The sequence below is a fragment of the Halobacteriovorax sp. GB3 genome (assembly GCF_028649655.1).
In the GTDB taxonomy this organism is placed as follows: domain Bacteria; phylum Bdellovibrionota; class Bacteriovoracia; order Bacteriovoracales; family Bacteriovoracaceae; genus BSW11-IV.
Genome location: NZ_JAQSLN010000004.1, coordinates 1 through 230,686, shown reverse-complemented (window position 1 = coordinate 230,686; position 230,686 = coordinate 1). Strand labels below are relative to the sequence as shown.

Sequence of the window (230,686 nt, the reverse complement as noted above, 5' to 3'; positions counted from 1 at the left end):
ATTTTTAATATTTATCACGATAGAGGATACCCACTTGTCCCATCGTCTATAACGAAGATTAACCATCATTATACAATGGATGCGCTTTACCACCTGCTCGAACAAACTGGAGATGGTGTAAAAATGGAATTAAATTCTCATAAGAGAGTTCCTGAGGCCTTTCATTGGATCAAGAGCTTTTGGGACTCAAAGCATATTGAAGAAGAAATTCTTCTTGGCTCTAAACCCGTTGCAGAGAGAATGCCAAAGCCTGAAAACTTTGGCAGATAATTTTAGAGATTATAACAAAATAAAAAGATCACAATTCCCCATAAGGCGAGAATCAGATAGTATTTTCGCCAATCAATTTCAAAGAGTTCTTTGCTTTCGGTCTTAAAAGAGCTGTAAGTAAGTCCAACGATTGATTGTTCAACAGGTCTGGTCGCATAAGAGAGTAACATTCCTGTGCAAAAACAAACCACACAACCAATCATATTCCACCATGGCCATGTTACATTTGGAATATAGATCCAAAAGATTGCATTGACGATAAATCCGAGTATCAGACCACTAATAGCTCCAACACCGTTGGCCCTTTTTGTGAGAATTCCTAAAAGAAAAACACCAAGAATAGGGCCGTTGGCAAGTGAGCCAATTTTATTCATGGATACAATAATTGAATCTGCTATGTCTCCAACGAAAAAAGCGAATACTGTGCATACCGTTCCCCAAAAAATCGTAAGAACTTTGGACAAATAAAGTTCCTGTTTTTCGCTGAAACTTTTGTCCAGAAAACTTTTAAAAATATCCTGCATAGATGTTGCCGATAGTGAGTTTATCGTTGAATCAAGAGAAGACATTGCGGCAGAGAAAAGACCGACCATGACAAGTCCTACAGCACCTATGGGGAAATATTTTAAAACAAAGACAGGTACGGAAAGGTTGTAATTAGGTTTTCCATTTTCAATAGGAAGAAAGTTGATGAAATCAGGATGCTTGGACACAAAAGCACCAATACAAACGCCTAGAAAACAGTAAGTAAGCACGAGTGGAAAGCGAAGTACACCATTTAGAAAGAGGGCCTTATTTGTATCGTCTATACTCTTTGTAGATAATTCTCTTTGTACTTGTGACTGATCACAGCCATAGTAAGAGACATAGAGAAAGAATCCACCAATAAACATTGCTAAGAAAGAAAAACTATTCCCATCAAAACCATGAGTCTTTAAGTTCAATGCTGTTAAACGCGTGTGATCAAATGCATTGATTGTCTCACTCCATCCTCCAGTAAGGTTTATAGCGATGATGATGGTCATAATAATCGCACCGTAGAGTACGACCATTTGAATCACGTCTGAAATGATAACGGCCTTCATTCCACCGATTGAATCATAAATAATGGTGATCACACCTAACATGACGACAGCGAGAGTGAAGCTAATACCAGTACAGTAGGCAATAACAATGGAAATACCATAAACAGTAACACCTGTAGCGAAGGCCCTAATGAATTGAAATAGGAGTGAGAGAACAAGTCTCGTTCTCTTATCAAATCTTTGTTCTAAATAGGCATAGACAGAGATGATTCCAAGTCGCCTATAGAGAGGGAGCAGAAAGATCATTAGAAAAATCATGGCAAAGGGGACGGCTAGCTCATATTGAAGCCAAAGCATTCCCCCTCCAATTGAGAAGGCGACAAATGCTGGGGCTCCTAGAATTGAATTTGTTGAACATTGAGTTGCCATTGTTGAAATGGCGATGGGCCAAGCTCCCGTGTCGTTACCACCTAAGTAGTAATCGTCTTTGTTTTTTTGCCCTCTTGAAAGATAAATACTTAGACCTATCATTCCTATTAGATATAAAATAATTATTGTCCAATCTAAAACATGTAGTTTCATATGATGATATCCAAAAAAGTCAGCGAAACGGTAAGAGAAGTCATTGAGTTACTTGATCCGTATTTTCATTTAAAAAAATTAATATCCTTTAATGATAAAGGGATTAATTTTAAAGACCAAGAAGTAGTATTTAACGGAAAAATTTACTTATTCGGTTTAGGAAAAGCGTCTAGCTTTGAGTTAGAAGCTTTCTATCAGTTGTTAAAAGAAAATGACCTTGAAAATAAAATAGAAAAAATCGTTTCTTATACTAAAGAAGGGGCAACAGTTGATTGCGAGAACTTTATTGAGCTCGAAGGTACACATCCCGTTGTTAGTGAAAGAAATATTGAAAATACGAAAAAATATATTCAACTTCTTGAAGAAATATCAAAAGAGGATACGCTAATTTTCTTTCTTTCAGGTGGAGCGAGCGCTCTATTAGAGCTTCCTGTTGAGGGTTTAAGCTTCGAACAATTGAAACTTAAACATGAACAGCTTTTGCTATCGGGAATTAATATCAATGAGATGAATAAAAAGCGAAAAGAAATATCTCTCGTAAAAAATGGTGGTCTTTTAAAATATATAAAGACTAAGAACATTATACAATTTGTTACCTGTGACATTCCGAATGAAAATTTAAGTGATGTTGGTTCTGGTCCTTTGTTGAATGATACAAGAATTGATGAAAACCCCTATACCATTAAATCGCAAAGTGCTTCGCTCTTACTTGAAAGATTGTGTGAGAGAGACTCTAAAAGAATACGTGATAAAATCTATGATTGTAGCTTTGAAGAGCTGATTGAATCAGTAGAGAGAAAACTTCCTCTAGGTGATGATATCCTTATATCTGGAGGTGAAGCTCCGGTAGAAGTGACAAAGTTTGAGGGAAGAGGTGGGAGAAATACTCACTTCGTTTTGTCCCTTGCTAATAGAATTTATTCGAAAGAAGAAAATAGAAATATTCACATATTGAGTTTTGGAACAGATGGTGGAGATGGAAATACTAATGTGGCCGGTGCCTATATAAATTTTGATCTCTTCTCAACTTTAGACCCAAAAGAATACTTAGAAGAATTTAATTCCTTTGAATATTTTGAAAAGATTAATGGCCTCGTTATTACAGGGGTAACAAAAACGAATGTTATGGATTTAAGGTGTATTTGGCGTGAGTAAAAAAATAAATGAATTATTAGGTGAGTTAAACTCGGATTTTTTATCACTTGTTCCTTTTATTAATGAGGAAATAGAGAAGATAAACCAAAAGAGTGTGAAGGATGAGAAAAATCTCTTTAGTAATGAAGATACCATTCTTATTACTTATGCCGATCAATTCAATGAACAGGGAAAATCTAATTTTGAATCATTGAATTCGTTTATGACAAATGAACTAAAAGGTGTTGTAAATACTGTTCATATCCTTCCTTTCTATCCTTGGACAAGTGACGATGGTTTCTCTCCCGTTGACTATAAAGAAGTTAAGAAAGAATACGGAACGTGGGAAGATGTTGAAAAAATAAGCTATAAGAAAATGTATGACTGTGTTTACAATCATATCTCTAGCGAATCTCCTTTTTTTAAAAAGGCCTTAGAGGGTGATGAAAAGGCGATATCCATGTTTCATATTTATTCTGAGAAAGAATATGGGACTGAAGATTTTCAAGAGAATATTAAAAAAGTTGTTCGCCCTCGAACTCATCCTCTCTTTTCTGAATATGAAATTAATGGAAAAAAGCATTATGTGTGGACAACGTTTAGCAAAGATCAAATCGATACAAATTTAAATAATGTGGATATGCTTAAGTATATCCTTGAAAGCTTCTTTCTCTATATTCAAACTGGCGCAAGGTTTTTTAGAGTCGATGCTGTCCCTTTTATCTGGAAGGAGCTCGGTACAAATTGTTCTCATCTCGAAAAAACTCATAAATTTGTTCAACTGATTAGAGCGATCATTGATTCACTGAATCTCAATTTGTACCTTGTTACTGAGAGTAATGTTCCTCATCAAGAGAATATTACTTACTGGGGCGATGGTGAAAATGAAGCCCATATCATCTATAACTTTTCACTTTCGCCACTCATTCTTCATGGGTTAACTTTTAAGACGAATCAATATCTTAATAAGTGGGCAAGCGAAGTCTTTAAGATTGGAAAGAAAACAACTTATCTTAATTTCACTGCTAGTCATGATGGTATTGGAATGCGTGGACTTGAGGGGATTGTTCCTGAAGGTGATATTGAAAAGCTTTGTCATATCGTTGAACAAAATGGTGGAAAAGTTGGAAAGAAAAGATCACGCGACGGTTCAGAAAAGCCCTATGAATTAAACATAACATGGGCAAGCTTTTTAAAAGACTCTCGTTTAAGTGATGAAGAGAATATAAGAAAAGTTGTTAACTCACATGCTATTGTTATGTTCTTTCCAGGAATTGGTGCTCACTATGTTCATAACTTCCTTGGAAGTGAAAACTGGCAAGAAGGGTTTGAAGAGAGTGGAATCCCAAGACGATTGAATCGAAAGAAATTTAACTATCCACTAGATTTGAATGAACGTGAAAATCAGATTAAGAACGATCTTGTCGATCTTATTGCTTATAAAAATAGTGAAGAATTATTTCGTGCAGATAAGAGTATTCGTATGATCAACATTCATGAGGAATGTCTTTGTTTTGAGCGCTATGATGATAATGATGTCATTAGAGTTTACATGAATCTCTCTGATAGAGAATTACAATTAGAGAGAATTCGATTGAAGGCCTATGATTTGCAGTTTGTAAAAAATGGTAAGCTTATAGCGTAGAAAAAGGCCGAATTGAAATTCGGCCATATGAGAATTATCTAGATTGACGAATTTCGTTAAGCTCTTCTAAAAAACGAGCTTTCTCTTCTTCTTTTGCTGATTCTTCTTCATCTTGATGTGAACCTGTATATACAGCAGCTCTAATTTCATCTTTAGTGATTCCAAATCTCTCTACATCTTCAAGGTATCTTTCAATACAAGTATTAAACCAACGAGTGTAGTGATACTTTAGTGTATCGTCTTTTGTTGTGTAAGTTCTAGCACAACGCTCTAGTTGAAAGAGAACGTGCTCTTTTTTTGATGGCATGTGATAGTACTTATAATCGGTAGCAATTGCTGATAGTGCAGTAAGTGAAAGAACTAGAATTAACATTTTTTTCATATTAATGACTCCTGGTTTATGTCTAATAGAGACTTTTTACTACAGGCCGAATCAAATGTTTCTAAACAATGAAAAGATTTATTCTCTGTCTAAGTACATGACGAAAACAGATATTTGTTATTTGTAGAGAGAATTTGTTTTTGATGTCTTAAGAAAATTGAAACATGTCAAAAAAACACTAAATGACACATGGTTGAACAATTGCTTGGGCAGGCTTGCCCACGAAAATTAACTTTTCTGCCCAAAATATATTTGATAGATCTATAACTCGTTTACTAAACTTTTTGTATGGACTTTGTTGTTATGGACGACTTATCAATTTTCAATTTCTCAGATTATAGAGTCTTTATTAGAAGTTATATTAATGGGAAGAAAAAAAATAAATCTAGCTTTAGTGTTAGTCAGTTCTCCAGTCAACTAGGTCTCAAAGACACATCTTCTCTAACTAAAATTTTAAATGGTCAGCGTAATCCAGGTGAATTAATCAATCAAAAGTTTATAGAGGCCTTTAAATTTAACTCAGAAGAGGAGAGCTATTACAGAGATCTAGTAAGATTAAAAAAAGAAAAAGATGTTTTCAAAAAAAATGAAATTCTAGAATCTCTGAAAAAGAAAGCTAATAAAGAAAGCTTTTATACCCTTGATATCGCTCAATTTGAATTGATTTCAAATTGGCATTCTTATGCATTGAGGGAAGCCGTTAGATTAAATGATTTTAAACTCTGCCCATCATGGATTAAGAATCGATTCTCTTTGAATATGGGAACTGAATACATTGAGAAAATTTATTCGAATCTTGAAAAACTAGAATTGATCGAAATAAATCAAGAAGATGGACAAAGAAAAGCTCGTGTACTTAGAAATCGATATACACCACCTCTAGATTTTCCTAGCGATGCCATTAAGTCGTTTCATGAAGGCGCGATTACTAGAGGTGTAAAGTCTCTCTACAAAACACCTGTTGAAAAAAGGCATATCTGTTCATCAACGATTGCTATAAAAAAAGAAAAAATAGCTGAAGCAAAGAAATTAATTGATGAGTTTCAAGATCGAATATCTGCTTTAATAGAGTCCGATGATGCAGATGAAGTTTATATGTTTAATATGCAATTCTTTCCACTCACGGAGTCTAAGCAATGAGATATCTAATTTTATTTTTTATCAGTTTTACTGTCTTTGCAGAGGGCAAAGTTGGTAATGGTGGTGATATATCAACGAGAACAGTTTATTTTGCAGCAAAAAATTTAGACAAATATTTAAGTTATTGTAGCAATGGAAGTAAGTGTTACCTCGATCAGAAACAGACTGATATTGTTAAGAAGATTCTCTCCAATGTTTTAGCGGAACATAGAGTACAGGATTTACTTGTTTTCAAAAAGAATCGTGACAAATTCTTTTCAGTAGATGGTATTGAAAAACTCGCTATTACTGAACTTACTCCTGGTGCAAAAATTTATATAAATTTAGATAAGTTGAAGTCATTTGGGCTTGCTGAGTCAATCGGTTTATTAGTGCACGAGTTAGGGCATCAGGTTGGAGAAGAGAACCATCAATTTTTAGATCTTCTCGGTGTTAATGTCGCTTCACAAATTCGATCAATGATTAAAAATACAGGTGAAGTCATTGATGAGAGTGTTAAAGGTGTCATCTATTATGAGCATGGAAAAAAGGGAAAGGCACACTTTGTCTTGGAAGATGAGATTATAAATATCAGCTCTCTTTTAGAGGGGGAAATTAGTTGTACGAAGCCTTCTTTAAACTTAGTCGAAAAGAATAAACATCTAGAGGTTCTTAATGTTTATCAGTCCAGTTTCTCTTTTAGAAAAGCTGATACTAAATACATTCCAATAACACTATGGTTAAGGGTTCACTGTCATTATCTAAATGGAACGAAGGCCAAACTTGCTCAATCAATTTTAGTCAAATTTGCTTTTGATTTAGAAAATAATAAATTTTTGAAAAGTAAAACATCGTTAATCTCTGGAAGGATTCCAACAACGATTTAAAAAATTAGAAAAAGACATGGAGGTCGAATATGTTACGTATCATGATAATACTCATAGCTTGTACTAACTTCTCAGTATTTGCTTCTACACTCTTATCAAATGTACAAATAGATCATAAACGAAATAAAACGGATTTTAATATCTCCTGGGATCGTGTGTCTGGGCATTCTTTTAAATTTGGTAAAATTTTTCTATGTAATGAAAATGATTGTATCGAATCAAGTAGTGGAGAGTTCAGAGTTGATCGATCTATTAGAAATGAAAAAGTATTCTTTGAAAAGTCTTTTTATGGAAATGGTCATTTGAATTTAGTTGTAAAGGGAATCGGAAATCGAGGAGAGTTAGTCGTTCTTTATGATAGAAGTACACTTTTAAAATGTGATGAGAAACTATTCGCAATGCCATATGACGGTCTTGTTGGACCAATAGATTTGAATTGTGACGGCTCAATTGATGTTTTAAGTGGTCATGTTAATAGTGATTCCTTAGCGAAGGTGTACCCGCTCGTTATTACTAAAGAGAATAATGAGGAGGTGTCATTTACTAGTGATCAACGAATTGTTATTGATAGAAATGCTGATGCTTCAAACTTTCTAGGTCAAAGCTGTAAAGTTAAGATCGTTACGAAGAAATATTTTAATGGAGAGCAAAAAATCACTATGAAATCTGGCTTTTCATCAAATGATCCCTCTCCCTATGAAATTCCCATGGATGTTTCGATTCGCGATGAAGATTGTTCAATTAAAAATGGTGTAAGCTTTTGCTCTAGAGTTGTTGATCTTTGTTTTGAAAGACCGTTTTACTATAACTCAAATGTTATGAAGAAGGGCTATGATAGTCGAGAGTATGCTGTCGAAATAGAAGGAAAACGTGTTGGAACTTACCGCAACAAATGTTCTGTAAATTATAAACAAGAGGGTCGTGAGTTTGATCCAAAAAAGAAAGACGGATTAGATAATGACTGTAATGGAGAATTAGACGATGTACAATCTTATAAGAACTATTGCTTAAAAGTTGATTCACGAGGACGTATGGGAATTTGTACTGATAAATGTTTGATTGCTTCAACAAAACATGATGTAAATGTCTTTAGATTCCCAAAGCTTTGCGAATCATATGGAAATCGTTTTCCTCTTTGGGCAAGTTCTACCAAAAGGGAGAGGAAATTTCTGTGCTTCTCAAGGTCTGAATCTGAGAACTCTTTTGCTGATGCCATAAAAAAATGTCACGTATGTTCACGACATTTTTCTAAGGAACCAAATTCTTCAAATAATACTATTGTAGATAAGTGCGGTAATTATTCGGGAGTGAAAGGTTATAAAAGTAGAGCCGTTTATACCAATTACACTGCTGATTATGAAAATTGTGAAGCACTTCTTCGTTGTGATAAATGGGCCGGTGGTACTATTGATGACCCCGTTTATTATTAGGTAAGGCAGAATCAGGTTACAATTGATTATACTGACATATTAGATAGAATTAATGAGTACTTCTGATATTTAAGGACTTTGATATGAAGAGATTTCTTTTCTCACTATGCTTTATTATACTTTCAATAGATGTGACGAGTGCCAATAGTGCTCTGGATGATGTTATTAAAAAAAGAACGATCATTGCAGATATTTATTGTGAAGCGTTTGGGGAAAGACCAGATATTTCTATGCAAGGAAAAACATGGAACGCACTTGGTGGACCATTTAAAGATCTCTATCAGGTGCACGTAAGACAATTCTTAGCTGGAGATATTGATTTATTCAAAGTCCTTAAAGATGTAAATACTTATAAGAAGACTTACAAAAGTCCTAGCAATCAACAAGGTACTAATTGTAGAAGTGTTAAGGGTGGGAAAACCATTTTAGAACATTACAATGATTTACATAAATCATACTGTTCAATTATTGGTATCAAAAGAGAGGACCAGGATCCATACTTTATAAATAACTTATTCGAATTGTATTATAGAGGAAAGAGTCTTTCATCTCTTCAAAAGTTTTTTAAAAAAGAAGCTTCAAATAAATCTAAAAAGAACGCTAAAAAATGTACTGGTTATCAGGAGAAATCTTTTGACTCTAAATCTAATAATCAATCTGTTACTTTAGAGTTTCGATATCCAACTCACGAAGAAATTATATCATCCCCAGTTAGTAAGTATGCTTCTTATAGGGATAAACCTTTTTGTGGAGAGGGGAAGGTTTATGACTATGCAAAGCTTGAACTCGCTTTTAATCAAAGTGTTCACTATAGAATTGATCAGTGTATAAACTCTCTTCGTGGCCATAAGGACTTTAAATGCTTTGAAATAGACCTAAAAACGAAAAATAGAGAGAGAGACTGTCAAACAGAGAGAGATTATGGAAAGAGAATTGCTTGTGCTGCTGAAGCTAGAGATAAGGGGAATTTAGAGTCTCTTGCCAGTGGGTGTAAAAGGGGACTTAATGGCTATGGGAATAATCATCTCCAAACAAGTTTAACAGGCGAAAAAATGTCTAGTTTTTGTCCTCTATCAGGTCCTCCTGAAACGCTTCACTTTTCTCAAAATGGAAACTCTAATTTTTACCATGAAGAAAGAGGTGATATTCATCAAAAATTTAACAGATGTATTCTTCAGGGTTGTTATGATGAGCAAAAAAGAGTTTCTAGGCCTTATGGTTCATTCCTTGAAAGAAAGGCGAGAGAGTGTGGTATTTCAAGTGACTTTTCTTTTGAATGTTATGTTTTTAAGCAAGCTGGGAGAGATGATTTAAATATTTGTACAACACGTATTACGTTAAGAAATTTAACAGATAATCATCCTATGGTAAAAAAGTTAATTACATCATCGGATCGAAAATCTGCCAAGAATGCCGCAGGACTTTACATTAATAATGCAGTATTTAATGCCGGAAAGGCCAAAGATGGGACTAGGTTTTCAGCATTTTTTACTGCTAATCTTGATACAAATGGAGAGCTTGTTTCAGGAAATATTTCTATAACTCAAAGAGGTCATCAAGCAAATTTTAAACCAAGATCAATAACAAAAAATGGTCTTGTGACCCCAGCGTTCAAGAATTTTAATAAGTTTGAGTTAGACTGGGAATCAAGTGTTTTCAATCCTAATGCTAAGGACTCTTATGCATGCCCTGCAACTGGTTTCAATGATTGGAAACAAAAGTATATTGCCTTAAATACAAAGATGTACTACACAGCAAGATCACTTGGCTGTACCGTAGGTAAAAGTACTAATGCCGATGTCTCTGGTTGTGATCAGATTAAACTTTCTAAGGCAGTTACTGAACATAGTATCAACCAAAGTCGACTTTTTTCTGAAGCTCAAACGTGGCTATCAGGTCATGAAAACCCGGCCCTTACTCCAAAAGAGGGGTCAATCCTAGCTTTATATCCAATATGTCAAAAGGATTATCCGTCATATAAAGAAATTTTCGATAATGTCGTAGACGATATTGAAACAGCAGAATCTAAAGACACTATGTCTGATGCTTTTAAGAAACAGGTTGCTATTGTCACTAATCATAAAAATGATAAAAATTTAGTTCAGCAATTCTTAAATAAAGAATTAGCGAGTCATTTTAAATTACCCTATGGAGCGATTCGAGTTCCGATGGGTAATGGCGAAATTGAAAATGGAATGGTTTATGAAGTAGAGAGCTTTAAAAATGGTACAACTCCCTATGTTGAAAATCCTTCATATGGAAGATTTTTAATGGGAATAGAAAGGCTCGATCAATTTAAATCCCAATTAGAAAATCTCTATTGTAAAATTCTCGGCGTAAAAGTAAGTTTAGAAGATAAATATTTTTTTAAACGTTTTCAAAAAGCATCTCAATTGGCCTTTCATTCTAACTTAAATATGAACTCCATCTTAAGTGAAGCGCAAATGCACTTTGAAAATGAACTGCGCGTGAACTCCAAATCGAAACCTTGGCTAAGAGGTAGAAAAAGATGCAAATGAGACTCATTTAAAGTTAACTAATTAGAATAATATATAAAAAGGCCTTCAAAATGAAGGCCTTTTTTGTCTAAATAATAGACATTCAATAGAAATCATTTCAATTCCACTTCGTGATTTCAAATTCATTGCTAAGATTTGAACGTATTTATCGTCATATTATTTGCGAGGAAATTATGAACATCTCTTTGATGGGGCTATCGGTTTTGGCCTTCGTGTCTTTAAATGCACACGCGGGTCTTAATAGTAAAAATATTGATATCTTAAATTCCATCCCTCTTATAAAAGCTTATGAAGCTCCTAGAGATGATGAAAAGACTATTCAAGAAGACCTTATTAAAATATTTAATAATTTCGCTATAAGAAATCGTAATGCTGATAGCAGTTTGAATCGAGGGACGCATGCAAAAGGGCAATGCTTTGACGGTGATTTCCAAGTGTTCTCAGCTAATGATTTACAATCTCAATTTGCTTATTCTGAAAAGTTAATTAATCGATTAAAGCAGGGGTTGTTTAAAAGTGACGGTCTTTATTCAACATCTGTGAGACTTGCCAATGCCGATGGTATGGGAAGAAAGCAAAGTGATAAAGTTGGAGATGTTAGAGGTCTCTCTTTTTCTGTCTATAATTTACCAATTGATGATTTCGTCGAAATTGGGCGACAAGATTTTATGATGAACTCTACGCCTGGATTCTCAAATGGTGGAATCAAAGGCTTTTATGAAGTTGTTAAAACGGCAAATCTTCTCGTTTATAAGGACATTACCTATCTTCCAAATCCACTTTTTCTTAATGAAATTGTATCCGGCCTAAGTGCGATTGGTGGAGCTAATAGTGAACAAGAGAATATTACTAGTCTTGCTGATTCTAGCTATTGGTCTAATATTCCTTATACACATGGAATGACATCAACTATGTCACCAATTGATATTGTAAAATTAAAAGCAGAACCTTGTTCTAGGGTTACAAGCTCAAAGGACATGTCAAATAATAGTAATTATTTGCAAGAAGATATCGTTAGAAGGGCCAATGAAGGGACTATATGCTTTGATGTTAAATTACAATTTTTCAATAGAACACAACTTAGAAAGAGTACAAAGTTTAAAGCTAGAAAATATAGACAGTGGTCCAATACCGATTGGATCGAAAATGGTGGACTAGAATGGCCTGAATCGGTTCTTCCTTTCTATACGGTAGCGAGAATTCAAGTGCCTAAGAATTCTCCGGTTAGAGATTGTTCTGATAGATATATCAATACGCGTGTTCATGCGAATTTAGAAAACCTTCCGATCGGATCAATATCGCGAGTTCGAACTTATGTTGAAGAAGCGAGTCGTGCTAATCGAATGAGAAATTAAAATAAGTGTTCCGAGGATGAATATGAGAAAAGTGTTAGTTTTAGGTGGTAATCACTACTTTGGAAAAAAATTAGTTCAAGTATTATTGAATGAAGGCAATCAAGTAACATTGCTTAATAGAGGAAATCTGGATGATGGGCTTGGTGATCAAGTTAGTAGGATCAAGTGTGATAGGCATGATAGATCATCTTTAGAAAAAGCAATTGTTGAAAGTTATGATGTTGTCTTTGATCAATCTTGTTTTGATTACGATCAAGCGAAGCTTGCTTGTGATGTCTTCAACGGAAAAGCTAAAAAATATATTTTTACTTCTAGTATGTCGGCCTATAACGTTTATGGTCGTTCAATCAAAGAAAGACTTTTTGATCCTTTAAACTTCTCGTTTCAGACAAAAGAAACGGTAGATAGTAATTATGGAGAAGCAAAAAGACAGGCCGAAGTATCCTTTTATCGATATGCAAAGTTTCCTGTAACAGCAGTTAGGTTTCCAATCGTCTTAGATGAAAAGGATGCAACAGGAAGGCTTCAGTTTCATGTGAATAGAATTAAAAAACAAGAACCGATCTATTTTACTAACCTTGAATCTAAGATCTCATTTATCTCTGCTGATGATGCAGCAAAAGCACTGAATGAATTAAGTAAGATTGAATTCTCTGGCCCAATCAATGTCGCAAGTTCAGATCCTATTAGTCTTAAAGATTTAAATGAGCGTATAAGTACAATTGTTGGTACGCCGTTTGTGTTGGCAAAAACACAAACAGAGGAAAATAGCTCTCCTTATAATATTGCTGAAGATTGGTATATGGATTGTTCAAATCTAGAAAGCCTCGGGATCAAACTAGAGGCCATAGATGACTATTTACCCAAAATGATTACATCAATAAATAATCAGTAAAAAAATATTTTTATTATAACTTAAAGAGGAACATTATGAAAAAGATTACAACTTTACTTTTAATGGCTCTTTTCTTACCAACAGCTTTTGCAGGAAGTCTCGATTGTACTGTTTATTTGCTTTCATGTACAAGGTAAGTTCAAAATGAATATTCAATCTTGGAGAAGTAATGAAAATAATTGAATCAGTAGAGGATGTTAATTTTAAGACATTTCCAGGCGGAGATATGTTTAGTGTTCTTGTCGGAAGGCATGATTCAACAGGAGCAAGTGAACACCATACGGTAGCTATAGTAAAACTACCTGCTGGTGGAAAATCTGATGAGCACTATCACAAAGAAAGAGAAGAGTCTTACTTCATTCTTCGTGGGTGTGGACGGGCCATTATCGATGGAATCGAGAAAAGTGTTAAGACTGGAAGTCTTGTCTATACAAAACCGAATGAAAAACATGCTTTCGTAAATGATAGTGAAGAAGAGTTCGTTTACTTGATAATCACGGCACCTTGTTGGATACCTGAAGATTCGCATTACTGATGCATGTTTTTTTTATTCAAGAACACTCGCGCAATTCTGAACTCTTGCGGATTCAGTCCTCAGCGATATTTACCTGTGTTGATAACTTTAGAACTCTCTCTACAAGGGACTTAACTGTATCAAAGAAATAAGTAAGTATAGAAGAAAAGATGCCGGACGATTGATAAACTTGTTATGGTGAAAAAATAAAGGCATGGGCCAATACAGCTTCTGCTACTACCGATAGTAATTATCCACACATTAGCTTGTCAGTGAACGCTTTAAATCAAGATTTTCGTCAATTAAGTCGAAACCTAGAAGATGAGGTCGGAGACACTATTTTTCATGAGTTTATACATTTGTTGGGATATCAGTATGGTGATAGAGCGCCTTCAAACGTAGCAAAAGATACTGCAAGTTATTGCTTTGAAAATTTAAATAATATTTTAGAAAAGGATAAATTTTTTTACAAAAATCGTTAAAGAACTTTAAAGGAAATGTTGAGCATCTAGATATAAACGATGAGTTTTATGACTAGCTTATGTTTATGAAGGAAATAGCTTTAGTTATAGTAGGTCATAATCTTGATTGTGACATCTCGTGACCAAACTTAAACAAGGTTCTTTAAAGAAATTAATACTCGTAGATATATAATAATTTAAAATCTTTGCTACATGACTAATAATTTAAACATAAAGCGCTCAGTTTTTGTTTAGAAATTACGATAAGTATTTCATGAAAATATTGTTAATGTTAATACTTTTATCTTCTATGTCTACAAGTGCAAATGAAACTGATTGGAACGAATCTGATATTCCGCGCCAGGAACTTTCTCCAGCTCCTTTTACAGGAATGATGAATACAGGGAACGCGAATCACAATTTTTTTAAACGTAAAGTAGATATGTATAATTCCAGATACGGAGCTTCAAATCCGCAAGGTGATTTAAAGTATATGCAATTAGGGAAATTATACAATATGAACCCACATGAAGTCTGCATGCAATTAGAAGTGTCTTGCCAGAGCAAACTTGCAAAACGTCAAGATTGCACTCTTGATAGTGGCGATGGTTTGATTACTTGTAATGGTCTTGTCTATAGAAGAGATGATAGCATCAATAACTCTTCTAGACATTTGCTTAAGCAGACAGAGTCGAACTCAAGTGAAACTATAAAGGCAAGTCCGTCAGCTATTCAAAGATAATTAGTAAAAATCAATTTTTAATCGAAAGCTTGGAATAATTCTTTGAGGAAACAGAACAGGTTATGGTTATGTATTTCAATGGAATTTATAGTGCTGATTAATAAGTTTGGTTGCATATTGTTTGCTTCAGTTATGAGTTTTTCTCTGATGGCTAAAAATAGAGAAAAACGTTCATCGTAGTCCCAAGTGAAGTTCGTTGGACTAAGAAAAATCCATCAGCATTATGTGGAGAGTTGGTTCAAAATGTTCAGTTTAAAATTAAGACTAGCAAAAATGCAAAGAGTCATTTCTTCGAGTTTCAGGGGATAGATTATAATGTTCTTGATCTTTCATATGAGTCAAATAAGATGAGCTTTCATTATGCTACAGACGCAGACTTGGGTGTTGAATCAATAACTATAAATATTTCTTTTTCCTTAGATGATAATAAAATAAGCGGTGTTGCTAATATTCAAATAAGAAAGGATTCATCAATTCTGGTTAAAGGACATAGCGATAAGTGGGAAAAGCACAAATATGATTGCAGTGTATCTTATCGTTTTAAAGGCTCTGCTGAAAATTAAAGTAAGCTAAAATCAATCTTTAAAAATAAAAAAGTAGGCATTTGTTCGCCCAAAAGTTAAATGGTAGGCCATCCATTTGATTGCACGAACTCTGAACCCTCGCGGCTTCAGTCCTCAGATCCAAGAGTTTAATATAATTCTTATTTTTCTTTAGTTTGGTTCTTTTTCTCAGTGATATTGATCTGTATATTTTGAATTGATTAAATGAGTTTTCAATAGGTTGTGAACTTGGAATAATGTTGTGAGGAAACTATTTAGGTCATGATTATGGAATTATTTTCTCTCTAAAGTCTGACACTATGTCAGGTTCGATAATCTATTTAACGGAGAAATTAATAAGAAATGAAGATTGGAGAAGTTGAAAAACGAACAGGTATAAGTCAAAGAATGATTCGCCATTTTGAATCACTGAACTTGTTTAAAGCTAGTCGAATAGGAAAGTATCGGTCTTACTCGGAGCAGGATTGTTTATTAATCAAACGGATACGCACTCTTCAGGACCAAGGTTTATCCTTAAAAGAGATTAAGTCCGTTATTGAAAACCCTGAAGAAGAATTTGAGCAAAAACTTTTAAATGCTTTAGCACGAAACAAAAAGTTAGTTAGAGAGTTAAATCAAAAAAACGAACAACTTGTTAAAACTCTTCAGTCTTTATCTTTAAACTCCTCAATAGAAAGTCTCTTAAAGGAGGGATTAATTATGGAATTTGTTAAATCTTTTGAAGAAAAAAATGTTGTTAGAGGCCGAATGCCCTATTTAGAAGTTTTTTACGAAACATTTACTCATTTAAGTGGAACAGAGGGGAATGAGTTCCCGATGAAGATACTTCATTCTACAGATTTAATGCATATTCATGAGGGGTTATCTACTAAATATCATAATGACTTAAAGGTAGTAGTATCATCAGAAGAACAGCAATTTAGAAACGCATTTGTATTCTTTTTAAGTCCTGAGCTTCTTAAAACTATAACTAACGAAGATTTTAATATAAAAAATTTAGAAAGTAAGAAGGAAGTTAATTTAAAAATAACAGAATGGGTTAATAAGACAATGAGTACTTTTAATCATTCATGGAATGCAATCTTCACTAAAATAGAGCTACAAAATAATGGGATGCTAAAAGAAAATAGTGATCTAAGTAAGTTGTATCATGATGATGAAATCTTCATCTTAACTAATATGTATACGGAGGGAGAAAAAGAAAGGTTCTCTGTCGGTCTTCCTTATCGTTTTGTATCAATTGTTTATAATTTACTTAAAAAATAGAAATAAAAAAGCTCAGACGTAAACGTCTGATCTTTTTTATAGTGGTCCATCGAGTTGCTTAGGCGAGCTCTGAACCCTTGTATCTTCAGTTTTTAGTTCTAATTGTTTAATATGATTCAACTTTTTCTTTGGCCTGGTAATGGTTATGAATTTATAGTTGACTAAATTTTGGTACTCCTAAAGTATTCTCTAGTGATTCTCTTTGAGTTGACCAGTGGCTACCACCATAAACAACTAAAACATTATTATAACTATTCAAAGATTTTTCGATAACAGAAACAATAAATTGGTCTCGAAGTATACAAATTGCGGATGAGACTTTTTGAGTAAGTAATCTTCCTGATGAGTAAGGAGCACAAGTTTCTGGAATAATGTCGTCTATATTGAATGATGCTAAATTATTCGATAGATACCAGTCGTAAAAGTCATTTAGAGTAAAGTTTTTATTGATGTTAAGTTGAGATATTTTTTGTTTTATGAAGTTATTGAATTTACTTTCTAGAGATAGAGTGTCTAGAGTCTTTGCTTCCTTGGCCTGAAAGAGTTGCTGGATGAAGGTATAGAAAAGATAGTCTTCTATTTTAAAGTTTTGACTTACTAATTTATCATAAATAAATATCTCTTCCGGTTCACCACCAATGAATGAAATATTTAGTGCTACTGAAGTTTTAATTGTGAAAGCAGTTTCAAAGCCATCGTATCTTCCTTCTTTACCTTGGTTGTTTGCCCAATTCTTAAATGAGTCTGGCGATATACCTCGCGAATTAGGAATTCCTTCAACAATAACAATATTGATTGAATTCTTTTTAATCGTCTCTTCTATCAATTTGAATGTTTCAGAACCTTCTTCAGTTGAATGCAGTGTAGCTATGTAGTGAAGAGTTTTATTCTTTCTCACATAAGAAGATAGAAAAGGATACTCGTATGGTTCTTTTTGACTGAGTTCATCTGACCAAGGTAGAACAAGTGATTTATTGAAGTTTAGCGACATAGTATCTCTTCGGAATTTGATCTGTTTTCTTAACTTAGTGGGCAATGGTTCACCCAAAAAATCTGTGGTGGTCCATTCAGTTGCTTACGCGAACTCTGAACCCTTCGGCTTCAGTCCTCACTTGTAAGATATTAATATGATTCTGTTTTTTTATAGTGAAGGTTATTTTCCTCAACGATATTTACCTATATATTTTGAACTTATTAAATGAGTTTTCAACAAGTTAAAAGCTTGGGATAATTATCCGAGGAAACAAAAAAGGTTATGGTTATGGACGAGAGTTTTATAATTGAATGTGTATCGAGTGAAGTTTTTTTCGATGGATTTAAAGAAGAATCTAATGAAGAATTTCAAGAATTCTTACATAGCGGAAATTCTATCTTCTATTCTGAAGAAGAAAAAGAAAGGTATAGATCTATTAAGCCAGATTTTAAGGATGAGGCATTTTTATATTTTATAGTAAAGCGAGATGATGTTGTCGTTGCACGATCTTTCTCTAATCAAATTTCGATAGATACAATTATGATGTGTATGTCTTACGTTAAAAAAGACTTTCGAGGTAGAGGTTTATATAAATTGATGCTTCAAGAGACTATAGAGAGAGCAAAAGATATAGGTTATAGAAAAATTCAAAGTTATCACAACACTACTAATAACGACATTATTATACCTAAGTTAAAAGCTGGGTTTGTTTTCACTGGAATGAAGATTAATGCAGGATATGGAACATTAGCTGAACTTACATACTTTTTTAATAAAGACGAAAGGGACGCGGTTGATTTTAGAACTGGGTACAGAAGACCTAGTAAAAAAGTTTCCGAAGTATTTAATTTATCAATGTGTGAAGTCTAGAATTGTTATCAAAGTGATAAAAATTACGCCTGATCATGATTATAATTAAAGGAAAAAATATGGGCTCTATTGATAAAGTAAAACTAACTTCAGGAAAAATCCTTAAGGCCATGAGAGTGAGATTTGGGTTTACTCAAGCTCAAGTCTCAGAAGCGATTGATATTTCAGTTTCTAATCTTTCTGCTCTTGAGAACGATAGGCGAAATATTGGAGTAGAGTTGGCGGCGAAGTTTTCTGTCTTGTATGGTGTTCGAGTAGAGAGTCTTTTATTTCCAAATGGAATTAAGAAAATGCAGGGATATAGTTCTCTTTTGAAAAAGATAGAGAAGCTTAAAGATGCTGCTTAGTTTTTTAAATTTAGTGTTAGTCATTTAGAGAACTAATTAATTAAAAAGGAAATAAAATGAAAATTATGATCACTTCTTTTTCAATTTTTATGGCAGTGTCTGTTTACGCTGCAACAAATTCAATATCTGATTTAACTTGTGGAGTCCATGTTCAGAAGAAGGCTGGTGGCCAGAACACATCAGTTCTTTTAAAGGGGTCCGAAGTAAAAGCGAAGCCATTTAAAAAGGAGAAGAATACTATTGTTGCAAACTATATTGGAGAAAGATTTTCTTATACTGTTTATGCAGAAAAAACTACACCATCTTCAAGTGCACCAGATTTACTAATTTCATTTAAAGACATAGAGCAAGGTGTAAATATTTGGTCTCCTCAAGGTAGGAATGCTAAGGGAGAGTATGTTATATCTATTAATGAGAGAACAAAAAAAGAACCAATATACTACCTTAAATGTAAAACAGAATAGATATCTTGAATTAAATAGAGAAATAAAAAAAACTTTAAATATATTCACTTACCTAAAGGGATTTTTGGTGGTCCATCAGCAACGTTGACGCGAACTTTTCTTCCTTAATCCTGAGCACTTAAAATAATTCTACTTTTTGGCCTTTAAGGTTATTTTCCTCTGTGATATTTGTATGCTTGTTTTGAGTTAGTGAAATAAGTTTTCAATAAGTTGTGAACATGCTGAAATATAGTGAGGAAACAAAATAGGTTATGGTTATGAGACTTATAGTTCTAATATTTCTTTTTTCGATAGCCGTAGAGGCTAAGGATAAAATTGTTAGCTTTAATGATGGAGATCAAAAGTGGTCCTATATCTGTATTGATATACAAGGATGGGATGTCTTTATTGAAGAACCTATAAAGCGAGATAAGAAACTATTTTCTGATATTAAGAGACAGTTTGAAAAAGACTTAAAGAAAATAACACTGAACATTCCCAATAAAGCATTAACTTTTCTTAAGAGTGTGAAAATTTGGGTCTCAAGTGAAAAGAAATATCCTTTTCGTTCTAAAGAGTTAGGTGTTTTCGTTTTTCATAGAAGTAGAAATTGGCTAAGTGAACATGGTTTAAACCCAGATATGGCCGGTGGGATTCATATGATTAATCCTGACAAAGTTTTGTATCACCATAAAGTTTTTGAATGGGGACCAATGACTTTATTACATGAATTGAGTCATGCTTATCATTGGGTTCACTTGGGTGATGAGAATATACTGATTAAGAAAGCATTTGAGAGCTCAGTTAAGCACAACCTATATAGAGAAGTCCCGTCTCGATCAAAACCTACTAGACTAGTTAAAGCATATGCTTCCTCTAATATGAGAGAATACTTTGCAGAGTTAACTGAAGCTTATTTTGGAAATAATGATTATTACCCGAAAACAAAGCGAGAGCTTAGAAAGTATGATTCTACCGGTTTTAAAATGATTGAAGCTGTATGGGGGATAACGAAATAAAAAAGCCTTCTCGATTAAAAGAAGGCTTTTTTGCGTAACCAAGTGGGCGAAAGTTCGCTTATTGAAAAACTGGTGGGCCATCCAGTTACTTACGCGAACTTTTCTTCCTCATTCGTAAGTTCTTTATTTAATTCATGAAATTCTGCTGTTTGGTTATTTTCCTCAGCGATATTTGTCTGTTTATTTTGAGTTGTTGAAATGAGTTTTCAATGGCTTAAAAGCTTGGAATAATTTAGTGAGGAAACAACTTAGGTTATGGTTATGAATAGTATAAAAGATGAAGAATTAGCGATTGAAAAATGTCTTAACTCAAGTGATGCTTCCATTAGTCGAGATATTGACCTTCTTATTTATACTCTTAGGGAGGGATATGCTGGCTCTATTGGGCTTGACCCTTCTGAGTTTAAAGAACTACTTAATCAAGTTAACTTGTTACGAGAAGAACAAGATAATGAGGTATTATATTCTTCGTTGAAGGAAATTTTCACTAACATCAAAGACAATCATTTGAAAATATGGAAAAACTACGCTGAGAGATCAATTGGTTCAGTATCACCGAAATTATATGAGGTTGGAAGAAATATTGCGGATGAAGAAGAAGTTGTCGTAAGAAGAATTGAAGATGGAAACTATAACTTAATTGGCTTGTCTCATTTCCCCATGCCAAACTCAGAGTTATGGAAATCATTTTTAATAGATATTGAATCAAATCTTATAAACAGTGAATTCACTATTATTGATTTTAGAGGTAATGGTGGTGGTAACGATTACTATGGTTATAAAATGGCTGAATTATTTTATGGCCAGGACTTTTGTCATCCAATTAACTCTCAACTAGTTTTAAATACTGCTCTTGTTAAATTAGTTCAATCAAATACATTTTATAAAAGGAATGAAGAGTATTTTAATAAGTTTCGTTTTGAATTTAATAACTTTAATACAAGTTTAGGTAGAGAGCTAAGGCATAGTAGTGGTACTGATGTAACTAAGGTTGGCCGTAATTGTTATAATAAACCTATCTATATTTTAATTGATAACGACTGTAAGTCTAGTGGTGAAAGTACAGCTCTTTGTTTTGAAGATCATCCTCAAATTCACTATGTAGGTCAGGCAACAAATGGATGCATTGAATTTGGTAATGTTGGAATTATTGTTCTTCCATATTCTAAGCTATGTATTCAAATTTCTACGCATAAAAATATTTTTAGAGACAATCGCAAGTTTGAGAAAGTAGGCATTCAGCCAAATATTAAATGCGAGCCAGGTCAGGATGCTTTAGATATAGCAATTCAAGATTATAGAAATAAAAAAGCCTTCAGTTAAGAAGGCTTTTTTGTGTAACCAAGTGGGCGAAAGTTCGCCCAAAAAGTTTATGTATGGGCCATACAAGACTTGCATGAGCCAATTCGGTTCTGCGATATTCATCTTTTTAATCATTTCAGCAAGAAGTAAAAATGATCCTTTGGGATCATTTTTTGGCTCAAGTGTGACCACCACTTTGTGGCACTCAAAAATTTAAAACTAATATTGGCTCAAAATAAAAAAAGCCCAGACGTAAACGCCTGAGCTTTTTTATGGTGGTCCATCCAGTTGCTTGCGCGAACTTTTCTTTCTCAGTTCTAACTCATTAATATAATTCTACTTTTTCTTTGATTTGGTTATTTTCCTCAGTGATATTTGTCTGATTATTTTGAGTTGCTTAAATGAGTTTTCAGTAGTTTATGAAATAGCCATTTAGCAGTGAGGAAAAAGTTTTAGTTATGGTTATATACGATTACAACTTGCTGTTACTTGCTCCCATAGTGTGCTTTTGAATGCCTTGTTTTTCCATTTAGGTTCAAGTTTATCTAATAATAGTGATAAGCCAAAACCTGTTTCGTAGTAATAGTTTTCTCCAGGCTCAATTTGATGAAGCATGTAATAGTAAGTTTTAATTCCATGTTTATCTAGATAGGCTAATAGATCTTTATTCATATATTTTCTTTTATTTGAATCCGAAATTGAATATAGGTCGATGTGTTTTTCAATATAGCGAGTTGTTCCTTCTAGGGTTTCGTAGAACTGCTCATTTTTAACAGAATGTTGTATTTGTCTTTTTAAGTATTTGTACCTACTGTCTCGTTTGGTTATTAGGCTCTTACACATTTCTTTGATTTCTTTTTTATTAGTGAAATCAAGTTTAAGCAGAGCACTTCGTACAATCTTCTGTTCTTCGACAACAAGTTTAATGTTCTTCTTATCTTTTTTTAGTTTTTGAAGTGGTGTTGAGTCGATATTTTCCTTTTTTCCTATTATCTCTTTAGACCATATTGGACCTTGGAATAAGTGAAAGATTTCGTGAATGTAAATAGTACTCCAGTCATATATGTTCCAGTTTCTTCCAAGTGATTTCATTCTTTCAAGTGAATCGATCATAAAGACTGATGACGTTAATGTTGGATAATGCTTTTGAAATATTTCTTTGGGGAAAGCCGTATTATAGACCCTTTTTTGGAACTTTTGTCCAAGTGGATGTTTATGGTCCTTGTTGTATTTGTTAAATCCCATAACAGGATATTTGTCAGCACCGAGTAAGTATTGACCTTCAATTGTGTTGTAAATGACAAGAGGATTGTACTCTTTAAAGCCTGGCCATAAGTCATCAGGTAAAGAGTTTATCTGTGAGCTGGTCATTTGATATAAATCGACGTCAACATCTTTTAGAGAAGATTTGTGAGCACATGATACAAAAGCTAATAATATAATAAGAAATTTCATTCTTAAATTATCAGATCTTTATTGTTTATTATCTAGTGGGAATAAAAAAGCCTACTCCGAAGAATAGGCTTTTTACATAACTTAGTGGGCAATAGTTCGCCTAAAAAGTAAATGGTGGGCCATACAAGACTTGAACTTGTGACCACCCGGTTATGAGCCGGGGGCTCTAACCAACTGAGCTAATGGCCCTCAATTGGATTTCGTAATTTTTGTCTACCGCCATCACTTGAACTTGTGACCACCCGGTTATGTTAAGTCCGACGATAGGAGGACTTAAGGGCTCTAACCAACTGAGCTAATGGCCCTCAATTGGATTTCGTATAAGAAGCTCTAACCAACCGAGCACTGCCCGGCTGGTTCAGCGCCAAAGACCACTAACGTTAGTCATTTGGCAAAAGCCATTGTATCCTCGAATGAGTTAGATGGCAATGCTCGGATTCACAAAGGTTGGCGCGGTGAGTAAGATTGAATTTACTAAATATTCAGGAACAGGAAATGATTTTGTTGTTATTGATAACAGAGCGGGGACTATCGCTTTAGACAATAAAATTTCGTGGAATAAAATTTGTGATCGTAAGTTTGGTGTTGGTGCCGATGGGGTTTTGTTTTTAAATCCATCTGATTCAAGTGAGTACGATTATCGTATGGTTTATTTGAATGCTGACGGTGGCGAAGTTTCTATGTGCGGAAATGGAGCTCGATGCCTTGCCCACTTTGCTAGTTTTTTGAATATCGGTGATGGAAAGAATTACTCTTTTCAGACGATGAATGGGTCTTATTCGGCAGTCGTTGAAAAAGAGAGTGTTAATTTAAAGATGACTGAGTATTACGATGTTAATCGTTTTGATATTTCTGATCTCTTTGAAACGGATCATTCTTTTTTTGCCAACACTGGTGTTCCTCATTGCGTTTTTCACTGTGATGACTTGGATGAACTGGACATTGTTAAGGCCGGTTCGAAAGTTCGATACGACAAAAGATTTCCTGAGGGGGCGAATGCTAACTTTTACAAGATTCTCTCAGAAAATCATATTCAACTAAGAACTTATGAACGCGGGGTTGAAGATGAAACTCTTGCTTGTGGTACTGGGGCCATCGCTGCTGCAATTGCCTGTTCTAAACAATATGGTTGGAAAGGACCTGTGCAAGTTGATATGCCTGGTGGTGTTTTGCAAATCCCATTTAACGAAGATTATTCATCGATCTATCTTGGTGGAGAAGTCGAAAAAATATTTGATGGCTCTCTAATTCTTGATCAATTTCTCAATTCTTAAAAGACTTTTTGGTAGCATCGGAATGACTCCGAAAACGGCTCCAATGAAATTTGCCATGACATCAAGTGGTTCAGCGTGACGATAACCTGTCTTGGCCTGAAGAATTTCGATGACGCCTCCAAGAATCAGCGAAGCAAGAATAATTCTTCTTCTATCTGAGAAAATCTGGGCGAACCAATAGGTCCAAATGAAGTGGGCGATAAAGTGAAAAACTTTATCTAAATGAGGAATCGTTGATTGAGCTTGTGAACTTGGAATGAGGCAAAGAGTGATCATAATTCCCGTATAGAGAAGACCTAGTCCTATCCAGTAGTTTTTGTATATTAATTGCTCTTTTATTTTCAACTTTGTCTTCCTTTGAATATAGAGCTATCATAAGCTTATGATGAAATTTTTGGCAACACTTCTTATGTTTATTTCCCTACAGGCCCAGGCGTTTATTTCGCTTGATATTAGCCTTGTCCATAAAAAAGGGATTGATAAAGGACTTGTTCTGGTAAGTGAACTTCACACTCGTGAGGATATTCGCCCAGAACATAGAAGAATTGTCACGACAAAGGGTGGGATTCGTTTTGAATTTACTTCCTATCTTTTACCCCATTCTATTGAAGAGGGACCATCGCTTCAGATCGGTCTGGAAGGGGTTCTCATTCACAGTGATGGAAGACTCATCAAGAAGTTTCAAAAAGGTGATTTAGTTTTTAATCTTGAAGAAATAAAGAGTTTTGACTTTGAACAAATTGAAGGCGAACTCGTTAATCTAGAAATCAAAGCAGATTTACAATAAGCGATTTTAATATGACACAAAGACTTGATAAGGCCCTCGTTGATGCTGGCCTAGCTTCAACTCGATCTCAGGCCCTTCAACTTATTAAAGAAGGTGTCGTCTTTTCTAATGGGAAACAAATGACTAAGGCCTCGACAAAAGTTAGTGAAGAGGGACTTGAAGTTAGAAAAGATGTTATCTATGTCGGCCGTGGCGCTCACAAAATTGAAGGAGCGCTTAAAGAATACGGAATTAGCGTTCAAGGGAAAATCGTCGCCGATGTCGGAGCCTCGACTGGTGGATTTACTGATTACGTTTTAAAAAATGGGGCAACAAAAGTTTACGCCATTGATGTCGGTCACGATCAGCTTGCCCAGTCACTGGTTGAAGATGAAAGAGTAGTCAACTTAGAAGGTACTAATATTCGACACGAGCTAGAGTTAAGTGAACTTTGTGATCTGGCCGTGGTTGATCTCAGTTTTATTTCTTTGAAACTCACATTACCGAGTATTATGAAGCTGGTTCATAACAAGGGCGAAGTTATGGCGCTTGTGAAGCCACAATTTGAAATAGGTAAGGAGAAGCTTGGAAAGAATGGGATTGTGAAATCGCAAGAAGACAGAGAGTTTGTTTTATCTGATCTCTATAAATTTTGTGAAGAGCATGAATTTTTTATCAAAGGGGCGATGCGCTCACCAATAACTGGTACAACAGGAAACGTTGAATACTTTTTTTACTTTGATAAAAACCTTGAGAGTCATGGTATAGATGAAACTGATCTAACTGGACTTTAAAGAGATAATTTGGAGAAATTCATGAAGAAAATTGCAGTATTTTGCGGTTCATCTGCAGGTAAGTCACCGAAATATGTAGAAATGGCGAAGGAGCTCGGAGAGCTACTTGTCGAAAATAATATGGGTCTTGTTTATGGTGGGGCATCAATTGGTGTTATGGGTGCTGTGGCCGACTCAGTTTTAGAGAAAAAGGGTGAAGTTTGGGGAGTTATGCCAAAGTCACTCGTTGATTGGGAAGTTGCACACGATAATCTGACAAAATTTGAAGTTGTTGAATCAATGCACGAGAGAAAGAAGATCATGTACGATTGGTCTGATGCCTTTGTTGCAATCCCAGGTGGAATGGGGACTTTGGATGAACTTTGTGAAATTATCACTTGGGCACAGCTCGAATATCACACTAAGCCTTGCTACGTTTTAAACTTCGATGGATTCTTTGATCATCTGCTTGCACACTTTAAATTGGCCAATGCTGAAGGCTTCCTCTCAGATGAGCACCTTGGGCTTGTTCGTGAAGTAAATTCAATACAGGAATTTATTGCAGATGTGGCGTCGCAGCAATAGCGTCCTTCAGTTTACAGAACGTGGGTCTTAACCTATAATCCCAAAGTTATAGACTTCATTTTTTAAGGATTCGGAGCATCAATGACAAAGTTGGTAGTATTCTGTTTTGCAGTTATCGGGCTAATTGCCGTAGTAAACCTAGATTCATTTAGCAATCTTCCGGTTAATAACGCTCGTTTTGATATGGATAAAGCAATCGCTAAGCACGAAGCTCATCAAAAAGAGCTAGCTGAGCTTGCAAAAATGAGAGAAGAAAGAGAGAACCCACCTAAGGTTGTTGAAGAAGAAGTTGTTGAGGGACCACTTGTTGTTCTCGACACTCCACAACTTGTTAGCGGAGATAAACTTTACGGTAAGTGTATTGTTTGTCACGGTAAAAGAGGTGAAGGAAAGAAATCTCAAAATGCACCTAAGATTGGTGGTCAGATGGCATGGTATATCGAAAAGCAAATCGTAGACATGCAAAATAAAGTTCGTATCAACAAAGTTATGGACCCATATATCAAAAAGCTTTCAGCTCAAGATGTAAAAGACCTCTCTGCTTATATCGAAAAACTTCCTTGGAAGGAAAAATAAATAAATTAAAAGCTCCCGATTGGGAGCTTTTTTTTTGTCCGGAGTTTAAATGAGTATTCATGAATTAGCTAACTTTAGGCCAACGATTGAAGAAGGTGTCTTTATTGCACCTAGTGCTGATCTCATTGGTCGTGTGACGATGAAAAAGAACTCTAATATTTGGTTTAATTGCGTTGCCCGTGGTGACATTAATGAAATCATTATTGGTGAAAATACAAATATCCAAGACCTTTCAATGTTACACGTCGAAACATCTCTACCCCTTATCATTGGAAACAATGTGACTGTCGGTCACTCCGTAACTTTGCACGCCTGTACGATTGAGGATAATTGCTTGATCGGGATGGGGGCGACAATTTTAGATGGAGCCGTTATAGGCAAGAATTCATTAGTTGCGGCAGGCTCACTTGTTCCTCCTGGAAAAGTGTATCCAGAGGGCAGCTTCATTGTCGGAAGTCCGGCCAAGGTGAAAAGAGAGCTTACTGAGCAAGAGAAGAAGCAATATGGTGAACATTATAAACGCTATATTGAAAGCAAAGATTATTATTTAAAGAACCTCAAATAAAAAGGCCCATCACTTGGATGGGCCCTTTGGAATCTCTCTAAGTAATCAGAATGCGGAGTTATTAAAAAGAGAGTTCAGATTGTTTCCGTACATTGATTTTACATGGATGAGGAGTCGATCACTTTTAAGATCATTTGGAACCTCAAACTCTAATTCGAATGGCACCATTTTCATTGGGCAGAACTCGCTCACTTTCTTCATGATCGGAGAGACTGAGTAGACATCTTTTCCGTTATCAATCACCTCGAAAGCTTCAAATTCGTAACAACTACTTGGGTTGTGACCTTTTAGCTTAATGATTCTGCTGTATTCATCTTTTACAACAACTTCAACATTGGCGAGAACCTCATCTTCGATAGCATCATCAATGGCCTCTTCGATATAGATTTCATTGTTGATTTCACCGTTAACTTCGACGTCGTACCAACCTTGATCAAGTACTCCTAATTGCACTTCTTCAAGGAATGGTACGATCATCTCACCGCAGACAACATCAGGAGCGGATAGGTCATTTGCTTTTACATCTATTTTAATTCTATTTCCTTCGACTATCGGATTGATTCTCAAATCCTTGTAGCAAAGGTTAGGGAGGAATCCTGAAACGACAACCTCAACATTGTCATTCGAATTAAATCCCATCGGAGCAAAGAGATTATCAACGGGTACTGATCTCACCCCAACTGCTAATCCTTGCTGAATAAAGCTAATAAGAAAGGCCATAACAAATATTAATTTTAGAGCTTTCATGATTCCCTCCTGAAGCATCTTTTCTTTCAATTAAGTTTTAAAAAAAATAGCTCAACCTGAACATGAGGGGAGAGATTCAATAAAATGATTTTAAGATTAAACAATGCTGATCCAGATCATCTCTTTTGCGCACTTTTGGAGTTAAGAAAAAGTGGGGAGGTAGAAGATGATGAAATACATTGTTCTTCTTATGGTTATTTTAGTTTTTCCAACGGCCGCGAAAGAGAATTGCTTTCCAGAAAGTGATCTTGTTTTTTCAGCATATGAAAAATCGAGCGGAAATATCAGTGAATTTGAATTTAATCAAATTATTGATCGCTTCACGAAAGTTTGGAGTCCTTTTATCAAAAAGAACTTTGGAAAAAAGTTGATCGTTGAAGGACGATGGACAGAGGCAAAAGTGAATGCTCATGCAACGAGAGATCAGAAGAAAAACCCTGTGATCGTTCTTTTAGGAGGAATGGCAAGACATCCTGAAATGACTAAAGACGGCCTTGTTTTTATTCTTTGCCATGAGTTAGGACACCATTTAGGAGGTGCTCCAAAGAAATTTAGAGGAGGCTCAAATAAGAGAAGTTGGTCTTCTGCTGAAGGGCAAGCGGATTACTTTGCAGCGACAAAGTGTATGAGAAAGGTTTTCGAAAACCACTTCGAAACACCATTTCTACCCATGTATTATAGTGATGAGGAAGTTCGATCAACTGAACGATTTTGTATGGATGAAGAGTGTAAAAAGACACTTCTTGCAGGCCTTAGCGTTTCTCGTGTTTTTTCATCTCTTAGAATGGGAAGTGTAGAGCCGAGTTTAATTATTAGAAATGGACAAAGTGTAGGGCAGACAAATTACAAGCATCCCGATCCACAGTGTCGCCTAGAGACAGTCATATCTGGTGCGCAGTGTGATCTTGGAATTGAGTATCCTTTTGATGATTCTAAAGCTGATGTGGGTGCCTGTGTGGCAAGAGAAGGAGATAAAGCGAGTATGGAAGGAGCAAGACCGAGATGTTGGTTTGCCCCTTCAAAATATTAGTAATCTCTTTGGTAGTATTTAAAGACGATCTTGTTTAAAAGCTTTTTACCTTTATTAAAAGTAAGATACTTTGCACGCGCTTGAGACTTGATGTTGATTTCTTCTCCTTCAAAGAGAAGCTCTAAATCAAAGATTCCACTGAATCCAGCATCATAAGTTGCGTAGATATATTTTTCGTCTTTTTTAACAATATTTAGTTCATCAAAGCTTTTAAAGATCTTTTCAAAGGCAATCATTGATTCTGCAATTGATCCAAGAGGTTTAATCTTTTCAAAGCTTCCTTCATAGGAAGAAAGACAGACCCTCTCCGTTGAGCATGGAGCTAGAAAAAAAGAGTCTTCTTTTTGAACTGGGCCAAGTGACTTTGGTTCTTGCATTTGGCATGAGGCTAAAAAGAAAAGTGAGCTCATTAAAAGTACTTTCATTATTCTTCACCTTCTTTTCGCTCTTGAATGAGGACATAAGGTTGAATGATAAGAAAGTTATATTCGAGGTCTTCCATTTTTTCGAATTCTGTAACGTGTGCATCTTCAACTTTATAAAAGAGGTTTTGTCCGAGCCATTCCTTAACTTTTAAGACTTCATCTTTTGCTAGGGCCGCACCAACTTGTGAAAGCTCAAGTCCTGCTTCTACTTTAAAGAGTGCTCCTCTTGTGTGATGGTCTTTTAAAAGCTCCCATCTGGCCTTATCAATTTCATCTTTTAATTTATCTTCTAGTGTTTTAACTTCTTCGCTCATACATGACCTTCGAATTTTTCTTCAGCTTCTTCTAAAACTTGCTTAATCTTATCAGTATAAGGCTTACAGTCATCTTTATCGAGATCAGCTGGAATATGAATTGGTTCTAAATAAACCACTGTAACTTTTGAAAATGGTTTTGGGAGTCTGAATTTATCCCAGCTATTGAAACTCCAATAATTCTTTGGAACGACAAGAAGAGGGAGAACAGGTGTTTGTGTATCTCTAGCAGTGAGAACTACACCTCTTTTAACTTCGTGATTTGGCCCACGAGGACCATCAACAGTGATTCCACCTGGAATACTTCTTTCTTGGATGATTTTAACCATTTCTCTTTGAGCAGCTTGACCTCCGCGAGAAGAACTACCGCGAACAAATGTGTAGCCAAAAAACTTTGCGATCTTTACGGCAAAGTCACCGTCTTTAGAAGCACTAACCATCGCAACATGTTTGATACCCTGTTGAGAAAGAATAGAGGCGACAATATTTTGATGCCAAACTGCAAGAACGTAACTTCCATAGGGATTACTTTTTTTTGCTTTTTCTCTATTTTCTAAATTTCTATGCTCAAAGCGAAGAGTAAAACCAAGAGTTTTTACAATGGCCGTAATGAGAAGAGGAGCAATGTGATTAGTTAAAAACTTCATTGATCTTATCTTCTAGTTTTTGACCCTTAAGTCCTGTTTTTGAAAAGTACTCTCTTGCTGCAATTTCAAGAGCATTTTTATTTTCTTCGTTATTTTCTGATTGGTATAATTTAAGCCTTTCAAAAAATGAAGCTTCTAAAAGAGTGAGTTCTTTTTCATTCCTTCTAAAACGAGGAGAGAGAAGAAAGAGAATGGCTAAAGTGATAACCATTCCAGCAACGATATATTGAATTTTCATAGCATAGTCCTGAGTTATTATATTGGGCCATATTAGCAAGAAATGACAACGTTCGTAAATCAACACAGATCATTTAAAAGAGTAAAAAATTGCCTGAGCAGATTTCTCTACTACTAGAAAATATAAAGTTTTTCCATTCTTCTATCGTACGTTGCTGAGGGCGATCTGCGCGAAAAACAAGCTAAGTATAAGAAAACTTTAGGTTAATCTTCTTGATGTTTTTTTAATTCCACATAGAATTAATTATCAAAAACAATAAGGAGTTTGTTATGAAAAAAATGTTAGCACTAACTGCAGGAATTATGATGTCTGGATCTGTAATGGCCGCTCACGGACCAGCTGGTTGTGGACTTGGTTCAATTCTTTTCAAAGGAAAAGATGGTCTAGTATTCAACGTACTTGCTGCAACTTTTAACGGAACATCAGGTAACCAAACTTTTGGTATGTCTACAGGTACTCTTGGATGTGAAGATGCAAAAACTGCAACTGTTGCAGCTGTTTCTTTCATCGATAACAACAAAGTAGCTCTTTCAAATGACATTGCTAGAGGTGAAGGCCAAACTCTTGATGCTTACCTAACTCTTATTAAAGCTGACACAGCTAATAAGATGGCACTTAAGAAGAACTTCTCTAAGATCTTCGTTAAAGGTCACACTTCTCAAGAAATTCACTCAGCAATTTCAAACGTTATCAAGCTTTAATGCTTGTCTGGGCGTCTTCGGACGCCCTATTATATCCTCATGAAATTATTACTATTTTTTATCTTGATCATATCTCTCCCTTCCTTTGCTAAAATTAATCACGATGATCCCAAGTGGCTAAAACTCTTGCGTTATCAGAAAGGATTAACTGGCTATACAAGTGAAGTGGATTCAAAAGAGTTCTTCTTTCATAAAGAGGGAAAAACAAATCCAGATAAGGAATTGAATGCAACGTTGAATGCTTTTTCTGAAAAAGAAAACCGTTGCCGTTTTCCAGCAAGAGCAATTATTCTCGATCGAGCTCAAAATTTAGAAATAGATTGCCCTGAATATAAGAAATTCATTGATAAGGTTAATCTAAAAAGTGTCTCACTCATTTTTTCTAGTTATTTCATTGAAAAGCCTGCATCGGCATTTGGACATACGTTCTTTCGTCTTAGAAGCAAGGATTCTGGAAAGTACAATAATGAACTTTTAGATTATGGAGTCGATTATTCGGCACAGGTAACGACAAATAACCCTCTTCTATATGGTATTTATGGGATTATTGGTGGGTTTAAAGGCAATTTTAAAATGATGCCTTATTACTATAAAGTTCGAGAATATAATGACACTGAATCGCGTGATCTTTGGGATTACGAATTGAACTTTAATGAAGATGACTTGCGCCTTTTTATGGCCCATCTCTATGAAATGAATCAGGCCTATTTTGATTATTTTTATTTCACGGAAAATTGTTCGTATCATATTTTAGAATTTGTTGATGCCATTCGACCTGATTGGAAACTGATGGAGGATCTCGATTTATTTGTTCCTCCTGTACAAACTATTTATGCACTTTTCAAAGAGAAAAATATCGTTCGAGATGTGAACTTTAGACCAAGCCTTTATAAGAATATTGAATATCGATTGAAGTCCTTAAACACTGATGAAAAGTCGACTTTTGAAAAATTAGTAGAAGATAAAATAAAATTAGAACAGACAGATAATGTCAAAGTCATTGATGCTTACTCCGATTATTTAGATTTTAAGTATTCTCCTTTTTTTACTCAGAAAAATAGTCCCGAGTATGCTGAATTTAATGACAAGAAATATGATGTGAATTTAAAGAGAAGCCAGATAGAGCAGGAGAGTGAAACTCTAAGTTTTGAAGGCGAAAAGAAAATGGCCCCAGAAAAAGGTCATGAAACAAAGAGAATACGAATTGCTCCCTTTTATAGAGATCATAAAATAGGGGGAGAGTTTGAATATCGATTTAGCTTCCACGATTTCATGGATAAAAAAGCGGGCTTCATTCCTTTTTCTTCTACTGAAATGGGGAGAATTGAAACGAATTTTTATGATGATAAATTTCGACTCGATAACTTTACAGTTGTTTCCGTTGATGCCATTAGACCGTTAAGCGAGTTATCAAATTCCCTTAGCTGGAGATTTTCATTTGGACTTCGCGATTACAGGCCTACGATAAAGCAAGAGTACGCTCCGTTTGTCGATATTTCTCTAGGACAGGCCGTTTCGTTTGGAAATTTTGCCATGGCGCTTTTTCTTAGAGCTGAGAACTCTTATTGGGGCACATTTGATCGAGATCTTCGCATTGGTCTTGGCCCTGAGATTTTAGTTATTTACAATAATGATCAATGGTCGATGAAGATTAATTTTAAGAGACTTCATTTTTATTCTCAGCTTGATCGCTACCGCTCTCTCTTAGAGCTCGAGATGCGCTATCATGTATCAAAAAATGCAGGAATTTCAGTGGGTTACGAAAGAGAAACGAGTTTTGATGACAAGTATGTAACGAATTTCTACTGGCACTTCTAAAGCTGAAAATTTTATAAAATCCTTTCGAAATAACGCTGTGCCGTGTTAGGTTTTCTCCTCAACTTGGGGGAAAAATGCAAAGAATTCTAATCTTAGCTATAGCGATAATGTCGCTATCTGTTCTTGCTGATAAAAAGGGTTATTGGGTAAAGCCAAACTCCCTGGCCATAAATTATTCTCTCTATCGATTGAAACCAACTGTAGAGCAAATCAATAATCACATCAAAAAAGTAAATCCAATGCTTTCTTCTGATGAAAGAGTTGAGCTCGCTTCAAATATTATTAGAATTACAAAGTGCTTTGGCATTGATCCTTGGGTTTTCACTGGACTGGTTGATAAGGAATCTTCTTTTCGCGCTAAAGTTGTGAGTCCTACTGGAGCTGCTGGTTTAACTCAATTTACAAGTATCGCTTTAAAAGAAGTTAACGATCAACTCGGCCTTCGTGGACGCGAAGGCGCTCATTATAAAAACATTCAGTATCTTAACGATAAGGTTAAATACTGTGTAAATGAGGGTTGGGTTGAACTTTGGGATAGAGTTAGTGTTGAAAGTGATCACCCTGATTTCTATGTTCAATTAAAAGAAGAGCTGAAAAACGATATTGAAGCTTCTATTGTCTATGGCTCTATATTGCTAAAAATTTATCTCTCCCGTATCAATGATCGAGAAGGAGATAAGAACTTAAAGAAGAGTAGCATCTATTTTGAGGCCTTAAAGATCTATAATGGAGAAGAAGGTGACAATAAAATTATCTATGCCAAAGATGTTATGAGAAACAGTATAGAAGCTTATCCAAAAGATGTTCAATTTAGTTTTTTAAAGTAGCGATAAGCCGAAACACAAAAATATATTAGTGCTGCTTTCAAAAGAGCAGCACTTAAAAAGGGGTAGAACCCTTTGTCTAATGCCTCTGGAATATCCATATATCTTAGAAGCCCCAATGTTCCGACACCCAAAATGATAAGGTGTGCGCAAAAGAGCATAAAAATTGATTGAAACACCTCTAGCTTACGATAGTGGAAGCGCAGAAAGACTGGCATTAGGAGAAATCCCATAAAGTAGCCAAAGCTAGGTCCAGTAAATGCATCGAGCCCACTTCTCATTTGAGCAAAAACCGGAAGACCGAGTATACCAAAAACTAAATAACAAACGAGATATGAGAAGAGTTCTTTTCTTGTAATAAAGTAAAAGCTCAAGAGAATGAAAAAAGTTTGACCAGAAAATGAAACTGGTAGCGCAGGAATTTTAAAATCAACTTGTGCAAATAGACCAAGAATAATGGCCAGTATCACAACTCTAAGAACTTTCATCGAACCTCTGAAAATGTTTTCATTTTATTAAAGCAACTTTTCGACTTGATTGAAAATCCCTTTTCCATAAGGTTGGAAAAAAGATCATCTGGACTAAGTCCAGGAAGCCCTCTCTTAGATGTATAGTCATTATTCCAGATTTCAGTGTTAAACTTCATTGGCCTTGGCTTAAGTCCTAGTAACTTTGCAATAAGTTCAGAGCAGTAAATGGCATCATCAGACCAAGTAAAATTGTGGTCATAAGGAAGTCCAAGATATTTTTCAATGAGTTTTGTTGGTATGAGATCGTCTGGGTGCTCTAATAAGTCAACTTGATATTCTTTGATGGAGACTTCACTTAGATGGTTGATGGCAACCACACCGTAATAGGGGTCAGCATGAATCCATTTATCTTCAAACTCAATGGCAACATGCGTGTACTGACCTTCAGCACTAAACTGAATAAGTTGTCCCTGCGAATAAGTTTTAAAAAAGGCGATCCTTGTCTTTGCAAGTACGCAGTTTGAAATAAAAAGAGAGAGTAAGACTAAAAGTTTCACTCTCTCATTATAGCTAATCTGATCTCTTTTTCGTTTCGGCCGTAAAAATTACTGGAAGCTTTTAGCAATTGGAGTGGCGTTTAAATAGAGGCCACGCCCATGATAAGAAATGATAACACGTCTTAAAATGGGGATTTTCTTCTTTAAATTTGATAATTGCGTATTAAACGCGGAAGTCCTGTTCGCTACAGGAACGACATTATTTGGCCTAGAGCAAATAGGAAAAAGGATTTCGAATTCCTTTTCAGTCAATTTATAGATTTTATTTTCTGATTCTACCGTTCTTTGAACTGAATCGAAGACGAACTCTTCGAAAAGAAAGACTGATTTCTTCGTCTTAGGTGAGCCTGTTAGAGTTTCGGCAAAGTTCATCACTCCACTTCTAATATTTTCGTTAATCTGCTTAATAAAATCTAATTTACTGTGATCATCAATTTCTTTTTCAAGGTAAGTGTCTAGAAAATCAATCTCTTTGAGAATTGATTCAACTGTAGCGTCTTTCAAAGTAAATCCCCTTTACCATTATCTGTATTGTGTGTTGTGCCCCTACAATTTTAATGAATGGTTAGGATATTAAAAGACTTTGAAGAATAATGTGTTCCAAGCTTGGTGCACTTAATGAAGGTTTTCAGGTTTTGAATCGCAAGAAAGGGGAAATAGTTGAATTGATGCTCGATAAACTTCTTGCTCAGTGTCTCCTTCTCCAATTTCAACGATTTCTTGTTTAAATTTTTGGATGGCCTTTTTAAGGGCCGGCAGTTTTTCTTTGGAAGCAAGAAAAGTCATAGAAGAGAAATCTCGAAGTTCAATTGGTGTCTCTTGGAGTTTCTTTCTTGCTATATCAAGACCTTCGTAGTGAGAGTCTTGAATCGCCTTAGAAGGGACATCTGTTGTTGTTTCTACGAGTCTGTTGCTTTGCTTGATTTGATTATTATCTTCAATTAAAAGCCCAGAATCGATGAGTACATCGAGCGCATACTGAGCTTGTTCGAGTGGGATGTTTAATTTGAGTGAAATATTTCTTGGTGTTAACTCAAAGTCTTTAAAAGAAGAGAGAACAAAAATAGAGGGATAAATCCAAGACTTAATGATGTCTTCATATAACTCGGTCGCTATGATGAGTGGTTTACTAACCTCTTTTTTGTTTTTATTTTTATTATCTTTTTTCCACTGAAAAATGGAATCATTGAAACGCTTAACTTCCTGTTCAGTGAGATTGAGTTTATCAGTAATATCGTTGATTTTATAAAGAGGAATACACCTCTTTGCCTTTAAAATATCAGAGAGACTACTAGAGCTTAGATTTAAATAGTTAGCGAAGGCCCTGATGCTATATTGAGGGTTCACTTTCTTTCTCTCTTCGAGATTCGTACTGAGAATGTTCTTGAAAAAATAATCTTCTTGATTACTCATAAAATGGTTCCAAATGCATTTCTAATGCAATCCCTAAATCAGCTGCCTTTTTTAAAATCATTTGGTCAGAAAGCGCAGGATCGCTCATAGTACTTTCAGCAAAGAGAAAAGAAATAAAATTTCTAAGAGCGCTTGGGCCTGAAACTTCAAGGGCCCTTTCATAAATAACTTCATGGACAATCAAGCCAGCTTTATTCACAGAATCGAGCATGTGAAAATAACCAGTATCGATAAGAAAATTAAAATCCCAAAATGGCTTGTCTCTAAAATTGATTGCAGCTTGTTGATAGAGGCATCCTGTATTTGAAAGATGTGTTTCCGGTTTGATATTTGTTACGATAGGCTTATTAATAAAGGCACCTCGTCTATAAAACTTGAGAATATTATCAAGTAGAAAGAATGAAAACTTAGGTGCACGACGTTCAAATCTCTTAATAAAAGTGGAGATAATATCGGTATAGCTATAATGCCTTAGAGAGTCGATCGTTCTCATGATTTTGTAATCTGGGTCTCGGTTGCGGGCTTCAGCAAAATCGAGGAGAGTCACTTTTTTATCGGCCAGACAGATTTCTATAAATCCACCATTTCCAACCCCAAAACCACTACCTGATCGCGATTGGTTTTGTTCTTTGATTAGTTTTTCTAGTTTGGCGACGGCTCGATCATCGATAATGACATTATCAATTTGTCGAATTGGATCTGCATATCTCAGTGCATTTGCGTTGAATGTAATCAAGAAAATAGTAACAGATAAAATACTTTTCATTTATTCTCCAAAATTCAAATTCAACCTAGCAAGAAACTTAATTATGTTGTGTCTTAATGAAAAAAATACGCTTTTTAAGGCCATTTTTCATATGAAAATCTTTAAAAAAGTAAATATTTTCTTATGGTTTGAGGCCCTAAATTGAAGGATTTATGATCTAATCCTTGTCAAAAAGACGTTGATCAAATAAAATTCGGTTAATTTGAAATTTGAGAGGAAGACATGGCCATGCAGGAGATTTCACTCCAGTGCGAATGCGGATCAGTTGAAGGCAAGGCCATCAATCTGAGTGATAAAACCGACAATAGAGTGATCTGTTACTGTGATGACTGTCAGGTTTATGCTCATTATCTTGGGAACCCTACAAAAATTTTGGATAAAAATGGCGGAACAGATATTTATCAATTAACGCCTTCTCAATTTAAATTAACAAAAGGTCAAGAGAACATTTCTTGTCTCACTCTCTCTCCAAAGGGCCTTCTTCGTTGGTATTGTAAGAATTGTAAATCTCCAATCGCCAATACCGTTAGAAATCCTAAGGTTCCCTTTACTGGAATACCTCATACTTTTATAAAAGATAAAAATCGTGATGAAATCTTAGGTCCTGTTCGAATGAGAATTCAAGGGCGTTTTAAAAAGGGAACATCGAAAGATGAAATATATGATCGAGTTCCTTTAAAGTTCATGTTGAGATATATAAGGCAGTTTTTCACATCTTATATGAAATCAAAATACATTCCTTCAAGTCTCTATGATTTTGATCGCAGGCAGTTCCTAGTAAATAGTGAACTCGCTGATAAAAAAAAGTTAGATAAGATAAGGGCTAAAGTTTGAAACTGATCTTTATCTCTCTATTTATATCTGCCTTCTCCTTTTCAACTCTTGCAAAAGAGAACGTGAAGAAAAAGAAAATCACAATGGCGTGCTTTCACTATCCTCCCTTTCTTATTGATCCAAAATATGATGATAAGAACGAGGGGATGATTGTTGATCTGTTAAAAAAGATGTTTGCTAATCAAGGTCACGAAATTGAACTAAAGTGGATGAATCTAGCTCGCGCCATTAAGTCTGTGGAAGAGGGAGAGATTGATACAATCTGTTCTCTTAATAATAAAAGACCTTCTAAATTGGATCTTATTGAACCTGCCATTGCCAGAATGAAAGTGGCCATGTGGACAAGAAAAGAAGATAACTTTAAGTATCGTGGTGTTCACTCTATTGGTAATAGAGTTTTAGGTAATGTTCTTGGCTTTGTTTATAATGATACTTCTCCATCGTTACAAAAATATTTAAATGACGAGAAGAATAAGACGTTTGTTGTTTCTGGAAGTGATCCTGTTAAAAGACTCTACCAATTGATGGAAAAAAAGAGAGTCGACCTTTTTGCAATAAATGAAGAGTATGTCTATTACTTGCTTGGGAAGAAATACGTTGAAGATAATTTTAGAGTTGCCGGCTATCTAAGAAATAAACTTGGTGCTTATTTTGGTGTCTCATCGAAGATTAATAATAAAGATGAGATTAAAAAAATATATCAAACGGAAATACAAAAAGTTCATAAGTCTAAAATCTTTTTAGAGATATACCAAAAATATATTAAATAAAAAGATTATCGTTTTTTCTTAATTTTGATATATTTTTTTGGAGTCTCTTCCATAAATATTTTAAAATCACGCGTAAAATGAGATTGATCATAATAACCAAGATCATTTGTCTCATCGACAATATTGATAATTTCTTTGTTAATCACACTGTCTTTAAATTTATTAATTTTTTTGAGCTTTAAGAAATCAAGTGGTGTTACACCAATATAGGTATTAAATAATCTCTGTATCTGTCTTAGAGAGGTCTGATTTTTAGAGGCTAGCTCATTTAAGTCGATAAGATGATTATTATTAATATCTTTTAAAATATTATTGAGTAAGACTGAATATTTTTTATCCGAACGAATTCTTTCTTTGAGAAAATGATTCACTGATTTTGAGATATCAGTACTTTCTTGTAATTCTTTATATAAAAGAGAAAGTCCATTAATGAAGTCATCATCAACTTTTGAAATGAGATCTCTATAGTTTTTCATATCATTTTTAAGAAAGAAGTATCCTGTCGAAGGAAAAAAACGAATGCCAATGGCCTTGACCTTTCCATGAAAAATGAAACGTAACAACTTCTTTGAAGGTCCTGAGAAGACGATTTCTTGAGAATGTTCTTCTCGTTTTTGATCAATTTGATATTCGATTTTATCACCAAGGTTGAAGATCAAACCACTTGCACAATCTGTTAATACTTTAAATTCTAAAGGCCCTTCGAGTTCATAGTCTGTTTGTACGATCCAGATTGACTGAACAAGCTGTTTTAGCTCCTCGGAAACCTCTAACATATTGAAATTTATCTTATCTAAGTCCATCAGTGTTTGGCCGTCGCTTTTATACAATATTTATTCTTGGCCCTAGGCCAATAATAATATAAACGAAAAGGAGTAATTATGCGTTTAAATTATTTTAAAGAAGCCCCTGAGGCCATGGTTCATATTATGGCCATGGAAAAGTATGTAAAGTCCTTAATTTCTAATGGTAGCTTCGATTATAAATTAGCCGAACTAGTAAAGATAAGAACTTCTCAGATCAATGATTGTGGTTATTGTGTTGATATGCACACTAAAGATACAAGGGCCAATGAGGAAAGTGAGAATAGACTTTATCTTTTGGCCCACTGGAAGGAAGCGAACTGTTTCACAGATAAAGAAAAGTCTGTTTTAGAGTGGTGTGAAGTTGTCACAAAATTAATAAAGGGTGAAAGAGAAGATAAAGCCTACATGGAGCTAAAAACTTTTTTAAATGATAAAGAAATTGTTGATTTAACTTTTGTGATAACTTTAATGAATACTTGGAATCGAATAGCATTTGCTTTTAAGCCAGTGGTCGGCTCCTATAACGTTGGGGATTTTGAATGATTAAAGACAATGTCAAAGAACTAGGACTTCGTTTAGCGCTTTCATTTAGCTATTTGTCGGCCGTCGCCGACCGATTTGGGATTTGGGGTGAACCTGGTTCATCAGGAGTGGTTTGGGGAAATTTTGAAAACTTTCTAAATTACACTGCCCATTTAAATGGCTGGGCCCCTGCTGGGTTAGTTCCAACTTTAGGTTATATTGCCACTGGGCTAGAAATTATTCTCGCGATACTACTTATTTTTTCAATTCGATTAAAAGAAACGGCATATTGTAGTTTCTTTCTTTTATCGAGTTTTGCTTTGGCGATGAGCTTAACAGATGGAATAAAAGGCGCTTTTGATTATGGTGTTTTTACCGCTTGTTTTGCTTCTTTGCTTTTAACAGTTGATTTTAAGGCAAAAAAAAAGGAGCACTAAGTGCTCCTTCTAAAGTATCTTATTTTTCTAACATACCTTTAACTTTATCTTTTGAAAGAGAAGATACATAAGCTGCAACATCTTTGATTTCTTGTGGCTTAAGTGATCTAATTTTTGAGTACATCATAGATGTATTCTTATTCTTTCTCTTTTTAGATTGAACAGCAAGTAGTTGCTCTTCAATGTATTTTGCATCAAGACCAGCAATTCTTGGTCCTTTAAGCATAGCAAGTTTACCTGGAACACCTTTACCCATACCGTCTGCTTTGTGGCATAGAGTACAATTAACTTTTTTGAAAACTGCTTTACCGTTTGCTACATCTTGAGCATTTGCTAGATTCATAGAAAAAGCAACAGTTAACATCATAACTAAATACTTCATATTCTTCTCCTTTTTCACTTTTCCGTATAATACACCTTTCGGCTGAAAGGGGCCATTAGTAAACAAAGATGCAGCATTTTAGTGCATCTAGTATATAAATTTTGGATAAAATAATTACAAAACTTGATCTAGATCAATTAAATAATGACGAGAATCATCTCTGTGCAAGATTTGTCGAAAAAAGATCACTTCAATAATATGTTTTTAGCTTCGAAATCTCGAGATCCGATAACTTATTAATTTCAATTAATTCTCTATATGGATCTTCTAATTGAAAGACTTCTCCAAATGCAGGCTCTGTTTTAATTCCATCCGCCTTCAATTTTCTAACTTTCTTTTTAAACTCTTCGCCAAAGATCTTAAGCATTCGCCCTTCAATGAGAAAATGTTGGTTCGCTTGTTGCTGATAGACACAACGATTTTGAGCAAAAAGTTCTACAGGCAATTCTTTGAATGTAAAATTAATGACTGCTGTATCAAAACCTTGATGAGATGATTTTCTACAAGAGAAGTCTTTATGATTTCCAAAAACCTTCTTGGCATCACTGATAAACTGATCGAGGTTTTCTGTTTGAAAGAGTATGTCGAGATCAGAATCTCTGTGAGCGATATCAAGAGGAAGAGTTCCTGAAATACATGGTTCATAATCTTTAAGAACAGCATAGACTTTTGAAGTTTCAATAAAGTCCATGATTCTTTTATCTTCTTCTATCTGTATAACCTGCTCAAGGGATTTGTGATGAAACTTGATCACACCACAATCTAATTCTAGTGCGAGCTCTTGATTGAAATCCTTCTTTAAACCAGAGGTTTTTAACTTGAAGTCCTTAAGATCTTCGGCTAAGTCATGAAATGTTTGATCAGTAACAATCTCAATATGCTCAAAACCTTCTTCTGTCGCTTTTCCTGGTTTTGGTGCAGGAAGTTCAATTAAATCAATGAGATATTTTGAATGAATAATAGGCTCATAGAGTTTATATGTTGCTATGGGACGACCATTGACATCAGCTTCAGTGAGAAGCTTTCCGAAATCTTGAAATATTCCCTTATATTTTTCGTAGTTATCAAGGCTATTTACGCGAAAGCAGATGTGATCTATCTCGTAATTTTTAAGATCGATATTCTTTGTCTCTACTTCAGTTAAGAGCTTATCTAGGAAAAGTTTTGCTTCATTATATAATTGAGATTTCATTGCCGGACTATACAAAAAAAAAGGAAGAAAAACTAGGTTTTCCTTTTCATGGACTCGAAAGAAGTAATTGACATGAATAGGGATAGATAATAGGTTGTGCTACAATTAAATCTCATCTTAAAACCAAGGAGGCCATGATGAAAAAAGTTAATATGACAGCATGTTGGGCACTCTTAGGTCTGCTAAAGTAAATACAGACTCTTGCCCTTTTATTATTTTAATTTTCAAAGGGAAAAAATAAATGACATTGAAAAAAACTGATGTGCAATCTTTTGCAAAGACAGAGTTACGATCTTATGACTTAAGCGAACTCTCTGTATGTAAAGAAGAGGCACTAAGAGAAATTGAAAAAGATATTCAAAGTGAATGGGATGAACTTAATGATCCTTCTGTAATGAAGGCCCGTTTTGAACATTTTAAAGTAGAGGGAACAACTCCTGAATCCTATCGTGAATCTTTTAAAGAAATCGATGAAAAGCGGTTAATGCTTTATGGTATTCGCCATTTTGGAGGAGATAAAAATCTACCTTTTGTTCAAATGAGATTGAATTTTCAACCTAAAGATAAAAGCGAAGTGAAGCGCCTTTATGACTCGATAAAATTTGAGTTAGAAGTTTTTAAACCTCAGAAAATATCACTCTATTCGAGTGTTGAAAGTGATTGTGATTTATTCGGATCGACATTTCTTGTCGCCAAGTCGATTGATTGCTTAAACTTAAGGCCGTGGTCGAGTGAAAATGAAATTCAGTTTAAGAAGATAGAAGATGATTCTTATTATGAATGGTTTAAACTAGGCTATCGTTCTTTTCATCGCTTAAATCCTCATCTTGAAAAGAAAGTCCCCTTGAACTCTATAGAAACGATGAGTGAATCAAAAGATGAAGGGCTTTTGTATCAAGCCTTTTATCAAGGTGAATTAATGGGACTTATCGCCGGACTTAGAAGTTCTTTTCTTGGTCATGACGGAATGTATTTCAATGAAATCTTCATTGATCAAAAGTGGAAGGGAAAGGGACTTGCAAAAGCAATCCAAAGAAAATTCATCTCCATAACTTGTAAAGGACATGAATATATTTGGGGAACGATCGATTATTCAAATCAACCCTCTTTTAAAACAGCACTTTCTAATGGAAGAAAGCCTATTCGTTATGAATGTTTTTATAATCTAGATTAACAAAAAAAAAGGGAGCAAATGCTCCCTTTGTTATTTTAGAATTGGCACTGAGTATTTGCAGTCGCGTGTACGAGTGGATCAATATATGGGTTATTTGCATAAACATAACCGTTAATACACTGACCAGGGTAAACGACACCACTTTGCATACCATTAAACCAGAATCCTCGTGAACTAACACCTCTTACTTGCATGCTACAAAAGATAGGTCTGTGATAAGAGAAGTTACATGCTTCACAAACAGCATTAACGCCACCATTTACCCAACAATTTGCTCTTAGATTAACTGCGTACGTAGAAACACTTAGAAAAAGCGTTGCTAATAGAACTTTAATTTTCATCATCATGTGTCCTTGGTGAAAAGGTTAGTACGAGTGATCTATAAAGAATTATGTGGAGTGTAAAGGGGAGAATCGAAAACGAATGATAAGTGTTTGATATAAGGTTTAGTATTTTACTTTTTGACGATTTTTCTTAATCTCTGATTTGTTTTTCTTACCAGTAAGCCTTCTTTTAATAGAGCCCTTAGTTGGTTTGGTCGCAACTCTTCTTTTTGGTGGCCTTTCAACATTTGCAAGCATCACATGAAGTTTTGAAATGGCATCATCAATATTCATTTGCTGGCTACGATGTTTTTGACTGACAATTTTAACGAGCTTTTCTGCCGTAATATAGCGAGAATATTCATTTTCAAATCGCTTCTTTACAGCTGCAGAAAGAGATTTTGAATTTTTGTAATCCCAAGTTAGAGTTACCTTTGTATTAACCTTATTAACATTTTGTCCTCCTGCTCCTGAAGAGCGGGAGAATGATAATTGAAATTCCTCATTTGGGATTCGAATACTCATGTTAATCTAAGATCTCTTTTACTCGGCCCACATCTCCGCTTTCTAGGCGAACCTTGATACCATGAGGATGGTAATCCGACTTTGTCAGAATATCTTTGACGATACCTTCAGTTAAATTACCAGTGCGTTGATCCTTTTTAAGGACGATGCGAACTTTCTCGCCAATTTCAATATGATCTCTTACGTTTCCTTCCATTTGCTTATCTTAGCATAGCTTGGGGATATTTAGGGGCATATATGAATATTGTAGTTGGTATTAGAAATCTAAGTTAAGCTTTTGATCGTTTTCGAGGAGTTCTTTCATTGGTGATTCTAAGCTAGATTGAGAAGTATTCTGCGTCAAATGCCTTTCTGGTGTTTGGGGTTTTCTTAGAATTAGTTTTTGATGATTTTAAGCTAGTTCGAGAAGTATTCTGCGGCTCCCTTCGTGGTCGCCTCCGAAGTTGTTCAGCGTCAAATGCCTTCCTGGCATTTGACGCTTCCAAAAAAAAGCAGAGTGGGTTAAACTCTGCTTTTAATATGATTTTCCCCGAAGGGATTGTCATCGAAGTGAATGTCTGAAAAGAATGGGGTGCTCAACCGACACTATAAATACATTTTTTCAGCCCGTCGAAAGCACCATCATCATTAACCTTAGATCAAATATACTATATAAATCCAAGGCTTACCTTCATCAGAAATATATTGTCGAAGGCCTGTCGTGTCAACAGATTGCAGATAACGCAGGATGTGCAAGAACTTCAGTTTTAAAATTTCTCAAAGAGTATGGATTCGAAACTTATAAGCCAGGATCAAATCGTAACAGAAAGCGAGGCCTAGCTTATGGTCAGCATTCAGATGAACGAAGTCACAAACGTGAGCTAGAGAATATCAAGAAGATGAGAGAGCTGAGGGATAAGGGTTTCAGTTACGAGAAAATAGCCAGTGTTTTTAATTCAATGAAGGTACCGACAAAGACTAGAAGGGGTAAATGGCATCGAAAGACTATACACCAAATACTAAACTGATTTTTGGCCCGACGCTTTATAATTTTTGTGATAAATAAATCTTGGTTTGAAAAGGACAGCTTATGAATCAAGATTGGTATGACTTTAAAGATATAAAAAGAAGAGACTTTTCCAGGGCAGTATGGATTCCATTAAGGGCAATCCACACTCCTATCAAAGAAGGAAAGCATGGCTTCCTTGGATATAAGAGTGAGATTTTTCACAGCACATCTGTTGCTTTTTCAAATGATGATTTAGAAGCTTCAAAAAAAATGGACTGGGATAGCATGGGACTATTTCGAAACCATGCTAGTTATTATGAAGACGGTAAATATTATCCCAGTGATCAATTTAATGAAGATATATATACGGAAGGAACTTTAGTTGGAATTAATTTAGTCATTGAGCAAGAAATAAACCCTGTCGATGGTACTATTTGGCATTTAAATCAAGACCTAGTAACTGCATTAAACTTATTGAGAGAGGGTGATGTTTGGGTTCGTCCAGAAGAAGATTATGAAGTAGTAGTGAAGTTGACTAGAGATACAGAAAACAGACCTGTTTTAATAGAAATAAAATCCAAGTTCTTAAAAGATTACTTATGTGCAAGAAATATGAATCTTACGATATGTTCATTTAGAAGCAGATCAACGGTTGAAATGGATAGAAGTAAGGTTGATTGGACTGAAGATTACCCTTCTGAAGTAGAAGGTTTAAGTAAGTGGAATGGTAGAATTTCTGAAATTCATGAAGGTGGTAATCTTTTCGGAGGGTCAATGGCTGTGTTCCATGTAAGTAGGACTGATGTTGACCCTGAAGAAGAGGTACCAATTCTTCCTCATCCAACTGAAGGTGAGTTCGAATCGAATTCCTTTACTAAGAAGTTTGAAGGGCAAAAACTCTTTTATATTGAGGGAGAGTTTAGGCGTACCGAAATTATCGAAATGGGAAATGAAAGCCCTAGAGTTAAGAAAGAAGATGATGAAGTAAATATTGAGTACATAGTTGAAGGCTCTGGAGAAAAGCTTAAATCTAAAGACTTGAGAGATAGTGGTCGTTGGCTTTGGTTTAAGCCCGAAGTTATTTCGAGTCTATTAGCAAAAAGAAACTCTAAATTAGAGTGGTATACGGCTAAAACAGGCTCAATTACAGCTAATCCACATAGTATGAGAGTTGTATTTGGAATTAATTCGTTAGGATTAGTAAATGTTTATGCAAAAGATATTTCGTATCAATCAGAATGGGAGCAACAAATTTGGTCTTCTTATAATATTGTACCAGATGGCGGAGTTTCTAAGGAACTACAAGACTCACAAGTGCATGCAGATCCTGCTAATACTCAAGCTCCAGAGAGTTTTCTTCTAAAGGGTCTAGAGCAATTAAATTATTTATCAGATAAATTATTTAACTTTCAGTTGGTAAGAGATCATGAGCAGCTGGTTGATATAGCAAAGAAAACTCACCGATTTAGAGTTACAAATCAAAACGAGCTTTATGCATTGGCAAAAGATGTCGCTAGATTAACAGCTGATAGCTTTAATACTTCTGAAGTTCACAAGCTAATTGAATTGAAAAAAGGTGAGAAACCAGGTTCATTAAAATCAGTAGAAAGACTATTAGCCATTTCTGTAGGTGATGAAAGGGCTAGAGAGATAATGGGCCCTCTAGTAGGTGCTTATGAGTTAAGGCATGGAGATGCACATTTACCAGGATCTGATATAGATAACTATCTAGAATTGGTAGCTGTTAAAAAAGAGATGCCTCTCGTTGAACAAGGGTTTTATTTACTAGCGAGTTGTATAAATTCTATTTATCAAATTTTAGGTGTTCTTGAGTCTCGTGGTGAATAAGAAAAGTTTTGCTGAAACATTTCCCGAATTAATTAAAGAATGGCATCCAACAAAGAATGGAGACCTTACGCCTTATGATGTAACACCATACTCCGATAAAGTGATTTGGTGGACTTGTCCTAAAGGGGAGGATCACATTTGGAAGGCCGCTGTAAAGACAAGAAGTAAAGGTCATGGATGTGGGGTTTGTTCAGGTAGAGTTGTTATTAAGTCTAATTGTTTGGCTTCGCTAAATCCCAAATTAGCTAAAGAATGGCATCCAATCAAAAATGGAGAGTTAACCCCAAAAGATGTTATCCCAGGTTCATACAAGAAAGTATGGTGGAAGTGCCCTAAGGGAGATGATCACGTTTGGGAATCTAGAGTTGAGGATAGAAATAAAGGTAATGGATGTCCAATCTGTTCAAATCGTAAAGTCGTTAAATCAAATTGTTTGGCAACTACAAATCCAAAGTTAGCAAAAGAATGGCATAAAACTAAGAATAAAGAATTAACCGCAAAAGATGTAACGGCTCAATCTAGTAAAAGAGTTTGGTGGAAATGTCCAAAGGGAGATGATCATGTTTGGGAAGCAAAGATTATTGCGAGGAATAAGGGGATAGGTTGTCCTATTTGTTCTGGTCATAAAGTAGTAAAGTCTAATAGTTTAAAGTATCTAAATCCAAAACTAGCTAAACAGTGGCACCCAACCAAAAATGAAGACTTAAAACCAACTGATGTTACACCGAACTCTGGTAAAAAGGTTTGGTGGAAATGTCCCAAAGGTGAGGATCATGAATGGCAAGCATACGTTGCCGCTAGAAATAAAGGAAGTGGCTGTCCAATATGTGCAAACCAAAAAGCTGTAAGGTCTAATTCTTTAGGTACTGTTAATCTAGAATTGGCAAAACAGTGGCATCCAACGAAAAATGGAAGTCTAACTCCATTTGATGTTCTTCCTAGTGCTAATAAGCTAATTTGGTGGAAGTGCCCTGAGGGAGATGATCATGTTTGGAGAGCAAAGCTTAATAATAGGGTTAATGGAAAGGGATGTCCTATTTGTTCAGGTCACAAGGTTGTTGAGTCAAACAGCTTGGCGACATTATACCCTGATGTTGCAAAACAATGGCATCCAACAAAGAACGGTAGGTTAACCCCTAAAGATGTTCCAGGTGGTACAGCTAAAAAAGTATGGTGGAAATGTCCAAAGGGAGATGACCATGAATGGCAGGCAACAATCTTACATCGGACTAGAGGAACAGGTTGTCCAAAGTGCAATCCTGCTTATTCAATCCCTGAACTAAGAATCTTTTGTGAATTGAAATCTCTATTCAATGATGTTCACCATAGAGCAATAGTATCAGGCTATGAAGTAGATATTTACATTCCAACGATAAAGTTCGGAATTGAATACGATGGAGTTTATTGGCATGCTGATAAACACGATAAAGATGTTCAGAAGAATAAGAATTTAGCTAATGAGATATTCCTTTTAAGAGTGAGAGAGGAAGGCCTACCTCTTTTGTCTAAGTCAGATATCCAGGCAAAGAAAAGAGAAATTAGCTTAGAGATTGTTAAAAGCATCTTGAAGGTGATTAAGGCTAAAGTTAAAAACATATCACCTAAATTAGAAATCAAAATCAGTAACTACATGAACGAGAGTGATTGGGTTGCAAGTGATCTTTTTAACGAGCTTTATACCAAGCGTAAGCATGTTGCATTTGAGAAGTCTTTATCATTTCTGTTTCCAGATATTGCAAGAGATTGGCATCCTACAAAAAATGATTTACTGCTACCTGAATATTTTACGCCAGGTTCTGGAAAAGTTGTTTGGTGGAGAGGAAAGTGCAAGCATATTTGGCAGGACTCAATTAATCATCGAACAAGTGGTAGATGCTGTCCTAAATGTAGATATAAGAGGACTAGTGAAACTTGGAAAAAGAAGAATGCAAAGAAAAACAGTCCTCAATTAGAATTAAATTTGAAATAATTTAAGGTAAGCCAAACGTAGACCTTAAATCGTTTATAAGGCTTTGAGCGTTTATAACTTTATTGATGCTTTGATTGCCGTTTTGAATATTTTGATCCCAGTGTACCCATCCGTCATATTGACTAAAAGTGACTCCTGACAGACCTGAGGCATGAGTTGAGTGATTCCAGCCAGACAGCATTGAGAATGGTACTATGAAATTCTGATTATCAAGTTGCTTTTGTCTCCAATTTATAAATTCATCCCAAGTTTCATCATAAAATAAACCAGCCGTTTTTAAATTTGCCTCAAGACTTGCTGCCTTTACTACACCTTTACCTGTTATTAATGTAGAGCTCTCATAGATAAAACAGTCAACTTCTCCGGATGTTATCACACCTCTGTGAAGATAACCTTGTTCATTTAGAAGTCGTGAAAGGATATTTACTCTGTAAAAAAATGCTAGCTTAGCAGCAGCTCTAGTTTTAGGTAAGTTCTTCTCAGATAATATTAGAGCATCTCCAACAATTGAATATTGGATAGCACTATTAGGTGTACCTATTAAATTCCCATTTTGATCTATCGGCCCGGTACAGGATGCCTCTGAGGCACAATTTAATGCAGTATGAACTGCAGCTACAATTTGAGAGTGTGACAGTCCTCTTACTCCTAATAAGTCTATCCAACATATTGAACAGTCAGTCATGCTATAAGACTGAAATGGAGCAGCTGAATTAGAGCGGATAAAATTGTTATATCCAAGCGATTTGGGACTGTATTTTGGCACTATCTCTCCTTATGTTGTGTTTTATGTCTCAAAACGATCATTGAGTTTTTGGGACACCTTAGAAGAGCCCTCTTTTAGGAGCTTGCTTCTAAAATCAAAAAAAATAAAAGAAATTATAACTATGATGCTTATTGCAAGATAAAGATGCCCATAGATTCCTGGAATATGTCTTATTCTGGCATAAGGGAAGAAGTCCCAAGCTAAATGACTCGCAAGGCCTATCCCAAAAATCCAGTTTAAATAACTTGTGAATAAGTTTCTTTTTTTTCTTAGATATAAAGCTATAGCAATTACAGGAATAAATGAATGAGTTAAGGGGCTTCTATGCCAATGAATAATCCAATCTATATCTGGGAACCAAGAACCAATATATATAGTAAAGAAAGTCATTAAGTAGAAATGAAGGGGATTTATATTAACCTTTGACTTAATTTTTTGAAAAATATTTTTTCTTTTGTTCAAAACTAATATTATGGCAATTGAAACAAGGAAAGCTGCAACTGCTGCAATTAGATGCTCAATCCGGTCTCTAGTTGTAAAGTTCTTCAAGAGTGCAAAGAACAAAAGAGCATGAAAAATATTTAAATTCCACTTGTCCACAAACTTCATATTTTATAGTTCTTATATATCTCAGTTAAACTATCATTTTGATTTTTAGACAAATCTTTGGGGCTCCACTCGTTATAATTATTTAAAACGGGTCTTCTCGGTTCGCAGTGGAAACCTTAATACAAGACTAGCTTACCCCACAAAATAAACATGGATATTCTCGTTTAAAATAGTTTTGCGACAAACAATTTTTTACGAAGGAAATACCCATGCTTGAGAATAAGTTTAACAAATTTTTGTCTTTACCAGAAGTCAAATTTATCAAAAAACGTAACCTCAAAAATCATACAATTGAATTTGAGGCCATTAAGCAATCGACTTTTGAAGTCTGCCCAAAATGTGCAACAAAGTCTTATAAAATTTATGATCATGTCTTTGTAAACATCAAAGATACACCTATTCGTGACAAACAGGTTTTCCTCAAAATTAGAAAGAGAAGGTTTAAATGTCCTAACTGTTCTTCAGTATTTCGAGCGGCAGTACAAGGTATTGTAAAGGGCTTTAGAAGCACACAAAGATTTAGATCTCACATTAGATGGTGTGCTTCTAATTTCACTGATTTAAAGAGTGTACAAAACAAGTGTAAATGCTCCACTTGGATGATTTACAAAGCCTATTATGAACAGCTCAACTTAGAGGTCAAAAAACTAGATTATCCATGGCCAAAAACAATTGGGATCGATGAACATTCTTTTGTTCGAAACACAAAAACTCACTTCAAAGAATTTGCTATGATCTTTGTCGACTTCAATAATGATAGAGTTCGTGATGTCGCTCTAGGACGATCTTATGATGAACTAGCAAACTCTCACATTATGAATATCAAAGGCCGTGAGAATGTTAAAAATGTTGTCATTGATATGTCTTCTACATTTAAAAAATTTGCTCGATCTCACTTTCCAAATGCCACAATCACAGTTGATAAATTTCATGTGATTAAGCTTTTTAATCATCACTTAAATACAATAAGAATTGAGACAATGAAGCATCGAGTATTTGAAAAGAGTCGAAATTCACCAATGCGAAGACTTTATCTAACAAACAGAAGTCGTCTTAATCGCTCTCAGCGTAATATTGTAGATCACATCAATTGGATGTTTGGTGAACTAGGAAAGATTTACGAGTTCAAAGAGCAGATGCTTAAAATTTACAATATGAAAGGTAAGAAAAGAGCTGAGAAGGCTTACATTAAACTATTTTAGAACCAGGATCACCAATGGAAAGACCGAAGGGTATAACCGTAAGGCCAAGCTAATTCAAAGAAAGGCATACGGATATCGAAAATTTGAAAATTATAGACTTAAGTTGATTTACGACTGTCGATAGTCTGAGATTTAAAATTGTCTATTTAGCATGAATTATAGAATTCAAGTGGAGAGGTGCATTTAAAGTTAAAAATATTTAATAAGAAAAACGATACTTAAATTACTAACGGAAAAATTATTGAAAATGAGAATGTTCAAGTTAATTTATTAGAGGCTTGTTTTGTTATTCTTCCACTGTCTACCGAGTACTTCCCACAAATAGAGTTTTACTCACTAGAGACTGGTATTAGTGAAGGTTGGATTAAGACAAGTATTCTCAGGTAGTAGAAAGAAGTTCCAGAATTGTTTAGTCACAGAATCTAAATAGCTCTCAAAAAGAGATGAGAAAATGTTTATTTAAGGGCTTTATATATTTTTTCTAAGAATTCTTTTTTAACTTCATTTGGGTTAATAGCATAACTTTGAAGTAATATAGTTTCTATCGATTCTGAGTTCTTTTGAATCTCATTTTTAATTTCATCTGGTGAGAAATTTGATAGTAAAGATTTAAGCTTGTTCATTCTTTCTGTACTTAAAACTTTCTCAACTGTTTTTTGGGATTCTTTTGTGAATTTGCCGAGATTGAAGATATATTCAGCAATAGTCCAGAAATGGAGATCATTTTTAACATTTTGCTTTTCTAGTTCTTCTACTATTCTAATTTCTTTATCAAAATCATTCATAACTTTTGAATCGACGCTTTTCACATCAAATCTTCTGTGGTCCTCTGGATAATTCAAAAAAAAGTCACTTGCTGAAAACCAGATTAATGCTCTAGATCTAAGAACCATAGACGGGTGAGTAGATTGATTATTTTTTATATTTGCTACTTCTAGAAACTTTTTCATTTGTGAAATAAATTCACTAACGTTGAAGGTTAAATGTCTTTCGTCTAGACCAGACGTTGTCTTGAGGAGTGCTCTAAAGGCGACGTCGAGAGATCCAGCACATAAAAGTCCAACACGATCCGCAGATATTTCTTGAGATTGTGATTGCCAATATTGCTCTGGTTCAAAAACACCAGAGTGACCAAGAAGAAAATGTCCAATCTCATGGCCAATGACAAACTTCAATTCTTCGATAGATAATAAATTTACTATTCCTGATGTGAGCCGCAATATACATTCGTTCTCGCTTCCTAGAAAACATTCTGCTTGGATTTCAGGGGAAGAATAAACAAAAGTTTTGACTGATTCTTGAGGGATTTTTAAAAGTGTTTTGATATCTGAGATACATTTCCCAAGGTAAAGAGTAGAGACTTCAGTAATTTCCATACCTGTTTTATAGAGAACATTTTTAATGTTATCGAAGTCCCTAAGTGAATAATTCTTCATTGAGTTGGATTGAGCATCTTTACAGAATCTAAGGGCATTCGCTAAATTTCTAGCTTCTGTAAGTCTATGCGGCACGGTTATTTCTTGCCTCTGCTATTAGATCTAGCATTTTTTGTGCGTTCTCTCTTTCTTCACCTTCTGGTAGAGTGTTTAAACGACTATTCCACTTTTGAAACTCTCTTCTTAGATGGCTATTAATCTCATCTGGAGTCATGCTTTCATTTATCCCAAGGAGTTCTTCAACTGATGCACCACCAATAGCATTTGAGTCAAGGCCAACAAGTCTCTTATCTTTAATCTTTTCAATCTCTTTAAAGTCTAGTTTAAGAGTTTCTGAAATTTTTCTAATCATTGAGGCTTCTTCAGTTTCTATCTTTTTGTCTGCAGCAACGACATCATAACAAAGTTCTACTGCCTCATATTTATAACTATCATTATCAATCTCATTCAAGGTCGCACAAATATCAGATACAGAGAGTTGACCATTTTGATGTTGAGAGTATGCTTCTTTAAATGTTTGATTAAATAAAGCCTTCATATCTTCAAATTGGAAATCAGAGTAGAAACAAAGAGTTTGATACATCCATTTCTTAATTGATAGTCCTTCTTCTTCGTTAAATTCATTGTCAGATAGAGCAGCGAAAACTCCTAGTTTAATTATCGAGCAATGAGCTTTGATACGATTTTCTTGCTCTTCTCTATAGCCAGCATAGATCATATTGTGCTGAAACTCTTGTCCCTGAATCCAAAGAAGTCCTTTTTGATCGTTTCCATGATACCCAAGGCGGATAGTGGGAGGGTTTTCTAAGTCGACAAGTCTAAGAAATACAGATAACTTTCTATTTCCTTTATATGCAGTTTCTAAAAACTCTGGAAGAAATCCTCCGACTTTAGTCCAGCTAGGGAAGCCAAATTCAGGTTTCATTTGACCCATAGGAACTACAGCTTGAAAAGCCGCTGTATCAGGTTCTCTATAATCTTCAAGTACTGATAATACAGGAAGAGACTCCTCCTCAGTGGTATCTAGAACAGATATTACCAAAGCCGCATTCTTTGGTGAGGTTATGGGAAATCGACCTTTTACTTCAATAGATTTCACCTTTAAGTTATTTTTCTCACCATTCTCAAAAGGTTGGTCGACTAGTCTCATCTGGAAATCTTCCATTCCAAAAAATGAAGCATTTAAATTATCTTTAAAATTTCCCTTTCCTGTTACTGTCCTGCCTGCAGCACTAACTCCGCTTACTATAAATCTCCACGCAAGTTGAATTAGGAACCAGGCTATAATAACACCTATCCATGCTAGTATTTTTTCCATTAATATTACTCCACCAAGAATTTATCTATTTTGTTATCATCGAAGTTCTCTGTTGAGACCATCGTGAGATCTACTGACGTTTTTTTTCCAGTAGCTACATCGACAAAAGAACATTGCATAATTTGATTTTCATCATAAGAAAATGTTACATCAATCTTTTGTCCTTCTGGTCTATTTGGAGGTAGCTCTAGGTTTCCTTCCCAGATGATCTTTACAAACTTTGGATCTGTCTCAATAGTAGAAGATTCTGTAACCTTACAGTTAACACCTGTTTGTCCTTCATGTGTTGTGTAGAAAGATTGTGTAACTGAACATGGAATTTTATGTCCTTTAGGTATCAGTGTGGTATTTTTCAGAACAATATCATCTCTCGCAGCATCTCTCGTGAGGGTAATAGTTCCGAAGCACTTATTAGTTGTTTCACTAATTTTAATTTTTTCAACACTTTCTTTTTGCCCAGGCGATAGTTTAGTTCTATCCGCTCTGTAAGTAGCATATATGGCTGCCCCTAGGGCTACAACTTCATCAACGTTTGCTGTAGATGTTGGTTCTTTGCCAAATACTTTTGTAACTACTTCCTTAATTGCAGGGACCCTTGTTGATCCTCCTGCAAGAAAGATTCCTTTTAATTGTGATGTTTGGATCTTGGCTTCATCTAGGGCAGACTCACACAAAAGTTCTATTTGTGCTAAAAGGGACTTTATTTTTTCTTGGAAATCATTTCTACTTACTTCAACACTAATTCCGTTGATTTTTTGCTTAGTTGTTTCCTTTATTGTTAAGTGCTTTTTAGCTTTTTCTGCTTGCACTAATGATATTTCTTTTGGATCGAGATCATTTCCTGATATTGCCTTATACTTTTCACAAAGAAGATCAATAACTGCTTTGTCAAAGTCATCTCCGCCTAGTCTAGAAACTCCGTCTGAAGATAAAACTTCAACATTTTTCCCATGAGCTTGGATTATTGATACATCAAAAGTTCCACCACCAAGATCAAAGACGGCATATATTCCATCAAGGTCCTCTCCTGTTTTATATGCGTAATAAAGTGCAGCAGCTGTTGGCTCGTTAATAATATTCTTAATTTTTAAGCCAGCCTTTTTAGCAGCAAGCATTGTTGCTTCACGAGCTTCATGTGCAAAGTTTGCAGGTATTGTTACGACAGCTTCCTCAATTTCACCAATTTGCGATTCAACTTCTTTCACAATTTTTTTCAAAACAAATGAACTAAGCTCAGTAGGTGTAAATTCTTTACCAGAAAGGTTAATGGTTTTGTTTGTGGTCCCCATTATTCTTTTAAATCGTGAAGCTCCTTTCTCTGGAGAGCTTTCCCAAGTATCTAAGGCATGTGCTCCAACTTCAATTGTGTCACCATCAACTACCACGCAAGAAGGGATAATATTATTACCTTCGCTATCTCTTACAATTACAGGTCGTCCTTCTACATCTACAGTTGCCGCAGCAGAAAACGTAGTTCCTAAATCAATTCCAATAAATTTTGCCATAAAATTCCAGCCATAATGGTTGTAACCATTCAAAATATTATAATTATTATGATTCAAATTCTAATCGGAATAAAAAGGTCTTTTATTTAGCGATTTCTTGCTCTATTTTATAAGTTAATGAAAGTACGATTAGTCTTGCTTCTCAATTAATTTTTCAATAGAGCGTGATGCGGGGTTATCTAGGGCCTTAAGGTTCATAGTATAGAATCTAATTGTGGTACTTATGTTCTTATGTCTTGCTAGTTGTTGAGGATTTCCTGGTTCTATTCTCTCTATTTTAATCCCAAGTCTCATCCACCAAACAGAAAGTTTTGTAAGATTATAAAACGAAGCTCCACTAGCAAATGGAACACCATTATCAGTTCTAATTGCATCAGGTAAACCAAACTCTTCAAATGCTCTTGTAAACGTTTCAAAGGCAAAGACTTCATTTGTTCCTTGGGATTTATATCGTTTTCTACCTTTACGATGTTTAACAAGTCCATTTCTATCTAGTACTGCATGGATAGTACTTGTTGCTGGAACTTTTACATCTGGGAACTTCTTTATTATTTTTTCTCTTATTTTGGGAGCACTCCAGTTTGGGTACTCTCTTTTTAAGCTTAAAATTAAAGCTTCAACCTCAATGGGAAGAGAATTAGCATAACGGTGAGGTGTTCTCTTTTGCTCAACTTGGGCCATTTCTCCAAGCTTCTTGTAACGGTTCTAGATCTTGTATCCTGTTGGCCGTGTTATCCCGAACTTACGACACAAAGGTGCCATTTTTTCGCCTTCAAGCAATCTAGCAACAAACTGTAATTTTTGATCCATAACTCTACACTCCATCCATGGCATAGTTACAACCTCCTGTTATAAGAAGATTATAACCGACCATTTCATTTAAAAGTGTAAACTATGTCTCCGGAATGGACCTATTCTGCGGCTCCCTTCGTGGTCGCCTCCGAAGTTGTTCAGCGTCAAATGCCTTCCTGGCGGTTGGTGTATTTCATGGAATTAGTTTTTGAATTTGGTTGGTCGGTTCGAGAAGTATTCTGCGGCTCCCTTCGTGGTCGCCTTCGAAGTTGTTCAGCGTCAAATGCCTTCCTGGCATTTGCCGCTTCCAAAAAAAAAGCAGAGTGGGTTAAACTCTGCTTTTAATATGATTTTCCCCGAAGGGATTGTCATCGAAGTGAATGTCTGAAAAGAATGGGGTGGCTGAAGGGGCTCGAACCCTCGACCAATAGAATCACAATCTACTGCGCTACCAACTGCGCCACAGCCACCACAATTCAATTCGTAAAGACTTTATAAAGCTTTCCAGAACACTAGTCAATATGGGATTTAAAAATTGTGTAAATATGGGTCAAAAGCGGTGGATTTTTTTGACGTTTGGCGCGTCAAAGGGCTAGAATATTAGGGAATATGGAGAAAATCTCTTCAATCCCAAGGAAGGTGGAATTATGAAGACAACAAAAGTTATTTCTATTGTGGCCGCTATGGCAGCCAGTGCTAGTTCTCTAGCTGTTGGGATGGGTTATTCAACATTCCCACTAATGTCTAATACGAAAATGCTATCGACTGAAGCGACAGGGATCACTTCTTCTGGTGGTGGTGTAGGAGCACAGGTTCGTTACACTTATAAAATGAATCAAATGCTTACTTTTGACGGAGGTCTTGCCCTTAATGGTGGTGAGAGAGACGGGTCAATTTTTGCATCAGCTGACTACGAAATTTTTCCTGATTTTATGAATCAACCACGTGTTTCTTTGAAAGCACAATTTGAAAACTCTAAAGAATTTGAGACGAGAAAGAACTCTTTTACTTTCGCTCCTCAAGTATCTAAAGGGTTCAGTTTCTGGGGTAAAGAAGCGTATCCGTATGCTTCACTTCCGCTAGGACTGAAACTTGATACGAAAGAAAAGTCTTACGAGAGCACTCTTTCAGCTAACGTAGGGATTAATGGACATCTTCCAATTGAAGGTTACCAACACCTACTTGGAAACGCAGAAGTTCAAGTTGATCTTAAAGACTCATTCACTGCTTTTGTATTCGGTGTTTCATTTCCAATTAACTAATTCGTAAGTAGGGTCAGTTTAACTGGCCCTCTTTTTTGGACTAATCCATGATTCCTAGTATTGTATTCTCTGATTTTGATGGCACTCTTACTCATCACACTGATTTTACGAAAGACTTCTTTTCAATTCTTGAGATACTAGAAAAGAATTCCATTCCACTGGTTATTGTGACGGGAAGGTCTATTTCATGGGGACACTTTCTACTGACTCACTTCTCTAATCTCAATCATGTCATTTGTGAGGGCGGAGGAGTTATCGTTGGAAGAAAGAAAGGGAATCATCTCTACAACGACTACCTTGTAGAAGAGAAAGATCGAACAAGGCTTAGAACATTTTCAAAAGCACTTCTTAAAAAGTTTCATGGACTTGAGCTTACAATTGATTCAATTGGAAGGCGTACTGATAGGGCCATTGAACTTGATGATTTAACTGAAGATCTTGAGCGCATGAAAGAGATCAAAGCGTTCATGGAAAAAGAGAAGATCAATTACTCTCAATCCAATGTTCATTTGAATTTTTGGTGTGGAGAAGTTTCAAAGTATAAAGCTGTTGTTGAGTTTATGAAGAGAAATTATTCCAGTATTTCTCTCGATCAAACAGTTTTCTTTGGAGACTCTCTTAATGATGAATCGATGTTTAAAAATCTTTCCAACACAGTTGGTGTTTCCAATATTAAATCCGTTCTTAAAAAACTAGAGTATGAACCATCTGAAATTTTAGTTGGTGAAGAAAATGAAGGTCCAAAGGGAGTTTATAACTACCTTAAGTCCTCATTGAAATAATTTACTGATTAAGATATTCATCAATACCATCTGAGAGCTTTTCTTCTAGTTCTGATATTGGCATTTCTATATTTTGTTCAAGCCATGCTTTTAAATCTAGTGGGATATGAGATTTGAAAATTCTTTCTTCACCTTTATAAGGAATCTTTATGGCCATGGCATGTAGAGCATGACGAGTAATCTGCATGAGATCGTGATCTTCAGTGCTCGCTATTTGATCCTTGAAACGTTGAAACATTTTAAATCCACCGAGATACATTTTATCCCCCAAAAGTGGAAGACCTTGAACCATGGCATGTACACGAATTTGATGCTGGCGACCTGTTTGTGGGAAGGCCAGTCCAATAACGTACTTTCCTTCTTGATGAATGATGTGAAAGAGTGTTCTAGCGTGCTTCCCATCACTTGAATCTTCAGGATAGTGATTGATGAGAACTCTTTTAAGTCCTGTCTTAGTTGCAGAACCAAGTCTTTCATTGGATTCAAATTTAATTTCACCGTTATACTCTTCATTGGCAATTGCGATGAAGAAGTAACACTTTCTTACGCGATCATAGAGAAAGTGATCCGTCATAATTGTGGAGATTTTTGGATTTCTACCCATGACGAGGATTCCCGATGTTTCACGATCGAGTCTATGCACAGAGTGAACAGTCTTTTGATAGCGTCCTTCCATGACAACAGTTGCACAATTAAATAAGTGGCGACCTGTTGGGTGAGTGGACATGTAGGCTGGTTTTGAGATAACTGCGAGATCATCATCTTCAAAAACAATTTCAGGATCTTTGTCGAGCTCTAGTTTTTCTCCATTCCAGTACTCGTCTTCAACGCCTTCATCACGCATGGTGATTTGAATATGCTCTCTATGGTGCACGAGAGTTGAAGGGCGATTGTTTCCCGGGCGTCCTAGAATTTGGATGCTCTTGTCTTTGATACGCTTTTTAATTTGCTGTCTCGACCAACTAGGAAGGAAGGTTTGCATGAATTGGTCGAGGCGCATGAAATGTTGCTCTTCCTCGACCGAATAAATTGCGTAATATAAATCTGTTCCGAAGTGTTTTTTTACAATGCCCATTTATTTGTACTAATAACGTTCTTTTATTATGAACTTTATTAGCTGAAGTGCACCGTTTTGTGAATAACCATATTTCGTTGTGAGGTTTTCTAACACTGTAAGGATCTGTTTTCTGCTATCTTCTGTAAGAAGAGTCTGCTTTTTCTCTTCTTTACCACTCATTTCCGCCTCATAGAAAACAAGATTTTTCGAGATCTCGACAATGGCCTTCTTTTGTTCGTTGCGAAAGCTCTCTTGTAGGCGATCGACAACTTCAGGGAAGATTTCTTTGTAAATAATCTTTGTTCCTGGATTGTCGAGATAAAATGCACCAAGTTTAGAGATGAGGTGAGAACGGAACTTCATCGCATCTTCTTTGAGATTGATATTTGATTCGAATTCCTTGATGAAATATTCATCACACTCTTCATACTTGCCAGTGATTGAGTTTTTAATTTTTTCACCTTTAATCATGGCATTGATATTTTCAATATAGCGTCTTAAATAATCTTCATAAGAGCGATCATCAATGAGGCCTAAACTAGAACGTAACTCTCTATCGAAGAGATCGAGCATTTCGTCTTTAATTAGATCAATGAACTTCGCTGGGTTGTGAAAATCTCCATGAGGAGTCATATTGAGAAAGTCGTAGTCGTTCTTCTTTTGAATAACTCTTTCTAGATATTTGAAAACTTCTACGAAAGTAACAGTGTCATTTAGGCTAGATAAGCGATAGATGATGTTTTTGATATCGCGTGGAGAAATACCAAATTTACCTTCGTATAGATTTTCAAATTCAAATTCATTTTTAAGTTCATCACTTCCATGCTTTAGGATCTGCTTGCTTTCAATATCAAAGCGATCAGGGAGTTCTCCTCCACTAAGAATGTGACATTTTTCTAGTGGATTTAAGCTTGTGACAATATCTGTTAACTTTTTATCTTTGTAGTGTTTTCCCATCGGAGAGCGAAGTCTCGTCATGACGGCAAACATACACAGTGCTTTTAGAGAGTAAGGTTCAAAATTAGTTCGCTCCTTTAAGCGAGAAACCTGTTCTTCGTATATTTTTTCCTCTTCTTTGTAATCGAGTAGGTATGGGACACGAATAAAGTTAAAGCGACCTTTGAAAGAGTTAAAGTCTGGGTGTTGCTTAAAGGCCTGAAGGTGAATTTCATTGGATGTTCCGACAAAGAAAATATCAAGCTCTGTTAGGATTCCCATGAGATTAACGTTCTTCGTTTCCATTGTTTGAAGAAGATATTTGAAAGTATCCAGAGGTCGCTTTAGAAGATCTGAGTATTCTAGGATTCCTCTATTCGCAGAAACCGCTTCTCCTTGCATTGAAAAGAGGTTTAGGGACTGAAGGCTTGGCGGTAATGTTGCCAGACGCTTGTCCATAGTGATTTGCTGCATTCTCGCATCAACGTGCATTTGCGGTTCAATTGTCACTGCACCATTTGAATAGCGCTTTGAGATGATGAATCTTTCAACGCGAATATGCTTTAGAACTTCACTGTGCTTTCCTTTGTAATTAAGAAGAAGAGCATCGTAGATCATCCTATTTCTTTTAGAGAGGTCACCTTGGTAGAGGTACGTACTCTTAACCATATTGTGGTATTCAGGATCATGTCTAAGATTTTCATCGATAAGATTTTGTCTGTGATGTTTTGGAATAAGAAGAAGTGGGTGATCTTTAAGCTCTGAGTTTAAGATCGCACTAATATCTTTATCTTCTAGGTAAGCGAAGGTCTTCAGCTCTCTTGAATGTTGAACATTTGTTAAACCGAGGTTTCCTTTAACGTAAGTATCAATAGGAAAGACCCAACTAAATGTATAGAGTGCCCCAGCATTTTGCTTAGAATACTCTTCAGCACCTTTCATAAGCTTCTTCACAATACTACTTTTTGAAGAACCGTTAGGGCCTACAAGAAGAATGAATTTGTTGTTGAATCCGCTTTCTTTGAAGTTGTGGAGATTATCAATAATGCTTTGTTGTGTTTTTAATTGACCATAGACAGGAGGAGCATCGGGAGAGTCAATTTGAAAGAGTTTATAGTGGCCTCGATCATCTTTTCCAAAGTAGTCCAACATATCAATGAGATATTGATGAGTCGTTCTGGATTCACGCTGTGGGGCCTTCTCATATTCATCCATATAGTCAAAGAAGGAGAGTGTTTGTCCACGTGCTGTGTTTTCATTCTCTGCTCTTTCAATCCAATCCATGAATTGTTCTCCTGATTCTTATTTGTTGGCCTTACAAAGTGTAGGCATCCTCTATATAATTCTACAACGTAACGTGATTGAATGGAATGATAGTGAAATTATTTAAGCGCCCTGTGCTCCTTATTGTTATACTTTTAGTGATTACTGTATCAGTAAACTTGGTTACTATGCTTATTCAGGGTCAAAGTGACTCTGAGAGGGAACAATTATGGCAAGCTGAAGCATCACGATCGTTCCTAGAGTTTGCACGAAAATCACAACTTATCTGGCTTTCAGGCCAAAGTTCAAATGCTAAAGTTAAAGATGAGCTTATCTGTCCAGTATTTGAGAAAATCAAGGATGTCGATGACTCATTTTATCAATGCAACCCGGACTATTTTTCTTGTTATTTGAACTCTAAAAAAGAGTTTGTAGAGAATGGGGCAAAGATTAGCTTTAAAAGTGAAGAAGGTGTTCGCTATCTCTATTCTAATGATCCTTTAAACAGCACAAGTCGTTTAGAGTTTCTTTTTCTTTTTAACTTAGAAAAAGAGAATAAAACAATCACAAGACCTCTATATTTTGAAAAATCGTGTCACGAAGTTTTTCTTCCGCAAAGAATTTATGGATATGGAAATCCAAAAGAACAAAAGATTTGGGATTGGGATAATTTTAATCAGAAAATTTTTATCGATAAATTTCAAGTCACAAATTATGAAGTGAACAAGTGGATAGAGACATCGGCCCTTGCTAAAAAATTAAAAGTCAAAAAAAATGATGGTAATCCTGCCGCTTCAGCACTTTACTTAACAAAATCTGAAATGGATGCCTATTGTATGGAGCAAGGAAAGCAAGTTCTGTCTGCAAAGGTTTATGATGCAGCGGTATTTCATCCTGGCGATTATGAAAATAAAAGACCAACCATTTTGAATAGAAGTCGCTTCCCATGGACGCGAAGTAATTTGAAAAGTTTTGTCTTTAAGGCCTGGGCCAATAAGAAAAAAGATTTCACAAAAGATGAGTGCTCAAAACTCTATGCTAAAGACTGCAAGAGTGTGACTTCCTATATTCATCACTCGACACTATCGAATTCTTGGAGTGGAATCTATCAAGTTATGGGTGGCCCTTTTGAGTACTTAGAAAATAAAATCGACCCAAAGAAAAATATTAGACTTTCAAGCATTCATTTTCCTCTTTCATCTCGAGTACATCAAATTGGAATTAGAGGTTATTGGTCTGGTGCCAGTCATAATATACAAGAGTTTGATTTTGGAAAATATGAAAAAGATTTTGAAAATAAAGAACGAGTTGGAGTTGCTTTTCGCTGTATGAGGATGATTAATGAATAGAATATTCACATTCTTTTTAATTTTGTTTCTCGCACTTTCTTGTCAAAAAAAAGAAACCGTTTCTTTTGATTTAGCTTCATTTAATTCTCTTCATCTTAGTGAAACTCTTCGTTTTCAAGATATGAGAAAGATAAATAAAGAGGCTTATGTACATCCAAAAAATGCTTGGCTGACTATTTTTAGAACTGAAATTGGAAATAAACGATTTTGTCTCAATTATAAAACTCCCTATGAGAAGAAGGGAGTGCTCGAATTGAGGCAAAGTGATGGAGCCTGTGATCATTATAAGGGAGAGCTCGTCTCTCGATTAGAGCAGATTAATCAACTCATTGTGTATTTTAAAACTGAAGAGCAAAGAGTTCATGGAATAGGGATTATTCCGCCTTTTGAACTCGTTCTAAGCTTCTATGAAAACGATAAGCAAAGGTTGATAAAAATCCCAATGATGCAGATTGAAGATAAGAGAGTTCTCTCTCGTTATTCATTAGGACTAAAAGAGAAGCGAATAAGGGGGCTCTCTTTTAGAAAGAATACAAGAAGTGAAATCTTTAAAATGTCAGGGCCCTACAGTGAAAAGAAGGCCGTCATATGTCATAAAGTGAATAAAAAGTGCCAAGATGAAACGCCTAATGAGTGTAGTAAATGCCCTTATGGCTCTTACGAGGTCGTTGACTTTAATTGTAAGCAAGGTGGCTCGAAATACTGTGCTCCAAGCTTTTGTGGAACTCGCGGAGAGCCCGCTTGTGCTAGAGGATTTGAATTTACTGGAACAAAGAGAAAAGATCTCTGCTTCAGTGGTAGTCCGGCGGGATATTGCCAACCTGGACTAAAAACTTATTGCGATGAAAACAAGATTCTCGTTTGTCTTTAATTTTATTAGGGCATGAATGGTAGTGAGTCTTCTTTGTATTTTCTTCCTAAAAATACTGCATCTGTCATTTTAAATTGATCGTCTTGAATTGCTTTGATTTTCTTTTGCGATTCATTGTTGTTTGCAATATGGCAATCTTCACTTGCTTTAAAAAATCGACGACAAAGTTTCGTTGGCGTGTGAATCTTTGTTTTTTCTGAGATAATTTTTTTAGAAACCGTATCGTAGAAGAGTTCTATTCTATTGATATACAGCCCATGTCCATTATTTTGAATGACGGGAATATTTTTATAAAACCCTATGCTATCAGTTGCATCAGTTCCAACAATGAGGTCAACTGCATTAGGAGGAAGTCTTTTAATCAGCTTTTTTAGTTCGTCACGACTTTCAGGGCATTCAAGTAGGCGATCGCTCTTATTATTCTTATAGGACTCTTTCGACTTACAATCCGTTTCAAAGTGAGCAAGAAGTATTGTTATATCTACTTTATTTTTATCAAAGAACTCTTTCGTCTTTAAAATACTGAGTACAGGGTCTTCAAAGTAGATACCTATCTTTTTTTGACGTTCATTCTTTTTGAAAGAAGTTGTTCCTAGAATTCCAATCTTGAGGCCATTCTTTGAAATGATTCGATGAGGAAGAAGGAAATCTTTTTCGATTGGTTTTGCTGTTTGGAGATCGATAATATTGCTGGAGACAAAAGGTATATCATAGTACTCAAGTGTACTTTGCTCACTCATTTCATTTTCAGTGAAAAGAACAGCATCAAAATCTAAATAGCGATAAAGATCAAGAACACGGGATTTCTTAAGAGAATTGTCATCGTGGTTATAGATAAAACCACCATCTAGAAGAACGAGTTGATCGTTATATCTTTTCTTAAGCGTTTCAATATAGAAGTTGAGGGCCTTTGCTCCTCCATTTCTAGTAATAAGAGTTGGAGCAATCTCTTCGCTCACACCCTCAAGGTGACCTTTAAATGAATTTGTTGAGGCCACGACAATTCGTCTATGAGTGAATTCTTGTTTTTGGTTTTTTGACCAATTCGGATGTGAGTAGGTCTGTTTTTGGATGTCGTCGTTTTGACAAGAAGCGGCCACAAGGGCCGCTAATATGAGAATTATTTTTTTAATCATAGAAGTTCTTAATAGCTCTTAATTTTCCCTAATTTTTCATAGGCCTTAGTAAGAGCATCAAGGATTTCGTCATAATATTCAAGTGGGGAACAAAGACCTAGGCTAATTCTAACAACACCACGACCAACTTCGTCAGTTACTCCCATCGCTTTGAGTACTTTACTTGTTACGGGTTCATTATCTGAACATGCAGAAGATGTTGTTACAAAAATATCCTGACTTTCTAACTCAATTTGGACAGCTTGTCCGTGAATCCCTGGAAAAGAAACATATGTTGTACTCGCTAGGCGAGGAGACTCTTTACCAATAATAACGACTTCAGGAAACTTCTCTGTAAGGGCCGCTTCAAATTCAAGTCTCTTTGAGTTGAGTGCTTCGATTTTATCTAGGTTCTTTTCAAAATTTTTAAGAGCAACAGCTAGAGTTTCATTTCCAATATAATTTTGAGTTCCACCTCTGTGACCTTTCTCTTGTCCACCACCAATAATGAGTGGTCTTAGAGATGTAGGGTCTTTAGCGAGAAGAATTCCGGCACCAGTAAGGGCCCCGAACTTATGACCTGATGTCACAGCATAGTCGGCACCAGATTTTTTGAAGTTAAAAATTGTTTTACCAATGTATTGAGTTGTATCACATAGAAATGGAACGTCGTGCTTATTACAAAGTTCAGCAACTTTCTCATAAGGCTGAATAATTCCCGTTTCATTATTTGCGGCCATGATGGCCACTAGACCTAATTCTTTCCCATAGTCAGCTAGCCATGATTCAAGTGCACTAAGATCAATAATTCCAGTATTGAGTGTTGGAAGAATTTTTGTTTCAACACCTTTATTGGCATAAGCCTTTGCCGAGTTGATAACGGCAGAGTGTTCAATCCCTGATACGATAACAGCTTTGATTCCAAGCTCTTGTGCATTGTCTAGGCACGAGTGAAAAACGTGGCTGATTCCTTCTGTGGCACCTGAGTTAAAGATCACTTGATTGTAATCAGCTCCAAGAACTTTTGAGCAGATACTTCTCGCATTCTCCATTCCCATTAGTGTTTTACTTCCAAGGTAGTGAATTGCATTTGGATTGGCATAAGGTCCGTCTTTTTTTAGACGTTCAATTAGATAATCCTTAACATCATCGCAAATGGGAGCACTTCCATTGTAGTCCGCATAAATCATTTTTTCCTCTCTCTCTCTTTAATTTATTGACTCAATTCTAGCATTTTATTTAAAGCAACAAGCGACGCTTTAGCCGTTTTCTCATCAACTTTAATAACATTTATTGGTTTATTTTCCTTGATCGCACGGAAACTGGCAAGGAGCCATCTCGGACGCACTCTGTACATCGTCGTACATAGGCATTGATAAGGAGAAAGTGATGTAATCTCTTTATCTGGAAATTTTTCGGCAAGACGGTTTACGAGATTAATCTCTGTTCCGACTGCCCATTTTGTCCCTGCCGGAGCATCTTTTATTTTGTTAATGATATAAGCAGTTGATCCATTGTCATCAGCAGCTTGAACTGTTTCAAAGTTACACTCCGGGTGAACGATAACAGTTGTCTCTGGTGAATTTTCTTTGATCGACTTTACTTGTGCGGCACTGAAGCCTTGGTGAACAGAACAGTATCCATACCAAAGAATTACTTTTGCCTTATCAACTTGCTCTGGAGTTAATCCACCATTAAGCATATTAGGGTTGTAAACAACCATGTCCTCAAGTGGAATACCCATTTCAAAACAAGTATTTCTTCCAAGATGTTGATCAGGGAAAAAGAGAAGCTTTTCACCTTCTTTAAATGCCCATTCAATAATGCTTTTAGCATTAGATGAGGTACAGATACTTCCACCATTTTCACCAACAAATGATTTAAGTGTGGCAGCACAATTGATATATGTAATAGGAACAATCTTTTCTTTTGTTGAAGTTGTTAGAAAGTTCCAGGCCTTATCGATTTCTTGTCTATTGGCCATATCGGCCATTGAACAACCAGCATTCATATCAGGAAGGATGACTGTTTGATCATCTGTTGTAAGCATGTCCGCAGTTTCTGCCATAAAGTGAACCCCACAAAAAACGATATAGGGTTTATCTAGATTGGCTGCATCTTGAGCAAGCTTGAGTGAGTCACCTGTGACATCTGCAAATTGAATGACATCATCTTGCTGATAGTGGTGACCAAGAACAACGACTTGATCTTTCAATTCTTCTTTTATTTTCTTTAACTCTACAATTACTTCCTCATCAGAGAGCTCTTCCTTAGAAATAATTGGTAGGTGGTCATCTTTTTCATTAAAAAGATCTAGCATGAGTTGGTCCTTATTTTACGATTTCAAATCCGTTTTCTTGCCAAGCAAGAATTCCACCTTCGAGGTTTGTGAGATCCTCATAACCTTGCTCCATAAGAAACATACAGGCATTCATTGATCTCTTTCCTGAACGACATTGCATAATGATTTTTGCATCTTTACTTGGAAGTTCTGATTCGAATAGTTCTTGAAAGCGTGAGAGAGGAACAAATTTTGCTTCTTTAATATGGCCCGCGTCCCATTCATCTTGTTCACGACAGTCTACAAGAAGAAGGTTTTCGTTAGTATCGATTAGCTTTTTTAATTCAACAACGTCCATTGAGTTAATCATGGAATTCCCCTTTTTATTTGTTAGTTGAGCCTTTAATAAATACCTTTTTTCCGGCTCTGTCCAGAAGACTTGCGCCTTAGTATTTATGGGCATTCTAACACTAAAAAGGAAGAGAGAATTTGACGCTGGTCAAAAAGAAGCTCTTTTCTAACTATTTAATATTTTTAGAGTTCTTTGAATAGTTCTTGGTAAATGCTGTAGGCCAATTCGCTATCGCTCATAGACTTTCCTTCTACAACTTTACGGCATAGCTTTTCAAAGGCAAGAGACTGTTCTTTGTCGGTAATCCAGTAAGGGCGATCCAAAGTTCCACCACGTCTTAGATCTTCAATTTGGCACTTCTCATTTTTAATTTTTGAAGAGAGAAGTTTCGTCATCTTAGTGATGAGTGTTTCTGTATTCTTTTGAAAGAAGTTCTTTTGAAGGTCATCTGAAATGTTGATTGTCGAAAGAGCATTGACCTCGAAGCCAAGCATGTCCTGATAGAGGTAAGAAAGTTCATCCTCTTTCTCTTTAAGAGCGAGTTTTACAATTTCTCTTTTGGTACAGTTTTGAATATCTTTTTTTGTGAAGTAGTTTGGGCGTGCTAAATAATGCCCAATCTCCGCAGAACAAAGAGGTCTTTGGATTTGCGATATCTCAAAATCAGATGGGATCATTTGTTCGATATCATCGAGGACAGTGTGGTCATCACAGCTTTTCTCGTTGGTAAATTCTGCGCCATAAAAAACACTATATTTAATGAAATCATATTTATCTTTAGATGTGTAATAGAGGTGCCATGGGTTATAGCGATACGTCGCCACAGATTCTGCAAAGTCCTCTGATACGTTTGTTGTTGCATAAATCGAAACAAAACTCTCTTGATTAAAATCAAAAATACCCCAAGGAGAAAGACTTTCCCAATAAGAACTGTAGGCTAGATCCATTTCATATGAAAAATTGTGTCCGAACTCATGAAAAGCGACATAGGTCATGAAGTCATCACTAGTCTTTTCCCACGGATCGAAGAATTCAATTGATGCATTAGCAAAGACAACGGACTCCTCTTTTGGATTGGGAGATCGGTGGTAGCCAGGAATGACTCCCCTTAAATATCGATTGATTCTCTTTCCTGAAAAGAGAGGAACCATTCTTGAAGGAATTGCGAGAAGCGCAACAAGAACGCGATCAATTTCACGATCATTGAAATGTTCACCCTTGTCTGTGAAAGCATAAGGAGATGGATTGAGTCCATAGATCCCGCGAATATAGGCACTCTTAAGGCCAACATCTCCAGGAAATAATTCTTTAAGGGCACAAAAAACTTTTTTACATTCTGATCCCTGGCCGTGATCTTCTTGAAGCTCCTCTTCTACGAGCTTTCTACCTGGAGCTCTTCTCGTGACGAGCTCTCTAAAAGTATCAATAAGAAATTTATTTTCATTTTCAAATGTGTAGGAAAAGACCTGGGACTTTTTAACGAGAGTGTTATCGACACTGATAAGCTCATCTTTCATTTGAGTTAGTGTTGGGACCTCTTTTACGCAAATAGCATTTCTAACCTGTTCATCAGTTGCTCCGTTCCAGTCCATAGCGAAAGAATTGAGAGAAAATAAAGAGGTAAGGAGTACTAAAGTCGGTTTGTTCAAAGAGGCTCATCCTGTATAAATTGATGCCAGATAATGCCATGGTCTTGAAAAAGCAGGGCTATTTTTGGAAAAATTACAGAGATTTAGCCCATCTAAGAGGTTGAAAGCCTCCGTTTTGCGAGAATTAGCTAGAAATTGTTGAATAGCTCGTAAGAATCTAAAAAAAGGTGATTTTTTCCCATTGATTATTTTGACGTTCCGTGTGGATGGTCCTACACTTTTTGGTAGGGACAACTAGATCAAGTGTGATCTTTGAAGGAGTGATTCATGGAAGTTATCACAGTCGCCAACAACAAAGGTGGTGTTGGTAAAACAATGCAGTGCTATCAATTAGCCTGCCACTTGGCCAATAAGGGAAATAGAGTTCTCGTTATTGACCTAGATTCTCAAGCAAACTTATCTTCAACATTCAATGTTCATATTCACAGAACACTTATTCCTGAGTGGTTAATTGGTGATGTGCCTATTGAAGATGTGATGGTTCCATCAGAAGGTTCTGAGGAATTTCACAAGAATATTACTTTAATTCCATCTTCTCGCCATATGGCGAACCTCTCTAAGCTTCTGATTCTTTCAGAGGGTGAAATTAGAAAAGAGGCAGGAAGAAAAGAGCGTCTTATGAGAAAGAGACTTGTACACGCTCAAGGAATGTTCGACTACGTTGTCATTGATACTCCTCCAATGCTTGGAGATGAGTTGATTATGGCACTTGTCGCTTCAACAAGAATTCTGATTCCTACGCAAGCTCAAGACTATTCTATTGATGGTCTAGAAGAGCTTATGGATACTTTTGAAATTATCAAGGAAACTGAAAATCCAGGCCTTGAATTTTCAATTATTCCATCAATGGTTAATACAAGAAGAAAGATTGAAAGACAGAGAATGGAAGAGCTGGCGCAATCTTTTAACATTACTCCTCCGATTAGAAACTTGGTTCAGATGCAAGAGTCAATCTCGCTTAAGAAGCCAATTTGTCGTATGGGTAAGAAGTCTCGTGGTCACCAAGATTATGACAGACTTTGGCATTCTCTAGGACTTTAAGTCCTAGGGAATAATTGTTAATAACTAAGAAAAATATTTCACAAGGAAGTGGAGATATAATATGGCGAAGAATTTTGCTCCTCGTGTTTCTAAGAGACAGAGAAAAGTTATCGATATGTCGGATAAACTTTCTCGCGATCTTTTTCAACTTTCAGACGAGAGACTCCTTAAAGGAGCTAAACTCGATGAAATTAAGCTTAAAGATATTTATGTAAAAGAACAGGTTAGAACTAAGTTCAATGATAGTTCAATCAAAGAACTAGCCGCTAACATTAAAGTTAACGGACTGATTCAACCGCTCGTTCTTCATAGAGACAGTACTGGAAAAATGACTCTTATCTGTGGTGAGAGACGTTTCCGTGCAATGAGCTCTATTGATATGGAAAAATGTCCTTGTTTCATTCTTGATAACAAGTCAGAAGAAGAGCTTATGGCGATTCAGTTCTCTGAGAACTCTTCGCGTGAAGCTCTTCACTACATTGATAAGGCCGATGGAATTTTAAACTATCAAAAAGCAACAAAAGCTAGTGAGAGAAAAATCCAAGCGGCACTTGGAATTTCTAAATCAGAAGTTCACCGTTCACTTCTCATTGCTAAAATGCCTAAGAAGCTAAAAGAAGCTGCAAAGGAATTTAACATTGAAAAGTATGTTCTTTTAGAGTTTGATGCTCTTGATAAGGGTGCCTTTAAAACGAGCATGCAAAAAAAGATTCTTGCTGGAGAAGTGACTAAGAGAAGTCAGCTTAAAAAGGCCATTAAAACAGGTGTTGTTTCTGCTGGTACAGCTAAGAAGAAAGTCACTAAGAAGAAGGCCATGCCAAAAGGTCTTACTGCAGCAGCTTTTCTAAAAGCGATGCAATCTAAGCAAAAAGACATGAATCTCGATAAAGAGACAAAGAAATTGCTTAAAACTCTAGTGGAAGAGACAAAAGAAATCGTCGATCTATAAAAAAGGGGCTTTCGGGCCTCTTTTTTTTATTTATTTCATAGTTTTACCGATAAATTAGCTATGAAGTATCTTTTAATCCCGTTATTTTTCACAATTTTCTCGACTTATTCTCAAGAAGAGATGCTCTACGATATTCAAACTGATCCAATGAATACTTTCTCGCAAATGATGGAGGCCCTGGAGTTAACTCCTCCTGCCGATATTACTTGTAATGATCTTGCTAAGATTAATTTTAAAAAGAGAGCGCACTTTAAAAATAAACCTACAAATACTTGTGATTGGAAAAAACTCTGTCGCGTTTTTAAAAAAAATGAAGGGGGACTAACTCTTTATCAAAACTCTAAAGGCGAGAAGGTCATGAGTTTGAAAAGCGATGAAGTAAGAAAAGAGATTTTTAATTGTGCCACAATTTTAAAAACTCCTGAACCAGAAATGTCCGTAGTTGATATGAATATTCACAATACATACATAGCTAAAGTTCAAGGTTTTATTATTGGAGATATAATGAACGATAGTATGAGTGATGATGCTATTGTTCAAAAAGCTAGACGATATGCTCCTGAAATTCCTGTTGAAGAATTTAAAAAATTGGTGAAAAACCAAAGGTCTTGGTTGAATTATGAAAGAGAACTAATAAATCAAAAGAGAAAGGAATTTCTAGCTCTTCCAAAAAGTCAAAGGATGCAATTTGTCTCAAATAAGCCCTTTCTATTGGAGTTAATGCCACTTCCTCTAGAGATTATGGAAGAGTTAAACGATGAATATGATCGTAAGGAACAGAGAACAATAAATATTTTTAAAGATGTAAAAAAAGATTTAATTGAAATTGTTGAGAAGTCCTATGACAAGAAGAATCCTTCGTACGAAGTTGTTCTAGAGAGATTAAAAACGATTCGTTATGAGAAGAAAAACTTTATCGAGTTTTTAGGAACAACAGATTGTTTTTCTCCAAATGCTTCATATATGCCTAACAGACATAGCATACAAATTTGTCCTCAGCTAATGAGTACTCCAACTGAAATGATTGCAACAGTTGTTGCCCACGAACTTGCTCACTCTATCGATCCTTGTTCTCTGATCGCACCTTTAATGAGTGCCAAGGTAAAAGATATCGAAAGTTATGATAATCGTGATTATGGTGGTGATCTTGAAGATGATGATGTTGCTTATTTTCTCGATGTAGACTTGTATCATCACTATGGTGGAAATAAGCGTCTCGGCTTTAAACCAAATATGAGTCCAGGGTTTACGGCCAGTGAATCAATCTTTAAAGACGAGGTACAGTGTTTAGAGAAGTATGGAACAACAAATATTCGAACAAACCCTAAGCATTATGTTAAGGCCTATCTCAATGAAGGGCATCGTTACTTGGAAAAACAGGCGAAAGATTTTATGACCCCATTTGTTATGGATGAACTAGAAATATCCAAAAAGAAATTAAATGACCCTAGATCATTTGAGCTTTTAAGACATTGTACAATCATGCAGGGTTATCATGCTGAAGGAGGGGAGGTCTTTAGTGATCTTCTCGCTTCAAAAGTTTTGGCCAAGAGAATGAAAGAATTACCACTAGCTCAAAGAAGAGAGAAAACTTTTGAAGGAATTTCTTTTTTCGCTTCTGCTGCATGTGATGATTTGGAATTTGAAAAAACAAATCAAGCTCTACCAAAGGCCTGCGAAGTGAAGTTTGATAAAGTCGAAAAGTCTCTTTGGCAAAAAATTGAAAGTGTATTCTATGATACAAATGAAAGTCCTCATCAAAGCCATAAATGTCGCGTGAAAGATATGTTTATGAAAAATCCAGATATCGCGAGCAATTTTGGTTGTGCTCCAAGTGGAGAGTATTGTGGGAATTAAAAAAATAATTTTCTTTTTATCAATGATCTCGCTTTCAGCAAATGCAATAGAGGGAATAACCTATAAGATGACAACGATAAACCGCATAGGTCAAAAAGAGAATTTTCTTATTAACCGCTCTCAAAAGGGCGTACTTTTTAATCAAAGTAATCTTGGTTTGACCGGTCTTTATCGCTTTTCCTTTCTCTTTTCAAAGCTTGAAAACTTCAAAGAAAAGAACATTAAAAAGTGCCATGAGGGAGATTTCTTTCTTTCAATAGCCAATAAGAAGAGCGTTGAAAATTATCGCTCTTGCCTTGAAGATTCCAAAGTGAGAGAGATTTTAAGCGAATTCTATAAGAAGAAGCCTTAGCCTTTTACTCGGCCAATGGACATTCTGACTGGGATTTTGTCCAAAAGCCTTTTAATTTCTTACTTTCACCCCGAAAATAGTGAAAATCCTTCCGGCCGGCGATGGAAATGTCTAAAAGTTGATAAAATACTAGAGCTGGCATCACGCTTGCACTCTATTTACGTGAGAGAGAACAAATGATCGTAAATAGGGGAGTAAACGATGGATAATAAGACAAAAAAATTTACACTGTGTCGAAAGTTTAGACAGTATGTATGTCTTGGGTCTTTTATTGTCTCAATTGCACCATCTGCATGTTTTGCTGGGGACAAGAATATCGAGTTACTCAAATCATTCAATCCTAATTATAAAGTTCAAGACAGAAGCCCAGATAACTACGTTCCAAATGTAGAGGTTCAAACGATTCCAGAGAGAAAGAAAAGTGTTCTTGAATATGTCTTTGTAGAAGATAGAGCGGGAGTTCTCGTTGATATGAGAAACACTCTTCAAAGATGGGACGAAACAAATGAATATGCAAAAAACTGGAACCTCGATACGACTGGTCTCTACGATATTAAAGATCGTGAGGATAGAGTTAAATATGTGAATCAAAAGATTTTAAAATATCTTGATAAGAGAGTTTCTGGAGAAGTGAAGCAGGCCAAAGAGGGAAGTACTCTTCACCGTGTTGGACAGATTCAAAAATCTTTAAAACCTCAGACAAATGTTGCTATCGCCAGTAATGTGAAATTAAAAGTAAAGGCGAGAGTTCTTCAGGGAAAAACATTTATTTTTGTCGATAATCCTTATTTTGATAATAAGACAACTGTTTCATTAACAGGAAAAGTTAAGCTTGAAATGGGGAAGCGTTTTGATAAGGCCAAGCTCGAAGCAAAAACTTATTACAATGTTAATGAGGGAGAGTGGGTTGCTTATGTTGATAAGGAACTTTGGAGCAACACGATTGGTCGAGTTAGTTCGACACAGTCTGATAAAGACCTTCTCTTTTCTGGACCAGCTGATAAGAAAGTTGAGCTCCTTTTTAACAAACCATTTTAGTAAATTAAATGACCACCATTCATCAATAAAATTAGGCGGAGATTTCTTCGCCTTTTTTGTTGTGCGTCTTCAAAAAGTAACCGGTAGGATATTTTCCCCTATCCATCAGAAAATTTTAGCAGTAAATTAGTCTATATGTATGTTGTAAATGCTTAAGTGGGAGCGACTTATGAGTCTATTCGAAAGTCCGTTATACAAAGATTCCCTTAAAATCTTAGAGACTGCTTCTGAGGTAATGGGGTTGGATCCAAACATTCTTGAAAGGCTAAAATACCCTAAAAGGGCCCTTCAAGTTGCAGTTCCAATTAGACTAGATGACGGGACAGTAAAAACATTTCAAGGTTACAGAGTTCAACACAACATGACTCTTGGACCAGGTAAGGGGGGGCTACGTTACCACCCTAAAGTTGATCTATCTGAAACAGCGGCCCTAGCTATGCTTATGACTTTTAAGTGTGCGCTTGTTGGTCTACCTCTTGGTGGAGCAAAGGGTGGTATCTGTGTAGATCCAAACGAACTTTCTCGTCAGGAGCTTCAGTCTCTGACAAGAAGATTTGCTACAGAAATTAGTATGGTTATCGGACCAAATAGTGACATCCCAGCTCCAGATATTGGAACTGATGGACAAACTATGGCCTGGTTCATGGATACTTATTCTCAGCTAAAAGGTTATACAGTTCCTGGTATCGTTACAGGGAAGCCAATTACTGTTGGTGGTTCTCTAGGACGTGCTGAGGCGACAGGTAAAGGTGTTGCTTTCTGTGTTAACTTCGCAGCTCAGAAACTAAATATGACTGTTGGACCAGAGATGAAAGTTGCAATTCATGGTTTTGGTAAAGTTGCTATTCCAGCAGCTCAAGATCTAAAAGCACAAGGTGCAAAAATTGTAGCTGTTTCTGACGTTTCAGGAGCTATCTATGATCCTGAGGGTCTAGATATTGATAAAGCTGTTGAGTGGACTAGTAGAAGAAAGTTCCTTAAGGATCTTCCTGGTGTTCAACTTATTTCAAACGAAGAGCTTCTAGCTCTAGATGTTGATGTTCTTATTCCAGCAGCGATTGACGGTGTTGTAACTAAGAAAAACGCTGACAATGTAAAAGCAAAGATTGTTGCTGAAGGTGCCAACGGACCTCTAACTAAGGAAGCGATTGAAATTATCTCTGCAAAGGGTGGATTCATTATTCCTGATATTCTTTGTAACGCTGGTGGTGTTATTGTTTCTTACTTTGAATGGGTTCAAGGACTTCAGAATTTCTTCTGGGATCTTGATGAAATCAATAAGAGACTTCACAACATTCTTAAAGATTCTTTCGAAAATGTTTATGAAGCACACAAAGAATATGATGTTGATATGAAAAAAGCAGCATTCATTTGTGCCTTTAGAAGACTCGAAAGAGCGATGAGACTGAGAGGACTCTTCCCATCGTAAAAATCTTCTTTATTCTTTTAATTTCAATAGGCCCTGCGGTAGCTAAGATTTCGTCTTATTTACCTCAGGGCTTTTTTCAAACAAAACATTCCTTTGAAAAAGTCTGTAGTTTTTCTGGCTATAAGAACAATCTGATCATTGATGTTATTAACTCTAAAACTCTCGATTGTATGGGAAGGTCTGTCGATACCAATCTCTACTGTGATAATGAAAAAAAGCAGGGACTTTTAAGAGCAAAAGTTGATAGAAAGAACAAACTTGTTCTTTGTGAGTATGCTCAAATTCTTAGAATCAAGCTTCAATGTGACAAAAGAGATGAAAAACTTTGTCAGAAGGCCAATGATGGATGTTTAAGGTTGAAAAATATTATGGCCCGAGGGCTAAGTCTAAACCATGCTTCTCTCGTGGATAAGCAACTCAATTGCTATTACTCATTAGAACAAGATCAAAAACTGAAATAGATATTTTATAGCATGACATAAATTAAGAGTTTCAATCTTTTTAAATTGATTAGTCTTTGCTTCGTTACTTCACTGGAGGTGAAGTATGCAAGCGTGTTTAAAGTCTATTGTGCCATCGTTTGGAAAGAGAAACGTTATTGATCTCTTTGGATATACAACTAAGGGAATTCCTGGAGTGGATATTATTGGTCTAGGAAAAAGAGGAAAAGTTTTAAAGGAAAAAAATAATTTCATTACTCGCTCAATGCAGATTCAAATTCCTATGCGTCGATACGTCCTTTGCTTTGATGATGAAAGATTGCTAGAGCTTGGAAATGAAGAATTTAAATTACTAGAGTTACCTGTTCTCATTCTCTTTTGGTCATTAGCAGGAGTCGTTCCAATAAAGAATTTAGAAGATTGCATTTGTAGCGGAAAATTTGATGTGAGAGGGCAGATTACCTGCATAGATCCAGAAGAGTTCAATCTACTCGAACATGAAAAATATAAATGGATTACTTCTAAGAGGATGGAGAGTGAAGATTATCACATTCTTCCTATTGAAGACTTACTTGAGGCTAGTTTTCAAACTTCCACGCCTTTGATGTATTCCTCAAGTGCAATAAGTACTCCTGTATCAAGGGCTTCAATTAGTTCTTGAACGAGTGAAAGTTCATGAAGATCAAGCGGGTTAGGAACTTTTTTAAAGCGGTATTCTTGAATTGTTTCAAAGAATGGAAGTTCTGAAATACCAATCTGATCATGATTTCTTGCATCTACTCGTTGTTTGTAGGCCTTAGTGAGCTTTTGAAGTTTAATGAGATCATCGCGATCTTTTTTGTAGCGGAGAATGAGGAATTTTATAATATCTCTTGGCTTTTCATCGATCTCTTCTTTATTTAAGGATTCTAATTTTTCGATAAGTTCTGTGCGAGTGAGATTAAATGAGACGGAGCTGAAGTCATCAGTTAGGGCCAAATGATTTGAAAATGAATCACCCGTTTTATAGAGAAATTTAACGATGGCCTTAGGCCTAACTTCCATTATCTTTTCGAGTATTGTTGTGTCTTCCATAATAACTCCTATACAAGGAGATTATGCAAAATTTAATTATTTAAAGGTAGGTAATATTTATTGATAATCAGAGAAAGTCTTATGACTTCCTCTGATTATCGATATTTAACTTTGGATTATTAGGAAAAATAAATATTAAATTTTTTAGAGTGAGACAAGTTTTCTCAGTTGATTTGACGATTTTAATTCTCCCTTGTTGTACATACAATCAAGAGAGATAACTTGAGCTAGTTTTATGTAACTCTTATCATCAATGATAGATGCCCAATCTCTTGTTCCTTTTAAAGTATCTTTGCATCTACCATTAAAGAAGAGGTAATTAAGCTGCTTAATTTTTGCAACTCGTTCCATATTATCTTGGTTATTTGCAGAGAGTGTTTCTGTCATGTCATCAAAAGTAATTTTAGCTTGATTTAATGCCTTCGTATAAATAGGAGAGAGCTCTGCCTCAAGATTCTTACCATCACTAGCAGAGAATTTAAGTCCTCTAACATAATTCAAATCATCGTAAACAGCATAGAGGTCTCGTTCATTGTGATGATCAAAAATAAGGGCAATCTTGCTGATCGCTGAATCTTTTACTTTCGTATAATAACTTTCAAAAACATCACCTGTCGTTGTTTTATTGAGAATTGGAAGGCTGAGATTGATGTCCGCAGAACTATCCATATTCACAGCAGTTAATAATCTTGTCAGTTGATCGTTATTAATTTGAGTGAGTACAAAAAAGAGAATGATTCCTGCCACGGCCACTGTTTTTACAAATTCTAGGCCAAAATTCAAAAAGAAAGATCCAATGAATAAGGCCTTCTTCTTTTCGAGTAGATCAAGTTTATCGAGTTTATCAAGTACTTTCCACTCATCACTTGTGAGAGACTCTTTTAGTTGAGCAAGCTTTTCTAATTGTGCAAGCTCTTGTAGATTCTCTAGTGAGTTAAGGTTATTAAGAGATTCGAGTTTTTTAAGTTGTTCTAGTTTTCCAAGATCTTTTAATTCAACGAGATGCTTAAGCTCTGTTAAGTGCTCCATCCCTGCGAGTTTATCGAGGTTAGAAAGCATTGAAAGGTTTTCTAGTCGATCTAGCTTGAGAAGTTTTTTTAACTCTTGCAGATTATCGAGTTTATCTAAATCTTCGAGTCTGTCGAGGTGTTTAAGCTTTTCAAATTTATGCCCTTCTTTTTCAAGAGTTTCATAGAATTTATCAAGACGATCAAGCTCTGTTAAACCGTCAATTTTCTCTAGCTGAACGAGAAGGGAGAGCTTTTCAAGATGATTCAAACTCTCTAGGTTATCTAGCTTTTCTAGATTATCTAATTTGCTAAGATTTTCAAGTTGAACAAGGTTTTCAAGAGAATCAAGACGAGTAAGAAAGCTAAGATTTGTTAAGGCCTTGAGTTCTTTGAGTCTGTTGAAACCTTCAATTGCAATATCAAGGTCTTCTTTAAGGGCAGGAATTAGTTCAAGCTTCTTTAAAGACTTTAGATTTGATAAATTTTGTAGTTCTTGAAGATTATCTAGCTTTTCTAGTTCTAGGAGCTGTCCAAGGTTATTAAGAGCATCAAGGTTTTCAAGAAGTGAAAGTTGATCAAGTTTTCCAAGTTCAACGAGATCTTTTAAATTCTCAAGAGAGTCGAGCTTCTCGAGGCTTGTCAGTTTCTCTAGTTGCTCGAGCTTTTCCATGACTGAAAGTTTTTCAAGATGAGTTAGATTTTTTAGATTTTCTAGTTTTGTTAGCTCTTGTAATCCTTCAAGCATAGAGAGGTCTTTCAATCCCGAGAGAACTTGAAGTTTCTCTAGTTCTTCAAGATGATCGAGTCGATCTAAGGAGTCTAGTTTTTTTAAACCTTCTAGTGAGGAGAAATCGAATTTGGACTGAATCTCTTTGAACTGTTCAATTGAATCTTTAAGATCAGTTGAGAGCTCATAAAGGTCATAGAATTCATTTCTTTTTTCTGCTAGATTACTCATAGGACATCCTCACTGCTGTTGCAGTTCTATTTTACTCGTTTCTATCGAATTAATTTTTCTTTGTATTTGTTCAAATCTATTCTTTAGTTCTGGATTGCTCATTAAAGAGTCTGATTGATTTTCAAATAGAGAGAAATCTGCCTTTATCTTGGCAACTTCTTTTTTTACATAGGGGCCAAGAAAAGGAATGAGAACAATATCTAAAAATGTAATGCCGTTTCGACTCACTTGTATTTCTGAAAGATGGCCCAAAAGAATAACTGTGTTTTCAAAATAGAGGAGTTTGGAGAAAGCTAATTCAAATCCTTCTTTTGCTTGAAACTCGTCTCTTTTTCTCAAGCCATTAAGTGCATCAAAGATCTTCGGAATATCTCTTGGTGATGCCAAGGACATAACTTTTCCAATATCTCTTCTAAAGCACTCTTGATAGTAGATTTTCTCACTATCACTAGGACAATTCTTTCTAATTGCTGAGTCAGAATATCTCTTCATATAAAGATCTGCTTCAGTTGAAACAAATTTGTTATAGAGATACGTTCCGCCAAAACTGAAGGTAATAAAGACGAAAAGAAATTTCAAAAGTTTGTTAAAATTATTCATCGAAATAAATACCTAGTCCAAATTTAATCTTTTTCGCTTCTGTTTTTGGTTCAACAACTTTAATCACAACTCTTCTATTGATTGCGAGGTTTTCTTCAATCGGCTCACCCTTATCATTTGCATTTGGAGCAAGAGGTTGAGTATCACCTTTTGTAAGTGCAACAAGTTTTTGTGGGTTGAAACCGAAGTATTCGAATCTTGCTAGTACTCTTGAAGATCTAAGTGCCGCTAATTCCCAAGAGGAATTTACATTTACAAGTTCTCTATGTTCAAAGGCATCACTATGACCTTCGATGATAACTTTAAAGGATGGATCTCTCGTTCGGATAATATCAATAAGAGTATCAAGAGCAGGAAGAATCTCATCACTTAAGTCTGCACTCTTTTTGTCAAAGAGAATACTACTTGAAAAAGTAATTGCGAGTTCAGAATCTGTAAGCGTAATCTTTGCTTTCTTTTTAAGTTCTGGGTGTCTTGCAATTTCTTCTGAAATTTCAGAGAGCTTAATATCAGAACTTTTAAATTGTCCTTTATTGAAGGCCTTTGAAAGCTCTTTTGCTTTTTTATTAAAGCCAGCTGGATCATAGTTAGCAAAGGCCATCATGAGGATAAAGAAACACGCAATAAGCGTCATCATATCCGCATAACTTACTAACCACGCATCTCCATTTTCTTCTTCTTGTTGTTGTTTCTTTGCCATTCTCTAGTCCTTAAGCTGTGGCGTTTTTCCAATCTAATCTTTCTTCTGGAACAAGGAACGAGTTAAGTTCTTCTGCAACGAGAATTGGGTTAGATTTTTTTAGAATATGCTTTACACCTTCTAAAATAATTTCATCTTTAACTTCCATCTGACGTGTGATTTCTTCTACGTTTTCGCCAATTGGAATAACGACAAGGTTAGCGATAATAACACCGTAGAGAGTTGTAATAAGACAAACTCCCATGGCCGGACCAATAGACTTCATGGCATCAGCACCACCAAGGTTTGCTAGAAGTACGATCATTCCAATAGTCGTTCCCATCATTCCAAAAGCTGGTGGAAATTTCCCAAGAGACTTAATCTTTTTTACATCTACTGTTCTGATTAAGCTCATTTGGTCTGCTCGTTGTCTAAGAATATCGATAATTTTATCTTTCTCTAGAACACCATCTCCAATCATCTCCATGGCCTCTTTTAGGAATGGATCTTCTGCTTTAGAAACAAGACTTTCAAGAGCTTCGCCGGAGCGGTAGGCTTCACAGATTTTCATAATATCTTTGATGACCGATGCTGTATCGACCATTTTCCCTTTCAGGAAATTGCTAAAAAAGATTTTGAAAAGAGAACCAAGTTTATTTAATTGAAAGGCCACTGAAGCTGCAGCAAATGTTCCACCAAGAACAATAAAAAGTGATGGGCCGTCAAAAAAGATTTTTAAGTCAGATGAAGAAAGCCTAAGTCCTGCAAATAGAACTGCAGCAGATAGGATTAATCCAATCAAAGAAAATATATTCACATTGTCCTCCGTGTATTGAATGCTTTTCGCTACATATATCGGGAAGATAATTGAATTCTTTATAAATTCTCGTAATTTATTTCTTTTTTTCTAAAGCACAACGATTTGTGGCTATAAAACTTTAAATTGATGGATAAATTGAAGAAATGTTTCAAGAGTTATGGTCAAAAATTTCCCTCTTAAGAATTATGCTTTCTTGTAAGTCATTAAAAATATTGGATTATATAAAATCCTTTCACATATAGAGGCCTTTACTTCAAGAATCCACCAAAAAAACCGATTTAAGATAGTGAATACGAATAAGTAGATATTCTTATTTATGAGGGAAATATCTTGAAGCAACTAAATTTGTTAATCCTATTTATGGCCTTTTCTTTAGTCTCATGTGTGGGAACGGTTGAGGATTTAAATCCGTCAACATCCAAGGGTGTGTCCGTTGGTGGTTCCATTCTAAGCTTTGAAGGAATTCAAAAGGCCGTGCCTATTGCCAATGACAAAATCGATGTTTTCTTTTTTCCGGCCAATACTGATCCTAGAGATGTGACTTATGTAATTAACTATGACGGTGCGACAGTGCCTGTGACTGTAACAGGAGCTTCAATAAGACCTGACTACAGAGGTTTTCTAAAGTACACAATTGATGGTTTAAAAATTGATACCAAATATGTTTTCAGTGTTCAGGCGATTGATAATAAGACTGGGGCTAAAAGTGCCAATGATGCAAAATTTCTCGCATCAACATTTAGAAACCCTACATCACATTTCTACGGTGTAACAACTGTTGAAAATCTTCCTGGAGCAGATGGAAGAACGGCCCTTATTGTTAACTGGGCCGGAGCACCAAAGTATGGTTCTGTTGCTTCTCCTGATGATAGAGACGTTTCTCAATATGAGATTGTTCTCCTTGATGCCGACTCTCTTACGCCCGTTGCTTTTGATGACCCAACTTTCGTTATCCCTCTAAGAAAAGTTGAGTTAGTTGACGGTGATAAGGTTTCTCACCAAGTTAACGGTCTTCAACCGGGAACAAAGTACTACGTAAGAGTAAGAGCAATTAACCAAGGATACATTACTAATAGTGCTGATGCTGGTTATAAAAAAGAAGAGAACTCTAACTACGCTCTCGTTTCGACTTTAAGTGAAGACCTCTCCGCAATTGATGTCGATTTAAAGGACTTAGTCATTTCTGCGGGAAGTGGTTCAGCTGGTCTTTATTCGTTCAATCTCGAATGGGACCCTGCTCAAGGGCCAATTGATCATTATAGAGTTTATTACAAAAAAAGATCTGAAGGTGGTACTTGGGCGTCTTATCGCACGACAAGAGATAATGTTTGTGACGGTGTTGAAACAGGAGATAATGCTTACTCTTGTAAGAAGCTTATCTATACAGCAAGTTCTACAACGATTACCGACTTAACTCCTTATACTGATTACGATATCTATGTTGTCATTTGTACGACAGCTGCCTGTGAGTCTTCGACTTCGCTTGAATATACATCAGCACCTCCTTATAAGACTGACCCAGGGTTAGCAAATTTTGGTGGTATTATTGCAATTGATAATCCTAAAAATAGCTGGGCCCTAGATGAAGTTTATCTAAGATTTGACCCACCTGATATTACTTCAGGTGTTGTCGATGGACTTATTGTTGAAGCAAAAGGTTCTGCTGGAAGTCCGATAACAAATAATGTTTTCCTGAATCACCCAACTGTGGCGAACTCTAGTTCACTTGTTGCTGGAACCTTTGATTTTGTAAATGATACTGAGGTTTCTGTACGAGGAGTTGATACGACTGGTGCGGCCACTTATTGTTTTTCTTTACTTCCATATGTTTGGGAAGATGGTTCTGTCTCAATCAACAGATCAAATGAAAGAACTGTTTGTGCGAACCCTCAGGTCTTAGCGCCAACTCTTGATGAGTTTGGCGGTGCTATCTCGGCATCAAACCCTGATCCAAGTACCAATTCATTCTCTATCTTTTGGCAAACGCCATCAGGTGGAATTTATGACAAATTCGTTGTCTTTGTCAGAACGACGAATGGAACATTTTCATTTAGCGACGCCATGGGAGGCGATGCAAATTATATTAGAGTAGAAGTTGACTACGGAGAGACAAGTTATACTTTACCATTCCCTAGTGCTGGGACTTATCAATTGGGAGTATTAACTTACTATTCTAACGACAACATTTACTCACAGATTAATACTAACATTTTCTCAGTTACGGTGAATTAAGATGAAAGTCATAAGTGTTGTATTGTTATTAGCTCTATTTGCTTCTTGCGTTGGTACGGTTGAGGATAAGAACCCTCAATCAACAAAGAATGCGAGTTATGGATCGAAAGAGATCAGCTTTTCAGGGATTGTAAAAGCAGTCGGTATTGCTAATGATAAAATTGAAGTAAGTTTTTTACCAGCGTCAGGTAATCCGCAGGATCTTACTTACAAGATTTATGTGAACAATTCATTAACTCCTTTAGAAATTAAAGGGGACTCACTTGTCATTAATCAATCTGGTAACTACCAATATGTTGTAGAAAATTTAAGAACAAACACTGAATATAGTTTTGGAGTTGGTGTAGCGAACTCTAAAACTGGTGAAGAAAGTAATAATAATAAAACTCTCTTTGCTAAAACGTTAACAAATAATACAGCTATCTTTGGTGGGATTTCTCGAGCGGCTCCATTGAGTGGAGCTAGTGGGCGTACAACAGTTAAAGTTGAATGGATTCCAGCTCAAAGTTCTGGTCGAATTATTAACCTTCCAGAAACAGATCCTGTTGCTTATGAAGTTCGTTATATTTCATCAGTAAATGGAACACCACAAGATCTCTTAGATGATGGAAACCAAGCAGTACAGAGAGATTACTTTCCAAGTGATTATATGACCAATCCAAGACCGGCTTCAATTTCGAGTGTTGAGATTGCAAACCTCAATCCTGGAACGAAGTATTACTTCAATGTAAGAGCAATTCATCAAGGTTTTGTTGACTATAGTGAGACGATCACATCTTATCAAAGAGAGACAAATAATTTTGTTCTCGCGGCTTCAACTCTAAGTGGAAATGATGTTTTTTACTGGAATGCTGACTCCGTGAATCTTGTAACACCTGCTGGGGATCAGGCCTTAACGTCTGTTGATATTCGATGGGATGCCGCAAATGGTCCATTTAGTGAATACTATGTTTACTATAGAAAAGTTGGTGAACCTTCTGATGATGCTTCTATTTTTGATAGTACTCCAGAGCTAGATAAAACTTATCTTGATAACACTGATAATAACAATACATACACATCTCTTCAGGTTAATTCATCTAACGACTTTCTAAATCTTTCTGGATTAGAGAGTTATGCCTATTACAAAATTAATATCGCGGCTTGTCGTGATGTGGGTTGTGGTAAGGATTCAAGAATTTTAGGTTCTAGTATTAACTACAGAGTAACACCTTCTCTTGCTCCATTTTCTGGGGTTCTTAATATTAATGATCCTACAGATGAGAATAGACTTGATGAAATCGAAATTGCCTTCGATGCTCCAGTTGTATCTGCTGGTTACTTAAATAAGTTTGAACTCTATTGTTATGAAAACCTTGATGATACAAGTCCTGTTCGTCTTGATTACAATGTCGCAAGTTCAACATCGAAATCTAATTGTAATGGACTGACTCGATTAACTCAGTCACCAACTTCGAGCACTCAGTATAAGTCTTTTGAAAGTGTTAAAGTTAGAGGAAATTTCTTTGCTGCTGGTGCAACTCAGTCTGATCAGATTTACTGCTTTGGTGCTATTCCTGTTATTGAAACGAATAATTTTGTTAGAAGAAACTTAGCAGCGGCGATTGTTAAGTGTAAAACTTTAGAAATTAAAGTTCCAAATATTGTTGATTTCCCTGGTGCGACTCAAGCTTGTTCTACGGGAACAGATTTTCTCGATGTTTCATGGCAAGCTCCTACTGCGGGTATTTATAACCGTTTCGAAGTCTTCTGGAAGGAAGATGATGGAACTCCTTTTAGATTCAGTGAAGCTGTTGCTGGTGCTGCTGGATATTCGAGTACGGATAATCTTTCTAAGACAACAAGATCTTATCGTATTCCAAATCTACTTCCTGGTAGAAAGTATCTCTACGGTGTTCTTTCATACATCGATGATACAACTAAGAAATATTCTGAATACAACGTTAATATTCAGTCGTGTACAATTCCAAGACCTGTACCTCGCTTTCAAGAGTGGGTAGATGTCTTTGCTGTTGGTCCAAAGGGTGATGGACGTGTCGATAAGCTCATTGATGGAAATGGGATTGGTCAAAAAACTTATCTCTTTGAAACATTAAATGATCAAGGGACTCCAATTGAAGTAGAAGTTCAAGATTACTTTGGTGGAAATTATGGACCTACAACTACATTTTCTAATCAATTTGGAAATATTGCTAGTTCCGTACCATTCAATGGTGTTTACGGTAAAAAGGACGCTGATGTAAATGTCACGGAAATGCACCAATACTCAAATAACGGAATAATTCGTTTCGCTTGGAAAGATGTTCTCTTCAATAGTGGAGCGACATCTATGAATCAGCTTATTAGTACCTATGAAACAAGTGGTGTTAATAAAAACCAACGTGCCTATGGTTATCGTGTATATCGTTCTGATGATGGTAAGAAGAACTGGATTGATTTAACGGATAGTGCTTACACTTTTCAAACTTTTTCAAATAGTGGACTTCTTGTCGCATCTTCTTATTCAGAGCGAGCAAGAGCAAACGATACTCTTGAAACTTATGATGCTGTTGTTTTTACTGACTATTCAGTAAAGCAGCCTACAATGGGAACGAATACTAATGTTAATAGAGCGAGAACTTATTATTATAAAGTTGTTCCTGTCTTTAATAATACAGAACTAACTTATGAAAGAGAGACGACTAATCCTCAACATATTATTAAAGTCGTTCTCCCTCCTGAAAATATGGCCCTTGTTAAAAGGTTTATGGCCAATAGACAGGTTTGTCGTGAACTTGGAAAAACAATCGATACTGATTTAAGACAATACTATACTTGTACTTGGAATGGTGTTGGGGCTCGTGGTCTTTCTTCTCCTTGGTCGATAGGCTCAACTGTCTATGATTTTGGTTCCGATCTTCTAATTGACCGTTATGAACTTGGTTGTGATTATACTAGAGGCGATTATGCAAATCTAAATAGTACATTTACTTCTGGATCATCTCTACAGTTTAATGGAACTGCTGATTCTGGATCGAAGTTCAAAGGGTGTCTGATGACATCTACGGCATCGCGCACTCAAGATACTTCTGGAACAAATCATCCTGCTGATGGAACAACTTATACTGATCGTACAGACTATCGCGTAGGGGATTGTATTGGTGAGGCTTATAAAGAGATTTATGCAGGCTCAGCAGCTTGTAGTGGTACGGGAACCTATACATTTCATCGTATTTTTACACCTGGAGTGGGTGGTGCTGGCATCAATTTAACTGATTGTACTGATGCTAACAATCTCTATGAGAATTTCTATGACTTCTTTAGAACAGATTCTAACTCCGCAGCGGCCCTTCAAACTCAAGGGGAGTTCGGTGCTGTTTATTATAATAGAACTTACATTGGTAGTTCTACTTATAATAGAGCTGCTGCACGCTTACGAGCAGGAGGTTCAACGAATGCAAACTTCTCAAATACAAATTTAAGAATGAAAGATAGCGCTATTGGTCCATCTCGTTGCCACATAAATATTCCTACTCAGGATAATGCTGTAAACGTTGGTCAGATAACTAGCCGTTGGTTTCCTGTAAATTATTTAAATGATCTCACTTATAATAATGCTGGTGGATCTGCCGATGTCGATATTCTAACGGCTCCACTTTCTCAGGTAATGAATAACAATGCTCTATTTGATAATACTCAAAACACGCTTCCTGCTGGAAACCTTTCTATTTCGGCTGAGCAGAGATTTGATGCCACAACTCCTATTGCTCGTATGTTCTCATCAAACGATGCGAAGCTGCCTCCTCTTGATGGATTAAATCAAGCTCAAGCAAATGCCGTTTGTTCAACTTATAAAGTTGAAGTAGGTCTTTATAATAATGATGACGATACGTTCTCTGGAACTTCTGGTGAATTAAGTAAAAGGCTAATGAGAAGAACTGAAGGAATTGTTGCAGCTAAGCATCCGGTAAGTATGAGTGAGACTGAAATTACAAATCGTGAAGATGGTTCGGAGACAACAGCTGCTGTAACATCTGGTTCGACATTTAATGGTTCGTGTAATTCTTATGATCGAGCAATTGATGACGGTACAAATCTAGTTAGATCAGGGGAAAGTTTTAAGGTTAACATGACATATAGTGTACAAGGCGGGTCTACGGCCTTCAGACCAGTTATAACAACTGGTTCAAGTTTCTTTGATGGAAACGGAGCTAGTATTAATACGCAAAATTGTACAAGTCGTTATGGACTTCAAGATATTATTGGAAATGCTATGGAATATTCTTCTGAGCAAATGCACTGTAATTTTTCTGGATATAGTGCCTTTCTTGGAACGAGCCGTGTCGTTGGTGCCTCCATTCCATTTACTCCAGCAGACAACCTATATTATGACACTCAATTTTTAACTTGGGTTCAGCGTTCACCAGATTCTGGACGATGTTCATTTGTTGAGGCTGGTTCCGCTCGTGGTGGAAGCTATACTGCGGGGCAATCGATCTCACCTGCAATTAGATTTGATGGAAATGTAAATACTAGTGTTGTTGAAGCTGCTAATCCTATTGATGCTGAGAGTGTTGACTATGTAAGAAATGGTGATGGGTTCTTCTTTGACTTTGGTCAAAATGTTCTTGGGCCAAGACTTAATGCTAACGATACACTTGCTTTAAAATTCGATGCAACAGTTAATAACGCTACAAGATTAACCTCTTCAAGTAGTGACCCAAGAGAAGGTCGTTATTTTAATCCGATTGTAGGCTTACCTGTAACATGCTGGTCTAACTCTTGTTCAAACTCTGCTGATAATCGCGCACTTTCAACTACAGAGCTTGCTGATCCAGATGGTGATGGAAATGATGATGTTGCTGATTACACATTCCTGATGCCAACGGGATCGAGTCAAATTCTCTCTGATGGAATCAGTGAAATAGTTGAAACACAAACTCAGATCTCGTCAGTAACTTCAACTTTAAATGGTTCTTACAACTATATTGATTCGATTAACCCAGGTGACGGGTCGAATACAACTGCCACAAAAAACTATAGTGGGGAAGACTTCTCTGTTCGTGACGCTTTCTGGAGGGTTGGACAAGGTGAGGAACTTATTTTTCTAAACTTTGGTTCATCTACATTTAATGGATCGGGACGTTTTTCTGCACACATTAAAGGGTTGTCAGATTCTGTACAAAAAAGGCAACGAGATGTCGCTGTACGCTGTGCTGTGAGGATTGGAGACTAGAAGATGTTTTTTTCGGTACGTTTGTTGTTTATTTTCTCTCTCGTATTAATATCTGCATGTCAGCCTCAATCTGAGGAGAATGTGGTTATTAAAAATGCGGGTATTTTTGAGCCTGTAGAAATCACCGTTGTCGGTGGCGAGGACCGAGGTGAATTTCTCGTTGGTGGTGATCCCGTGATCATTACAGTAAGGGTTAAGAATAATTCGAGATACAATCTAACAGATCTTGATCTCATTGTTGATGAGGAGGATTCATCTGCTGGGATGAAATTTAATCCCAATGAGCTTGGAAAGTCATTCTCCCCGGGTGTTGGTGGATCGTGTACAGGAATTCTTGCACCTAAAACAGCTTGTGAATATAAAATCTATTATCAGCCATCGATTCCTGGTGATCTTAATCAAAAACTATTTTTCAGTTACAAAAATCTTGTTAACAGACAAACTAGAGATTTCGAATTAAAGCTTCTTGCAGGTGAGGCGGCATCACTTATTTTTGAAAGTGAGCAAATTAACTATAACCTTGGTTCTTTGGAGAGAACATCTCAAGAGAAAAAAGAATATGAACTTGTTATTGTTAATACAGGTGGATTAAACGCCAAAGAAATTCGTTTTAGTACAAATGGTTCCCATACGTCGGAACCTTTTATTGTTAAGTCAAATGATTGTCCAGAGCTTCTTGCTCCTAAGGAAACATGTACTGTAATTATCGAATACCAATCTAAAAACTATTCTGCTTCAGCTCCGGATGGAAATACGGATAAGCTCAATTACCTCTTTGATATTTCAGCAGACTATATTCGTGACCCTGTCGGGGGAACATCGACGCTTACAGCATATTTTCAAGCAACATCAAAAGAGATTCGTGGTGAGTTTGCAAGTGCTGGACTTAAAACATTAAATTTTGAACCTAAGGTTGTAGGAAATATCGAGTCGAAAGATATGCGTCTTACAAACAAAGGTGAACGTGAAGGGATTATTCACTTCTTAGAAGTTGTTGATAATACCAATACTTTAATTGCTCGTTGTGTAAGAGAGGGGACAGATCAAAGACTCTCTTGTCGTGCCCCTAATACATACACGGACTCTTCAACTGAAATTGGTGTTCTCAACCTTCCTTATAAGATTGATGATGTCGATGGTTGTGTGAATGATTTATCAAAACTCAATTATTCGAGAAACTCTGATGGCTCTCTTTCTGATACTTCATTAAAAGTTGTTGCTGGTGGAGCTGATGGTGAAGGTGAATCATGTAATTTTAGAGTGACTTTTCACCCTTCAAATCAGTTAACGACTAATGGCAATTTCAATGGATGGGATTTTTTCGTAGTTTTCGATACTACTTGGAAAAGTCAGGTTGATATTCGTGGTTATCGCTCTCATCCCGACACTGGAGTTGTCGCAGAAGAGCTTTTTGATGTTGATCAAGCAACTTATAGAAGTGCCGCAGACTTATCTGTAAACGGTTTTGTATATGCTAATACAGACTATAACGCTGAACCAACTTCTACACAAAATGCACAGCTATTTGACCTTGGAAGAATCTCGCTGATTTCTTCTGATGCCTATAGAGAACAAGTTCAGATAGATTTTAGCAATACTGGTGGTCATGAAGCATCGATTGTTTCTATTACAGATTCTTCTTCACCTGTTCAAACTGTAACAGATACTTCTAGAAACTTTAACTCTTACTATCAAAACGTAAGTCACACGGGTTGTAGTGTTTTAAATAGAGTTGATGGATCTTGTTCACTTCGTTTTCATTTAGCTCCTGTTGCAGCAAGTGGAGCAAATGCAAGTGATATTGAAAACGGTTTAATGTTTGATAATACGGCCGCGAGACAGAAAACTTTTACACTTACTTATAGAAATGGTGCAACTTTTAATGATGACATGTCTCCTGTTCCTGATCAGGTGATCAATGTTACTCTTCAGGCTCTTCTTGTGAGAAAGGGGTATCTCGTTTTTAGAACAACTCCACAGGCCCAAGGGGATATTGGAAATAAAGTGGCCGGAAACACCGACTTTTACCATGTTATGATTGAAAACGTTGGTACGGGGGGAATCCCTTATATTGGTGGAGGAAATGGACGAATTACCTATCCTAATCCACTTGATGTTTTTCCATTTCAATTTATTGATAGACCAGGTGGAGAAAATGGTGCTGACAAAGATTGTTTTGAATTAATTGATTTTGATGGAACTAATCAGCCGACAAATATGGGATCAAATCAGCCTTCTGTTCTCGATCCAGGTGAAGTATGTAGCTTGACGGTTCAGTATAATCTTAAAAGTAATGATTTAAGAGCTCGAGGGTTTTATAATACAACAAACCCTGAGTGGGATCGAAATTTTTATCAGTCAGATAATCCACAAGACCGTTGGGAATATTTAAATCCAAATGCCAGTTGGTCTTTTTCTCTAGAGTATTATGATGGTGACGGTATTGCCGATGCTGTTAATGGCTATACTCCTGATATTTCTGGTTATGGAAATCAGCAAGCTATTGGTGGTGGTACTTCTGGTAATTTTAATTTAGCCGTCAATTACAGACAAGAAGGTGAGGCGATTCCTTATTATCCTCTGCCTGTTGTTTCTGCTGCGATTTATCGTGAAAGTTTTAATTTACCAACTGTAACTCCAACGGGGAGCGAGTGGGGGAACCCTGTCAATGGTGGATTTATTCCTCCAATGTTTATGGACTATGGAAATACTCGTGGTCGTGCTCCAGCCAGTCATTGGGCCGATACTGTCAATTATGCTATGATGGCCGGAATTTTTAACCCTGGTCTCGATTATACCTATTATATGGGTGCCTTCAAAATAGGCTCTGGAACTCATCGTGTCTCCTACACTTTAAGAAATACTGGAAATAATAATATTACTCCTGTTGTGGATACTTTTAATACAAATGGCTCAAATCAGATTACTCGTGTGACTCCAACATTAACAGCCTTTGGTTCACAAGAGCGAATTGAATTTGATATTACGCCAACCCAATTTGGCCAGCCTTTTACTATTCATACATTTGCCTTTCAAAATGGAAGACATACTGTGAGTGATTGGAATAATTTAACTTTAACACCAGATACTGTCGGCTTAACAAATGCCATTATCTTCGATGTTCTTCCTGCTAATACGGGTGAAATTACAGCGCAGCTTAATACTTTTACGACCTCTTTTAATACGTCTACACAAACAGTTGATGAAGTTTACAATCCAACTTCTTCAACTTTAAATACTTACTTTCACGGTGCAAATGAGAGTGAAGTCGTTCGATTTGAGGGGATTCGTGGTTCTGGTGTTTATGATAAGAAACGTTTTACTTTCACTAATAGTGGAGCGTTTCCTATTTTAAATGTACGCTTTCATTTAACAAAACTTGTTCGTGATGTGGTCGACACTGATGCTAATGGTGCTGGATACACAGTTAGCTCAACAACATGTAACAACGTAACTCTTAATCCAGGACAGACCTGTACTGTTGATATCCAATTTTTAGCAAGTGTTAATGAACCACTTAAAACAACTCGCTATGCCTATGTTTCCTATGATCAAGGGCCTGTGAATAACTTAACAGGACTCTTTACTAAAAAAGGTTTCAAAATAGAGTTTGAAGCAGCTGATCCAGCGATACTTGCCATTAACAATACGACTTCAGAAAGTATCTATGATGAGAATAATAATATTATTTCTGATTCGTATCCAATTAACCTTGGTTTCTATGACGACGCTAGCCACCCATTGTTAAATGATTATCCTAATCAGGTTGTCGCAACAAATGGGGTAAATCTGGTGAATAGTTCTGAAGAGAAAGCTTCTCTTCTTGCTCAGTATCGAACGTTTGTTGGTGATGCTACTGCTGAAGTTCCGACAACGGGAGACTGGATACAGATTTACAATACTAATGGAATTGATATCGATGCCAATAGAGCTTGTTTCTATGGGGATGACGAATTCGATGGTTCTGTTCCAATAGATGAAAAAGGATTTAATAGTGATACAGTCGCACAATGTCGATTAAACATTAGAAAGTCATTTGATTCGAGTATTCTTGGTGGAGATATTCCAAGTGGGCAGGGCTATGCTGGCCTTACTTACTACAATAGTAAGAGAACATCGACATCAACTTTCTACTTTCACTTGAAAGGATTTGTTGAACCGAACAGATCAAACTTTCCTGGAACAGATATTTCCAATGTTTCATCATCTAGTGATGGGACGATTACTTTTTCTTGGGACGCATTTTCTCCACAGAACTCTGCATGGGGTGCGATAACTGGCTATCGAGTATTCTATGCTGCTGGATCGAATGTACTATCCAATATTTTTAACTCTAGTAACTTGAGTTTTGTCGACACGACAGGAACAACTGCAACTATTACAGGTTTGAATTCTAATAAATATTACTATTTTAAAATTGTCGCAAAGAGATCTACACCTACGGGAACTGAATATCTATCAGATAGTAACCTAGGAGTACGTGAAATCGTTGTACCGAGTGATAATCATTTTTATAATTATGCACTAAGGGCAATTATAGATAGATTCACAACTGATCTGGATGGCGATAGTTTTATGAGTAAAGATGAAGCGACGACTGCCTGTAATAATGCAAGACTTCAGATTTCTAGAAATGGTGGAGACGTCTCTATTACTAAAAGACTTATCACTAATGAAATCTATGATCTTATCGATGCAACAGAAGAGGGAAGTGATTACCTCTATCAATACTCACCACACTGGGTTTCAGATACTCCTGTAGATATTGCGGCAGTATTCTCTGATTTCAACTGTTCGAATAAGACAGGAACTGATAATACCAATTTTAGATACTATATTAAATCTTGTGGTGATTGTTCATGTAATACTCTTCCAATAATTAGAGGGAGTGATGGACGTGACTATCCACCAAATTCAACGATTTATTCTGACCCAGAGATTTTAAGTTCGCACGCTCGTTGTTATACAATTCAATAAAGTAGATATCGAGAGGGGTGATCCCTCTCGATATTTTCAAGCCAGAATATTTTTCCCTTTTATCTTATAAATCACTAAGAAATGAAAACTTCACTTTGAAGTTCTTTAATTTTGTTGACCTGATTTGACTAAAATCGCCCAATATTGCCTAGCGTAGAAGCAAGTGCGAATACTTGATAATATGCTTATATGATTAGTAGACTAATAGTACTATCCCTATTCATGTTTTCAATTACCGCTTTTGCTCAAAAGCATCTCATTACACTTAATATGAGTGGAGTAGAAGATATGAGCACAAGTGAGACAACTTATATCCGTAAGAGTGCTTACGAAGCGATTTTCAGTGCCAAGATATTTGAAATTTCACTTGGAAAAGTAAATAGAGAAAATAAAGAGGGGATCACTTGGTTTGAGATTGTTGTTGATTCAAAGAAGCTTCCAAACGATCAAATGAACATCACTTTTTCTCTCTATGAAAGACCTACAAATGAGATTATCAACTTCGTTCAAGAGAAGTTTGTAAAGCGAAGTAAAGTTCAATTTCGTGCACGAATTCTTATGTATAAACTTCTGTTTGGACAGTATTTTGATGAGAAAGAAGAAAAATTGATTGAGCCAAAAGTCATTCCTTTAAAGAAAAGACAGGTAAAAGCTAAAACGCCTAGACCTGTTACCAAGAGGGATAAAGACGAAGTTGCACAAGAGGATACTCCTCAAGAAGAAGAGAGTGAGAAAGTCTTTAATGCAAAAGAGAGAGAAAAAAAGGCTAAAGTCGCCAAAGAGAAAGAAAAGATAAAGCCTAAGAAAAATAAACCAACGATTCAAAAATTTGAGGCACCGAACTTAGATCTTAGAAAATCTGTTGCAAGTGAAAAACGTGAGCCTGTTAGTCATTTGACTTGGCTTAGTAAGTATAATTTTTCCATAGGACAAGAAGACGAAACAGTAATTACGCAGGTTAACCTTCCTGTTGACGGTATTGTTGAAACAGAAACTTCAATCAAGAGAATTGCTCTTAAAATCAATGCCATCGCTCAAATTAAAGAATGGGATCAGCACTTTCAATATGGAGGAGTGATTTCTAAAGTTATTAGTGAAGATGAGTATGCTGTTCCGGCCCGTTTGTCTATTTATGGAAATTATAATTTTAATCTATATGACTATTCGCTCTTTGCTAGTCCATCGCTTGAATACGAAACACTTGGATTCGTATCTCTAGGAAAGAGGGGGGAAGACTTTCAGGAATATACAAATAATATTCTGTGGGCCGGAATAGGTGGACGCTTTTTTAGGCAAATTTTCAATCGAGTTTTTTCACTCGAAGTTGATTTTAAAAAAGCTTTCATTGCTTCGTCCGACATTGCCGGAGAAGGAGAGAGTGTACCGCTCGATGGTTCAAAAATCATGGCGGAGACACGTTTTGAAATTTATAAAAGTTGGGGACTAGGATTCTTCTACGAATCTGTTGAACTAACTTCCGTATCAATAAGTGATTTTAGTAACGAGCATAAAATGTACGGAATAAGATTAACGTACAATTAATTGGCGAGAACATTATGAGATTAAAAGACAAGTACGATGAATTAGAGTCATTAGTTAATGAAAATAACTATAAGTCGATTTGTATTGATGAAGAAATTGTCTATGTCGGTGCAAAGGTGAGAAATTCACTGACAATTGAAGAAAGGGACATTTTCTTTAAAGATCTCCACAAAAAAATCTCTCGTCACTTAAATAAAGGAAACGGTTCTCTCAATCTTTCTGTCAGTGACTGTTTAACAAAGAAAAATCAGTTACATTTTATGAATCAGATGGATGTTTTCCTATTCAAGCTAGGCAACTTGTTTCAGTTTGTTAACTCGAGATCAAATAAACTTAAGTTAAAAGTGAATGATACGACATTTAGAATGGAGCTTTCATTTGATATTAGCGATCTTGATATGCTGAAAAGAGAATCGCTCTATAAATCGTCACATAAGTTAAAAGATCATTTAAAAGATCGCTTCGATAGAAACCTCAAGTTTATCTGTCGTGAAATTGAACAGCAGAATGAGATGGTTATGAAGTTTGAGTCAATATACATGAAACTTGATCATGCTGGTTATAAGGAAGAAAAGAAAAATGAAAATAAGAAGGGGAAATCACTTGAAGTTCGCTAGTTTTATTGCAATTTCTTTACTGTTAACGCAAATGTCTTTTTCAAAAAGTGCCGGTGATTGGATGAACCAGCATGATAAAGACTTAATCAGTTTAGATACAAAGTCATATATTAATAATGTCCCAGCTTATTTAGAAAAGTCTTCACTTAGCGAAAAAATGGCAAAGAGAGTGAAGTATGAGTCAAATAAGATGATTGAAAGATCTGTTAATTTGAGAAAAAAATCATTGATGGTTATTGATGAGATTGGAAAAACTCAAAATAAAGCAACAGCAAGTATTGGATCTCTTCTTTCAGATACTGCTGAACACCTTCAGGAACACTCGCTTTTAACAAAAACTGGAATTGAGGGACTGTCATCACTTTTGACTGCAATCGATAGAACTCTTATGAAAGTTCGTGTAAGCGAAAGTATAAAACTTCCATTGATGAGTCAGGTTTCAGGACTTAAAAGAGATGTAACTTCATTTAGAGAAATCGAGGATCGTTATAAGAGTTTTATGGCGACTGCTTTTCAAACGAATTGGTATAATACGACAGTTAAGTCGAATCAAGTGGATAAAATGAAGCTTGCTGCGAAGATTGATTCACTTGAGAATCGTTTATCAAGAAGCCAGATGGGAAGTTTCTTTAACTATGCTGTAATGGCGCTAGGTCTAGCGAGTTTAGGTTTTGCAGGTCTTATGGCCTTCAGAAATAGAAAGCTTAAAATTGAAAATGAAGAGCTTGAAAATAAAGACTGGGGAAAGGTCGTTTCAAGTCGTGTGAAAAGATCTTATGAAACTTCTCTTAATGAACTAGAAAATATTTCTGTAGCACGATTTGATCGTGCAGGAAGAATAACATTTGCTAATGATGAGTTTAAATCTAATTTCAGGAAAGTTGAATTTCACAAGCTAAAATGGGATGAGTTTTTTGCAAAGAACTTTAAAAAAGAAAAGGCACTTCGTGGTCAACACAATCTCTATAAATTTATTGGCGATGTAACTTGCGATTACTCTGTTCAGACAACAGTTGATAAGGCAACGGGGCAAACACTATGTTGGCTTTATAAATTTGATTCAATTCTTCTTACTAAAATTGGAAGCGTGAGAAAAGCTTCTCTAGATAAGTTGAAAGTAAACTCACTTGATATTCTTGATGACTTAATGGCAGCACAATTCAATATGAGTGGTAAACAGTATCTCGATTTTGCAGATGTTGGAAGTGCCAATGATCTCTATATTTATGCGCCAGTAAGTAGTGTTAAAAATATCTTTGATAAAGCATTAAAGGCGATTATCGCTATCCAAGATCTCAAACAGAATGAAAGTCTTGCTAATGTTGCGATTTCTAGAAAAAGTAAGAAATTCGTTTTAACTGCAGAGATTCCTGGAGTGTCTCTTGATTCAAGTGACTTTGGTTCTAAAGTAACGGTTGGATCTAGAGAGTGGCTATTAAATGATGTGATTAAAGGTGTAGAGGCTTCAACAAAAGACTTTAACATCACGACTATCGTTAAGAACACACGAGTAAATGGTAAGAAAGTTCTCGTCTTCGAAATGACAGTAGCTGATTTAGAAGACGTTAAATGGAACTCGAGAGAGTTTAGGGTATAAGAATGTACAAAAAGGTTTTTGCCATAGGTCTATTCTTAGTTGGATCATCTTCTTTCGCGAAAGGGGGATTTTCTGACGTTCTTAGTTATAGCTTAGGAATGGTAAACCATTCGGTAACTGAAAATGCTAGTGAGCTTGTACAAACTGATGACACTGTCGATGCAGAAGAGGGCGGTGTTGAAGCGAGTTCAAGTGCTGTTTCGGCAATTAGTTTTCAACTTAATTGGGAATTTAAGTCAGAGGCCAAAAAATCATACTTTATGACTGCCGCTGTTCCAATGATGACAACTGGTGGTGCCGGTGTCTTTACTGGTGGGGTTGGTATGAATTGGTATTTAAACGATCTTGGAACAAAATACACATACCTTCAAAATGGTACAGAGATGACAATCATCCCAAGCTTCAAGTATTACTGGGGCGCTAGTACGGGACTTGGTTACGTTGTTTATAATACAGAGTCTGCAAAAAAGAGTGATGTCTTCTTTGATCTAGGTGTTCATGGAGGCGGTGTTTACTCAATCAGTGACTCTAAGGGAATTAAAGCTGAAATCGGTGTCAGTAGAGCAACCGGTGTAGCGACTTCGGGAATTAAATTTAATATCTTCTTCGGGATGACACAGTACTTATGAAAACACTAATTATTTTCACATTGTTATCTTTTTCAAGCATTAGCTTTGCTGCTGATTTGAACATCAAGAGTAATCCAGCTGATTGTGATGTCTTTGTTATCGGTGAGAATGGGAAAAAGAACGCAGTAGGTAAGACTCCTTATAAAACAAGCATTGATGAAATTAAAAACAACTTTGGTGTTGAAGGTTCAGTTCAATTTCTTGTTCATAAGCCTGGATTTGAAGAATTTAATATCGTTGTTCCATTGATTGGAAGTAGTGATGTTAACTTGAGTGCAAACTTAGAAGTTCAACGCGACATTAAGATGACTCAAGATCTTGATCTTCTTGTTACAGATCTCTTTGATGTACTAAGAATGATGAGAGGCAAGGACTTTGATACTGCTTATGCAAAGCTTGATAAGTTAGAACAGAAATTTCCACATTACTCAATTATCTATGAAATGAAAGGAACAATTTCTTATCTTCAAAAAGAATTTAAGAAAGCACTAAGTTTCTATCGTAAGGCCTTTGGGATTAATCCAAAGAATAGAGAGGCCTATAAAATGAAAGTCTATCTAGAGAAGAAGTTCCAAGTTGATGCTGGAACTGGAGGACAGGGATGAAAAAGTTACTTGCTCATATCATGATCTTAACTCTCGTTCTGGGAGATATGGTCAGTTTTGCAAAGATTGCTAATTTGCCAAGCCTGGAGTGGCAAAGACAGGAATTAGAACAGAATATTCATTCTAAAGTTACCAATATTCTCGATTCAATTGTAACGAAGACACAGTATAACGTTGATGTTGAGGTCATTACGGGAACTCCTGAAGAACCTGATTTTAATAAATCAGAGGGGAGTACTGGTCCAACTGGTGGAACACTGAAGATCGAAGATCAAGAAGTTGAAAAAACAGAAGAAGAAAAGGCCGAAGAAGCACGTTTAGCAGAAGCTAAGAAGTCCAAGGCCCTTGTGAAGTTTACGGATGTTGAGCCAGCTGAAAATACTGGTGATTATATTGTCTTTTCTAAATTTGGAATGGAAGCGCCTCTTGTAGATGATTTTAATGATTTCCAACCAGAAGGAAAGATTGTCTTAACAATGGAAAATGACGAAGACAAAAAGAAAATCGAAGCTCTTAAAGAAAAGTATAATAATAAAGAAGAGCAGTATGTAGAGCAAATTAAGAAACTACAGAAACAATCTCAGAATAAGATTTCTGCTGTAGAGCAGATGTGGAAATACAACAACTCTGTTGATGTCTTTAAGAACTTGAAGTCAGTAAATGTAACTGTTCGTCTAAGTGAGAGCTTAGATGATGAAGTAAAGCAGAAAATTGAAAAGTATGTAAGAGACATTAAATTTAATCTTGGGAAAACTAAACCACAGATTAAGTTTGAATATGGCGTTCTTGGAAGTGATCTTAATGAAGTTACTTTCATGGATAAAGTAAAAGAGGTTCTCGATTTTATTAGTAAGTTTGCAACTCTTATGGGAATTGTCCTTGGTGTTATTCTCTTTGGATTTGTTGGAAATAAATTAATCAATCGCTACTTTGAATTAAATTCTGGAACACAGAACTCTGGAAATTTCAAAATGGAAGGCGCTGACGCCGAAGATGAGGATGACTCTTCTGATGACGCAGGAATGCCTACTCTTCCTGGATTCGGTGGTGCTGATGGTGGAGTCATAGGACTAAATGGTGTTGAGCGATTTAAGTATTTCATTAAAAATACACCAAATGATGCCATTATGCTTGTTAAGAGATGGATTTCAGCTGGAGATAAACAGTCGAATTCAGCTCTAAGAGCTCTTGTACAGCAGATGGATAATGATGAACTAAAGACTCTTTTTCAATCTCTAAGTGAAGCTCAAAGAAATGATTGGAGAGCATTACTGGATAAGCCATTAACTGCAGCTGAGCTTACTTCGGCCAATGACTTTATTAGTAACCAGATTGTTCAAAGTGTAATTGTTCCATCTGAAATTGATGATCCAGAAACATACGATCTAATTCTTAAGCTTAAGCCTGAGAATGTTGCTAGACTAGTAGAGGAAGAGCCAGCTCAAGGTGCACTATTAATGAACGCACTAAGCTTGAATTTTGTTAACCAAGTTCTCAATCATTGTGAAGATGGTGTACGTGATTCAATCATCAATAAGTCTGTTGAAGTTACTCAAAAAGATGTACTTGATAACCAAGAAAAGCTTAAGCAAACACTTCAAAAATATGTTGAAGTTGTTGATAAGAAGCCATTTGTAGATAAAGTAGCTAAACTTATCCCAATGTCAAAGCCTGAACTTGAAAACTCTCTTTTCAAAGTACTTGCTAAGAAAACTGAACCGTTGGTACTTAAGACAATTGCTTTTGATAACTTTCCAGCTGAATTAATTCAAGAGCTTCCTGAGCAATTTTTGAAAAACACATTAACAGATTATCCTCTTCATCAAAAAGTTAGAATGCTACTTTCGGTTGATGAGGGTTTAAGAAGTATCTTTTTAGATATCTTTGCCCCTGAGGGAACAAAGGCTAATGACCTTATTACAATTGAGTTTGATTCAATTGAAAGAGATGAAGGTGAGTACCAGAAAGTACTTGATGAAGCATCTGATCACTGGTTTAGCTTTGTTAAATTTGTTCGTAAAGAGATTAAGCGTGATAAGCAATTTACAAGAGAAATTAGCGACCTTCTGGAAAATTGGTCGGATAATATTCAAAGCGACAATGAAACTCAATCTCACTTAAGAGCTGTAGCATAAAAAAAAGCCCCTTGTTTAAAAGGGGCTTTTTTTATATTGATAAGCTTTTTGCAATATCTAAATATTCATCAGGAACATTGTCATTTTTATCTAAGCATTCCTCGAAATTTACGGCCGTAACTTTTCCATTTCGATAACCTGTCACAAAGCTCGTTCCATTTTTCATAAGTTCTTTAACTGCAATATAGCCCATTTTAGAGGCAATTAATCTGTCTCTCACACTTGGGTTTCCTCCACGTTGAATGTGGCCAAGAATACAAACTCGTGCATCTATATCATACTTAGAGAGGTTTTCTTGAACGCGATAGCTAAGACCTGGTTCTTCTCCTTCTGCTACAATGATAATTGAAGAGAGTTTACCTCTTTTAAGTCCTCGCTTAATATCTTGAACAATCTGATCGTAGTTGATTTCTTCGTTTTGAGTAGGAAGAATGATATTTTCAGCACCTGTACATAGCCCTACATTTAATGCTATAGCAGGAGACTTTCTTCCCATAACTTCAACAATAAAAGTTCGATCGTGCGAGTGAGCCGTATCTCTGATTTTATCGACAGCATCAACTGCCGTTTGAACGGCCGTTTCAAAACCAATCGAATAGTCGGTACCGCTTATGTCGTTGTCGATTGTACCCGGAATTCCAACGACGGGAATACCATGTTCTTTATGTAAGGCCCACGCGCCATTAAAGGAACCATTTCCGCCAATCACAATAAGACTATCAACTTTCTTTCTCGCAAGAATGTGAGCAGCTTCCTTTCTAATGTCTGCGCTTAAAAACTCAGGACAGCGAGATGTTTGAAGAATGGTTCCTCCATGTTGAAGGATATTACCAACACTTGAGGCATCCATTGGTCGTATATTTCCTTCTAAAAGGCCTTGGAAGCCCCTCTGGATACCATAAACATCAAGACCTGCACCGATAGCCGTTCTCACAACACTTCGAATAGCACAGTTCATTCCAGGGCTATCTCCACCACTACAAAGGACTGCTACAGATTTAATTTCTTTTTTCATTTTATGTTCCTTAATTAAGTAAAAATATTAATTCCCTCAAATGTTTTCGGCATATTTATGCCCATACAATAGAGTACAGTAGGAGAAACATCCTTTAGAGCATGATTTCCTTCAGTCACTTTAAATTCTTTATCTCTCAAATCTTTATGAACAACAAGAAATGGTACAGGAGCACCTGTGTGTGATGTGTGAGGAGTTCCATCAGGATAAACCATCTGATCACTATTTCCATGATCTGCTGTAATTAGTAGTGTTACATTCTTCTCTTCACATTTTTTTGCAAGTTGTTCGACACTTTTATCTAGAGCTTCAATGGCCTTAACCGCAGCTTCATAATTTCCCGTATGACCAACCATATCTGAGTTTGCAAAATTTACTAGATAGAAATCAGCACTTTCATTATCAATGGCATTAATGAGTTTTTCTGTAACGAGTGGTGCACTCATTTCTGGCTTTTGATCGTATGTTTGAACATCTTTTGGTGATGGAATAAGAATATGCTGTTCATTTTTAAATGGCTTTTTTTCACCACCATTAAAAAAGAATGTTACGTGTGCATACTTTTCTGTCTCGGCAATTTTCAGTTGCTTTTTCCCTAGGGAAGAAAGGTACTCAGTCATACCTCCACTAATCTTTTCTTTATCAAAGAGAATTGGAAGTTCCATATCATCAGGTATGTATGGGGTCATGCAAAGAAAATACGAAGGGATAAAATCTCTTTGAAATTCATTAAAATCTGGAAGATTCATTGCTTGAGTTATTTGAATGGCCCTATCAGGTCTAAAGTTTAAAAAGAAAACACTGTCGCCATCTTTCATTGCATAGTCGGGATTAAAAAGAGTCGGTGCAATAAATTCATCATAGCGACCTTGCTCATATTCTGATTTTAAATATTGGGCAGGACTTAAGCTAGAGAGCTCTCCTTTACCTGTAAACATATTGTAGGCGCTTTGAATTTTCTCCCATCTTCTATCTCGATCCATTCCAATAGATCGCCCTTGCATTGAAGCGAATTTAAATCCGTCTACTGTTAAAAGATCATGGATATATTTTTCTCCAACATCCTTTTGCGTATCTCGACCATCCATAAAGGCATGAAAGAAGATTTCAATATCTTGGTTTTTAAGGGCATTGATTGTTTCTTTAATATGATCAATGTGAGAGTGAACGCCGCCATCGGAGAGAAGACCCATAAGATGTATTCTCTTTGTTCCTGTTTTTGCTTTTTCAATGAGTTCTTTTAAAAGTGGACGATCATTATATTTTCCCATTTCAATACATTCATTAATTCGAACGAGATCTTGTCTAACAGGTCTTCCGGCCCCTAAGTTCATATGCCCAACTTCAGAATTTCCAGCCACCCCTTTAGGCAGACCAACGGAAACACCTCCGGCTTCAATCGTTGTATAAGGATAGTGCTTCATAAGAGAATCGATGAACTTTGTATCTGCATCTCGAATTGCATTCTTTGTTTCATTTGAATTGATTCCAAAGCCATCTAGGATAACTAAAAGGGCCTTTGGCGATATTGATTTAATTGTCGTCATATTTTTAATCCTTGATTTGTTTTAATTTAACTTCATTTCGCTAACTTATAATATATTAAATTACTCTCTAGAACGTTTACTTTTTTAAAGAAGTCGTCGTAATTCCTCGATTTCTGAATCATGCCCTATTTATTTGTCAGTATATTTTATAAAAAATCGGCAGAATTTGTCGAATTGTGTCGTCTTTTTAATAGTTTAGTAATTTTGATATAATCAGCAATATATTCATTTACTAATAGACGATAAAATATTGAGAACAGGTAAGTTTTAATTGCGAGGATAATATGTTTAAGAATCAAGCTGGTATAGCAATGGGAATGGCAGTAATGGTCTTAGGTGCTATTGCTGGAGGGTCTTACTTATTGATTAAAAGACTTGATGATTCAAAACAAGATGCTGTTAAAGAAATTAAATACGAAAAGGGAAGAGTTGAGTCTCAAAAGATTCTTGGTCTTAGTGGTTTTCTCATTTCAAATAATCTCATTCTTTGTAAGCAAGATGCGTGGGGAGATGGTTCTGAGAAGAATCAATGTAAGTGGATGGGACAACAAAAAGATAAGAACTACCGTCCTGAAGAATTTGGATTGAAGAACCTGCGTTATAACAAAGGTGATCTTGTCTTTGATCTTGAAACTCGTCGTGCAAATAAAAACTCAAATAATATCAAGTATCCATCTAGTGTTCGTTTTAGATTAGCTGACGTTAATAAGAATGATTCCCTAAAGGCCGCTATTGGAGATATTCCAGAAGAGGTTAAATTTATTGATCGTGACCATTATGTTGTTCTTGTTCAATCAGAAGTTAAGATTCCAGGAAAGTCTGGAGAAGAAATGACTGTTCAAGGTGCAGGTGCATTTAAACGTCCAATAGCTATTCCAAAAATTGAAGTGAGAAGCTCTTCTTGTCAGAGTCAATGTAATACATCTTTAAGTGAACATTTGAATCCAGCTTGTCGTGGTCGTTTTTCTATCGATAATAATACTAAGACTGATATTGAAATCATTACTTACAACCAAGGTCCAGGTGTTATTTACGATCTAGATTATGAAAGAAGGGTTGTATTCGATAGTGGAATAAAGGCCGATAATGTTCCTGCTAATGAAAAAGTGGAAATTCCTCTAACTGACTACATCCCACCAGACCATAAAGAAACTTGGAACGATAGAGTTCCTTGTGGAACGTTTGTAAAGAAAGTTACAAAGACAATTGTTGGTAGAGGTCAAAATTCTGCTAATTCTAATAGGTCAATTTCGCAACACTCTGAACCTGCGGGAAGAGTCGTTTATAAACTAGATGCGATTTCCTCGCTATCTAACATTGAGCCTTTTAGATTAAATGAAAAGGTTGTAACTGAAAATGGTGAGATTAAAGGTAAGTTGGATGAAACAACGACAACTATCTATGTAAGTCCACCGCATTAGAATAATCATTTAAAGTTTTTAGTTTATATAAAGGGAGCTGTACGTTATGTGGTCTTTTAGAAAAAAACAGTCTGGTTTCAGTATGCTCGAAACGATTGTTGCATTAGGAGTAATAGGTGCTGGGGCTTATATTGCTGTTAATTCATCAAAGTTTGTTGCAACACACGAGAAAACGGCCAAAGACTCAACTTCTGTTTCACACATTAATCAGGAAATTGTTAGGGGAGCTTTAAGGGCCTTAACTCTTTCAGAAGATAAAACAGGATTAAGAAATCAAGGGATCTGTTCTCTTGTCTCATCTGATGCCTCTTCACCTGGTGTGGGAAGTATTTATATCAATTTAAAAAATCATGAAAAGCTTTTTAACGGCAAGCGCTGGGAAACTTTTTTACCAAATTGGGTAGAGTCTTCGGCCAAAGATTGTAAGATGAAAAATACTTGGAGTAAGTGTTTTAAACCTTCATCTGATAACGCTCTAAGCTTTTCCAAGCAACAACTTAAGAACTTAGATCTCGTTGCTAATGTTAAAATTACGCCAGTTAGTATGAATGCTAAACTTGGGATTGGTCTTTTTGAACCTTTAACTTCGAAATATTTAAAGTCTGATACCGATGTAAAGAACGTAGGTTTTATCGTTGATTCTGTTGTCTATTACACTGAAGAAGGGAAAACAACTAGAACTCAAAAAGATCTTAAAAACTACATTTGGGCACCAAATGTTGGTATTTGTGATTATAAACTTTCAAATGGGAAAACAGTTAAATTATCTCTTTCAGGTACAGGTGCTTCAGATCCTGATGGAAATACTGTCTATAACAGAAGTGGTTTCTCTGGAAACAAAAGAGACCCTCTTGATATCTCTTTTAGAAGAAGTCAGGCTCAGGAGGGAGTTTTAGATGAGTCTGGGCAGTTTATTACAACAGATACATCGAAAAATATCTTTGGTTCATGTAATGAGGTTAAATTTCGTTGTCCTCAAGAAAGCTCAAATAAAAGAGAGTATGGTGCCATTGAGTACCAAACATATCTTTCATATAACAGAGATAATGTGTTAACAAACTCTACTTCTATGGACCCATTCTTCCGATTTAGAATTAAAAAGGGTGGAGACAATGGACAAAGTCCAGGAAGTTACCACGTTAATTACTTCTTCGATGCTTCTCCAGAGGACCAAGCAGATATATCAAAGGCTAAATCCGAAAAAAATATGCCCGTTCGTGTTCGCGGTTCACATGAGCTTGTTGTAAAAGTGACTGATCGTGCAGGAACTCAATCGGCAAATAATGTTTGTAGAAATATTTGTAATGAAAATACAAACTACAATACAAATGGCTCAGATTATTTACAGCGTTTCGCACCTTTTCTTTCCTATGCCTTCTCTGATTTTAAAGGAGAGGTTTTCAATCAATCAACGACTGAACAAGTTGGATGTACAGCTTGTTATATGAAGAACTGTGATCAGTTTGGTCTAGGTACTTTTGGTCCAATGAATAAGCAACCAAATCAACCTTTAGACTCAATTATCCCTGAGTGTTCTTTAAAAGAACCTAATGATGTTGTATTGGATCTTCAGCCATTTAAGAATAATACAAAAGATGGTGGAAATTGGGCCGATTCTTCAAAAACTTGTATTGCTGCTCAGTTGAATGCTAGTGGTGATGGACTTGTCCTTTTCAACGAAAATTGTGATCAAGACCTTCCTGTTATGTGTTACAACTATGGAACTTATCTTCTCGCTAGAGATGTAACACGTACAGCTGAAAGTATTTCAAAGGTTAAGTATCAGTCAGCTTATGACCGTTGTTTTAAAATGGGGCGGGAGCAAACTCCTATTGCTGAGTTGAATGATTATATGGAATCAAGTTCTTTACCATTTCCAACAAATGGTGCGAATTATGATTTTATCAACCTCGCTCAACAGGGATTCTTCTTTGCACCACAAACAAGTAAAGATGTTATGGATTATAAGAGATGGACTAAGAAGCATTCTATCCCGACATCAACGAAATTTTGGGTTGCTCTAAAGCGTGATGGGGATAAGCAAGTCATTGCAGATCTACCAGCGGTTGCGAATTTATCTAAGAAATCTAATTTTGCTCTCTATTTCGATGGAAGTGGTAAATTAGCTTATAAGAATTATTCATTTGAAATGGACTTAGATAGCCTTCCTGCTTCTGGTCCTTATGGAATGATGTTAACAAATCATCTTAAATATAAAGGTTTACAAATTATTAAGCCAAATTCTCCAAGAACTTCTGGTAAGGCAATGAAGTTTCTATGTCGTAAGAAGAGTTATCCACATGATTTCTTTTTGAGTCGTTCTGGAGCAAATGATCTTAATAGAGGTGAAGAGCGCTGTAAGTTAAGTGGAGGGGTATTTGTTCCACCTACGACACCTCTTGGTTGGCTTAAGGCCATGATGCTCGTTGAGAAATTTGATCATGATTTTCCATTTCATGATCCAAATATAGATGAAGCTAGTGAAGTGAATGGTGTTTGGGTCGCTATTTCAACGCCTAATTCAACTGTTACAAATGACTCTTGGCTACCATATCCAATTGAAGGAAATGAGAAGTTATGGAGTAATGCGAAATATTCTCCTGAATCATCAGATGGAGATCATCGAGTTATTGATGGAAGAGGACATTTCAGATTCCCAAGAGCAAAGGTTGAAGGTGGTAATTTTATCAAAGTTACAATGAAGCCTGATTCAATTTTCAAAGTAAAGCTTAATGGAAGAAAGACAATCGAAATTAAGTTCAATGAAGCTGGTACAGCAGATAAAGATTATACAGTTGAAGAAGTTATTTCAATGTTTAACAGCGCTGCTTCAGGCGAAGCTGTGATGAGCTCTGATAAGAAAGGCTTAACTGGAGTTAGTAAAACAATTACTATCTCTTCATTAGATGCCTCTGAGAATTCTTTTATTGGAATCGAATTTGGTGTAAATGGTGCGGCCAGTGAACTAGGTTTTAGTGAAGGAAAGAGCGTTAAAGCTCCTGGAACAGATTTCAAACTATGTTACAATCGTCGTGGTTCTATTGAGAAAAAAGGTTTTAAATCTTTCTGTGAAAGAGAAGTTAAGTATTCTGAAGTAAGAGACTCTAAGGAATTTATGGTGCTTTTTGCTTTAGCTGGATTACGTGATTACGATTTATTTAGAGTATCGAATTAAGAGGAGATTCGTCCATGGAAGGGCATCGTAGACAGAGAGGGTTTACTCTCGCGGAAGTTGTTGTTACTGCTGGTATAATTGGTTTCATTGCTGTTGTTGCTAATTACGGTATGGGCCTTATGAACAATGTTAAGAAGAAGGCAGAAGCTAAGACGATTCAAAACCAAACAATGACTGATATTGCGAGAAATATGAATAGTGTTGGTGGTAAGTTGATTTGGTCAAATTATAATTTTGATCAATCGTTCTATTCGTCTGGAGATTTAGAATTAGCAAAAAAGACAGAATGGACTATCGCTGATCTCGATTCTGTTACTAACGTTAATCAACTAGCGGTTTTAACAAAAACTGATACAGGTGCTAACGTAAGCTTTTTTAGAAACTCATTCACACATGAAATTGTAGATGAAGAAGATCCTACTAAAAAAGGATTCATTGCAACTCGTTGTGTAGAAAAGGATGATTTCTTCACAAAATATAGTGCTCAAGAAGCTGTGGATCTGGAATATGCTCCATTTCTCTATAAGAAATCTAATGGTCAGTTTTCAGTTCAGTGTTGTAAGATGAATTCATCGACAAGCTGTTCAAATCGTCCTGTAGCAGAGCCTGAGGACAGATACCGTGTTCGTACATTTATTTTTAAAAGAGGGGCTTTAAGATCTTTTCCTGGGCAAGGTGATGATCGCTATCTACTTGGAACTGGATTTACGACATATTTCAATAGAAACAAAGATCCTTTCGCCTTTTCAACTTATATCTTTTCAATAAGAAATCCTTGTATTGGACGTAAGAAAAACTGTAATAAACAAATTCCTGTTGCAATGAAGCACCTTAGAGGTGACGCCAGTCAGACCGGTGTTCATGAATCAGGTGTTATTATTATTAAATAATGAAAGAAATAATTTTATTTTTAATTCCATTATTTCTCCTCTTTAGTTGTATTGATCGCCAGACTTTCAAAGAGGAGAAGTTATCTCAAGAAATTCGTGAATCTTTTAAAAAAACACTTCCTGTTCTTAAAGAACCAAATCTCTATGAGATCATTGGAAGGAAACCAAGTACGAAAGAATTGGAGCTTGGCCGTTTTCTTTTTAACGATACCATTTTATCTCGAAATAATGATGTTAGCTGTGCTACTTGCCATCTTTCTAATCATGGCTTTGCCGATGGAAATTCGATTAATATTGGAACGCTTGGTGTTGGTGGTCCTAATGGAGATACCGTAGGTAAGGGTTTTGGTGAAGGAGTGCTTTCATTAGATCGTACCTTAGGACAAGATGGGTTTGGATTTCATGGAAGAAACTTCATGTTTAGAAATAGTCTTTCCACTGTGAATGTTGTTTATCGAGTGAATAATTCTACAGATGTGGGACTTTTTCACGATGGCCGATTCGGAAAGATTCATTTTCAAGTTTTACTTCCAATTCATACACCTGAAGAGATGTGCGGAAAAAATCCAATCAGTTTGAATGATAACAAAGAAAATATCTTTGCGAGTGGAGGTCCTTTGTTTGATACTCCCGTTAAAATCAATCATAGTAACTCTAATGATGACTATACTGGAGCTGATACAGGCTTTTTTAACGCTCAAAAAGAAGCAATTAGTGGAATCCCATTTTATCGAAAAAATGGAGCACGTTCGATTCCAAATCGAAATGAATGCCTGGCCATTACCATCGCAAAACTTAGAAAGGTTCCTTATTACAAAAAGACCTTTAAAGAAGTTTACGGAGAGAGTGGGGTTACTGATTTAAATCTTGCGAAGGCTTTATCCGCCTTTGTTTTAACTCATGTCTCTAACCGTACGCCCTATGACCAATTCATGAAAGGTGAAAATAGTTTAGATCGTGATCAGCTCTTAGGCCTTGTCATTTTTATGAGTGAACAAGGAAAGAAAATTAAGGTTGGAGATAAAGAAGTTGTGGGAGCCGGTTGTATTAACTGTCATGACACAGCTACTTTTGGTGGGAATGGTTTTTCTTCACTTGGAGTTAAATCTGATGTTCGAAGCCCCCTCTCTCAGAAATCTCAATCAACAAGTTTAGATTCTGGCTTCTTTAGTCGACCACGCGTTCAACGAGGACTCGTTCCAGAATGTCATGTTGAAGGAATCTCTGTTTTAGAGACTTCAAACTACGCTCCTGATATTGGTAGGGCCAATGGTTCTTTCAAGAGTGATGATTGTTTTAAATTTAGAATACCACCTCTTAGAAATATTATAGAAACTTATCCTTACTATCATCATGGTACTGAACGTGCGCTAGGAACAACTGAAGGGGATCTCAAAAAGAGAAGCTTGGCGGCCCTTAAAAATGTGATTGAATACCATTTACGAGGACCAGTGAATCCATCTCTCTATAATAGACGAAATGTTCATAAGCCTTTTTTTGATGAATACTTACAAAAGGATATGCTCATTCCTTATTACGCACAAAATTTTGTCGATTACAAACTACAGAACCCATCAAATAGTCACTTCCCTTTGAAGTTAAGCACTATGGAAATTGATTATCTTTTAAAGTTTATCGCTTTTGGTCTTTGGGATAAAAAATCTACTTCTGTTGGTCTTTTAGGAAATGACTTATCTCACCCAGAGAAAGTACCAAGCGGGTTTAGTCCTTCTGTTTCTAGAGATGAAGGCCTTCAAACAGAATTACCACCAAGTTTTCAGAAATAGTACTGCAATCTAAATCGCAGTACTATTTTGAGGAATATAGGGTTACTCAACTAGGTTGAGTCGAACAACTCGCGTTGTATTTGATCCCGCTAAATAATAAGAAACAATGATGTCATCATCACTTTGAAGACCAATTGAAATCGGTGTAATGTTACTATAGAATTCTGTCGTAGCTGATACATCTGTTGGTATCGTAAATGTTCCTAGTGCATCAGAAAATTGATAGATACTAGAGTTCGTGCCGCTATTTCCAATATCATTTAATGGAGCTCCGTTTTGATCGAGAATCATAACAAAGGCCCGTGAATCTTGGGTGTCGCGACCAGCGATATAGACTCTCGAGTTAGCAACTTCTACGTCATAAATTGAATAGCGAGTATTTTCTGTTGTAAAAACACCAGAAGTTGCAAATGATCCGACGAGACTTCCACTAGCATCTAGTTTGTAAATATTATTTGGAGAAACGAGAAAGATATTTGTTCCATCGACAATCATATCGATAAGACGAAAATCGTTATTGGCCGTCTGTGTTCCAACTTCACTCATACCCCCTGTTCCAAAGCTCGTATCAAGGGCACCACTGAGATTGTATTTTTCAACATAAAGTGACTTTGAACCACTAGAGACTTTTGTTCCTCCAATAATAACTCCTGTACTATGGGCCTCAATTTTATTTGCTCTAGTGGCAACACCAACTTCATTTGACTGCATAAATGAGTAACCCGTATTTGTCGGTCCAAAAGTTGTATCGACAGCACCTGAAGAATCAAGCTTATAGAGAATTCTCTTTTCAATATTACTTGCATCTCCATAGTCATTTGGATAAGACATCGCTCCACCGTCTTCGATAAAGCCCGCAATATAGAAATTACCGCCAATTTCAACTGAATCTAAGAAGGCAAAATTGGTCGTTGGTTTTCCTGCTGGTGCTGGTCCACCCACGAGAGTTGTAGCTGGAATTGGTAAAAGTGGGTTTGGAGGAAATGGATTACCAATATGATCAACATGGTTCTCAAAGTTTAAAATTCCTGTTGTTGAAAAACTTGTGTCGAGAACACCACTGGTATCTGTTAAGAGCAGCCCACCAAAAATTTCAAAAGAAACTTGAAAGGCAACAAGTGGCATTGAAACTGTTGAAAGTAACCTATTAGTACTTGTTATTTTAAGAGAGCTTGGAATGTTGTGAGCGATTTGTGCTCGATTGTTGTTGATTGCAACAGTTCCCGGGGTTGTTGGAAAAGTGAATAGTGATGTGGTTCCATTTCCATTATATTTTTCAATTTGGATTTCATTTTGATCCATATCACCAAATCCACCCATAGCGTTTATACTTGCAAAGTCGACTATAAACTTTGAGAGATAAATATTGTCACTGCTATCAATGACCATTTTATTCGTGTAGTTGGTGATATCTAATTCACCACTAGATCCAAAGGTATCGTCAATGGCCAGACCTGTATCCGGGACTGTAGGCACAGGGGTTGAGTCATCAGAACTGTCATCTGAGTTGTTATCAGTTGCTCCTTGGCCTTCAGGGGCCTTTTTCTTGGGACACCCGTCGTTGGTGCAGACAAGAACAACATCCTCGGAAGGAACTTGGAGTTCAGAGATACACGAAGTGAAAAGAAGACATAAGAGGATAATTCTCATTCTAAACCCTATGTAAAATGTTTAAGCAATCGTTCCTGATTACTTGATTGTTTAAAAAAAATAATGTTTTCAAAAAAATACTAAGTTATTTTTTTAAATCGCCGATAAATTGGCTAAGTGAGATAAATACTCGTATTTTTTCAAAATAACCCATCGATTAAATCTGTCGGTCAAATCACAAATTTTCTTTAGAATTTCTCTCGGAATAATTTTCTCTGTCGTATAGAAAACATACGTCTAAACTTTAGACGGCCTAGGATATTTTTACATACCTACTTTTAGTCACTTAGTAGCTCTTCCATTTGGCACGCTCTTTGCTTCTACATTAGCAAAAGAATTTTTAATAACTGCTTGTGGAGGAGAGTTATGAAAACAAATATTAAATGGCTATTAATGCTTCTAATGGCATTCCAGTTAGCAAGTTGCGGTGGCAGCGATTCAAAAAACGTAGTTCAATCAAGTCCTGATACAGGAACGGTTACAGATAATACTGTCGTAACAAATGAAGGAGTTGATTTAAACTCAGTTCCTAGGCCGACAACAGTTTCTGAATATCGTTCGGCTGTTTCAAATGGAAAATTTGTATCGGCGAGATCTTTATATACTAATTCATATAATGAATGTAAGTCTAACCTACAGTTATGTTGGTTAAAGTATGGAATAAATGGAAATAATCTTCCTGCACCTTCAAGTGTAAGTCGTTACAAACTAACTCATAAAGAATCAAATTGTACTGTTAAAAAGAGTGAGATTTTTGGATTCCTTGATTACTATAAAAATAAGTGTTCAAGTACAGCTAAGAATCTAAGTTACGAGACAAGTGCAGGACAAGTTGAATCTGTCATGACAAGTTCTGGAACGAGAGCTCAACATTTAACTGACCTAATTGCTATGATTGACAATAGTGATCAATCTCAAATCAGTGGAACTCAACTTGTTCTCATTGATGGGAATACTTATAGACTTCTCGACTTGTCGAGACCTGCTGGAGCCAACCCTGTTCTAGAGATCGACTATAACAGTTATGGTGGGCAAGATGGAATGAGATACTTTGATGGTCTTCTTCCTCTAGATTACTAAAAAAACGATTTATTAATAGGGGAGCGTTCTGCTCCCCTTTTCTTTTTTTCCCCTTGCAATTGGCCCTGCAGAGAATCCAAAAATCCTATATAATATTAATGGTATATTCATTAAAAAAAAGGATTTTAAGATGGCCAATTACAAAACAGATTTAAATGATGTTCACTTTAATCTCTTCGACTTTTGTAACATTCAAGAAAATGACTTTGGTCTTGGTGAAGCCGAGTTAAAAGATATCTTAGAGCAATTTAATAAGTTCACTGAAAACGAAATCTTTCCTACTCGTGAACCAGGTGATCACATTGGGGTTAAGTTAACTGACAAGGGTGTCATTGTTCCTGAATGTTTTCATAAGGCCAATAAAGCTTTCTATGACAATGGTTGGTACGCTCTTGGTTATGATGAAGAAATTGGTGGAATGCCATCTCCTCATGCTTTGAAGATTGCGTGTAGTTCTATGGCCATTGGAGCAAACGTTGGTTTCTCAATGTACTATGGTCTTTCACAGGGTGCTATGAATGTAATTGAAAAAGTTGGGTCGAAAGAACAAAAAGACCTCTACATTCCTCCAATGATGATTGGAACATGGGGTGGAACAATGTGTTTAACTGAGCCGGAAGCAGGTTCAGATGTTGGAAATGCTAAAACTGTTGCGACTCCAAGAGAAGATGGAAAGTACAATATTAAAGGTGTTAAAATCTTTATTTCTAGTGGTGACAGTGATCTTTACGATAACAATATTCACTTAGTTCTTGCTAGAACTCCAGGAGCTCCAGAGGGTACGAAAGGACTTTCTCTTTTTATTGTTCCAAAAAACCTTATCAATAAAGATGGAACAAATGGTGCATTCAACAACGTTCGTTGTACTAAGATTGAAGAGAAAATGGGAATCCATGGTTCTGCCACTTGTGAATTAACATTTGGTGATGAAGGTGAGTCTGTTGGTGAACTGATTGGTAAAGAATTTGATGGAATGACAAATATGTTCATCATGATGAACGAAGCAAGACTACTCTGTGGTCTTCAGGGAGAGGCGCAAGCTAATCTTTGCTATATGATGACAGAGCAATATGCAAGAGAGAGAAAGCAGTTTGGAGCTGAGCTTGTTCACCTACCAGATGTAAAGAGAACTCTTTTAAAAATGAGATCGACGGCAAGAGGACTGAGAGCTCTGTCTTACTATACTGCAAACCTTTTTGATAAGGCAGATAAAGGAGATAAGGAAGCTGAGGCTGAAATTGCTCTTTTTACTCCAATTTGTAAGGCCTTTTGTTCTGACGAAGGATTTAATGTTTCTGTTGATGCAATCCAAGTTCATGGTGGATATGGCTATTGTACTGAATATGGAATTGAGCAATTTGCGAGAGATACAAAAATTGCAACGATCTATGAAGGAACTAACGGAATTCAAGCGATCGACTTTATTATGAGAAAGATTTTAAAAGATAATGCTAAGACGTTCTTTGCTGTTGGAAAGAAAATCCAAAATACAATGAACAAAGAAGAAGCAAAGCAATTCTCACATGAAATCTCTATGATTGGAAAATCGATGGAGATGTCTGAAAAAATGCTTGAGCGTTTTAGTAAACTAATGGCCGCAAAAAATACTAATGGTGTTCTTTCATATGCCACTGACTTTTTGTCTTATTGTGGTAATCTAGTCGTTTCTTGGCTTCTCTTGGAGCACGCATGCATTGCTGTAAATAAGATGGATGGTGCTAGTGAAGAGGAAAAGAAGTTTTACCAATCGAAGATAAATGACTTCAAAATCTTTTGCCAATATCAATTAACGAGAAATATTGGTCTTGGAAATAGTGTTTTAAATTTTGAAGAAGATTTAACTAAGATGGAAGTTTAACTGCAGTGAGGAGTGGAAGTTGGCTATGGATGCGGCAAAAATAGAAGAGTTAATAGAGCAGTTCTCTTCCGAGAAACATGGAAACACTGACTATTACAAAGATGATATTTACGTTGTGGGAGATGATGGTAAGTCACTTGCTCCCCTTGGATATTTATTAAAAAAGTTAGATGGTTTTACAATCGATGATCTTTATAACTTTGGATTTGTTCACGATTCGTTTGAGTTGTATACTCCAGAGAATTTTGAAAATTGGTTTGAGTATCAGTACTCAAGAAAGTTCAAGAAGACGGCCATTAAGTCGATGACGATATTACATCGACCTAATAATAAGGCCATCTTTGATGCTATCGAAACTGTTAACAAGATGTATGAGATCTTGAGGAATGAAAATATTCTTCACAATGGTAAGAAACTTCCTGTTCAACTGGGAGAGTGGTATGCCAAAACGATCTTTGGTTTAAGGCAAATTAAATCTAGCTCTCAAAGAGGATTCGACTTTTATCTCGGAGATAAGAGAGTAGAAGTAAAGGTTCACTGGGGAGATGCTTCTTCACCAAAAGGTGTGAAGGTCAGAAAGTCTCTCGTTCAATTAAGTGAATATTGTGTTGTGATTTATATTGCTAAGAATTTAATGATTAGAGAAGTTTGTTTTCTTGATTCTGATTACATCATTAGAAAGTTTTCTGGAAAAGGTCATACAATCTTTTTGAAGGATCCAGAGATTGGAAGTTACTTTTTTAGTTGTTCTAATAAACATCAGGATAAGGTCAAAAATAAAATGGCGTTGATGAAGTATTCTTCACCAACGTTTGCAATGAAATTGGCCGGAAACTTTACTTAACGAATATCATAGCGCAGAAGGCGACATTCGATATTACCATTGAAAAATGGAATTCGCTTGGCCGTCTGAAGCGCTATCTTTTTTCTAAGTTCAGGATTAGACGTTAAAATAAAAGCTCTAAATCCTTTGTAGTTATTCTTCAGATTTTCCCCGAGATTATAATAAAGCTCTTTAACTTCATCAGTTGCTCCAAGTCTTTCTCCATAAGGAGGATTTGTTACAACGACACCTGGTGCTTCGATCTCTAGAGTTAACTTCGTTGCATCGCCTTTTTCTAGTTCAACGATATCTGCTGGAAGTCCTGCATTCTCTAAGTGCTCTCTACAAAGATTTAAGTTTCTTGCTTGAATGTCACTTCCATAGAATTGAAAGTGTTCTAGCTCATCAATTGATTTATTGATTTGCTCATAAGTTTGTTGAAGATATTCTTTAACGTCTCTTGTGAGGAATGTTTTTTCTTTGAACCAAACTTGCTCAAGAAAAGCAAAAGTCTTCTCTTTTCTTTCTATATTTCTGAGGATACGAAGATAAGTCGGAGGTATCTTTCCTTTGATTAAGATGGCCTCAATGAGAATTGTTCCCGACCCACACATTGGATCATAGAAAACATCTTCCTCTCCATCAAATTCACTCGCGATGACTAGTGCCGCCGCTAGGTTTTCTCTAATCGGAGCGCTGTGACCTCTTTGTCTATAACCTCTATTTGAAAGAGGAGAACCACAAAGATCAATAAACACCGAGCAGTTCCATCCCTTGTCTCCGCGTCCACCTTCAATACGAAGGAGAAAGTTTACATCAGCATCTTTTGTATCAACACTTGGTCTTTCACCTTTTTTCTCTCTAAAGTGATCGACAATAGCATCTTTTAGAATTTGAGAAACAGCGACAGAGTTTTTAAAGAACGCCTTTGATTTGTGATCAAAAAGAGTTTGAATTTTAAATGTCTGATTAAGAGTTAGGGCCTTTAACCATGGCTCTGTTTTAGCTTTATTATAGAGGTCCTTTTCATTTCTTACTTTCATAAAAGCGAAACTCTTGAAAACCCTACTTGCAAGACGAGTATGAATAAGAAATTGAATCCCTGTTAGGTCATCTGCTTTAAAGCGAACACCGCCTTTTTTTACTTCTCTGTCCTCAATTCCAAATTGGTCGAGCTCTTGATCGAGCATAGTTTCCATTTCTCTTGGGCAAGAAGCAAAAAATGTAGAGAGTCCTTGAGATTTTTTCAAAATTTATTCCTTATTAATGAGCTCAAAATAATTATGAGCTTTTGCAATCAAGTCTTGATAGCTATTTTCTAAGCGAGCATTGAGATCGCCCTCTTTAAACCTTTTAATTCGCCAAAGAGCAATAGAAAAGAGACCAAGTAAAATAGCCTCGTTTATAAACAGCTTTTCTTCATTGTTTAATGTATATGCCTTTTCGTAACCTTCTAGATAAGACTTTACTAGATCGGGGTTAATTTGCCCCTTTTCGATACAGCTACCAGAGATTGATATCCCAAGATCGAGGATCACTTCACCATGGCCTGCTTGCTCGAAATCGAGCATTGCCGCAACTTTCTCTTCTTGAAAGAGAGTGTTGTCGTAGTAAAGATCACCATGAATGATCGAATATGATTTATTGGCCTTAAGATATTGATCGATTTTGTTAGCGAGCATGAGATCAAAAGCGTCTTTGAAGTCTTTTGGGCAACTAGGTTCTTCTGTGAATTTGGCTATTGAAGAAGCATCGTGGCCAATATCGCTATAGTTTCGAATATCACCTTTGGAAACATTCTTTGTTTTATCGTGGAGAAGTCCTAGAGCGTAGCCGATTTCACGGCAAGTCTGGTCACTTGGTCCAGGAGGAATACCTTTAATAAAAGGAAAAAGTACCCCATAAAGGTTTTTATATTGATAAACTAATTCACCTTTCAGGGTCTTGTAGCACTGAAGAGAGAGAGGGTAGTTGAGTTCTTTCAACTTCCCAAGGAGGATTTGTTCATTGTGTAGGTCCTCATAGCTCTTATCGTTAGAAACTTTAAGTAGATAAACATGATCTTGAGTCTGGACTCTATAATTTGAGTTTGAAATTCCAAGGGAGAGTGGTTTTAAAGAAACGTAATTTTCAATTCCATATAATTGAAGAATAGAATGCGCCATGTCGTCATTCAGTTTTGTATAATCACCCATAAATTTGCCTAGAAATGATTTGTCGCGTTGATATATCTTAAAATTCTTGGCAAGCCTAACCTTGTTAGTGAATTTTTGCAATGTTATACTGTCACGGATTTAATGGAACTAAATAAATAACGCTTCTTGGAGGAAGTATGGATTTTAATGATTACAAAGTAAAAGACATCTCTCTTGCTGATTGGGGGAGAAAAGAAATCAAGATCGCCGAAAGTGAAATGCCAGGACTTATGGCCCTTCGTGAAGAATTTGGTGCGTCAAAGCCTCTAAAAGGTGCAAAAATCGCTGGTTGTCTTCACATGACAATTCAAACGGCCGTTCTTATTGAAACTCTTGTTGAGCTTGGTGCAGAAGTAAGATGGTCTTCATGTAATATTTATTCAACTCAAGATCAAGCTGCTGCTGCAATCGCTGCTGCAGGAATCCCTGTATTTGCATGGAAAGGTCTTACTGAAGAAGAATTTGACTGGTGTATTGAGCAAACTCTTAAGTGGCCAGATGGTTCAGGTCTTAACATGATCCTTGATGATGGTGGAGATCTTACAAATATGGTTCACGATAAATATCCTGAGCTAATTGAAGCTATTAAAGGTCTTTCTGAAGAAACGACTACAGGTGTTCATAGACTTTATGAAAGAGTTCAAAAGGGAACTCTTAAAATGCCTGCTATCAATATCAATGACTCGGTAACGAAGTCTAAGTTTGATAACCTTTACGGTTGTAGAGAGTCACTTGTTGACGGTATTAAGAGAGCAACTGATGTTATGATCGCTGGTAAAACATGTGTTGTTGCTGGTTACGGTGATGTTGGTAAAGGTTCTGCTCAATCATTTAAAGGTTTAGGAGCAAGAGTTGTTGTAACTGAAATCGATCCAATTTGCGCTCTTCAAGCAGCTATGGAAGGTTTTGAAGTTATGACTATGAATGAAGCTTCAAAAATCGGTGACATCTTCTGTACAACTACTGGTTGTGTAGATGTAATCAACGCAAGCCACCTCGATAACATGAGAGATGGAGCGATCGTTTGTAACATTGGTCACTTTGATTCAGAAATTAGCATCAAGCACCTTCACAATAACTACACAGAAGATAATATTAAGCCACAAGTTGATATGTATACGTCTAAAGAAGGAAAGAGAATTATTCTTCTTGCTCAAGGACGTCTTGTTAACCTTGGATGTGCTACAGGTCACCCATCATTTGTTATGTCTAACTCATTCACAAACCAAGTTATGGCACAAATGGAACTATGGGATAACTCTGATAAGTATGAAAACAAAGTTTACATGCTTCCTAAGCACCTTGATGAAAAAGTAGCTCGTCTTCACCTTGAGAGAATCAATGTTCGTATTGACTCTCTAACTGCTGAGCAAGCTGAGTACTTAAATGTTCCAAAAGAAGGACCATTTAAGCCAGAACACTACAGATACTAAATTTTAAGGGCCCACTTGTTGGGCCCTTTTTTACAGGTAGGTCAAAATGAAATTATTTCTCGCAACTGACCATGCTGCTTTTGAGCAAAAAGAAGAAGTAAAAGAATTTTTGAAAGATCTAGGTCACGAAGTCGTTGATCTTGGTACCAGTTCTTCAGAAAGAGCTAATTACCCTGAATTTGCGATCAAATTGGCTAAGTCTGTCGTTCATGCAAATGAGTTGGGAATACTTCTTTGTGGTTCAGGTATTGGCGTCTCTATGGCGGCAAATCGATTTAAAGGTATCCGCGCAGCTCTTTGTAGAAGTACTGAAGAGGCGAAACTTTCTCGCCAGCACAATGATGCTAATGTTCTTTGCCTTGGCGGAAGAATTAGCTCGATGGATGAAATAAAAGAAATGATTACTGTCTGGCTAAAGACAGATTTCGAAGGTGGTCGCCATAGTGAGCGAATCGCTTTGTTTAATGATATTGGAGAAGACGTATAATGAAGATGCTTGAAAAGATTGCTTACCCTTTGGTTTTTTTGGTGGCAATTGTTGGTGTTTACTTCTCTTGGACTGACCTTCCTTTTTATGAAGGTGTCTATGTAAGAGAAGATGGTTTTGTTGAGTGGCTTACTGTTGTAGCGCTTCTCTCTGGAGCATTTCTTTCCCTTTATAGGGCCTATATTTTAAAGCCTTTTAGAGGAACATGGTTCTCTATTTGTTTGGTTATTCTCGCTGCCATTTTAATTTTTGGTGCAGGAGAGGAGATTTCTTGGGGGCAGAGAATTTTTAATATTCAATCTCCTGAGTTTTTTCAGACACACAACTCTCAGGGTGAAACGAATATTCACAATTTGATTGTTGGTGGAAAGAAGATTAATAAAATCATCTTTGGAACAATTCTAGGAATTTTTGTCGGCCTTTATTTTCTCGTTCTTCCTGTTCTTTATAGAAAGATAGAGAAAGTTAAAACGCTTATAGATTCATTCGCTATACCTGTTCCTAAGGTATTTCATATTGTTGTCTATCTAATTTTAGTTGGACTTGTTGAATTGATTGAAGGCGGAAAGAAGGGAGAGATCCTAGAGTTCGCAGGTTGTTGGGTTTTTACACTACTCATTTTTGCACCTTACAATCGAATTATTTATTCTAGAAAATCATTTGAAAGATAAAAAAAAAAGCAGCCATCAGGCTGCTTTTTTTATTCCCAAGTCTTTGTTCTATCTATTAATGAAGTATCGAATCCAAGTTCTTTTGCTCGTGCAACGAGATTTTGATAGATCTTTTCATCTAGCTCTTTAGATCGACTTAGTATCCATAAATACTTTCTATCTGGAGTTCCAACTAAAGAGTATTCGTCTTCATTTACCTCTAAAATCCAGTAGTCTCCAGCAAAGAGGCCAAAGAGATTTAAAATAGGAACGAAGCTGACTTTAAGTTTTGCATTCGTTTGCTTGTCTTTTACTGTTGCTAGGGCCTTGGCAACATTGACTTTTCCATCTTCTTTTACACACGTATTTTTAACGTGAATAAAATGCCCCTTGAGAGAGTATTCCGCTTTTGTTTGAAGACATCCCTTTTGAAAAGAGTGCGTTCTAAAGCGAGCAATCTCATACCAAGTTCCAAGGTAGTCTTTTAAATTTACGTAGGGAACAGTATCCAAGTGATCGTTAGTTTTAGCTTGTAGATTGAGCGATAAAAAGATTAGCGAGAATGTGAAAATGATTTTATTCATTGATAGCCTCCTTATAAATAGAGGCTATCTCTTAGTTTCTTATTGATAAAGTCTTGAAAGTTAGACGTTAGTTGGACATTTGTCTTAACGGCAACTTGGACAAGTTTTCATGACCGCTTTTCTGTACTTTTCAGAGAGGCGATAAATTTTTGTCATGGCCCTTTTCCCAACTTCCGTATCGAGAAGCCAAGCAAATTTAGAAACGCCTGGAATGTATTGGATGAGATATTCGGCTACATCTTGACCCACAAGAACATCGTTATCCTCAGTTAAAAGATGAACTTGTTTTTTACACTCTTCAATATCAATCATAGGGAAGTTTTTTAACTCTTCACTATGAATTGAAATCATTTGAATATGTTCTGTTCCTGGTAGCCTTTCAAGTGCTTGCTTAAATCTTAAGCAAAGAGGGCATTCGTTATCAAAGAAGAGAGTTGCTGTTTTGACATCCATGTCTTACTCCATTTTATTCTTGATCGAGTTCTAATTTCTTCCAACCAGAGACTCTGTATCTTCTTGAGATGATATCAAAGATTGGACGCGAGCTATCTTTTGTAATTTGAGCGTTGTTTCCTGCTCTTTCTGCAAATTTAAGAACATTACCATTGTTGGTTTTACCTGATTTCTTCTTAAATTTATCGAGCATTTTATTAAAATTAAAATCATTTGAGCTTTTACTTTTTTGTGTTGGAGCATTGATCCCACTTCCACCTGAGAATGTGAGAACTTTTGAATTCCCCCTTCCTTTTGAAGAATTGTACTTGGCCTTCACAACATTTTTAGCATTAGATCCTCCAAATTTCGCTGTATTGGCTGAGGCTTCTTTAGAGTAGGGAACTGAGGCAAGAGAGCTTGCAACATCTTTTGAAAGTCCTAGGGCCTGAAGACCTTCAAAAACTTCTTTCTGATCGTTTGTTAGAGGAACTTTGGACTTGATATTAATTTTTTTATCTTTAAGCGCCTTGTTGGCAATGGCAAGAAGTTGGCTATCTGGAACACCGGATAACTGACCATTGATGAGTTCACCATTCGTTAGAGAGTTGAATGATTTAAAGGCATTTGCTGGAAGAACTCCCGCTCCTTCAAATGAAGAAAGAGTATTGAGAAATTTCTTACTGTAACAAGAATCCGTTTTATCACAGCTACAATCTTCATCTACTTTTAGATTTTCATCTAAACAACTAACGTAAACAGAGTTTTCAGCAATCTGCTTTTCACGAATTTTATCCATACAATAGTTTGGATCATATTGAGTCGATGGCTCTGAACAATAGCAGTCTTTATTTGTAACAGGGTTACAATCTCCGACCTTAGGGAGTCTGTCTTTAATAGAGTTAACTTTACTCATGTAACTTTCTTGGTCATCAACAACTCCTTTGTAGTAAGCTGTAAGAGTTGCTGCTGCTGCCGTTTTTAAATAAGTTTTCCAACTCGCTCCACCTGTTGCCATTGGCTTCCAGGCCATGGCCACATAACAAGCTGTCGTTGATCCCCAACCAACGTATTGAACTTTAGCTGTCTTTGCTCTCTCTTTGTGAGAGAGGTAGGCTTTTTCAAGGGCCTGTCTCTGAGCGGAGTCTTCGTTGAGATTCATTCCAATATCCTGCTGAGCTAGTTGTTGCTGGAAAAGGGCCACAGCTTCAGTTCCCGAGGCAATATAGCGACAGTAATCGTGTACAGTGTCGCTTTCTTCAGCTGCTTCGTCGGGTTTGGCATCATTTGCTGCTTGTTCTCCTTCAACTGCAGGTTTTTTTGGCTTAACATCAGCTGTTGGAGCGTCATCTTTTGATGGATAACTCGTCTCAATTGAATTCATGTCGGGAATTGAAGAAACGACTAGCGTATACATTTGGGATAGGGCCTTCATCATGGCCGCTTTACTACGGTTAGGATCTTGGCCATTACAGATATCTAAGTCTTTTTTGCTCCCATTCTTACAGGCTTCCTCTAAAATTCTGTTTGAACGGCCATCGTGCATATACGTCTCACTCAAGACTTTTTCTTGATCTGTCAGGTTGTCCTCTGATGTTGTTGTGCTTGTGTGCTGGATTGCTTGACCATAGCTTGCACTAGAGAAGAGCAATGAAAAGAGAATGAGTAAATTAAGAGATTGTTTCATAGTATTTCCAATAGAGTGATCTTTTAGCTATTTTAGCACTAGGTTACCTCTTTCTAGGGGCAAGAACATTAATTGCCTGTCTTGAGTGACGTAAATTTAGGCACTTAGGGTTGTTTGAATCAAGAGATCATGGAATTATAACTGCAAAGAATTATTGACGTTTGACTGCGTCAAACAGTGTTGCTACAAATAATGTTATGAATACAAAATCAAAAGACAAAAACAAAGATACTGAACTTTCACACTCTATGGTCCACTACCTTTTAACGATTCATAAGTTAAAAGAGAATAGAGGCTTTGCCCGTGTTACGGATATTGCTAAGGACTTAAACCTTACTAAGGGAAGTGTTTCAACAGCACTAAATAACCTTAAAAAAAGAGGTCTAGTTACTGAGGAAGAAGATTGTAAATTTCTTGTTCTAACAGACTTAGGTCATGATGAAGTTCACAGAATTCTCTCTTCAAGAACACTTCTTTACTATTTTCTAAGAGACTTCGTTGGAGTCGATGAGGAAGTCGCAGAGAAAGATTCATGTATGATGGAACACTTAATGAGTCCAGAGACTAGCTTAAAGTTTTTTGAGTTCATGAAGAATCTTGCTTGCGCTTGTGGTGAGAGAGATAAGCTTCCTGAATTTAAGACAGCGCTTGATTTGTGTGAATTTGATGACGCTGAAGAATTTATGGAAAAGCAAGAAGGTGATAAATACCTTTCGTCTGAAGACTAATTTAGACGGGCCAAGGAAGGCGATATGTTTAAATTAATTTGGATTGGACTTCTAAGCCTATTTATAGGAGTGAAGTCTTATTCTCAAGAATTATATTGCTTTGAAAAACAAACCTCTTTAAAGCAGGTTCAAAACTCCATTCAACCATTTCTTCTCGCAGGAGAAGGGTCTCAATTAGATGAACAAAGACATTGTGTTCGTGTGAGGGTCTTATCACTAGCAAGAAGAGATTTAATTAAAAAAATCATATCTGGTCAGTATAAAGTTCTCCCTCCTGTTACACAGAGTTCTAATCAAATTCAAAGATCTGGACGATTAGAATCATGCCGACTCGAGATTGAAAGAGTTAGTCGAGAGAGAACTGTGAAGCGAAAAGTACAAGTTGGAAATAAGACTAAGATTTTAGAGGTGCGCGAAGGGGGAGGGCAAGTTTCACGCTCGCAGTTACTCCTTGGTGTAGGAAAGCCTGGAATGTTTAGAATGGATGGAAATGAATACTATATGACGTGCAATAAGAGAGGCTATTCAGGGTATGAAATTAGTCTCAGCTTAGAGAGAGATTATGGACGATCCATGCTTACTACGACAATTACTACAGTTAAAAATAAGAAAGTTAATCTTGGTAGCATGAAAGATGAAATCAAAAATAAAAATAGAGAGCTCTCTCTCTCGCAAGGTCTTAACTACGATAGCGAAGAGACAAGTTTGTCATTTGATTATTATCTGTATATTCGCTAACTCGAGGATTCATTGAAAATAATATCAGAAATAAAGACTCAGTTTTTAGGTTTAAATAGTGATCAGAAAAAAAGTTTAACGAGAATATGTCTAACGTTGTTTTCTCTTTTTTTCTCATATCCTCTCATTAGAGCGACATCGACGGCTCTATTCCTAGAAGTTTTCAAGGCCAAAAGTACACCTCAAGTCTGGGTTTATTCAGTAATCACATTAAGTTTTGCCATTGTTATTTTTAATAAATTTCAAGTGAAACATTCTGTTCATAAACTTTACGCAACGGTTTCGATATTGAGCTTCGTCCTATTTGTTCTCTTTAACCACTTTGTAGTACAGGGCTTTGAATATTGGGTTTATCCGCTGTTTGTCTGGAAAGAAGTTTATATCGTTCTTTGTGTGCATATGGCCTTAGGGTATATGAACTCAATTCTAGATTATGAAACAGCTAAGATCATCTATGGTCCTCTAGGGGCCATTGGAAGTATTGGAAGTATCCTTGGGGGACAAGTTACTTCTTTATTAACAAAGTCATTTGTCTTTTTTAGTGATGTGGGAAATCTTGCAAGTATAAACTTAATGGGAGCACTTCTTGTTCTCATCAGTGCTTTTATTTTCTTCGAGCAAAAAGAGTTTGTTTTAAAAGAGGACAAAGCAAAGCATAAAAAAGATTCGCCTTTAAAGTCCATTTACGAAGTTCGCTATTATGTTTGTGGTATTGCAACTCTTGTTATCTTGACTCAATTCTGTATCAATTTGGCGAACTTTAAATTCAATGTAGAGTTTGAGAAATTTGTTTTTGGAGAAGTTGAGAAGGCAAGCTATTTAGGAAGACTCTATTCTATCATTAGTACAGTTAGTCTTCTCATTCAAATCTTCGTTATCCCAATTTTATTTAAACTAGTTAAAAATAGTCGCATTCACTTCATCATTCCTGTGATTTATATGAGTTTCTTTGTTTTTTCACTAATTGGTGGATCTAATGGACTTTTACCTGTCGCAGCGATGTTTGTTCTCTATAAGGGATTTGATTATTCGATTTTCTCAGCGGCCAAGGAAATGCTTTACTTTCCGTTGGATGCAAAGCAGAAATATGGTGCGAAGTACATTGTTGATATGGTTGTCTATCGCTTTTCAAAAGGACTTATTTCTTTCATCCTGATCTTTGTGCAATCCATTGTCTTTGTCGAGTCCTTGTTGGCCATTTGCCTGATTTTATGGTTATTAATACTCATTCCACTCTTTAATCTGCAGTCTAAATTGATCGCGGATGATAAATAAAAATAGGAGAATCTATGAATCCATTATTGGAAAAATTCGATACACCATTTGGAACAATTCCATTTGATAAGTTAAAAAATGAACACTTCATGCCAGCTCTTGATGAAGCCATCAAGATAGCAAAAGAAAAAATTGAAGCAGTTAAAGCGAACACTGAAGAGCCAACTTTTGAAAATGTTATTCTCGAGATGGAAAATTCAGACCTTCTTCTAGACTCTGTAACACTAGCATTTTTTAACCTTACAAGCGCTGAAACAAATGACGAGATGACTGAAATCTCAAAAGAGTTCAGCCCTAAGCTTACAGCTTTTGGAAATGACATTTCTCTTGATGAGAAACTATTTGAAAAAGTTAAAGCAGTTTATGACAAAAGAGAGACTCTTGGACTAAATCAAGAACAAGCAACTCTACTTGATAAAGTTTATAAAAGCTTTTCTAGAAACGGAGCTTTACTTTCGGAAGATAAAAAAGAAAAGCTAAGAGAAATTGATAAAGAATTATCAACTCTTGGAGTTCAGTTTAGTGATAACGTTTTAAAAGAAACAAATGAATTTGTTATGTTTGTTGAAAACGAATCTGATCTTGAAGGACTACCTGAAGGTGTTCGTGAAGCTGCTGCAATGGAAGCAAAGGAGAGAGGCGAAGAAGGCAAGTGGGCCTTTACTCTTCAATACCCAAGTTATGTTCCTTTTATTATGTATTCATCTAAAAGAGAACTTCGTGAAAAGATGGCAAGAGCATTTGGTTCAAAGGCCTTCAAAGGAAACGAAAGAGATAATCGCGATATCGTAAAGAGAATTGCATCACTTCGCTATGAAAGAGCGAATCTTCTTGGTTACAACACTCACGCTGATTTTGTTCTTGAAGAGAGAATGGCACAGAAACCTGAAAATGTTTTCAATCTATTGAATGAGCTTAAAGATAAAGCTCTAGATGCTGGAAAAGAGCATATGGAAGATGTTAAGGCCTATGCTAAGAAGATAGATGGAATTGAAGAATTAAAGTCTTGGGACTACGCTTTCTACTTCGAAAAAATGAAAAAAGAAAAATTCAATATTGATGATGAAATGCTTAAGCCATATTTTAAGCTTGAGAATGTTATCGATGGTGTCTTTACTGTCGCTAAGAAACTTTTTGGTCTGACTTTCGAGCAGAGAAACGATATTCCTAAATACCATGAAGATGTTCTGACTTATGAAGTTAAAGATAAAGATGGTAAGCATATTTCTGTATTCTATGCTGATTTCTTTCCACGTGCTGGAAAGCGAGGTGGAGCTTGGATGACTCTCTTTAGAGAGCAAAGAGTAGATAATGGTGAAGACATGAGACCACATGTTTCTATTGTTTGTAACTTTACAAAACCAACTGAAACGAAGCCATCTCTACTAACTTTTAATGAAGTAACGACTCTTTTTCACGAGTTTGGACACGCACTTCACGGTATGCTTTCTAAATGTACTTATAAGTCTATTGCAGGAACAAATGTATTTTGGGATTTTGTAGAGCTTCCATCACAGGTTCTTGAAAACTGGGCCTATGAAAAAGAATGTCTAGATCTCTTTGCAAAACATTATGAAACAGGTGAATTGATTCCAACGGATCTTGTGCAAAAATTGAAAGACTCATCAAATTATGGAGAGGGAAGAGCAACTCTTAGACAACTCGGATTAGGTTTACTAGATCTTGCATGGCATGCTGGAAACCCTTCTGATGTTTCAGACGTAGATCAATTTGAAAAAGAAGCGACGAAAGAAGTTGCACTTTTAAGCCCTGTTGATGGAACAAATACATCTTGTTCTTTTGGACACATTTTTGCTGGAGGATATTCAGCTGGATATTATTCATACAAGTGGGCCGAAGTTCTTGATGCTGATGCATTTGAATATTTCAAAACAAACGGAATTTTCAATGAAGAAATTGCTGCTAAATTTCATGATAATGTTCTCTCAAGAGGTGGGTCTGAGCACCCAATGGAGCTTTATAAGAAATTTAGAGGGCAAGAGCCTTCAACTGATGCTCTTTTAAGAAGAGCAGGTCTTCTTTAAATCTTAAAAACACAAATTTGGGCCAATTCTTTCATGGATTGGCCTGAGTTTTCGCCTCTAACTGCCTTATTTTCTAATACATCTAAAACTACTCCTATAATAAGACTATGCCTTGATTAACCAAGCTTACATTCATTATTTTAAAACTGTGGTTTAGCCACGAAGGGAGTTTTTATGGCGGAAAAAAAGAGAAGAAAAAGAAGAGTTAAAAAGCCAGTTGTCGATTGGGAGAGAGTAACTCTCATGCATCATACTGATTTTAAGACTTACAAAATGAAAGAAGAATTTGAGAAAGGTGATTATTTAGTGCATGCAAGTTTCGGGAGAGGGTTTGTTGAAGAGTCGAATCAAAAGAATATTGAAGTTCTTTTTGAAGACAAAAAACGAATTCTAATGCACCGATATGCTGCATAAAAAAAGGGAGCTTTAAGCTCCCTTTTTTAATTTCTCTTTTTCAAAAAAACATCTTTAGCATTACTCCAAACAATATCTTCTTCACCTTTTCCAAGTAATAAGTTTTCTAGATGAGGGAAGAGTTGATCAGAAAAGTCTTCACTACTTTCTTTAGGAAGAAGGGAAGGGAGGTTATCAACGGCCAAGATATCCAAGCTATGATCATTTATTACCTTTGATACAAAAGGCTCATCCCATGAAGTAATTTTATCGTAGAGAGGGATTGGATTTAAATCTGAGTTAGGATCACAACTAACGTCAGAAATAATTTTGAGTTTCGACTCTGTTGATATAATTTCAGGTGAAATGAAAGGTGGAATCTTTACTTGCATTAAGACAGTATTTACAAAGATTTCATGTTCAGGAATTTCTTTAAATGGGCCACCTTTCTTTGTTTCTTCAATATCCCACTTTGTGACTTGGATTCCGACTTTTTCAAAAAGTGAACTTGCTCCTTGTCCACATCTACCTTTTGCTCCAATAACAATCGCTTTAGGAGTAGAGCTACTTTTATTGCTCAGTTCTTTAAGTTCTGAAATAAGAATTTCTTGATCATTTACTGAGCTGATTGCTGGAATACTTGTTTCATGTTTCTCTCGAAAATAGTAGCCTTTAAGTCCAACTGCTGCGCCTACAAAACCGGCCCAAAAACCAAATGCAGCAATACGTCTACCTTGTTCATTTGTAAGATATTCCAAATCAAAAAGTGTACCCCCGCCATTCTTATATTGTGAGAGAATATCTTTAGATCCGTCTTGACCTTTGAATACATGGGCGAAGTAAATATGCTTGTGGTGAAAGTCTTCTTTTTGCTCGATTTCTTTAAGTCCTAAAATATAGTGTTTCGTATCAGCTTTTTTCCAAGAGCCTTCTGGAACAATCGTACAGCCAACTTCTTCATATTGATTAATGGGGAAAATTCGATCTGGGAATTCTTCGACAAAGACTTCAACTCCTTTATCGATGAGTTTTTTTGCATTTTTCGGTGTAAGTGGGGTTCTTTTTTCATGGGCCTTTGTTTCTGACCTTAACCAAATTGATGCCATATAATATCCTTTTTAAGCAATACCATCTTGTATTGATTGATCGCGAGTGACTCTTTTTGCTTCACTTTTAAAGAGTGCTTTTGATGAACTAGTAAACATTTTAAAGAAAATAAGTATGACAAAGAGAATTGCTGTACAAAAAAGCATCTCCATTGTCGTAAAGGAATTTCCAATAAAAGCGATGATAATTCCCCCACTAATATTTGGAACAACAAATGATAGATCAAGAATTGAATGGATTCTTGAAAGATATTCTGTTTCAACTGTTTCTGAAACATAATTTAGTTGAGAAGGGATGCGAATAAAAACGATAACTCCCCAAAAGAAGAAGATGATCAAATTTGGAATAAAGACTGGAATAAGTAACCAGAGTAGCATCAGTAAAGGTTCAAAAGCGATTGAAGAAACAATGAGTTTTCCTGGTCTGTGCTTACTCGTTAGTCGATGCGAGATAATTCCACCAAAGAAACCACCAAGCCCAAAAACAGAGAGCATTAATCCATATTCTCTATCTGAAAGATGAAGAACTTCTGTTACAAATGGAAGAAGTAGGGGGATAAGAACACCAATACAAAAACCTGCGATAGAGCAATTGAATAAAAGTGCCCTCAGGTCTTCTCTTTTCTGAGCATAACGTAACCCTTCCTTTAAATCGTAAAAAAGACTTGTTTGAACATTGTCTACGCTTTCTTTTTTAGGAGGACGATAGTTTATTGTCGAAATCAATGCTATTCCAAGGAAATACGTAATAAGGTCAAATGTTAGAATTTCATCGATTCCCTGCATTTTTGAAAAGACAAGCGCTCCAATAAAAGGGCCAACCATGTGGAGAATCGCCATTGTTGAGCCAAAGAGTGAGTTGGCTATACTTATTTCTTTTTGTGGAACAATGTCATTGATCATTGCTTGTCGGGAAGGATTATAAATTCCTGTAAAAAAAGCAACCATCGCATTGACTAGCAAGATTGAATAAAAATCCTTACTAAAAAAAAGAACCGTAATAATTGGGATTCGAATGATATTGGCGAAGATTAGAACATTTCTGCGATTAAATTTTTCGCCAATTGGTCCACCTAAAAGAGATCCCATTGTTAGGAAGAAGAGAAATGAGGCCCTAATAATACCAAGTTTCGATTTGTCGCCTTCACTTAATTTAAAAACTAACAACATAAGAGCTGTCTCGGTAACAAAAGAACCGAGCTCACTTGTGAGCCCGGCATAATACAATCTAGAAAAATTAGGGTATTTTAAAATCTTAGGAAGTTTGATCATTAGCTTTCAACATTTTTTAACTTATCAAATTTAGAGACAGCTTCGTCGTACTGAGATATGAGCCTTTCTACAATTACATGAACAGGTTCAATCTTCTCGATGAATTCAATTGAAGGTCCTGCACACCATACCGTTTTGTATGTAGCAGAGAAAGCCGCTTTTTCAATGGCCTTCATTCCTTTGTAATATGTAAGCATTTTTGCATATTTTTTTACTTTTTTATTACTATTTAGAAAACTTTCTAGAGCGTTTTGTTTGGTTCCAATTTTTTCAACATAGGGAGTATTGATGACAGTACAAGGTGTTCCTGACACTTTGTCTGAAAGAACAATGTCTTCTGCTCCATAATCAACACAGGCCTGTTTGTAAGCATCACTAACACCACTTTCTTTTGTTGCGATGAAAGGGCTTCCCATAGAAACACCTTCAGCTCCAAGCGCGAGAGTGCTTAGTAGACCAGCTCCTGTACCAATACCTCCGGCACTAATAACAGGAATCTCACAATTTTTCTGAAGGAGAGGAACAAGAATGGTTGATGGAATTGGTCCACAATGACCACCTGCTCCTGAATTTACCGCGATGAGAGCATCAGCACCGAGGGATTCAACTTTTTTAGCATATTGAACATCTACAACATCACAGAAGATTTTAGTCCCTTTAGGAGAAAGTCTTTTGATAACTTCTTCAGGGCTTCCAAGAGAAGTGATGATAAATGCTGGAGGATGTTTCTCGAGAATATCAATTTGAGCTTTTTGGTGGATATTAGATTTATTTACGATGAGGTTGATTCCAAATGGGCCATCACATTTTTCATGAAGCTCGATGATTCCCTTTTCAAATTCTTCTGGTGTTCTCCAGTTGAGAGCAGGGATACAACCCATGATTCCGGCCTTTGCTGCTTCGATAAGCATCTCATTATTTGAGACTAAGAACATTGGTGCCATGATAATTGGATACTTAATATTAAATGTTTCTGTGAGCCATGTTTTGATCACAACAGATCTCCTTCATTGATGTGTTTAGACAACATATTTTCTCACAAAAAGGTCTCAAGATGAATCGATAAATAAATGACTCAGCTCTTAACCTAGTGTTTACCCATGTCTTTTAGTGAGGTAATATAAAAGTGTACTCTAAACAAGGTTTTTTAAGTGTCTAACCAAACAATTCCGGTGCTAGCAGATTTCAAAGATATTCGATCATTATTAGAAACTGAGCGCAAAACGATAATAAAAGTAAACAACTTCTCTGATAGCGACGAATATGTTCGTACAATAGAAGATGCAGGAATCGTATTAGACTTTATTGAAGAGTTTCAGACACATTTATTTCAGCTTTTTTCAAAAGCTCCATCTTTAGCAAATTTATTTTCTACGGAGTATCTTTCGGTACATGAGTTTTTTAAAAGAGACTATATATTAGAAACTATTTTTCTCGATGATTGTTTATTTCCAGAAAAGGAACTCTATTATTTTGGTCAAGATGGTGGGCTAAATGAAAAAATTCTGAAAATACATTTAACTGGAATTGAAAGATGGTGCCGAGATAAATTAAAGCATCACGAAAATACTCAAGAGTTGATTCTCGAAAACTTTAATCTTGAGTTGAAAGCTAATGAACTTAAGTGTCCATGTGTTAAATGTTCTGCTGACTTCAGGGCCCGCTTGAGGGATTTTGTTTTTGATACATGTAAAGAAGTCATCGAAACATCATATTCTTCAATTGAAAACAATATTGATAACGGAATTGAATTTGTTAGTGAACTCTATCAGAAAATGCAGAAGGAACTTGATAAAACTTTTTACAAGGTTCGTTTTAAACTGAAGAGAAGCTCCCTTAATCGATTAGAAGTACAAGTGAAAAATATTCTCAAAGAGAAATTTCATTACCCATCAAAACTTTCAGTTCTTCATAAAAGAAACCTCGCTCTATATTTTGATAATCAACTAGAAGCGATGGAATTTTCAAATGATCTCGTAACAGAAGAAGAATATGAAAAGTACTTCCAAACTCTTGCTAACAATTTTTGGAGAGGTGAGAAGTACTTAAAGCGTGAATTCAAAAAATTCATCAAGTCGATAGTTGTTCTTAAAAAGAAGGATGTCTCTTCAAAGATTCTTCAGGAATATCTTGGAGAGTTCTGGGTTCACTCAAGTGCGAGACAATTAAAACGAAAAATTGTCTATCATATGGGACCAACAAACTCTGGTAAAACCTATCATGCCATTGAGGCGCTTAAAGGTGCTGATAAAGGATGCTACTTAGCTCCTTTAAGGCTTCTTGCTGGAGAACTTTACGATACACTTAATGCTAGTGGAGTTAAGACATCTCTTTTAACAGGTGAAGAGGTTATCGAAACTGAGGGTGCAACTCACTATAGTTCAACAATTGAGATGGCTAGGTTTCAAGAAGAATTTGATTGCTGTGTTATTGATGAAATTCAAATGATCACTGACTCTCAACGTGGTTGGGCATGGACGAGAGCTCTTGTTAATATCTTCTCCCCTGAAATTCATGTCTGTGGTGATCCTTCAGCACTAGATCTTATTAAGAAGATCGTTGAATTATGTGGTGATGAATTAGAAATTAAAAATTATACAAGAATGACTGAACTTCAAGTTTTAAAGAAGCCAATTGCTCTTAGTGAAATGCAAAAGTCCGATGCTCTTGTTGTCTTTTCTAGACGAAATGCTCTTCGCTATAAGAGAGACCTCGAGAGACTTGGTTTCAAAGTATCAATTGTATATGGACGACTCAGTCCTGAAGTTCGAAGAGAGCAGGCCCGTAAATTCGATGAAGGTGAAACAGATGTAATCGTTTCAACAGATGCCATTTCTATGGGAATGAATTTACCAATTAAGAGAATCGTTTTTTCTACTCTTTCAAAATTTATTAACTCACAAGAATTTGTTATTTCTGATAGTGAAATCAAACAGATTGCAGGTCGTGCTGGACGTTACAAAAGATTCCCTACGGGTTATGTCTCATGTCTGACAAAAGTAGAAGATGGAATTGATACCGTTAATAAGGCATTAGGAGCAACATTAGATCAAAGTACTCAATGTATGGTTGGTCCTGATCTAGATATTTTTAATCAAGTTAACAGAGCACTTGAAGATAATGCTCTACCGACACTAAAACTTTCTGAGTTTCTTAGACTTTTCAACACAATGATTTTCCAAAAACCATTCTTCTGTGTTGAATTAAATGAAATGATTGAACTTGCAGAAATGGTAGAAGATGCAGATTCTGATGCTAAACTAACTGATGCTGAAATTTTTGGGTTCTCTTGTGCACCAGTTAATCAAGGGTTAATGGAACACGTTCAATATTTCGTTTGGATTCTCACTCACTATGTTAGTGAAAGCCCAATTACAAACGAGGCCATTGATTCAACATCGAATGATATCGATTATCTCGAAACATCAATTAAATGTGTGGAGCTTTATCAGTGGCTTTCAAGGCACTTTAATAATAAGCACTTTGTGTTTGATGAAAATGACCTTCTTCATAATAAACAAGAGGCAATTGATAAGTTGAATACTCTGCTTTCAGATAAAATTGTTCCAACGTGTTCAAGTTGTGGATGTAAATTACCTGAAGACTCACGCTTTCCTATTTGTGAAGAATGTTTCAAAAAGAGACGTTTCAGTGGAAGACGACGTACTGGAAATAATCAAGGTCGAAGAGGCGATGATTCAAAAGGTGAGAACAGTGGACGTTCTGGAAAATTTAAGGGGCGTAGCCGCTATGGCAAACCTGGCGAAAAAAGCTTTGGTGGAAAAAGAAAACGTCCTTCAAGAAAGAGAAAAACGACTAAATAGAAATGAATATTTATGATTATGCTGAAACATTATTAATGGGAACAAGCTTAGAAGATAAGCTGCTTGCTCCTGTTAATATTGATATAACTCATAATAATACACCTTATGATATGCCATTGTACCCTGGAAGAGATGAATCAATTGCCTTTTCAGATGAACAGGTTAGATTTCCCGGAAAGGGAAAGCTTCATCTACCTGAAAAGAGAGCTCTTGCAATGCATTTCTTTGCCAATCATGAACTACTGGCAATTGAAATGATGGCCGCAGCAATATTAAAATTTCCGGGTGAAAGCGAAGAAGACTTAAAACTGAAAAAGGGTCTTCTAAAAACAATTGCTGATGAACAAAAACATTTTAAATTGTATGTAAATCGCATGAAAGACTTTGGTCTTAATTTTGGTGATGTTCCTTTAAATGATTTCTTCTGGCGACAAATGCCAAAGATAGATAATCCTTCGCAGTTCTTTAGTGTCATGGCCTTAACATTCGAGCAAGCGAACTTAGATTTTGCTGACTTTTATAGGCATATCTTTGCCGAATATGGAGATGAAAAATCTGCAAGAATAATGGATATTGTTTTTGAAGATGAAATTTCTCACGTCGCTTTTGGAAGAACTTGGCTCAATACATGGAAACAAAGTAAAAGTCTTTGGGATTATTATTTAGAAAACCTGCCAGATAATCTAACTCCTGCAAGGGCCAAGGGAATTGTTTTAAATATCGAAGCAAGACAAAGAGCTGGTCTAGATGATCACTATATCGATTCAATCGAGAATTATAGAGACAATTTTAAGTTAACAAATCGCAAGAGCTGGAAAAGTGAAAACTGATATTGTTAATTTTGACTATGAAGATGCTCTTAACGGTGTTGTTAATGAGAAAAGATCTCAAAGCATCATTAGTGAGTTTGAGTACATTTATTTTCTTGTAAATAAAGATGAGAGCTCGATGATGAAAAATCATAGAGAGTACTCACAAGACTATCTTAATCATCTTAAAAAATTTGGAATGGTAATTCCTGGACTTAATTCGAATTCAACTGATTGTTCCCCTTGGTGGGGAAGTCTTCAAAATAAAGAATTGAAAATTTTACTAAATTCCAAGACAAAAGTTCGCCATATCTTTGAGGAGATCCTCGCTCAATTTCCACAATTATTAAACACTTTTGAAGAGCAGGAAATAGAGCTCTTTCTAAATGCATCTCCCTATGAAAAATACATTATAAAAAGTGCCTTTGGTGTCTCAGGTTCTGGAAATAGAGTATTAGCTCGTAGTGAAGTTAAGCAAAGTATTTTGAATCTTAAGGGTGAAGAATACCTTCTAGAGCCTTTTTATGAGAGGATCTTTGATGTTGGTATAACGATAGAGTCTAGAGAAAATATTTTTTATGTACGAAACTTTAATGGACTCTATGGTCGTTTTTCTGGTGGAGAATTAATAACTAAACAGAAAATGATAGACCTTTTAAAACCACTAGGGTTGAATCTAGACGATCTTATCGATTTTTACAAAGAAAGATTATTGCTTCTTGGAGTTTTTGATTCTATTCAAATTGATACTTTCTTTTTTAAGGACTTTGATGGAACGATGAGATTTATGCCAATGTGCGAGATCAACTATAGAAAGACGATGGGGCTTGTTATTAAGAATCTAGATGAGTCTCTTGGTCACGGTCGTTGGTTTATTGTTCCAAAGAAAATTAAAGAAGAACACTATAGTGACATTCTTAGAGATATAAATGAAAGATTTGGAGATGATGTCTTTATAACATCACCACCAAAGACAAGATTTTTATCTTTTTATATTCGAGGTGGATTTGATAGCGAAGATGAATTAGCTAACACCCTAGGAATTAAATCTTTCATTTAACTTTAATGTTAATTCTCCACATTCCTCATTTGATCGGCCGAAAATCATGACACCATCTTGGTGGCCTTTCATGACAAATGTACCAAATTTCTTATTTCCAACACATTCTTCAACAGCAAGGGCCATTTCGTAAGTTCCGTAAGGGACATCCGATGGCGTTGAATCCATATTCTGTTCTATCATTCCATTCCATATACTTTGACTATGAATATGAAAAACCGATGTGATCTCTTTACTGCATAGATAAATAGAAGCATGGCTAAGAGCTTCGCTTGAAGCCATAACTGGGCCCATCGCTTTCATTGTCATCTTGTGGAGGTCGTAGTCGAGAACTCGAGTATAGTGATCTCCACTAAGGTTCTTGTGCTTTCCCGTTTGTGTGCCTGTGATAACAAATTGAGGTTTATCATTAATCATAAAAGATTGATAATCTTGAAGGCAGGAGAGGTTGCCAAAGCCGACTTTTTCAATTGGGTATTCGCCAATTAGATTAAGTTGGTAAAGTTTTTTTCTCCAAGCTTCGAGTGACTCAAACTCCCTCAGTGAGAGAGGTTCGCTCTTTTGAAAGCCGCTTGTGTCATATTTTATTACACCATCATCAATTACCACTAAATATTCTCCATGGATTTTCGATAAGTTAACTACTTATAGCAACACTACTTAAGGATGCTGTCTATGCTTGACGATCTCAAGGATAAACTTAATAGCAATCTTGCTAAATTAAAACAACTATTACCAGAAAAATTTCGTGGCGAAAGTGACGATGAGTACGAAGATGACGATGAGAATGAAGACGTCACTGAAGATGAAGTTACTGCTGATCATGAAATTGATAAAAAAGCACTTTATGAGGAATCTGAAGAAGAGGATGACAAAGAGGCTGATGAAGAAGACGAGGAAGAAGAAGATAGTGAAGACCAAGCAGCTAAGAACAGAAAGCAGCTCCTAGTTCGACTTCTTATCGTGGCCATTGGTGGTTACGTCGCACTCGATATGTTTGTTCTCAATCCCGATCAGGGTGGTGAGGAAGTTCAGGTTATGAACCGTCAGAAACCGAGACGAGTTAGAAAGAAAGTACAGAAGCCTGTTGAAAAACCTAAAAAGGAAGAAGCTCAAGTTCAAAATGAAAATCCATTTGCTGAACAAGAGAAGGTTGTTGAAAAAGCACCTGAAGTTCAAGAGACACCTGTTGAAAATGAACCAGTAGAAGCCGCCGAGCAAGAGAATATGCCTGTTGAAGAAAATTCTCCTGTGCAAGAAGTTGCACGGCCTCAGGAGCAGCAAGAAGTCGAAGAAGTTACACAAGAGGAACCAGTAGTTGAAAGTCCTGTTGTAGAAAATGATATTAATCAGTCAGAAACAAGTGGCGAAAATATTGTTGATGATCTGACTTCCGATGACCTTGAAAACAAATTGAATCAAATCACTGAGAAGTTAGAAAAGGCCGAGAAAAAAGCTCCTTTTATTGAGGCACCTAGTTACGAGCAATATGGAAAAGGTTTAGTTTATAATTGCAAAGAAAAGCACTGGGCTTGTGTTGATCGAACTCCTTATCTACAATGTCGTCAGCATCAAGAGTGGAGTAGTGAGAATCGAAAGGCTCCAAACTGTGTGACGGAAAAAGTTTATAGCAGTTTCAAGGATTGTCGTATCGTTCAAGTCCACTATATTAATACTGTTCAGACTCCAGAGGGATGCAAATAAAAATTAGGAAAACCTAAAGTATCTTGAGGAAAAATAAAGGGTTAGGGAAATTTCTGACCCTATTATCTACGCTTGTATATGATAAAATTCTACCAATCGTTAAAAGGAATTAGCGTAAAGGTAGATCATGGTCGATCCAAATTCAGTCATTGTACAAGAATTTTTAATTGAGTCATTTGAGAACTTAACTGGGATAAGTGAAGAGCTTACTCAGTATGAGAAAACTCCTACAGATTCTGAATTACTAAATTCTATTTATAGAAAAGTCCATACACTCAAAGGCTCTGCAAGCTTTTTGGGTCTTCATAAACTTCAAGAAATTACTCACGAAGGAGAAAATCTCCTCGACCTTATTCGAGAAGGTGAAGTTAAATTAACTGGTGATCACGTAGATTTACTTTTAGAGACATTTGATGCTTGTATTGAAATTCTTAAAAGTATCGAAGAATCAGGAAATGAGCCTGAAAAAAGTTATGAAGATATTCTAAAAAAATATAGCGGATCACATGATGTCGAACTTCCGAGAATTGATGATTACTTTCCATATGAAAACTATATTGGTGATAGACAACTAGCACCACTACCAATAAAAGTTGAAGCTCCTGTCGTTGCTACTCCTAAAAAAGAGAAGCCAGTTCAAAAAGTCGTTGAGAAAAAGGAAGAGCCTGTTAAAGAAGTTCGTCCTGTAGAGAAACCAAAAGAACCAATAATTTCTAAACCTCAAATGAAGAATGAGAAGAAAATGACTGAAGAAAAAACTGTTGAGCAACCTGCGGCGGCTAGGCAAGGAAATATTTCAGATAGTGTTGTTCGAGTAAATGTGAAATTACTCGATAAAATTATGAACGTAGTTGGAGAGTTGGTTTTAAATAGAAACCAGATTCTTCAATTTGCAAATAATGAAGATGCTCCAGAACTCAATCGTTTGGCTCAAGAATTAAACGTTATTACAACAGAGCTTCAGACAGATATCATGACAACAAGAATGCAGCCAGTTGGAAGTGTTCTTGGAAAGTTTGAAAGAATTGTACGAGATCTCGCCAGGTCTCAGAAAAAGAAAATTAAATTAACTATTTCAGGTAAAGAAACTGAATTGGATAAAACTCTATTAGAGGCAATTAGAGACCCGATGACCCACCTCATTCGAAACTCTGTCGACCACGGTGTTGAGACTCCTGATGCCAGAAAAATTGCAGGTAAAAATGAAGAGGGATCTATTTTAATCAAAGCCTATCATGAAGGTGGGCAGGTTACGATTGAAATCAGAGATGATGGAAATGGAATTGATCCAGATAAAATACTTGAGAAAGCACTTAATAAGGGTCTTGTTACTCCCGAGCGTGCAGCTCAAATGGGAAAGAAAGATATTTTAAATCTCATTTTTCTTCCCGGTTTTTCAACAGCAGAACAAGTTACAAACATCTCTGGCAGAGGTGTTGGAATGGATGTTGTTAAAAGTAATATTGAAAAAATTGGTGGCTCTGTTGATATCGACTCTAAAGTTGGTGAGGGTACATCGTTTAAATTAAAGATCCCACTTACATTAGCAATTGTTCCTGCTCTTGTTGTTCAAAGTGGAGTTGAAACATTTGCAATACCACAGATCAATCTCGTTGAGCTTGTGAGGCTCGAGGGTGATGAGTGCTCCACTCAAATTGAGAAATTACACGAATCTGAATTTTATCGATTAAGAGGCGATCTCATTCCTGTGTTTAGGCTGAGTGAGAGTATTGGTCTTAAAAAACAGAAATTAAAAGAAAAAGAGAAATACGAAGAAGATTTTCTGAATATTGTTATTCTCAATGCCGAAGGTAAAGTTTATGGACTTATTGTGGATACTGTTCTCGATACAGAAGAGATTGTTGTTAAAGCATTAAGTCGTAAATTGAAAGATCTTTCAATCTATGGGGGAACAACAATTATGGGTGATGGAAAAGTAGCCCTGATTGTTGATGCTCTTGGATTCTTAAATTATGTAGATAAAGGGCATAGTCAAAAAGCGAGCCAGATGGTTGTTCAGGAATCTGTTAATACGCTAAAAAATGAAACTGATGAGGTACTTCTTTGTCGTTTAGGAGATGGACGTCATTATTCTATTCCACTTTGTCTTGTTAATAGATTAGAAGAATTTGAAAAGACTGACATCGAATGGAGTGGTGATCAACCTCTCATTCGTTATCGTAATAAACCAATGCCGCTTATCAATTTAGAAAAGACAATGAAGCTTAACGGTACGTCAAATCTCATGGATCAAGATCAAAAGATGCTTCCATGTGTAGTTGTATCAATTCGAAATTCTCTTTTTGGGTTTATTGTTAGTGAGATCAGAGATATTGCTTTAAATGAGGATATTATTGACTCTGATACTGTAGATCGAGACGGAATCCTTGGAACAATCTATGTGAATGATACGACAGTTTCTCTCATTGATTGCCATAATATAATTGATATGCAACCGATTGGTCAGAATCTTAAAAAGAAGACAGCTCAAGCAAATAGAGGAAAGATTCTTCTTGTAGAAGACTCTGTTCTTTATAAGAAAATTCAAAAAGAACATTTAAGTGATTTAGGTTTTGAAATTGTTGAGGCGAATCATGGGCAGGAGGCAATTGAGATTCTAAAAAGTCGAAGACATCAATTTGATATCATTGTGACAGACCTTGAAATGCCTGTTTGTAATGGGTGGGAGTTCGTTAAATTTGTAAAAGAGCATGTTGCCGACTTCGGTGATATTCCAGTGATTGCTATGTCAGGAACAATTAAAAGTAGGGATCTTGATGAAGGAATACGTTCTGGATTTAAGATGATGATTGAAAAATTAAATCAACAAGCATTTCAAGAAGCGATTAATAACGTAATGACTTTATAACATTGAGATAGTGATGAATGAAGAAGAAATGAAAGTGGTAGGTCAAGAACTAGAGCAACTGTGTGGTTTCAAAATTGGAAACGGTCACTATGCAATTTCTGTTCTCGAAGTACAAGAGGTGATTAAGCCTCAACATTTAACACCAGTTCCTCTCGCACCTGATTATGTCAAAGGACTAATCAATTTAAGAGGTCAAATTGTAACATCAATTTCGCTTAGAACACTCTTTGGATTACCTGAAAAAGAGAATGAACAAGAACATATGAATATTATTGTTCGTTCTGCGGACAGTCTTTATTCATTAATTGTCGATGAGATCCTCGATGTAATGGATATTGATAAGAGTACATTTGAAACAACTCCTGAGACTTTAAATCCAAAGATAAAGAAATATATCAGTGGTGTTTATAAACAAGATAGAAATTTATTAATTCTTTTAGATTTTGAAAAGATATTGAACGAAAACTAATTCCAATTGGAGAAGCTATGAACAAGGTAAACCTAAACCCTGTAGACAGTGGAAATGAAGCTAAGATTAACTTTGGATCAATGATAGATTTGTCGCCAATCAATACGATGATGGCTACTCCCGAAGGTATTCTTACTTACATGAATGAAAATTCAAAGAAGACGTTAAGAACTCTCGAACAATTTCTTCCTGATAAGGTTGAAAACCTAATCGGTAAGAGTATTGATTGGTTTCATCAAAATCCAGAAGTTCAAAGACGCATTATTGGAAACCCAAACAACCTTCCACATAAAGCTATTATTACTGTCGGTCCGGAAAAATTAGATCTGCTTGTATCACCAATTAAAGATGATCAAGGAAATTATCTAGGGCCAATGGTTACATGGGATGTTGTTACTAAAAAACTAGAGGGTGAAGAGACAATGGCGCGAATGAGCCAGATGGTAGATAAATCACCAATTAATACAATGATGGCTACACCAGAAGGTGTTCTTATGTATATGAATGAAAGTTCAAGAAGAACACTTAAAACTTTAGAGCAGTTTCTACCTGATTCTGTAGAAAATTTAATGGGTCAGAGTATTGATATACTTCATAAAAATCCTGAGGTTCAAAGAAAAATTATCGCCAATCCTAATAACCTTCCACATAGAGCGATCATTGGAGTTGGACCTGAGAAATTAAATCTTCTGGTATCTCCAATTGTTGATAATAATGGAAATTATCTAGGGCCTATGGTTACTTGGGAAGTTATTAGTGACAAATTAAAGCTTGTTGAAGAACTTACTGGAAGTGCTGACGAGCTTACTGGTGCATCTGAAAATCTTCTTAAAATTTCAAATAGTCTTTCTGCAGGAGCTGAAGAAACTTCTGCCCAGGCCAATACTGCAAGCTCAGCTTCAGAAGAGGTTAATGCCGGTGTTCAAACTGTTGCTTCAAGTATGGAAGAAATGGTTGCTGCAATTAAGGAAATTACGAAGACTACAAATGAAGCTTCTAATATGTCTAATGATGCGATGAAAATGGCAAAAGAAACAAATTCAATTATCAACCAGCTAGGTGAGTCTAGTATGGATATTGGAAATGTTATCAAAGTTATTTCTTCAATCGCTCAACAAACGAACCTTCTTGCTCTAAACGCAACAATTGAAGCGGCAAGAGCTGGAGAAGCAGGTAAGGGATTTGCCGTTGTTGCCAATGAAGTTAAAGAGCTTGCAAAGCAAACAGCAAAAGCAACATCTGATATTACAAAGAAAATTGAAACAATTCAGGCTGACTCTAAGAATGCAGTAAATGCAATCGGTGAAATCTCAACTGCTATTGAAAAAGTAAACGGATATGCAGGAAATATTGCAGCCTCTGTAGAGGAGCAAGCAGCAACGACTAACGAAGTGACAAGAATTGTAACAGAATCAGCAGAAGGTGTTCGACAAATTAATGAAAACATCTCTCAAGTATCAGAAGCGGCTTCAGTTACTGGTAAAGACGCACTTAGCGCACAAGATGCAGCTAAGAAGCTTAGTTCTATGGCCGATCTTCTTCAAGGATATGTTGAGAAGCTAAAAGTAGATTAAGTTAGGAGATTCTTTTGAAAATAATGATCGTTGACGATTCAATTGTATACCGCTCGGCTATTTCTCAGGCACTTAATGATGTGCCTGAGGTCGAGGTATTTAAAGCAGTTAGCAATGGTAAAATTGCAATCGATTTTTTAAAGCAAAATCCAGATATCGATCTGATTACGCTTGATTTAGAGATGCCTGTAATGGATGGAATTGAGACATTGAAGAATATTCGTGCTTTTAACAGAGATGTGAATATTATTGTCTTTTCTTCTTTTACGACAAGGGGTGCGGAAAAAACGATCGATGCTCTAAGTGCTGGTGCCGATGACTTTGTTCCTAAGGTTGAAGGCGGAAATAGTATTGAAGAAAGTATTGAGATGATCAAAAAGGAACTTGTTCATAAGATCAAAGCCTTTGCTTCTCGTACAACGAAGCGATCAGAAGTTAAGAAAATCATACAACAAGTTAGTACTGCTGAGAGGCAAGATACAAGTTCTTCATTGGAGGATATTGTTGGCTCAATGACTGTAAAACCAAAACTTGTTTGTATTGGATGCTCAACAGGTGGTCCTGAAGCACTTTCTAAAATTTTTAGAGGATTAAATAAAAAACCAAATTATCCAATTTTGCTTGTTCAACATATGCCGCCTATGTTTACAGAAAAGCTTGCAAGTATGTTAGATAAAATCTCTCCAGTGGATGTCGTTGAAGCAAAAGAAGGGATGAAAGTTGAAAATGGTATGTGTTATGTTGCCCCTGGTGATTATCATATGACAATTGATAAGAATATGATCGTTAAGCTCAATCAAGATGAAAAAGTCTGTTTTGTTAGACCAGCGGTAGATGTCCTTTTTGAGTCTGTTGCTAAAAACTATAATGACCAAGTCCTATCAATCATTCTAACAGGAATGGGTGAGGATGGTGCAAGAGGTTGTCGAGCACTTTCAGATAAAGGCGCATATCAATTTATTCAAGATAAAGAGAGTTCTATCGTTTGGGGAATGCCTGGGGCGGTTTCAAGAACTGGGATTGATGTAAAAACACTTACGCTTGATAGTTTTTCATCCTTGTTAAATAAAGTAACGGAGAGGATATAGTATGTTTTTTGGTGAATATCTATTATCAAAAAATATAATTTCGAGAGGACAATTATTGGAAGTCCTTGCTGATCAAGAAAATAGTACGAAATCAGTCTTCGAAATTATTCAAGGTGAGAGTTTCTTTGAAAAAATGAATCTTTCTAAAGCTATTCATATAATGTATGAGAAGAAGATTTCTTTTTTAAATGCATGTCTAGATGCTGATGTCTTGGCCCAGAATGAATGTGAATCTGTGATTATGAAGATGCAAGAGAGTCGTCCTAACTTTATTGAAATTCTTGTCGAGAAAAGCATTCTCTCTGCTGAAGATATCAATAAGCATTATGAGGAATTTTTAAATGCTGGTGATATACAATCTTCTAAACCTGAATCTTCTATCTCCGCCGAAAGTGATGAGGTTGAAATTAGTGATGCTGCTTTAGAGTCTCTACGTGAATTAGGAATTGATGATTCAAGTTTAAAAGCAGAAGTCTCTGTAGCTAGTGCTTCTTCTGTTAATGAAGAAACTAGTGATGAAGGTGAGATTGAAATAAGTGCCGCTGCCTTGGAATCGTTAAAAGAAATAGGTGGCGTTAGCAGTGATATTTTAAATGAATTAGAAAGTAGTGCAGGCGCATCTACTACTGAGTCGGATAATTCTTCTTCAAATTCGACAGAAATTGAGGGCTTTGTTTCACAATATCTCGATACCTTTACTGATAAAACTTATAAGAAAATGTCCAAAGTTGTAGGGATGATTTATTCAACAGCTGAATCTGGAAGTGATGTTGCAAACATCATGAACAGCCTTTATCGAGAACTCCATATAACAAAAGGAGCAGCTTGCTTAGCTGATCTAAAAATTTCTGAAAAGTTACTAGATGTAACTGAAGAACTTTTAGAGAAGTTATTTAAACTTCCAAATAATGAACTCATAAAATGGGTTAAGGATAACTTAACCTGTCTTGAAGATTGTATTGATATTCTCTGGGACTTAAGAGGAGCAATCCATTCTGCAGGAAATGAACTAGAATTTTGGTCGATTGAAGAACAAAAAATACGTTATACTAATAATATTAAGAAAATTAAAAACTTATTGAATGGCTAGGTGAAGACTTATGAAAATACTTGTAGTTGATGACTCAAAAGCGATTTTTATGATGGTATCGCAAATGTTAGAAGATGGTGGACACGAAGCTGTGTGGGCCGAAGATGGTGTTAAAGCATGTGAGAAACTCGGTGAAATGAGTGATATCGAGTTAATTCTTTTAGACTGGAATATGCCGAATATGAGCGGTGTTGAGTTCTTAGAAAAGAATCAAGCTGAGGAAGTTACAAAAGCTCCAATTGTAATGATGACCACGGAAAATAAACCTGATTATATTAAGCGTGCACTAGAGTTAGGCGCGGTTGAGTACATCATGAAGCCTTTCACAAGTGATATTCTTTTCAATAAAATCGAATTAGTAATTGATTAATTTATGGGCCTTCGGGCCCTATTTTAGTGAAATGTCATATTCTTTATTTTTATCGTCTTTAAAATAAAATAATTGTCCAGGCTTTAAAGAATTGGAGAAAGCTTCTTTAATTACCTCGTTCAAATTAATCTTATTCTTTTCTATCTCTTTCAATGTCGATTCAGAAATATAACTTTCAAGTTCATATAAACAATTAATAGGAAGAGAGACTCTTGCTTTAACTTTCTTGTCTTCAAGAACTTGTATCACAATCGTTTCACTTAGCTTGTGATCTTCAGAATTACTATTGGGAGGGGAGAGCTTGAGAGATTCCAACCAAGGAGTAAAGCTATTTGTAGAATTAAAAAAATGCTCCATATAACAAAGTTTAGTGTCTGATTGCTCAATTACATTAAGTATTCCATAAAGGCTTCGCAAAAATTGGAAGGTCTCACTGCTTCCAGAGCTTCTAAACCACCACTTTAAGTCACCGAGTATAAAGTCGATCTTCTTATTCACATCCCAGTTTTTTAAGGAATAAGCGCCGTAATGTGTAAAAGGTTCAAATAATGTTAATGTTATCATTTTAAGATATGGCTCAATATTTTTCAGTTTCCCCCTATCGAACCCTAGATATGAATAGGCTTCAAGATAATTTATATTCTCTTTTCTAATAACGGATCGTATGAGGAGATAGAGTGCTTTTCTAAATTCAGGTTTTGGTCTAATTGTGTGACCGAAATCTATTAGAAAGATTTCATCTCCTAACAAATAGTTACTGGGATGATTATCTCCTTGAATGAGACCATCTTGAAATAGATTTAATAGATAGTTTTCAAAAATTGCACCAATCGCTTTGGATAACTGTTTGTTAGTTAAGTTTTCAAATTGCTCAATACTTTCACCATTAATCCATTCCATAGCGATAATATTTTCATTTGATAATTCTTCAACAATTGATGGTGTTTTTACGGTTCTCGAAACCGATAGCTTTTTAAATTCCTTTATCGTCTGAGCTTCTCTCTTAAAATCTAATTCAAGTGAAAGTTTCGCTCCAATATCTTGGACAAGTGTCCTCATTTCCATTTCAAATTTCTTATTAATTAAATTACCAAGAAATGAGCCTAGATTTAATAGTTGTAATTGCTCTTTGATCTTCTGATCAATATTTGGAAATTTGATTTTTAATGCAATCTCTCTGTTTTTATATCTGGCCTTAACTACCTGGGCAATAGAACCAAGGAAGATATCATCTGTAAGTTCAATTTCATCGTAGAATTGGGGGAAATTGTCTTTCAAAATAGCTTCAATATCATTTCTTCCAATGGCCAATTTGAGAAAATCGTTTTCGTTAAGTTCATGATCAAAATCAATATCTAAATCAAAATTTTGACCTATCTTTTGGAGAATTCCTTTTTCACTTAAAAATAGCTGAGCAATTGTTCTTTTTGCCTTTTCTTGGATGAGATCGTCACTATTTTCATTTGTTAGGATTTTAATATTTTTCAATAGTTTTAGTGATTTAAATGCCGTTTTTAACAAGCTTACTCCGCATCTTTATCTGAATTTTATTAGGGGGCCACACTATTTTAGCGGATAATATTACTCAGGAAAGTAGGAAAAATTTAATTAAGATTTTCTTATGTAAGTGATTCTTAATCTATTAGAAATTTTAGACGATAAAGACTTTGGAGAACTCACTTTAGGAATGGGAAATGGAAGATAGTACGATACTACATGATTTTATGATTGAAGCGGAAGAGATTATTGAGGAAGCTGAAATCGGACTACTTGAAATGGACAAGGGTTCAGATTTTCAGGACAACTACAACGCTGTCTTTAGGGCCTTCCATAGCTTAAAGGGTGCTGCTGGAATGTTTGGACTTGATGCTCTTCAAAGTCACATGCATAAACTCGAAAGTTTATTTGAAGAAAAAAAGAATGATGGAACCATTGAGAAAGAGCAAATTGATTACTTCTTAAATGGTATTGATGCTGCCAAGCAGATACTTTCAGGAGAAGAGATTGCTTTTCGTCATGTCTCAAATTTTGAAGATCTAAAAAAGGACCCTACTGAACCAATTCAAGAAGAGGTTCTGGTTGCGAAGAAGGAAGAGCTTGCAGAAAAGAAAGAAAAAAAAGAACGTGGATTCATATATATTGTAGATGACGAATCTGAAATCGTTGCTCTTATTAATGATATGCTTAGTGATGCAGGTTATGTAACTAAAACATTTACTAAAGCACAAGACCTTTTAAATTCTCTTGATGGTGAATACCCCGATCTGATCTTATCAGATATTAGTATGCCTGAAATGGATGGAGAGGAGCTACTTGATAAGGTAAGAGAAATTGATCAAGATCTTCCTTTAATTTTCATCTCTGGATTTATTACGAAAGAGATTATGCTTCGTAGTTTAAATAGTGGTGCACAAGGTTTTATTGAAAAGCCAATAAATGAAAATAAAGTTTTAAATATTTGTAATATTCTTATCTCAAGAAAAAGAGCGATGAAGCTTCTCAATCGTTCAATTGATTTCATTATGTATCAATTTAGTGATCTCGACTCTTTTTTGGAACAGAAAGGTAAGGATCGACTACGTATAAGTTTGCGCGATGAACTTCAAACGATTTTGGAAATGAGAAAGCAACTAAAAGATATTCGATAGATTAGTAGGGTAGCGATTATGAATAGTAATTATAAAATTGTTTGTGTTGATGATGAAGTAGAAATTCTTAGTATCTATGAAACGGCGCTAGGGGATCTCCCATACGAGATTGTAACATTTTCTGATCCAAATGAAGCTTCTGATTATGTTGCAGTTCATGCAAACGATATTGTATTTATTTATTCTGATTTTTCTATGCCACAAATGGATGGTTTTGAATTCAGAGAGAAAGTTCTAGAAGCTGGTGGAGATATTCCTTTTGCTCTTGTTACTGGATATTACAATAAAGAAATGGCCACTCGAGGAATGAAGTTAAAAATAATTTCATTTGTCGAAAAGCCATTTAATAGCGATAAATTAATCGAACTTGCCAATGAAAGTATTCCTGCTCGACAAGCTAGTTTAGAAGAAGAAAATGAGATGATACGCTCATTTGTAGAGGAATCATTTCCAATGCTAGAAGAGATCGAGGATCTTATTCTGATTCTCGAAGATGATCCAGAAGATGTCGTTGCACTTAATACATATTTTAGACTTCTTCATACGATTAAAGGAACTTCTTCATGTGTAGGTCTAAAAACAGTTCCTGCATATACTCATAAATACGAAGATCTTGTTGGAAAGTTAAAATCAGGTGAGCAGAAAGTAAATAAGCTAGTTATTGATGTACTTCTTGCTGGACTTGATGAATTAAAAACAATGTATGATTCAATTTCTTCAGGTGCAGGTTCCGAATTTGACATTGAAGAGAAGATTAAAATATTTGATAGAGATTTTACATCGACAGAAGCCGTAGCTGAAAAGGCCATTAAGAAGCAAAGTGTTGGTGAAGCACAAAAAGCTCCTACGCAAGATGAAGAAAAGATTAATGTATTAGTTAGTATCCTAGACAATTTCATGGAACTTTCCGGCGAATTAACTGTTCTTAGGAATATGATTCTTAAAAGTGCTACTAAGATTGAATCTAAATATATGGGAGATCGCGATGTCGATGTTCTCAATGAGTCATTAGAAGAAATGCATAAGGTATCTTCTAAGCTCCAGGTTGAAATTTCTGAAATGCGAAAAGTTTCATTGGAAAATGTTTTTCGTCCTATGAAAAGAGTTGTTAGAGATGCTTCTAAAAACTTAGGTAAAGAAATTGAATTTTTTACTAAGGGGGAGGCCCTAAAAGTAGATACTTCAATTGGTAAAGTTCTCAATAATGCACTCGTACACTTAATTAGAAATGGTATTGATCACGGTATTGAAACACCAGAAGCAAGACTTGAAAAAGGCAAAAGCCAGACGGGTCACTTAGAGCTTAATGCTTATGAAGAAGGTGAAAATATTGTCGTTGAAATTGTCGACGATGGAAATGGACTTGATCCTGAAAAAATTAAAGAGAAGGCCTTAGAGAAAGGTCTTTATGAGTATGATGAATTAGAGCGCATGTCTAAGCATCGCGTTTATAATTTAATATTTGAGCCAGGGTTTAGTACTGCTCAAGTTGTAACCGATATTTCCGGTCGTGGCGTTGGTATGGACATGGTTAAGAGTTCCGTTGTCGATGCTGGTGGAAAGATTTTAATTGATTCTGAAAAAGGAAAAGGTTCAAAGTTTGTTCTCATTTTACCAATTCCAAGATCTGTCCTCATCATGAAGGCCTTGATGGTTGAGTCTGCTGATCAGCACTTCTCTGTTCCTCTTGATAATATTGCTGAAGTTGTAAATTTCGGAAAAGCAAAAGAAATGAGTAAAGTTCAGAATATGGAAGGTTCTTTAGTATTAAGACATCATGAAGAAATAATTCCTCTCGTTGATTTATCAAAGACACTGGGTCTTAGTGATGAATCAAATCTTCGAAATGAAAATGAGATTGTTATTCTAACTGGTGAAGGACTTAAATTTGGAATTATAGTCGAAAATGTTCTTGATATTGAGGAAGTTGTTGTTAAAAAGCTTGTTCACCAATTGAAAAATTGTATTGCCTTTATGGGAACAACTCTTGTTGGTGATGGTGACTTGGCCCTTATTCTCGATCCAAATGGGCTTGCTGAATTGAACGAAATTTCAATAGATGTTGAAGATGAGTCTCTTGAATACAAACGATTTGAAACAGAGCAGGCAGTTGTGAATGAAGAAGAGTATATGCAATTTAACCTTTTCTCGAGAGAGAACTTCTGTATTTCTTTAGATGATGTTTTTAGATTAGAAGAAATTGAAGCCAGTCGAATCTCTTATTCGGGCGAGCTAGCGATCCTTAGATATAGAGAGAAATTTCTCCCAATCATTCATCCTGAAACGCTCTTAGGATTTTCTCCAACATCAGTGCAAGAGGTAGTTGAAAATGATGATATTCTCAATCTCCTCGTTATCGAGAAAAATGAAAAACAATATGGAATACTGGTTTCTAAGATTAATGATATAGGAAAGTCAGATCAAGAGTTACATGACAATACTATTGATAGAGAAGGAATCAAGGGAACAATCTATATCAATGAAAAGACCGTAACGGTACTTGATACAGAATATCTTGTGGCCAATTACAAGAAGATCTCAGTTAGTAAAGAAGTGGAGCAATACGAAGAAAGATTATCAAGAGCATCATAAGGAATAAAAAAGGGAGATTTAAATCTCCCTTTTTTTATGCTGCTTGTTTTTCGAAATCACCATCTATAATAGTTAATTTAAAGGTCTTCTCATCTTTAGCCTCTTCTTTTTGCATGGCCTTGATAAAGTGAACAACGAGCTCTGGATCAAATTGAGAACCTGAGAACTCTTCAAGTTCGTTAAAAGCTACTTCGTAAGGAAGTCCTTTTCGGTATGGTCTCGTTGATGTCATGGCATCAAATGTATCTGCGATTAGGATAATTCTAGAATAGAGGGGGATATCTTCACCTTTAAGTCCATCTGGATATCCTCTTCCGTCATATCGCTCGTGGTGCGATTTAGCATAGAGGGCAATATCTTGAAATGGTTCAAAGTCTTTTAGAATTTCATATGATTTCGTCGGATGACTTTTCATAAGGAGAAACTCTTCTTCAGTTAGTCTTGTCGGCTTTAAAAGAACAGAGTCTGGAACACCAATTTTTCCAATATCATGGAAAAGCGCAGATAATTCGAGATCGTACAGCTCTTCTTCACTTAGACCTAGCTCTTTACCAAGAGTAACACTGTAGTAAGCAACTCTTGTACTATGGCCGTATGTATAGTGATCTTTGCAATCTAGGGCGAGAAGGATACTTCTAGCCGCCATTTCACAAATCTCTTTCTGTTGTCTTTTAAGTGACTCAACTTCTCCTGTTAGTCTCAGTAAAGTGACATTTTTAACGAGCTCAGGAATAGAAATCACATTATTCTTTTTTGTCATATTTATTTAGTCCGGTTACACGTCATAATCTATTTTATCCGCATGTCTAGGGACTTATCGGTTTTATCGGCCATTGCTTGAGTTAAATCATGATTTAAAGCATTTATGGACGAAGTCTTAGGGACTGATTTGCCAAACAAAGATGGCAGTAAATGACGGAAATTATTTACTTAATTTGTCTTTTTTGCTCCTTCTGTTACTCTTAAAAGTACTTATTTATTAGAGTTAGAGGTGCATGTTGAAAAAAAGCGTAAACTTAATTTATCGTGATAAAGACCACGCCAATAGAGCGATTACTTTACTAGAGAAAGCTAATTATGAAGTCATCGACTGGAGACTTCATGAGGTTGCCCTCGATAGACATTTCACAGGTTGCTCCTTCATTATGGCAGATTGTCTCAAGGACCTAACCGTTGAAGAGCTATCACATCATTTTAAAAGTTTTGCTCTCATCGTTTCTGGACAGGAGATTAGTTCTACTGATGTTAAAAAAGCTTGTTCAATTCCAAACTTTCTAAACTTTGTAGATATCGATGGTAATCAACTGTTTTTGGAAAAGGCCTTTGATAATCTTTATAACCTTTCATGTGTCTTAATGATCGAAGATAAAATCGACTCAGCATTAGAAGTTGCCGACAGTGAATTAACAAGAGTGAAAAGACTCTATGAGAAATTCGTTCCAATGAGAACAGATTCTTACAAGGGAATCGATATCTTAAGTAAATTTGCTGCTGGAGAGTCTACTGGTGGTGAGTTCTTTGACTTTTTTGAATCAGAGCGAAAAGTCATCGTTTTCATGTCTAAAAGTAACTCATACTTATTATCAAGTTCAATTCTTATGCAAATGGAATTTTTGAAGGATAAAACAAATTTCAGTGCAGAAGTTTTGAGCGATGTTCTAAAAGAGTTGTTCAACGAATTTGCTCAGGCTCAATCTTCTTCTCGTAAGAACCTAAGATTGGATGTTTGTGCTTTTTGTATTGATAGAGTTTCACTTGATGTCGAAGGATTCATCTTTGGTGACTATGATTGTATCTCAAAGGAAGGTAGGTCATTATTTAGCTCAAATAACTATGAGTTTAGTTCGACATTTCTTGAGGCTGCAAAGTTCCAATCTAAGCTCGAAAGATCAGGGCATTATATCATCTTAAGTCCTGGGGTATTTGCTAATACTGGTAGTGAAGTCGAGGGTAGAGATGTCAGAAGCTTTGTGAATGAGAAATTTGAACAAAATGATGCCAGATCGATTATTAATGAGTTATTCTTTCAAATGAAACGTAATAGAAAATCGAGCTTCCTAGAATTCGATGCGACAGTCATGTCATTAGAGGTAGGTGGAAATGTCATCGTTCAAGTTTAGTACGACAATCATTCTTTTTTTTATGGCCTTAACATCCAATGCGATGTTTTCAGACAATGATTGTATTCAGTCAAATTTTACATCTGAGATCATTCATAAAGCGGATATTTTTGGCCTATTAGAAAGAAAGCTCGTAATAAGCAAAGATGGATGTCAAATCGATATCTCTCATGAGAAGTTTAAGTACTTAAAAAAAACTTGGACGATTGATATTTGTAGAGGACCTGTTCACTTGAAAAAGACTCTTGGTTCTGTTGATGTTATTAAACGAATTGAAATGTGTGATAAGAGTAGGGATGAATTTTGTAAAGAGTACCAAACTCTTAAGAAAATCATTCAAGATGATGGTCTTATTTTTGCTCAAGGGGAAAAAGAGAACTTAAGTTCTGATCACGGTAGAGTGTATTGTAGTTTTCTCGTTTTAAATGCTTATTTAAATGATGGTGTCGTTTTCAATAAAAATTCAGATTTTACGAATCACTTATTTAGAACTTATTCGCCTGATCATCCTGTTGAAAAGAGTCCAACTCAAACTGAGGCAGCTTCTTCTCTTGATCCTAATGCAGCACCTGAAGACTTTTAGATCTTACTAAAGGCCTTGTCTAAATCAGAAATTAAATCATTATAATTTTCAATACCAACAGAAAGTCGTATGAGGTTATCGGTAAGACCGATGGCCTCTCTCGTTTTCTTTGGAACAGAAGCATGAGTCATGATGGCAGGATGCTCAATGAGTGATTCAACTCCGCCAAGAGACTCGGCGAGAGCAAACATTGAAACACTAGAGAGAAATTTCTTACACTTTTTAATATCACCTTTTAGAAAGAAGGTAATCATTCCGCCAAAACCATGCATTTGCTTTTTTGCAAGCTTGTGCTGAGGATGAGATTTTAGTCCTGGATAGATCACTCTTTCTACTTTCGGATGAGACTCGAGCCATTTTGCAACTTTCATTGCATTCTTTTGGTGAGCTTCCATTCTAATGGCCAGGGTTTTCACTCCACGTAAGACGAGCCATGAATCAAAAGGCGATTGGCTAGGTCCTGTCGAGTTCTGTAGAGTCCAAAGTTTTTCGTAAAACTTCTTGTCATTGAGCATGAGTGCTCCTCCAACCACATCACTATGACCATTGATATATTTAGTCATTGAGTGAAGGACGATATCGGCACCTAAGTCGAGAGGATTTTGAAAGTAAGGACTCATGAAAGTGTTATCGACAACAGTCTTTACTTTATTCTTTTTAGCGATCTTCGATATTTTTTGAATATCAGATATTTTTAAAAGAGGATTAGTTGGAGACTCAAGCCAAAGAAGGGCCACAGAGTGTTCCTTGATTGCATTTTCAACATTTGAAATATCAGTTGTATCGATGAAAATGTAATTGTGAATATGATTGAAAACAGTTGTGAAGAGACGGTAAGTCCCTCCATAGACATCATCACTACAAAGAATCGTAGAGCCAACTGGAAGGGCATGCATGATGAGCATTTCACAAGAAAGACCACTCGCTGTGACAAGAGCATGCTTAGCATTTTCTAGCCCCGCTAGACATTCTTCTAGCCTCGTTCTCGTAGGGTTGTGAGAGCGAGAGTATTCATAACCTTGGTGTTTACCAGGGCTCTCTTGAACGTAAGTCGAGGTCTGATAGATAGGGGGCATAATGGCCCCCGTTTCTTTATCTGGATGTCCACCAACGTGAATACATTTTGAAGCGATATCAAGCTTGAGTAGGTCTTTCTTTTTCATTAAATTCTATCTTTCTTAGAGAAGTAATGAAGAACATCAATCTCAGTAAGAATATCTACAAGCTTTCCATTTTCAGTAATAAGAGCAACTTCTTTTTTAAGAAGGGCTTCTGCTACATTTTCAAGGAGTTCGTTTTTATCGACAACTTTGTACTTATTAGAGAAAGCAAGTGAGATGTTGTCATCTCTTTGGAATTCTCCCATAAGAACTGGCTTAACAAGATGCTTTTCAGAAACGAGACCTACGATATCTCCAGCATTATTTAGAACAGGAATTTGAGTAAAACCTTTTCCATCCATCAGAGAGATCGCTTCACCAATTGTCGCGTTGTCTTTAATCGTCTCAACACTATTATTTTTTTCTAGCTCTTGAAGTACATCGGCAATTTGAACATTGAATGAAGCATCAAGGTAACCATTGTCACTCATCCAATCATCGTTATAAATTTTCGAAGCGTATCTATTTCCAGAGTCGTGAAGAAGAACAAGAATCTTTTTTGGAGTCTTTTGCTTTTGTGCATATTTAATGGCCCCACAAATCGCAGCACCTGCTGATCCACCAGCATAGATCCCTTCGTATTTAAGAAGTTTTCTTGTCATAAGAAATGATTCTTTATCTCCAACGATTTCAAAGTCATCAATAACACTGAAATCGTAGTTTTCTGGAATAAAGTCTTCTCCAACACCTTCAAGAACGTATGAGTGAGCCTCACAGATTTCACCTGTCTTGTGGTAGTGAGCAATAATTGATCCAACACAGTCGATCCCTACGATCTCTACATTTGGCATTTTCTCTTTAAAGAATTTTCCACAACCTGTGATTGTTCCACCTGTACCAACACCGGCCATGAAAACATCGAAATCACCTTGAGTTTGTTCAAACATCTCAGGTGCTGTCCAATTGTAGTGAGTATTTCTATTGTGAAGGTTATCGTATTGGTTAACATAGAAAGAATTTGGAATTGTATCCGCTAGTCTTTTAGAAACCGAATAATATGATCTTGGATCTTCAGGTTCAACGTTTGTTGGACAAACAACAACCTTCGCTCCAAATGCTCTTAGGTTATCGATTTTTTCTTTTGATTGCTTGTCTGCAAGAACGAAAATACATTTATAACCATGAATTGCGGCCCACATCGCTAGACCAACACCAGTGTTACCTGATGTCCCTTCGATGATTGTCCCACCTGGCTTAAGTTTTCCTTCTTTGACTGCTTGATCAAGCATATAGGCACCGATACGGTCTTTTGTTGATCCACCTGGGTTCATGTACTCAAGTTTCACATAGACTTCTGAATCGATGTCTTTTGTTACGTGATTAAGTTTTACAATTGGAGTTCCTCCAATAGCTTCAAGTACGTTTGGTTTAGCACCTTTCATCATAATATTTCTCCCTCTCTAAACTGTGAGTTCTTTTAATTCGTAGCAACTGGCAAGAGTTGAAAGTCTGGCAACAATTGAATAGACCGCTTCTTTACATTTATGGTCTTGATTCTCGCGGATTTCACTGATGCAGAACTTCTTGAAAACCATACCACGACTATTGAGGTTTGCCTTACTATCTCTTTGCGAATTTGCGCGCATAAAACCGCCAACACTGTGGCCATCAACAAGATATATTGCAACTTCTGCTGGCATATCTTCATATTTAAGAGTCGTTTCAACACCTTCTTGAACAAGGATTGTTGTGAACTTTATCTTGTTCTTTCCTACATCCATTTTGTTGCGCCCTTTGCGGTTCATTTCAAGAATCTCTTGTCCAGAAGAGACGACACTAATTCCCATGCCATAAGTTCCTTGGGAAGCCTTTACAAAAGCATTCGTCCCATCAGGTAGGGGAGAGAGAAGCTCATCCACTGCACTGGCAATTTTCTCAAGGCCTTGTTTTCCAGAAAAGTCGACTTCTTCAACTTTCTTAAAACGAGCTTCCAGAAGATCAGGATTGATTGAGAATTTTGAAGCAAACTCTTGTACAACTTTATTGTAATACTCAAAGTGCATAATTTTTTGGCGGGCAAACCAACCAATTTTTGGACTTGGGTGAATGGGAGTTTTGATTTCATTCCAGTTGGCTTCAATTGGATCTGATTGGTCGTTATTTAAAACGACGAAATCAACTATTTGATCTCCCGCGAGAAGCTCTCCATTTTCATTGAAGCGACCTTTGTGGATAACGACATCGTATCCTGATGCACTAACGAGTTCTAGTGTTTCACTTTCAAAAAGAGTTTCATCAAGCGAAACAAAGAGTAGTTCATAGCCAGCATCACGAATCGCCTTACCGAGAATAGCGATATTGTCTAAGTAGAAAGTGTTCTTAGTATGCGATTCAGGAAGAATCGCTACAGTCTTGGCCCCTGGGCTCTTTTCTTTGATCGTTTTGCCAAATGCATTTGTCGCTGCATCGAGATCAAGCATACATAAATTATTAAAACCTGCCGGATAGATGTTGTGATCTACTGGCGCAAATTTAGTCTTACTTTCACGAATATCAACACTTGAATAAATAGGCCTTGGTAGTCCATTCATTTCTTGATCAAGATATTCGTTAATGTTGTTCCAATTTTCTGTGACGAAGTGTTCAAGTTCTTCTTTGTTGTTGATTTGATAGCTCATGTGTCATCCCTTTTTTATTGGGGCGACTCCCATTGTGACCATGCTTTTGATAGTTCTTGGACATGCTCTTCAGGAGTGGGCCCTAAAACTTCTGGAAAATCCAGAGTTTTGGCAAACGATTGGTGTGCCATTTGTTTTAACCTATTTTCTCGCTCTAGCATAGTCTTCTTAACATGAGTTAGTGTCCGAGAATTGTCAGTTTTCCATTGGTTTAAATAAGGGCTTAAGCATTTATTGATTGCGAGATAGCTATCTTCGTGAAGAAATATTTTTGCATGGTGTTGCAGGTCTTTTGCCTCGTTAATTTTATTCTGTTCAGCAGAGGTTACAAGGTACCAATTAGATGTGCTTTTTTTCGTTAGGCCCTCTTGGAAATCTAAGGCATAGAGGAATTGATCTTTGTTTTTGTAAAGAGCAACGATAGCATCAACAAATGTATTAACAAAGTCAGGTCCCGTTACCTTTTCAAGATAGCTCAAAAGTTTTTTAATTCCAGAAGATACAATAAGACCCATAATCTTCTTTGCCTTCGATGGTTTATTTTCAAAATTCTTTCCTAGAAACTTGAAAATATCGACAAAACTTGAATCAAAAAATTGTTTGATTTTATGAGAGGCATCTAAAAAGTCGAGAAAGTGTTTTCCTGGAGGAGTGTCGAGTATGATCGTATCATAGATCTTTTGGTTTAGTTGGTATTGAACTTCAACAGTGGCCAAAATCTCATTCATTCCACCATGAGGGCGCGAGAGAATTTTAATAATTCTATTCTCAAATTCTTTTTCGGTCTTAGATTGTTCTCCGAGTCTTTTGAGAGTTTTGGCCGGATTCATAAGAAGGGCGTCGAGAGTTTTTTCACCGTAACCTTCTCCAAAGATAGAGAGCGGGACAGTGGCTGTTTCACCTGCAGATGACTCTTCAAGGTGGAGAATCTGTTTCAATCTTCTTGCAGGATCGATTGTAATAAGCAGAACTTTTTTTCCAATCGACGCTAAAAAAAGTGCTCTAGAAGTAGCAAGAGTTGTTTTTCCAACTCCACCAGTTCCACAGAAAATCTCAATTGGCTTATTATTTTTTAGTTCGAAACTCAAAGTATCTCTCCCAGTTTTAGGGAAATCTCTTTAACGACTTCAGAACTATTGTTATTAAAATAATGAGGTAGCTCTAATTTCTTTGTCTCTTTTAGTGTTGCTGAAACCTCTTGTTCAAGTTGAAGTTTCGTTAACATAAACTCTGGAAGCTCATCTTTATTCTCAATAATTTCCTGAGAAAGGCTGTAAATATCGTTGGCAATGACATTTGTATCTTTAAAACCAAGCGACTGAATTGACTTTTGTAATTCTACAGCTTCAGTTACGGCCATCAGGCTTGGTAGTGAAAGAATTGAAATTGAAAAGTTATTATCTCCAGCTATAAAACGTTCCATACGCATTATATCTTCAACAATGAGTCCTGAGCCGAACATATCTTTAAAGTTAAAGGGAGATTCAAGCATTGTTAAAGCGTGTCCAGAAGAAGGACTGTCTAAAACAATGGTTAGATCGGGATCAGATTCTAAAAGGTCGATCATATGACCTAATAAGATCATGTTGGCGAGACCAGGAACCATTTTAAAAAGGGAAGAGAAGAAAGGAGTCTTCATAATCCAGCTAGCAATTGTTTTAGAGTTCAGTTTTCTCGCAATATATTCGAGGGCCGAGTCTTCAATATTGAGATCGAGAGTCGGTATATTCAACTTTTTTAGAGTTTCTCGATTTTGAGCTTGGTCGAAATCTGAATAGAAAACTTTTTTACCTTGCTGGTGGAGATGAAGAGTCATGGCCTCGGCAAGAGTTGTTTTTCCCACACCACCTTTACCGGTGAAAATGTAGATTCTAGCTTGCGAGGCCATCGTTCCTTAGAACTTGTAGAAGCAAGTCATCATGAGCTTGTGATAAGCTCCTTCAACTTCTTCTTGATTTTCTTGGCTAACATCAAATGGATTGTGAAGGTGGGCCATAACTCCAACAGTAAATCTGTTGTTAAGTTCTAGATCAATCCCAGCTCCAAAGTGGTATCCAAAGACAACCTTCGACTCAGAATCCATGAGCTCATCAGCTTGCATTCTTCTTACTTTTGGTTGGTAGAAACCTAGACCACCGTAAACAAATGGTGAGAAGGCATCCATCTGGAAAACCTTTCCTTTAATACCAAGGGCAACTCCAGAGAGTTCTACTTTTCTTCCTTTGAATTTGTGAGAAGAGTAGTGGGCATTGGCCATGAAATCAAATGAGTAACTTGCAGAGTAGTTATAGAAGAGATCAAAAGTGATTTTATCATCACCATTGTCATCAAAATCACCTGCAAGGAATGTTTGACCTATACCTAGACCAGCAGAATGAACTTTAAGCTTGCCAGGAATACGGCGCTCAGCTCTGCGTTTGGCGTCTTTTACATCAGATTTAACCTGCTCGGCTTTATTTCCTGAAGTAAGACCTTTGATCGTTGGTTTGGCAAAAGAAACGCCTGCACAAAGAATGAAGGCAGGCGTTATGATATTTTTTAGAACTTTGTTTGTCTTTTTTAACATATTGAAAACACTCGACTAAAAACTAATAATATTAAGATAATATTAGTTCAAAGTGCTCGGTGTTTCAATAGAAGAGTTTAGTTCTGTATTTGCTTGGAAAGCATTGAACTCGTTAACTTCTGGAGTAACTTCAGTTGAAGTACCTTCAAGACCTCTAATGTGTCCTGTAAATGTCCCTTCTTCTGAACGGATAACTCTTTTAAGAAGATCTACATCACCAGCTTTAGTCGATTTCTTTTCTTGATCAAAAAGAAGTTGAATTTGAGTCATGTATGTAATGTCGTTCTTAGTCTTGTTATCGATTACTTGAATCTCGTGACCTTCTCTGATGATCTGAGCGATCTCTTCAAGAGTCACATAGCAGCTTTGATGAGTGTCATAAAGCTTACGGTTTTGGTATCTTTTGATAATTCTAACGTCGTTCATTTCCTTCCCCTATGTCGAAAGATTTTATCCTAAAAACGAAATTACTAAATATATGTTTAGTAGTAGCTAACCCCGCGAACATTAGATAGCATGTAGTGCTTACTGTCGAAAGCGAAGTGTATAATTTTCAATTCACACCTGTAAAAAGAACTCGCTAAGAAATTCTTTAGATTTCATATAGTTACAGCTCACCTAGAGCCACTAAATAAATCAACACGATCCTTTTGTTTGGCGCCCCAATGATTAGCAGTTTTGCGAGAATACTGTCAAGATCAAATGGAGGCTTTTTTCTTACACCGCATCAGATTTTTTTATTATTGCGTTAAAAACAGCTATTTACACAAGATTGACATGGAATTGAAATGTTTCCTTGGTTTTGGTGTTAGAATAAAACCTGAGTAAAAGCCTTTGGAATGGCGCGCTACAAGCTAAAGAAAAGGGTTAAGTTTGATAGGATTTGGTCGAAAAGCATACATGGAATCCGCTTATGGCCAAAGGGAATTGGATGCATTTTAAGACAAAAATCGAAAAATCAATTAAATTCACATCACTTCTTCTTATTGCAGTTGGCTGCTCAGGCCTTCAGTCAAACAAGAGTGAAAGTCTAAAAACTCCAGATCTTAAATCTAAGGCCGAAGTGAAGAGAAATATCGTTCAACAGTCTTGGGAGAGTGTCGATTATGGACTCTCAAAAGTTGTTGAAGAGGCCAGAACACAAGGACCTCCAGCGGTTAAATTTCTATCGGGTGATTTATTTATTAAGGGAAGTGACGCTTCGGTTCGTGGAGACTCGAAAGCGGCTTCAATTATCTTTAAGCATGTCTATGCATTAAATCCAAAAGATACTTATATTGGAAAGCGCTATGCAGTTGAGCTTATTCGCTCGGGCCAAATGGATGAAGCGAAAAAACTTCTCGTTCGTTTACAGAAAGAGAGACATTTTGATGAAACACTCTCACTTATTTTAGCAGGTGTTTATACTGCGACAAATGATGCGGAGCTTGCACAGAAAACTTATAAAGAAATACTTACTAAAGATAAGGGCAATGAAGAAGCTTGCGTCTTTCTTGCTAAGTCCTATGCTATCGATAAGGCCTATAAGAAGGCAATGAGCCTTTTATCGAAGTGTCAGAAACATGAAAGAAAAGCAATTTTCTCTTACTATAAAGGAAAGATTGCTGTAACTGAGAAGAAATTCGAAAGAGCAGCGAAATACTTTCGTGAAGCTTTAAAAGTAGATCCAGATTATTACCAAGCTGTTAATGCACTTGGAATTTACTATGAAGAAAAAGGTGACTCAAAAAGAGCACAGAAACTTTATACTGAATTCTTAAAGAGAAATAAGAATAGCTATAGTGTACTTTCTCGCATGGTGAATCTGCTATTTGAAGAAGGGAAGATAAGAGAAGTCATTCCTTATGCTGAAAGACTATCTAATTTAGACTCAAATGATCTAAACCTAAAGGTTCGCCTAGGGATTCTCTATACTGACGCTAGAAGATATGATGATGCTAAAGGTGTCTTTAAAGAGATTCTCGCTTCAGTACCTGATTCAGATAAAATTCTTTACTACCTAGGTTCTCTCTATCAACAAACAAAAGAATTTGAAAAATCTCTTGAATACTTTAACCGTATTCCTGAAACGAGCAGTCTTTATATGGATAGTTCGCTTCAAATTGCTCAGATTCTCAATGTTTTTGCACATAGAGATATGGAAAAGGGAGAAACGGCAGAGATTGATCGCTTCAAATCATTTGTTGAAAAGAAAGCCGGTGCTCACGCTGAACTTAAAGTTGAGATGAAAGTGATTCTCGCTGGTTTTTATGAAAATAATCATCAGCTTGCAGAGGCCATTAGCGCTGTTGAGTCTGTAAAAACAGAGAAAGACTTTAATGAAGGTCACGATTACTATCTTGCAGCTCTTTATGAAAAGAATAATGAGTTCTTAAAAGCTAGAACAATTATTAAAAGAATGTTGGAACTCAATCCAAATAATGCAAATGCACTTAACTTTCTTGGTTACTCAATGCTAGAGCGCGGTGATGATTTGAAAAAGGCATTTGAGTATATTGCTAAAGCCGTTCAGCTTAAACCTGATGATGGCTATATTCGTGACTCTTTAGGATGGTACTATTACAAAACAGGCAATATTAAGAAGGCATACCGCGAAATTAAGAAAGCGTGGAAGTTAGTAGATAAATCAGACTCAGTTATCTCCAAACACCTTGCCATGATCTATAAAGAAATGAAAAAATACGATCAAGCGAAGAAATATTATGTGGAGGCATTAAGAAATTGCAAACTCGATTCAGAAAAAGCAGATGTAATCAAAGAACTAGAAGCACTAGAGAACTTGCGTCTTCCTGCTTCAATCGAGGACTAATTCTTACTGGCCTTCTTTTCATCCAATCATGTACTCAATTTACTATTAAAGAGCCCCTAGATATACAGAAGGGGCTTTCTTATTTTTGCTCTAACCAAGAAGGAAAGGGACGAGTTTCCTACAAAGACAGTAAACAGGTCTTTTCCTATGAAACGTTCTTAGAAAAAGAAAAGTCTCTTTGGGCCATGTCGGTCTTTTTTCCCTTACATGGAGAAGAGGATATTGAAATTTCACTCGATCCTAAAAAACAATTCGTGAAAGGCTCATTTCCAGCAACAATCAAAAAGCTAAGTGGAAGCGAAAAGAAAAAGGCCATGATCTTTTTAAAAGAACTCAATTCATTTATCCGCTTACTTCAAAGTCCGAAACTTGCAATTTGCAAGGAGAGTGACTCGTGTACTTTTGAAAATAAGGTTTATGTGCTGAGTCAAGATAAGAAGAGTTTTGCTTTGAGTCGTAGTCTCGCTCTTGGAAAATTTGAAGTTAAACTAGAAAATCTCAACGCTACGCATGCCGAAAAAATCGATATTAAATATTTTGACTCTAACCAGGATTGGCGTTCCTCCCTTCGTTTAGAGCTTCTCATGTCGAAATGCTATGCGCAATAAATGGCGCACGGTTTCCTAACACTAATATTTTCAGTGGAAAAAAGGTGACTTTTTTTATATAGATTCCTAATTGTTCTTTATTGAACCAAAACTTCATGGGGATGAGATATGAGAAATTTGAAAAACTTGAGCTTTCTTGCTCTTTCACTTCTACTTACTCTTGGGTTCCAATCTTGTACTAAGAAACAAAACCTAGATGAGAAAGTACTTAACTTAGCAGTTACTGCTGAAATCAAAGGTCTAGATCCAATCTATGCCAACGACCTTTACTCTTCAAGCGAAGTTGCTCGTGTTTACGAGGGGCTCCTTGAGTATCACTACTTACAGAGACCATACACTCTTACACCAAACCTTGCTGAAGCAATGCCAACAGTTTCAGAAGATGGTCTAACGTATACTTTTAAAATTAAACAAGGTGTTCTTTTTCATGACGATGCAGCTTTTCCAGAAGGAAAAGGACGTGAACTCGTTGCTGAAGACTTCGTTTACTCAATCAAAAGACTTGCAGATCCAAAACTTCAAGGACTTGGTTGGTGGATGATCGACGGTAAAATTGCTGGCCTTAATGAGTGGCGTGCAAAAAATGCTGAAAAAGATTCAGTTGATTACAGCGAGAAAATTGAAGGTCTTCAAGCACTAGATAAGTATACACTTCAATTTAAACTTACAAAGCCATTTCCACAATTCCTTTACTCTCTTGCAATGCCATTTACATTTGCAGTTGCAAAAGAAGCGGTTGAAAAATATGGAAAGGAATTTATTAACCACCCAGTTGGTACAGGACCATTTGTTCTTCCTGTTTACCAACAGTCTAATAAGATTGTTTATACAAAGAACCCAAATTTTAGAAAGAAACTTTTCCCAACAGGTGCTTCTGAGCAATTCAAAGAAATTGAAGCAGCTAACAAGGGTAAGACTCTTCCTCTAGTTGAAAAAGTAATTGTAAACTTAATGAAAGAATCTCAACCAAGATGGCTTAACTTCCAAAAGGGAAGAATCGACTATATCTCGGTTCCTAAGGATAACTTTGATTCTGCAATTACTCCTGACAATGGACTAACAGGTAACCTTGCAAAGCTTGGAATTGAACTTGCTATTCTTCCATCACTAGATGTTACTTACACTGCGTTCAACCACGATCTAAAGCTTTTCCAAAATGTTAACTTGAGACGTGCCATGGCCCTTGCTGTTGATGTTCATGAGTCAAATAAACTTTTCTACAATGGAAAGTCTCTTCCAGCTCAGTCAATCGTTCCTCCGGGAATTGCTGGTTACGAGAAAAACTTTACTTCTCCTTATAGAGAAAAAGACCTAGAAAAAGCAAAAGCACTTTTAGCAAAAGCTGGATACCCTGAGGGTAAAGGTCTTCCAGAGATTACTTACGACTGTCCAAGTTCAACAGTTTCAAGACAGCAAGCAGAGCACTTTAAAAAGCAAATGGCTGAACTTGGAATCAACATCAAAGTTATCCAAAATACTTGGCCAGAGCTTCAAAAGAAAATTCAAAAGCGTTCTATCCAGATGTGGGGGATTGCTTGGGGTGCAGACTATCCAGATGCTGAAAACTTTCTTCAACTTCTATATGGACCAAACAGAGCACCAGGTGCAAACGGTTCAGGATACGATAATGCTGATTTCAACAGACTTTTCGAAAAAGCAACAGTTATGCAAGATTTACCTGAGAGAACAGCTCTTTATGAAAAGCTAAATAGAATGGCAGCTGAAGAAGTCCCTCTTATTTACGGTGTTCACAGACAAAACTTTACTGTTAAGCATAGCTTTCTTAAAAACTTTATCCCTACTGACTTTGACGCTGGTCAAGCTCAGTATCTTGATATTGATCTAAAAGCTAAAGCTGAGGTCCTAAAGAAACTTTAGGGCCTAACGGCTATTTTAAAATATCGTTAACGCGACAAAGGTGAACATGTGAACATTTGGTCATACATTTTTCGAAGAATTTTATACGTTATCCCAGTAATCCTGGGTGTATGTTTTATTATCTTCTTTATCTTCAACGTCTGTGCTCCTGATCCGGCGCAGTCCTTATTAGGAAAACATGCGACTCTTCAGCAAATGGAAGAAGTTAGACGTGAGTTAGGATTGAATAAACCATACTGGGAACAATATATTGATATTGTTAAGTCAGCTTTTACTTTTGACTTCGGACGCTCTTGGCAAACGAAACAAGAGATTATCGAAATGATTAAACTCGGAGCTGTACCTTCAATGACAATGACTGTTCCAGCGTTTGTTATTTCTACGATTTTGGCCATTATCATTTCACTGATGGTTTCATTCTTTAGAGGATCTGCTCTCGACCGTGTAACTGTTATTACATGTGTCGCACTTATGAGTATTCCGTCACTTGCCTACATTCTCTTTGGTCAGTGGTTCTTTGCTTATGAGTTAGGGCTGTTTGAGATTTCAGGATATGAGTCAGGATTTCCTTACTTTGTTCCTTATATCATTCTACCTGTAACGATTTGGGTTTTTCTTGCGATTGGTCCAGATGTTCGTTTCTTTAGAACTGTAATGCTTGATGAAGTTTACCAGGACTATGTAAGAACAGCGCGTGCTAAAGGATTGAGTGAAAAGAAGATTCTTTTCAAGCACATTCTAAAAAATGCAATGATTCCAATTATTACTTATGTCATTATTCAAATACCATTTTTGATTTTAGGAGCTCTTCTATTAGAGAGTTTCTTTTCAATTCCTGGTCTTGGGGCAATGACAATTACTGCGGTTAACGCATCTGATTTCCCAGTAATTAAGGCCATGACAGTATTATCTGCTGTCGCTTATATTATCTTTACGATCATTACTGATGTTCTCTACACAGTTGTTGATCCAAGAATTCGTCTTAAATAAGGAGAGAGAAGATGTCTGTAGCTGTAGCTGAAAAATTGACGACAGAAAAGAAAATCGCAGATTCCAAATCTCTTTGGGGACATGCTTGGGATACACTGAAGAAAGATAGAATTGCAATTGTATCACTTACAATTGTTACTCTTTATGCACTTATTGCACTTCTATCTGGACTAGGGATTGTTGCTGGTGATTGGGCCCAAGAAGTAGGTTCTTCTTATATGCCACCATCTGCTGAGCACTTTCTTGGAACAGATATTTTTGGTCGTGATGTTGTTTCTAAAGTTTTAAAGGGAACAGAAGTGGCGATGTCTGTAGGGCTTATCTCTGCGACTATTGCTGTTACAATTGGTGTTGTTCTAGGAGCAACTGCTGGTTACTTTGGTGGTAAAATCGATGAGTTCATCGTTTGGTTTTACACTGTTTTTACATCTATTCCATATATCATGCTTCTTGTTGCGATTACTTATGTTCTAGGGAAGGGTTTAACTTCGGTTTATCTTGCTCTAGGTTTAACAACTTGGGTAAACGTATGCCGCCTCATTCGTGGTGAAGTTATGAGACATAAGGAAAGAGAATATGTTCAAGCTGCTGCCTCTATTGGTGGTGGAAACTTTAGAAAGCTCTTTAGACACATTCTTCCAAACGTGTTTCATATTGTTATTATTCAATTTTCTCTTCTTTTTCAAACGGCGATTAAATCAGAGGTAATCCTCTCTTACCTTGGACTAGGTGTTCAAGGGCGTCCAAGTTGGGGAACGATGATTGATGATGCAAAACTTGAGCTTGCTAGGGGAGTATGGTGGCAATTAGCTGGAGCAACACTTGCTATGTTTGTCGTTGTTCTTTCTTTTAACCTTTTAGGGGATGCCCTAAGAGATGCACTTGATCCAAAGCTTAAAGGTAAATCATAAATAACCAACTAAAAGCCTCCGTTAAGGAGGCTTTTTTTATGCCTGAGTAAATCATTTTTATCATTAAATTCAATGGAGATGAGCCGAAAAGTTAAGGAGAACGTTCTAACTTTTTGAGGACTTTACATTGCAATTTGATTCAATAGACACTTTGAAAAATTTCAAAATTTCTCCGGCAGATGTTTTTTGGAAAAAAGCATCAGGAAAACGTGTCTGCGTTTTAAAAGCGGGAGATGTCTTAAACGAAAATCTACTCGGAAAGTTCTCTTCTTTATCTATTGAATCACTTGTTGAACAAAAGCTTGTTAACGAGCTTAGCGACCTTTTTCTTGAGCTGGATAAATGTCAATTTGAGCACGAGAGAATCGTGATCTATGATCAAATCATTTTTATTCTTCGTCCTATCTATTGGAGTGGAGAAGAGAGCGGGTCTGTAATGAGCCTCATTCATGCACTAACGATGACATTCTATACTGTTCCTAATGAAATTGAGCTGACGCTAAAAGAGTCATCTGTCGATATCTATAGACGTTGCTTTTTATATGCATCGCTTTTTACAGTTTATTCTTTCACTCTGGGCCATCTTTCTTTTGAATCATTGAAGAGAATTTTTAATTCTGTTTTTTATTTTGAGTATGAACTCTGTAAAGAAGGATTAAAGGCAAGTGATGTTGAAGTATTCAAGAATCCTTCTCTATTAACCCAAGAGCATAAAGAGATGCTTAAAGTTATCTTAGTGAGGACTTCGGAAAAATTTAGTGAGCCCCTAATTAAGATACATAGAGAAGATATTGCGGCAGAAAGTGGAGTGTTTGGTTTAAATGGAGATGAAATGACATCTCTTGAGAGGCTTTGTTGTTCACTTCATCAGAAACTTAAAATGGAGAATCTAAACTTCAAGTCTGATGATGGAAAATCTTATCTTCAGGGAATGTTAGGATATTTAAAATTAGATAAGAGAACATCTCAACTCATTACTGATTCGTTTATATTGGAAGAAGAAATGAAGGAGGGCGCTTAATTTAATGAATAATGAAATTAGAAATCATATTCATTTGCGTCTAAGAGGAGAGTGTTCTTCTAAGCTTCGTGATATTCTAGAAGCCGCTTCCTTTCATTTAGAGTCATCTCTTGAAGATGCCCATTTTATCATTACTGATTATTTCGAATCAGGGGATTCATTTCAAGTACCAACATTGCTATGTGGTGAAATAAATAATGAAGATGAATTTTACCGAAGTGGTGGTAAGGCCATCATTAAAAAAGACCTTCTCAATTCCAGTATAGGAGAAGTATTGATTAAGAGGTTTTTCGGACTTTCTTCAAGTCTATCTCTTGATAAACTTCAATTTGAGCAAGAGGTTGGACACTTTGTTTTAGAAAATCCTTTTTCTCTCGGTTATTATGAGGATATTCTTGTTTGCGAGGCTTCTAAAGCAGGTTTTGATGGACGTATCATTCGTGAATTCTTTCACTCACTTGGAGAGTTTTATTTCCTTCTATCTCTAGCTAAAAAAGCAAGTTTTCCGTTTGAAATAGATTTTATTAAAACAGATTCTCAATTTATAATTCAATCGAATATTAAATGCCATGATATTGGAACAGATGTCTTCTTTGATTTTAAAGAAACTTCGGATAGTTTTTCGCGTCTTTTAAAAGTCAGTGATGTTATTGATTGTTATGTTTTAGAAAACGCAGGGCGAGTGGCGATCACAAGTCTCTGGGATAAAGAATATAACTTAAAAGGCACAAGGCTTTACTCGAATATACCAAATTTTTCTAAAATATCTTATAGAAGAGATTATAACTCCAAACATGTAAAAAAGGTCGTTCGTACAGACCTTCCTGATGCAGAGACCACTTATACCCAACTAGAAGGTCTGGAACAAAAACTTGATTCGAGCCGATCTTTGTCAAAGACGGTATTAGAAAGAATCATTAAATTTGTAAGTGATAATATTTCTGACCCTGAAACTGTCGATGCTGAACTTGTAAAAGAGGTTTTAACAAACTATCCAGCAAGAGAGAGAGTTGAAAAATTAACAGCAAGTGAAATTGATGAAATCGTAGAGCTAGTAAAAAACTCTCGTGAAATCTCTCATGATGATGACAAAACTAAGATAAAAATTGATTCGGCAATTGATGATCTCATAAATGTTGTAAAAGGCCTCTCTCTTGATGAAGCGGAAGAGATTATTAAAGTAAGAGGTCAAAAAGAAGAAGCAGAATTTTCTCAACTTGTTAAAGGAGCTTTCGAGGAGCTTGACGAACAGACATATCGTGTTGCTGGAGACAAAGGAAAAGAAGAGTTTTGGAAGGTCAAAAAGTTAGAATTAGTAGAAAGAGTGAAATCTCTTGAAGATGATTTAAAAGGGAAATCGCTAAGCGAAGTTGAAGCCCAGCTTGGAAAAATTATTCAAGATATTTTTAAATCAGATGAAAATGAATCCCATGATTTAAGTAGAGATCTACTTAGTAAAACCTGCGATAAGATCAATGATAAAGAAAGTATTCCTCATGTCGTCTCCGATCTTGGGCAAGTTCACGACTCTCAGTTAAAGCATGACTTAGAAGTTAAAGATAAGCAGATTGAAAGACTACGCTCTCTCGTTGACAATATGCGGGCACGAATTGAGGCGCAAGCTGAAGCTCAAAAACTATCTAGCCAAGATATGAATGAACTATCCGAAGAACAGCAAATTTCAGTTCTAGAAGGAAAGATTATTCAACTCACGGCAGAGAGTAAAAAGAAAGACCACTATATAGAACAATTAAAGCAAAATATAACTGTTTTAAATGAAAATTTTGATGAAAAAAAGAAAGCTCTCGAAGCATCCCTTGCCGAGCAGAACTCTAAAATAACAGAGACTAAAAATAGTGAAGTCGAGCACAAAGAAAAGTTCGATGTCTTAAAGGCAACATTACAAGAATCAGAGAAAAAGAATGCTTCACTAAGTGAAGAGCTTATTGCAGTAAAAGAATCACAAGCTGACCTTGCTCTAACTGTTAAAAAATTGTCTGATGAAAATGAGGAACTTAAGAGTAAGGTGCAGACTGAGAAAGAAGATGAATCAAAGTCTAGTCTGAGTGATGAAGAGATTGAAAACCTAATCAAGCTAGAAGCGAGACATAAGGCCCTTGAGCTTAAATATAAGCAGATCGAGCAGAAGAATAAGTTCTTAGGTGGAAAAGTTAAAGAGTTAGAGAAGAAGGCCAAGATGAGTAAGTCTAGCTCAAATAAGAGTGCCGCAGCTCTTTCACCGCTGCAAATAAAACAACTTGAGATGAATGCTCAAAAGCACAAAGAAATGTACGATAAAATTAGTGGAGATATTCAGGTAAAGAAGAAAGAAAACCATAAGTTAAAGACTGAAGGTAATGCTATGAAGCTACGGATTCAGGAGCTTGAAAGAAAACTTGCTAAGTTTGAAAAAAATGCAGCTTGATCTATGAAAATATAGAAAAACTGAATTTTTCTCTTGCCAACTTTTGTCCCCTCATTTATAAATGTTCTCACGCTAAGCCAAACACATAAATATCTGTGCCCAGGTGGTGAAATTGGTAGACACGCTAGACTTAGGATCTAGTGCTTATGGCGTGGAGGTTCAAGTCCTCTCCTGGGCACCATCTTTTTTTAGATTATAACAAAGCTTCCGTAAGGGAGCTTTTTTTTTGTCCAAGATTGGGACTTGAACGTCTTTGAATTAGGAGGTTCAACCTTCGCTCCTGGGCACCATTTTATATTACTCAAATAATTTTCTTAGTACTTCTCTAGTTATTTTAATTTGTTAGTAAATTAACACCTCTGAAAATAATACAATTTTCGAACTCAAAATTTCATTTAATGGGAGCTTGTTAGGAATTGAAGAATTTAAGGATCAATTGATACTAGGAGTATAGATGAAAAAGATACTGTTGATGACATTAATTGGAGTAAGCTCATTTTCTTGTTTCGCAAAAAGCACTAAGTCTTTTGAATTTAGAGATGCAGGAGTTGTAAAATTTTCGGACTTGGAAAGAGAGTTGTCACCGAGTCTTAGTTACGCAGATGTAAAAATTCTTAATATTAGACACTCTTATCATATCTTTTACCAATTGGGGGCGTTAGTTGATGGCTCTTATCGTCCTTATGTCATAAGTCTTTTATTAAATGGTAGAGATAAGGTGACTTGTGCTTTATATGAAGTTACTGATAAGAAAAAAATGTTTATTTATAATTGTTCTAGTTCTACAGCTTCTGTGGATCCTAGTGGCTTTATAGAGTATCGAGACTTAGGTAAGACCTATAACTCTTATTAGTGAAAACTAGATGAATAGATTACTATACTTCGTATTATTTTTATATTCCTTTGGAATTAGTGCCAGAGCTGAACAGGTCTATCTTATTTCAGAGGGAGATAAAGAGTATCTTCTTACTGAAAAAAGTCCATTCAATATCAGTGGTGACGTTGATAACTTTGCATTTGGTGTTTGTTTTCAAAATGATTGTGAGAAAAGCTTTAATATGTCAGACGCTTTTAAAAAGAATATGGCATTAAGTAATGGGTTTCTTAATATACCAAAGGACCAAGAGCAATTATATGATTTTCCAGAGTATCTGATTTCGTCCCGCTCTCGAATAGAAAAAAATGAAGATGGATCAATGAGTATTAATATTTCTATCAATGCTGAAATTGATGGAAATATGATGTCAATGGGATCTAAACAAGTACAAGCGATGGCCTTTCCTCTTGAGATTGATTTTTCAAATACTGAAGAGTCTAGTTCAAAGAGAGTCTCATTTAGCGAAGTAAACACGAAGTATTCTTCTTATTATCGAAATGTCTTCCAAATGATGGGGGCTAAAATTGATAACGGACTCGGTGGGGTGTCGCAATCCCATGGAACAGGGTTTTTTATCGATAAAAGAGGATATGCCTTAACTAATTTACATGTTCTCAATGAGAATCCTCAATGTGTTAAGCGACGTTCATGCATAATCGAAATCAAGCAAAAAAATACTCAATCAAAATCTTATAATGTCGCTTTAAGAGTCCTTACTTGTAGTGAGAGAAATGACTTTTGCCTTATCAAAATAAATCCACCTGAGGATTTTATCTTTGATAGCTTTGAAATTGACTTAGATTCTATCTCTAGAAATTTGATGACACTTGGATTTCCTGGTGACAAGGAAAGAGATTTTAAAACTACGAATGATGAAGATATTAGCGAAATTGATTTAACATTCTCATTTGGGTCACCTGTTGGTTTTTCAGGTACGGCGATAACGAGCTCTCTTTTTATTTTTGGAGGGGCGTCTGGTAGTCCTATTATTGATCTGGAAACAGGAAAAGTTGTAGGGATAAATTCAAATGGTGCTGAGTCATTTGCGATGGGACAGGATGGCTTTCCTGGTATTTTTAGAAGTTTATCGCTCATTAATGAAAAGTTCAATATACTCGATTATCTATCAGGTGAGAAACAACGAAAAATTGAAGTACTCATCAAACAGTTAAAAGAAGTATCATCAAAAAATGAAGCTGAAATAGTCCTAGAAAAAATTGATAAGCATAAAAGTTTTTATGGAAGATCTAAGTTAGAAGTTCTTTCTTATAATCATAAGAATCCTAAAGTTAGGAAAGCGATTAATAAGTACTTAAGAAGGAGCGCTCTTTTAAATTGTTGAAAAAAAGTGACAGACTTGTAAGTAAAAAACTCTCAATATTGGCTGTAGGATTTTATTGTTTACAAGAATCGCTTAATATCAACAGCAACGCAACAACTATGCATATAAAATAGGAGAGACTATGATTAAAGCACTATTAGCAATTACATTATTAGTATCTATGACTTCTCACGCTGCACGCGTGACTAAAGCAACTTGTGACCAAGGAAAGATTCTATTTGATACTGAAACTGAAGATTATTCAATGTTAGAAGAAGATGGGTCTTATCTCATTATCCTCGGAGATGAAGGGAGAACAAAAGTTTATCAAGATGATAGCGAAGGTCTACATGTTAAAAATAGTGAAATCCTGGTAAGACCTCCAATTGATCCAGATGGAAATGTTCATTTACCTTGGGCAAAAAATACTGTTGAGATTCTTATTGATAAAGAAACAGGTGAAGGTGAAATTCTTTATTCTGAAGAAGGTTACGAGCGAAATACAGTCCTAACAAATTGTAAATAATTTAAAAAACAATTAGGCCTATCATCGTATAGGCCTTTCCTTTCTTATTCCCTTACACATTGACTGAATTACGTACTTAATTTTATGATGCCAATACGCTAGGTATGAAGTGAATCTATTGGTGATTCATGGAGTTTAAAAGGGAATCCTGTGTGAATCAGGAGCTGTCCCGCAGCGGTATGTGGAACGAAACCCATTAGACACTGAGAGATATCTTGGGAAGTCGGGGAGTAGGTTGGTTAAAAGGCTTTGTTTTTAGCTCGACGATGGTCGCCGCCTGTGCGGATCGAAACTGGGGTTTCGCTCCTCAGGGCGATAAATCGTGCCATCAAAAGGCTTTGTTTTAAGCTCGACGATGGTCGCCGCCTGTGCGGATCGAAACTGGGGTTTCGCTCCTTAGGGCGGTAAAGCGTGCCATCAAAAGGCTTTGTTTTAGCTCGACGATGGTCGCCGCCTGTGCGGATCGAAACTGGGGTTTCGCTCCTCAGGGCGGTAAAGCGTGCCATCAAAAGGCTTTGTTTTTAGCTCGACGATGGTCGCCGCCTGTGCGGATCGAAACTGTGGTTTCGCTCCTCAGGGCGGTAAAGCGGCCGTCAAAAAGCTTTGCTTTTTGGCCGCGCCGCAAGCCCGAAGACCTGCCTAGGTCGTGAAGAGTTTCTCTCGCGTATCTTTGAATTTCCTCGCGGAAAAGGAGACAATTATGTCATTTGAAAAACAGATTGAGCAATCACGCACAGTCATTACGAAGGCCGTATTTCCAAATACAACCAATCATTATGACACCCTCTATGGTGGACAGGCCCTTGATTGGATGGATGAAGTCGCTTTTATTACAGCAACTCGCTTTTCTCGCCAGAGAATGGTTACCGTTTCTTCTGATCAGGTGAGCTTCAAAAAGCCAATTCCTTCAGGAACAATTATTGAACTTGTTGGTAAAGTAACTCATGTTGGGACATCAAGCCTGAAAGTTAGCGTTGAGATGCATATGGAGAATATGTATGACACTGATAGAACGCTGGCCGTAAAGGGAGCTTTTAGCTTTGTTGCAATTGATGAGAATAAGAAGCCTGAAAAGCTCAAGATTAATCCATAAGACTTTTTTTAAAAACATGATTTAAGTCTGGGTTTTCATAAAAATTCCTTTTACAATATTTGTATTGCTAAAAAGGAGACTTATGAAAACTCAGATTCGCATGATAGCTTTGCTATTTGCATTTATTTCAATCAATACATCGGCCATGAATATGGGTGGTGATAAGGCCCAGACGAAAGTGGTTATGAATAGAGCTCTTAATTCATTCGTTAATCTCTTTCCTTATATTCACGATGGTTCAAAATTTTCTGATAAAAGTAATGAAGAGTATATTAATTCCCAATTAGATACGATTATTAAAGCTTTTAAGACGGCTAAGCATACGACAAGACTTGATGTTGTTGTCTTTAAACCATCACTCGAGACAATTCAGACACACTTAGCGGATACAAAAGATGCCTTTAATTCTAAGCATAAGATGTTTGCGAGGAATAGACTTCAGGCACTATCTGGCCTTTGTATGAGTTGTCATACACAGCTAAAGAAGCAGTCATCGAATCGCTTTAACTTATCATTACAAAAAATTAAAAGAGATTCTTTTGATAAGGATCTGGAGTATGCAGACTTTCTTTTTCTTTTAAGAGATTATACTTCGAGTGCACGTTACTTTGAGAAAGTTCTCACTAAATATGCACTTACTAAAAAAGATGTTTCTTCTGATGATTATAGAAAAGCACTTCAACGTTTGATTACGATCAACATGAAGATTTCTTATAAGCCAGAAAGAGCGCTACAATATTTAGAAAAATATGGAAAAGATAAAACACTTCCTCTTTTGCTAAGAGAAGACTTTATCGACTGGCGCGATCAAATAACAGCAATGTCTAAATCATATAAGAGTTGGGTCTTAACAAATGGTGAGGAGTTGAGAAACTTTGAAAAGAAAAACCTAGTTTCAATTGAAGAAGCAAGTTTAGGTGATGGTTCTAAAGATATGGTTCTCCTTGCTGCCTCAGGTGTTCTCACAAAATTTTTAAATCTTAGACCAAAGTCTCCTGAAGCCCCAAGAGCACTTTATTGGTTGGGAGTTGCTGAGAGAAGATTGAGTTTTAACTTCTTTTATTCTCTTGGAGAACTTTATTTGAAAGAGTGTGTAACTGAATTTAAGAAACATCCTTATGCAAAAAAATGTCTTGGTGAGTATGAGAATATGCTCCGCTTTGGCTATTCTGGATCGGGTGGGGAAGCTCTTCCTGACGATGAAAAGAAAGAACTTGAAAAGTTGAAAAGCCTTTTGAAATAAGCCCCGGGCCCCTCACAGTTGAGGGGCTTTTTTATTGATAAATTCTAAGTCACCTAAATTACAGTCCATAAATAAAAAATAGATTGTCTAAAAATTAACTATTTTTATAAATATTTCATTTTCTCTAGTAAAAAAGATTGATACAGCGTATTAAGTATGGGAAAGTACAAACTTTTTTTACTCTAATCTAGGATTTTATTCGTTATGGAAAATACGATCTCATTCGCTGACTTTCCTTTAAAGGAAACATTATTAACTGCAATTGAAGATCGTGGTTTTGAAAACCCAACAGAAATTCAGCAAGCAGCAGTGCCGCTTCTAGCTGAAAACGACGTCGACTTTGTTGGACAAGCCCAGACAGGAACTGGGAAAACCGCGGCCTTCTCTCTACCATTACTCAATAAGATTGACGGAGAAAACAAGAACATTCAGGCCTTGGTACTTAGTCCAACACGTGAACTTGCAAATCAAATTTGCGAGGAGATGCGTAAATTCTCTATTCACGAGAGAGTTCGCGTTATGTCTGTATACGGTGGAACGAGTATTGATAACCAAGTTAGAAACTTGAAAAAACTTAAGCCTCAAGTTGTTATTGGAACTCCTGGTCGTGTACTCGACCTTCTTAAAAGAGGTATTCTAAAACTTGACAGTGCTAAAATTGGTGTCCTTGATGAAGCAGATGAAATGCTTGATATGGGATTCATCGATGATGTTAAAGAAATTCTTTCTCATCTTCCTGAGAAGAAAAATACGTGGATGTTCTCTGCAACTATGCCACCTGCTATTCTTGATCTTATTAAGAACTACCTTAATGAGCCAGAAGTAATCAAGATTAAAAAGAAAACTCTTAGTAATGAGAATATTACTCAAAAGTACTATGCTGTTCGTCCTCGTTATATGAACGAAGCCGTTTGCCGTGTACTAGATTCTCTTGAAGACTACTACGGAATTATTTTTACAAGAACAAAACTTGATGCAAAAAACCTAACTGATGAACTTAATGATCGTGGTTTCCCAACAGATTCTCTTCACGGAGACATGGACCAGAGACACCGTGATATTACGATGAAAAGGTTTAAGCAAAAAACTGTAAAGCTTCTTGTTTGTACTGACGTTGCTGCTCGTGGGATTGATGTAGATCATCTTACTCACGTTATCAACTACGGTCTTCCACAAGATCTTGAATCATATGTTCACCGTATTGGTCGTACAGGTCGTGCAGGTCAAAAAGGTATTGCAATCAGTATTGTAGAGCCATCTGAAATGTATAAGCTGAGACAAGTTGAGCGTATGACGAAAGCTCAAATCCTTAGTGAGAAACTTCCAAGCATTGAACTTTTAAAAGATGCGATGGTTAGAAGATCGATTTCTAAATTTGAAGATGTTATAACAGCTGTAGAAGGTAATAAAGACGATATGGATGCTTCTTTTGATGTATTCAAAGATGAGTTTGAAGACCTCGATGCAGATAAGCTTCTTAAAGTTATGTATACATATATCTTTAAAGATAGTATGGAAAAACTTGATGAGACACCTGTTCTCGATGCTCAAATGAGAGAGAGAGGACCAAAAGGAAACAAGAAGGGTGGAGCTTTTGAGTCTAACCACATTCGTTTCTTTGTAAATGTTGGACGTGAAGATGGTCTAACAATCAAGGGTCTTGTTAATAATATTTCTGAAGTAACTAATATCGAAGCAAGAAAAATTAAAAACGTTTCTCTGAAGGATCGTTTCTCATTTATTGAAGTACCTAATCATTACGAAGATAAAGTAATGGCCGTTAGAGATCTGATGATTAACGATAGAAACGTTAAATTTGAAGTTTCTAATGAAGCTGGAAGAGGTGGAAGTCGTGGCGGTGGTAGCCGTAGCGGTGGACGTAATTTCAGAGGACGTCGTGATGGTGGTAGAGACGGCGGACGTGGTGAAAGTCGTGGTGGAAGTCGTGGCGGAAGTCGTGGTGGTAACCGCGGTGGAGGTTACGGAAACAGAGAAGGTAGAGGAAATAGCCGTTTTGGTGGAAATAGATCAAGCGGAAACTCTAACGGAAATAGAAAAAGTAGTTACGACCACAATTAATTATGTATGATGTTATCGTTTTAGGAGCAGGTGCTTCTGGACTCATGAGTGCTTATTTATGTGGGACAATGAAGAAAAAAGTCCTGCTTCTAGAACATAACAAACAGATAGGGCGTAAAATCCTTATCTCGGGTGGAGGTAAGTGTAATTTCACTAACCTCCACACAAAACCGAAAAATTTTGTAAGTGAAAACCCTCATTTTGCAAAATCCTCATTGGCACGATATTCCCCTTGGGATTTCATCGATCTTATCTATCAACACAATATCGATTACTACGAAAAAAAACTTGGACAGCTTTTTTGTAGCGGCTCGGCCCGAGAGGTCATCGCTATGTTACAAAAAGAATGTAATAAAACTCAAAATGTAGAGATCTTGTTAAAAACAAAAGTTCTAGAAGTCGCTAAAAATGATGAGAATTTTAGAGTTCAAACAGATAAGCAAGTTTTTGAAGCGAAAAAAGTTATTGTTGCAACCGGAGGACTTTCAATTCCAACGATAGGAGCAACAGATATTGGTTATAAGATAGCCAAGAGCTTTGGTCATCGAATCATTGAAACTCGTCCAGGGCTTGTTCCTTTTACTTTATCCGACGAGATACTTGAAGGACATTCTGAACTCTCTGGAATCTCAATGGAGACTGTTTGTGAAACTAATGGTGCTCGTTTTGAGGAGAGTGTTCTCTTTACGCACAAAGGTCTTAGTGGTCCAGCTATTTTACAAGTGTCACTTCATTGGAAACCAAAAGATATCGTTACAATTAACTTCTTACCTAAGGTTCACTTATTTGAAGAACTGATAAATTTGAAGAAAAAGGGATCGAGATTAACGGTTCCAAATTTACTAAAGCGCCACCTGCCAGATCGTTTTGTAAAGAAATGGTGTTCTCTTTATATGAAAGACGAGAAGACATTCATTGCAGGTCTGTCAGGGAAAGATATTGAGTCTATTTCTCTGGCCGTCAATCAATGGACGTTCTCGCCTAAAGGAACTGAAGGTTATCGTAAGGCCGAGGTAACTAGAGGTGGAGTTTCAACTGATGATGTTTCATCTAAAACTTTAGAAAGTAAGAAAGTCGAAGGGCTTTATTTTGTTGGTGAAGTTCTCGATGTTACGGGATGGCTTGGAGGATTTAACTTCCAGTGGGCGTGGGCATCGGCCCACGCAGCAGCACAAGATATCGCAGACTATTCAAGAGAATAATAAACATGAGGTCTTTGAACCTTCAATTTTTCACTCTCTTTACTCTTAAGGGCTTCGAAGACTTTATTTGTTATGTTAAAAAATGAAGCTTTTGCCTTAGTAATTGTTAAGTGAATTTTATTACTTCCTTCCAGGTATTCTACTTTTCCATAGACCTTAACTTTTGCCGTAATGGAAGCTTTAACTTTTAATGTTAGAGTATAATTATGTTTGTTAATTGAGAGACTTAACTCTGAAATTGAAGTATCACTTGATTTTTCTAACTCTAGAGCTTCAATAAGGACATCTCTAAAGAGACTTTTCTCTTGTGTCGAAAGATCAATTTTTGAGATATTAATTGTCGCATCAGTTAGGCAGTTTGTAAGATAATAATCTACATCTCTAAGATTTGTTGGTTTTGTGATGAGTTTACAATGAGCACCTACATTATTTAAGAACACATCCTTTGTCTCACTTACTGCACGGAAAGTGGAGAGATTACCCTTTATTTCTGAACTAGTATTCTCCAGATTTAATCCTTTGATCTTTGTACTTGCAAGAATGCTTAGTAGTCCATTTTCATCATTAATAACCACTTGCTCGTCTTCTAAGTTAAAAATGACTTCAGTTCCATTGTATTGTGTTTCAAAAACCATAGGACGGTTATATTGATAATCGTAGAAATTGAATGCGCTGAATGAGCCTTCTCCGATCCCTCTTTCATAGCTCATACTTAAATTGTTAATTGAGATTTTATCGCTTTTTGGGGCAGCACTAACTTTTACAGAAATTAAAAAAGCCAGTATCATGAGAAATGATAGTCTCATTTTGTACTCCTAGATTAGAATTTTTCTTAATCTACTGAACGACATGTGGTGGGCTTTGATGAGTTAAATGACTTCCTCGTTTTTAAGAGGCATAATTTGCTTTAAAAAAATAAAAATTAAAAAAGTTAAGGAATATAGATGAAAACGATTATTTTTACTGGTGGCGGAAGTGGGGGGCATGTAATCCCGGCCTTAACAATCATTCAAAAATTAAAGGAATCAAAGAAAAATTATCAAATTGTTTACTTTGGTTCTTACAAGGGGATTGAGTCGACAATTGTTCCAGAGCAAGTTGATCGCTATATTGGAATTTCAACTGGAAAGATTCGTAGATACTTATCTTTTGAAAATGTTAAAGACATTTTTAAAATAGGTTTAGGGCTAATACAGAGTTTTATTAAACTTCTCAGTTACTCGTCTAAGGACACCGTGATCTTTTCAACGGGGGGATTTGTTTCTGTTCCAGTTGTCATTGCTGGAAAAATAACGGGAAAGAAAGTCTACGTTCATGAGCAAACGACAAGAATGGGACTTGCTAATAAAGTGAGTTCTTATTTTGCTAATAAGGTTTTCGTCTCTTTCGAAGAATCTTTGAAATTTATAAAAGGAAATGCTTTTTATTCAGGATATCCTGTTCGTTCAGAATGCTTTGATCATCAGCTGAGAGTGAAGACTTTCAAACACATTGATTTATCTACTATTGATAAACCACTTTTTTTCATTACAGGTGGAGGAAATGGTTCACTACTTATTAATGAAAGAATCAAAGAAGTTTTAGATGAGTTAAAAGAGCAATACGTTGTTATTCATCAAGTTGGAAAAAACTTTTTAAAGGAATATGAGAGTTTCAATGATGAGTCTTATTTAGCCTTGGATTTTGTCCAAGAAGGGATGATTGATCTCTTTAAAAAAGCTGAAGTGATTCTCTCAAGAGCAGGGGCTGGAACAGTATGTGAGCTTATGGCCCTAAAGAAGAAGAGTATTTTTATTCCTCTAAAGATCGCTCAAAAAAATGAACAATACCATAATGCGATGGCCGCAAAAGAGCTTTGTGGTTCTGTTGTTTGTACTGAAGATGAACTTCAAAATAAAAGCTTAACGGCTCTTATAGAGGAACTTAAAGTGTCTCAAGATAAAGGTTACGGAAGTGGTGTAAAAGATGGTCTTGAATATTTGAAGAATGAAATTGAAGCAGTTTTAGAATAAGTTAGAGGCCCTCTATTTAGAGGGCCTTGGTATATTAAACCCTAAGGATGTAACCTCTGGATTTAATTGTCTTTATATATTGTGAGAACGGACGAAGCTTCTTTCTCAAGTTAGAAAGGTGAGTATCAATATTTTGGTTTTGAACATGCACATTTGGCCAAACCAAGTTCGTAATATACTCTCTTGAGAAAATCTTATTAGGATTTCTTGCTAATAAGTGAATAATCTTAAATTCAATTGGTGTTAGTTGGATTTTCTTTTCTCCAATCTCGGCCATTTGAATTTCTGTGTGTAGTGAAAATTCCGGATACTTAATAACATTAGTATCTTTCTTTTTACCTTTCTTATTTGCAATCTTATTTCTTATACGTGCAACGAGTTCCTTAAGAGAAACAGGCTTAACGATAAAGTCCTCAGCACCTAAGTTTAGTCCTTCAACTACGGCTTCTTCAGATGGATCACCTGTAAGAAAAATTACTGGAAGACCTGGATGAGTGTCTTTAAACTTTGCGTACAATTCAAAACCATTCACATTTGGCATATGAAGATCAAGAATAACTAAATCTGTTTTAGCGCTATTAAGAAATCCTAAAAGCTCTAGTGGATTTTGAATTAATTCTAGTTCAAATTCTCCATCCAATAATTCTTTGTAACTTAGTAGGTTGTTATAAACATCATCTACAATTGTTACGTGAAGTGAATCTTCTTTCGTGGCGTGCATACGTACCTCGTTCTTTAGTTTTCGACTCTAAGTACTGTATTTTTAATCTTATCACACGTTGAAGTCAATTCTTTTCATTTAATTTTTTAGAGTAAGATTTCTTGATGAAAAAAGGCTGATTTAACTAGTTCAATATATAAGAATTAAGAATGAATCTTCACATTTAGAAAGGTTATATATTTATAATATTTTAGATGGAATAAAGTTCTTTATTTTGGATTGATTCTGTCTTTTGCCTATTTTTTGTTTCAATTAAGCCTGTCTTTTGTAAAAAAAGCAAAAAAAAAGCCCCGCAAATTGCGAGGCCTTTTCTATTAATTTTCTTTTTTCTTTTCACGTCTAATAACAGAACGCTTGTTTTGCTCGAGAACTTTCTTTCTAATTCTGATGTTCTCAGGCGTTACTTCAACCCATTCATCATTATCGATCCAGTCTAGTGCCCACTCAAGTGTTTTTGGTGGAACAGGAGGAAGGATGATGTTGTCATCTTTACCAGCCGTTCTAACACTTGTTAGGTGTTTCTCTCTAACACAGTTAACGTTGGCATCGTTTGATCTATTGTGCTCTCCGATAACCATACCTTCGTAACACTCATCACCTGGTTCAACAAAGAATTTACCGTTGTTAAGTAAGTTGAAAAGAGCGTAAGGAGTAATTTTTCCTCCACGGTCAGCAATGATCGCTCCGTTTTGACGAGCAAGCATATCACCAGCGTGCGGACGGTATCCAAGAAACTCAGAAGACATAAGACCTTCTCCACGAGTATCTGTTAGGAATGTAGAGCGGTAACCAATAAGGCCACGAGAAGGAACTTCAAATTCCATTCTTGTTCTATCTTCACCAAGAGGCATCATTGTTTGCATGATCCCTTTTCTAATCGCTAGTTTTTCTGTAATAGCACCTGTTGAATCATTTGGAACATCTAGAACAACTCTTTCGTATGGTTCTGTCTTTCTTCCATCTTCTTCTTTAAAAAGAACTTCTGGTCTAGAAACCATAAGCTCGTATCCACTTCTTCTTAGTTCTTCGAAAACGATAGCAAGTTGAAGTTCTCCACGACCTTTTAGCTTGTAAACTTTCGGATCATCTGTTCCTTCATACTGAAGGGCAACGTTAAGCTTACATGCTTCTTGAAGAAACTCTTCTAGCTTTCTTGAAGTAAGGTATTCACCTTCTCTTCCTGAAAGAGGAGAAGTTGAAACAGAAACGTTAACAGCAACTGTCGGTGGCTCAACTGTAATTCTTGGAAGAGCTTCGTTGCTTCCAGAAGCAATCGTGTCACCAATTTTTGAGTCATTGTATCCGGCAACGATAACGATTTCACCTGCTACAGCTCTATCTACGTCTTTCATTCCAAGACCATCGTATACTTGAACGTTTGTTACTTTGAAGTTTTTGTTTTTCCCATTTTCATCAAGACAAGTAACTTGTTGATGCTTTTCAACATAACCTCTTTGAATACGACCAACAACTAGCTGACCAAGGTATTTTGAGTAAGCAAGGTTTGTAACAAGAAGTTGAAGATCATCACCTTCAGTGATTTTTGGCTCGTGAAAAAAGTCACTAACCATGAAATCTAGAATTGGAAGCATGTCTTCTCTTTTTTCTGCTGGATCAAGAGTTGCCCATCCTTCTTTTGCAGAAGCATAGAGCATTGGGATATCGAGATCGAAATCTTCAATGTTAAGAATTGAAGCTAGGTCTAGAAGTAGGTCTTCAATTTCACCTTTAACTTCTTCGATTCTCTCATCTGGTCTGTCGATCTTGTTGATGACAACACCAATTTTAATATTTCTTTCCATTGCTTTTTGAAGAACAAAACGCGTTTGTGGAAGTGGCCCTTCTGAAGCGTCAACTAGAAGAAGAACACCATCAACCATCATAAGAGATCTCTCAACTTCACCACCAAAGTCGGCGTGGCCTGGAGTATCGAGTAGGTTGATTTTGACATCTTTCCATTGGATGGCACAGTTCTTGGCCGTAATTGTGATACCTCTTTCTTTTTCGATATCACCAGAGTCCATAACTCTTTCTGAGATTTCCGCTCTGTCGTCAAAAGTGTTTGATTGTTTTAAAAGCTCGTCCACGAGTGTCGTTTTTCCGTGGTCAACGTGCGCAACTACGGCAATGTTCTTTAGGTGCAAAGAAGATGTCATAAAGTAATTTCCTTTAAGGGGGATTGGTCAATTTTTCTCAATTAGTGTAGTCTGACTTGGAAGATTTGTAACCTTATTTTAGGAGTTTTTGAAGAAAATGATCCAAGTAAATGGGCTTTCCAAGCATTACGGTTCTCAAGTTGTCTTTGACGACGTCTCTTTCAACCTATCACCTCGTGAAAGGATAGGATTAGTAGGGCGAAATGGAGCCGGAAAGTCGACTCTTTTTAGGATTTTGTTAGGACAGGAAGCACCAGATTCTGGAGAAGTGAAGATTCCAAAGGGTTACAAGTTAGGAGCTCTCGAGCAGCATATAAATTTCCAACAGAAGACAGTTTTGGATGAATGCTGTCTTTCACTCAGTGAAGAGGAAAAATATAATACATATAAGGCCGAGAAGATTCTCTTTGGTCTAGGGTTTTCACAAGAAGATCTAGAAAAAGATCCGAAGTCTTTTTCCGGTGGTTACCAAGTTAGAATTAATTTGTGTAAGGCACTTCTAACTGAACCGAATCTTTTACTTCTTGATGAGCCAACCAACTACTTAGATATTGTTTCCTTGCGATGGCTTAAAAACTTTCTTAATAACTTTCCCGGTGAAGTTATTATTATTACCCACGACCGTGACTTTATGGATGGTGTCGTCACTCATGTTATGGGGATTAGTCGTAACACTCTTCGTAAGATTAAAGGTGATACTGCAAAGTACTATGAGCAAATTGTCATGGAAGAAGAAATTCATGAGCAAACGCGACTAAATCAAGAGAGAAAGAAGCAAGAGCTGATGAAGTTTGTCGATAAGTTTAGGGCCAAGGCCTCGAAGGCCGCTCAAGCTCAATCGAGATTAAAACAAATTGAAAAAATGGATACCATCGATGCGCTTGCTGTTGAAAAAAGTTTAGACTTTTCTTTTCATTACAAAGATACGCCTGCGAAAATTTTGATGGAAGTTGAAGACCTCTCATTTTCATATTCTAGAAATAAAGACGAACTTCTCTTTAGAGATTTAAATTTCCACGTTGGAAAAAATGATCGAATAGGGATTATAGGAAAAAATGGAAAAGGGAAGTCGACATTATTAAATGTATTAAATAATGAGTTAGAAGCTTTTAGTGGCTCTATTCAAAAGCATCAAGCTACAATCGTAGGGCATTTTGGACAAACTAATATTAAGAGATTGCATGATGATAATACGATTGTTTCTGAAGTTCAGGAGGTCAATCCTGATCTTTCTTCAACACAGGTTCGTAATATTTGTGGAACGATGATGTTTGAAGGAGATCTCGCAGATAAGAAAGTAAGAGTTTTATCTGGGGGAGAGAAGAGTCGTGTCATGCTTGGAAAAATTCTTGCTGGACCGGCTAATTTACTCTTTCTAGATGAGCCAACAAACCACCTTGATATGGAATCAATTGCGGCGCTTGGCGAATCTATTGTCGATTTTGAGGGTGCTGTTTTAATTGTAACCCACAGTGAAGCTCTTCTTAGAAAGATCTGTAATAAACTTGTTATTTTTCATGAGGGAACCGCCGAGTATTTTGATGGGACCTATGATGAATTTCTAGAAAAAATTGGATGGGAATCAGAAGAAGTTAGTGAATCTCCAAAAAAATCAAAGAAGTCTAAGAAAGAAATTCAAAAGCTCAGGCAAGAGATTATTCAAGAGAAATCTAAATCTCTTGGGCCAATGAATGCAAAGGTAGAAGAATTAGAAAATAACATTACTGTTTTAGAGAACTTTCTTGAGTTAAAAAATAAAGAAATGCTAATAGCTTCAACTGAAGGAAATGGCACTAAAATTAATGAACTTGGGCTAGAAATCGCTAAAATTAATGAAAAGGTCGAAGCTCTTTTCTTTGAGTTGGAAGAATTAAGTGAAGAGCTTGAAGCTAAAAATAATATATATGAGAAACGTCTCATTGAACTTGAAAACTAATCCTCATTAGCAGCTGAATCAGAAAAGTTTCTATGAAAGATAACTCTTTTAGCAAAGCGAAGAAAATATTCTCGGTCTAAATAGTAATATCCTTTTAGGCCATTCTTTTCGCCCCATGAGTTTAGTAGCTTCAGTGAAGCAATCTCTCCATTTTTATCGAGCTCATAGCCGACAATTACTTGCTGATGAGACATGTTGTTTGTTTTATAATTCGTTGAAGAGTCGGTGCTAAATCTATAAGGACCGCGAACGAGCTCCTTTTCTTCAAAATCATTAACATAACTTGAACCTCTTTCAAACGTCTTATGATCGAGAAGAATTGGTTCCCCATTATCGATTGCCTTTTTAATACTTTTTAAAGCTTCAATTTTTTGTTTATTATCTGTTCTAAGAAAATCAATCTTATGTTTAAAAAAACTGCCAATATTAGAAATCGTTTGTAGAGGACTTTTAATATCTTTCTTATAGTTTTTTAATCTCGGATTAACAAATCGCTTACTATGGAAGAAGTTAACGAGAGTTTCAAATCGTTCTTTAAAGAAGCTTTCAGGCGTATAGGTTGTTCCTTCGAATTCAAATTCAGAAGGTGGCTCCTGATTTCTTCCAAAGATTGTTTCCCTAATAATGTCCATGTATCTTTGTTCTAATTCGTCTCTTTCTACTTTAGTTCTTAATTTGGTCTTTTCTCTTTGAAGTCTTTTGCGTAAGCTAAGAAGTTTTTCTTTAACTTCTTCTTTGTTTTCCTTTTTGTATTTCGGGTCAGGAGTCCAGACCGATTCTGGAATCAGACCATATTTAGAAAGGAAACGATAGTCTTCATAATGGCCACCTTCTCTGATCTTATCGTGATAACCCATTACATAAAATCTTGCTTCTTCATATAAGTGCATGTGGTATGTGTAATCAGCGCTCAGTTCTATCTCTTTATTAAATTCTTTCTTGTAGAGAAACTCTAGGTAAGATGTACTACTAAAAGTCCAGCATGATCCCCATTTACATTGGTCCTTAACTGGCTGGGCAACTAATTCTTTATCAAAGAAATCGATATCATTAATGCTCTTATGTAAAAGAAAGACAGGTAGTGCCTCTTGAATAGCACTTGATACGTTGTAATCTGTAGCTACTTTTAGGCCTTTAAGTTCTTTTTTAATTCTTTTAAGATCCTTTTTTTCAAGACCTAATCTTTTTGCAAAGGGTGACTTTAGTAATTGAGTGTAAGTGAAGTCATTCATTTGTGAGGTGTTATTCATTCTCTTTATAGCAACTCGAAATTCGTAGGGAGATTGAATCTTACCTAGAAAAGAGAAGTAGTAGTCATTAGAGCTAATGTGAAAAGCATTGGCGACTCTGGAGGTCATCTTCTTTGCATTTTCTCTCTTAACAGTATTGTATGAATCTAAGAGAAGAACCCTTGTTGTGTCTTTGACATTTTGATTATCTGTTGATTCCGTAACACGATCGACTATTGTTTTTCTCGTAAAAGTATCGACATCTTCTAAGTGTAAAATAGCTCCTAAAAAATCTGGAAAGTAATTTTTCTTATTCACATCATTAAATTCAACGAAAATTTTTGAAAGAAAAAGAGCTAGCTTATCATCTCGGCTATCACTTGGAGAAAACTCTAAAGTCGAAATATATTCTTCGCTAAGACCTACTCTCTGTAGAAAAGGTGAACTAATGGCCTCTTTGAGAAGTGGTGTTAAATTTTCTTCACTTCCATACATTCCAATAGCAAGGTCGCTAAAATTCTCAGAACTTTCTAGTGAAACCCTTTTATCTTTTGCTTTTACGAGAGTTTTATAGAGGTGAAAACATGAAAGAAGTGAACTTGGTTTCCGTTCAGTTCTTACCTCATTGAGTGCACATGAAGTTAATGTAAATAATACTGCGATAATAAAGGTCTTATTCATACCTATCTTATCGGATTTAAAAGGAAAATCTTAAGTTCTAAGTTGTCTTTAACCTCTATTCCACGAATGAAATTTCTCTACTAATTTCAACAAGATATCCGGCTTCCTTGCTCGTTTCCATTCTCCTGCAGCGTATTTGTTGGCCTCACTCATTGTTGGATAGGGGTGGATGGTGCCAAGTATTTTATTGAGACCAAACCCATTTTTCATCGCACTAATAAATTCAATAATTAATTCGCTGGCATTTTGTCCAACAATTGTTGCTCCTAGAATTTTGTCACTTCCAGGTTTCGTTAAAACTTTAACAAAGCCGTAATCTTCGCTGTCGGCAATGGCTCGATCGAGATCATCAATATTGTAGCGAGTAATCTCATAAGGGATATTTCTAAGTTTCGCTTCTTGTTCATTTAAACCAACTGTTGCCACTTCTGGATCAGTGTAAGTTGCCCAAGGAATGACAGAGTAGTCGGCCTTAAATTTTCTAAACTTACCAAAGAGTCCATTAACTGCGCAGTACCAAGCTTGGTGAGCTGCTGTATGGGTGAGTTGATAGGGACCTGCTACATCTCCGCATGCAAAAATATTGGGGTAATTTGTTTGAAGATATTCATTTGTATTAATCGTGCCATTTGGATTGAGCTCTATTCCAATATCTTCAAGGCCAAAATTTGAAGTATTGGCCTTTCTTCCAATTGAGAGAAGACAAATATCAAATTCGAGTTGAACTTTTTCATTTTCACTTTCACATACTAAAGAATAGTGACGATCATTTTTTATGAATTCAGTGGCCCTAAAACCTGTATAAAATTTGATCCCTTCTTTTTCTAATTTCAACTGAACTGCTTTAGAAACATCGGGATCTTCTTTAATCATTACCCTGTCGGCCATTTCAACAACAGTAACGTTGCTACCAATTCTGGCAAAGCTTTGTGCCATTTCTAGACCAATAGGCCCTGCTCCAAGAATTAAAAACTCTTTTGGTAATTCTTGAAGATCCCAAAGTGTATCACTTGTGACGATACATTTATCATTCAAGGCGCTTTCAATTCCAGGAAGGCTTGGGATAAATGGTTTTGCACCCGTTGCAATCGTTATATTTCTAGTTGTAAGACGCTTCCCATTTACTTCAACTTCAAATGGAGAAATAATTTTTGCACTCCCTTGAATACAATCTACTCCTAGAGAAGTGTATCGTTCAATTGAATCATGAGGTTCGACCTTCTTAATGACTTCTTTAATTCTTGTCATAACTTTTTTAAAATCGACTTTAAAATCAATTGATTCAATTGCATATTCGTGCGAATTTTTGGCCATATAGGCTACTTTTGCTGTTTTAATTAGTGCCTTTGAGGGAACGCACCCAGTGTTAAGACAGTCTCCACCCATTTGATGTTTTTCAATAAGTGCAACTTTCGCTTTGACTGTGGCCCCTATATAACTTGTAACGAGTCCACCCGCTCCTGCGCCAATTGAAATCATATTGTAGTCATAGGAACGAGGTCTTTTCCATTTCTTATAGACTTTCATCGCTTTTAAATATTCAACGACTCTCTTTGTAATAAGTGGAATGAGACCAAGAAGAGAAAAGGCGATGATAAGCTTAGGGGAGAGTATCCCTGAAAGCGAGTCTATCTTAGCTAATTCAACACCAGCATTCACATAGACGATTGTCCCAAGAAGCATTCCTAGTTGTGAGACGAAAAAGAACTTAACTGTCGAAAGGGGAGTTAGTCCCATCACAAGATTAATGAGAAAAAATGGAAAAATTGGAAGTAATCTCAAGGTAAAGAGATAGAAAGCTCCTTCTTTTTCGATTCCTTCATTAATTTGTTTTAATTTTTCTTGAAAACGATTTTGAACGAAATCTTTAAGAAGAAATCGTGAAGCTAAGAAGGCGAGAGTTGCTCCAATAGTACTTGCAAACGAGACGATTATAGTACCTTTAAAGAGTCCAAAAATACCACCACCAGCAAGTGTTAGAATAGTTGCTCCAGGTATTGAAAGTGCCGTTGTTGCGATATAAATGATCATATATGAGAGAATCGTTGCGATCGTATTTTCTTCATAGAACTTTAGAAAATGGGCCTGATTCTCTTTAATAAAACTAAGAGTGAAGTAGGACTCAATATTAAAATATTTAACAAGAGCAATGATGATTGCAATAATTAATATAAGTCCAATTTTTGAAAAGTACTTTTTCATATTTCTCCCTATTGATTACATCATTTTAGTGTATTCAAGAGAGAATTTGTGACAAAGTTTTAATCTTTTTTAAAAATTAAAGAAACTGAATTAATACAATAGCGAAGACCTGTTGGTGCTGGGCCATCTTCAAAAACATGCCCAAGATGTGCTCCACAGCGAGAACAGAGAACTTCTGTTCGAACCATTCCAAATGAACGATCCGACTTCAAAGTTATGTTCTTTTTATTGTGTACATCATAGAAACTTGGCCACCCCGTACCAGAATCAAATTTTGTATGTGAATCGAATAGCTCATGTCCACAATTCGAACAAAGGTAATGACCTTTATCTTTTATATGAAGAAGATCTCCAGTGAAGGCCCTTTCTGTACCATGTTCTCGTGTGACATAGTATTGTAGGGGAGTGAGGTTTTCTTTCCAATATTGTTGCGACTTGTTTTTCCAATCGATTTGATTCTTATCAACACTTTCTAAGTGTTTTCCTATTTGGCTTAACTCTTCTTTGCCTGCAGACTTTTTAAGAAAGTTACAACTCGAAAGGAGAGTTAATAAAGAGAAGAAGATAATTGTTAATTTAGTTTGTCGCATCCTTGTCTCGCACTTTTTTATAGGTTTTAATTGCAAACATGAGTAATCCTGTAAATGCAATAAGTCCTAGGATTCCATAGCCCATACTTAGAACATCTTTAAGAACGACTAGAAAGACGATGGCCACAAGAAATATTGTTGCCACTTCATTCCATACTCTTAACTTAGTGCTAGAAAGTGTGATTTTGTTACATTGAAGATTTTTATAGATTTTTCCACAACTTAGGTGGTACCCAAACAGTCCTAAAACAAAGAGTAACTTTACGATAAGCCAAGGATTCTCTGTAAGTGGGAAAAAGTGGTGAAAAAGACTTAGACCAAAAAGAATTGTTAAAACAGCACTTGGCCAAGTTATTCCATACCAGAGTCTCTTTTCCATAATTTTAAATTGGTTTTGAAGGATAGACTTTTCTGGTTCTGGTTTTTCCTCTGCCTCTGTGTGATAGATGAATAGGCGTACGATATAAAAGAGTCCCGCAAACCACGTTACGACAAAGATAATGTGTAAGGCCTTTAAATAAAAATAGCTCATTCTAACTCCAGTTGATCCTCTCTAAACTATCACGTACACTTAATTTATGAAAACAACTTTCTATATTTTTCGACACGGACAAACTGATTGGAATATTAATAAGAGACTTCAGGGGAAGACTGATATTCCTCTCAATGAACTTGGTCTCGAGCAGGCCTCTAAGCTTGCAGATCATATGAAGTCGTTGCCATTAGATATGATTGTTTCATCTCCACTCATTCGTGCTCAAAAGACGGCTGAGTTAGTTAATCAATATCATAAGCTAGAAATTGAATATGATATGGGGCTACGTGAGCTTGATTTCGGTGAGGCAGAGGGACTAACAGTTATTGATGCCCAAGAAAAGTATGGCGCAGATTTATGGAACAACTTTATCAATCACGATGAAGAATCGAATAAGTTCTGTTTTCCAGGCGGAGAGCCTAAAGGACTAGCGCTAGAAAGAGGTCTTAGTATGTTGAAGAGGTTGTCTGAAAATCAGCATGAACATATTGCCCTTAGTTCTCATGGTGGAATTTTAAGACTTTTGATACATAGCTTTTTGCCAGAGGGAACTGAACCAATTCAAATATCGAATTGTATTCTTTATAAAATTGAATATGAGGACCAGAAAGTGAATATTTCTGGTCCAATTTGGTCATTATAAGAAAAAACTGATTATTAAAATAACGACAGCTAAAAAGACAAAGGCCAAAAGATTCAAACCGAATCCCTCTTTCACCATATCGATTAATTTAACATTTCCGGAGCCATAAATGATTGTGTTTGGCGGAGTCGCTACAGGCAGCATAAAGGCCATATTACAGGCAAGAGCAACAGCAATCGCTGCTATTTTTGGCGAGAAGCCAGCTTTTGTTGAAGCTACAATTACTAGAGGGACAAGTATATTTGCACTTGCTGTATTTGAAGCTAGTTCCGTTGTAAATATTGTGACAAAAACGAGAAAACATAGAATATAAATAAAGCTTTCACTTGTAACGCCACTGAAAAGTGCATTTGAGAATGCTTCAGCAAGACCTGTTTTGAAAAGTATTCCACCGAGACTAAGTCCACTACCGAAAAGGAAGAGCGAAGGCCAATCAATAGATTTGGCATCATCGAGTCCTAGAATCTTTACTCTCTCTGTTATAGGAAGCATGAAGAGAAGACTTGCTAAAAAGATAGATACAACTCCCGCTGGCATATTTGTTTTGAAAAAAGAAACCAAAGGATGGCCTTTTCCAATAATGAGGGGAAGAAGGCTCGGTGAAAACCAAAGGGTAACGGCCGATGCAAAAATAAACATGACAACCATTTCATGTCTGTTGATTGGAGGTAGCATTTTCTTTTCTTCTAGAAGTGCTTCTGTATTGTATCTCTCTAAGGTGTTCGGTACCTTTCTAATAGTATAAAGATAAAGAATGATGAGAAATAATACTTCGAGTGGAAACCCAAAGAGAAACCACTGAAAGAAACCAATTTTGATATTTACAAGAGTTTCAAGAAAACCAAGAGCAATGAGGTTGGGAGGAGAGCCTAAGGGAGTTCCTATTCCACCAATTGTTGCTGAATAGGCAACGCCAAGTAAAACAGTAGATTTTAACTTCTCATCTTCTAAGTGCAAATTATTTAAAATCCCAAGAACAATAGGTAACATCATTGCCGTTGTTGCTGTATTTGAAACCCACATCGAAAAAAATGCTGTGACGATGTAGATGGCCATAATCGTTCTTTTGAAATTCCCTGCAATGAGTGGCAGAGTTAATATATTGAGTGCAATCTTTCTATCAAAACGAAGTACTTCGAGTGCTTTAGCAATGAGAAATCCTCCCATAAAGAGAAAGATGATCTGATTGCTAAAAGGGCCAAATGCTTCTTGTGTCGTTGCGACTCCCATGATGATTGAAAGACAAACTCCAAAAATTCCTGTTATAAAAAGTGGAACTCGGGTAAAGAGCCAGCCAGAAACAACCCAAGAGAAGATCGCTAAAAATTTTTGAGCATTTGGTACTAAATTTGTTTCGAGATTTAAAATGAGAAAAAAGAAAAAGGGACCGATAAACAGTCCCTTTTTTAATATCTTTAAAAGAAGTCTTTTAAGATTATTTACGACCATGAAGAGGTGCCCCTTCAATGTTTACGTCATAGAAGTCTCCAAACTTTTTCATTTGCTCATGGAAAGAAAGGGCCAACTCCTCAGCTTTAGCTGTGTAGTCATTTGTATTTGGCCAAGTCTTTTGTGGAGCGAGAAGAGTTTGTGGAACATCTTTAACTTCAGCAGGGATGTTAAGACCAAAAATTGGATCTTGCTCTACTGGAGTATCATTCAGAGTGTTCGCTTGAATACTTCTGATAATCTGTCTTGTGATATGTAGTGGGAAACGTTGTCCCGTTCCGTATGCACCACCAGTCCAACCAGTGTTGATCATCCATACTTTAATATCATGTCTATCGAGGTAATCTCCAAGAAGTCTTGCATATTCTGATGGGTGTCTTAGCATAAAAGGTGCTCCAAAACATGGAGAGAAAGTCGCTTGTGGCTCTTTAACACCAATTTCTGTTCCAGCCAGTTTCGCTGTATATCCTAAAACAAAGTAGAACATTGCTTGTTCTTTAGTTAGACGTGCTACGGGAGGAAGTACTCCAAAAGCATCAGCCGATAGGAAGAAAATATGGCTTGGAAGTTTTCCTCTTGAAGATTCTTCTAGCTCATCGATGAAATTAAGCGGGTATGATGAACGCCCATTTTCAGCAATTGATTTATCAAAGAAATCTACAGTAGCTGTTTCATCATTCATGACAACGTTTTCTAACATTGCTCCGAACTTATTTGAAGCTTCAAAAATTTCTGGTTCAGTCTCTTTAGAAAGCTTGTATGTTTTTGCGTAACATCCACCTTCAAAGTTAAAAATACCTGCATCTGAAAGTCCATGCTCATCGTCACCGATGAGATAAGTTCCTTCATCTGTTGAAAGAGTTGTTTTCCCTGTTCCCGAAAGACCGAAGAATACAGATGTTTCCATGTTCTCAAGACGTGACGCTCCTGAGTGCATTGGAAGAATTCCTCTTGTTGGTAACTCGTAGTTCATTGCTGCAAACATTGATTTCTTAATTTCTCCAGCATAGAGAGTTCCAACGATGATTGTTGTTTTAGATTTAATATCAGTAACAACACAAGTTTCTGATCTTGTTTCAAATTCCTTAGCATCAAGAGTTAATTCTGGAGCGTGAAGAATTGTGTAATCACTGTCATTAAATTCACGCATTTTATCTCTGAATAGGTGATTAGAGAAAAGGGCGTGGTTTGGATTTGTTGTAACAAGACGAGCACCAAGATTGTGAGTTTCATCAGCTCCAACAGATCTCTCTGTGATATAAAGATCGCGCGCTTCATTGTGATAAGCGATTACTTTTTCTTTTAGTTTTTGAAACATTTCTGGAGTCATTGGAAGAAAATTATTTTCCCACCATACAGTGTCGAGAGTTGACTCATCTTTAACGATGTAACGATCGTTGGCCGAGCGTCCAGTGTGTTTTCCAGTTAAAACTACAAGTGAACCATCTTTTGTAAGACGACCAATTCCTTTTCTTACTGTCTCTTGAATAAGAAAAGCAGGGGCCGAGTTTAGATGAATTTTGTTTGGCTCTCGGTTCGTGTTAATACCTAAATTTTTGTAATACTCAAACATAGCGATCTCCGGTAACGCGTAGTGTATAAATTTTAAAGTAATATGCCAGATTCTACATAGAATTACCCTGATTGCCATCATCTTTTGGCGAATTTTCACCAGATTGATGAGCTATCTCTAGATGCGTTGTGTTTCTTTTGGTATAAAGATGAGGAATTTTTATTACTTAATTAACTCTGTGCATAAAGGTTGTTCACATGATGAAGAAAATGAGCTCACTAGAAATTCGTGAGAAGTTTTTAGAGTACTTTGAAAATAATGATCACTTGAAGATTAAGGCATCTTCAGTTGTACCTCAAAATGATCCAACCCTTCTTTTTATTAACTCGGGGATGGCCCCTCTTAAAAATTATTTTCTTGGAAAAGAACAACCACCACTTCCTCGTCTTTGTAACTTTCAACCTTGTATTAGAACGAAAGATATCGACGATGTGGGAGATAGACATCACTTAACAATTTTTGAAATGATGGGCTCGTGGTCTATTGGTGATTACTACAAAGAGAAAGCTTGTAAGCTTGCTTATGATCTTCTTGTTGAAGGTTTAGGATTTCCTCCAGAAAAATTATATTTCACAGTTTATGGTGGAAATGAAGCTCTTGGGATTAAGCCCGATACAGAATCAATTGAAGCATGGAAAAAATGTGGTGTACCTGAAGATCATATTGTTGTTCTTGGAGACGATAACTTTTGGGGACCTGCTGGAGAGACTGGACCTTGTGGACCATGTACGGAAGTTTTCTTTGATACAGGTGCGCAGTATGGGCCTGAATATAAACCAGGCGGACACTTTGATGATGTAAGTCGTTACATTGAAATTTGGAACGCTGGTGTTTTTATGGAGCTTAATAAGAAAAAAGATGGAACGTTCATTCCTCTTCCTCTTAAGTCTGTTGATACTGGTTCAGGTCTTGAAAGACTTGCTATGGTTATGAATGGGCATGACTCTGTTTATGAAACTGATCTTTTGAAGCCACTTATTGATCTTGCTGATTCACTCATTGGTGGAGCTAAAAATGAAGCGGATATGAGAAAGGTAAGAATGCTCGCTGATCACGTAAGAGCGGCAGCGTTCATTCTAGGTGAAGGTGTTATGCCAAGTAACGAGGGGCAAGGATATATTCCGAGAAGACTTATTAGAAAGTCTATTGCGGCTCTTATTGCTAAAAAAGTTAAGAAGATCGACTTCACTTCAATGGTAGAGAAAACGCTTGAGATTCTTGGTGATCACTACCCACAAGTAAAGAATGCTAAAGAAACGATTCTTTTTAATATTAATACAGAAGTTGAAGAGTTCACACCGATCGTTGAAAAAGGTCTTTCGATGATTGACGAAATTCTCGCCAAGGGAGTTAAGAAGTTTTCTGGTAAAGAAGCTTTTGATCTCGTTTCTACCCATGGTCTTCCTCTTGAAGTTATTCAGTCTCATCTTTCAGATGCGCAAGTTGAACTTGATATGAATGAGTATGAAAAGTGTTGGGAAGAACACAGAAAAGCATCTCGTGTTATCTCTAGAAAGGGTGGTCTATCAAATGATCAAGAGAAGCTTGAAGAGATTTTTCAAGAAGGGGATGCTACGGAGTTCAAAGGTTACGACCATCTTGAATTCGAGTCTGTTGTTACAAAAATTATTAAGGGAACTGATGTTGTTGAATTTGTTTCATCTGGTGATGAATTTTCATTCACGACAAAAGAGACTCCTTTTTACGGCGAAAGTGGTGGACAAGTAGGTGATAAAGGTTACGTAACTGCCCAAGCTGGTAAGGCCGAGATCGTTGATACTGTAAAGGTTAAAGATAAGCACGTTCACATTGCTAAAATCGTTGAAGGTGAAATTAAATCGAGTGACAAGGTTACTCTCGTTGTTAACGAAAACACAAGAATGTCTACAATTAGAAACCACTCGGCAACACACTTAATGCATTCAGCTCTTCACGAAATTCTCGGAAAACACGCTGTTCAAAAGGGATCACTTGTTAGACAAGATCGTTTACGTTTTGATTTTCAACATCCTCAAGCTGTGACGAAAGAAGAATTAGAAAAAGTTGAAACACTTGTTAACAAGTGGATCATGGAAAATAAGATGGGGCAGGTTAAACTATGTCCTTATGATGAAGCGATAGAGTCTGGGGCAATGGCCCTTTTCGGTGAAAAATATGAATCGGATGTTCGTGTCGTTTCTTTTGGAGAGGAATCAGTAGAACTTTGTGGGGGAACTCACGTAAAAGCTACTGGAGATATTGGACTTTTTCTCATTGCAAGTGAGTCTTCTGTTGCAAAAGGAATTCGTCGTATTGAAGCTGTAACAGGTGAAAATGCAATTAAGCTTATGCAAGAGAGAAATAGACAACTTCGTGCAGCTTCTGATGAGCTTAAAGTTAAGCCTGATGAGATTGTAACGAAGCTTAAGGATATGAAAAAAGCACAGGCCAAAAAGAAAAAAGAAGCAAAGGCCGCTAGTGCTTCTAGTGTTAGCTTTAAAAAAGAAGTTAGCTTTCCTGCTCATGGATCAACTTTTTACAGTGCTCTTATGACTGATGATGCAAAAGTGATCAAAGAGATTGGAGATCAACTTGTTGATAAAGGTGAGAAGAAAATTGTTTGTCTTGTTGGACAAGATGAAAAATCATTAAAGACATTTGTATGGGTTCATAAAGACTTAATCTCTAAAGTTAAAGCAGGAGATCTTTTAAAAGAAATCCTTGCTCCACTCGAAGGGCGTGGCGGTGGAAAGCCGTCTTTTGCTCAAGGAGGATCACCAAAAGTTGAGATGGTTGATCAATTATTTGAACATATTGAAACAAAAATTAAAGAAAAACTTTCCTAAGTAGCTAGGCCTCTTTATTAAAGAGGCCTTTTTTTTAAGATTAATTTGAATAAATCGATAAGATTTACATGAAAAAACTAATCTTAATAACTCTCTTACTATCAATTCAACCAACTCTTTCAGAGGAATCCGGCCTAGGTTCTTTAGGTAAAAAATATGCTGATGCCGCTGGTTCTGGCGGTTGGTCTATGGGAGCATATGGCACAAGCTCCGGTGGAATCTACGGCGGAGGATTTGGAGTCGCCAACGTTGGAGGCATTGGCTCAATGTCTGGTTATCCTGGCACAAATACTGACCCATCAACATTACCTTTTGCTTTCAAAAATTTAGACGGAAAATATGAAATAACGGCTAATAATGTCGAATCATATGCTGGAATAATTGGTAGCGAGCTGGAAGCTAGACTTTATAGTGAAGGCAGTGAAAAAGAACTATCGGCAGTTTTAGATAAGTATATCCAAGAGTATGATCTTTCAAATAGTAACTCTCTTTTTCAAGACCGAATTATTGAATCAATCGCCACTAAGTTTATGAATCGTATGAATGTGTTCAATATGGAAAGTGGTCAAATGCAAAGTTATCCGACTGAGAACTTACAAAAATTAAAAAACACATTAAGTAATTTAAATATACCATACCCAAGTAGCATGGAACATTTAGAAAAATTTAATGAACTTTATAATAAAGAGAATCCTGATGTTGATGAATTACTAAAAATCTATGACAAGCTACCTAAACATATGTCCGACAAATTATATAATAATATGAGTATGTCTTTTGGAAGCGACACAGATTCACTATTTAAACTACAAAAAGCTTATATTAATAGTATGACGACAAATGATGAATTATTGAATTTCTATGATAATCAACAGATGTTTATAGGTGACTCAAGAGATAAAGAAGAGATTTTAGACTATCTGGCGTCCAAAATAGATATGAACGCAAAAGGATATTTTAGAGATTCTTTTATTTGCCAACCAATTCTAAATGCTTTCAATCTCACCGAGAAAGGGAAGGCCATTCAAAATCAAATGATTCTTGAAAGTGGTTTTAGTATGCCAGCTGAATATGAGAGCAGCTTACAAGGCAATGCAGATCAAGAAGAGGTTTATAAAGAAATTCAAAATAAATGGAACGTAACTCAAATTAAAAATTTACGTAGTAATTTGAAAAGAATGCAAAAGAATAAAGTTGATTTTGATGTCGTTTGTAATAATGGATTGACAGCGAGAGATCAATTGAAAGAAATCATAGATGCTGGACTTATTTATGAATCTGAAATTCCAAACATTGCAATAGATAAGAAAAACGCAACGAGCCCTTGTGTCACAATGAATGGAAGTATTGATATTCCTCTTCTTTGTAATATGGATGATGTCATGACAAATCTTCACAATTCAATTCTACGCAATAAAAGGATAGCTTCGAGAAAAAAGACCGATGGTAAATTAACTCTTACAAGTAATGTGACAAGCGATCATTGTTCATTAACCTTTTTTGAAACATACAAAAGAAAAGAAGGTCAAATAGGTCGAGAGAGTTTAGAAGTTGTTATTGATAATGATTCTACAAACAAAACGTTTAAGTTAAGCGGAAATGATAAAGAAGCTTTCCTAAAGAAATTAGAAAAGCTTCTTAAAAAATAATTATTCTCCAGATTTACCGTAGTTTGGAAGGACTCTAGCACTAGGGTCCTCCACATCACAGTTTTCCCATTCTTTATTTGGAAGCCAAAAATCTTTGATAAGATCACTTTTACCCTCGAAATGTCTTTCAAATATTTCACGGTACATCAGTGCTTCCTTTGTTTTTGGGCAAGCATGTGGATACTTTTCTTTTGCTTTTAAAAGATCCTGCTCAGAATAGAGAGCTTCTGCATGCGCCTTGAGATAATCAACGACAGCGTGTCCTTGAGCGTCTGAAAAGGCCGCTTTTTCACGATAGAGAATATCGTGAGGAAGATAATCTCCTTGTTCAAAGGCCTTTCTTAGAAGATGCTTTCCAACTCCTGTGGAATTCATTTTAAGTTTTGGATCGATTTTCATAACAAAGTCGACAAAGTCTTTGTCGCTAAAAGGGACTCTTGCTTCAAGAGAGTTTGAGCTGATACAACGGTCAGCTCTAAGAACATCGTAGATATAAAGTTCATCTATTCTTTTCTTTGCCTCTTTTTGAAATTCCTCTGGACTTGGAGCAAAGTCAGTATACTTATAACCAAAGAGTTCATCAGAAACTTCGCCAGTAAAAAGAACTTTGATATCCGTTTCTTTTTTTATGAATTCACAAACAAGGTTCATTCCCATTGAAGCTCTAATCGTTGTAATGTCATATGTTTCAAGGCGATAGATGAGATCATCTAATGTTCTGAAGATATCTTCTTTTTTAAAGAGAACTTCTGTGTGATCAGCTCCAAGATAATCTGCGACAATCTTCGCATACTTAGTATCGATAGGACCTTCTTCGATTCCAACGGCAAATGTTTTAATTGGTTTTTTACTTTCTTTAGCCGCAATAGCACATACTAAGCTTGAATCGAGTCCACCACTTAATAAGAAACCAATAGGTGCATCTGCTTCTAGTCTCTTTAATACACCTTGAGATAGCTTTTCTTTAATACCCTGAAGGGCCTTTTGCTCATCTTCAATATAATCAGATTTAGAAACTGTCGTTAAGTCGATGAAGCGATGAAACTCTTGACCATCGTAGTAATGTCCAGGAGGGAAAGGGGATATTTCTTTACAGTGGGAAAGAAGGGCCTTAACTTCACTGGCAAAGAGAAGTTGATCTGAGTCCTTGTGCTTTCCATAGAACATCGGTCTTATTCCCATATGGTCCCTTGCCGCTAGAAAAATTTCTTTTTTTCGATCATAAATGACAAAGGCAAATTCTCCATCGAGAACTTTAGCCGTTTTTTCTATTCCAAGAGTTTCAATAAGAGGAAGGATTACTTCACAGTCACTTTTCGATAGAAAGGAATAGGTATCTTCAAAGTCACTGCGAATTACTTGATGGTTATATATTTCGCCATTACAAACAAGAGTAAAGTGTTCTGATTGAAAAGGCTGATCCCCTTTAGAAGTCGGGTCCATGATCGCAAGTCTTTGAAAGCCAATGAAAGCTCCTCCATCAAAGATTGCCTTTGTATCATCTGGTCCGCGATAAAAGATTTTCTCGAGAGATGCTCTCAGTTCTCTCTCTTCTTTTTGATCAACAATTCCTGTTAGAAATCCACACATAAATCCTCCTTGGATTGGCGAATTGTTATTAATTTACGGCTTTTTCTGAGTAACTTTCAATAGGTAAGGGGTTTTGCTTGTGATTTATTTAAAAAGGAGGCTCTTTTTATGGTATATTATCAAAATAGGAGGCTGAAAATGGCTCAGAAATATGAAATTGATACTCTTGATTACCGTATTTTGACGATCCTCCAAGAGGATGCTCGTAGGCCTTTTTTGGAGATTGCTCGCAAGTGCTCAGTATCTGGTGGAACAATTCATCAACGTGTAGAGAAATTAAAAGAGATGGGGATACTGAAAGGTTCTAAGGCGCTTATTGATTATAAGAAATTAGGGCATAAAGTAACTGTTCTTTTGGGGATTCATCTTCAATCTGCAAAAGATGTTTCCAAGGTCATTAAAAAATTAGAGAAATTACCTGAGGTTGTAGAAGTACACTATACGACGGGAAACTACGCTCTCTTTACAAAGATCGTCGTTATGAATATTGATCACTTTCACAAATTTCTCGTTTCAAAACTACAAGTGATCTCTGAAGTCGAATCGACAGAATCTTTTATATGCCTTGATACGCCCATTGATCGAGAACTACAACTTAGGCCCTAGAGTTTTTCAACACGCTTAAGCGCCTCTTTAAGAGTATCGATTGTCAGTGGCTTTGGGATAAAGTCATTCATACCTGAGTCAATACAACGTTTTTTATCTTCTTCTTGGGTACTGGCCGTAAGAGCAATAATCCAAGGTTGTTTGATAGAAGATTCTTCTTTTCTAATTTCAACAGTTGCTTCATAACCATCAAGAATAGGCATGTGACCATCCATAAAAATAATATCGTATGATTTATCAACTTGAGCTTCATAGGCTTCTTGACCATTATCGACAACGTCTGGTTGATAGCCTAGCTTTTGTAGAAATTTACGAGCAACAATTTGATTTACTTTATTGTCATCAGCAATGAGAATTTTGTATTCCTTTTTCTCAAAAACTTCCTGCGGTTTTTCTTTTTCAATTGCAGATTCTTCCTCTTCTTCTGTTGTGGTACTAGAATCTTCAATGGCCTCCAGGGTAAAGAAGAAAGTAGAGCCTTCTCCCTCTTTACTTTCAGCCCAGATATTTCCATTGAGCATTTCAACGATTCCCTTACAAATTGTAAGGCCTAGCCCTGTACCACCGAATCTTCTCGTTGTTGATGTATCGGCCTGAGTAAAAGGGGAAAAAAGATGATTGATACTATCTGCATCGATTCCAATTCCACTGTCTTTGACTGCAAATTGAAATGTGAATTTCTGATCAATTGTTTTAATCGCCTTAACATGAATTTCTATCGTTCCATTTTTTGTAAATTTGATAGCATTACTTAAAAGGTTTAAAAGAATTTGTTTTAAACGAATTGGGTCTGTCACAATACGTTGCGGGCAATTGTCATCAAAAATCAGATCAATTTTCGTATTATTTTCTTTTGCTTTGGAATAAAGAAGAGATATAGGTTCTTGAACCACATCGTAGAGATCGATTCCAATACTTTCAAGATGTAGTTTGTGCGCTTCCATTTTAGAAAAGTCGAGTATGTCGTTGATGATTTGCAATAAAGATAGCCCACTACTTTTCATTGTCGCGAGATTCTTCTTTCCTTCTTCAGATAAATTTTCTTCTTCAAGGAGAGTCAGCATTCCGAGTACACCGTTTAGTGGTGTTCTAATTTCGTGACTCATTGTTGCTAAAAATCGTGACTTTGTCTCTGTCGCCTCGGCCATTTTTTGTCTTTGATCAACAAGCTCAGTGATATCCATGCGTATACTAATGAATTTTAAGATTTCACCTTTGTCGTCTTTAATTGGAAGAATAATTGAGTCGACCCAGTAGAAAGATCCATCTTTTGCTTTGTTACGAATGACCCCTTCCCAAGGATCTCCAGCAAGGATTGTCTCCCACATTTGTTTAAAGTAAGCTTCATCATGATAATTGGAATTGATAATTTTATGAGTTCTACCAATTAGTTCTTCTCTCTCATATCCAGTCAGTTTACAGAATTTATCATTGACATAAGTAATGATTCCTCTTGTATCTGTTTCAGAAACACTCGCCTTTGAATCGAGCGCAAGTTTTTGTGAGTTTAGAAGAATATTTTGTTGTCCAATCTCTTTTGACATATGAAGAAGAGTTCTAGAAAGTTCTGCAACTTCGTCTTGGCCCTCTATTTTTAAAAGGTCTTCTTCACTAATTGAAAAGTCTTTATCTTGATCAAAACGCGATGTAATGGTCTTTAAGTAGCGAAGAGGTACTAGTTGTTTATTGATATAAATAAAAGAAAGTAAGGTTGCAGCTAAAACAATTAAAAAGAGAATTAAGGCTTCATTTAGTAGTCCTGAACGAACTGCTCCAGTGATTACATCAATATCAGAAATAAGAGCAACTCCAAGGTAGTCATTGGGATTGAGTTCATTATAGTGAATCTTCGAGGCGATAATGAGACGCTCTTTATCAGTTAGAGAGACTGTTTTTGTCATTTCACTAACGGTTTCACTCTTAAAGAATTTTGGTAGACTTTTATGTACGATATCTGCTTTTGTAAATTTCCCGTTTGCATCAATGGCATTAAAGTAGCGATTTGAGTGCAGGAGGATATTGTTATTTGAATCAGTAACAAAGTACTCAGTATTTTCAGCAACGACTTCAGAGATGTCTCTAAAAATTCCTGTGTAGTCCATGTTAATGATGATAAAGCCAAAGGGAGTATCGAATTTTTCGTAGATGGGAACGGCTGCTCGTAAAACGAGAGTATAAGGAATTTGAACTTTTCCATATTCTCTATTGAGAGAAAAAGGTGACAGATAAACTTGATTCTCTGTGAGTTTAAAAACTTCTTGATAATAATCTTCATTTTTCTTCTCTTGAAGATTTACCTCTTTTGTTCTTTCAATGCGAGAACCAATTCTTTCGACTCTAAGCATCTCTTTACCATTGTCGCTGTGACTAATGTAGCGAATTTGGAGGTAGTGAGATTTGGCAATGAGCATTTCTTTGAAAATTGTTTCCAGTCGATCTTTCCACTGGCCTTCAGAAGATTTTCCTTTCTCATCAAAACCTTTGTTTTTCTTGGCACGAAGAATTCCTTGAATAGGAGGTGTTGCAGAAAGAAAAAGAGCATCGTTTCTTAGTTCTGAAATTCGGCTATTCACATTGTTTGAAATGATACTCGCTTGAGATTCATTTTCTTTGATTTGCTTTTGAGTAAGAATCTTCTTGTTGTTATAGAGATTAACGGTCGCTAAGATTGTCATCGAAGCAATGAGAATCATTAAAATATGGCTTACTAATCTGTGGGATAAGTTTTTCATAATTTCTATCTTTTTTTGAAGTTCTCATACCTTATCGATGATTTCTTTGATTATTCGAGTCTTTTTACAAAATTTATATTTCGTTTATTTTCTATAAATTCCAGTAGTTTAGGTGTTGTTATTCTTCCATATTTTCACAATATTTCCTCTCTATGATGGAGTTATGAAAGAAATAATCCTTCTTATCCTCTATTCTTACCCTCTAATCTCTTTTGGTGGAGTTGAAATTTATGACGAATACAAGAGAGGGATTTGTGAAGTTTACAATCCAAATACAAATTCCATTGAAACAAGAGTCGCGCATCATTCGGGAGTTGCTGGAGTTTATAATCCAAAAAAGAAGATCGTTGAGTGGAAAGAGATGTATAAACATGGGGTGGCCGGTGTTTTTAATCCTCACTCTGGAAAAGTCGAGTGGCGATTTTACTATAAGCATGGTGCCTTCGGAATTTATAATCCCGATACAAAGAAAATTGAATGGAGACGAGCACCAAAGCGAGGAATTTTTGGCGTCTACCATCCTCTGAAAAAAGAAATCATCTGGAAAGAAGAGTACAAACAAGGAATCGTTGGTTATTACGATGAAAATTTAGAAGAGATTGTCTGGAAGAGCTTCTACAAAAGAGGGGCTAGCCTTGTTGAAAAAGGGCTCACAACTTTTCATTCTCGCTGTAGCTACTATGGTGGTGAGTAGCTACTCTTTATAGGTCGCCCAGAAAAAACCTCGAATCTGACCTATTTTGTATCCTGTTGCTTTATCGTTGGGATAGAGCTTCTTAATTTTATGTTGAATTGGTGTAGATATATTTTCTCCATGACATGTGAGGCATAGGGGAGCTGTGACAATAGGTTTTATAAGGCCCTTTGTCTTACTATCTATTTGTACAACGAGATAGGGTGATTTTATTTTCTTGATATGAAAGTCCTCCATATAAGAGATCATCCAATCTTTTGGTTTATTATCAGGATTTCTGTTTTTAAAACTGACTCGTCCAATTTTGAGATCTTTTGTTGAGAGTTCACTACTTATTTTTGGAGCTTGAATATGACAGGTCTCAATCGCATTGACAGGAGATTTTCTCATTGAGGATTTGAGTTCTTTTTTTAGTTGTGAGCCTAGAGATTGAATTGTTTGGAGTACTTCTTTCTCACTAGAGAATGTACTTAGTGGCAACAACGAGAATGTTAAAAGAATCATTAATTTCACAAAATACTCCTGATTAATTTACATACCTATTATAAGGGAAACTCTATAGATTTACTTTGATGTAGATCAAATTAATTAGAAATTTACTCCGCCATTTTAAATAGGTGAATTTCTTTGTTAGGGTAGATGTATGGAAATTAAAATTTTAGACTACATTTACCCACTCTCGATAACGTTTACTTTTTTTCTGATCTACTTTCTTGCAATTTCTAAAATCAAGAGAATTGAAAGAAAGAGAATGAAAACTATTGATCGTAAGAATATTGAAGATGCTGTTGAAACAGATTCTCCAGTTGATGATCAAGAGCAATATATTAAAGACATCGGTCAAGAATCAGCAGAGACACGATTTACATTTTTGAAGAATGCTCTACCGGTCATTCTTATTATGATGTGGGCGATTTTTATTTCTGTGCCTTTTCTTGGAAAAGTTCCGACAGTTTATGTTTCTATCTTTACAGCAATTATCTCAGTTCTTGTGGGTATTGCCTTAAGACCATTTTTAGAAAACCTCTTTGCTGGGGTTGTTATTACGTTCTTTAAATCGATTCGCGTTGGAGATACTGTTATTATCGATGATGAGTATGGATTAATTGAAGAAGTCACTTTAACTTACTCTGTCTTAAAGCGTTGGGACTGGAATAGAATCGTCATTCCAAATTCAAAAATGCTTCAAAAAGAGATTAAAAACTTAACTCTTTCCGATCGATTTATCTGGGCCCATGTGGAGTTCTTTATTCATCCTAGAACCGATATCGATCATATTAAAAAAATTGCTATTCAGGCCGCAAAGAAGTCACCCTACTTTAATAAAACAGAAGAACCTTCATTTTGGGTAATGGATCTGCATAAAGACTCTGTTCGATGTTGGATTGCTGCATGGGCAAATTCACCTTCTGATGCCTGGGAGTTGAAATCAGATATTCGTTACAGTTTAACAAAAGAATTGGCCGGAACTGGAATTTACTTTCATTCGAATTACTATGAGAAGGTGGGCGATGATTTAGCCGTGCCTTTTATAAAAGAGGGTTAAAGCTTATTTCCTTTACAGGAATAACTGTCTTAATATTGTACTTTTTTGAAAGTTCATCACTAACTTCAACCAGTTGGTAGCGGCCAAATTGGTTGGTATTAAACAGCACATAATTACTAGTTATAGTTAGATGATCGGAGGGGATAATTCCTATGTGGGAAGCACCTTGATTCATTTGAGTGTGATAGATTATGGCCAATCTCGAACGTGCAATTGTTCTTGGTATTTTAACTTTTACGCTCATTATTGGTAAAACTGTGATTTTTTGAATATTTCCTTTAGGAGCAATTGAAAAAGCTTGAGAGAGGGATTTGAGTTGAAACTTCTCACGAAAGTAGTTATTCACGATTTTAAAAAAGTTTTTATTAACTTCTCCCACCTGAACTTCATTAGTAGAATAGTTAAGCTTGTTACTTAATTTAACAATGATCTCTTCATTGAAGTCAGTTTTGTAATGCACATTCTTTGTTTGATCAAAGGTACAAGAACTAACAATAAATAGAAAGATTAGACCTATAAACTTCAAGTAAACTCCTAAATTTGTTTATAGTCTTAATTATATAAAAGAATTGAATGTGGAATGTGCCGAGTGTCCCAAATAATTGTGCTCTATGTTTTTACATGATTTCAGAGGTTTCTAAGCCAATCTGACCATAAGTGATCAGAACCCTGCTTAGACAGAAAGAGGTCGGAATGTATCTTTTTTTGTGCTTGTTTGGGAAGGATGCCAAAGTAGTTTTTGAAAGCTCTTGTAAAGCTTGATTCACTATTAAATCCACATTCAAATGATACTTGGGAAATACTTAATGAGTTACTGGCATTAGAGAGTAGGCGATAGCTCTTTCGCATTCTTCGCTCCTGAATGTAATTTCTAATACCACCTGAATTTTTAGGAAATAGTCGATAAATAGTTGTTCGTGGAAGACTTAGAAAGTGACAAATAGACTCAACCTTTAAATGAGGATCATGAAGGTTCTCTTCAATATAATTTTTAATTCTAAAGACATAAGCATTTTCGTTTTCTTCAATGGCCTTGCCTTGTTCGCTATTGTATTTGAAACTCATGGCCGAAACAGCAAGGTCAATAGATGGTGAGACAATTAAATGAGCATGATGAGAATCAATTTTATCGACAGAAGCATGAAGCGTTCTAATATGCGTATAGAGAAGCATAGCGAATGGATTCTCCTGAGTATTGAGAATCATCCCATGAACATGATCGAGGTTTAATTTCTTATTTAAAAGAAGTCTTCGCGGGATAATAAGAGAGAGATTGTGAAAGAAGCTATTTTTTGCAACCCATGGTCGCGTAGAGTCCATTACAATAAGGTTTTTCGAAGTACAGGCTTCATAGGTCTTTTCTTCTAAGGGATTTGTACTACCTTCAAGAAAGAGTTGAATTTGAATATGATCAAGGCCATCTTGAGCGATCTTACTATTTGAGCGGGTAAAAAGCTGCTCATAGGTTTTACAGTCAATTAGCATCAACTCGCCAAGAAGATAGCCCTTGATAACGGCCTCGAATTGGTCTTTTTTGACAGAATAATCTTGAGTCTCATAAACGACACTAATACTTTCGCGATAAGCTTCAATCTTTTCTTCTTTAGAAAAGTTGACGGTGTTGAATTCTGTACTCAATATTTTAGTCATTTGTCCATTTTAATTAATTAAATAGGCATTCTTGAAGAAGCTTTTGTGCTTAAAACCTTAAATTGAGAAAAATTGTAGTTAGTAGAACTAACTATTTGAACATTGGTATTCGTATTTTACGAATACCAATGATTTTGGCCTTAACAAATACGTTGGAGTGATAGAAGATGGCACGTTAAGGAGGATATTTATGTCTAATACTGTAACAGTAAAAATTGAAATTAAAGAGGGTATGACAGCTGAGCGATCATTGAAAAAGTTCAAAAGACTTTGTGAGAGTTACGGGGTTTCAAAAGAGTATAAAAAGAGAAAAAGTTACTCGAAGCCTTCAATATTAAAAAAAGAAAAACGTGAAGCCGCTGAAAAACGACGCTTAAAATTGATCAGAAAATCTTCTGGAAGACGATCTAAAATTTAATCATCTATGCCCCACTAGTTTTAATAGCGGGGCAAAACAGTCATTTAATATTTAAGCTTTCCTTAACTTTTCAGTTGTCCAATTTTTATAAGAAGATTTTTCACTCTAAAAAAACAAGTAAAATTTCTTGATAATGGAAATAGGATTTGTTTTGAAAAAAGTAGGGAAGTTTATGAGCCAGTTATTAAATACTAACAATATTAATTCTGAAAATGAAATTAACGGTCTTTTAAAAGCTCTTGATAGAGTGCAGGCCATTATTGAATTTGATTTAGAAGGTAATATCATTACTGCTAATGATAATTTCTTAAGTGCCATGGGTTATGAATTAAGTGAAGTACAAGGAAAGCATCACAAGATTTTTTGTGATCCCCAATATGCCCAGTCTCTCGAGTATAAGAACTTTTGGAAACGTTTAGGGGAAGGTGAATTTAACACAGGTGAGTTTGAGCGCTTTAATAAGAAAGGTGAATCTATTTGGATTAATGCTTCATATAACCCTATTTTTGACATTAGTGGAAAAGTTGAAAAAGTGGTTAAATTTGCAACAGATGTAACTGAAGAGAAACTAAGAACCGCAGAGTTTGAAGGAATGATCAATGCGATCAGTAAATCTCAGGCAGTTATTGAATTTGATTTAAAGGGAAACATTCTCACAGCGAATGAGAATTTCTTAAAGGCCATGGGCTATAAATTAGATGAGATCATTGGGAAGCACCACGCAATTTTCTGTGATCCAGAATACACAAAGACAAGTGAATACCAAGCGTTTTGGCAGAAGTTAGGACGTGGTGAATTCGATGCCGGTGATTATAAGAGAGTTGGAAAAAATGGTAACGAAATTTGGATACATGCTTCATACAATCCGATTTACGACATGTCTGGAAGCCCTTTTAAAGTTGTAAAGTTTGCAACAGACATCACTGAACAAAAAATTAGAAATGCTGATTTTAAAGGTCAACTTGAGGCCATCGATAAATCACAGGCCGTAATCGAGTTTAATCTCGATGGAACTATTATTCATGCTAATTCAAATTTTCTAGGGGCCATTGGTTATACGCTTGCAGAAATTAAAGGTAAGCATCATAGAATGTTCTGTGATCCTGAATATGCAAATTCTGCTGATTATATGAATTTTTGGAAAAAGCTCGGGCAAGGTGAGTTCGATGCTGGAGAATATAAAAGAATTGGAAAAAACGGAAAAGAAATTTGGATTAATGCCTCTTACAATCCTATTTTAGATGTAAATGGAAATGTTTATAAAGTTGTTAAATATGCGACTGATTTAACTAAAGAAAAGGAAGCCTATAATAATTTAGTCAATAGCTTTGCTGATGCCGTTGAGAAAATTAGTTCTTCATCGACAGAAATAACTAATACCGCAAATGAAATGTCGAGCGATGCTTCAAAGACTTTAGAAATATCTAAAGTTGCTGCAAGGAACTCATCAGATGTTTCAAATGGTGTGCAAAATGTAAGTGCTTCCACTGAAGAGTTAAGTGCTTCTATTCAAGAGTTAACAAAGTCTTCTTTTGAGGCCTCTCAATTCTCAACTGAAGCAACTCAAAAGACACAAGAAGCTGGAGATATTATTAATGAGCTTGGAGATGCCTCAGAGGATATTGGAGCTGTTATCAAAGTTATTAGTGAAATCGCTCAACAGACAAACCTCTTGGCCTTAAATGCTACGATTGAAGCTGCAAGAGCTGGTGAATCTGGAAAAGGTTTTGCTGTTGTTGCTAGTGAAGTTAAAGAACTTGCAAAGCAAACGGCCCATGCAACGGAGAGTATTTCTCAAAAGATTGGTAATGTCCAAGAGAAGACAAAATCTGTCGTTGTTGGAGTCGAAGAAGTTAAAACAATTATTGAAAAACTTAATGCAATTGCTGGGACGACGGCATCTGCTGTTGAAGAACAATCAGCAACGACAAAAGAAGTAAGTAAGATTCTCTTTGATTCGAATTCTGGGGTCAAAAAGATCTCTGATATCCTTACAGAAGTTGAGCATTCTGCTGATAAAAGTGCAGATGGTGCTAAGGGGATGTTAAATCTCGCTGAGAATTTAAATGATCTCTCTATTGATCTAAAAATGCTTGTTGATAATGCTAGATTAAAATAATTAAGGTGGCCTTCTTATTTAGAGGGCCTCTTTTCTTCTTCACTATAACTCCAGCCTGAAAGATACTTTAATTTTCCAAGCTGATAATCTTCAATAACTTTATTCGAATCGATTTCTTTTCTTTTTTTTGCTTGTGTTCCACGGCCAATCATAACGAATAGTATTGAAAGGAAAGTTCTTCTTGTTTTCATGATAAATTCCTAAGATAGTTTGAAAGCCTTATTGAAAGGGCGAGTAGAGTCATTGTTGGATTCGAATATCCAGAGTATGGATACACAGATGAGCTAAGAATATATAGATTCTCATAGTCGAAGCTCCTCAAGTTTTTATCGACGACACCTTCTTTTTTACTTTTACCCAATCTTGTTGTTCCCATATGGTGATGGGCCTCCCATAGAATGGAACGATTATAATCTGATGGTAGTTCTTGGCGCAATTTTCCAATTTTGTTTAAATTTAAATGAGTATCAACATGCTTTAATATAAAAGGAATAGATGAAAAGTCATTTTCAGAAATTTTCCAGTTTAGGTTGATTTTATTTAATGAAAATTTGTCTTTTAGCTTTGAGAGCGTGATTGATGATTCCTGAACTGGTGTCATTTCAAGAAAGAGAAGTGCATCATAGAGCTTGCCTTCTTTCGCTTTATTTGTGGGAGCTTCTTTTTGATTAGAAGAAAGATTATCAATATAAATACTGAAGTTCAGCAATTGATTATCGATCATTATTTTTTCTTTGAGCGAAAAACCTCTTTTAAAGCTCTCCGATAGAAGAGGCTTTTTCGTAAAATCATTATATAAATAGAGTGATTTCTCTAAGGGGATAATGAGATGCTCATGAAAGTATTTTCCTAAATGGGTGTTTGAAATATTGTGTTCTTTGTTCCAATTGAGAAGAATTCGAGTTGATTCGATACCACCTGCTGCAAGTACGATATGCTTTGCTTTAATCTGATAGGTACTAGATCCATTTGTTACATCAATAGAAGTAATAGTCTTCTTAGTTATTGAGCAATTTGTTATGGCCGTATTTAGATAGAGATCAATTCCCTTTTCTTTTGCTAAGTCTTTCAGAAAAACTTCTTTAAAGTTTGCTCTCTTTGTAATTTCTAGAGTTGTATCTCTCAGTGAAGTCGTGTTGAAAATTTTATCAAATGGTTTGCGATCACTTAAGCCTAACAGAGGGGAAACAGCACTATAATAGGGATCAAGATCCTTCTTTGAAATAGGCCAATGGCCTTTAAAATCAATTGAATCGAGGGGTTTTACCCATCCATCCCATATCGTAGAGGTCCCGCCCATTGTTCTCATTCTTGAACGAGAGAGGTATTTATCTGCCACTTTTACAAGTTCATTATTGGATTTGCATTCAAAGTGATGTGGCTTATAAAAGTCTTGTGAGCTGTCGGAGAAGTTGAGATCTCCTGCTTCAAGCAGTAGTACATTTAGAGATGATCTTCGTGATATATCAAGGGCAAGAGTTATTCCACTTGGACCAGCACCAATAATACAAAGATCATATTGTTTTTCTGTGATCGATTTATCAAGCTTATTGAATATCATTTCTTTTTCCAATACATCTTACATATTGTGAGATCTGACGATCACTACCATCGAATACCCCAAATTTACCATCGTAGAGCCAAACACTATTTCTATAGTCTGATCCAGAAGTTGTAGACCACATTTTATAATCAATGCGTGGAAGTACTTTTCTGATTCCGTGTGTTTCTGCAATCATCCAATCGATTCGAGAAGGAACTTTCCATTGAACCCGTTCATTTTCGAGATAGCCTTTAAAGGCATATCTTTCATTCGAATCATGAGCTTCATCTGATTGTTTATATTGGTAGGGAGTCACCTTTGTTAGCTCTTTATGGTCATGACAAACTGAAATAGGATTTTTTGGTTGGAGAGCAATACCCACTTTGTAGGGGGTCTCATTGTCCCTATAGCCAGGCTCCGCTATAAACTGAGTCTCTAGGATTGATTGATCTTTATTTTTCGCATAACCAGTTGCTCGATACCAATTATATTTTTTATCTGTTCTGTCGCTCCAAAGTAGATTGGTCGCTGTATCGATCCAGACTTCGTATTGCTGGTTTGCTTTAATGACACTAACTAATTTCCATGTGATTTTTAGTTTCTGACTTTCAAAGTGAGAGAGCTTTTTGTTCGAAGTCGCACAATCTTTTATTCTTTGATCAATTGTCCCATTCAAACCACAGGCTTTTATTCTATCTCTGCTACCATTTTCTAAATTGTGAATTGTTTCAAAATATCCTTCTTTTTCTTTTGGACTATTTGTAAACTCACATTGCCATTGATGATTCCAAAGGCATGACTTAAATCGATCATCAGATTGTATGAAATTAGATGCCAGAGGATCTGTATAATTTTCAAAGGATGTGTATGGGTGAGTGGTATTTTTTGTAGAAGTTGAACAAGAGATTAAAAGAGTGAGAGGAAGAGTTGTTAATGAACTCTTAGTTGTTTTTGGTAAGAATTTCTTCAACCAGGATTTCTGTATATTTTTCATTTCTATTAACATCTAAGACTTTAAAGTTAGTAAAGCTTGTAAGTAGAAATTCATACTCTTCTTTATGAATTGAAATAGGCCATACTTCTTTGGCGTTGTATGCCTTAATGATAAAGTGTACGTTTTCTACAAAGTATAGATTATGAAAAGCCGAGGTACTTGTAAAACCTTTCCATAAAAAAGTTTTTCCTTTTTTATATTGTGCTAGAAGTGACTTTGAAAGTCTTGTTCCCCTGTTGAGAAGTCGTCGTGATGAGGGAAGTTTGCTTAAAGCACTTTTAAGGAGGTCATATCTTTTTTTCTCTATTTGGTTCATTTTCAAGTCATTCCACAGAACCTTGTTGATATACATGCCATCTGGGTCAATATATCTTTCGAGAGCATGAAATTCAGAGGGAGTAATTGTGCTCTTAATAACTTCTTTCTTGGAGGCACTTTTTGAGAAGTCTCTTTTTGTATTTTGAAGACAAAATTTAGCTGTTTTAAAATTTCTTATCTCTTGAAATTCGCAAGTACTGCTATAAGAGTTATCTGTGAAGAAAAGGGCTATTAAGAAGAAAAAGAACATAATTATAGATTAATCATTTTTTAAAGTTAATCAAAAGGTTTTATGTCCAAAGTTGTTGAATTTATTGAATAATGTTTAAGAAGTTTTTAAATGTTTTCTTTTTTTTATGAGTGCAAAGAAAAGGCCTACAAGAAGTAGACCTTTTTTATATAAAAATTAGTTGCAAGAGTCTTCTAGTTCTTGAAGCCCTTTTTGAAGAGTTTCAAGCTCTTTCTTTGTCACATCACCCATACCCATATCGTACATCTGCTCCTTTAGAGCGAGATTTTCTTTTTTGAGTGCTAGTCTTGTTGCACAAAGAACTCGTCTTCCTGTTAATACTTCATCTAAACTACAGTCAAGCGCCGCTGCAATATCTTGTGGACTGGCAAGACCAACTTTAAACTCGGCCAATTTAAGATCAACACTTTCGCATTTTCCAGATAGCCTTTCTTTCGTCTGATTCACTAGTCGATCAACAGTTTGATACATGCTCGCAGATGAAAGACTTGCACTAAGAAGTAGAATTGTTGTCATTAATGTTTTCATATATTGAACTCCTTTTTGAATCGTGAATTGATTACCCACCTTTCATATCACATTGTTAAATAATTTTAGAGTGAGTGGGTTAAAAATACATGAAATTGCTATAGTGAAGTTAATCCTAAGAGGATCGCATCATCTGGAAAAATATTTTGAAGCGAATTAACGAGAGCTTTAAGATCGGGTTGCTCTGATAGAATTCTTTGTAATTCTCTAAATTCTGAAACAGAGGCCTTACCAATGATAAGATCAATGACAAGCAACTGCTCTGATGAGAGGAGTTGGTGTTTTACTAGTCCTTCTTTTAAAAGACTAGCTTGCCCTTGTGAGTTTTGCTTATAGGCCATTATAGGGATTGAGATGAGTTTCAATTTTATAGAGTGATCTTCTACTAAGGATGGGTTTCTTAGAATTGAATTTATAACAATCTCATATCTATTAAAGTCGAGAAGTTTTGAAAAGATATATGAGATTGTATTTAAGTCTTCAAAGCGAAGAAAAAGATCAATGTCATTTAAATTAAGTAAGTCGTAGTCGATGTAGTCAAAATAGGGATCTTTATAATCGAGAGTCAAATCGATAAAGACACCATTGTAGCGTATAATGATATTGTATTTCATCGTCGTTTTATTGATACCGGGGCAAGAAAATGACAAATCATCGATAAAATCTTCAGGCTTTTCGCTCAATTTGAGCATTTTACTAAAGAGGTTCTCAGGGCCCAATTCTACAGTAATAGTATTCGTTTCTTTACCATTCGTTAGTAAGCATTTGAATTCACTTCCAAAGCATTGGAGCGAAATAAGAGAAATAAATAAGAACTGTAAAAGCTTGTGATTCATTGCGTAAAATGTAGCAGTTTTGACTACTTTTTGAATGCTCAGTGTAGAAAATACAATCGTAACAATTCGATTTTTTGACGATGCTAGAATTTCGTCATGAGAAATTTATTTATAGCAAGTACAGTAGCATTTTTAGCAAGTTTCAGCACATATGGCGCTAATCAAGAGCATCTTGATAATGAACTTTCAAAGGCCGTGATGCAATGTCAGCCAGAGCTTGTTCAGTCTCTTATCGATCAAGGGGCCAACATCAATACATATGTAACAAAAGATGGCTTTAAGTCAGCAAACTTTGGATATGCCAAGAATGCCTCTCTCTTGAAGGTTATCCAATACACTAATTGTGGTCCAAGACTAAATCAAGGTTCAGACTATGCTAAATGGTATGCTTTGGTGGTTGAGAAAGCATCGCAAACACTAGAAGTTCTATTAAAGAATGGAGCTAATCCAAATGAAATGACTGCAAATGATGATTTCTTTCGAGATCAAACAATCGAGCAAGTGCCAACAGCTGCAATCGGTTTTGTCACAGACTTTGGCCAAATTGCTAAAGGAAAGTATTTAAAGATTCTAATTAAGTACGGACTTGATAAAGACATAAGAGACAGTAAAGGGAATACATTAAATCAGCTACTGATAAAGGGTTGGAATAACGATTATCAATTTTTTCGAATTCTCGTTGATAATGGATTTTCCTCGAAGTCAGAAGATAATAGCACTGAACGTTTTTATCCCGCATCAAGATCATCTCTTCTGGAAATGGAGACCATTTTCTCTGATTATAGTGAAGGGAGATTTACCTACGAAAACTCAAATTTTACCTCTCATCACTATGATAATTTGTTAGTCAGATTCACAAATGATTTGGGTTGGGCACCTGGAAATTATAATAGTGAAGAGTATAAGAAGAGAGTCGATTATACCTTTAAAAATCTGGTTCAAATGATTGGTTTTAAAGTGAATGAAGTCGGTTCTAAAGAAGGAATTCATCCTCTTGTTTTTATGATGAGAAACATCTGTCCTGTTACAAAATATGATCAAGGAATCTACTTTGATTTAGGAGAACTTGGTGTAAAGGATGAGAATAAAATAAAGTATCTCTATCGAAGCTTTTTAAATTATATCAAAACTGACTCCCATATCAATTTTGAATACGTTGATAAAAATAACGTAAACCTCTTGTCCTATTCTCTGCTGAGTTGTCCGAATGAAGTATCACAAATCATAAAGACTAAAATTTCGACTTTACCGAGTAGAGAAGATGTTTTGATCGCCCATTCTCTATTGAAGAATATTGATGAGTTTAGAATTAAGTACATTCCATTTAATAATGATCATCGAAATGTTGAGTTTCTAAAATCTAAAAATATTGAATTTGATTTGAGTTCAGAATTTTCTGATGCGGCTTTTGATAATCGTTTAATTGAAGGCGCTAGAAAAAATTGGGAATCTTTAAATAATTATGGACTCGGATATACACAACAACTTTTTAATTTCAATGCTGATGTAAAACATAAGATAAGGCAATATACAAAGAGTAGGAAAAAAGTTGTAAAGCTTAAAAATGGTCTTAAATATCGTTTTAATTTTCAACAAAGACCAAGACTTGTGGAAGTTAGAGCAATTGGTAATTTATATACTTCACGAGGTTTAAATATCAATGAAACAGTGAAGTCAATCGATATTCATGTTGTTGGTAAGAACTTAAATTATAAAGTTTATGGGAGTTTTAACCATACTGGTAGTGTGCCTTTAACTGAACTAAGTGATAAAGGAAAAGGGCACGAAATCATATTTTGGGAAGTTGATCCATCTGTTTTTAGAGAGGAGATTCAAACACACAAACAACAATTTGTAATAAGAAATATTGAAGAGGAACAAATTGTTACAGCTCCACGATTAATGAAGTTTTATGCTGATTTGAGTTGGAAGCATATGAGTGTTCTACAAGATGTAAAGTGCGATTTATTCATCTGTGACTACTTAAATATAAGACGACTTAATGACAGGGATATAGCAATTAAAGTCGATGTTAAAAAGCTGTCTGCTAATAATGCAGGGATTGAATGGCTATTACATTTCCGTTCCAAAAGTTCAAAAGACCAAGTTTCATTGGTCAAAAAGACAAAGGTTTGGGGAGAGCAAGTTAAGTTTTTATTAGAGCTTATTCCTCTCAAACCCAAAGATCATCTAGAGGATGAATTAGCCGTACTATTATTTGATGAAATTTTAAAGCTCGAATTTGAAGGAAAGCTAGATCGTGAAATCGTGAGTGTCATCGAAAGACTTTCGAGAGTCGATTTTAAATTAGGCTATTCGAAGTTTTATAAAGATTTGAGACTGTATTTACTGACAAATAATATAACAAATGAATTTGCAGCGAGTATTATAAAAGATCAGCAAAAGCTTGAAAGAGTACTGCTCCTATCTCAGTCTTATAGCTTTGTTGGAATATATAAAGAAAGAATTGAAGAGCTTCTTTTAAAAGTAAATGGAGATCATCCATGAGATCTCTTTATCTATTATTTATTTTATTTGTGTTGAGCTCTTGTGGTGTCGATCGCGAAGATAATCCACATTTAGTAGAGCAAGTTGACCAACAAACTAGTGAGAGAATTGATTTTAATTTAAAGCTGAATTCAACAATCTCTTTGTGTGACGCGGTAGATGAAAATAATACCCTTAGTGAGGGTATTAATTTAAAAAATGATTATCTACTGAATCTCATATCATTACCTAAATCAATTTCTACTTTTGATTGGGCCTTGCAAGCTTCCAATCTAGAATTCTACTATTTTGAAAATGTGAAGGTTTCTAAAGAAGATGTTCGCACGTGGGCAAAAAATATTAGAAAGGCCGATCAATTGATTATGTCTAATTATACTGATGACTGCTCTATAAAAGTTAAAGATGAAGTTGATAATGGAAAGCTTGAACATTCTTTACTAAATATGGTCACTGTAAATGAGAAATTTAATCAATTTTTAATGGATTATCAGAGAGAAAATAAGAACAAAATTAAAATCCTCTATCTAAAATTTATTAACTCCCTACAAAACGATATTAAAAATAATATTGATATTGTATTTCTTTATGACTCAATTATTCAGGTCAAATCTTCAATAAGAGAAATGGCCTATCTCATAAAGAAGAATTCACTAGAGAGAACAATAGAAGAAATTGAAGACCTTGAAAAAAGCGTTGCTGAGATCAATGATAATAAGGATCTCTTGTTACTTTTTCCTCTTGAGAGTTTATTACGTAATCATCTCGAAAAATTATTGAAACTAAAAAATATAGAGGATTTATGAAAGAATTGAATACACTTCTTTTATTCACTGTATCTGCTTTGGTCTATGCCCAAACGGATATCAATGTCTCATCTAAACTAGATGTCGCAAGCTTGGATGTAACAACAGTTAAAAAAAGCTACTGCATCTTTTCAGATGGAGATAGTAGCACGTCAGTTGATTCTCTAAGCTCAAAATACAGTGGAGAATCGGGGGATTATCAGCAAGTTTATTCTGCTCATGGGAAAACTTATTTAAGAAAGAATATTCAGTGGAATAGTCAGACAAGTGAAGATAGCTTCAAGTTGTCTTTTCTCTCATCCAAATCAAAATTTTCTGACACTCAAAACTTACAGGATAGCCATTGTACATATCGTTATCGCAAGGTAAGTTTAGCAAACTCTTCAACTGTACTAAGTGGGAATGCTAGTTTTTCAGTACCGAAGGGGGTTTGGCTTATTCGTGTGAAAACGGATGATAAGTTTAGTAATAAACCTTTTTCGTACTCATTATCCCAGTCTGACTATAAAGACGATTTTCTTGAAGAAGTCGACTTCTATACCTACAGTCGTGTTACCTATTCAAATGAAATGTATTTTATTATCAATGCATCTGTTGAAAATATCGACCAATTAGTAAAATTGAACTTTAAATATGAATCTACTTCAAGTGCTGAACTAGATTTAGACTTTAATTTTAAAGTTGATTTTATATCGGCAAATGAATGTCTAAGTACGCTCGATAATAAGAAAATTTCTGATATTTTTGCAACACATGAAAAAATTGAAAAGTCTTTAGTAGGTGCTAGTTGTATGCTCAATACAGCCTATGTAAAGCACTTTCTTTCGAGTATTCATGTATATAAAATCAAAGATTTCTTTGAAGAACTTGATGCTGCAAATTTGAGAATTAAAAAGAGTATTTCTTTTAACCATCAAAATAGAGACTTTGAAAGATATCAGCTTTTTGCGAATTTATTGGATAGAATTAAATTCTATTATTCTTATGAGATTTTGAAAGAATCTTATTCGATGATGACTAATTATATCGACTATGATGGGCATCAAATAGATCAACTTCTCTATATTGATATCTTAAGACGACGAGGAGTTCTGTATCTCTTTGATGTTTTCGATTTTTTAATTAAAAAAATAGAAGAAATAGAAAACCGTACAGCCGTCACTCGCCTTGATGAAGATACAAAGAAACTTCTTAGAGTTTACTATTCAATACTATTAAAAAAAGAATCGGAGTTATTCGAACAATCTCATGAGCTAATAAGACCTCCAACGTTTCTAAGCTCATATTATCTTTCAAATATAACTTCTTCGGCCAAGATTTTTAGTTCTAAATTTGAAGCTCTTATTAGAAAAATGAACGACATAAGGACTAATGATTTTATTTTAACCTCTAGTCTAAAAAATATTGTGGAAGATCATCGAGATCTTGTGAATGCACTACGTGTCTATGACTTAGAGTACGAACGTTTTTATGATGAAGTTCCAAAATTTGATAACTATGTAGAACTAAGAGTTAATCTACTTGCAGAGCTTGAAGCTATATATCGTGTCAATATAGAGAGTATGTTACTGAACGTATCTCATTATTACCGCAAGCACTTTGAAGACTCCGATTTTAAAAGAATTGTAGTTGGAGGAAAAACCTTTGCCACAATCGATGAATTCATTAGTAGCTATGATGAATTAGTTAAGGAGCTTCGTAATGAATAAGATTTTCAAAATTTTTATTTTTATGAGTTTAATTTGTCGCTTTGCATACGCGGACGTCGAGGGACAAATCCGTAAACAAATATCTAAAATTGAAACAATTCAAAAAAAGATAGGAAATGTCATCGTTTTAAATGAGTTCTCCCGTCTAATTGATTCTCGTGTAAGTGCTCGTTTACTTCAAGATGGTCTGATTAATTCGAATCAAAATTTTAGTCAGATAGATGATCAATTCTTTGATTTTCTCTATTCTGATAAATCGGAGAGTGAAAAGTCCAAGGATCTCGTTAATTTATTAGTGGATATAAGGAATAAGAAGTCACTCTTTTTAGAATTAGGAGTTGATGTAAAGCAATCTTATAAGAATATTTTTACTTCTCTCAAAAGTAGTGATGTCTGTTCACAAGAAAAATATTATATGTTCATGACTTCATTAAACAATATTCAAGAGTTGAGTATCGATACGTCTAAACTCAAAAATGGTGTCGATTTCATGATAAGTGGAGGCATCACTTTCACAGGCTCAGAAGTGACTCAAGTGAATGTCGGAGTGGATAACATTACACCACAAGAGCGAAATGAAGCTGAAAAGCGCCATGCTATTTCTACTACTGTTTCTGCAGCGATTTTAAAATATGCTCCACCTCCTTGGAATGTCATCGGAAGTATCGCATCCTTCATTGCCATCGAAGTTGTCTGGGGAATTCTCGATATGGCCGATCAAATTAAAGAAATGAAGGCAATTGCGGAGGCTAATTCTGATCTCTTCGATACGTTGCATTTTGAAATCAATATTAAAAAGCATTATCTAAATCAATGTGAAGTCTTAAAAGAGGCCCTTTCGTATACTCAAATCCTTATTTCGACTAAAAATGTAGACGAGTTAAAGGTGGAAGCTCAAAACCTATTTCAATCCTTTGGATCTGATTTTAATTATGAAAATCTTCTTGATTCGAATATTTATGACAACAAAGAAAACTATCGCAAATTCTTGAAAATGAATATTCTTTCAAAGTGGCTTCTCGCTAGCCAAGGTTATGATACTTATCAAGATAAATGGCGAAGTATCGACGATCAGTATCTCGATTACATTAGCAATATTGAAAGCGTGATTTATCAATTGGCCAAAGAAGAGATTTCTTCGAATTATAATCGCTACGGTTATGTCATGGACATCTTAAATTCACTAGATAGCTTAAAACAATTGAAATCGAAGTTTAATGATCTTTTGATGAAGTATTTTATTTTGGAGGACGATGGTGAACGTGTTGTCGTTATCGATTCGATGAAATTACTACTTACAAGTTATAGAAAGTCACATGATCAACTTATTTCTGAAGAGAAGCAGTATTTAGAGAATTATGAAATGATCCTCAAGGAGATCCAGCTATGAAAAAGCTTCTGCTACTTCTCTTTTTTATTTCATTCAATGGATTTGCAGAAAATGTATTCAGATTGGAAATTAATGGAATGATTGTTCTTTTAGGGAGTAATCAAAATAATGAATTGAGTTTAAAAAATGAGTCAGGAGATACCGTTTCTCCTAGCGATTATAATGCTGAACAACTTCAGGTGATTAATGCAGCGAAGGAAAGTCTTTTAAAAGCTGAGGTTATGAACACCAGTGTCAACGAAGTTAATCAAGAATTAGCAAAAAGAATTACTCGTCAATTAGGTAATCGAGTCAGTGCTAATATAAAATTTGAATTCAGTTATGAGCATTCTCTTGAGACAAATCTCTTTTTAAAGGAACAAAATTTAAAGTTTAATACGTTCAAAAAGAGGCTGTCTGAAGATATCTTTAGACCTAAATTTTATTCAGAAGCAATTAATCAAGATGTAGAGTTTGATATTAGAAATGGAGATCTTAATTCTTTAAAGATTTACCGTGAAGCTTTCAAAATAAATCGATCACAACTATCAAAGAATGAATCTTTTTACAGAGCAGAACTCGCTAAAAATGCAATCGAAATGCGTCAGGGATCAAAAAATGAACTTTCAAAAGATTCCCTTGATGGGCTAGAATTTCTTGCTTCAGCATCCATTACAAAGAATGTCGATTTATTTGCTAAGGCGATTAATCTTCTTAGTATTTCTAATGATTTTCAAAAGGGTCTTGCAGTATCTTTTGCTAACAATATTAATCCCGTTAGCTTTCTTTATCCCCTTGAATCAAATTGTGATTCAAGAGCATGTTTTGTAGGAGAGGTTGTAGGCGATAGTCTTTCTGTTCTTGCTGGAGTTGCCGAATTTTTCGCTGGTTTGAGTCTAAGTGCAGGAGGAGGAACATTAACAGTCGCTTCAGCTGTTGGAACGATTCCTTCGGGGGGCTTAAGTGGAGCAGGAGTGCCGGTTGGTATCTCTGGAGTCGTCGCAGGAGTTGCCATGGCATCACATGGATCAACTGTTGCTGGAAATGGAATTTCACGTCTCTATGAAAAAATCACTGATACTCAAAACTTAGAAAAGACTAAAAAATCTCAGCAGTTTTTGGAAAAATTTGGAAATAAAGGAAAAGAAAGAGCAAAGAGCGTTGCCGATGTTATTGGCAAGAAAAAGTATAGCGAAATCATTAAGGCAGGAAATAAAAATCGTCCTGATCCTAAAACGTACTTAAGTGAAGAATATATTTCAAAACATCTAAAACAATTTGATGATGGTGCCACACGATTTATGAGTAAAAAAAATCTAGATAGATATGGACCTTCTCAGATCGATGGAACATCGTTTATTATGCCCAAAACTGAAGCAGATGATTTGCTTAAAAAGGCCAATGGGAATAAAAGAGTTTTAGAAGATGCTCTAGGACTAAGACCAGGACAACTCGATGTCGAAGAGTTGGTTCGAGTTGACATTGCTAATCCGAGAGAATTTAATTTACGTATTCCTTCTGGCAATGAAGCAGGGGCCATTGATCTTTGGTTGCCTGGTGGGAAGTTACCTCAAGGCGGAAATGAGGCCGTGATCGATCTTGATATTATGGATGAAGGTCTCGGTTGGATCGCATCAGAGCTGAATTTGTAAGTGGGAGAAATTGTGAAATTTGAAGATATAAAAGTTTATAGAGGACAAAGATTTTCTATAGAGAAAGAAATCGAAACGCAAAAATTATATATAACTTTTCCGGTGTTTAACGGTAGAGTGGAATATACTGAATTTTACGAAATTTCTGAGTTAGAGTTAGAAAAGTTTTTGCTGGATGAAGATCATCTCTTTATTTTTGTTCAGGAATGTAGAAATAAATTACATGATGATCGCTTACTGTTGGAGCCAGGTTCTTCAAGAGGAACTCCTTAATTTAAAACATAAAAAAGGCCTTCATTGAGAAGGCCTTTATATTTTAATTTTTTAATTCCCAGAAGGGATTCCTATTCTTGTTACTTGCTATTTAAATACGGCTCAACAATGCTTCTATCAAATGTATATTTCATTTCTTTTCCTTTGTTACTCGCTTCTGTATTTATAGTGAATTAGTAATCTATGTAGATGTCACACTTCGGCTTACTGAAAAAACCTCCAGTATCTTCACCGAAGATGTAGGCAACATAATCGCGACCATTAAAAGAGCAGTCAACGCGTCCAAATAAGTAATCAGAACTCACGCCCCAAACTTTTGAAAATTGACAGTGGTTAGCTGCTCCATCTCCATATTCCTCGTCAATTAATTGAACGACCTTTCTCTCGGACAAGTATGTATCACGACAGTTAGCGCCAAATGAACTTGTCGCAGTTAAAATCAAGGCTAAGAATAAGATTCGCTTCATTGGGATTCTCCTTATTGAAATAATGTTTCTATATTCGCTTGTTAGTTTATTCGTTATTTTCGATCATTCTTCTCTCTAAAGGAGAAATGATTCTTTTTTTTATATCTTGGTAGATTTTATGGGCCTGTTCTTTCATTTCTAAATTACAGTTCTCACAATTTTCAGATATGTTTTTCATCATGATTGAAACAATTCCGTATGAACCCAGTCGGCTAGAATCGCAGGCTTGTCTTTTCCCTGAAAGTAGAACGCCTCCGTCTATATCACTTACAAACGGTTTTCCGTGATCGTCCAAATGAGGAATAGGACAATCAGCATGGTGCCAATGATTACCCGTTTCTTCACTATGACGAGCTTCGTGAATCAATATGGCAATTCTTAGAAGCCTTGGAAGTTTAAAAAAATTATTGGTTACTGCAATCGTGTCTCTGTATCCATCAACATTAAATGCATACATATTCGCCATTGTATTTGATTTTCGAATGGTATTAATACGCTCTTCAAAGAACTCTTTGTACGTATTTTTATTACCTTCTCCAAAAACTTTATTATGCAAAAGGTTGGTTTTAGAAAATTTAAGAGAGTAGAGAAATTCTAAATCAGAAGATATCATCTCTACTTCTTTATCATCGTTAAACCAATTGAACTCTAGAGCATGAATTGAACCACTCATAAAGAAAAACAAAGCAAGTATTGAAGCTTGCAATTTAAAAAGAATTCTTCCTTCATGTTTTTTCATCGATATACCTAATTGTTCTTGTGTCTTAATAACTTCATATTTTGACATCAATAACGACTATTTTGTTCTTTGTAGGAATACTTATAAGGGGGTGTTAATTTTCTAACACCAATCCATATTTTCGATTCTTTAGACAATCAGTTATTACTTTCCCCATGACTGAGCGATCCAATGGAGATCGAATGTAAGTTTATTTTATGCGTTTTTATATGCTTACTATGTTATGAAACGTAAGTTTTCCAAACAGGGATAGATAGGGGATAAATATGAAGAACATTATTATTTTTTTAGTGACGAGCGGATTTCTTACGAGCCTTTCTTTCGCAGAAGAATTTGAAACAAAGCTTTATTGCAAGGCCGGTTATATTAAGAATGGACAGGACAATAGACTCGATTATATTTCAGGCGGTCAAGCTGCTTGTTTAAAGGCAATCAAGGGGCGGTTTTACTGTAACTCTGGAACAGTTAACGATGATCAGGGAAAAAATCTCGACTATATTTCTGGTGGTCAAAATGCCTGTATAAAGGCGATCAAAGGCCGTTTTTACTGTAATGCTGGTTATCTTAAGAATAAACAAGGCAATAGGCTCGATTATATCTCTGGTGGCCAAGAAGCTTGTTTAAAGGCAGTCAAGGGACGTTACTATTGCAACTCTGGTCATGTTAACGATGCCCAAGGCAATAGACTTGATTATATTTCAGGTGGGCAAAATGCTTGCTTAGAGGCGATCAAGGGACGTTATTACTGTAGCGCTGGCTATGTTCATAATGAACAGGGGGATAGACTCGATTATATTCCGGGTGGGCAGAGGGCCTGCATTGAGTCAATTTCGAACTAATCTTTCAAAAAAGCTCCAATCGTTAATACTCTAGAATGCTAACTTGTTACAAGAAATATCAAGGCCCGTCGTAGAAGACGGGCCTTAGTTCAAATTCTTATTTTTATCGACCAGTGATTGGTCGAGTTACTAGTAATTTAATTTGAACAGCTTGGCACCTGTGAATTTAAACTAGAAAGATAATCATTCATATACCCAATAGCTCTTTTATTTAACTTGTTTCCTCTGATGTAATCATCAGCAAAACCTAAGGAAAGAACTGAGGCTACAATTTCTCCAGTAGTATACTCATCCTCTCCTGCCTGTAGTATCACTACAGAATTTTGGATTTCCCCATTGTAGTCAAGTGCCTCAATCTTTATTGTCTTATGCTCAGAATTGTGTTCACTTGTCATGTAGGCACCTTCTTTTGAGTAATCAAATTCTGTTTTCTTTATGCATCTAATATTAGCCAAATCCTCAACAATATTGTATCCTGTAACGATTATCCTACCAAAGCGATTAGAGTCATTTTCAATCACATTAGTATAAGTAGCAAAGCTCCATGTTAAATCTTTTACGGTATTTGCAAAAGATGACATTGAAGTTAAAAGTGTTAATCCAATTAATAGTTTTTTCATAATATTCTCCGTTCATTTACCTAATGGTTTTCTAATTCAATATACTCATATATTGCCATCAATAATGACTATTTTTTTCTCGAAGAAAACATTACAAGTGGTGTTAGCTTTCTAACACCAATCTATTTTTTCGATACTTTGAAATATATTGATAAAATGCAGCCTAGTTTAAACCTGCGTTTATTGTTCTGTTTCTCGTGTATGTTTTATTAGAGCTAAACTCTTTAACCAGTTTGTATCTAAGTGTAATTCCACCAAGAATAACTTCTAAATTATCTCTTTCATCAGTTGTGAAATCAGATAGCTTTAGGGGCTCGCTATAGTATCTTAGGCTAGAAAGGTCTAGGGTAAGTCCAGAAGGGATATCTCCGTTCATTTGGTATTTAATAGCTTCAGTTATATCTTTGGCATCTTGAAGATCTTTAATTGGAAAAATTAAAACACTTTCAATCTCAATTTCTTTTTCCATAATATTTGTACCAACAACTTTCTTGAGAATTAATCCATGGCAGTCAACTTTCTTTTCATCGTCAAACCAGAATCGTCTTTCAACTTTCATTGAGCAGCCATCTTTTACTGTAATAGTACTTGCGTCATCAATGCCAGTGATCTTTAGTTCATTTCTTTCACCGGCAAAGGTGATTGTAGATGTAATCATAAGTAATAAAACAAGTAGGCTTTTCATTTTGTCCCTCCTCAGGAAGTAGATTCGTTAAATATTTGTTGGATTAGACATTAGGTTAGGCCGTTATTTTAAATCTGAGCCTTTTCATCCAGTCTAAGTTCATTCTTTAGAGGTTTATTTATTCTCCGATATCAAGAGTTCCTTCTGGCGCGGCATCAGGAGTAGATATTGACGCCAAAAGTGTTAATCCAAATACTATTTTTCTCATTTTAATTTATCCATTTTTTTTAACTAATATTTTTACTGAAATCTTGTTCGTACTTACATTGACTAGATATATAATTGTTTAGGAGCAATAAATGTGCCAATGTGGTCAATCAATTTAGAAGCAGATAGTAGAGTTTGGCCTTCTCAATCTGTTTAACAAGCTAAGACCTGTCAAAAGAATGATCAATCAAAGCTCTCTAGTATTCGGATACATCGCGAACAATTAAGGCTAAGAATTACAATATTAATGGGGAGATCAAGAGATCATGTTTGAGACTTATTCAAGGGAATAATTCTTCTCTCAATTCTAGCTTTAGCAGACCACGGATTTACGGTTAATGGTATGGCCAGTAAAGTATTAGATCCTCATAAAAAAGGACTAACTAAATATGGTGAATACTTTAGGATGTTAACAGTTTACAAGGAATAACAAAGCCCGTCGTAGTAGACGGGCCCGAATTTAGATTCTTATTTTTGTAGACCGGAAATTGGTTAAGTAACTAGTACTATTTACATGAGTTATCTGGAAGTCTGACGTTAGCAACAGTTAGGCCATTATATTTAATTTTACCAAAACAGATATTGGCAAGGCCTCTTCTTTCTGCAATGGTGTACAATGACTTAGAATCTTTTAATCGAAGCTGTTCTTCTATATCGACTTTTTGAACAAGGTTTATTATGTCAATTTGATCACAAGAGTTAGAATCAATTTTTTTCTTTTTAACTAATACACCTTGATAAATAGTATACTCAAAACAGAAATTAGCTAAACCATTTCGATGATTTAATACTACTTTATTTCTTTGATAATCAAATAGTGATTTTTGATTATCAAATACAATACGACCTATTCTGAGCCCTGATTCGTATTCCACTTGTGAATCATATTTTACAGGTAGCACTACGTTAGTATCATCAATTTCTGTTACGTAATACTTTATTTGACTTCCAAAAGAAGAGAAAGACATTAAGAGTGTTAATCCAATTAGTAATTTTCTCATGAGTAATATCCTTGTTCATTTAGTAATAGTTCTCTAGTTCAATATACTTTTATATTGCCATCAATAATGACTGTTTTGTTACGCGAAGAGTTTTTTACAAGGGGTGTTTGTTTTCTAACACCAACCTATTTATCAGTACTTTTCTTACAGAGTGGAGCCAGATTTTTTTGAGGCGAACGAAAAACGTTAGTGCTGAGAGAGCGTTGTCTGCTTTTGAAGAAAGGTAATCTTTGAATAACTGGTGCCTCGGGGGGACTTGTTCTTCCCACAAATTCACATCATTATCATCAAACTTCTTGTTTATCACTTCCTTCATTTCAAAATAATCTTTAAGAAGATGTTTAAACTTTGGGAGGATATAATATTGAATGAAAACATAGTCGTGGTTCGTATTTTATATTCAAGAATATTATTGATTATATTTTTAGCTTGTTTTCCATGTGTATCGACACAGCAATAAAGACTTGTTTCTTTGGCACTTCTTTTTAAATACTCTTTTGTCTAAAGTTTACTCGTTGATACGGTCGAACATTTTATGGCCGTCATCTATAAAAAAACGAGTATAATCTATGTATACTGTAGTATTGGAACCAAGTGCACCATTAGAACTTCTTGCAGTAATATATTCACTATCCAAAATAGAACTTGCTATACCAATCAGATATTTCTGATTATAAGGATTATCAATATCTTCTTCCGACATGTCGGCATCAGCAATTAGCGCACCGCCACTTCCGCCTTCATAATTAAAAGTGTTCAAAAGATATCTACTGTTACCAATATTTCTTAAATTTTTATTTTGAAGATTATCTGTATAAGTCATTTTCTTTCCACCTTCACCAATTTCCTTATCAGCTGAGAAGCCTGCAGCAATAGTATTCTTTGAATAAGACTGGATATCAATTGGTGTGAAGTAATATTCAGATTCTAAAAGAAGTGGTTTGATTTTTGAAAACGGGATTACTATTGGAAGTGAAAGTAAAGCAGTGTCCGAACTTTTATCTGACATTTCAACTGTTGCTGGCATTGATATTACTGATCCGTCCTTTAACTTTGTTTCCCATTTCATTGACTTTAATTTTGCCCCAGATCTTTTATTAGTTAGGCAGTGCTTAGCGGTCGTAAGAGTTCTGGATGCTCTACCTGGAGTTGTATCGGTTAGATTTGCTGTACAGTATCCAATAGTATTATCGACAAAGGTCACCGTTAATCTACCAACAGCATCTAAAAATTTTGGAGATTTACTTGTTCTTTGAACTCTTTTATCTTCAAGGTGAATTCCTGTTGCACTGTTAATATAAAGATTATCATTTCTACTAAATTTAGCAGTTGCGATCTCAACTAGTTTTAAGTTTTCAAGAACTGACTCATTGATTTCAACTTTTCCATTTTGATATAAACATTCGCTTGCAAGTGTCGAAAAATTAGACACTGTCAAAAGAGTAGTTAGGATAAGTAGTTGCTTCTTCATAAGTTCTTCTCCGTATTGACACCGATATCAATATATTTACAAAGGTTGTGCCAAATTTTTACCAGTCGTGGATTATTTCAATTGTTATGTTTTTGGTCCTTGGGGGGTTCTCCAATGCAGCA

At 36.0% G+C, this 230,686-nt stretch carries 202 protein-coding genes, 3 tRNA genes, 1 pseudogene and 1 riboswitch (1 of these 207 cut by a window edge); of the genes and pseudogenes, 118 read left to right on the top strand and 88 right to left on the bottom strand.

What is annotated here, in order from left to right; genetic code table 11:
• Positions 1–270, top strand: the 3' portion of a protein-coding gene (locus HBN50_RS14570) for a hypothetical protein (protein WP_273871217.1). The gene continues 1,062 nt to the left of window position 1, outside the view; only the last 270 of its 1,332 coding nucleotides appear in the window; its start codon lies off the left edge, out of view; the stop codon is at positions 268–270.
• Positions 271–272: 2 nt separating this feature from the next.
• Here the strand turns inward: HBN50_RS14570 and HBN50_RS14565 are convergent, their stop codons facing one another.
• The gene (locus HBN50_RS14565) at positions 273–1,877 is read right to left on the bottom strand and encodes a sodium:solute symporter (protein WP_273871216.1); all 1,605 of its coding nucleotides are present in this window, start codon (positions 1,875–1,877) and stop codon (positions 273–275) included.
• Between HBN50_RS14565 and HBN50_RS14560 the strand changes: the two genes are divergently transcribed.
• Together HBN50_RS14560 and HBN50_RS14555 are read left to right on the top strand one after the other, a co-directional pair.
• Positions 1,878–3,032, top strand: coding sequence for a DUF4147 domain-containing protein (locus tag HBN50_RS14560; protein WP_273871215.1), 1,155 nt, complete (start codon positions 1,878–1,880; stop codon positions 3,030–3,032).
• Entirely contained in the window at positions 3,025–4,656 is a 1,632-nt protein-coding gene (locus HBN50_RS14555; protein ID WP_273871212.1) for an alpha-amylase family glycosyl hydrolase, read from the top strand. The genes HBN50_RS14560 and HBN50_RS14555 overlap by 8 nt, the downstream gene beginning before the upstream one ends.
• Positions 4,657–4,690: 34 nt before the next feature.
• Here HBN50_RS14555 and HBN50_RS14550 read toward each other — a convergent pair whose 3' ends face one another.
• Entirely contained in the window at positions 4,691–5,038 is a 348-nt protein-coding gene (locus tag HBN50_RS14550; protein WP_273871210.1) for a hypothetical protein, read from the bottom strand.
• Between the two features lie 288 nt (positions 5,039–5,326).
• Here HBN50_RS14550 and HBN50_RS14545 point away from each other — a divergent pair, with 288 nt between their 5' ends.
• The 10 genes from HBN50_RS14545 to HBN50_RS14500 all read left to right on the top strand — a co-directional run bounded on the left by HBN50_RS14545 (position 5,327) and on the right by HBN50_RS14500 (position 16,789).
• Entirely contained in the window at positions 5,327–6,178 is an 852-nt protein-coding gene (locus tag HBN50_RS14545; protein ID WP_273871208.1) for a DUF4423 domain-containing protein, read from the top strand.
• Positions 6,175–7,044 (top strand): hypothetical protein, encoded by an 870-nt coding sequence (locus tag HBN50_RS14540; protein WP_273871206.1) that lies wholly within the window; start codon positions 6,175–6,177, stop codon positions 7,042–7,044. The genes HBN50_RS14545 and HBN50_RS14540 overlap by 4 nt, the downstream gene beginning before the upstream one ends.
• A 29-nt stretch (positions 7,045–7,073) precedes the next feature.
• Positions 7,074–8,474 (top strand): hypothetical protein, encoded by a 1,401-nt coding sequence (locus HBN50_RS14535; RefSeq protein ID WP_273871205.1) that lies wholly within the window; start codon positions 7,074–7,076, stop codon positions 8,472–8,474.
• Between the two features lie 83 nt (positions 8,475–8,557).
• Positions 8,558–10,993, top strand: coding sequence for a hypothetical protein (locus HBN50_RS14530; protein WP_273871203.1), 2,436 nt, complete (start codon positions 8,558–8,560; stop codon positions 10,991–10,993).
• A 173-nt stretch (positions 10,994–11,166) separates the two neighbouring features.
• Entirely contained in the window at positions 11,167–12,348 is a 1,182-nt protein-coding gene (locus HBN50_RS14525; RefSeq protein WP_273871202.1) for a hypothetical protein, read from the top strand.
• Between the two features lie 22 nt (positions 12,349–12,370).
• On the top strand, positions 12,371–13,243 hold the full coding sequence (locus HBN50_RS14520; protein ID WP_273871200.1) for an NAD-dependent epimerase/dehydratase family protein: 873 nt from the start codon (positions 12,371–12,373) through the stop codon (positions 13,241–13,243).
• A 169-nt stretch (positions 13,244–13,412) separates the two neighbouring features.
• The gene (locus HBN50_RS14515) at positions 13,413–13,778 is read left to right on the top strand and encodes a cupin domain-containing protein (protein WP_273871199.1); all 366 of its coding nucleotides are present in this window, start codon (positions 13,413–13,415) and stop codon (positions 13,776–13,778) included.
• Positions 13,779–14,507: 729 nt separating this feature from the next.
• Positions 14,508–14,960 carry a hypothetical protein gene (locus HBN50_RS14510; protein ID WP_273871198.1) on the top strand — a complete coding sequence of 151 codons (453 nt, stop codon included), beginning with the start codon at positions 14,508–14,510 and terminating at the stop codon, positions 14,958–14,960.
• Between the two features lie 233 nt (positions 14,961–15,193).
• Positions 15,194–15,523 carry a hypothetical protein gene (locus HBN50_RS14505; protein WP_273871196.1) on the top strand — a complete coding sequence of 110 codons (330 nt, stop codon included), beginning with the start codon at positions 15,194–15,196 and terminating at the stop codon, positions 15,521–15,523.
• A 342-nt stretch (positions 15,524–15,865) separates the two neighbouring features.
• A complete protein-coding gene (locus HBN50_RS14500; protein ID WP_273871195.1) occupies positions 15,866–16,789 on the top strand; it encodes a MerR family transcriptional regulator in 924 nt (307 codons plus the stop codon).
• 151 nt (positions 16,790–16,940) lie between these two features.
• Here HBN50_RS14500 and HBN50_RS14495 read toward each other — a convergent pair whose 3' ends face one another.
• Complete coding sequence (locus tag HBN50_RS14495; protein WP_273871193.1) at positions 16,941–17,780, bottom strand: hypothetical protein; 840 nt, start codon at positions 17,778–17,780, stop codon at positions 16,941–16,943.
• A gap of 270 nt (positions 17,781–18,050) precedes the next feature.
• Between HBN50_RS14495 and HBN50_RS14490 the strand changes: the two genes are divergently transcribed.
• The 5 genes from HBN50_RS14490 to HBN50_RS14470 all read left to right on the top strand — a co-directional run bounded on the left by HBN50_RS14490 (position 18,051) and on the right by HBN50_RS14470 (position 21,764).
• Positions 18,051–18,632 (top strand): GNAT family N-acetyltransferase, encoded by a 582-nt coding sequence (locus tag HBN50_RS14490; RefSeq protein WP_273871191.1) that lies wholly within the window; start codon positions 18,051–18,053, stop codon positions 18,630–18,632.
• Between the two features lie 59 nt (positions 18,633–18,691).
• Entirely contained in the window at positions 18,692–18,979 is a 288-nt protein-coding gene (locus HBN50_RS14485; RefSeq protein ID WP_273871190.1) for a helix-turn-helix transcriptional regulator, read from the top strand.
• A gap of 56 nt (positions 18,980–19,035) precedes the next feature.
• Positions 19,036–19,443 (top strand): hypothetical protein, encoded by a 408-nt coding sequence (locus HBN50_RS14480; RefSeq protein ID WP_273871188.1) that lies wholly within the window; start codon positions 19,036–19,038, stop codon positions 19,441–19,443.
• A gap of 257 nt (positions 19,444–19,700) precedes the next feature.
• Entirely contained in the window at positions 19,701–20,441 is a 741-nt protein-coding gene (locus HBN50_RS14475; RefSeq protein ID WP_273871186.1) for a hypothetical protein, read from the top strand.
• A 261-nt stretch (positions 20,442–20,702) separates the two neighbouring features.
• Complete coding sequence (locus HBN50_RS14470) at positions 20,703–21,764, top strand: S41 family peptidase (RefSeq protein WP_273871184.1); 1,062 nt, start codon at positions 20,703–20,705, stop codon at positions 21,762–21,764.
• A 441-nt stretch (positions 21,765–22,205) separates the two neighbouring features.
• Here the strand turns inward: HBN50_RS14470 and HBN50_RS14465 are convergent, their stop codons facing one another.
• Both HBN50_RS14465 and HBN50_RS14460 read right to left on the bottom strand, forming a co-directional pair.
• Positions 22,206–23,198: a hypothetical protein gene (locus HBN50_RS14465; protein ID WP_273871183.1), complete on the bottom strand. Its 993-nt coding sequence runs from the start codon at positions 23,196–23,198 to the stop codon at positions 22,206–22,208.
• Positions 23,199–23,310: 112 nt separating this feature from the next.
• Positions 23,311–23,387, bottom strand: a tRNA-Ile gene (locus HBN50_RS14460).
• Between the two features lie 266 nt (positions 23,388–23,653).
• Here HBN50_RS14460 and dapF point away from each other — a divergent pair.
• A complete protein-coding gene (gene dapF / locus HBN50_RS14455) occupies positions 23,654–24,472 on the top strand; it encodes a diaminopimelate epimerase (protein WP_273871181.1) in 819 nt (272 codons plus the stop codon).
• Here dapF and HBN50_RS14450 read toward each other — a convergent pair.
• On the bottom strand, positions 24,443–24,817 hold the full coding sequence (locus HBN50_RS14450) for a VanZ family protein (RefSeq protein WP_273871179.1): 375 nt from the start codon (positions 24,815–24,817) through the stop codon (positions 24,443–24,445). The two genes, dapF and HBN50_RS14450, sit on opposite strands and share 30 nt — an antisense overlap.
• A 37-nt stretch (positions 24,818–24,854) precedes the next feature.
• Between HBN50_RS14450 and HBN50_RS14445 the strand changes: the two genes are divergently transcribed.
• The 5 genes from HBN50_RS14445 (at position 24,855) to HBN50_RS14425 (ending at position 27,737) form a co-directional block, all read left to right on the top strand.
• Positions 24,855–25,259: a hypothetical protein gene (locus HBN50_RS14445; RefSeq protein ID WP_273871176.1), complete on the top strand. Its 405-nt coding sequence runs from the start codon at positions 24,855–24,857 to the stop codon at positions 25,257–25,259.
• A gap of 11 nt (positions 25,260–25,270) precedes the next feature.
• Positions 25,271–26,032 (top strand): TlyA family RNA methyltransferase, encoded by a 762-nt coding sequence (locus HBN50_RS14440; protein ID WP_273871175.1) that lies wholly within the window; start codon positions 25,271–25,273, stop codon positions 26,030–26,032.
• Positions 26,033–26,053: 21 nt separating this feature from the next.
• Entirely contained in the window at positions 26,054–26,596 is a 543-nt protein-coding gene (locus tag HBN50_RS14435) for a TIGR00730 family Rossman fold protein (protein ID WP_273871173.1), read from the top strand.
• Positions 26,597–26,677: 81 nt separating this feature from the next.
• Positions 26,678–27,172 carry a c-type cytochrome gene (locus HBN50_RS14430; RefSeq protein WP_273871172.1) on the top strand — a complete coding sequence of 165 codons (495 nt, stop codon included), beginning with the start codon at positions 26,678–26,680 and terminating at the stop codon, positions 27,170–27,172.
• A gap of 49 nt (positions 27,173–27,221) precedes the next feature.
• Positions 27,222–27,737, top strand: a complete 516-nt coding sequence (locus HBN50_RS14425; protein WP_273871170.1) for a gamma carbonic anhydrase family protein — start codon at positions 27,222–27,224, stop codon at positions 27,735–27,737.
• Between the two features lie 45 nt (positions 27,738–27,782).
• On the opposite strand, the gene HBN50_RS14420 is transcribed toward HBN50_RS14425, so the two are convergent.
• Positions 27,783–28,484: a hypothetical protein gene (locus tag HBN50_RS14420; protein WP_273871169.1), complete on the bottom strand. Its 702-nt coding sequence runs from the start codon at positions 28,482–28,484 to the stop codon at positions 27,783–27,785.
• A gap of 166 nt (positions 28,485–28,650) precedes the next feature.
• Between HBN50_RS14420 and HBN50_RS14415 the strand changes: the two genes are divergently transcribed.
• Positions 28,651–29,514, top strand: a complete 864-nt coding sequence (locus HBN50_RS14415; RefSeq protein WP_273871167.1) for a hypothetical protein — start codon at positions 28,651–28,653, stop codon at positions 29,512–29,514.
• Here HBN50_RS14415 and HBN50_RS14410 read toward each other — a convergent pair.
• From HBN50_RS14410 to HBN50_RS14395, 4 genes are read right to left on the bottom strand one after another with little or no spacing between them, the layout of a single operon-like run.
• Complete coding sequence (locus HBN50_RS14410; RefSeq protein WP_273871165.1) at positions 29,511–29,939, bottom strand: DUF1499 domain-containing protein; 429 nt, start codon at positions 29,937–29,939, stop codon at positions 29,511–29,513. The two genes, HBN50_RS14415 and HBN50_RS14410, sit on opposite strands and share 4 nt — an antisense overlap.
• Positions 29,939–30,253, bottom strand: coding sequence for a DUF2288 family protein (locus tag HBN50_RS14405; protein WP_273871164.1), 315 nt, complete (start codon positions 30,251–30,253; stop codon positions 29,939–29,941). The genes HBN50_RS14410 and HBN50_RS14405 overlap by 1 nt, the downstream gene beginning before the upstream one ends.
• Positions 30,250–30,900: a lysophospholipid acyltransferase family protein gene (locus HBN50_RS14400; protein WP_273871163.1), complete on the bottom strand. Its 651-nt coding sequence runs from the start codon at positions 30,898–30,900 to the stop codon at positions 30,250–30,252. The genes HBN50_RS14405 and HBN50_RS14400 overlap by 4 nt, the downstream gene beginning before the upstream one ends.
• Positions 30,884–31,138, bottom strand: a complete 255-nt coding sequence (locus HBN50_RS14395) for a hypothetical protein (RefSeq protein ID WP_273871161.1) — start codon at positions 31,136–31,138, stop codon at positions 30,884–30,886. The genes HBN50_RS14400 and HBN50_RS14395 overlap by 17 nt, the downstream gene beginning before the upstream one ends.
• A gap of 269 nt (positions 31,139–31,407) precedes the next feature.
• On the opposite strand from HBN50_RS14395, the gene HBN50_RS14390 reads away from it, so the two are divergent.
• The 3 genes from HBN50_RS14390 (at position 31,408) to HBN50_RS14380 (ending at position 34,484) form a co-directional block, all read left to right on the top strand.
• Complete coding sequence (locus HBN50_RS14390; protein ID WP_273871160.1) at positions 31,408–31,839, top strand: DUF3015 family protein; 432 nt, start codon at positions 31,408–31,410, stop codon at positions 31,837–31,839.
• A gap of 39 nt (positions 31,840–31,878) precedes the next feature.
• Positions 31,879–33,657 carry an Lnb N-terminal periplasmic domain-containing protein gene (locus tag HBN50_RS14385; RefSeq protein WP_273871159.1) on the top strand — a complete coding sequence of 593 codons (1,779 nt, stop codon included), beginning with the start codon at positions 31,879–31,881 and terminating at the stop codon, positions 33,655–33,657.
• A 74-nt stretch (positions 33,658–33,731) separates the two neighbouring features.
• Positions 33,732–34,484, top strand: a complete 753-nt coding sequence (locus HBN50_RS14380; RefSeq protein WP_273871157.1) for a transglycosylase SLT domain-containing protein — start codon at positions 33,732–33,734, stop codon at positions 34,482–34,484.
• On the opposite strand, the gene HBN50_RS14375 is transcribed toward HBN50_RS14380, so the two are convergent.
• The 5 genes from HBN50_RS14375 to HBN50_RS14355 form a co-directional block, all read right to left on the bottom strand.
• On the bottom strand, positions 34,463–34,969 hold the full coding sequence (locus tag HBN50_RS14375; RefSeq protein ID WP_273871156.1) for a biotin transporter BioY: 507 nt from the start codon (positions 34,967–34,969) through the stop codon (positions 34,463–34,465). The two genes, HBN50_RS14380 and HBN50_RS14375, sit on opposite strands and share 22 nt — an antisense overlap.
• Positions 34,966–35,508: a YiiX/YebB-like N1pC/P60 family cysteine hydrolase gene (locus HBN50_RS14370; protein WP_273871155.1), complete on the bottom strand. Its 543-nt coding sequence runs from the start codon at positions 35,506–35,508 to the stop codon at positions 34,966–34,968. The genes HBN50_RS14375 and HBN50_RS14370 overlap by 4 nt, the downstream gene beginning before the upstream one ends.
• Before the next feature lie 48 nt (positions 35,509–35,556).
• A complete protein-coding gene (locus HBN50_RS14365) occupies positions 35,557–36,012 on the bottom strand; it encodes a hypothetical protein (RefSeq protein ID WP_273871153.1) in 456 nt (151 codons plus the stop codon).
• A gap of 111 nt (positions 36,013–36,123) precedes the next feature.
• Positions 36,124–36,921: a DUF4423 domain-containing protein gene (locus HBN50_RS14360; protein WP_273871152.1), complete on the bottom strand. Its 798-nt coding sequence runs from the start codon at positions 36,919–36,921 to the stop codon at positions 36,124–36,126.
• The gene (locus tag HBN50_RS14355) at positions 36,914–37,687 is read right to left on the bottom strand and encodes a hypothetical protein (protein WP_273871150.1); all 774 of its coding nucleotides are present in this window, start codon (positions 37,685–37,687) and stop codon (positions 36,914–36,916) included. The genes HBN50_RS14360 and HBN50_RS14355 overlap by 8 nt, the downstream gene beginning before the upstream one ends.
• Positions 37,688–37,909: 222 nt before the next feature.
• On the opposite strand from HBN50_RS14355, the gene HBN50_RS14350 reads away from it, so the two are divergent.
• Positions 37,910–38,521, top strand: coding sequence for a DUF6151 family protein (locus HBN50_RS14350; RefSeq protein ID WP_273871148.1), 612 nt, complete (start codon positions 37,910–37,912; stop codon positions 38,519–38,521).
• Positions 38,518–39,291, top strand: coding sequence for a substrate-binding periplasmic protein (locus HBN50_RS14345; RefSeq protein ID WP_273871147.1), 774 nt, complete (start codon positions 38,518–38,520; stop codon positions 39,289–39,291). The genes HBN50_RS14350 and HBN50_RS14345 overlap by 4 nt, the downstream gene beginning before the upstream one ends.
• 5 nt (positions 39,292–39,296) lie before the next feature.
• Here the strand turns inward: HBN50_RS14345 and HBN50_RS14340 are convergent, their stop codons facing one another.
• Positions 39,297–40,067: a DUF6597 domain-containing transcriptional factor gene (locus HBN50_RS14340; RefSeq protein WP_273871146.1), complete on the bottom strand. Its 771-nt coding sequence runs from the start codon at positions 40,065–40,067 to the stop codon at positions 39,297–39,299.
• A gap of 105 nt (positions 40,068–40,172) precedes the next feature.
• On the opposite strand from HBN50_RS14340, the gene HBN50_RS14335 reads away from it, so the two are divergent.
• Together HBN50_RS14335 and HBN50_RS14330 are read left to right on the top strand one after the other, a co-directional pair.
• Positions 40,173–40,640, top strand: coding sequence for a carboxymuconolactone decarboxylase family protein (locus HBN50_RS14335; RefSeq protein WP_273871142.1), 468 nt, complete (start codon positions 40,173–40,175; stop codon positions 40,638–40,640).
• Positions 40,637–41,056 carry a MauE/DoxX family redox-associated membrane protein gene (locus tag HBN50_RS14330; protein ID WP_273871139.1) on the top strand — a complete coding sequence of 140 codons (420 nt, stop codon included), beginning with the start codon at positions 40,637–40,639 and terminating at the stop codon, positions 41,054–41,056. The genes HBN50_RS14335 and HBN50_RS14330 overlap by 4 nt, the downstream gene beginning before the upstream one ends.
• 19 nt (positions 41,057–41,075) lie before the next feature.
• Here the strand turns inward: HBN50_RS14330 and HBN50_RS14325 are convergent, their stop codons facing one another.
• Both HBN50_RS14325 and HBN50_RS14320 read right to left on the bottom strand, forming a co-directional pair.
• Positions 41,076–41,438, bottom strand: a complete 363-nt coding sequence (locus HBN50_RS14325) for a c-type cytochrome (RefSeq protein ID WP_273871136.1) — start codon at positions 41,436–41,438, stop codon at positions 41,076–41,078.
• Positions 41,439–41,628: 190 nt separating this feature from the next.
• On the bottom strand, positions 41,629–42,630 hold the full coding sequence (locus HBN50_RS14320) for a VOC family protein (protein WP_273871133.1): 1,002 nt from the start codon (positions 42,628–42,630) through the stop codon (positions 41,629–41,631).
• A gap of 241 nt (positions 42,631–42,871) precedes the next feature.
• Between HBN50_RS14320 and HBN50_RS14315 the strand changes: the two genes are divergently transcribed.
• Positions 42,872–43,804, top strand: a complete 933-nt coding sequence (locus tag HBN50_RS14315) for a GNAT family N-acetyltransferase (protein WP_273871130.1) — start codon at positions 42,872–42,874, stop codon at positions 43,802–43,804.
• A 35-nt stretch (positions 43,805–43,839) separates the two neighbouring features.
• Here the strand turns inward: HBN50_RS14315 and HBN50_RS14310 are convergent, their stop codons facing one another.
• From HBN50_RS14310 to HBN50_RS14300, 3 genes are all read right to left on the bottom strand, one after another.
• Entirely contained in the window at positions 43,840–44,151 is a 312-nt protein-coding gene (locus HBN50_RS14310; RefSeq protein WP_273871128.1) for a hypothetical protein, read from the bottom strand.
• A 99-nt stretch (positions 44,152–44,250) separates the two neighbouring features.
• Positions 44,251–44,652 (bottom strand): alternative ribosome rescue aminoacyl-tRNA hydrolase ArfB, encoded by a 402-nt coding sequence (arfB, locus tag HBN50_RS14305; RefSeq protein ID WP_273871126.1) that lies wholly within the window; start codon positions 44,650–44,652, stop codon positions 44,251–44,253.
• A gap of 1 nt (position 44,653) precedes the next feature.
• Complete coding sequence (locus tag HBN50_RS14300) at positions 44,654–44,848, bottom strand: YwbE family protein (protein ID WP_273871123.1); 195 nt, start codon at positions 44,846–44,848, stop codon at positions 44,654–44,656.
• An 873-nt stretch (positions 44,849–45,721) separates the two neighbouring features.
• Between HBN50_RS14300 and HBN50_RS14295 the strand changes: the two genes are divergently transcribed.
• Together HBN50_RS14295 and HBN50_RS14290 are read left to right on the top strand one after the other, a co-directional pair.
• Positions 45,722–47,488 (top strand): hypothetical protein, encoded by a 1,767-nt coding sequence (locus HBN50_RS14295; protein ID WP_273871122.1) that lies wholly within the window; start codon positions 45,722–45,724, stop codon positions 47,486–47,488.
• Complete coding sequence (locus HBN50_RS14290) at positions 47,481–49,457, top strand: zinc-ribbon domain-containing protein (protein ID WP_273871120.1); 1,977 nt, start codon at positions 47,481–47,483, stop codon at positions 49,455–49,457. The genes HBN50_RS14295 and HBN50_RS14290 overlap by 8 nt, the downstream gene beginning before the upstream one ends.
• A gap of 1 nt (position 49,458) precedes the next feature.
• Here the strand turns inward: HBN50_RS14290 and HBN50_RS14285 are convergent, their stop codons facing one another.
• Together HBN50_RS14285 and HBN50_RS14280 are read right to left on the bottom strand one after the other, a co-directional pair.
• Positions 49,459–50,223 (bottom strand): hypothetical protein, encoded by a 765-nt coding sequence (locus HBN50_RS14285; protein ID WP_273871116.1) that lies wholly within the window; start codon positions 50,221–50,223, stop codon positions 49,459–49,461.
• Between the two features lie 21 nt (positions 50,224–50,244).
• Positions 50,245–50,832, bottom strand: a complete 588-nt coding sequence (locus tag HBN50_RS14280; RefSeq protein WP_273871114.1) for a hypothetical protein — start codon at positions 50,830–50,832, stop codon at positions 50,245–50,247.
• 209 nt (positions 50,833–51,041) lie between these two features.
• On the opposite strand from HBN50_RS14280, the pseudogene HBN50_RS14275 reads away from it, so the two are divergent.
• Positions 51,042–52,158 (top strand): annotated as a pseudogene (locus HBN50_RS14275) (ISL3 family transposase).
• Between the two features lie 331 nt (positions 52,159–52,489).
• Here the strand turns inward: HBN50_RS14275 and HBN50_RS14270 are convergent.
• The 5 genes from HBN50_RS14270 to HBN50_RS14250 all read right to left on the bottom strand — a co-directional run bounded on the left by HBN50_RS14270 (position 52,490) and on the right by HBN50_RS14250 (position 57,555).
• Positions 52,490–53,545 carry a M48 family metallopeptidase gene (locus tag HBN50_RS14270; RefSeq protein WP_273871110.1) on the bottom strand — a complete coding sequence of 352 codons (1,056 nt, stop codon included), beginning with the start codon at positions 53,543–53,545 and terminating at the stop codon, positions 52,490–52,492.
• Positions 53,535–54,788, bottom strand: a complete 1,254-nt coding sequence (locus tag HBN50_RS14265; RefSeq protein ID WP_273871108.1) for a TerB family tellurite resistance protein — start codon at positions 54,786–54,788, stop codon at positions 53,535–53,537. Before HBN50_RS14265 ends, HBN50_RS14270 begins: the two co-directional genes overlap by 11 nt.
• Positions 54,789–54,793: 5 nt before the next feature.
• The gene (locus tag HBN50_RS14260) at positions 54,794–56,293 is read right to left on the bottom strand and encodes an Hsp70 family protein (protein ID WP_273871107.1); all 1,500 of its coding nucleotides are present in this window, start codon (positions 56,291–56,293) and stop codon (positions 54,794–54,796) included.
• A gap of 129 nt (positions 56,294–56,422) precedes the next feature.
• Complete coding sequence (locus HBN50_RS14255) at positions 56,423–56,974, bottom strand: hypothetical protein (protein WP_273871105.1); 552 nt, start codon at positions 56,972–56,974, stop codon at positions 56,423–56,425.
• 505 nt (positions 56,975–57,479) lie between these two features.
• Positions 57,480–57,555 (bottom strand) — tRNA-His (locus HBN50_RS14250).
• 177 nt (positions 57,556–57,732) lie between these two features.
• Here HBN50_RS14250 and HBN50_RS14245 point away from each other — a divergent pair.
• Together HBN50_RS14245 and HBN50_RS14240 are read left to right on the top strand one after the other, a co-directional pair.
• Positions 57,733–58,347, top strand: coding sequence for a hypothetical protein (locus HBN50_RS14245; protein WP_273871103.1), 615 nt, complete (start codon positions 57,733–57,735; stop codon positions 58,345–58,347).
• 47 nt (positions 58,348–58,394) lie between these two features.
• Entirely contained in the window at positions 58,395–59,129 is a 735-nt protein-coding gene (locus HBN50_RS14240) for an HAD-IIB family hydrolase (protein WP_273871102.1), read from the top strand.
• Between the two features lies 1 nt (position 59,130).
• On the opposite strand, the gene HBN50_RS14235 is transcribed toward HBN50_RS14240, so the two are convergent.
• Positions 59,131–60,204, bottom strand: a complete 1,074-nt coding sequence (locus HBN50_RS14235; protein ID WP_273871101.1) for a pseudouridine synthase — start codon at positions 60,202–60,204, stop codon at positions 59,131–59,133.
• 9 nt (positions 60,205–60,213) lie between these two features.
• Positions 60,214–62,406, bottom strand: a complete 2,193-nt coding sequence (locus HBN50_RS14230) for a hypothetical protein (RefSeq protein WP_273871100.1) — start codon at positions 62,404–62,406, stop codon at positions 60,214–60,216.
• 92 nt (positions 62,407–62,498) lie between these two features.
• Between HBN50_RS14230 and HBN50_RS14225 the strand changes: the two genes are divergently transcribed.
• On the top strand, positions 62,499–63,734 hold the full coding sequence (locus HBN50_RS14225; RefSeq protein ID WP_273871099.1) for a hypothetical protein: 1,236 nt from the start codon (positions 62,499–62,501) through the stop codon (positions 63,732–63,734).
• Positions 63,727–64,605 carry a hypothetical protein gene (locus tag HBN50_RS14220; RefSeq protein WP_273871097.1) on the top strand — a complete coding sequence of 293 codons (879 nt, stop codon included), beginning with the start codon at positions 63,727–63,729 and terminating at the stop codon, positions 64,603–64,605. The genes HBN50_RS14225 and HBN50_RS14220 overlap by 8 nt, the downstream gene beginning before the upstream one ends.
• Positions 64,606–64,610: 5 nt before the next feature.
• Here the strand turns inward: HBN50_RS14220 and HBN50_RS14215 are convergent, their stop codons facing one another.
• The 5 genes from HBN50_RS14215 to HBN50_RS14195 all read right to left on the bottom strand — a co-directional run bounded on the left by HBN50_RS14215 (position 64,611) and on the right by HBN50_RS14195 (position 69,945).
• Positions 64,611–65,741, bottom strand: coding sequence for a hypothetical protein (locus HBN50_RS14215; RefSeq protein WP_273871096.1), 1,131 nt, complete (start codon positions 65,739–65,741; stop codon positions 64,611–64,613).
• An 8-nt stretch (positions 65,742–65,749) separates the two neighbouring features.
• Entirely contained in the window at positions 65,750–66,910 is a 1,161-nt protein-coding gene (locus tag HBN50_RS14210; protein WP_273871094.1) for a cysteine desulfurase family protein, read from the bottom strand.
• Positions 66,911–66,933: 23 nt separating this feature from the next.
• Complete coding sequence (gene nadA / locus HBN50_RS14205; protein WP_273871093.1) at positions 66,934–68,040, bottom strand: quinolinate synthase NadA; 1,107 nt, start codon at positions 68,038–68,040, stop codon at positions 66,934–66,936.
• A 10-nt stretch (positions 68,041–68,050) separates the two neighbouring features.
• Positions 68,051–68,371: a rhodanese-like domain-containing protein gene (locus HBN50_RS14200; protein ID WP_273871091.1), complete on the bottom strand. Its 321-nt coding sequence runs from the start codon at positions 68,369–68,371 to the stop codon at positions 68,051–68,053.
• Positions 68,372–68,535: 164 nt separating this feature from the next.
• The gene (locus HBN50_RS14195; RefSeq protein WP_273871089.1) at positions 68,536–69,945 is read right to left on the bottom strand and encodes a hypothetical protein; all 1,410 of its coding nucleotides are present in this window, start codon (positions 69,943–69,945) and stop codon (positions 68,536–68,538) included.
• Positions 69,946–70,269: 324 nt separating this feature from the next.
• Between HBN50_RS14195 and HBN50_RS14190 the strand changes: the two genes are divergently transcribed.
• The 8 genes from HBN50_RS14190 (at position 70,270) to HBN50_RS14155 (ending at position 77,769) form a co-directional block, all read left to right on the top strand.
• On the top strand, positions 70,270–71,043 hold the full coding sequence (locus HBN50_RS14190; RefSeq protein ID WP_273871088.1) for a ParA family protein: 774 nt from the start codon (positions 70,270–70,272) through the stop codon (positions 71,041–71,043).
• 61 nt (positions 71,044–71,104) lie between these two features.
• Complete coding sequence (locus tag HBN50_RS14185) at positions 71,105–71,992, top strand: ParB/RepB/Spo0J family partition protein (protein ID WP_273871086.1); 888 nt, start codon at positions 71,105–71,107, stop codon at positions 71,990–71,992.
• A gap of 60 nt (positions 71,993–72,052) precedes the next feature.
• Positions 72,053–73,849, top strand: coding sequence for a DUF45 domain-containing protein (locus HBN50_RS14180; protein WP_273871085.1), 1,797 nt, complete (start codon positions 72,053–72,055; stop codon positions 73,847–73,849).
• A complete protein-coding gene (locus HBN50_RS14175; protein ID WP_273871083.1) occupies positions 73,839–74,201 on the top strand; it encodes a hypothetical protein in 363 nt (120 codons plus the stop codon). The genes HBN50_RS14180 and HBN50_RS14175 overlap by 11 nt, the downstream gene beginning before the upstream one ends.
• 201 nt (positions 74,202–74,402) lie before the next feature.
• Positions 74,403–75,239, top strand: a complete 837-nt coding sequence (locus tag HBN50_RS14170) for a hypothetical protein (protein WP_273871081.1) — start codon at positions 74,403–74,405, stop codon at positions 75,237–75,239.
• A gap of 169 nt (positions 75,240–75,408) precedes the next feature.
• Entirely contained in the window at positions 75,409–76,668 is a 1,260-nt protein-coding gene (locus tag HBN50_RS14165; RefSeq protein WP_273871080.1) for a Glu/Leu/Phe/Val family dehydrogenase, read from the top strand.
• A gap of 170 nt (positions 76,669–76,838) precedes the next feature.
• Positions 76,839–77,129: a hypothetical protein gene (locus HBN50_RS14160; RefSeq protein ID WP_273871077.1), complete on the top strand. Its 291-nt coding sequence runs from the start codon at positions 76,839–76,841 to the stop codon at positions 77,127–77,129.
• Between the two features lie 85 nt (positions 77,130–77,214).
• Positions 77,215–77,769, top strand: coding sequence for a hypothetical protein (locus HBN50_RS14155; protein ID WP_273871076.1), 555 nt, complete (start codon positions 77,215–77,217; stop codon positions 77,767–77,769).
• Here HBN50_RS14155 and HBN50_RS14150 read toward each other — a convergent pair.
• From HBN50_RS14150 to HBN50_RS14130, 5 genes are all read right to left on the bottom strand, one after another.
• Positions 77,694–78,182, bottom strand: a complete 489-nt coding sequence (locus HBN50_RS14150; RefSeq protein WP_273871073.1) for a hypothetical protein — start codon at positions 78,180–78,182, stop codon at positions 77,694–77,696. The two genes, HBN50_RS14155 and HBN50_RS14150, sit on opposite strands and share 76 nt — an antisense overlap.
• Positions 78,183–78,326: 144 nt before the next feature.
• Positions 78,327–80,150: a hypothetical protein gene (locus HBN50_RS14145; protein ID WP_273871071.1), complete on the bottom strand. Its 1,824-nt coding sequence runs from the start codon at positions 80,148–80,150 to the stop codon at positions 78,327–78,329.
• A gap of 9 nt (positions 80,151–80,159) precedes the next feature.
• On the bottom strand, positions 80,160–80,729 hold the full coding sequence (locus HBN50_RS14140) for a hypothetical protein (RefSeq protein WP_273871065.1): 570 nt from the start codon (positions 80,727–80,729) through the stop codon (positions 80,160–80,162).
• A 13-nt stretch (positions 80,730–80,742) separates the two neighbouring features.
• The gene (locus HBN50_RS14135) at positions 80,743–81,450 is read right to left on the bottom strand and encodes an OmpA/MotB family protein (protein WP_273871064.1); all 708 of its coding nucleotides are present in this window, start codon (positions 81,448–81,450) and stop codon (positions 80,743–80,745) included.
• Between the two features lie 10 nt (positions 81,451–81,460).
• Positions 81,461–82,246, bottom strand: a complete 786-nt coding sequence (locus tag HBN50_RS14130; RefSeq protein WP_273871062.1) for a motility protein A — start codon at positions 82,244–82,246, stop codon at positions 81,461–81,463.
• Positions 82,247–82,609: 363 nt separating this feature from the next.
• Between HBN50_RS14130 and HBN50_RS14125 the strand changes: the two genes are divergently transcribed.
• The 9 genes from HBN50_RS14125 to HBN50_RS14085 all read left to right on the top strand — a co-directional run bounded on the left by HBN50_RS14125 (position 82,610) and on the right by HBN50_RS14085 (position 101,798).
• A complete protein-coding gene (locus HBN50_RS14125) occupies positions 82,610–84,481 on the top strand; it encodes a fibronectin type III domain-containing protein (RefSeq protein ID WP_273871060.1) in 1,872 nt (623 codons plus the stop codon).
• A gap of 1 nt (position 84,482) precedes the next feature.
• The gene (locus HBN50_RS14120; RefSeq protein WP_273871058.1) at positions 84,483–89,696 is read left to right on the top strand and encodes a fibronectin type III domain-containing protein; all 5,214 of its coding nucleotides are present in this window, start codon (positions 84,483–84,485) and stop codon (positions 89,694–89,696) included.
• 81 nt (positions 89,697–89,777) lie between these two features.
• Positions 89,778–94,673, top strand: a complete 4,896-nt coding sequence (locus HBN50_RS14115) for a hypothetical protein (protein WP_273871057.1) — start codon at positions 89,778–89,780, stop codon at positions 94,671–94,673.
• Between the two features lie 189 nt (positions 94,674–94,862).
• Complete coding sequence (locus HBN50_RS14110; protein WP_273871056.1) at positions 94,863–96,215, top strand: hypothetical protein; 1,353 nt, start codon at positions 94,863–94,865, stop codon at positions 96,213–96,215.
• Positions 96,216–96,229: 14 nt separating this feature from the next.
• On the top strand, positions 96,230–96,832 hold the full coding sequence (locus tag HBN50_RS14105) for a hypothetical protein (RefSeq protein WP_273871055.1): 603 nt from the start codon (positions 96,230–96,232) through the stop codon (positions 96,830–96,832).
• Complete coding sequence (locus tag HBN50_RS14100) at positions 96,795–98,429, top strand: hypothetical protein (protein ID WP_273871053.1); 1,635 nt, start codon at positions 96,795–96,797, stop codon at positions 98,427–98,429. The genes HBN50_RS14105 and HBN50_RS14100 overlap by 38 nt, the downstream gene beginning before the upstream one ends.
• 2 nt (positions 98,430–98,431) lie before the next feature.
• Complete coding sequence (locus HBN50_RS14095; RefSeq protein WP_273871050.1) at positions 98,432–99,058, top strand: hypothetical protein; 627 nt, start codon at positions 98,432–98,434, stop codon at positions 99,056–99,058.
• Positions 99,055–99,663: a tetratricopeptide repeat protein gene (locus HBN50_RS14090; protein ID WP_273871049.1), complete on the top strand. Its 609-nt coding sequence runs from the start codon at positions 99,055–99,057 to the stop codon at positions 99,661–99,663. The genes HBN50_RS14095 and HBN50_RS14090 overlap by 4 nt, the downstream gene beginning before the upstream one ends.
• Entirely contained in the window at positions 99,660–101,798 is a 2,139-nt protein-coding gene (locus tag HBN50_RS14085; protein ID WP_273871048.1) for a hypothetical protein, read from the top strand. The genes HBN50_RS14090 and HBN50_RS14085 overlap by 4 nt, the downstream gene beginning before the upstream one ends.
• A 31-nt stretch (positions 101,799–101,829) precedes the next feature.
• Here HBN50_RS14085 and pfkA read toward each other — a convergent pair whose 3' ends face one another.
• Together pfkA and gpmI are read right to left on the bottom strand one after the other, a co-directional pair.
• Complete coding sequence (pfkA, locus tag HBN50_RS14080) at positions 101,830–102,813, bottom strand: 6-phosphofructokinase (RefSeq protein ID WP_273871047.1); 984 nt, start codon at positions 102,811–102,813, stop codon at positions 101,830–101,832.
• 14 nt (positions 102,814–102,827) lie between these two features.
• Complete coding sequence (gpmI, locus tag HBN50_RS14075) at positions 102,828–104,360, bottom strand: 2,3-bisphosphoglycerate-independent phosphoglycerate mutase (RefSeq protein ID WP_273871046.1); 1,533 nt, start codon at positions 104,358–104,360, stop codon at positions 102,828–102,830.
• Between the two features lie 284 nt (positions 104,361–104,644).
• Here gpmI and HBN50_RS14070 point away from each other — a divergent pair, with 284 nt between their 5' ends.
• Genes HBN50_RS14070 through HBN50_RS14055 form a run of 4 tightly spaced genes read left to right on the top strand, consistent with a single transcriptional unit; the run spans position 104,645 to position 111,633 of the window.
• A complete protein-coding gene (locus HBN50_RS14070; protein WP_273871043.1) occupies positions 104,645–105,781 on the top strand; it encodes a hypothetical protein in 1,137 nt (378 codons plus the stop codon).
• Positions 105,782–105,827: 46 nt separating this feature from the next.
• Positions 105,828–108,956: a hypothetical protein gene (locus HBN50_RS14065; protein ID WP_273871041.1), complete on the top strand. Its 3,129-nt coding sequence runs from the start codon at positions 105,828–105,830 to the stop codon at positions 108,954–108,956.
• Positions 108,957–108,970: 14 nt separating this feature from the next.
• Entirely contained in the window at positions 108,971–109,846 is an 876-nt protein-coding gene (locus HBN50_RS14060; protein ID WP_273871039.1) for a type II secretion system protein, read from the top strand.
• Positions 109,846–111,633 carry a cytochrome-c peroxidase gene (locus HBN50_RS14055; RefSeq protein ID WP_273871037.1) on the top strand — a complete coding sequence of 596 codons (1,788 nt, stop codon included), beginning with the start codon at positions 109,846–109,848 and terminating at the stop codon, positions 111,631–111,633. Before HBN50_RS14060 ends, HBN50_RS14055 begins: the two co-directional genes overlap by 1 nt.
• A gap of 42 nt (positions 111,634–111,675) precedes the next feature.
• On the opposite strand, the gene HBN50_RS14050 is transcribed toward HBN50_RS14055, so the two are convergent.
• Complete coding sequence (locus HBN50_RS14050; RefSeq protein WP_273871035.1) at positions 111,676–113,283, bottom strand: hypothetical protein; 1,608 nt, start codon at positions 113,281–113,283, stop codon at positions 111,676–111,678.
• A 366-nt stretch (positions 113,284–113,649) separates the two neighbouring features.
• Between HBN50_RS14050 and HBN50_RS14045 the strand changes: the two genes are divergently transcribed.
• The 3 genes from HBN50_RS14045 (at position 113,650) to HBN50_RS14035 (ending at position 117,065) form a co-directional block, all read left to right on the top strand.
• Complete coding sequence (locus tag HBN50_RS14045; protein ID WP_273871033.1) at positions 113,650–114,363, top strand: hypothetical protein; 714 nt, start codon at positions 113,650–113,652, stop codon at positions 114,361–114,363.
• A gap of 130 nt (positions 114,364–114,493) precedes the next feature.
• A complete protein-coding gene (locus tag HBN50_RS14040; protein ID WP_273871030.1) occupies positions 114,494–116,221 on the top strand; it encodes an acyl-CoA dehydrogenase in 1,728 nt (575 codons plus the stop codon).
• A gap of 25 nt (positions 116,222–116,246) precedes the next feature.
• Positions 116,247–117,065, top strand: a complete 819-nt coding sequence (locus HBN50_RS14035) for a hypothetical protein (protein ID WP_273871028.1) — start codon at positions 116,247–116,249, stop codon at positions 117,063–117,065.
• Here the strand turns inward: HBN50_RS14035 and HBN50_RS14030 are convergent.
• Positions 117,062–118,294 (bottom strand): THUMP domain-containing class I SAM-dependent RNA methyltransferase, encoded by a 1,233-nt coding sequence (locus HBN50_RS14030; protein WP_273871026.1) that lies wholly within the window; start codon positions 118,292–118,294, stop codon positions 117,062–117,064. The genes HBN50_RS14035 and HBN50_RS14030 overlap by 4 nt on opposite strands.
• Before the next feature lie 3 nt (positions 118,295–118,297).
• Positions 118,298–119,239 (bottom strand): phosphotransferase, encoded by a 942-nt coding sequence (locus HBN50_RS14025; protein ID WP_273871023.1) that lies wholly within the window; start codon positions 119,237–119,239, stop codon positions 118,298–118,300.
• Positions 119,240–119,376: 137 nt separating this feature from the next.
• Here HBN50_RS14025 and ahcY point away from each other — a divergent pair, with 137 nt between their 5' ends.
• The 3 genes from ahcY to HBN50_RS14010 are packed head-to-tail and all read left to right on the top strand — an operon-like array spanning position 119,377 to position 121,830.
• Positions 119,377–120,672, top strand: coding sequence for an adenosylhomocysteinase (gene ahcY, locus HBN50_RS14020; protein WP_273871022.1), 1,296 nt, complete (start codon positions 119,377–119,379; stop codon positions 120,670–120,672).
• 46 nt (positions 120,673–120,718) lie between these two features.
• Complete coding sequence (rpiB, locus tag HBN50_RS14015; RefSeq protein ID WP_273871020.1) at positions 120,719–121,159, top strand: ribose 5-phosphate isomerase B; 441 nt, start codon at positions 120,719–120,721, stop codon at positions 121,157–121,159.
• The gene (locus HBN50_RS14010) at positions 121,159–121,830 is read left to right on the top strand and encodes a hypothetical protein (RefSeq protein WP_273871018.1); all 672 of its coding nucleotides are present in this window, start codon (positions 121,159–121,161) and stop codon (positions 121,828–121,830) included. The genes rpiB and HBN50_RS14010 overlap by 1 nt, the downstream gene beginning before the upstream one ends.
• Positions 121,831–121,859: 29 nt before the next feature.
• On the opposite strand, the gene HBN50_RS14005 is transcribed toward HBN50_RS14010, so the two are convergent.
• From HBN50_RS14005 to HBN50_RS13995, 3 genes are all read right to left on the bottom strand, one after another.
• The gene (locus HBN50_RS14005; protein ID WP_273871017.1) at positions 121,860–122,393 is read right to left on the bottom strand and encodes a lipocalin family protein; all 534 of its coding nucleotides are present in this window, start codon (positions 122,391–122,393) and stop codon (positions 121,860–121,862) included.
• An 84-nt stretch (positions 122,394–122,477) separates the two neighbouring features.
• On the bottom strand, positions 122,478–122,846 hold the full coding sequence (locus tag HBN50_RS14000) for a thiol-disulfide oxidoreductase DCC family protein (RefSeq protein WP_273871016.1): 369 nt from the start codon (positions 122,844–122,846) through the stop codon (positions 122,478–122,480).
• A 13-nt stretch (positions 122,847–122,859) separates the two neighbouring features.
• Positions 122,860–124,512, bottom strand: a complete 1,653-nt coding sequence (locus tag HBN50_RS13995) for a hypothetical protein (protein ID WP_273871014.1) — start codon at positions 124,510–124,512, stop codon at positions 122,860–122,862.
• A gap of 197 nt (positions 124,513–124,709) precedes the next feature.
• On the opposite strand from HBN50_RS13995, the gene HBN50_RS13990 reads away from it, so the two are divergent.
• The 5 genes from HBN50_RS13990 (at position 124,710) to HBN50_RS13970 (ending at position 129,712) form a co-directional block, all read left to right on the top strand.
• Positions 124,710–125,240 carry a metal-dependent transcriptional regulator gene (locus HBN50_RS13990; RefSeq protein WP_273871013.1) on the top strand — a complete coding sequence of 177 codons (531 nt, stop codon included), beginning with the start codon at positions 124,710–124,712 and terminating at the stop codon, positions 125,238–125,240.
• A 24-nt stretch (positions 125,241–125,264) separates the two neighbouring features.
• Positions 125,265–125,978, top strand: a complete 714-nt coding sequence (locus tag HBN50_RS13985) for a hypothetical protein (protein ID WP_273871011.1) — start codon at positions 125,265–125,267, stop codon at positions 125,976–125,978.
• Between the two features lie 12 nt (positions 125,979–125,990).
• On the top strand, positions 125,991–127,253 hold the full coding sequence (locus tag HBN50_RS13980) for an Npt1/Npt2 family nucleotide transporter (protein ID WP_273871010.1): 1,263 nt from the start codon (positions 125,991–125,993) through the stop codon (positions 127,251–127,253).
• A gap of 14 nt (positions 127,254–127,267) precedes the next feature.
• Complete coding sequence (locus HBN50_RS13975) at positions 127,268–129,298, top strand: M3 family metallopeptidase (protein ID WP_273871008.1); 2,031 nt, start codon at positions 127,268–127,270, stop codon at positions 129,296–129,298.
• Positions 129,299–129,472: 174 nt separating this feature from the next.
• On the top strand, positions 129,473–129,712 hold the full coding sequence (locus HBN50_RS13970) for a hypothetical protein (RefSeq protein ID WP_273871007.1): 240 nt from the start codon (positions 129,473–129,475) through the stop codon (positions 129,710–129,712).
• A gap of 26 nt (positions 129,713–129,738) precedes the next feature.
• Here the strand turns inward: HBN50_RS13970 and HBN50_RS13965 are convergent, their stop codons facing one another.
• Genes HBN50_RS13965 through HBN50_RS13955 form a run of 3 tightly spaced genes read right to left on the bottom strand, consistent with a single transcriptional unit; the run spans position 129,739 to position 133,061 of the window.
• Positions 129,739–130,797: a saccharopine dehydrogenase gene (locus HBN50_RS13965; RefSeq protein WP_273871006.1), complete on the bottom strand. Its 1,059-nt coding sequence runs from the start codon at positions 130,795–130,797 to the stop codon at positions 129,739–129,741.
• A gap of 12 nt (positions 130,798–130,809) precedes the next feature.
• Positions 130,810–132,069, bottom strand: a complete 1,260-nt coding sequence (locus HBN50_RS13960) for an MFS transporter (RefSeq protein WP_273871004.1) — start codon at positions 132,067–132,069, stop codon at positions 130,810–130,812.
• Positions 132,069–133,061 carry an NAD(P)H-dependent flavin oxidoreductase gene (locus tag HBN50_RS13955; protein WP_443135179.1) on the bottom strand — a complete coding sequence of 331 codons (993 nt, stop codon included), beginning with the start codon at positions 133,059–133,061 and terminating at the stop codon, positions 132,069–132,071. Before HBN50_RS13955 ends, HBN50_RS13960 begins: the two co-directional genes overlap by 1 nt.
• Before the next feature lie 159 nt (positions 133,062–133,220).
• Between HBN50_RS13955 and HBN50_RS13950 the strand changes: the two genes are divergently transcribed.
• Genes HBN50_RS13950 through HBN50_RS13940 form a run of 3 tightly spaced genes read left to right on the top strand, consistent with a single transcriptional unit; the run spans position 133,221 to position 137,762 of the window.
• Positions 133,221–135,893, top strand: a complete 2,673-nt coding sequence (locus HBN50_RS13950; RefSeq protein ID WP_273871002.1) for a helicase-related protein — start codon at positions 133,221–133,223, stop codon at positions 135,891–135,893.
• A 2-nt stretch (positions 135,894–135,895) separates the two neighbouring features.
• Entirely contained in the window at positions 135,896–136,723 is an 828-nt protein-coding gene (locus HBN50_RS13945; RefSeq protein WP_273871001.1) for a DUF455 family protein, read from the top strand.
• Positions 136,713–137,762 (top strand): hypothetical protein, encoded by a 1,050-nt coding sequence (locus HBN50_RS13940; RefSeq protein WP_273870999.1) that lies wholly within the window; start codon positions 136,713–136,715, stop codon positions 137,760–137,762. Before HBN50_RS13945 ends, HBN50_RS13940 begins: the two co-directional genes overlap by 11 nt.
• Here HBN50_RS13940 and HBN50_RS13935 read toward each other — a convergent pair.
• Positions 137,739–138,371 carry a class II aldolase/adducin family protein gene (locus tag HBN50_RS13935; protein ID WP_273870998.1) on the bottom strand — a complete coding sequence of 211 codons (633 nt, stop codon included), beginning with the start codon at positions 138,369–138,371 and terminating at the stop codon, positions 137,739–137,741. The two genes, HBN50_RS13940 and HBN50_RS13935, sit on opposite strands and share 24 nt — an antisense overlap.
• A gap of 66 nt (positions 138,372–138,437) precedes the next feature.
• On the opposite strand from HBN50_RS13935, the gene HBN50_RS13930 reads away from it, so the two are divergent.
• From HBN50_RS13930 to HBN50_RS13900, 7 genes are all read left to right on the top strand, one after another.
• The gene (locus tag HBN50_RS13930) at positions 138,438–139,466 is read left to right on the top strand and encodes a hypothetical protein (RefSeq protein WP_273870997.1); all 1,029 of its coding nucleotides are present in this window, start codon (positions 138,438–138,440) and stop codon (positions 139,464–139,466) included.
• A 127-nt stretch (positions 139,467–139,593) separates the two neighbouring features.
• Positions 139,594–142,335 (top strand): hybrid sensor histidine kinase/response regulator, encoded by a 2,742-nt coding sequence (locus HBN50_RS13925; RefSeq protein ID WP_273870996.1) that lies wholly within the window; start codon positions 139,594–139,596, stop codon positions 142,333–142,335.
• A 13-nt stretch (positions 142,336–142,348) separates the two neighbouring features.
• Positions 142,349–142,804: a chemotaxis protein CheW gene (locus HBN50_RS13920; protein ID WP_273870995.1), complete on the top strand. Its 456-nt coding sequence runs from the start codon at positions 142,349–142,351 to the stop codon at positions 142,802–142,804.
• A 17-nt stretch (positions 142,805–142,821) separates the two neighbouring features.
• Positions 142,822–144,378, top strand: coding sequence for a methyl-accepting chemotaxis protein (locus HBN50_RS13915; RefSeq protein ID WP_273870992.1), 1,557 nt, complete (start codon positions 142,822–142,824; stop codon positions 144,376–144,378).
• A 23-nt stretch (positions 144,379–144,401) separates the two neighbouring features.
• Positions 144,402–145,466, top strand: a complete 1,065-nt coding sequence (cheB, locus tag HBN50_RS13910) for a chemotaxis-specific protein-glutamate methyltransferase CheB (RefSeq protein ID WP_273871523.1) — start codon at positions 144,402–144,404, stop codon at positions 145,464–145,466.
• Between the two features lies 1 nt (position 145,467).
• Positions 145,468–146,556 (top strand): hypothetical protein, encoded by a 1,089-nt coding sequence (locus tag HBN50_RS13905; RefSeq protein ID WP_273870991.1) that lies wholly within the window; start codon positions 145,468–145,470, stop codon positions 146,554–146,556.
• 10 nt (positions 146,557–146,566) lie between these two features.
• Positions 146,567–146,926, top strand: a complete 360-nt coding sequence (locus tag HBN50_RS13900; RefSeq protein WP_273870989.1) for a response regulator — start codon at positions 146,567–146,569, stop codon at positions 146,924–146,926.
• A gap of 18 nt (positions 146,927–146,944) precedes the next feature.
• Here the strand turns inward: HBN50_RS13900 and HBN50_RS13895 are convergent, their stop codons facing one another.
• Positions 146,945–148,447, bottom strand: coding sequence for an AarF/UbiB family protein (locus tag HBN50_RS13895; protein WP_273870988.1), 1,503 nt, complete (start codon positions 148,445–148,447; stop codon positions 146,945–146,947).
• A gap of 173 nt (positions 148,448–148,620) precedes the next feature.
• On the opposite strand from HBN50_RS13895, the gene HBN50_RS13890 reads away from it, so the two are divergent.
• A complete protein-coding gene (locus HBN50_RS13890; RefSeq protein WP_273870986.1) occupies positions 148,621–149,574 on the top strand; it encodes a response regulator in 954 nt (317 codons plus the stop codon).
• Between the two features lie 18 nt (positions 149,575–149,592).
• On the top strand, positions 149,593–152,166 hold the full coding sequence (locus tag HBN50_RS13885; RefSeq protein WP_273870985.1) for a chemotaxis protein CheW: 2,574 nt from the start codon (positions 149,593–149,595) through the stop codon (positions 152,164–152,166).
• Between the two features lie 34 nt (positions 152,167–152,200).
• On the opposite strand, the gene HBN50_RS13880 is transcribed toward HBN50_RS13885, so the two are convergent.
• The gene (locus HBN50_RS13880; RefSeq protein ID WP_273870983.1) at positions 152,201–152,926 is read right to left on the bottom strand and encodes an HD-GYP domain-containing protein; all 726 of its coding nucleotides are present in this window, start codon (positions 152,924–152,926) and stop codon (positions 152,201–152,203) included.
• Positions 152,927–153,161: 235 nt separating this feature from the next.
• On the opposite strand from HBN50_RS13880, the gene HBN50_RS13875 reads away from it, so the two are divergent.
• Positions 153,162–154,286, top strand: a complete 1,125-nt coding sequence (locus HBN50_RS13875) for a hypothetical protein (protein ID WP_273870981.1) — start codon at positions 153,162–153,164, stop codon at positions 154,284–154,286.
• A complete protein-coding gene (locus tag HBN50_RS13870; protein ID WP_273870979.1) occupies positions 154,267–154,869 on the top strand; it encodes a hypothetical protein in 603 nt (200 codons plus the stop codon). The genes HBN50_RS13875 and HBN50_RS13870 overlap by 20 nt, the downstream gene beginning before the upstream one ends.
• Here HBN50_RS13870 and HBN50_RS13865 read toward each other — a convergent pair.
• From HBN50_RS13865 to HBN50_RS13835, 7 genes are read right to left on the bottom strand one after another with little or no spacing between them, the layout of a single operon-like run.
• Positions 154,866–156,032: a trans-sulfuration enzyme family protein gene (locus HBN50_RS13865; protein WP_273870978.1), complete on the bottom strand. Its 1,167-nt coding sequence runs from the start codon at positions 156,030–156,032 to the stop codon at positions 154,866–154,868. The genes HBN50_RS13870 and HBN50_RS13865 overlap by 4 nt on opposite strands.
• Positions 156,032–157,414 carry a pyridoxal-phosphate dependent enzyme gene (locus HBN50_RS13860; protein WP_273870975.1) on the bottom strand — a complete coding sequence of 461 codons (1,383 nt, stop codon included), beginning with the start codon at positions 157,412–157,414 and terminating at the stop codon, positions 156,032–156,034. Before HBN50_RS13860 ends, HBN50_RS13865 begins: the two co-directional genes overlap by 1 nt.
• A gap of 15 nt (positions 157,415–157,429) precedes the next feature.
• Entirely contained in the window at positions 157,430–158,647 is a 1,218-nt protein-coding gene (gene gshA / locus HBN50_RS13855) for a glutamate--cysteine ligase (protein WP_273870974.1), read from the bottom strand.
• Positions 158,648–158,661: 14 nt separating this feature from the next.
• The gene (locus HBN50_RS13850; protein WP_273870972.1) at positions 158,662–159,735 is read right to left on the bottom strand and encodes an ArsA family ATPase; all 1,074 of its coding nucleotides are present in this window, start codon (positions 159,733–159,735) and stop codon (positions 158,662–158,664) included.
• Entirely contained in the window at positions 159,732–160,535 is an 804-nt protein-coding gene (locus HBN50_RS13845) for an ArsA-related P-loop ATPase (RefSeq protein WP_273870970.1), read from the bottom strand. The genes HBN50_RS13850 and HBN50_RS13845 overlap by 4 nt, the downstream gene beginning before the upstream one ends.
• A 6-nt stretch (positions 160,536–160,541) precedes the next feature.
• On the bottom strand, positions 160,542–161,213 hold the full coding sequence (locus tag HBN50_RS13840; RefSeq protein ID WP_273870968.1) for an outer membrane beta-barrel protein: 672 nt from the start codon (positions 161,211–161,213) through the stop codon (positions 160,542–160,544).
• A gap of 42 nt (positions 161,214–161,255) precedes the next feature.
• A complete protein-coding gene (locus HBN50_RS13835; RefSeq protein ID WP_273870966.1) occupies positions 161,256–161,639 on the bottom strand; it encodes a polyhydroxyalkanoate synthesis regulator DNA-binding domain-containing protein in 384 nt (127 codons plus the stop codon).
• A gap of 505 nt (positions 161,640–162,144) precedes the next feature.
• On the opposite strand from HBN50_RS13835, the gene HBN50_RS13830 reads away from it, so the two are divergent.
• The 15 genes from HBN50_RS13830 to HBN50_RS13760 all read left to right on the top strand — a co-directional run bounded on the left by HBN50_RS13830 (position 162,145) and on the right by HBN50_RS13760 (position 180,196).
• Positions 162,145–164,022, top strand: a complete 1,878-nt coding sequence (locus HBN50_RS13830; protein ID WP_273870965.1) for a tetratricopeptide repeat protein — start codon at positions 162,145–162,147, stop codon at positions 164,020–164,022.
• 185 nt (positions 164,023–164,207) lie between these two features.
• Positions 164,208–164,630 carry a hypothetical protein gene (locus tag HBN50_RS13825; protein WP_273870963.1) on the top strand — a complete coding sequence of 141 codons (423 nt, stop codon included), beginning with the start codon at positions 164,208–164,210 and terminating at the stop codon, positions 164,628–164,630.
• A gap of 108 nt (positions 164,631–164,738) precedes the next feature.
• Complete coding sequence (locus HBN50_RS13820; RefSeq protein ID WP_273870962.1) at positions 164,739–166,508, top strand: ABC transporter substrate-binding protein; 1,770 nt, start codon at positions 164,739–164,741, stop codon at positions 166,506–166,508.
• 48 nt (positions 166,509–166,556) lie between these two features.
• The gene (locus tag HBN50_RS13815; RefSeq protein WP_273870960.1) at positions 166,557–167,498 is read left to right on the top strand and encodes an ABC transporter permease; all 942 of its coding nucleotides are present in this window, start codon (positions 166,557–166,559) and stop codon (positions 167,496–167,498) included.
• A gap of 11 nt (positions 167,499–167,509) precedes the next feature.
• Complete coding sequence (locus tag HBN50_RS13810) at positions 167,510–168,409, top strand: ABC transporter permease (protein ID WP_273870959.1); 900 nt, start codon at positions 167,510–167,512, stop codon at positions 168,407–168,409.
• A 151-nt stretch (positions 168,410–168,560) separates the two neighbouring features.
• The gene (locus tag HBN50_RS13805) at positions 168,561–169,430 is read left to right on the top strand and encodes a hypothetical protein (RefSeq protein WP_273870957.1); all 870 of its coding nucleotides are present in this window, start codon (positions 168,561–168,563) and stop codon (positions 169,428–169,430) included.
• A 4-nt stretch (positions 169,431–169,434) separates the two neighbouring features.
• Positions 169,435–171,855: a hypothetical protein gene (locus tag HBN50_RS13800; RefSeq protein WP_273870953.1), complete on the top strand. Its 2,421-nt coding sequence runs from the start codon at positions 169,435–169,437 to the stop codon at positions 171,853–171,855.
• 97 nt (positions 171,856–171,952) lie between these two features.
• Positions 171,953–172,036: transfer RNA gene (locus HBN50_RS13795), tRNA-Leu, on the top strand.
• 273 nt (positions 172,037–172,309) lie between these two features.
• On the top strand, positions 172,310–172,708 hold the full coding sequence (locus HBN50_RS13790; protein ID WP_273870950.1) for a hypothetical protein: 399 nt from the start codon (positions 172,310–172,312) through the stop codon (positions 172,706–172,708).
• 10 nt (positions 172,709–172,718) lie between these two features.
• A complete protein-coding gene (locus HBN50_RS13785) occupies positions 172,719–174,074 on the top strand; it encodes a S1 family peptidase (protein ID WP_273870949.1) in 1,356 nt (451 codons plus the stop codon).
• A gap of 121 nt (positions 174,075–174,195) precedes the next feature.
• Positions 174,196–174,579 carry a hypothetical protein gene (locus tag HBN50_RS13780; RefSeq protein WP_273870948.1) on the top strand — a complete coding sequence of 128 codons (384 nt, stop codon included), beginning with the start codon at positions 174,196–174,198 and terminating at the stop codon, positions 174,577–174,579.
• Positions 174,580–174,669: 90 nt separating this feature from the next.
• A riboswitch (cobalamin riboswitch) is annotated at positions 174,670–174,849 on the top strand.
• 430 nt (positions 174,850–175,279) lie between these two features.
• Positions 175,280–175,672 carry an acyl-CoA thioesterase gene (locus HBN50_RS13775; RefSeq protein ID WP_273870946.1) on the top strand — a complete coding sequence of 131 codons (393 nt, stop codon included), beginning with the start codon at positions 175,280–175,282 and terminating at the stop codon, positions 175,670–175,672.
• 82 nt (positions 175,673–175,754) lie between these two features.
• A complete protein-coding gene (locus tag HBN50_RS13770; protein ID WP_273870945.1) occupies positions 175,755–176,915 on the top strand; it encodes a hypothetical protein in 1,161 nt (386 codons plus the stop codon).
• A 204-nt stretch (positions 176,916–177,119) separates the two neighbouring features.
• On the top strand, positions 177,120–178,994 hold the full coding sequence (locus HBN50_RS13765; protein WP_273870944.1) for a DEAD/DEAH box helicase: 1,875 nt from the start codon (positions 177,120–177,122) through the stop codon (positions 178,992–178,994).
• Between the two features lie 2 nt (positions 178,995–178,996).
• The gene (locus HBN50_RS13760; RefSeq protein ID WP_273870943.1) at positions 178,997–180,196 is read left to right on the top strand and encodes an NAD(P)/FAD-dependent oxidoreductase; all 1,200 of its coding nucleotides are present in this window, start codon (positions 178,997–178,999) and stop codon (positions 180,194–180,196) included.
• On the opposite strand, the gene HBN50_RS13755 is transcribed toward HBN50_RS13760, so the two are convergent.
• On the bottom strand, positions 180,181–181,002 hold the full coding sequence (locus HBN50_RS13755) for a hypothetical protein (protein ID WP_273870942.1): 822 nt from the start codon (positions 181,000–181,002) through the stop codon (positions 180,181–180,183). The genes HBN50_RS13760 and HBN50_RS13755 overlap by 16 nt on opposite strands.
• A gap of 138 nt (positions 181,003–181,140) precedes the next feature.
• Between HBN50_RS13755 and HBN50_RS13750 the strand changes: the two genes are divergently transcribed.
• A complete protein-coding gene (locus HBN50_RS13750; RefSeq protein ID WP_273870940.1) occupies positions 181,141–182,208 on the top strand; it encodes a UDP-N-acetylglucosamine--N-acetylmuramyl-(pentapeptide) pyrophosphoryl-undecaprenol N-acetylglucosamine transferase in 1,068 nt (355 codons plus the stop codon).
• A gap of 34 nt (positions 182,209–182,242) precedes the next feature.
• Here HBN50_RS13750 and HBN50_RS13745 read toward each other — a convergent pair whose 3' ends face one another.
• Positions 182,243–182,929 carry a response regulator transcription factor gene (locus HBN50_RS13745; RefSeq protein ID WP_273870939.1) on the bottom strand — a complete coding sequence of 229 codons (687 nt, stop codon included), beginning with the start codon at positions 182,927–182,929 and terminating at the stop codon, positions 182,243–182,245.
• Between the two features lie 314 nt (positions 182,930–183,243).
• Positions 183,244–185,085, bottom strand: coding sequence for a translational GTPase TypA (gene typA / locus HBN50_RS13740; protein ID WP_273870937.1), 1,842 nt, complete (start codon positions 185,083–185,085; stop codon positions 183,244–183,246).
• A gap of 97 nt (positions 185,086–185,182) precedes the next feature.
• On the opposite strand from typA, the gene HBN50_RS13735 reads away from it, so the two are divergent.
• Complete coding sequence (locus tag HBN50_RS13735; protein WP_273871519.1) at positions 185,183–187,021, top strand: ABC-F family ATP-binding cassette domain-containing protein; 1,839 nt, start codon at positions 185,183–185,185, stop codon at positions 187,019–187,021.
• Here HBN50_RS13735 and HBN50_RS13730 read toward each other — a convergent pair.
• From HBN50_RS13730 to HBN50_RS13715, 4 genes are all read right to left on the bottom strand, one after another.
• Positions 187,018–188,931 carry a C1 family peptidase gene (locus HBN50_RS13730; protein ID WP_273870935.1) on the bottom strand — a complete coding sequence of 638 codons (1,914 nt, stop codon included), beginning with the start codon at positions 188,929–188,931 and terminating at the stop codon, positions 187,018–187,020. The genes HBN50_RS13735 and HBN50_RS13730 overlap by 4 nt on opposite strands.
• Before the next feature lie 48 nt (positions 188,932–188,979).
• Positions 188,980–191,133, bottom strand: a complete 2,154-nt coding sequence (gene lpdA / locus HBN50_RS13725) for a dihydrolipoyl dehydrogenase (RefSeq protein WP_273870933.1) — start codon at positions 191,131–191,133, stop codon at positions 188,980–188,982.
• A gap of 59 nt (positions 191,134–191,192) precedes the next feature.
• Positions 191,193–191,585 carry a peptide-methionine (R)-S-oxide reductase MsrB gene (msrB, locus tag HBN50_RS13720; protein ID WP_443135178.1) on the bottom strand — a complete coding sequence of 131 codons (393 nt, stop codon included), beginning with the start codon at positions 191,583–191,585 and terminating at the stop codon, positions 191,193–191,195.
• Between the two features lie 124 nt (positions 191,586–191,709).
• Complete coding sequence (locus HBN50_RS13715; RefSeq protein ID WP_273870929.1) at positions 191,710–192,255, bottom strand: CopD family protein; 546 nt, start codon at positions 192,253–192,255, stop codon at positions 191,710–191,712.
• Between the two features lie 46 nt (positions 192,256–192,301).
• On the opposite strand from HBN50_RS13715, the gene HBN50_RS13710 reads away from it, so the two are divergent.
• Entirely contained in the window at positions 192,302–192,901 is a 600-nt protein-coding gene (locus HBN50_RS13710) for a histidine phosphatase family protein (protein ID WP_273870928.1), read from the top strand.
• Here HBN50_RS13710 and HBN50_RS13705 read toward each other — a convergent pair.
• Complete coding sequence (locus HBN50_RS13705) at positions 192,896–194,350, bottom strand: SLC13 family permease (protein ID WP_273870926.1); 1,455 nt, start codon at positions 194,348–194,350, stop codon at positions 192,896–192,898. The two genes, HBN50_RS13710 and HBN50_RS13705, sit on opposite strands and share 6 nt — an antisense overlap.
• Positions 194,337–195,923: a phosphoenolpyruvate carboxykinase (ATP) gene (locus HBN50_RS13700; RefSeq protein WP_273870925.1), complete on the bottom strand. Its 1,587-nt coding sequence runs from the start codon at positions 195,921–195,923 to the stop codon at positions 194,337–194,339. The genes HBN50_RS13705 and HBN50_RS13700 overlap by 14 nt, the downstream gene beginning before the upstream one ends.
• A 197-nt stretch (positions 195,924–196,120) precedes the next feature.
• Between HBN50_RS13700 and alaS the strand changes: the two genes are divergently transcribed.
• Positions 196,121–198,748: an alanine--tRNA ligase gene (alaS, locus tag HBN50_RS13695; RefSeq protein ID WP_273870924.1), complete on the top strand. Its 2,628-nt coding sequence runs from the start codon at positions 196,121–196,123 to the stop codon at positions 198,746–198,748.
• 68 nt (positions 198,749–198,816) lie between these two features.
• The gene (locus HBN50_RS13690) at positions 198,817–200,397 is read left to right on the top strand and encodes a hypothetical protein (RefSeq protein WP_273870922.1); all 1,581 of its coding nucleotides are present in this window, start codon (positions 198,817–198,819) and stop codon (positions 200,395–200,397) included.
• Here the strand turns inward: HBN50_RS13690 and asnB are convergent, their stop codons facing one another.
• A complete protein-coding gene (gene asnB, locus HBN50_RS13685; RefSeq protein WP_273870920.1) occupies positions 200,398–201,987 on the bottom strand; it encodes an asparagine synthase B in 1,590 nt (529 codons plus the stop codon). It abuts the gene before it with no gap.
• A 138-nt stretch (positions 201,988–202,125) separates the two neighbouring features.
• Here asnB and HBN50_RS13680 point away from each other — a divergent pair, with 138 nt between their 5' ends.
• The gene (locus tag HBN50_RS13680) at positions 202,126–202,593 is read left to right on the top strand and encodes an Lrp/AsnC ligand binding domain-containing protein (protein WP_273870919.1); all 468 of its coding nucleotides are present in this window, start codon (positions 202,126–202,128) and stop codon (positions 202,591–202,593) included.
• On the opposite strand, the gene HBN50_RS13675 is transcribed toward HBN50_RS13680, so the two are convergent.
• A complete protein-coding gene (locus HBN50_RS13675; RefSeq protein WP_273870916.1) occupies positions 202,590–205,325 on the bottom strand; it encodes an ATP-binding protein in 2,736 nt (911 codons plus the stop codon). The two genes, HBN50_RS13680 and HBN50_RS13675, sit on opposite strands and share 4 nt — an antisense overlap.
• Before the next feature lie 163 nt (positions 205,326–205,488).
• Between HBN50_RS13675 and HBN50_RS13670 the strand changes: the two genes are divergently transcribed.
• Positions 205,489–206,019 carry a hypothetical protein gene (locus HBN50_RS13670; protein WP_273870915.1) on the top strand — a complete coding sequence of 177 codons (531 nt, stop codon included), beginning with the start codon at positions 205,489–205,491 and terminating at the stop codon, positions 206,017–206,019.
• On the opposite strand, the gene HBN50_RS13665 is transcribed toward HBN50_RS13670, so the two are convergent.
• Positions 206,020–206,523, bottom strand: coding sequence for a Tll0287-like domain-containing protein (locus HBN50_RS13665; RefSeq protein WP_273871518.1), 504 nt, complete (start codon positions 206,521–206,523; stop codon positions 206,020–206,022). It abuts the gene before it with no gap.
• Between the two features lie 139 nt (positions 206,524–206,662).
• On the opposite strand from HBN50_RS13665, the gene HBN50_RS13660 reads away from it, so the two are divergent.
• Positions 206,663–207,565 (top strand): mechanosensitive ion channel family protein, encoded by a 903-nt coding sequence (locus HBN50_RS13660; RefSeq protein ID WP_273870914.1) that lies wholly within the window; start codon positions 206,663–206,665, stop codon positions 207,563–207,565.
• Here the strand turns inward: HBN50_RS13660 and HBN50_RS13655 are convergent.
• On the bottom strand, positions 207,549–208,091 hold the full coding sequence (locus tag HBN50_RS13655) for a hypothetical protein (protein WP_273870913.1): 543 nt from the start codon (positions 208,089–208,091) through the stop codon (positions 207,549–207,551). The genes HBN50_RS13660 and HBN50_RS13655 overlap by 17 nt on opposite strands.
• Before the next feature lie 101 nt (positions 208,092–208,192).
• On the bottom strand, positions 208,193–209,215 hold the full coding sequence (locus HBN50_RS13650; protein ID WP_273870911.1) for a helix-turn-helix transcriptional regulator: 1,023 nt from the start codon (positions 209,213–209,215) through the stop codon (positions 208,193–208,195).
• 190 nt (positions 209,216–209,405) lie between these two features.
• On the opposite strand from HBN50_RS13650, the gene rpsU reads away from it, so the two are divergent.
• Both rpsU and HBN50_RS13640 read left to right on the top strand, forming a co-directional pair.
• Complete coding sequence (rpsU, locus tag HBN50_RS13645) at positions 209,406–209,633, top strand: 30S ribosomal protein S21 (RefSeq protein ID WP_273870910.1); 228 nt, start codon at positions 209,406–209,408, stop codon at positions 209,631–209,633.
• A 172-nt stretch (positions 209,634–209,805) separates the two neighbouring features.
• Positions 209,806–211,752, top strand: a complete 1,947-nt coding sequence (locus HBN50_RS13640; RefSeq protein WP_273870908.1) for a methyl-accepting chemotaxis protein — start codon at positions 209,806–209,808, stop codon at positions 211,750–211,752.
• Positions 211,753–211,766: 14 nt separating this feature from the next.
• Here the strand turns inward: HBN50_RS13640 and HBN50_RS13635 are convergent, their stop codons facing one another.
• From HBN50_RS13635 to HBN50_RS13610, 6 genes are all read right to left on the bottom strand, one after another.
• Entirely contained in the window at positions 211,767–211,943 is a 177-nt protein-coding gene (locus tag HBN50_RS13635) for a hypothetical protein (RefSeq protein WP_273870907.1), read from the bottom strand.
• The gene (locus tag HBN50_RS13630) at positions 211,940–213,313 is read right to left on the bottom strand and encodes a GMC oxidoreductase (protein ID WP_273870905.1); all 1,374 of its coding nucleotides are present in this window, start codon (positions 213,311–213,313) and stop codon (positions 211,940–211,942) included. The genes HBN50_RS13635 and HBN50_RS13630 overlap by 4 nt, the downstream gene beginning before the upstream one ends.
• Positions 213,300–214,265 (bottom strand): hypothetical protein, encoded by a 966-nt coding sequence (locus HBN50_RS13625; RefSeq protein WP_273870904.1) that lies wholly within the window; start codon positions 214,263–214,265, stop codon positions 213,300–213,302. The genes HBN50_RS13630 and HBN50_RS13625 overlap by 14 nt, the downstream gene beginning before the upstream one ends.
• Positions 214,237–214,857 (bottom strand): ADP-ribosyltransferase domain-containing protein, encoded by a 621-nt coding sequence (locus HBN50_RS13620; RefSeq protein WP_273870902.1) that lies wholly within the window; start codon positions 214,855–214,857, stop codon positions 214,237–214,239. Before HBN50_RS13620 ends, HBN50_RS13625 begins: the two co-directional genes overlap by 29 nt.
• Before the next feature lie 156 nt (positions 214,858–215,013).
• Positions 215,014–215,385 (bottom strand): hypothetical protein, encoded by a 372-nt coding sequence (locus HBN50_RS13615; RefSeq protein WP_273870901.1) that lies wholly within the window; start codon positions 215,383–215,385, stop codon positions 215,014–215,016.
• Positions 215,386–215,483: 98 nt separating this feature from the next.
• A complete protein-coding gene (locus HBN50_RS13610; RefSeq protein ID WP_273870900.1) occupies positions 215,484–216,221 on the bottom strand; it encodes a hypothetical protein in 738 nt (245 codons plus the stop codon).
• Between the two features lie 96 nt (positions 216,222–216,317).
• On the opposite strand from HBN50_RS13610, the gene HBN50_RS13605 reads away from it, so the two are divergent.
• From HBN50_RS13605 to HBN50_RS13580, 6 genes are read left to right on the top strand one after another with little or no spacing between them, the layout of a single operon-like run.
• The gene (locus HBN50_RS13605; RefSeq protein WP_273870898.1) at positions 216,318–218,729 is read left to right on the top strand and encodes a hypothetical protein; all 2,412 of its coding nucleotides are present in this window, start codon (positions 216,318–216,320) and stop codon (positions 218,727–218,729) included.
• Positions 218,726–219,532, top strand: a complete 807-nt coding sequence (locus HBN50_RS13600; RefSeq protein WP_273870897.1) for a hypothetical protein — start codon at positions 218,726–218,728, stop codon at positions 219,530–219,532. Before HBN50_RS13605 ends, HBN50_RS13600 begins: the two co-directional genes overlap by 4 nt.
• Entirely contained in the window at positions 219,529–221,241 is a 1,713-nt protein-coding gene (locus HBN50_RS13595) for a hypothetical protein (protein WP_273870895.1), read from the top strand. The genes HBN50_RS13600 and HBN50_RS13595 overlap by 4 nt, the downstream gene beginning before the upstream one ends.
• Positions 221,234–222,631, top strand: a complete 1,398-nt coding sequence (locus tag HBN50_RS13590) for a hypothetical protein (protein ID WP_273870894.1) — start codon at positions 221,234–221,236, stop codon at positions 222,629–222,631. Before HBN50_RS13595 ends, HBN50_RS13590 begins: the two co-directional genes overlap by 8 nt.
• Positions 222,628–224,262, top strand: a complete 1,635-nt coding sequence (locus HBN50_RS13585) for a hypothetical protein (protein WP_273870893.1) — start codon at positions 222,628–222,630, stop codon at positions 224,260–224,262. The genes HBN50_RS13590 and HBN50_RS13585 overlap by 4 nt, the downstream gene beginning before the upstream one ends.
• Positions 224,263–224,274: 12 nt before the next feature.
• Positions 224,275–224,535 carry a hypothetical protein gene (locus tag HBN50_RS13580; RefSeq protein WP_273870891.1) on the top strand — a complete coding sequence of 87 codons (261 nt, stop codon included), beginning with the start codon at positions 224,275–224,277 and terminating at the stop codon, positions 224,533–224,535.
• Between the two features lie 173 nt (positions 224,536–224,708).
• On the opposite strand, the gene HBN50_RS13575 is transcribed toward HBN50_RS13580, so the two are convergent.
• Positions 224,709–225,002 (bottom strand): hypothetical protein, encoded by a 294-nt coding sequence (locus tag HBN50_RS13575; protein WP_273870889.1) that lies wholly within the window; start codon positions 225,000–225,002, stop codon positions 224,709–224,711.
• Between the two features lie 46 nt (positions 225,003–225,048).
• A complete protein-coding gene (locus HBN50_RS13570) occupies positions 225,049–225,741 on the bottom strand; it encodes a hypothetical protein (protein ID WP_273870888.1) in 693 nt (230 codons plus the stop codon).
• A 266-nt stretch (positions 225,742–226,007) separates the two neighbouring features.
• On the opposite strand from HBN50_RS13570, the gene HBN50_RS13565 reads away from it, so the two are divergent.
• Positions 226,008–226,580, top strand: coding sequence for a hypothetical protein (locus HBN50_RS13565; RefSeq protein ID WP_273870887.1), 573 nt, complete (start codon positions 226,008–226,010; stop codon positions 226,578–226,580).
• 137 nt (positions 226,581–226,717) lie between these two features.
• On the opposite strand, the gene HBN50_RS13560 is transcribed toward HBN50_RS13565, so the two are convergent.
• The 4 genes from HBN50_RS13560 to HBN50_RS13545 all read right to left on the bottom strand — a co-directional run bounded on the left by HBN50_RS13560 (position 226,718) and on the right by HBN50_RS13545 (position 230,564).
• Positions 226,718–227,200: a hypothetical protein gene (locus tag HBN50_RS13560; protein WP_273870886.1), complete on the bottom strand. Its 483-nt coding sequence runs from the start codon at positions 227,198–227,200 to the stop codon at positions 226,718–226,720.
• A 163-nt stretch (positions 227,201–227,363) separates the two neighbouring features.
• Entirely contained in the window at positions 227,364–227,885 is a 522-nt protein-coding gene (locus HBN50_RS13555) for a hypothetical protein (RefSeq protein WP_273870885.1), read from the bottom strand.
• A gap of 713 nt (positions 227,886–228,598) precedes the next feature.
• Positions 228,599–229,093, bottom strand: a complete 495-nt coding sequence (locus HBN50_RS13550) for a hypothetical protein (RefSeq protein ID WP_273870883.1) — start codon at positions 229,091–229,093, stop codon at positions 228,599–228,601.
• A 508-nt stretch (positions 229,094–229,601) separates the two neighbouring features.
• Entirely contained in the window at positions 229,602–230,564 is a 963-nt protein-coding gene (locus HBN50_RS13545) for a hypothetical protein (protein WP_273870882.1), read from the bottom strand.
• Between the last annotated feature and the right edge of the window lie 122 nt (positions 230,565–230,686).

What these genes read in the sequence shown, in the direction of transcription:
- HBN50_RS14125 (WP_273871060.1), top strand. Translation starts at nt 82,610, where the DNA reads ATGGCCTTTTCTTTAGTCTCATGTGTGGGAACGGTTGAGGATTTAAAT.
- HBN50_RS14255 (WP_273871105.1), bottom strand. Translation starts at nt 56,974, where the DNA reads ATGGCCCAAGTTGAGCAAAAGAGAACACCTCACCGTTATGCTAATTCT.
- pfkA (WP_273871047.1), bottom strand. Translation starts at nt 102,813, where the DNA reads ATGAAAAAAGAAATTAAATCTGTAGCAGTCCTTTGTAGTGGTGGAGAT.
- HBN50_RS14070 (WP_273871043.1), top strand. Translation starts at nt 104,645, where the DNA reads ATGTTTAAGAATCAAGCTGGTATAGCAATGGGAATGGCAGTAATGGTC.
- HBN50_RS14120 (WP_273871058.1), top strand. Translation starts at nt 84,483, where the DNA reads ATGAAAGTCATAAGTGTTGTATTGTTATTAGCTCTATTTGCTTCTTGC.
- HBN50_RS14295 (WP_273871122.1), top strand. Translation starts at nt 45,722, where the DNA reads ATGAATCAAGATTGGTATGACTTTAAAGATATAAAAAGAAGAGACTTT.
- HBN50_RS13785 (WP_273870949.1), top strand. Translation starts at nt 172,719, where the DNA reads ATGAATAGATTACTATACTTCGTATTATTTTTATATTCCTTTGGAATT.
- HBN50_RS14525 (WP_273871202.1), top strand. Translation starts at nt 11,167, where the DNA reads ATGAACATCTCTTTGATGGGGCTATCGGTTTTGGCCTTCGTGTCTTTA.
- HBN50_RS14390 (WP_273871160.1), top strand. Translation starts at nt 31,408, where the DNA reads ATGAAAAAAATGTTAGCACTAACTGCAGGAATTATGATGTCTGGATCT.
- HBN50_RS14475 (WP_273871186.1), top strand. Translation starts at nt 19,701, where the DNA reads ATGAGACTTATAGTTCTAATATTTCTTTTTTCGATAGCCGTAGAGGCT.
- HBN50_RS13670 (WP_273870915.1), top strand. Translation starts at nt 205,489, where the DNA reads ATGAAAGAAATAATCCTTCTTATCCTCTATTCTTACCCTCTAATCTCT.
- HBN50_RS14265 (WP_273871108.1), bottom strand. Translation starts at nt 54,788, where the DNA reads ATGGAAAAAATACTAGCATGGATAGGTGTTATTATAGCCTGGTTCCTA.
- HBN50_RS14470 (WP_273871184.1), top strand. Translation starts at nt 20,703, where the DNA reads ATGAATAGTATAAAAGATGAAGAATTAGCGATTGAAAAATGTCTTAAC.
- HBN50_RS13545 (WP_273870882.1), bottom strand. Translation starts at nt 230,564, where the DNA reads ATGAAGAAGCAACTACTTATCCTAACTACTCTTTTGACAGTGTCTAAT.
- HBN50_RS14425 (WP_273871170.1), top strand. Translation starts at nt 27,222, where the DNA reads ATGAGTATTCATGAATTAGCTAACTTTAGGCCAACGATTGAAGAAGGT.
- nadA (WP_273871093.1), bottom strand. Translation starts at nt 68,040, where the DNA reads ATGCTAGATCTTTTTAATGAAAAAGATGACCACCTACCAATTATTTCT.
- HBN50_RS13610 (WP_273870900.1), bottom strand. Translation starts at nt 216,221, where the DNA reads ATGAATCACAAGCTTTTACAGTTCTTATTTATTTCTCTTATTTCGCTC.
- HBN50_RS13565 (WP_273870887.1), top strand. Translation starts at nt 226,008, where the DNA reads ATGAAGAACATTATTATTTTTTTAGTGACGAGCGGATTTCTTACGAGC.
- HBN50_RS14185 (WP_273871086.1), top strand. Translation starts at nt 71,105, where the DNA reads ATGGCGAAGAATTTTGCTCCTCGTGTTTCTAAGAGACAGAGAAAAGTT.
- HBN50_RS13870 (WP_273870979.1), top strand. Translation starts at nt 154,267, where the DNA reads ATGTCATCGTTCAAGTTTAGTACGACAATCATTCTTTTTTTTATGGCC.
- HBN50_RS13800 (WP_273870953.1), top strand. Translation starts at nt 169,435, where the DNA reads ATGAATAATGAAATTAGAAATCATATTCATTTGCGTCTAAGAGGAGAG.
- HBN50_RS14430 (WP_273871172.1), top strand. Translation starts at nt 26,678, where the DNA reads ATGACAAAGTTGGTAGTATTCTGTTTTGCAGTTATCGGGCTAATTGCC.
- HBN50_RS13705 (WP_273870926.1), bottom strand. Translation starts at nt 194,350, where the DNA reads ATGGTCGTAAATAATCTTAAAAGACTTCTTTTAAAGATATTAAAAAAG.
- HBN50_RS13680 (WP_273870919.1), top strand. Translation starts at nt 202,126, where the DNA reads ATGGCTCAGAAATATGAAATTGATACTCTTGATTACCGTATTTTGACG.
- HBN50_RS13975 (WP_273871008.1), top strand. Translation starts at nt 127,268, where the DNA reads ATGAATCCATTATTGGAAAAATTCGATACACCATTTGGAACAATTCCA.
- HBN50_RS14325 (WP_273871136.1), bottom strand. Translation starts at nt 41,438, where the DNA reads ATGAAGTATTTAGTTATGATGTTAACTGTTGCTTTTTCTATGAATCTA.
- asnB (WP_273870920.1), bottom strand. Translation starts at nt 201,987, where the DNA reads ATGTGTGGATTTCTAACAGGAATTGTTGATCAAAAAGAAGAGAGAGAA.
- HBN50_RS13840 (WP_273870968.1), bottom strand. Translation starts at nt 161,213, where the DNA reads ATGTTAAAAAAGACAAACAAAGTTCTAAAAAATATCATAACGCCTGCC.
- HBN50_RS14500 (WP_273871195.1), top strand. Translation starts at nt 15,866, where the DNA reads ATGAAGATTGGAGAAGTTGAAAAACGAACAGGTATAAGTCAAAGAATG.
- HBN50_RS13860 (WP_273870975.1), bottom strand. Translation starts at nt 157,414, where the DNA reads ATGATGAAAGGTGCTAAACCAAACGTACTTGAAGCTATTGGAGGAACT.
- HBN50_RS14100 (WP_273871053.1), top strand. Translation starts at nt 96,795, where the DNA reads ATGAAAATAAGAAGGGGAAATCACTTGAAGTTCGCTAGTTTTATTGCA.
- HBN50_RS14260 (WP_273871107.1), bottom strand. Translation starts at nt 56,293, where the DNA reads ATGGCAAAATTTATTGGAATTGATTTAGGAACTACGTTTTCTGCTGCG.
- HBN50_RS13770 (WP_273870945.1), top strand. Translation starts at nt 175,755, where the DNA reads ATGAAAACTCAGATTCGCATGATAGCTTTGCTATTTGCATTTATTTCA.
- HBN50_RS14230 (WP_273871100.1), bottom strand. Translation starts at nt 62,406, where the DNA reads ATGGATTGGATTGAAAGAGCAGAGAATGAAAACACAGCACGTGGACAA.
- HBN50_RS13555 (WP_273870885.1), bottom strand. Translation starts at nt 227,885, where the DNA reads ATGAAAAGCCTACTTGTTTTATTACTTATGATTACATCTACAATCACC.
- HBN50_RS14520 (WP_273871200.1), top strand. Translation starts at nt 12,371, where the DNA reads ATGAGAAAAGTGTTAGTTTTAGGTGGTAATCACTACTTTGGAAAAAAA.
- HBN50_RS14065 (WP_273871041.1), top strand. Translation starts at nt 105,828, where the DNA reads ATGTGGTCTTTTAGAAAAAAACAGTCTGGTTTCAGTATGCTCGAAACG.
- HBN50_RS14375 (WP_273871156.1), bottom strand. Translation starts at nt 34,969, where the DNA reads ATGAAAGTTCTTAGAGTTGTGATACTGGCCATTATTCTTGGTCTATTT.
- HBN50_RS13965 (WP_273871006.1), bottom strand. Translation starts at nt 130,797, where the DNA reads ATGGCATCAATTTGGTTAAGGTCAGAAACAAAGGCCCATGAAAAAAGA.
- HBN50_RS13575 (WP_273870889.1), bottom strand. Translation starts at nt 225,002, where the DNA reads ATGAAGCGAATCTTATTCTTAGCCTTGATTTTAACTGCGACAAGTTCA.
- HBN50_RS14150 (WP_273871073.1), bottom strand. Translation starts at nt 78,182, where the DNA reads ATGGAAGACACAACAATACTCGAAAAGATAATGGAAGTTAGGCCTAAG.
- HBN50_RS14170 (WP_273871081.1), top strand. Translation starts at nt 74,403, where the DNA reads ATGGATAATAAGACAAAAAAATTTACACTGTGTCGAAAGTTTAGACAG.
- HBN50_RS14530 (WP_273871203.1), top strand. Translation starts at nt 8,558, where the DNA reads ATGAAGAGATTTCTTTTCTCACTATGCTTTATTATACTTTCAATAGAT.
- HBN50_RS13790 (WP_273870950.1), top strand. Translation starts at nt 172,310, where the DNA reads ATGAAAAAGATACTGTTGATGACATTAATTGGAGTAAGCTCATTTTCT.
- HBN50_RS13985 (WP_273871011.1), top strand. Translation starts at nt 125,265, where the DNA reads ATGTTTAAATTAATTTGGATTGGACTTCTAAGCCTATTTATAGGAGTG.
- HBN50_RS14350 (WP_273871148.1), top strand. Translation starts at nt 37,910, where the DNA reads ATGGCCATGCAGGAGATTTCACTCCAGTGCGAATGCGGATCAGTTGAA.
- HBN50_RS14165 (WP_273871080.1), top strand. Translation starts at nt 75,409, where the DNA reads ATGAGTCTATTCGAAAGTCCGTTATACAAAGATTCCCTTAAAATCTTA.
- HBN50_RS14220 (WP_273871097.1), top strand. Translation starts at nt 63,727, where the DNA reads ATGAATAGAATATTCACATTCTTTTTAATTTTGTTTCTCGCACTTTCT.
- HBN50_RS14335 (WP_273871142.1), top strand. Translation starts at nt 40,173, where the DNA reads ATGCGTTTAAATTATTTTAAAGAAGCCCCTGAGGCCATGGTTCATATT.
- HBN50_RS13865 (WP_273870978.1), bottom strand. Translation starts at nt 156,032, where the DNA reads ATGAAAAAGAAAGACCTACTCAAGCTTGATATCGCTTCAAAATGTATT.
- HBN50_RS14105 (WP_273871055.1), top strand. Translation starts at nt 96,230, where the DNA reads ATGAGATTAAAAGACAAGTACGATGAATTAGAGTCATTAGTTAATGAA.
- HBN50_RS14420 (WP_273871169.1), bottom strand. Translation starts at nt 28,484, where the DNA reads ATGAAAGCTCTAAAATTAATATTTGTTATGGCCTTTCTTATTAGCTTT.
- HBN50_RS14545 (WP_273871208.1), top strand. Translation starts at nt 5,327, where the DNA reads ATGGACTTTGTTGTTATGGACGACTTATCAATTTTCAATTTCTCAGAT.
- HBN50_RS14440 (WP_273871175.1), top strand. Translation starts at nt 25,271, where the DNA reads ATGACACAAAGACTTGATAAGGCCCTCGTTGATGCTGGCCTAGCTTCA.
- HBN50_RS13835 (WP_273870966.1), bottom strand. Translation starts at nt 161,639, where the DNA reads ATGAACGACGTTAGAATTATCAAAAGATACCAAAACCGTAAGCTTTAT.
- HBN50_RS14315 (WP_273871130.1), top strand. Translation starts at nt 42,872, where the DNA reads ATGACATTGAAAAAAACTGATGTGCAATCTTTTGCAAAGACAGAGTTA.
- HBN50_RS14085 (WP_273871048.1), top strand. Translation starts at nt 99,660, where the DNA reads ATGAAAAAGTTACTTGCTCATATCATGATCTTAACTCTCGTTCTGGGA.
- HBN50_RS14050 (WP_273871035.1), bottom strand. Translation starts at nt 113,283, where the DNA reads ATGAGAATTATCCTCTTATGTCTTCTTTTCACTTCGTGTATCTCTGAA.
- HBN50_RS14010 (WP_273871018.1), top strand. Translation starts at nt 121,159, where the DNA reads ATGAAGATGCTTGAAAAGATTGCTTACCCTTTGGTTTTTTTGGTGGCA.
- HBN50_RS14465 (WP_273871183.1), bottom strand. Translation starts at nt 23,198, where the DNA reads ATGAAATTTCTTATTATATTATTAGCTTTTGTATCATGTGCTCACAAA.
- HBN50_RS13920 (WP_273870995.1), top strand. Translation starts at nt 142,349, where the DNA reads ATGAATGAAGAAGAAATGAAAGTGGTAGGTCAAGAACTAGAGCAACTG.
- HBN50_RS13730 (WP_273870935.1), bottom strand. Translation starts at nt 188,931, where the DNA reads ATGAATAAGACCTTTATTATCGCAGTATTATTTACATTAACTTCATGT.
- HBN50_RS13690 (WP_273870922.1), top strand. Translation starts at nt 198,817, where the DNA reads ATGAAAAAACTAATCTTAATAACTCTCTTACTATCAATTCAACCAACT.
- HBN50_RS14550 (WP_273871210.1), bottom strand. Translation starts at nt 5,038, where the DNA reads ATGAAAAAAATGTTAATTCTAGTTCTTTCACTTACTGCACTATCAGCA.
- HBN50_RS13605 (WP_273870898.1), top strand. Translation starts at nt 216,318, where the DNA reads ATGAGAAATTTATTTATAGCAAGTACAGTAGCATTTTTAGCAAGTTTC.
- HBN50_RS13960 (WP_273871004.1), bottom strand. Translation starts at nt 132,069, where the DNA reads ATGATCAAACTTCCTAAGATTTTAAAATACCCTAATTTTTCTAGATTG.
- HBN50_RS14235 (WP_273871101.1), bottom strand. Translation starts at nt 60,204, where the DNA reads ATGGGCATTGTAAAAAAACACTTCGGAACAGATTTATATTACGCAATT.
- HBN50_RS14195 (WP_273871089.1), bottom strand. Translation starts at nt 69,945, where the DNA reads ATGGACTGGAACGGAGCAACTGATGAACAGGTTAGAAATGCTATTTGC.
- HBN50_RS14310 (WP_273871128.1), bottom strand. Translation starts at nt 44,151, where the DNA reads ATGATGATGAAAATTAAAGTTCTATTAGCAACGCTTTTTCTAAGTGTT.
- HBN50_RS14060 (WP_273871039.1), top strand. Translation starts at nt 108,971, where the DNA reads ATGGAAGGGCATCGTAGACAGAGAGGGTTTACTCTCGCGGAAGTTGTT.
- HBN50_RS14495 (WP_273871193.1), bottom strand. Translation starts at nt 17,780, where the DNA reads ATGTCGCTAAACTTCAATAAATCACTTGTTCTACCTTGGTCAGATGAA.
- HBN50_RS14210 (WP_273871094.1), bottom strand. Translation starts at nt 66,910, where the DNA reads ATGATTTATGCGGACTACAATGGAAGTGCTCCCATTTGCGATGATGTT.
- HBN50_RS13710 (WP_273870928.1), top strand. Translation starts at nt 192,302, where the DNA reads ATGAAAACAACTTTCTATATTTTTCGACACGGACAAACTGATTGGAAT.
- HBN50_RS14280 (WP_273871114.1), bottom strand. Translation starts at nt 50,832, where the DNA reads ATGAAGTTTGTGGACAAGTGGAATTTAAATATTTTTCATGCTCTTTTG.
- rpsU (WP_273870910.1), top strand. Translation starts at nt 209,406, where the DNA reads ATGTCTAATACTGTAACAGTAAAAATTGAAATTAAAGAGGGTATGACA.
- HBN50_RS14480 (WP_273871188.1), top strand. Translation starts at nt 19,036, where the DNA reads ATGAAAATTATGATCACTTCTTTTTCAATTTTTATGGCAGTGTCTGTT.
- HBN50_RS13775 (WP_273870946.1), top strand. Translation starts at nt 175,280, where the DNA reads ATGTCATTTGAAAAACAGATTGAGCAATCACGCACAGTCATTACGAAG.
- HBN50_RS13780 (WP_273870948.1), top strand. Translation starts at nt 174,196, where the DNA reads ATGATTAAAGCACTATTAGCAATTACATTATTAGTATCTATGACTTCT.
- HBN50_RS13560 (WP_273870886.1), bottom strand. Translation starts at nt 227,200, where the DNA reads ATGAAAAAACTATTAATTGGATTAACACTTTTAACTTCAATGTCATCT.
- HBN50_RS13735 (WP_273871519.1), top strand. Translation starts at nt 185,183, where the DNA reads ATGATCCAAGTAAATGGGCTTTCCAAGCATTACGGTTCTCAAGTTGTC.
- HBN50_RS13585 (WP_273870893.1), top strand. Translation starts at nt 222,628, where the DNA reads ATGAAAAAGCTTCTGCTACTTCTCTTTTTTATTTCATTCAATGGATTT.
- HBN50_RS13885 (WP_273870985.1), top strand. Translation starts at nt 149,593, where the DNA reads ATGAATAGTAATTATAAAATTGTTTGTGTTGATGATGAAGTAGAAATT.
- HBN50_RS14005 (WP_273871017.1), bottom strand. Translation starts at nt 122,393, where the DNA reads ATGAATAAAATCATTTTCACATTCTCGCTAATCTTTTTATCGCTCAAT.
- HBN50_RS14320 (WP_273871133.1), bottom strand. Translation starts at nt 42,630, where the DNA reads ATGAAATCTCAATTATATAATGAAGCAAAACTTTTCCTAGATAAGCTC.
- typA (WP_273870937.1), bottom strand. Translation starts at nt 185,085, where the DNA reads ATGACATCTTCTTTGCACCTAAAGAACATTGCCGTAGTTGCGCACGTT.
- HBN50_RS13995 (WP_273871014.1), bottom strand. Translation starts at nt 124,512, where the DNA reads ATGAAACAATCTCTTAATTTACTCATTCTCTTTTCATTGCTCTTCTCT.
- HBN50_RS14540 (WP_273871206.1), top strand. Translation starts at nt 6,175, where the DNA reads ATGAGATATCTAATTTTATTTTTTATCAGTTTTACTGTCTTTGCAGAG.
- HBN50_RS13905 (WP_273870991.1), top strand. Translation starts at nt 145,468, where the DNA reads ATGTTTTTTGGTGAATATCTATTATCAAAAAATATAATTTCGAGAGGA.
- HBN50_RS14240 (WP_273871102.1), top strand. Translation starts at nt 58,395, where the DNA reads ATGATTCCTAGTATTGTATTCTCTGATTTTGATGGCACTCTTACTCAT.
- HBN50_RS14135 (WP_273871064.1), bottom strand. Translation starts at nt 81,450, where the DNA reads ATGGCAAAGAAACAACAACAAGAAGAAGAAAATGGAGATGCGTGGTTA.
- HBN50_RS14400 (WP_273871163.1), bottom strand. Translation starts at nt 30,900, where the DNA reads ATGAAGTTTTTAACTAATCACATTGCTCCTCTTCTCATTACGGCCATT.
- HBN50_RS13915 (WP_273870992.1), top strand. Translation starts at nt 142,822, where the DNA reads ATGAACAAGGTAAACCTAAACCCTGTAGACAGTGGAAATGAAGCTAAG.
- HBN50_RS14515 (WP_273871199.1), top strand. Translation starts at nt 13,413, where the DNA reads ATGAAAATAATTGAATCAGTAGAGGATGTTAATTTTAAGACATTTCCA.
- HBN50_RS13750 (WP_273870940.1), top strand. Translation starts at nt 181,141, where the DNA reads ATGAAAACGATTATTTTTACTGGTGGCGGAAGTGGGGGGCATGTAATC.
- HBN50_RS14405 (WP_273871164.1), bottom strand. Translation starts at nt 30,253, where the DNA reads ATGAGCGAAGAAGTTAAAACACTAGAAGATAAATTAAAAGATGAAATT.
- HBN50_RS14565 (WP_273871216.1), bottom strand. Translation starts at nt 1,877, where the DNA reads ATGAAACTACATGTTTTAGATTGGACAATAATTATTTTATATCTAATA.
- HBN50_RS14510 (WP_273871198.1), top strand. Translation starts at nt 14,508, where the DNA reads ATGTTAATACTTTTATCTTCTATGTCTACAAGTGCAAATGAAACTGAT.
- HBN50_RS13595 (WP_273870895.1), top strand. Translation starts at nt 219,529, where the DNA reads ATGAAAGAATTGAATACACTTCTTTTATTCACTGTATCTGCTTTGGTC.
- HBN50_RS14340 (WP_273871146.1), bottom strand. Translation starts at nt 40,067, where the DNA reads ATGTTAGAGGTTTCCGAGGAGCTAAAACAGCTTGTTCAGTCAATCTGG.
- HBN50_RS13880 (WP_273870983.1), bottom strand. Translation starts at nt 152,926, where the DNA reads ATGACAAAAAAGAATAATGTGATTTCTATTCCTGAGCTCGTTAAAAAT.
- HBN50_RS14395 (WP_273871161.1), bottom strand. Translation starts at nt 31,138, where the DNA reads ATGAAAATTCAATATATCGTTGCTGGAATGGTTATCACTTTAGCCATT.
- HBN50_RS14160 (WP_273871077.1), top strand. Translation starts at nt 76,839, where the DNA reads ATGGGAAGGTCTGTCGATACCAATCTCTACTGTGATAATGAAAAAAAG.
- HBN50_RS13550 (WP_273870883.1), bottom strand. Translation starts at nt 229,093, where the DNA reads ATGAGAAAATTACTAATTGGATTAACACTCTTAATGTCTTTCTCTTCT.
- HBN50_RS13970 (WP_273871007.1), top strand. Translation starts at nt 129,473, where the DNA reads ATGGCGGAAAAAAAGAGAAGAAAAAGAAGAGTTAAAAAGCCAGTTGTC.
- HBN50_RS14300 (WP_273871123.1), bottom strand. Translation starts at nt 44,848, where the DNA reads ATGGAAGGAAACGTAAGAGATCATATTGAAATTGGCGAGAAAGTTCGC.
- HBN50_RS13600 (WP_273870897.1), top strand. Translation starts at nt 218,726, where the DNA reads ATGAGATCTCTTTATCTATTATTTATTTTATTTGTGTTGAGCTCTTGT.
- HBN50_RS13760 (WP_273870943.1), top strand. Translation starts at nt 178,997, where the DNA reads ATGTATGATGTTATCGTTTTAGGAGCAGGTGCTTCTGGACTCATGAGT.
- HBN50_RS14535 (WP_273871205.1), top strand. Translation starts at nt 7,074, where the DNA reads ATGTTACGTATCATGATAATACTCATAGCTTGTACTAACTTCTCAGTA.
- HBN50_RS14415 (WP_273871167.1), top strand. Translation starts at nt 28,651, where the DNA reads ATGATGAAATACATTGTTCTTCTTATGGTTATTTTAGTTTTTCCAACG.
- HBN50_RS13875 (WP_273870981.1), top strand. Translation starts at nt 153,162, where the DNA reads ATGTTGAAAAAAAGCGTAAACTTAATTTATCGTGATAAAGACCACGCC.
- HBN50_RS13825 (WP_273870963.1), top strand. Translation starts at nt 164,208, where the DNA reads ATGTCGGTCTTTTTTCCCTTACATGGAGAAGAGGATATTGAAATTTCA.
- HBN50_RS13650 (WP_273870911.1), bottom strand. Translation starts at nt 209,215, where the DNA reads ATGACTAAAATATTGAGTACAGAATTCAACACCGTCAACTTTTCTAAA.
- HBN50_RS13700 (WP_273870925.1), bottom strand. Translation starts at nt 195,923, where the DNA reads ATGTTTGAGTATTACAAAAATTTAGGTATTAACACGAACCGAGAGCCA.
- HBN50_RS14435 (WP_273871173.1), top strand. Translation starts at nt 26,054, where the DNA reads ATGAAGAAAATTGCAGTATTTTGCGGTTCATCTGCAGGTAAGTCACCG.
- cheB (WP_273871523.1), top strand. Translation starts at nt 144,402, where the DNA reads ATGATCGTTGACGATTCAATTGTATACCGCTCGGCTATTTCTCAGGCA.
- HBN50_RS13745 (WP_273870939.1), bottom strand. Translation starts at nt 182,929, where the DNA reads ATGCACGCCACGAAAGAAGATTCACTTCACGTAACAATTGTAGATGAT.
- HBN50_RS14190 (WP_273871088.1), top strand. Translation starts at nt 70,270, where the DNA reads ATGGAAGTTATCACAGTCGCCAACAACAAAGGTGGTGTTGGTAAAACA.
- HBN50_RS13930 (WP_273870997.1), top strand. Translation starts at nt 138,438, where the DNA reads ATGCTTGACGATCTCAAGGATAAACTTAATAGCAATCTTGCTAAATTA.
- HBN50_RS14445 (WP_273871176.1), top strand. Translation starts at nt 24,855, where the DNA reads ATGATGAAATTTTTGGCAACACTTCTTATGTTTATTTCCCTACAGGCC.
- HBN50_RS14095 (WP_273871050.1), top strand. Translation starts at nt 98,432, where the DNA reads ATGTACAAAAAGGTTTTTGCCATAGGTCTATTCTTAGTTGGATCATCT.
- HBN50_RS14180 (WP_273871085.1), top strand. Translation starts at nt 72,053, where the DNA reads ATGAAGTATCTTTTAATCCCGTTATTTTTCACAATTTTCTCGACTTAT.
- HBN50_RS13570 (WP_273870888.1), bottom strand. Translation starts at nt 225,741, where the DNA reads ATGAAAAAACATGAAGGAAGAATTCTTTTTAAATTGCAAGCTTCAATA.
- HBN50_RS14490 (WP_273871191.1), top strand. Translation starts at nt 18,051, where the DNA reads ATGGACGAGAGTTTTATAATTGAATGTGTATCGAGTGAAGTTTTTTTC.
- HBN50_RS14485 (WP_273871190.1), top strand. Translation starts at nt 18,692, where the DNA reads ATGGGCTCTATTGATAAAGTAAAACTAACTTCAGGAAAAATCCTTAAG.
- HBN50_RS14215 (WP_273871096.1), bottom strand. Translation starts at nt 65,741, where the DNA reads ATGATTAAAAAAATAATTCTCATATTAGCGGCCCTTGTGGCCGCTTCT.
- ahcY (WP_273871022.1), top strand. Translation starts at nt 119,377, where the DNA reads ATGGATTTTAATGATTACAAAGTAAAAGACATCTCTCTTGCTGATTGG.
- alaS (WP_273870924.1), top strand. Translation starts at nt 196,121, where the DNA reads ATGATGAAGAAAATGAGCTCACTAGAAATTCGTGAGAAGTTTTTAGAG.
- HBN50_RS13630 (WP_273870905.1), bottom strand. Translation starts at nt 213,313, where the DNA reads ATGATATTCAATAAGCTTGATAAATCGATCACAGAAAAACAATATGAT.
- HBN50_RS14200 (WP_273871091.1), bottom strand. Translation starts at nt 68,371, where the DNA reads ATGATTAACTCAATGGACGTTGTTGAATTAAAAAAGCTAATCGATACT.
- HBN50_RS13820 (WP_273870962.1), top strand. Translation starts at nt 164,739, where the DNA reads ATGAGAAATTTGAAAAACTTGAGCTTTCTTGCTCTTTCACTTCTACTT.
- HBN50_RS13925 (WP_273870996.1), top strand. Translation starts at nt 139,594, where the DNA reads ATGGTCGATCCAAATTCAGTCATTGTACAAGAATTTTTAATTGAGTCA.
- HBN50_RS14330 (WP_273871139.1), top strand. Translation starts at nt 40,637, where the DNA reads ATGATTAAAGACAATGTCAAAGAACTAGGACTTCGTTTAGCGCTTTCA.
- HBN50_RS13590 (WP_273870894.1), top strand. Translation starts at nt 221,234, where the DNA reads ATGAATAAGATTTTCAAAATTTTTATTTTTATGAGTTTAATTTGTCGC.
- HBN50_RS13660 (WP_273870914.1), top strand. Translation starts at nt 206,663, where the DNA reads ATGGAAATTAAAATTTTAGACTACATTTACCCACTCTCGATAACGTTT.
- HBN50_RS13675 (WP_273870916.1), bottom strand. Translation starts at nt 205,325, where the DNA reads ATGAAAAACTTATCCCACAGATTAGTAAGCCATATTTTAATGATTCTC.
- HBN50_RS13640 (WP_273870908.1), top strand. Translation starts at nt 209,806, where the DNA reads ATGAGCCAGTTATTAAATACTAACAATATTAATTCTGAAAATGAAATT.
- HBN50_RS13890 (WP_273870986.1), top strand. Translation starts at nt 148,621, where the DNA reads ATGGAAGATAGTACGATACTACATGATTTTATGATTGAAGCGGAAGAG.
- HBN50_RS13620 (WP_273870902.1), bottom strand. Translation starts at nt 214,857, where the DNA reads ATGTTCTTTTTCTTCTTAATAGCCCTTTTCTTCACAGATAACTCTTAT.
- HBN50_RS14385 (WP_273871159.1), top strand. Translation starts at nt 31,879, where the DNA reads ATGAAATTATTACTATTTTTTATCTTGATCATATCTCTCCCTTCCTTT.
- HBN50_RS14355 (WP_273871150.1), bottom strand. Translation starts at nt 37,687, where the DNA reads ATGAAAAGTATTTTATCTGTTACTATTTTCTTGATTACATTCAACGCA.
- HBN50_RS13715 (WP_273870929.1), bottom strand. Translation starts at nt 192,255, where the DNA reads ATGAGCTATTTTTATTTAAAGGCCTTACACATTATCTTTGTCGTAACG.
- HBN50_RS14155 (WP_273871076.1), top strand. Translation starts at nt 77,215, where the DNA reads ATGCAAGCGTGTTTAAAGTCTATTGTGCCATCGTTTGGAAAGAGAAAC.
- HBN50_RS14040 (WP_273871030.1), top strand. Translation starts at nt 114,494, where the DNA reads ATGGCCAATTACAAAACAGATTTAAATGATGTTCACTTTAATCTCTTC.
- HBN50_RS14245 (WP_273871103.1), top strand. Translation starts at nt 57,733, where the DNA reads ATGAAGACAACAAAAGTTATTTCTATTGTGGCCGCTATGGCAGCCAGT.
- HBN50_RS13765 (WP_273870944.1), top strand. Translation starts at nt 177,120, where the DNA reads ATGGAAAATACGATCTCATTCGCTGACTTTCCTTTAAAGGAAACATTA.
- HBN50_RS13945 (WP_273871001.1), top strand. Translation starts at nt 135,896, where the DNA reads ATGAATATTTATGATTATGCTGAAACATTATTAATGGGAACAAGCTTA.
- HBN50_RS14090 (WP_273871049.1), top strand. Translation starts at nt 99,055, where the DNA reads ATGAAAACACTAATTATTTTCACATTGTTATCTTTTTCAAGCATTAGC.
- HBN50_RS13810 (WP_273870959.1), top strand. Translation starts at nt 167,510, where the DNA reads ATGTCTGTAGCTGTAGCTGAAAAATTGACGACAGAAAAGAAAATCGCA.
- HBN50_RS13990 (WP_273871013.1), top strand. Translation starts at nt 124,710, where the DNA reads ATGAATACAAAATCAAAAGACAAAAACAAAGATACTGAACTTTCACAC.
- HBN50_RS14110 (WP_273871056.1), top strand. Translation starts at nt 94,863, where the DNA reads ATGATTAGTAGACTAATAGTACTATCCCTATTCATGTTTTCAATTACC.
- lpdA (WP_273870933.1), bottom strand. Translation starts at nt 191,133, where the DNA reads ATGAAAAAGTACTTTTCAAAAATTGGACTTATATTAATTATTGCAATC.
- HBN50_RS14560 (WP_273871215.1), top strand. Translation starts at nt 1,878, where the DNA reads ATGATGATATCCAAAAAAGTCAGCGAAACGGTAAGAGAAGTCATTGAG.
- gshA (WP_273870974.1), bottom strand. Translation starts at nt 158,647, where the DNA reads ATGAGCTATCAAATCAACAACAAAGAAGAACTTGAACACTTCGTCACA.
- HBN50_RS13845 (WP_273870970.1), bottom strand. Translation starts at nt 160,535, where the DNA reads ATGGCCTCGCAAGCTAGAATCTACATTTTCACCGGTAAAGGTGGTGTG.
- HBN50_RS14045 (WP_273871033.1), top strand. Translation starts at nt 113,650, where the DNA reads ATGAAAACAAATATTAAATGGCTATTAATGCTTCTAATGGCATTCCAG.
- HBN50_RS13665 (WP_273871518.1), bottom strand. Translation starts at nt 206,523, where the DNA reads ATGATTCTTTTAACATTCTCGTTGTTGCCACTAAGTACATTCTCTAGT.
- HBN50_RS14145 (WP_273871071.1), bottom strand. Translation starts at nt 80,150, where the DNA reads ATGAGTAATCTAGCAGAAAAAAGAAATGAATTCTATGACCTTTATGAG.
- HBN50_RS14410 (WP_273871165.1), bottom strand. Translation starts at nt 29,939, where the DNA reads ATGAAAGTACTTTTAATGAGCTCACTTTTCTTTTTAGCCTCATGCCAA.
- HBN50_RS13755 (WP_273870942.1), bottom strand. Translation starts at nt 181,002, where the DNA reads ATGAGACTATCATTTCTCATGATACTGGCTTTTTTAATTTCTGTAAAA.
- HBN50_RS13635 (WP_273870907.1), bottom strand. Translation starts at nt 211,943, where the DNA reads ATGAAAACAAGAAGAACTTTCCTTTCAATACTATTCGTTATGATTGGC.
- HBN50_RS14360 (WP_273871152.1), bottom strand. Translation starts at nt 36,921, where the DNA reads ATGAGTAATCAAGAAGATTATTTTTTCAAGAACATTCTCAGTACGAAT.
- arfB (WP_273871126.1), bottom strand. Translation starts at nt 44,652, where the DNA reads ATGAGTATTCGAATCCCAAATGAGGAATTTCAATTATCATTCTCCCGC.
- HBN50_RS14025 (WP_273871023.1), bottom strand. Translation starts at nt 119,239, where the DNA reads ATGGGTGATTATACAAAACTGAATGACGACATGGCGCATTCTATTCTT.
- HBN50_RS14000 (WP_273871016.1), bottom strand. Translation starts at nt 122,846, where the DNA reads ATGGATGTCAAAACAGCAACTCTCTTCTTTGATAACGAATGCCCTCTT.
- HBN50_RS14035 (WP_273871028.1), top strand. Translation starts at nt 116,247, where the DNA reads ATGGATGCGGCAAAAATAGAAGAGTTAATAGAGCAGTTCTCTTCCGAG.
- HBN50_RS13900 (WP_273870989.1), top strand. Translation starts at nt 146,567, where the DNA reads ATGAAAATACTTGTAGTTGATGACTCAAAAGCGATTTTTATGATGGTA.
- HBN50_RS13615 (WP_273870901.1), bottom strand. Translation starts at nt 215,385, where the DNA reads ATGAAAACATTAATGACAACAATTCTACTTCTTAGTGCAAGTCTTTCA.
- HBN50_RS14055 (WP_273871037.1), top strand. Translation starts at nt 109,846, where the DNA reads ATGAAAGAAATAATTTTATTTTTAATTCCATTATTTCTCCTCTTTAGT.
- rpiB (WP_273871020.1), top strand. Translation starts at nt 120,719, where the DNA reads ATGAAATTATTTCTCGCAACTGACCATGCTGCTTTTGAGCAAAAAGAA.
- HBN50_RS14380 (WP_273871157.1), top strand. Translation starts at nt 33,732, where the DNA reads ATGCAAAGAATTCTAATCTTAGCTATAGCGATAATGTCGCTATCTGTT.
- gpmI (WP_273871046.1), bottom strand. Translation starts at nt 104,360, where the DNA reads ATGACGACAATTAAATCAATATCGCCAAAGGCCCTTTTAGTTATCCTA.
- HBN50_RS13830 (WP_273870965.1), top strand. Translation starts at nt 162,145, where the DNA reads ATGCATTTTAAGACAAAAATCGAAAAATCAATTAAATTCACATCACTT.